The sequence below is a fragment of the Cellvibrio sp. GW822-FHT04B05 genome (assembly GCF_058800985.1).
On sequence record NZ_JBXAMU010000003.1, the window covers coordinates 343,507 to 574,192 of the forward strand.

The following is a 230,686-nucleotide window of genomic DNA, read 5'->3' on the forward strand; positions in this document are numbered from 1 at the left end:
ACGCGCGATCAATCAGTCCCCGAAAATTCCACTTTCCTCGGTCGTCCATGGCATCCGACCACCCAATTTGCCGATGGCCGTTATGCTGACCCTAACGCAATTGGTAAAGCCGTATTTATTAATAGCTGGATGGATGCGCACATCACGCAAGATGGTTGGTATTCAATGTCAGGCACTGCAAAAGATGGAGCCAGAATTCTATTTCAGCCAGAAGACGCCCGCTTTTTTGAATTTAATAACAGTGGCCCTAGTGCAGCTAAAAATGATAAGCGTCGTCAGTTAAACGAAGCAGACATTAAAGATTACACGCGCGATAAAATATTGGGTGATTGGCAGCCGAAAGAATAAAAAATAGAACTCGATGCACGGGGTAGGTTGGGGTGAGGAACGAACCCCAACATGTCCATCATCTTATGCCGCCTGCCAAAAGCATGACCAAATATCACCTTGGCTTTAGCTAGCGCGGCAGGATTGTTGTGATGGGTTCGCTACTCCACACCACTCGAATCAAATTAGTGTACGTGCAAATAACCCAGGCACTCATCCACTTCATTGGCAGAACCCAAAATAACCGCAATGCGTTCATGCAATTGTTGTGGTTGGATTTCCAAAATCCGCTGCTTTTCGCTCCAGGCTTTTCCACCGGCATTTTCGATTAACATTGCCATCGGATTTGCCTCGTACAACAAACGCAATTTTGCCGGTTGTTTGGTATTACGATTATCGGACGGATACAAAAATATTCCGCCGCGTGTAAGCACGCGGTGCACATCACCCACCATCGCCGCATTCCAGCGCATATTAAAACGCTTTTGCCGCGGGCCGGTTTCGCCGAGAATTAAATCCTCAATGTAACAGCGCATATCTTCATTCCAGAAACGCAAGTTGCTCATATTGATGGCAAATTCCTGGGTATTTTTTACGATTTGGATATTGTCTGCCGTTAATAAAAACGTATCTTGCGCTGAATCCAGGGTAAAGCAGCGCGTGCTTTTGCCAGTGGTAATGGCCAGCAGCGTTGATGGGCCGTAGAGTACATAACCGGCACAGACTTGATTTACACCCTGTTGATTAAATTGCAATTCGCTGGAATGCGGAACTGAATCCAGTGCGCAATAGATGCTGAAAATAGTACCTATCTGCCCGTTGATATCGATATTGGATGAGCCATCAAGCGGATCAAAAGCAACAATGTATTTCCCCGCCGGATTGCCAGCGACTACTGTGTCCTCTTCTTCAGAGGCCAATGCCGCTACTTCCGGGCAAGCCAGTAATAAATCTTTTAACAATTGGTTGGAAATAACATCCAATTGTTTTTGGGTTTCGCCCTGGATATTTTCATCCTGCGTCGAGCCGAGTACGTCCGCGAGCGCGCCCTGGCGCACGCGCAAAGCAATCTCTTTGCCCGCATTAATAATCGTATCTATCACCTGGATTAAATTGACTTTAACTTCATCACCGCGCAATACGCTGAGTAAATTTTTCATGTACATTCCCGAGCCACTAATGGCGTTTCAATAACTTGCTTACACATAGCGATTGAGGCAATTTAAATCGGCGAAGGATTGCTCCAGACGTTTAACCATAAGTTCTTCGCTGTGACGCAACCAGACGCGTGGATCGTAATATTTTTTGTTGGGTTTTTCCTCGCCATCGGGGTTGCCGATCTGGCCCTGTAAATATCCGGCATTAGCTTTGTAGTATTCCATCGTGCCTGCCCAAAACGCCCATTGGGTATCGGTGTCGATATTCATTTTAACCACGCCATAATGGATAGCTTGCGTGATATCTTGCACCTCGGAACCTGAGCCGCCGTGAAAAACAAAATCGAGGCTGTTGTGCGGAACGCCGAATGTTTCACTGACATAGGTTTGCGAGTTGCGCAGAATTTCCGGGGTGAGTTTTACATTGCCGGGTTTGTAAACGCCGTGCACATTGCCGAATGAGGCAGCGATAGTAAACTTATCGCTGATCGGACGCAGCTTTTCATAGGCGTAGCCGACATCCTGCGGTTGGGTGTAGAGCGCGGCATTATCCAGATGGCTATTGTCTACACCATCTTCTTCGCCGCCAGTGCAACCCAATTCGATTTCAAGCGTAATGCCAAGCTTGTGCATGCGTGCTAAATAAGCAGCAGAAATTTCGATATTTTCCTGCAGGGATTCTTCAGATAAATCGATCATGTGCGAACTAAAAAGTGGTGTACCGGTTTGGGCGAAATGTTTTTCACTCTCGGCCAGCAAACCATCAATCCATGGCAGTAATTTTTTTGCGGCGTGATCAGTATGTAATATCACTGGTACACCATAGGCTTCGGCAACTGCATGCACATAGCGTGCAGCGGCGATGGAGCCTAATACCGAGCTGCCCTGTCCCTCTAACTTAATACTTTTACCGAGGAAAAATGCGCTACCTCCCTGTGATAATTGCACAATCACGGGCGAATTGACTTTGCGTGCAGCTTCGAGTGTGGCGTTAATGGTATTGGTGTTGGCAACGTTTACTGCCGGGTAGGCAAAGCCGCCGGCTTTGGCGGCATTGAATAATGTTTTTACGGCATCGCCAGTGGCAACGCCGGGGGCAACAAGGTTAGCGAGACTGTTCATCATAAAATCCTGAGCTGTGGTTGATTTTTGTGATGACCGAGTTGTTCGCCGATTGGATCTGTTTTAATTTTTCTGTCGTTTTGTAATGTTATTGTTTTAAATTTTTTACGCCGTAGGAGCGCTGCTTGCCGCGCCCTGATTACTTGCTACGATAAAATGATCGCAACAAAAAAATCTAGTCATCAATCTCTGCAAGCTCCGATGCCTGCTCACAAATCGCGACAAAGTGACCCGGATCCAAACTGGCGCCACCGACTAGCAAGCCGTCGATGTCAGTTTGCTGTAACAAATCGCGCGCATTGGTTTTGGTTACGCTGCCGCCATACAAAATGCGTACGCGATTGGCAGTGTCCTGATCAAAAATACGCGCGAGTTCGGCGCGAATACATTGATGGACTTCTTGTGCGATTGCCGGAGTTGCTGCAAGGCCAGTGCCAATCGCCCAAACGGGTTCGTAAGCTATACACAGATCTTTGTCGGTGAGATCAATATCAGCGAGGCCGCCGCGCAATTGTTCATAAAGAATTTCTTCGGTGATATTGGCTTCACGCTGTTGTTGATTTTCACCGACGCAGAGCACGGGTAATAATCCGTGACTCAATGCAGTGCGTACTTTAATTTTGCAGCCCTCATTATTTTCCGCAAACATGGCGCGGCGTTCGGAGTGGCCGATCAAACATAAAGAGCAACCCGCTTGCTTCAACATCTGCGCCGATGTCTCACCGGTGTAAGCGCCCGAATCGTAACGGCTGACGTTTTGGCTGCCAATTTGCAATTCGGAATATTGCAAGAAAATCATCATGTCGCGCATGTACAAGTAAGGCGGACAGATTGCAATTTGTGCCGCAAAGTGTTTACCGATAAACGAGGCGACTGAGGTACAAATTAAATCCAGGCCACCGTTAAGCTTCCAGTTGGCAATCACTATAGGTTTACGTTGTTTCATTGTGCGGACTCAAAAAGTGGACTCAACAATGCGCGGCAGAAACCAACAGCTGCCGATCAGTGAGTGTGTAGGTGAAAATGCTACACAGGCGGATGAAATCGAGCAATAGTAGATTGGATTTATTTTGCTTAAAAAAAGGGTTTTGTAGAAATTAAATCCTACATTATCGGGAAAATAATGTGTAAACGTTTCGGTTATTGTCGCCATTAAAATGTAATCGTTTACAGTTATATGGCTTTGGTGCCTATTGGATCAACCGCACTTTCATTAGTGTCGGGGTTATAAATAGCGTAGTTGTTTTTGCCCTGGCGCTTGACGGAGTACATAGCCTGGTCGGCATGTTTGCGCACGCTAAGCGGGTTATCGCCGTGGTCGGGATAAAGGGCGATGCCGATACTCATGCCGATTTTTTCCAGCACGCCGTGGTGGATTTCTATTGGTGCCTGCTGTGCGTCGAGAATTTTTTGCGCGATGCGCTGCACCATGCCAACGTTGCCGGCATGATTCAATACCAACAAAAATTCATCGCCGCCCAAGCGCGCGACTACATCGGAATCGCGCACCAATTTGCGCAGGCGTCCGGCGATGGTGACCAGTACTTTATCGCCCGCATCATGGCCGTAGGTGTCGTTGATGTATTTAAAGCGGTCGAGGTCGATCAACATCACCGCTAACTCTTTGCCGCCAATCGGTGCCTGGTTGATCAATTCTTCCAGCGCGCTTTCTGCCGCCTGGCGATTGCTTAAACCGGTGAGGCCGTCTTTTTCGGCCAGCTCGCGAATACGCTCTTCTGCATGTTTGCGCTGGGTTACGTCGTACATCACTCCTTCAATAGTTGCGCCCTGCTGTACATTGCCGGCGGATGAAAAAATACAGTGTACCCAGCGCACCAGATCATTGTTTTCGGTGCGAATACGCAAATCGGCCGAATGCGGACGGCGGGTGATGAGTGATAATTTAATCAGTGATGATGCTTGCTCGTGATCGAGAAAAACGCGCTCGATAATATTGCTATTGCCAAGTGTTTGTTGCGCCGATTCGTCGAGCACCGTGAGGTGAAAAAATGCCGGGTTTGCGGTAACCAGTGTACCCTGCTCGCGCACTAAAAAAATTCCTGCACTGCTGTCTTCAAAAATCCCGCGGAAGCGCGTCTCTAATAATTCTACGCGATGGCGCAATTGCCGCTCTTCTTCGAGCATAGTTTCTACGGTGTGCAAGAGTGCATTGATATCGCCGGTGAGCAAACCGATTTCGTCGCCGCGATGTAAATTGGCAACGTCCAAACGGTTGCCGTCACCGGGGGTGATGCGGTGTAAGTGACCGGAGAGATTGGACAGCGGCCGCGTCATCATCCAATACACCATGATCAATACCAGCAGTGCAACCACAGCCGCCTGCGCCGCCAATCCTATCGCGGTCGCCATGGCTGAATCCCGTGCGCGTAAGGCGATAAGCGGAAAATTCGGTACCACCGCTAATTCGCCGACAGTTTCTTGTTCATCGAAGGGCGCATTTAACGGGATAGAAATTAATTGCTGTTTTGCATCGGCCGTGGTTTTGCCGTCTTGCCCGATAATTTCTTTATTCGCAGTAATTTTTGCGCCGACCACTATGTCGTTTTGGGTTAAACCGGTGACGACTTGTTGCGCGAGTTCGCGGTTGCCGACATAAGCGGCAATCGCAGCGGTGGCTTGCACAGTTTCCAATAATTGCTGCACTGAGCGTTCACTGTCAGCGAATGAATTTTCGTAACTGCGTTGGTAAAAATATTGCGATGATAAAACCACGACAAACAGTGCGGCAGCAGCAACGCTCAGCGAAACTTTTATGTGCAGGCTTTTGATATTCATTGGCGAGCAGCTAGCTCCATCACTATTTTTACATTCTTGGGCAGCGGTTGGCGTGTGACATAAGCGATAGCGGCTGGCTCTTGTGCGACCGCCTCAATTAGTGCGCTGTCGTCGCTGAATTGTTTCGGTGGCGACATTCGCCCTGCAAATACCAGCGTTGCCCAGTAGGCATCGACTTGCGCTTCACTTTTACCGGTGAGCGATTTATAAAAAATTGCACGCTGTGGCGTACCGGCTTTTAAATCCAGCGGTTGCGCCGGTTGTTTATTGGGGAAGGCCGATACGCGACCCATAAATAAATCCACTATTTGTTTGTGTTCAAGTGCAGTGATGGAATTGGATGCATTCACGATCACCAGGATCTCCGCCTGCGCCGGGCCGCTCAATATCAGCGTGACTAGTATTAAAAATAGTTTACGCATCAGAACAATATATCCAGAGCGATGCTCATCACTGTCGCTTGTTGATCCTCGGTGATTGAGGTCGTTGGATCAGTGCGCAACCAGAGATTGGTGCCGGTTTTATCGATATCGAATCGCTCCGCCTGAAACTTGAGCGCCATCTTGCTGGCAAAGTCCCAGCGTGTACCCAGGCCATAACTTTTCTGTTTGATACGCACACCATTAAGGCTGCGCTCGGTGGCATTGGCGAGCAGATTTAACTGTGCGGCGAGGGGCGCAGGAAAACCGGTGGGCGCGATGATATCAACAAGATTGTTTTTGGGTTCGGCATAGCCGGTCAGTAAATAAATACTGACATCATCAAAGCGGCGGCCGAGGCTGGCATAAAAGTGTGAGCCGTCGGCAATCAAACCGAGGCTCGAGGCGAGACGCACATATTCACTGTGCATCCACCAGGTGTTGTCGTCGTAGCTGATGCCAAATTGGTTGTAATCAAAATGTTTATTGACGGTTTCCAATTGCGGAATGATGTCGACTACGTCCGGCCATAGCGGCCCAACTTGCTGCAGCGCAGCGCGCAAGGCGCGGCCCTGGTCACTGTTCACTGACACGCGCGCGTAGGTGTAGCGCAGTTTCCAAACATTCCACTCAAGGCTGGCAGTACTGCCGAGCACATCAAAATCAAATTTGGTACCCCGCTCGCTTTGAAAGCCGGTTGGATATTCTTCACTGGAATTGCCGTAAAACGCTTTGATGTTAAGCGCGGTATCGCCCAGCAAAAAGCGTTTGTTCACATCGACACCATCAAAGTGATACAGCGATACTATGCCGTAGTAATCGTGCGGCGGCCGCACCCAGGGCATGGCGTAGCCCACTTGCAGATAGTCGGAAAGCATAAATACGTCGGCACCCATACGCCCGGCGCGCATATCCAGGCCATCAACGGGGCGATAGCGCAAAAATGCCCATTCGATGGAATTTTCCAGTGTGTTCTTGAAGCGGTCTTTGGCAACCACTTGTACTGCTGCTTCCCATTCGGGCGACCAGCGCCCTTGCCATTGCAGGCCGACCAGTGAATCGTTTTTCCAGAAGGCGCTGTCTTCGTAGGCGCCATCGTTTTGGGTAACGTTGCGGCGAAACACCAGGTTCGGGTTGTCGTTGATGGCCAGTCCGAGGGTGGCAAAACCGGAGAAGCGATGTTCTATCTCTGCAAAAACGGAGGGGGATGACAGCATCAGCACGCAGAGCAGGAGCGACAAGTGGCGGCGAAGAACAGGGAGCATGGCGGAAAACCTGTACAGGCCGCTGCCGGGTGGCAGCGACGGTGAAACATGGTAATGAGTATAGTCAGTGGATAGGGATTTGCTGGTGATACATCGGGCGCAATAAGTCGAGCGGAGCGCTTACATCTGGGCGATATATTTGGACAGGGTTTCAAACTTCTCCGCGTCGTTATCAACGAAGCGGATGACGATTTTTACTACGCTGGTATCCGGCCGGTTTTCGCCCGCCTGGATGCTGTGCACATAGCCGTTAACGCGCGCGAGATTATTGCCGTCGCCGGTTTCGATATCCACCACCGCCTGTTCAAATACACCGGGCAAATCGTCGCCCCGCTGCATTAAACAGCTCATCAATTGCAGCGACATTTCGCGGATCACACAGGCAAAAGTGCGGTTATTGGCGAAACGCAATTGCGCCTTGCCCTTGGCAGTTTTGGTGGCGGTGACTGCTTTGATTGCCGGTTTGACACCCGGCGCACCGGCATTGTCATGGGCAAACGGATTGACTGGTTTAGGGGCAGTTACCTGGCCTCCGGTCAGGACATCCACAGAAGCGAAAGCGATACCCTGCGTGCTTGCGGTACGAACGGCTTGCACCGGTGTTTTGCCGGCAAGCTTCAATTGCTTGAAGACTTTCTTGAGCAATTCTTCTGCCGAAAAAGGTTTGGTTAAATAGTCGGAAACCCCCAGCTCAATGGCTTTGATGATGTGGTTACGGTCGCCGCGACTGGAGATCATAATAAAAGGTACTGTACCCGCCGACGGCATTGCCCGGACCGTGGTTAGCAATTCGGCACCGCTCACATTGGGCATTTCCCAATCTGATAGGATCAGGTCGACAGTTTGATTTTTCAGTTGTACCAGCGCACGTGCGCCATCAGGTGCATCGATAATTTCAGCACCGGGAATTTTATCGCGCAGTTGTTTCTTGATCATGTCGCGAATGAAAGTGGCATCGTCCACCACTAAAATACGAATGCCCATAGGCAGTCCCTCAAACAATTATCCTATGAGGTTAGCCCAGCTTTGATAATTTGCGCGCAACAAACACAGGTAGAAATACCTGGGCTGACGGATATTGGCGGGGCATGTGCCAAGATGCTTATTAGAGATGCGGCTAACAGGCGCGTGCCTGGAAATGACGGATAGGAGTCTCAAGCGTGGTTTCGTCGTCAGCGAAGTTGCCAATTTGTGCGGCTTCGATAGCGATGCGCAGCCAGTACCTTAATTCGGCGGGTTGGTTGAGCACCTCGTCGGGCAGTTGGAAGAAGCAGGATTCAACATCCACGGCGACCCGTGGCTGGAATGCGGCCATGCCTTTTTGCTGGAATAGCGAACGGGAATGCTCATCGGCGCGGAAGTAAAGGCGGTCATTCACCACGATGGCGAACTGCACGCCGCGATAATAAATGCCGGCGCCGTTAAAAATCCGGCGATAGGACACCTCTGCCACTTGCGTTAAGCGGGCAATAATCCGGTCGAGATACGCATGGCTGAGGTTCATCGGGTGATTTCCTATCTTGCCCCTTTATTATCGAGCGATTAAAACGGGACGACCGCAAAACTCTAGGGAGTGGGGCGTCTGTTTGCAACGACTTACTAAGATCATTTTACGCGCCAAAATGAGGTTGGTAGTGTTTTTCACTATATAAACTTTGCTACTGAGAAAATTGCTCGATATTTCGATTTATTTCTGTAAACCAGCCGACACTTTGTCCTTCATTTCAGCCCGCAAGAAGACCCATTCTTTGGGGGATGACGAGCGTTCGTCATAGTAATAGCCCGCCGTATCGAACCCTTTGATGGCCTCTACTTGCTTAATCTTGTTGTGGATGATGTAGGCGCTCATCATGCCGCGCGCCTTTTTAGCGAAGAAACTGATGATCTTGTACTGGCCGTTTTTGCTGTCCTTGAATACCGGCGTAATCACCTCGGCATGCAATTTTTTGGTGTTGACCGCGCTCCAGTATTCATTAGAGGCAAGGTTTACAATTATCCGCTCTTTCTGTGCGTCCAGCTCTTTATTGAGTTGGTCGGTGATAATGTCGCCCCAAAAGTGGTAGAGGTTTTTACCGCGCGCATTGGCAAAACCGGTGCCCATCTCCAAGCGGTACGGCTGGATGAGATCGAGCGGGCGCAGTAAGCCGTACAAGCCCGAGAGAATCCGCAAATGCTGTTGCGCAAACGTGAAATTGGCCTTGGAGAAAGTCTCGGCCTGCATGCCGGTATAAACATCACCTTTAAAAGCGAGTATCGCCTGTTTGGCATTTTTCGGCGTGAAGGGCGCTTGCCATTCAAGAAAGCGCTGCGCATTGAGTTCGCCCAGTTTTTCGCTGATCTCCATTAGCCTGGATACCTGCGGCGGCGTGAGCTGGCGCAAATCCTTGATCAGCTCCTGCGAGTGTTCAAGAAATTGCGGCTGGCTAAATTCGGCGGTTTTGGGTGGAGTCTCAAAATCCAGGGTTTTGGCAGGTGAAATCAAATGCAGCATAAGTCAGGGTCAATACCGGGGAAAAAAGAATTATTCGGGCTTGAGCAAATCCAGCCACCAGTTGAGCGGGGTTTCACCATCGGCGGGGTCGTACACATTGCCGTACATCCAGGCGCTTTGGCCATCGCGGCCGACAAACTCGTTGAGTATGTTTTCAATCGCACTGAAGCCGCAGCTGACATGGATAGAATAAACCAGCATACGCGGAGTCTCGCGATCCAATTCGCCGCCCAGTTTTTCCAGTTCAGCGGTGAGCGCATCGGCCAGCGGTTGGATGTCGCCACGGCTGAACACGCGCACACTTAAATTGCCGCTGCGCTGGACGAGATCAAATTCGCGGGTTTGGGGCAGCATCTTGACCACATCGCCGCTGGCGAGACCTTTGGCAAACGCGGGCGACTGCACCAGTTGGAAAGTGCCATCTTCCAGCTCGCGCACATGGAGTTGCTCGACAATCGCCTTGCCATCGGCGCCGACGCCGGCAAAGAGCTCAATCACTTGCAGGGATTTCATAAGGAGGGATTCACCTTCTATTAAAACAGTATCTGGTAAAAGTTGTGGCATTATACCCACCTCTGCAACAAGGAGTCCCTTTATGAAAAGCCTTTCCCTTATTCTTGCCCTGGGCATTTTTGCCCTTCCCTTGGCCGGGTGTGTTGTTAACCCGGTAACGGGTAAAACCCAATTATCCGTCATGTCGCCCGAGCAGGAAGTTGCCGCCGGTGCACAAAACTATGCTCCCGCCCAGCAATCGCAAGGCGGTCAATACACAGTTGATCCGGCGCTGACAGCTTATGTGCAGCGAGTCGGAAAAAAACTGGCGGCGGTGAGTGATCGCCCTGACCTGCCGTACGAATTTGTTGTGCTTAATAATGATGTACCCAATGCCTGGGCAATGCCCGGGGGCAAGCTGGCCTTTAACCGGGGTCTGCTGATTTATCTGCAAGATGAAGCGCAACTCGCGGCGGTAATCGGCCATGAAATCGTCCACGCTGCTGCACGCCACGGTGCGCAACAGCAGACCCGAAATGTATTGATGGGTGCGGGCGTATTATTGGCCGGTGTCGCCATTGCCGAAAAGAAACCGGAATACGGTGCGCTGGGTGTAGGTGCCCTGGCAGTGGGTTCGCAAGCATGGCAAGCCAAATACGGCCGCAACGATGAATTGGAATCGGACGAAGTGGGCATGAAATATATGGCCAAAGCGGGTTACGACGCGCAAGCCGCTGTTGAGCTGCAGGAAATTTTTGTGAAATTGTCTGAAGGCCGCAACTCCGGATTTATTGAAGGCCTGTTTGCCAGTCACCCGCCATCACAAGAGCGTGTTGCCAGGAATCGCCAGCATGCAGCGAAATATCCCGGTGGTGTGCGCAACAAAGAGGCCTATCAAAAAGCCATTTCACAGCTGACCAAAGATAAAAAAGCCTATGAAAATTATCAAAAAGCGCAAAAGCTGGCGGGCGAGAAAAAATACATCGATGCATTGTCCTATGTTGATCAATCCATCGCCCAGCAACCGAAAGAAAATTTGTTCTGGGAAATGAAAGGCCAATTATTGTTGCAACAAGATAAAACCAACGACGCCGTCGCCGCGTTGGATCGTGCAATCCAGGTCAACCCAGGTTATTTCAAGCCTTATGTGTTCCGTGGTATTGCCTATAACCAGTTAAAGAAAAATGATCTGGCAGAAAAAGATTTGCTTACCAGCCAGCGCTATTTGCCAACGCAAATCGCCGCTTACTACTTGGGTGAAGTGTCAGTTGCCAAAGGTGATCGTGCGCAAGCTGCCAAGTATTACCAGCAAGCGGCTGAAGGTGGTGGCGAAATTGGTGAGGCAGCGAAAGGGAAGTTGGGTAAATTGCAGTAATTAATTAGTTTGAAAAATCCCGCGTAAGGCAACTTGCGCGGGATTTTTTTTGCCACTGTAAACTGATCAATCTCTTTTTCATTTCCGGATTTGATGTGTGTGGATTATCGGGTGCGTGGCGCTATACTCAAAGCCTCACGCGTTTTCAGGACCTGCCCATGCAAATTTTCAATGCAACTCCCACCGGCACCATTGCCTTGCAAACTATCACCATGCCTGCCGATACCAATCCATTCGGTGATATTTTTGGTGGTTGGGTTATGGCGCAAATGGACATCGCTGGCGCGATCCATGCCAACGAAGTTGCGCAGGGGCGTGTTACAACAGTTGCTGTGGGCAGTATGGTATTTATGCGGCCGGTGCCTGTAGGCGCTATTATCAGTTGTTATACCAGCACCCTGCGTATTGGCAACACATCCATCAGGGTAAAAGTGGAAGTGTGGATCAAAGATTTTCTCACGCACCAGATCAGCCAGGTAACGCAAGGCGAATATGTTTACGTGGCAATCGATGAACAGGGACGCAAGCGTCCGGTGTTAAAAGGCCCGCAACATCCTGTTTAACATCACTGGAATTTGGATAATAAAGAACGAGTAATTCGATAGGTTTTTCGATAAAGAATTGATGTTGTTGTATTGCTGGTTCGTAACTTACTGAAAAATAAAAATTTATCGCGTTAAACCTTTCTTTACGTCCCAATGTCGGCCAAGTCACTGCAAGTGCGCAAGACTCTCGTGATACTGTAATTTATTCGCATTACTGTTATCTTCGTCTCACTGTGTTAACACATAACATCGACAAAAGATTCGTAACCAAGAGGCAAGGCATGTTAAAGGACTCCCGCAACGGCTATGGTTTAATTTCCATTGTGATCCATTGGGTCAGTGCAGTCTTGATCCTCTTCCTGTTCGGTTTGGGCATTTATATGACCGGCTTGAGTTATTACGATGACTGGTATCACAAAGGCCCGGAGCTGCATGTGAGTCTGGGTTTGATCGTATTATTGATAATGTTGGTGCGAGTAATGTGGCGCATTATTAATCCGACACCAGTAGATCTTTCTAACAAGCGTGTACAAAATCTTGCGGCAAGATTCGTCAAACTTGTTTTCTATGTACTTATTTTTATTGTGTTGGTGACTGGCTATTTAATTACTACTGCCGAGGGTCAGCCGGCGAGATTATTTGATCTCATTAAATTCCCGGTGATAACCGAATTAAGCTCAAAAAATGTCGATATTGCCGGTGCCCTGCACGAATATTTGGCTTGGGGCATTGTTCTACTCGTGGTACTCCATACCGCCGGTGCACTTCTGCATCATTTTGTTATGCGCGACCGCACGCTGGTACGCATAATAAAACCGGTGAAAAAAACTGATCTTTTGTAAATGTAAATAAACCAATACCTCACTTTATTTATTAATCGCAGTATCCATTCAACAGCAGTATCAACAACAATGATTTATCTCAAAGGAGTTTATTCATGTTAAAAAAATCTCTTCTTGCCCTGGCTGTTAGCAGTATCGGTATTATGAGTTTGCCAGCCATGGCTGACAATTATGTGATCGACACCAAAGGCGCGCATGCGTCGATCAACTTCTCAATCAAACACTTGGGTTACAGTGTATTGACTGGCCGCTTTGATACTTTCTCTGGTGAATTCAGCTACGATCCAGCCAAGCCGGAAGCAAGCACAGTGAATGTGACTATTGATACTGCCAGTATTAACTCCAATCACGCTGAGCGCGACAAGCATTTGCGCAGCCCGGATTTTTTGAACGTAGAAAAATTTCCTAAAGCAACCTTCGTAAGCAAGAAAATCGTTCTCGATGGTAAAGATGAATTCGATATCGTTGGTGACCTGACACTGAATGGTGTTACCAAAAGCGTTACGATAGAAGTGGAAAAAGTAGGCGAAGGTAAAGATCCATGGGGCGGCTATCGTGCAGGCTTCTCAGGTGAAACCACAATCAATCTGAAAGACTTCAACGTGAAAATGGATCTGGGGCCAGCATCGCAGTCTGTTAAATTGGAATTGGAAGTAGAAGGTATCAAGAAATAAATTTTCCTGATGCGTTAAAAAGGAGGCTTTTGCCTCCTTTTTTATTTTATTCGATATTCTGCACCTGTTTGTAGTGTGGATTAAATAAACTCATATAAATCAATATATTAATTAAATTTAATTGCCCAAATATGGCTTTCCTGCCACCACTTCTGTCACCACATTAATGGTGGTAAGATTTTTCCAGCAACGGCCAATAAATAGCTGCCAATTCCTTAACTACTTCAGCTAAAGGCGGTGCTTCTAGTTGGCTTCGTTTCAGAAACGCACTCCACTGTTGAGCCTTTTCAGTAGCGTAACTTTCAGTGAGCCCGACTGGGATTGTAGCGGGTAACGATGTTTGCCGTCGCTCAAAGGTAGCGGCAATCGCCTTCGGTAAAACAGCATGGTCGATTTGCTCCGCTGTCGATAAAACCCACAAATCAAAATAATCTTTCAAGCGAGTATTGAAGCTGGCCAATTTAACCAGCGCTTCAAGTTTTTCCGCTACCACTGTCTCTAATGGATAGACGCGCAATACAGGCGCAGGCAGATCCAATAGTGTTGGAAATTCGCTGGAAGCTGCTGAGGGTGTTATCGCATCACCAAACCCAATGTCGCACTGGATAGGTATGCGGGCGTTATCCAGGCTCGCTTGTAATTGAACGCGAATGCCCGGATAACCGGCGGCTTTTCTGATCGGTTCTGCGGTGATGGATTCAGCTAAAAAAATCAGGCCGTCTTCCACATTCGCTTCTGTTAGCGTTACAAAAATAATTTTGATTTGCTCGGGGTCGGCCTCACCGAAGCCAAGGAAATCTATATCTCGCGTAGGGCGCTGGGGCAAATCAAACCAGAGCCTGAACAGCAACGCACCTTTGAGCACAAAACGGTCGGCATAGTCAGAAATGGACAGCCGATAGAGCAGCCTCTCAAGCGCAAAATTTACCAATACCTGTTGAAAGGGTTCGTTGTGTGCCTTGGAAAAATTAAGCAGTTTTTGCCGAATGGAAGCAGCCAGATTGCCAATATTTTTAGTCATGCGATCAATGCCTCAACATAAGGCTTTAGCACCTTTTGCACCCTGCAAATTTTGGCCATTGCGTCTAGCTCGACAAGATCCAGTCGGTTGCTGGCCCAAGCATCTTTCAAGGCTTCCAGCGCGACATCCAGCCCAACACGGTTACGGAACTTGAAGCAATCCGCAATCGTTTTTTCAATGGAAAACACGCGCAGTTCACCTCCCTCCACTGCATGCACTTCCACCCCGCTGCTTAGCGCCTCTTCCCCCATGTGAACCCATTCAAGGGGTGGATAATCGCTTTGCTTGCGCCAGGCATTGCTTGCAACCGCCACCCATACAGCTGGCGGTGATTGGGTGCCCAACTGGTGGAAAGCAAGCGCCGAGACCAGACAGATCACCCCATTAGGCACCAGATGCTGGGCAGCGAGCCAAGGGTTCTGGTGCTGGTTGTCTTCCGCCAACTGGTAGAGCCCACGCCCAACCTTCACCACAAACCCCTCTTGCTGCCACCGTTGCAGTACCCTAAAAGCTTGGGCATGGCTTAGCCCAAGGCGTCTAATAAGGTCGCCGGTCGGGTGAACCTTTCCTTTTTCTAGAGTGGCATAGGGTTGGAGGAGTATCATATGAGACAAATCTATGCAGTTAATGTAATATACATAGGTTACTCTCATTTGGGCTGAAAGTAACATTTTCCTATCGGGCAAGAATTAGAAAAATTTCTTGGTTCTTATGGCGATAAAAAACCTGTCACATTTGCCCGCTATACCGGCCAAGACGATGATGCAACTCGCCACGCAATAGCAGATAACCCGCCGGATATAATCCTGACTAACTTTATGATGCTGGAATTGCTGATGACACGTCAGGATTCCATTGATAGGAAAGTTATGTCTGCTGCAAAAGGATTACAGTATTTAGTATTGGATGAACTTCACACCTACAGAGGTCGCCAGGGGGCAGATGTTGCAATGCTGGTTCGGCGCGTCCGCGAATCGCTTAACCCATGAGTATCGTGCATAGGAGCCTCTGCAACCATGGCAAGCGAGGGAAATCGCGCTGCAAGAAATTTAGCGGTTGCATCGGTTGCAAGCAAATTGTTTGGCGTACAAGTAAAATGTAATTTCATGAGATCGCATGAGATATCACTCAATATTCTGCACCTGCTCCCGCATTTGTTCGATCAATACCTTCAACTCCACTGCCGCTTGAGTGGTATCGCTCACGACCGATTTTGATGAGAGGGTATTGGCTTCGCGATTTAATTCCTGCATTAAAAAATCCAGCCGGCGGCCGAGGGAATCGGTTTGTTTCAGGCTGCGTTTGACTTCGATGACGTGAGTGTCGAGGCGATCCAGCTCTTCATCTACGTCGGCTTTTTGCGCGAGCAACACAATCTCTTGTTCAAGGCGCTCCGGGTCTAATTCCACTTGCAATGCAGCGAGTTTGATCTGCAATTTTTCGCGTTGTGCTGCAAGTATTTCAGGCATGCGCGCCCGCACGTTGGCGACATGTGCAGAGACACTGGCGAGGCGGTTGATAATTAATTGCTCAAGTTCTGCACCTTCGCGTGAGCGGTGTTCGATCAGGCCTTCGAGTGCCGAGTCAAATAATTCCAATGCCGCTTTGTGCATTTGCTCGCGATCCAACTCCTGTTTTTGGATCACCCCGGGCCAGCGCAAAATATCCAGTGAGTTCACCGGTGCAGCAACCGCGCCGAGCAGGCCATTGATCTGCTGGGCGGCTTTGGTCAGTTGGGCGACTTTTTGCAAGTTGATTCCCAATTCAGACTCGCCCTCCTGTTCCCATTGCACGCTCAGGCTGGCTTCGACTTTGCCGCGCTGCAAGGCTTTGCGCATGGCATCGCGCAGATGGGGTTCAATTTCACGGAAATCTTCAGAGAGGCGGAAGCTGGGTTCGAGGTAGCGGTGATTCACACTGCGGATTTCCCATACCAGTGTACCCCAGGGGAGTTTGGCTTCACGGCGGGCAAATCCAGTCATACTACGTGGCATAAGGGCTCCTGGAACTAAGTCATTCTATGAAAGGTGGATACTGCGTGGGGGCGGTTACTTCTACGGGTGAGAGCTGGTAGAGTTCCCTTGCACATTACATTCATTAACAAATGGGGGATGGTAACACACCTTCCCGGCTATTCATTTCCAGTAGTAAGGATTCCTTTTTATGCAACGTCCAAGTGGCCGCTCGCCCGACCAATTACGTCCTGTTCGCCTCACTCGCCGCTACACCAAACACGCCGAAGGCTCGGTTCTGGTCGAGTTTGGCGATACCAAAGTTATCTGTACCGCCAGTGTGGTCAATTCCGTCCCGCCCTTTTTGCGCGGCCAGGGGCAAGGCTGGCTTACCGCTGAATATGGCATGCTGCCACGCTCCACCGGCACCCGTATGGATCGCGAAGCTGCGCGTGGTAAACAGCAAGGGCGCACTGTCGAAATCCAACGTTTAATCGGCCGCTCGCTACGTGCGGCGGTGGATTTAACCGCGCTGGGCGAAAATACCATCCACATCGATTGTGACGTTATTCAGGCGGACGGTGGCACGCGCACTGCGTCGATCACCGGTGCCTGGGTTGCTCTGGCTGATGCGATTAACTTCCTCAAAGCGCAAGGCAAGGTAACCGGCGAACCGCTCAAACGCGCGATTGCCTCTATCTCGGTGGGAATTTATCAGGGTGTACCGGTACTTGATCTGGATTACCCCGAAGACTCATCGGCCGATACCGACATGAACGTGGTGATGGGCGATGACGGTGGCATTATCGAAATCCAGGGCACCGCCGAAGCCGAGCCATTTACCGAAGCGGAATTCGCCGCAATGTTGAACCTGGCTAAAAAAGGTATCGCGCAGTTGAATGCATTGCAGAAGCAGGCGTTGAGCGCAGATTGATTCGTCTTGAATTAATCAATTAAACAAGGAGACATTGTCTCCTTGTTTATTACCTCAATTTAACTGGCGTTTTGTATTTTCAATTTTCCAAACCAGGTTGGTTTGATGCCAACAGGCAATAGCTCTGTTGCTCTCCATGCAGGGGCTGAATCGCCAATTATTTTTTGCGTGTTTGATCGCGGCTTGATCGAGTCGCAATGAGCCGCTGCTTGATACCAGTTCGACATCGGCGACGCGGCCATCTTCAGTGATATAAAGCCGCAAGCCAGTTGCACCCTCTTCCCCCAAACGAATTGATGCGGCCGGATAATCCGGTTTACTTGCCCGCACAATTTTGGGTTTGGTGATTGTTGATACTGGCTCCGTAATAACAGGATCGGTGCTTACTGTAATGGTATTGGTTGATTCGCTGGGCATAACGGCGACATTATCCGGCATTATCATCGCCATTTGTGACTGTTGAATGATGGGCTCTATGGGTGCCGGTGGCTGTTGTTCTATTGGTACTGGCTCAACTATCTTGATTTGGACTGGGGTTGGAAGGAACGCGATAATTCCGCCGCCCATATTGCTCAACAAGCACCACATTATCAGGATATGAAATCCAATCACAAACAAAATGCCTGCGGATTTTTGTTGGGTATTATTCTGCGCGTAATAAGACATAACGTGTTTACCACCTTCGTTTATTTACCTTTAAGGGCTCATGAAGATACAAACAGTCATCACCTCGGCTTTTGCATTCCTCACTCACCGGGTTAACACCGCCGCAAAAAATTGCTTTGGTAATTTGAGTTAGGCGGGTAATAGCGGTGTGGACCTAGAGGACGAGAGAGTTTATGGATAAGTTACGCCAAACATGTTAAGCGCGTAAAATTTGCGGAAAAATCGCTGTTATTTTTATGTGGAATTTACGTGAGAAATTTAAAGGCCACCCATGAACAGCGGTTTTTTAAATTTCCCATCCGTAGGGGCGCTGCTTGCTGCGCCCTGTTTCTGCGCCCAATTATAATCAGCGATCGGACGCGGCAAGCAGCGCCCCTACAATGAGAAGGTTAATTGATGTGATAACACAAAAGTTTTGAAACGTTTTGCAGAAAAATATTATTCGTTAGGGATCAATCCCAAGTTTTTCACAATCTGTGCCGTGGGTTCGCTTTGGTTCATGGTGTAGAAGTGCAAACCGGGTGCTTCATTTTCTAACATGACTTCGCACAGCTCGGTAACCAAATCTACGCCGAATGCTTTCAGGCTGGCATCGTCATCGGCATAGTTTTCCAATGCTTTGCGCAACCAACGCGGAATCTCTGCACCGCAGGCGTCGGAGAAGCGGGTTAAATTTTTGTAATTGATGATTGGCATAATGCCGGGATAAATCGGCTGGGTAATGCCTGCTTTTTTGCATTGATCAATAAAATAAAAGTACGCGTCCGGATTGAAAAAGTATTGGGTGATTGCACTGTTAGCGCCTGCATCAAATTTGCCTTTCAAATAATTGATGTCAGCATCGTAGCTTTTGGCCTGCGGATGAATTTCCGGATAGGCCGCTACTTCCAAATGGAAATGCTCACCAAAATGCTTGCGGATAAACGCAACCAATTCATTTGCATACACTAACTGGTAGGCACCACCCACGCCCGACGGTATATCACCGCGCAGTGCAACGATGCGATCCACACCCGCCTCTTTGTATTCTTGCAACAGGTTTTTGACCGCAGCTTCATCATCGCCACCAAATGACAAGTGCGGCGCTATACTGATACCATCGGCTTTAAACTGGGTAACTATGCCTTTGGTGTTGTCGCGGGTTGAACCGCCAGCCCCGTAAGTAACAGAAAAAAAGTCGGGCGCAAATACATTTAATTGGTTACGCACGTTGATGAGCTTTTCTTTTCCCTCTGCTGTTTTGGGCGGGAAAAATTCAAAACTTAAACGCGGTTGTGAGTCGTTCATAATGTTGCTCTGTTGTAGGTTGGGGTGAGGAACGAACCCCAACACAATTAACGCAAATAAATATGCAAAACGATAAAGTTGATTCGAATGTTTGAATAAGCATTATCGTAAATGGCGAGTTTGTCATGTTGGGGTTCGTTCCTCACCCCAACCTACGGTTAATCAATTAATATTTGTAAGATTCCGGTTTGAATGGGCCTTCAGCATCTACACCGATATATTCGGCCTGGTGTTGGGTCAGCTTGGTAATGACGCCACCAAAACCTTCCACCATATCGCGCGCAACTTCTTCGTCGAGCTTCTTCGGCAGCACACGCACGTATAAATGCTCTGCTTTTTGTTCTGCTGGCAGGTCAGCAAATTTGCGCTCGTACAAATAAATTTGTGCGAGAACCTGGTTGGCAAAAGAACCATCCATAATGCGCGATGGGTGACCGGTAGCATTGCCCAAATTCACCAGGCGACCTTCTGATAACAGAATCAAATGATCGTTAGTGGCTTTGTCGCGATAAATTTTATGGACTTGTGGTTTAACTTCTTCCCATTCCCAATGTTTGCGCATAAAAGCAGTATCAATTTCGCTATCGAAATGGCCGATATTACATACTACGGCGCTGCGTTTTAACGCACGCAGCATTGCCGAATCACACACGTTAACATTGCCGGTAGTGGTGACTACCAAATCGGTGGTGCCGAGGACGATGTGGTTAATATCGTCGTATTTACCAGTGTTGATACCATTATTGTATGGCGACACAACTTCGTAACCGTCCATGCAAGCTTGCATCGCACAGATTGGATCTATCTCGGTGATTTTAACAATCATGCCTTCCTGACGCAGTGATGCAGCAGAACCTTTACCCACATCGCCGTAGCCAATAACCAATGCTTTTTTACCGGCGAGCAAATGGTCGGTGCCACGCTTGATTGCATCGTTCAAGCTGTGGCGACAACCGTATTTGTTGTCGTTTTTACTTTTGGTCACTGCATCGTTCACATTGATTGCAGGTACTTTTAATTGACCTTTTTTCAGCATGTCGAGCAGGCGATGAACACCGGTGGTAGTCTCTTCCGAAATACCGTGAATGGTAGCGAGCATCTGCGGATATTTTTCGTGCACGATCTGCGTTACATCGCCACCATCATCGAGAATCATGTTGGCTGCCCAAGGCTTGCCATCTTTATTGATGGTTTGCTCAATGCACCACCAGAATTCTTCTTCGGTTTCGCCTTTCCAGGCAAATACCGGAATGCCTGCAGCTGCGATTGCGGCGGCTGCGTGATCCTGGGTCGAGAAAATATTGCATGATGACCAGCGCACTTCTGCACCGAGTTCAACCAGTGTTTCAATCAACACGGCGGTTTGGATCGTCATGTGAATACAACCAATGATTTTGGCATCGGCCAAGGGTTTGCTGCTTTTGTATTTGCGACGCAGCGCCATCAGTGCTGGCATTTCACCTTCAGCAATTTCAATTTCTTTGCGGCCCCAGTTAGCCAGGGACATATCGGCAACTTTGTAGTCGGTGAAGCTCATCTTTTTTTCCTTTTGTGGTTGCGTAGGTTGGGCAGCAATGCCCAACGCAATTAACGCGGAAATCTTTTTTGTTGGGCATGTATGTTGGACATGTAGGTTGGGCATTGCTGCCCAACCTACGGGTAATTCTTAAAGCGCTTTCTTCAACACATCAGCCTTATCCGTTTTCTCCCAGGTAAAATCGGGAAGCTCGCGGCCAAAGTGACCGTAAGCAGCAGTCTGGCGATAAATCGGGCGTTTCAAATCCAGCATTTCAATCAGGCCGCGCGGACGCAAATCAAAGTGTTCGCGAATCAAATCAATAATTGCTGCGTCGGCAATTTTTCCAGTGCCGAAAGTATTGATTGAAATAGAAGTGGGTTCAGCAACACCAATGGCGTAGCTCACCTGGATTTCCAAACGGTCTGCCAAACCTGCCGCAACAATATTTTTTGCAACGTAACGACCGGCGTATGCAGCGGAGCGGTCTACTTTTGATGGATCTTTACCGGAGAATGCTCCACCGCCATGGCGAGCCATGCCGCCGTAGGAATCCACAATAATTTTGCGGCCGGTCAAACCGCAATCACCCACAGGACCGCCGATAATGAATTGGCCGGTCGGATTGATGTGGTATTGGGTATCTTTATGCAGCCACTCGGCAGGCAACACGTGTTTGATAATTTCTTCACGCACAGCTTCGCGAATATCAGCCTGGCTTACGCTGGGTGAATGTTGGGTTGATAAAACAACAGCATCAATTGCAACCGGCTTACCATTTTCATAACGTAAGGTTACCTGGCTTTTTGCATCGGGACGTAACCAGGGCAATACATTACTTTTGCGCAAATAGGCTTGACGCTCAACGAGACGGTGTGCGTAAAAAATCGGTGCTGGCATCAATACGGACGTTTCGTTGGTGGCATAACCAAACATCAAACCCTGGTCGCCAGCACCTAAATCTTTATCGTCGGCTTCATCTACGCCCATAGCGATGTCGGACGATTGTTTGCCGATTGCATTTAATACAGCACAGCTTGCGCCATCAAAACCGACATCGCTGGAGTTGTAGCCGATATCCAGAATTACCTGGCGAATCAAATCTTCCAGATCGACATAAGTGGAAGTGCGCACTTCACCTGCCACAATTGCCATGCCGGTTTTTACCAGCGTTTCCACCGCAACGCGCGCGTTGGGATCATCTTTTAAGATTGCATCGAGCACGGCGTCAGAAATCTGGTCAGCCAATTTATCGGGATGGCCTTCGGAAACGGATTCGGAGGTAAAGACGGAATATTCGGACATGATTTTTTCCTTTGTTGAAAACGCAAATAATCTAAAAAAATTTTACCCCCTCCCAGCCTCCCCCTTTGCAAGGGGGAGGGGCTTTACTCCCTGTTTAAGTCGGAGTCGGATTTATTCCTCCCCTTTTCAAGGGGAGGGTTAGGGTGGGGTTGTTAAAAATTCATTGGTTTAAAAAATTGGCGCAATTGGATTTGGAAACCATTGCGCAAGGCAAAGTACACACTTTGGCCTTCATCCAATTTCGCTGCTTGCGCCCAGCGCGAAAAATCCTGCGGTTCAAAGCCCTGCCATAAATCGCCGCAGGCGTCGCGCGCCCAGGTTTGTTCGTGGCGACAGAGATCGCATATCAGCAGCGCGCCGCCCGGTGCCAGTACATTGCTTAAATCCTGGAAAATATCGGCGGGCGATGGCGTGTGGTGCAGCACCATGTTTACCAATATGCAATCAGCCAATACGTTGTGGCCGATTAAGCTTTGCGTTTCGCCGTGGATAAATTCGATATTGCGCAGGTTTTTTTCACTGGCAAAGGCGCGTGCTTTATCGAGCATATTGGCGGCTATATCGAGTGCAATCACCTGATTGAATTGTTGCGCGAGCACCGCTAAAAATTCGCCTTCACCGGGGCCGATTTCAAGCGCAAGTTTTTTATCGCGCAAGGCAGTGTTGTTGAGCAGTTGCGTCATCTGCTCGGCGTACACCGGATAACTGGCAATCAAATCTTGCTGCGCGCGGAATTTGTCGGCGTTCTCGCTAAAAAAAGCCTGCGCGGCCTGGCTGCGTTCTTGTTGCAATTCGCGGATGGGTTCGCGCAAGTGATCGGCAATTGGCAGTGTGTCTACGGTTGCAAATAATTGTTGCTGTAATGCGGCGAGCGGATGATCGGGTGCTAAATAGGCGCGGCGATAAAAAATCGAATTGGCTTCGCGGCGCGAACTTAATAAACCCGCATTGTTGAGCACCTTGAGATGATGGCTCATACCCGATTGTTTGATTGAGAAAATCCGGCACAGCTCCAGTACGCCGAACGAATCCTGGCTGAGTACCCGCAAGATCTCCAACCGTAATGGATCGCCGGCCGCTTTCAACAGGTTGGCAAGCGGGCTAAGCGGTGTTTCCAGTTCGACTATATCGGTGAGAACCGGTAATGCGCTGGTGTCACTGTGTAGAGGTTTATTCATTGCAGGGTCATTTGGCGACAAGTGCTGTGCAGTCTAGCAGTACAAAAAACCTATATCAAAATATTTTGATATAGGCTCTATGCTTTTTTGCGAGGAATTGCTCTGAAGATGGTCAATTTCGTTTGGTGCGATGGGTTTTCATGATTAATTGTGACTATCAAGTCTGTTATTCCTTTACGGGCGGCGCGCGCTGGGCGAAAATGCCAGCCCATTTTGTCCCCAGCGACGGCGGCTGGAACCCAACGACACAAAAGCCCACCAGAGGCCTGTAAATAAGTGGCAATTGCCCATTAGTGCTTTGCAACCCCAGGGTGCCCCTGACTCGCTACGGCTCAGGCTTGAGCGCGCCCACCTACAACAGCAATCAACTTATACGTTAAGGAGCCTTGAGTTTCATGCCAACTCGCCAACATCTTGCCAATGCAATCCGTGTCCTCTCGATGGACGCCGTTCAAAAAGCTAACTCAGGCCACCCGGGTGCCCCTATGGGTATGGCGGATATCGCCGAAGTTCTGTGGAATGACTTTTTACAACACAACCCGCAAAATCCTAATTGGGCTGATCGAGACCGTTTTGTATTGTCCAACGGCCACGGTTCCATGCTGATTTATTCTCTATTGCATCTGACCGGTTACGCGGTTTCTATCGAAGACTTGCAGCAATTCCGTCAATTGCATTCCACCACCCCGGGTCATCCCGAGCGCGGTTACACCCCTGGTGTTGAAACCACCACGGGTCCCTTGGGCCAAGGTATCGCCAACGCCGTGGGTATGGCGCTGGCAGAGAAAGTGCTGGCGGCGCAATTCAATCGCGATGGCCATGACGTGGTTAATCACTTCACCTACTGCTTCCTCGGCGACGGCTGCATGATGGAAGGCGTCTCCCACGAAGCCTGTTCCCTGGCCGGTACTTTGGGCTTGGGCAAACTGATCGCTTTCTACGATGACAACGGTATTTCTATCGATGGCCATGTTGAAGGCTGGTTTACCGATGACACGCCCAAGCGTTTTGAGTCCTACGGCTGGCATGTAATTCCAGCGGTTGATGGTCACAACCCTGATGCAATCAAAGCTGCAATCGAAGCAGCGCGTGCTGAAACCGGCAAGCCAACCCTGATCGTTACCAAAACCGTTATCGGTTTTGGCTCGCCGAACAAACAAGGTTCACACGATTGCCACGGCTCACCACTCGGTTTGGAAGAAGTGGCGTTGGTGCGTAAAACCCTGAACTGGGAATACGAGCCATTTGTGGTTCCAGCGGATGTGTACGAAGGTTGGGACGCAAAAGCCAAAGGTGCTGCCGCAGAAAAATCCTGGGGCGAAAAATTTGCAGCTTACCAGGCTGCTCATCCGGAATTGGCCGCCGAATTTGATCGCCGTGTTATTAAAGGTGAATTGCCTGCCGACTTCGCTGCAAAAGCAGAAGCGTTTATCGCTGAGACCCAAGCCAAAGGCGAAAAAATTGCGAGCCGTAAAGCATCGCAAAATACCATCGCTGCTTTCGTTGAGTGGTTGCCGGAAATCCTCGGTGGCTCCGCTGACCTCGCCGGGTCCAACCTGACTTTGGTCAAGAAGTCCAAAGGCGTAGAAGCGGGCGATGCGAGCGGTAACTATGTCTATTACGGCGTGCGCGAATTCGGTATGAGCGCAATCATGAACGGTGTGTCTGCCCACGGTGGTTTTATCCCTTACGGCGCCACCTTCCTGATGTTCCAGCAATACGCGGCCAACGCCGTGCGTATGTCGGCGCTGATGAAATTGCGCAACGTATTTGTCTACACCCACGACTCCATCGGCCAAGGCGAAGACGGCCCGACTCACCAGCCAATCGAAGTACTCGGCACCCTGCGTTTGACGCCAAACCTGGAAACCTGGCGCCCGGCGGACAGCACTGAATCTGTTGTCGCCTGGAAAGCGGCGGTTGAGCGTAAGGATGGTCCCGCGGCATTGGTATTCAGCCGTCAAAACCTGGATTTCTTTGCGCGTACTCCAGAGCAGGTCGCCAACATCGCCAAAGGCGGTTATGTGCTGATTGATTCCGTGGGCGAGCCAGAAGCAATCCTGATCGCCACCGGTTCAGAAGTTGGCGTGACTGTGAAAGCAGCAGAAGCACTGAAAGCAAAAGGCCGCAATGTTCGTGTTGTCTCTATGCCATCAACATCTGTGTTTGATCAACAAGACGTTGCCTACAAAGAATCCGTATTGCCAATCAGCGTAGGCGCACGCGTTGCGGTTGAAACTGCACACGCTGACTACTGGTACAAATACGTTGGATTTGATGGCCGTATCGTCGGTATGACTACCTTCGGGGAATCTGCACCAGGCAACAAACTGCTGGAACACTTCGGCTTCACGGTTGATAACATCGTCAGCACAATTGAAGAGTTGCTGGAAGACTAAGTAAGCAAAACACCCGGCGCGAGTCGGGTGTTTTGTTTTGCAGCATAGTTTGTGTCGGCTTGACGAGTGAAGCCAAAAAAGCTACAAATGTAGCTAAATTTGCTACATTTTGGCGGCACCTAACGATGAACTCCCCACTCGCTGATTTGCTCTTTAAAGAATATCGCCGCCGTGTGCTGGGGCTGTTACTGCTACATCCTGAGCAGGCCTACCATGTGCGTGAAATTGCGCGTTTGACTGGCACAGTCGCGGGTACGCTGCACAAAGAGTTAAGCAAGTTGGCGGATACCGGGCTGCTATTGAAAATGGCGCAGGGCAATCAGGTGAGTTACCAGGCTAATCGCAACAGCCTGATTTTTGATGAGCTTGCCAGTATTTTGCGTAAAACATCGGGTATTGCGGATGTACTTGCAGAGGCACTGGCTCCGCTTGCACAGCAGATTGATTTTGCGTTGGTGTTTGGCTCTGTAGCCAGTGGTAAGGCCAGGGCTGATAGCGATATCGATTTATTGATTGTTGGTCGCGCGGGTTTTGGTGAAATCGTCAAAGCACTTTATTCCGCACAGCAGCAATTGCGAAGGGAAATTAACCCCAAGTTATATTTGCCGGAAGAATGGCAATTGGCGCTGCTTGAGCGCTCTGCATTTGTACGTGAGTTGCTTGAAAAACCGGTTATTAAAATCATAGGAGACATGGATGACACTGGATAATCTGGTTGGTATCAGTTTGGAACCTATAGAGCCTGATTCATTAACCATCAGGCGTTTATTGGAAGCAGCAAAACGCAATATTCAGGATTCGCATTTATCTGGCTTGAGCAATGTAAATCGTTTTGACGCTGCGTATAAAGCGATTATGCAAATAGCGAATGCTGCACTGCAAACGCGCGGTTTTCGTACCTTAACCAGCAAGCCAGGACATCACCAAACCATGATTCAAAGTTTGGTGAAAACGTTGGGCGTCGATTTTGAAACGGTGATTGTGCTCGATGCATTGCCCAAGCAGAATTGTTATTCGGCATAGCTCTCGAAAAACTTAAGTCGGATTTATCTTGATTTTTAGTGCAGACTTTTACAAAAGTATTTTGTTTTTATCAAGAGAACAGCGTGATCATAAAATTAATGCAAGGCTGGAGTCTCGCCTGTAGCTGTGTTGAATCGTGAGGATCTGAACGTGCCTTCGAAAAATGAGCGTATTATCAGGGTAGTGCCTTTTGATACATCTACTGCGTTGAGTACTTTATTTTAATTAAGTTGGGAAATAATATGAAGAAATTATTGGCGCTATTTTTGACTTGTATTTCGGTTAATGCATTCGCGATTGTCAATGTTTCTGGAAAAGTTGCACGTATATACCCTGCTGATGGAAGAATTTTTTTTAATTTAGTTAACGATCAATGCGGATTGGAAATTGACAATCACTATTATTTTTTTACGCTTGATAGTGAGTTAAAGACGGCTTGGTATTCATTAATTTTGGCTGCTGCAAATACAGGTAAACCTATTGTTGTTTCATTACCGAATTGTCCCTCTACCATTTCTGGAACTCAGGTGGAAATACGCTATGTTTATCAAGATTTTTAGTGGTGCCGGTTTAACTGAAAAGTTTTTAATTGCTATTCTATTTTTATCAGGAGTTGATTCATGACCGTAAAATTAATGAAAGACCAGGATCTCGCCGGCAAGCGTGTATTGATTCGTCAGGATCTGAATGTGCCATTGGAAGATGGCCGCATCACTTCCGCGGTGCGTATTGATGCTTCTATCCCAACCATTCAGGCGGCTTTGGCTGCTGGTGCAAAAGTGATGGTAATGTCGCATCTCGGTCGTCCGGATGAAGGGGTTTACGACGAAGCGGCTTCGCTTGCTCCTGTGGCAAAATATTTGAGCGAAAAATTGGGCCGTCCGGTTCCGTTGGTAAAAGATTGGGTTGATGGTTTTGCTGACCAAGGCGATTTGGTTTTGCTTGAAAACGTACGCTTTAATGTGGGCGAAGGCAAAAATTCTGACGAACTGTCCAGAAAATTGGCGGCATTGTGCGATGTCTTTGTAATGGATGCATTCGGTACCGCGCACCGCGCGCAAGCATCGACCCACGGTGTGGCGAAATTTGCACCGATTGCAGTTGCTGGCCCATTGCTGGCGGCTGAATTGGATGCTTTGGCAAAAGTGCTCGACAATCCTGCACGTCCACTGGTTGCTATCGTTGGCGGTTCAAAGGTATCAACCAAGTTGAGTGTATTGGATGCCTTGTCAAAAATTGCTGACATTTTGGTGGTTGGCGGTGGTATCTCCAATACGTTTGTTGCTGCTGCGGGTAACGAAGTAGGCAACTCACTGTACGAAAAAGATTTGATCCCGGAAGCGCAACGTCTGTGTAAAACCACTGAAGTGGTTTACGCAACGGATGTGCGTGTGACCAAAGAAGGTTTTAAATCCTGGAACCATAATTCAGTGGCAACCGTTAAAAAGCCAAACGAAATTGCTGCTGACGAAGAGATTATCGACTACGGCCCTGAAACTGCAGCGCGCGTTGCCGAGATCATCAAAAATGCCAAAACCGTGTTGTGGAATGGTCCATGCGGTGTGTTTGAGTTTGATGCTTTCGCAAAAGGCACTGAAGAAATTTCCCGCGCGATCGCGGCGAGCGATGCTTTCTCGGTTGCCGGTGGTGGCGATACGCTGGCTGCGATCGACAAGTGGAACCTTGCTGATAAAATTTCTTACGTTTCTACCGGTGGCGGTGCATTCCTTGAATTCGTTGAAGGAAAAGTATTGCCAGCTGTGGCGATTCTGGAAGAGCGCGCTAAGGATTAATCTGCTGCGGCTTTTAGTCACGCAAAAAAATGCCGGTATTGTTCAATACCGGCATTTTTTATTGCGCAACTTTTTATACACAAAAAGGAGAAAATACACAAAAAAGGAGAAAAATTAATCGCGTTTGCTGGCGGTTTGGAATAACCGCTGTTTATCGCGCGCCCAGTCGCGTTCTTTTTCGGTTTCGCGTTTATCGTGCAGCTGTTTACCTTTAGCGATGGCGATTTCCAATTTTATTAAATGCTCCTTCCAGTAGAGCGCGGTAGGCACCACTGTGTAACCTTTTTGTTCTACCGCTTCCTGCAGGCGATTGATCTCGCGGCGATTGAGCAGCAGTTTGCGATTGCGGAAGGGGTCAGTAACAAAATGCGTTGAGGCGCTGAGCAGCGGTTGGATCTGGGCAGCCTGCAACCAGGCTTCGTTATTTTTAAAAACCACATAGCAATCGGTAATATTACCCTTCCCTGCACGCAGGCTTTTTATTTCCCAACCCAGGAGTGCAATACCGGCTTCAAAGCGATCGTGCAGTTCGTAATCGAACTTGGCTTTCTTATTAAGGGCGATGGTGTTTCCTTGGTTTTTTTGCGCTTTTTTGGCCATGAACTGGATGCTACTCAAGGTAAAGTCGAAAACGGGCGGGCATTATATCGGCAAAGACGGCGTCATGTCTTGGTGTAGGGCGCAGGCTGGGCTTATACCTACCGCCCAATCTGGGTACAATTCGCATTTTGGCGCTGGTTCAATTGGCAAAACGTATTTTATGGGGTGATGGCTGTGACACACCGGGTAGAGCGATCGGCGCTGGTTAATTATTCGCAGCAGCAGATGTTTGAATTGGTCAACGATATTGAAGCCTATCCCCAATTTATGGATGGCTGTAGCGGAGCAAAAGTGTTGGCGCGCGGCGATGATTGGCTGGAGGCGCGGCTGGAGTTAAGCAAGGCCGGTGTGAGCCAGAGTTTTGTAACCCGCAATCAATTGCAAGCGCCGCACAGCATGATCATGAATCTGGTCGATGGTCCCTTCAAGTATCTGCGCGGTGCCTGGCATTTTACGGCACTGGGCGAGCATGCCTGCAAGGTGACCTTCGAGCTGGAGTTTGAATTGCAAAACCGTTTGCTGGGGATGGCGGTAGGCAAGCTGTTCGAGAGTGTGAGCAACAAGCAGGTCGATGCGCTCTGTGTACGCGCCAGACAGGTCTACAAATAGATGTATGTTGATGGAAGTCCAGCATGGCCGATTTTGATCTCATCCCGGTAGAAGTGGCTTATGCACTGCCGCACAAACAAAAAATCATCGCGCTGTTGGTCGAGCCGGGTACAACTGCCATGGCAGCGGTAGAGCGCTCTAAAATTACAGAGCATTTCCCCGGCCTGGAGATCAGTACGGCCAAGATGGGTATCTTTGGGCAATCGCTGGGCACCAAAGGGCTGGATGCGGCGGATAAACACATCCTCCATGCGGGTGATCGGGTAGAAATCTATCGCCCGCTGGTATCTGATCCGAAAGAGACACGTCGTAAGCGCGCACAAAAGGCCGATACGAATAAATCGGTTAGCGACTAATTTCTCTCTCTTCCCTTTTCCCCTCTGTTGAAATTCGACCGGCTGCTCGCGCAAAAATTTGCACTACACTGGGGTAATACTCCGTCATTTAATCCCGGCTGGCGGTGGCGATAACAACAAGCCCCGAGAGACTGCATGTCGCTGAATTACAAACGTCTGTACCGTTGGTTACCCTGGGTTTCTGCCTTGGGTTTGGCCATGGTATTCCTGCTGTTTATGTATGCCGATTTGCAGGTGCACCAACGAGTCTGGAAGGAGCGTCTGGCGTGGAATAGCCAAACCCAAAAAGATTATCTGGACGCAAATGGGCGCGACCTTACCCAACAGGCAATGTTGCTGGCGCAATTAATTGCGCGCGATCAGGCGGTAACTGGCAGCCTGCGTGCAGCGCACAAAGTATTTGCGGCGGAAAACAACGCGAATAACATCGACGAGCTGCGCAAGGCGCGGCAGTCGGTACAACGGCAATTACAGGATTACTGGAATGGTATGGCCGAGTTGGGGGTGCGCCAGCTGAGTGTGTATTTCGCACCGGGCGCGGTCAACTTTTTACGTATGCATCGTCCGGATCGCTACGGCGATAGTTTGAGTGGCATACGACCATTGATTACTAACGCTTTCACCTCGGGAGTTCCGACCTGGGGTGTGGATGTCTCCCGTCAAGGCAGCGGTTATCGCGCCGTGCTGCCGGTGATGGCCAATGACGACCAGGGCGGCGGCGTGATTGCGGTCCTGGAGGTCGGAATGTCATCACTGCCGCAGGCTGCGGTAAACCAGCCCGGTTCGATCCAAATGGCGGTCTTCATGCGCAAAGGGGCAGTTGAGCAGGTGCTGTGGGAGCAGACCCGGCAGGAGCTGAACCAACGCAGTCCCACCACAGTTGACGATTGGCGTTTGGAGGAGACGACCGACCAACAATTACACAACTGGTGGAGTCGCGGCATGGTGCCGATTAACCTGCGCGGCCAACTTCTGCAAAGCAACGATAAAACCTATGTCGCCTCCTGGCTGCCGCTGCAACAAGCCGGTAGTGCACAGGAACAAGCGGGACTGGCGGCATTGGTGTGGAGCGATATCACCCCGGCCTACGATAGTTACGTCTCCATTTGCCGGAAAGTAATAGCCAAATGGCTTACGGCATTAATCTGCGCCCAGCTATTGTTGATTGGGTTTATCCGCATGAATCGCCAGTACTTGCAAAGCCTGATGTTGCAACACAGCGAGCAGATGCGTGAGCAGCACGCCGTGAGCGAGCAGGCGCGCCAGCGGCTGGCGTTGGCGCTACGCTCAAGTGATTCGGGCTTCTGGGAATGGGATATCGCCAATGATAAAGCCAGCTTCTCGCCCGAGTGGCGCCAACTGTGCGGCATCGGCCCTGAATCGCCCAACTCGCTTGATCTGGATGAATGGATGAGCCGCGTACACCCTGCCGATAAGCGCATGAGCTATAGCGACATTATTCGTCACATCAAAGGCGAAACGGCGATGTACGAAAATGAATACCGGCTCAAAGTGCACGATGGCAGCTACAAATGGATTCTCACGCGCGGCAAAGTGGTTGAATGGAGTGAGAACGGCAAAGCTACATTAATGGTTGGTGTATACACCGATATTACCGAGCGTAAAAATACTGAACTGATCAGCATTCGTCAGCAAGCCGCACTGCACTCGCTCAATGAAATCGCCTCGCTCTCCTCGGTTGATCCCGATGAGCAGTTGCGTCGCGCACTCAATCTGGGAGCGCGTTATCTCGGTTTGAGCAACGGCATTGTCAGCCAGATAAATGGCGATGAATACAAGGTGCACGTGCAGTTTTCCGCCCAGGGTCAAAGCGGTTCTCCCCCGCTGACATCACTGTCCAAAACCTATTGTAGTTTGACGGTCGAGCGGAGCGATGTGCTTGCCGAAGATGATATTCCCGCGAGCGAATATCGCCAGCATCCTGCCTATTTGCTTACGCAAGTTGAATCCTATATTGGTGTGCCGTTGTGGATTGATGGAAAAATTTACGGCACCTTGTGTTTTGCGTCGCGCAAAACCCGCCATCACCAATACGATTCGCTCGATAAAGATTTTGTGCGGCTGCTCGCGCGCTGGATCAGTTCGGTAGTAGAGCGATTGCAACAGGACGCTGAGAAAAAAATTATTTTGCAGCGTTTCCAAAAACTGAGCGAGCGGTTACCCGGGTTTCTTTATCAATTCCAATTGCGCCCTGACGGCAGTTCATTTTTCCCCTACGCCAGTTCCGGCATCAAAAATATTTACGATGTCAGCCCGGATGACGTCGCTGTCTCTGCCAATAAAGTATTTGGTGTTATTCATCCGGATGACGCTGGCTGGGTTGGCGAGACCGTGTCTTATTCTGCCGCGCATCTCACACCCTGGGTGGCGACAGTGCGAGTAAATAATCCGCAGCGCGGCATGATCTGGACGCACATCGAATCGATACCGGAAAAACTGGACGATGGCAGTGTACTCTGGCATGGCTACGTCTCGGACATCACTCCGCTTAAGCAAACTGAATTGCAATTGAAAGAAACCAACTCACTGCGCAAAGCGATTCTCGATGCAGCCAGTGTGGCGATTATCTCAACCGATCAAACCGGTATTATCAAAACCTTCAATCACGGTGCGGAAATGATGCTGGGGTACAGTGCCGGGGAAATGATTGATAAGCAAACGTCCACGATTATCCATTTACCTGAAGAAATTGCCGCGCACGCACAACATTTGACCTGTGAACTGGGCTATGAAGTGAAACCCGGGTTTGAGACCTTTATTGCCAAAGCGCGCGAAGGCAGTGACGATGAAAATGAATGGCACTATGTGCGCAAAGATGGCAGCCGGTTCCCGGTGCTGCTTACGGTCTCTGCGCTGCGCGATGGCGATGGTGAGATTACCGGCTACCTGGGAATCGCGCGCGATATCAGCGAAATAAAACGTATTGACCAAATGAAAGCCGAATTTATTTCCACAGTCAGCCATGAGTTGCGCACCCCACTAACTGCAATTAGCGGCGCATTGGGCATTTTAGTGAATGGCCTCGCGGGAAATCTACCCGAGCAGTCGGTGCGTATGATCCAGATTGCGCACAACAATTCGCAGCGTTTGATTCATCTGGTGAATGATTTGCTCGATATGGAAAAATTGGTTGCGGGCAAAATGTATTTTGATATTCAACCGCAAATGTTGCTGCCGCTGATCCGGCAAAGTATTGAATCCAATGCTGCTTTTGCACAGCAATATGGCGTGACTTATGAATTGATCGATAGCGATGATGTAACTATATCGGTCGATCATCAGCGACTATTGCAAGTGCTCACCAATTATTTATCCAACGCTGCCAAGTTCTCACCGATTAATGAAACTGTGACTATCCGTCTGGATATTCGTTTTGGCAGTGTGCGCGTTACCGTGAGCGATAAAGGGCCGGGAGTGCCCGACAATTTTCGTTCACGATTATTCCAAAAGTTTTCCCAGGCAGATTCCTCTGACTCGCGCCAAAAAGGCGGCACCGGTTTGGGGCTCGCCATCTGTAAAGAAATTATTGAGCGGATGGGCGGTACTGTGGGGGTGGAATCACTACCGGGCAAGGGTGCGAGTTTCTATTTTGATTTACCTTGTGAGGATTCTACCCAAAAAATTCCAGCGACACGCGTAGAGCCCCAAAAAACCAAACCGTATTTATTGGTGGTTGAAGATGATGCCGCAACCGCGGAAGTATTGGTCACCGCCTTGACTGCGCAGGAATATGATGTTGATTGTACGGCGACCGGACAGTCGGCGCTGGAGCTTCTGCAATTGCGCGATTACGATTTAATCACGCTCGATTTGCAGTTGCCGGATATGAATGGCATTGCGATAGTGGAACAAATTCGCCAGCAGGAATCCTATCAACGCAGCGGCGAGAAAAAATTGCCGATCATTATTATCACTGGCGCAATCGATGAAGGAAAAAAACGCCTGCCGTCACTGCTCTCCCGCGATAGTGTTTTCTGGCTGCAAAAACCACTGGTTAATGGCCAGTTGGAAAGCGTCATTGTACAAGCCTTGGCAAAATTGGCTGTGGATTCAGCCGGAGCCACAGGATGAAAGCGCCCTTGCCTGAAAATGAACAGCGGCGCCTCTTGGCACTGCGCCGGTTCCATATTCTGGATACGGTACGCGAACAGAGTTTTGATGATCTGGCACAGCTCGCCAAATTAATTTGCAACACCTCCATGGCATTGATCACACTGATTGATACAGATCGCCAGTGGTTTAAAAGTTGCCTGGGTATGGAGGGCACAGAAACGCCGCGCGATCTCGCATTTTGTGCCCATGCCATCATCAGGCCGGAACAATTACTGATTATCGAAGATGCACAACAGGACGTGCGTTTTGCCGATCACCCTGCAGTGACGGGTGAACCCTATATTCGTTTTTATGCCGGCGCACCGCTTATCACTGATGAAGGCGATGCCTTGGGTACCCTGTGTGTAGTAGATACAGAGTCACGGCAACTCAACCAATTGCAATTGGATACACTCACGCTGCTTGCGCGCCAGGTGATGCAATTGTTGCAGTTGCGCGCGACCAATGAATTGGTGCGGCAATATGCGGAAAATTTTCGCAGCCTTTCCGACAACGTGCCAGTGCTGATTGCACAACTGGATGAAGAGCGGCGCTATGTTTTTGGCAACCGCAAATATCATGAATGGTTTGGTGTTGAGGTCGAGGAACTACTCGGAAAAACCCAGCAGGAAGCGTTTGGCGATGATTATGCCAATCGCACCCGGGAATTATTGCAGCGCTGTTACCAGGGTGAATTGGCACATTTTGATATGGATGCTCCCAGCGGAAAAGTTCTCAGCGTTGATTATGTTCCCCAGCGTGATTCTTCCTTTGGCGCAAAAGATAAGGTGGCGGGTGTGTTTATCATTGCGACCGATATTACCGAGCAAAAACAACAGCAGCAGGCGTTGGAACGCGAGCGTGAAAAACTGCAGGAACGGGAAGAGCGTTTGCAAAGTATGATCAACAATTTTCCCGGTGCTGTATATCGCTGTGAAAATAATGCGCGCTGGACCATGTTGTACCTGAGTGCTGCCGTACAGCAATTAACGGGTTATACCGCGGATGAATTTATTAGCGATGCACGCAGTTTGACTGATATTACACACCGCAATGATGTCCCGGTTGTCTATGAAAAAGTACAGGATGCACTGGCACACAAGCGCCCTTTTCATGTTATCTACCGCATCCAGCATGCCGACAGCAACTGGCGCTGGGTTGAGGAGGTCGGCTGTGGTGTTTATGGTGCAGGGGATGAGCTGAAATATATCGATGGTTTTATCTGGGATATTACTGTTGCCGAAGAAGCGCGCACAGCAACGTTACTGAGCGAACAAAAATTATCGACACTCTATAACCAGGCGCCGGTAGCGATTATTTTGAATAATTTTGCCGATGGCCGTTTTATCGAATGCAATCCGGAATTTGCGCGCATGATTGGTTACAGTGCCGAAGAAATCCTGCGCATGGACTATATGGATATCACGCCACCTGAATATGAACAGGCCGATAAAAACGAACTGCAAAATTTATTGCGCAGCGGGCGCTACGGTCCCTATGAAAAACACTATATTCACAAAGACGGCCATCTGATTCCGGTATTACTTAACGGCGTATTGATTGAAACTCCCGGTGGTGAACAGCATATCTGGGCGTTTATCCAGGATATCACCGAGCGCAAACGTATTGAGCAGATGAAGAATGAATTTGTCTCTGCTGTCAGCCACGAATTGCGTACTCCACTGACGTCGATTTCCGGTTCGCTTGGTTTGATCGTTAGCGGCATGCTCGGCGACCTGCCGATCAATATGAAAAATATGCTCGGTATTGCGCATAAAAATGCACAGCGTTTAACATTGTTGATCAATGATCTGCTGGATATGGAAAAATTATTGGCCGGAAAAATGGCTTTTGATATGCGTGTGCAACCGCTCTTGCCGATTATTGAACAATCGCTGGAAGCGAATAAGGCCTATGCGGATACCTTTGGTGTGACACTGGTACTGCAAACACAGTTCACTGATGTGACTGTGAATATTGATACACAACGCCTGCAGCAAGTGCTGGCGAATTTTATTTCGAATGCCGTGAAATTTTCACCCGCCGATGGACTGGTGGAAATTCATGTGATACGGCGCGAACAATATGCAGAAGTTGCTGTAGTTGATCACGGCCCCGGTGTGAGCGATGAATTCCGCACACGTATCTTTCAAAAGTTTGCCCAGGCGGATTCGTCGGATTCGCGCCAGCGCGGCGGTACAGGTTTGGGCTTGGCGATAAGCAAAGCATTTGTCGAACGCATGCACGGCAGTATTGGTTTTGAATCAGAACCGGGTTTGGGAGCGACTTTTTTTGCCCGCTTTCCTGTGGTAGGGGCGATCGCGTAGGAAGCAGAAATAAGACCGGCGCCAAGGCGCACTACAAAAATATCAAACAGGTATATGCAATGGCTCATGAATTAACCCGTATTTTGTACGTTGAAGATGACCCTGATATTCAGGCCATCGCCATGATGGTGCTGGAAACAATCAATGGTTTTACCTTGGAGCCCTGTAGTTGCGGCAGCGAGGCATTGCAAAAAGCCGTGCAATTCAAACCGGATCTGGTGCTGCTGGATGTGATGATGCCGGGTATGGATGGTCCGGAGACGCTCAAGGGTTTGCGTGCGTTTCCAGAGTTGGCAACCACGCCGGTGGTATTTATGACGGCAAAGGTGCAGCCGCAAGAGGTAGCGGGTTATCTCAATCTGGGGGCAGTAGGTGTAATCGCCAAACCTTTTGATCCTATGACGCTGGCGCAGGAGCTGCGCGATATTTGGTCAAGACAGTAGTGCAGATAGGTGGTTAACCGATTCCCGACCAAAGCACGTCGAGATTTTTAAAACCCCAGTCGTCGGGCGATTCGCGCCCGATAATTTTTTCTTTCCCCACCAGTTGTGCCAGATCCAGTGTCTCCTGGATGATCGGCATTTTGGTTTTTGCCGAGTAAAAGACTTTTACCCTGGGGCTGAGCAGCGAACTTTCGTGCTGCTCGACTACCACGGCGAGTCGCCCGCTTTCCAGACGTACCAGAGAGCCAGTGGGATAAATGCCCACTGTTTTAACAAATGCCTGGAACACGGCCTCATCAAAATGTCCTTTACTCCACTCGGCCATTTTGCGAATCGAGTCAGCGGGCGCCCAGCCTTTTTTATAGGGGCGATTGGAGGTGATTGCATCATAGACATCACAGACCGCTCCCATCTTGGCAAATATACTGATGGTGTCGCTTTTGAGTCCGTAGGGGTAACCGGTGCCATCCACTTTTTCGTGGTGATGCAAGCAGACATCCAGCACCAAAGGACTGACTTGATAACTTTCAATTAAAATTTTAGCGCCCACTTCCGGGTGGGATTTCACAATCGCAAATTCGCTGTCAGTGAGTTTGCCGGGTTTGTTAAGCACATTCATGGGTATGCCGACTTTGCCAATATCGTGCAGCAGGCCGGCAAAACCCGCCTCGCGGATCATATCGTCGTCGAGGTTCAATTGACGCGCGAGGGCGATCATCAGCGCGCACACTGCAACCGAATGCATGTAGGTATATTCATCAGCGGTTTTCAAGCGCGCGAGGCTAATCAATGCATGTGGTTGACGCAACACGGAATTGGAAATTTCGTCTACCAATGCGCGTGCTTGCTCTACCTGTATGGCTTTGCCCATGCGCGCATCGCTGAACATTTCAATGACCGCTTCTTTGGCTTTAGCGCAGAGTTTTGCGGCAGTTTTTATTTCGTCTTCAAGGGAGATTTTTTCTTTCCCCTGACTTTTGCTGGCTCCCAGTAAAACCGCTTCGGCTTCACGCGCAACCTCCTCTTCTGACTTCCCTTGAATGCCGGCGTTACTATCAGAGCCTTTGCTCACATCAATCCAGAGTTCCTTAATACCACTGGTTTGGATTGCGTGCAGATCTTTCTCATCGGTGAGCAAAAATTTGGTTTTCCAAAAAGGATGCTCCATCCATGAACCACAAAATTCACAGATGTACATGCCGAGTTGTATGTCTTTTACCGCGATTCGTTTGAGCATGTATAACCAGGGATGCAAGGGAGGGGATGGACACTTTATCGTTCGTTCTGCTGAGTATAGTCAGGGATTTTTAACCGGTACGGGTGAACTGCAATAAATTTTGGCGCACTTGCGCAAGTGCAATAGAGATATGTTAAGTCATTGGCTAAACCGCACATTCGAACCTATTATTCATCCATTCAGGGGGCGTGGAAGTTGTGACTGACGCCACTGTGCGTCAACTGTTATGCCAATAAAATTGCGTCATCGCACATTAAATATCGGTTGCCCATGGATAAGAATGCTGAAATAGCAAAAAAACTTCAGGCTTTGCGTGACGACTATGCTGCGCGCCTGCCTATTGAGATTGAAAGCTTGCGGTCGCTGGTCAATGACTTATCCAATCCTGATTTGCAATGTGCAACGCTTGATCAACTCACGCAGAAATTGCATAGGCTGGCGGGTTCAGCCGGAAGTTTTGGTTTTCCCGAATTGGGCAAACAAGCCAAGAAGCTGGAGTTGCAGGCGCAGACATGGCGTTCAAACAATCGTTTGGATATCGGCTTGTTGCGCATCTTTGCTGTTGCGGTTGCAGCGCTTGACGGTCAAGTCAAAGATGATAACGCAAAAAAAATTCCGGTCGTATCCCGGAGTGCACCGCTCAAAACCAATACCCTGATTTATGTGCTTGAAGATGATCCCACTATAGCCGAAGAAGTCTGCATGACACTGCGGCACTTCGGCCATCAGGTTGAGCATTTCGCTACTATCGCCGCCGCCGAAGCGGAAGTGCTGCGCCGTCCGCCGGACTTTATGATCTGCGACATCATGTTTACCGAAGAAGGCCGCGAAACCCCGGAAGCGGTGGCAATTTTGCAGCAGCATTTACCGACGCCTGTGCCGGTTATTTTTGTGACAACGCGTACGGACTTTGAGGCCTACCACGCGGCGGTGCGCGCCGGCGCCGTGGGTTATTTTGTGAAACCGCTCGATATTATCCGGTTGGTCGATTGTTTTGAATACTATCTCGACCGCCATCGCAGTACACCGCATCGGGTGCTGATTATCGATGATGACCTGGCGTTGGCTGAACACTATAAATTGGTATTGAATTCAGCTGATATCCGTGCTGAGGTGAGCAATAATCCGCGTGAAATTTTTGATGTCCTCCAGGACTTTCAGCCCGAGTTGATTTTGCTTGATATCAACATGCCCGGTTGCAACGGTATCGAATTGGCGCAGGTCATTCGCCTCAACCAGGATTGGTTGCGCATCCCGATTACCTATCTTTCCTCCGAGCAGGATGTAGAAAAACGCGCGGTCGCCATGGGGCGCGCGGGCGATGATTTTTTAAGTAAACCGCTCAGTGATCGCGAATTGATTACTGCCGTGTCGGTGCGCGCCGCGCGCAGTCGTCAGCTGAGTGATGCATTGGATCGCGATAGTTTGACTGGCCTGCTCAAGCATTCACGGATCAAAGAGCAGGTCGATATGGAGTTAAGTCGCGCCTTGCGCAGCGGCGAGAATTTAAGTGTAGTGATGCTGGATCTCGATCATTTCAAAAAAATTAATGATACCTATGGGCATCCTGCCGGTGACAAAGTGATCAAAGCGATAGCTCACCTGCTACGCCAGCGCTTGCGCAAGAGCGATGCGGTCGGGCGTTACGGTGGTGAAGAGTTTGTGGCAGTGTTGCCGCGCTGCGGTCGTGAAGAGGCACAGGCATTGATGGAAGATGTGCGTCATCGTTTCAGCGATATCACTTTCACCATTGACCAGCGCACGTTTAACGTTACCCTCAGCGCAGGCATTGCGTCTTATCGCCCCGGTGTAGCGCGTGCTGAGCAATTGCTGCAGGAGGCGGATGCAGCGCTTTATCGGGCCAAATCAGATGGGCGCAACCGGATCGGTATCAGCCGTTAACTGCAAATAAAAAAGCGCCCGGCTTAACCGGGCGTTTTTTAGTCGATAAACTGTGCTTGTTATTCAAGTTCTTCCGGATCGGGTACTTTTGGCGGGGTACTATCTTCGGTAGGAACAGGAACATCGCGATTCATATCTTCCAAATAGCGTTTTGATTCCTCACCGCTCAGCGGTGCTTTGCCTGGCAGGAAGTCACCTTCGGTTTTTACCAGCTTGTCGTTTTCAAAATAAACACGGTACAGGTATTGGGTAATTTCGCCTTGGGAGCCGCGTCTTACGCTATAGGGATAGTCCCAGCGATCATCATTAAAGGTATCGGGCAACAAGGTATTGCCAAGCACGAACCGCACCTGACGCTTGGACATGCCCAATTTCAATTTCTCCACCATCTCTTGTGTAATGATGTGACCCTGTTGGATACCGATTTTGTAAACACCAGGAAAGCGGAAGCTGGAGCAAGCGGTCAGGCTGGTAAATAGGACAACGGCCAGGAGAACTCGGCTGGCTAATTTCATACAAGGGCTTCCACTAACGAAAATGAACGCGGATAATACCCGAACCACAGGAACACTGAGAAGGGTTTGGGGGAAATAATGGCAGACGGTAACCACGAACTGCGCAAAGCGGGTCTTAAAGTGACCTTGCCACGTGTGAAAATTTTGCAAATGCTTGAGTCCTCTGAAAAGCATCACATGAGCGCAGAAGATGTTTATAAGGCGCTGATGGAACAGGGTGACGATGTCGGCTTGGCGACTGTATATCGGGTATTAACCCAATTTGAGACCGCCGGTTTGGTAGTGAGACACAATTTCGATGGCGGCCATTCGGTATTTGAGGTGGCGCGCGGTGAGCATCATGATCACATGGTCGATATAGATTCCGGCACCATCATTGAGTTCCATAATGATGAAATTGAAGCCTTGCAAAAACGTATTGTTGCAGAGTATGGCTTCGAGCTTACGGATCACAGTTTAGTGTTGTATGTAAGAAAGAAACATTAGTGCAAGAGAAAAGCCAGTGTTGGATGCGGTAAACAGTAGTGCTGTACGAAAAAACGTTGATTTGTTCTACCGCATGAGGGCGCGATTATCGCGCCCTTTTTATTTTGCGAGTTTGCGGGCGAGAGTTAGAGTTAAAGCTCCAGCATCTCCCGCGCATGGGCCAGCGATTGGTCAGTAATTTTCAGGCCACCCAACATCCGTGCAATCTCCTCTACCTTGCCCTCACCGGTCAGTTCTACCAGCGTAGACTCTGCGCTCTTTTTGCTCGCGGTCTTTACCACTTGCAAGTGCTGGTGGCCTTTGCTTGCCACCTGCGCCAGATGGGTCACACAAATGACCTGCCCGCGTTCGCCCAATTGCCGCAAGAGTTGGCCGACCACATCGCCAGTCGCGCCGCCAATACCAACATCCACTTCATCAAATACCAGGGTTGGTGTGGCCGAGGTTTTTGCGGTGATCACCTGAATTGCCAAACTGATGCGCGATAATTCCCCGCCCGATGCAATTTTGGCGAGTGGGCGCGGCGCCTGGCCGGGATTGGTACTGATTAAAAATTCCACGTCTTCCAGTCCGTTGGGTCCGGGTTTATCAGTGAGCGGCAGCAGGCTGACACTAAGGTTGGCATTGGTCATCGCCAATAATTTGAGCTGTTCATTTACTTGCCTGGCGAGGCTGGTACCCGCTTTGCTGCGTTTGGCCGACAATTGCTCTGCAAGCTGGCGATAGGCTTTTTCCGCTTGCGCAACTTGCTGTGCGAGTTGGTCGAGCTTGCCGTCACCGCCCTGTAATTGCTCCAGTTCCGCACTCAGTTTTTCGATAAATGCCGGCAACTCTTCCGGTTGGATACGGTGCTTGCGCGCAAGGTCGTAAATGGCCGAGAGGCGATCTTCGACAATGGCCAAACGCGCCGGATCGAGATTAAAACTGTCGATATGGCGATCAATTTCGTGCTGCGCTTCTTCGACTTGAATCTGCGCGCTGGTCAGCAGTTCTTCTGCGGTCTGCAAGGCGGCTGATTTTTCCGGCAGGCTGCGCAATATATGCAAAGCGCGATGCAGATTGACACTCAAGCCCTGTTCATCGTCCCCACAAAAGGCGGCCAGTTGCTGGCTGCCGTGCAAAATTTCTTCGGCATTGGCAAGGCTGCGCTGTTCGGCTTCCAGCCTGGTTAATTCACCTGGTTGCAAACCCAGTTGCTCCAACTCGTTAAATTGATAGCTGAGCAGTTGGAAGCGCGCGCTTATATCAGCGGCGTTATCGCGCAGGTGGATAAAGTGTTCGAGGCGGCTCTGCCACTCGCGAAAGGCAAGGCGCACTTGTTTGGCAAGCTCGGTTTGTCCGGCAAATTCGTCGATCAGCCGGCGATGGGTATCTTTGATCAATAGCGATTGATGTTCATGCTGGCTGTGAATATCAATCAGCATCTCACCCAAAATACGCAGTTGCTGCAAGGTGACCGGCTGGCCATTGATATAGGATTTGGATTTACCTTCGTTATTGATCAGGCGGCGCAGCAGGCATTCCTGCGGCTGATCCGGTTGCTGCAAATCCATATTGAGCAGCCATTCCTGGGCACCGGGAATGGCGCTGGTATCGAAGGTAGCGGTGATATCGGCGCGGCTTGCACCAGTGCGCACCCGGTCGGCCTCGGCGCGATCGCCCAGTGTTAGTGCAAGCGCGTCGAGCACAATCGATTTGCCCGCCCCTGTCTCACCGGTAATCACGGTCATACCGGGTTTGATATCCAGATCGAGACGATCTACCAAGGTAAAATTTTGGATATTCAGGTGAGTGAGCATGGGCGCCTCGCAAGCGTTGCAGCAATAAAAAAGCCAGACACTGGTGTAGTAGGTGTCTGGCTATTTATACAGTATTTGCTGAGTGAGTGGCAAGTCACCTGCTCAGTTGTACATGTTGCGGTTACAGGCGGAAACCTTCCAGGCGACGGCTGAGCTCGTCGGAGGCATCGCGGATTTGCTGCGATGCCAACAAGGTTCCGCGTGCGGCATCTTTCGTCCCCAACGATGACTGTTCAACGTGACTGACGTATTCCAGAATCAAGCTGCTCGCCTGTACGTGTTCGATCAGGGAGTTACCGATGTGCGCCACCATTTTGGCAACTTCATCGGTCTCGCTGCGCACGCTCTCGACAATCTCGCCGCCCTGACGGGTTTGGCCGATGCCCTCTTTCAACTGGATCACCATGTCATCCATATTTTGCTTGGCGACGCGGCTGGAGCTTTGCACGGCGGTAATAGTCTCGCTAATTTCCGTTGTCGCTTGAGTTGTACGCTGCGCAAGCTGGCGCACTTCATCGGCGACTACCGCAAATCCGCGCCCTTGCTCACCGGCCCGCGCTGCCTCGATGGCGGCATTCAGCGCGAGCAAGTTGGTTTGGTTGGCGACTTCGCTGATCACGGAAATTACGGCTGAAATACTGTTAATCCGGCCGGCCAGATCATCAATGCTGCCTTGGGTTTGCACCACGCTGTTGTCGATCTCAACAAAGCTTTTGACCGCATTCGAAATCATTTTCTGGCCCTGGGTTGCGGTCTTGGATGCATGATCGGTTTGGTTGGTGGCGATTTTGGCCTGCTGCATTGCATCCTTGGTTTGCATGTTGAATTCTTCGGCAGACGAGGCAATTTTAATGGTGTTGACGCTTTGGTCTTCCGCCATGGCGGTGCTGGTTTCGGCTTTGTGGACAATATCATCGCTGATGGAATGCAGGCGCGCTACCATTTGCGAGATGCCGCTAATGACTTCACGCAATGCATGGCGCATGCGCACGACCGATCCATATATGCTGTCTTCCGGCGCTTGATGGGAGCTGCGTTCGGTCAGGTCGCCGCCCGCTACCGCCCGCACCAGGGTAAGCACTTCTGAAAGCTCGGCGCCCAGGCCGCGATCCAGTTTGCGTGCGAATATAACTACCGGACCTACAATGACCAGCATCACCAGCAGGCAAATTGTCAACTGCCACTTGGCAGTTTCCCAAAAGCGCGCATTGACCTCGTTAAAACCGATTCCGGTTCCCACCACCCATTTCCAGCGCGGCGAAAGCTTGGCGATGGAAAGTTTGTCTTCAATCGAGCCATCCGCTTGTTTTTGGGTCCAATTGTAGCGTGCAGTTTCGCCTTGGGCTTTCTCTACCGCTTTTTGCAGAATTTCTCCTACGCTCTTGCCATTGCCATCTTTAAATTCGTGGAAGCTGGTGCCGTGGATCTCCGGGTCGAGTGGTGCCGCCACAAAGTTCAGCTTCTCATCGGCGACGTAAACATATTCCGATTTGTGATAAATGTTATTGCGCAGCAGTGTGGTGGCGATCTTTTTCGCCGTTTCATCATCCATTTCGCCACGTGCGGCCATTTGTTCCATCTGGATTACAGTGGCGTAGGTACTGTTAAGTAATTGCTCTACCCGGGCAGCGTTATCCTGATTGCTGGAATAGCGAACAGTGAATAGGCCAATCAGCATAATTCCCAGTAAGCCGATTAGGATTTGGGCGGATATGATCCAGATTTTGACGCGCAGTGACATTGTGCCCCCTGGGAGTGGCTAAGTTATAGACATTTGAGTTATGACCATAGGTGCAGTGGACAACGTTGTCAAATGGTATTTAAGAGTATTTGAGCAAGGTTTTAAGGCTTTTATGCCAAGGGAGTATATGTGACGCAGATTCACTATTTTGGCGCAAAAATCATCATAAATGCCCTTGATAAGGGCATTTTTTGCGGGAGATTTTTTTGAACTCATGGATTGATTTGTATTTGACAGGAAAAAATGACACGAACGTCTGACCCGGCTTTACAGGAAATCGACCACATACAGGATTATTGGTCGCTGCCGGCAAAAACTTTGGTGATAAAAACTTGAATCCCCCCGTCCCAGCCCCATATAGGCCCCACAGTAATTCAAGCGGACCCATGTTGTTTCTGGCGTCCGCCCAACCTGCGATTGGAGAAAACAGTGTCCACCCAAGACTATACCGATATTCAAAACACCGGCGAACCGCAAAACCCGGCAGAGGAAGCGACCGAGCAGTCCCAGCCAGTTAACGAGCCGAGCCTTGACGCGCTGCAGGCGCAATTAGCGACCTTGGCGACTGCTTATGAGTCTGCCAAAGAGCAATCGCTGCGCTCGCAAGCCGAGGCACAGAATGCCCGCCGTCGCGCCGAGCAGGATGTGGAGAAAGCCCACAAGTTCGGTTTGGAAAAGATGGTCAATGATTTGCTGCCGGTAGTGGATAACCTGGAGCGCGCACTTGCCGCAATCGACACCAGCAATGAAGCATTCGCTGCAGTCGTTGAAGGTATCCAACTAACTCATAAATCGTTTGTTGATGCATTGGCGCGTTATCAAGTGGTTGCCGTTAGTCCGGAAGGCGAGCCATTTGATCCGAATTTACATCAAGCGGTATCTGCAGTGCCCAATCCTGATGTGGAACCCAATACCGTGCTCAACTGCTTCCAAAAAGGTTACACCTTGCACGGCCGCTTGGTTCGCCCGGCGATGGTAGTGGTTTCCAAGGCACCTTGATGGTCATTGGAAATCATCGAGAATGTGAGGATTTTTGGTGCGTTGGACTTGAATTAATTTCCCGCGCGCCAATATAGAAAACAACTGCCAACAAAACGCAAATCTTCGACGATCTGCGGCAACTGAGGCAAGAAACCGAAAAGTCAGTGCAAGTGAATTATCAATTTGCACCCAGCAACAAATAGCATTTTTTAGGAGCAGCACCATGGGCAAAATTATCGGCATCGATTTGGGTACCACCAACTCTTGCGTATCTGTATTGGAAGGCGGCAAACCAAAAGTGATCGAAAACGCCGAAGGCGATCGCACTACGCCGTCAATTATTGCATTCACTAACGACGATGAAATTCTGGTTGGTCAATCAGCCAAGCGTCAATCCGTTACTAACCCGCACAATACTTTGTATGCGGTAAAGCGTTTGATTGGCCGTAAATTCAAAGATGATGTTGTGCAAAAAGACATCTCCATGGTGCCTTACAAAATTGTTGCTGCCGATAACGGCGATGCCTGGGTGGAAGTGAAGGGCGATAAAAAAGCACCGCCACAAATTTCTGCTGAAGTATTAAAGAAAATGAAGAAGACCGCTGAAGATTATCTCGGCGAGACAGTAACCGAAGCGGTCATTACCGTGCCGGCTTACTTCAACGATTCACAGCGTCAAGCAACCAAAGATGCCGGCCGTATTGCGGGTCTGGATGTAAAACGTATTATCAACGAACCAACTGCCGCTGCATTGGCATACGGTTTGGATAAAGGCGTAGGCGACCGCACTATCGCGGTCTACGACTTGGGTGGTGGTACCTTCGATATTTCGATTATCGAAATTGCAGACGTTGATGGTGAGCATCAGTTCGAAGTGCTTTCAACCAATGGTGATACTTTCCTCGGTGGTGAAGACTTTGATATGCGCTTGATTGAATTCCTGGCGGAAACGTTTAAGAAAGATACCGGCATTGATCTGCACAACGATCCACTGGCATTGCAGCGCTTAAAAGAAGCGGCAGAGAAGGCCAAGATCGAATTGTCTACCAGCCAGCAAACTGAAGTGAACTTGCCGTACATCACTGCCGATGCAACGGGTCCAAAACACCTGGTGGTAAAACTGACGCGCGCCAAACTTGAATCATTGGTTGAAGAGTTGGTAAATCGCTCTATGGAACCAGTAAAGCAAGCAATTAAAGATTCGGGTAAATCACTGAGTGAAATCGACGATGTGATTCTGGTGGGCGGTCAAACCCGTATGCCACTGGTGCAAAAAGCCGTTGCTGATTTCTTCGGTAAAGAAGCGCGTAAAGATGTAAACCCGGACGAAGCTGTAGCGATCGGTGCGGCAATTCAGGGTTCGGTATTGTCGGGCGATACGACTAACGTATTGCTGTTGGACGTAACTCCGTTGACTCTCGGTATTGAAACCATGGGTGGCGTTGCGACGCCGTTGATCGATAAAAACACTACGATTCCTACCAAGAAATCGCAAATTTTCTCGACTGCGGATGACAACCAAACAGCAGTAACTATTCACGTTGTGCAGGGTGAGCGCAAGCAGGCGTCGCAAAATAAATCACTCGGCCGTTTTGACCTGAGCGATATTCCGCCCGCACAACGCGGTATGCCACAAATTGAAGTGACCTTTGATATCGATGCTAACGGTATTTTGAACGTAAGCGCGAAAGATAAGGCAACCGGTAAGGAGCAATCCATCGTGATCAAAGCCTCTTCCGGTTTGAGCGATGAAGAAATCCAGAAAATGGTAAAAGACGCAGAAGCAAATGCTGATGCTGACCGTAAGTTCGCAGAAGTTGTTGCCGCGCGTAATACTCTGGAAGGTTTGATCCATGCAACGGAAAAAACGGTGAAAGAGGCGGGCGATAAAGCAACTGCAGATGAAAAATCAGCAATCGAAGCGGCCTTGACTGAAGCGCGTGATGTTGCCAAAACCGATGATTTGGCGAAGATCGAAGCAGCGACCACCAAGTTGACTGAAGCTTCAGGTTCATTGGCGCAAAAACTGTATGCTGAACAGCAAGCTGCAGGCGCAAACGCAGGTGCTGGTACGCAACAAGCTGGCGGCAACAATAACGCGGCAGATGACGGTGTAGTAGATGCTGAATTCGAAGAAGTAAAAGAAGATAAGTAATTCATAAGATGGATGGAGCGCAAGCGATACCCATCAATGAATTAATGAGTAAAAAAACAAATGCGGGCTTGCCCGCATTTGTCATGTAAGCAACAAAGATTTTTCACAGCTCAGACAGCTCTCTCCCCTTTTAAGCGGGGCGCGTAGCCAGCAGGGTGGGGGTGGGTAAATCCTGAACCCCCTCCCGGCCTTCCCCCCTTGGCAGGGGGAGGGGATTCATTATTGATTAAGGTAGCACCATGGCAAAACGTGATTACTACGAAGTGCTCGGCGTCAAAAAAGATGTGGACGCTGCAGAATTGAAAAAAGCTTATCGCCGCGTGGCGATGAAATTCCACCCGGACAGAAATCCGGATGATCCCAATGCGGAAGAAAAATTCAAAGAAGCAAACGAAGCCTATGAAGTGCTTTCCGATGATAATAAGCGCGCTGCTTATGATCGCCATGGTCACGCCGGTGTAGATGGCCAAGCGGGTATGGGTGGTGGTGCCGGGTTCAATAATTTCAGTGATATTTTCGGCGATGTATTCGGCGATATTTTTGGTGGTGGCGGACGTGGTGGTCGCGGTGGTCCGGCGCGCGGTTCCGATTTGCGTTACAACCTTGAACTGAGTCTGGAAGAGGCAGTAAAAGGCACCAGCGTACAAATTAAAATTCCTACGCTGGTCAGCTGTAAAACCTGTGATGGTTCCGGTGCAAAGGCCGGTAGCAAACCCGTTACCTGTACTACCTGTGGCGGGCATGGCCAAGTGCGTATGCAGCAGGGCTTTTTCTCGGTGCAACAAACCTGTCCAACCTGTCGCGGGCGCGGCACGATTATTTCTGATCCATGCAAATCCTGTCACGGTCAAGGCCGCACCGAAGAGACGAAAACGCTTTCTGTTAAGGTACCTGCAGGCGTGGATACCGGAGACCGCATTCGTTTATCCGGCGAAGGTGAAGCGGGCGCAGATGGCGGCCCAAGTGGCGATCTCTATGTACAAGTGCATGTGCGTGAGCACAATATTTTTAAACGCGATGGTGCTGATTTGTATTGCGAAGTACCTATTGATTTTGTCGATGCCGCACTCGGTGGCGAACTCGAAGTGCCCACGCTTGATGGTCGCGTAAAATTAAAAGTTCCCGCCGAAACCCAAACCGGCAAACTGTTCAAATTGCGCGGCAAAGGCGTAACACCTGTACGTGGTGGTGGAGTTGGCGATTTACTTTGTCGCGTAGTAGTAGAGACGCCGGTCAATCTCACCGGCAAACAGAAAGAATTGCTGCGGGATTTCCAAACGACAATGAAAGGCGGGAAATACTCGCCAAAACAGTCGAGTTGGTTTGACGGGGTGAAGAAATTTTTTAATGAATAAGTGATGTTGATAAAGGCCGATTCGAGAGAATCGGCCTTTTTGTTTGGCATTGACTTAAGAAAAATTATTTGGCTAGGGATTTTTATGCTGGCTAATAATGTTGGGCATCGCTGCGCTCAGCCTGCGCTGCCAGGAATCGCTTAATACCTTGTCTCGTCTTGTGAGTGGCCCAACCTGAGGGTCGAAGAAGCGATCTATTTGAACCTTGCCACAATTTTCTAATGCCATCCGCTAATTTTTATTGGTATTCATCATAAATTCAGTTTTTTCTATTAGGCTTAGCCTCTCGCTGCGAAGAGCGGCGTTTCATTTTTATTCTGATACAAAACATCTAAGGGAAGGAGGAGTGTTTATGTTTCGTCGCACCGTATTTATTATAGGCATGGCACTGGCTGGTTTTAGCAGTTTGCTGCATGCAGGATATAAAAAAGACCATCCTATGTTTTCCGGATATCCGGGCGCTGATCTTAAGCAGGCGGCAATGTATGACTATGAACGTTTTTCATTTCCTGCCTCTACAGTTGATGCTAGCAAGAAGCCATATGTCTTTAAGCCAATCGATGTTGTTGGCGATCTCTACATGCATAATTATGAGATCGAGAATGTTTCATCGCTCAAAGTGTATGAAAACTATGTGGATGCGGCAAAAAAGTTAGGCTTTAAACCAATTTTCTCATGTGCACTGGATGCTTGTGGTGAAGATAAGGAAGCCAAGGCATTGGGCACTGTGGTTGCGGTGAGAGGTGATGTCTACAATGATTATCGCAAACCTTATTATTGGGTCGGCGAAAAAGAATCTCCAAAGGGGAAAATTATCGCAGCATGGTTCGTGGGCTCTTATGAGGATAGGGTCGGTATGCAACAAGTGATTGTTGAGATAAAGCCGCTTGAAACCGGACTGGTAAAAGTGGATGCGGCCTATGCTAACCAAGCGGCAACGCCGACAGAAGTAAAGCCGCTCTCGGCAGATGAAAAGGCAAAAGATAATCCAATCCTGCCGCGTTATCCGGGCGCAGCAGTTTATAACCACAAGAAAACCGATACTGAAACGGTGCAAATCCCGTTTGCAATTAATGCGACAGAAAAAACACCGTTAAATTTAACCGGCGATCTAACAAAGCACACCTACACTATCGAAAACGTATCTACTTTGAAGGTGTATGAGAATTATAAGTCAGCACTGAACAATGCTGGTTTTACTTTTTTATCCCAGTGTGAGTTAGCGCAATGTGGTAATGAAAAACAAAGCAATGATTTGGGGGATCAGCTAGCTCTGGCGAAGAATGTCTATAACTGGTATCGCAAGCCTTATTATCTGCTGGCAAAAAAATCTACTTCGGCGGGCAATATTTTTGTTGCCTTGTTTATTGGCGGCTATGAATCACAAGTGGGTGTGCAGCAGGTCATCCTGCAAGAGAAAGCAGTGCAGACCGGTTTGGTGACGGTAAATGCGGATCAGTTAAAGCAGCAAATTGATGCAGAAGGTAAGGCACTTATTTACGGCATTTATTTTGATACCGGCAAGGCCACGATTAAAGCGGAATCCAAGTCGACGCTGGATGCAATTGGTGAACTGTTAAAACGCAATCCGGATTTGCTGCTCTATGTGGTTGGTCATACCGATGATACGGGTGATGCTGCTGCTAATGTAAACCTATCCAAACAGCGTGCCGATTCTGTGGTCGCGGCGTTGAGCAAGGATTACCAGGTTGCTGCAAACCGATTGCAAGCGCAGGGTGTTGGCCCATATTCGCCTGCGTCTAATAACACCAGCGACAAGGGTAAGCAAAAAAATCGCCGTGTCGAATTGGTGAAGCGTTTGAAGTAAAAAACTCTTCAAGATAGCTGCGCGTTGAAATGGTGAAAATCCCCGCAATGCGGGGATTTTTGTTTTTGCAGTACCGGTTTCTTGCCATGTCGCACAATTTCTGTTCTGATTATCGTTGCCAATAATTTCTTATTACACAATAAAATATCCTGGCAGCTCTAGCTAACTCTTATTGGTCAATTCAGCATCTGGTGCTTATTGCATTGGTATTGTCTTATGGAGTCAGCCATGAAACCTATGTATGAAAAAGTCTTGCCGACCGAAAATTCGTCGTGGCGTTATTGGTTATATGCGCTTGATGAAATTCCCTTTAATTGGCACTACCATCCTGAATATGAAATTTGCCTGACGCTCAACAGCCGTGGGCAGCGTTATATTGGCGATAACATTGCCAATTACACCGATCTGGATTTGGTCTTGCTCGGGCCCAAATTGCCGCACACTTGGCACTCCAAAGAATTAATTACTCCGGGACAGCATTTGACTTATGTGGCGCAGTTGCCCACGCACTGGATTGATGCGGTAGTACAAATGCCGGAATTAAAACCGCTGGGTGAATTGTTGGTGAAAAGCAGGCGCGGTGTTGAATTCAGCCGTACAACGGCAGAACAATGCAAAGCCCGCTTTGAAGCTATGTCCGATGCAACACCAATGCAGCGTTTGTTATGGTTGCTGGAAATTTTGCAATTGATGTTGGACGATTCTACTGCGCGCCCGATTTCCAGCGATGGTTATGCACCGGTCAGTTTTGCCGATTCGGCGACTGAAAAAATTGATCGCGTTATTGCTTATATTCACCAGCATTACACTAGCGATTTATGTGCAGAGCAGATGGCGGATTTAGCGCACATGAGCACTAATCATTTTCATCGATTTTTTAAACAGCGCACCGAACAGACATTTACCGAATTTGTAAACCAGTTGCGCGTGGGCAAAGCATGTTCGTTATTGTTGACCACGGATTTTCCAGTATCGACGATCAGCTATCGCTGCGGATTTAATAATATCTCCAATTTCAATCGCCGCTTTTTGCAACTTAAACATTGCACACCGCGTGAATTCAAGCGCAGCTATCAACACAATTAAATATAAAAACAGAAACATAAAAAAAGGCCGCAGCAGCGGCCAAAAAATCATCTCACAGGAGAGTGATTGGATGTAAATTATTTTATCCGGTGTTAGTTACACACCTGGAATTCCACAATGCCGGAGCCTGAACCAAAACGTTGCATGGTGTATTTTTCCAAATCGATCAGATAGCCATCGCCAGCGAGGTTAGCGGTGCAGCAGCCGTTGCAATCAGAATCAGCACAGGCATCGTAAACTTTTGCAGTAATACGTTTAGTTCCTTGACGTAAGTTGATGGTTTTAAGGCCCAGCCAGCTCCAATCTTTTAAATGCACAGCGGCGATATTGTTAGCCATCACCCAGGATTCAGGTTGTTTACCGGAGATGCCGTAGAAATATCCACTCCACAAGCAGCCGTTATAAATTACGCATTCATCACTGCCGGGTGCAGGGTAGGATTCGTAGTTAGTCAGGTTTGCGCGATACCAGGCAGCACCGCAATCATTACCGGCAACCGAGGAGCTTGATCTGCTGGATGCTACCGATGATTTGCTGCTGGATTTGCTTGATGACACAGAAGATTTGCTCGAACTTTTTGATGATGCTGGTATTGATGAAGTGACGCCATCGCAACTGCCGAGCAGTGTCCACTCTTGCCATTGGCCGGAATAACTCGCAGGGCTGTGGCCTTGTGACCACCAGTTGGCTTTATAGGCTTTATTGCTTTGCTTGACCTGGCTGCCGCCAACATAAGCGGTGTTGCTATTCCATTCGGACAAGCCACTGCAACTAACGGCGTGTACATTCAAACAGAAAAAGGTGCCGCACAGTGCGATGGAAAAAATGATAAATCGTTTTACTGTTGCGAAAACATTATTGCTTGCTGGGTGTTTCATACTGACCTCGGTAATTTTATTTTTGAAAGAAAATAGCGTCCCTGTTTATGCGTCGTTCCTGTTGATGAGTTATCTCTTGGCGGATTCAATGTGTAGTGCTTTATTGATGCGGTACTTTTCTGGAAATGGCGTGTTTGGTTGAGCGCGTAATTATTGAATCCGCCACCTCGACAGGATTCTGCCAAGGTTGGTTGAGGCAAAAATGTACTTTTGAATGCAAAGCCGGCACTTTTCTATCAAGTGTCTGAAATTGAAACCTGCGCCCATAAAAAAGCCCCCGCGAGAATACTCACGGGGGCATAAGTCGACGCAAGGCGTCAGTCGTCGGTGGAAAATTGTTATTGCGGGTAATTGGTCACCCGTGGCGTTTGCACGGCGATGCCCGGCGGGGTCGGATCGCCAGTGTTGTTGATCACCCGTTGGATTCCGCCATCGTTGGTCAGGTTGACCGTTACCATATGTTCAAACTTCACATTGGCTGAAGTGGGAGTTTCTATCGCGCGCGATAAAAATACATTTGGCCGCAAGAACACAGCGTAAATTCCCATGCCGCGTGCGTCATGTCGGGTGACGGTATCGGCAACTTTATAGGATGCCCAACCGTTTACACCGGCACCGCTGCGCCATTGGTCTTGCGTTGGGGGATCGTAGGGAATCTCCGACTGGTAGAAATAGGTTTTGCCGTTATTGCCATTCCAGAGCACCTGGTATTCCTGGTAATGCTCTACGAACAAACCATAGGCCGATACATTATTGCCATTAACGATCAACCCGTTGGCTGCGGTATTCAAATCCCAGGCAACGCCATCACCGTGGTCCGCGCGCCATAGCCAGGTGTGGTCGATGATCACATCATTGCTATTCACCAACAGGCTCACACCTGCCCTGCCCACGCCATTACCGCCGATGCGCACAAAAATGTCGTGCAACACTGTCGGATTGGAAGCATGGCTGGCAGTGCTGCCATTTTCGCCGACACGAATCAGCACCGGTGAATTGGTAATGCCTGCATCGACCATCAGATGCGACACTGTCACGCCATCGACATCCGCCACTTCCAGTACGCTATTGCCGTTGGTGGGCGTTAGGGTGGCGTAGCCCATACCCAACACCACCGTATTGGCGCGGGTCACTTTGATGGACTCGGCGAGCGGGTAAATACCGGGAGTCAGCAGCAGGTTTTTGCCTTGGTTCAACGCGGCATTGATAGTGGTAGCAGTATCGACACCGGCGCGAGCGACGTAGAACTGGCTGATCGGCAACGAGCTGCCGGCTGACTGGCCATTCGCCCAGGAGAGCCCTTTGCTGTTGGTACGCAGCGCCGGCACAAACACTTCGTAGTTAGCGCCATTCAGATAAAGAAATGGCTTCTCGCGTACGACGGGAGTGGTGTCGATAAAGGTATTGGCCGAGGCTGGCCATGTACCGCCGGGCAAGTTATTGGCGATCCCCATAAACACCATATTCCATAAACTGCCGCTCCAACTGCCCCACTGGCTGTTACGCGACATCCACTGCTGCTGCGAGCCGGTGCCTACGTCGTAATCCACCTTGGAGTCCGCCAGCCAACCGCCGCTCGCCCAGCCGCCGTAGTAATGCAGGGTGAGGTTGTTGTTGCGCACATGCATGCGACGCATAGGTGCCGCTTGGGAAACCGACCAAAGCATACCGCCACCGGGTGGGGTTACCGAGAAGTTTTCGATCCCGCGCCAGAAGTTTTGCGTCGAGTTGTTGTTGGGCAGTACGGGATAAGACACCACCTGGCCGACGATATGCACATCATCCGGCAGCGCACCCAGGCCGATCACGTGGGTGAAGAAGCCAACCGGAATTTCCAGGTTGTAGGTGCCGGGTTTGAACATAATCGCATCGCGCGGAGTGCCGAACTGGTTGTCGCGCTGGCGGGTGTAGATCTGGTTGATCTTGTCCTGCATCTGCGCTTGCGGCATAGCCGGATCGAAAATCGTCACGTTAGCGCCGAAGTTAATCGCCGTGCTGTCACTCTCGGTTGATACCGGGAAAGGCACACTGGCGGGTGAAGCGCCGACGCGGTTGATCGCCACCACGGTAAACGAATAAACCGTATTGGGTGTCAGGCCGGTAATCACTGTGTTGGTCGCCGTGGGTGATGCCACCAAAGTACCATTTTGGTAAACGCGGTAGCCGGTCGCATTGCAGGGTGGAACCGAGGTGAATGGCGCGGTCCAGGAAAGGGTCAGGCCGGTGGTGGTTACGCCGGTTGCTGTCAGGCCAGTCGGCGCATTCAGCACGCCCGAACACTGGTCTGTGGATGAGACTGACGAAGATGACAGCGACGAAGAGCGTGATGATGGGGCTATCGAAGATGGCGCTACCGAGGACGAAGTTGCCGGTATCGATGAAGACGTCGCAGGGGCTGTTGATGAGGTTGTAGCTACCGATGATGATCTGCTTGACGGTGCGACAGAACTGGATGGCGCTACTGAAGATGGCGCTGATGAAGAACCAGTCCCGCCACTGCGGTTGCCGTAAACTTCGAATTCCCAGAGCGAATAGCCGTAGCCGGTGCCGCGCGTTATCCCGTTCATGCGCACATAGCGGCCGCTGCCATTGGCAGTGATGTCATCCACGCCGCCGTCGCCAGTGGTGGTGGAAAAAATGGTGGTCCAGTTGGTGGCGTTATCGGATACCTGGATCTGGTAAGCGCGTCCGAAAGCCGCTTCCCAATTGAGTACAACCCGGCTGATAGTGGCGCTTGAGCCCAAATCGACATAGAGCCACTGTGCATCGGTAAATGAGCTGCCCCAGCGGGTATTGGCGATGCCATCAACCGCACTTGCCGCCGTAAAGCCACCCTCTTGTGACGAAGCCACTACGGGTGCATTTCTAGATAACAAAGCCGCCTGGCTGGCAAACGAACCAAATACCTGGAATTCCCACAGCGAATAGCCGTAGCCATTGGCGCGGGCGGTGCCGTACATACGCACATAGCGGCCGGAACCGTTGACCGTAATGTCATCAATTCCGCCATCACCCGTGGTGGTGGAATACAGTGTGGTCCAACTGGTGCCGTTGCTGGACACCTGGATCTGGTAAGCCTTGCCGTAAGCCGCTTCCCAGTTCAGCAGGACGCGGTTGATAGTCGCAACTGCACCCAGATCGACCAGAATCCATTGCGGGTCGCTGAAGTTGCTGCCCCAGCGGGTGCCGACGTTGCCATCGACCGCCATCGCTGGGCTAAGCCCGCCTTCCTGGCTTGAAGCGGTTACGGTTTTGCCTTGCGATAATAACGTCTGTGCCTGCACGGGCTGGGCAAGGGCAAGTTGGGATAACAAGATGATGGCTATTAGCGCCGCGCACGCGCCCAGCCGCAACATATGTCGCTCTGACATGGTGAATACTCCTGGCATTATTGTTATGTAAAGGAAATAGTATGGTCACCACTAACTGCTGTGCTGGCGCACATGGCGATGACGTCGCAGAATTCTAGAGTTGCGGCAGAAAATGTCGTCCGGCCAATTACATCGAACGCGATTGGCGGTGTTCGTTTAATCCACAACAAGACTACAGGTTAAAAGTCATTGTTAATCAACCGATTAAGCTTCGTGGTACGCGAGTGCATTGCAAACCTGAATCCATTTTTGTGAATTAGATGGGAAAAACTAATTCTGAAGGGTTCGCTTGTAAGCTGCTGGTTTTGCACAGCGCAAACCTGGCAAGCAAAAGTGGGACAATGTATTTGGTGTGAATCCATACAAAGTGGATGTACGTCTAAGTGCTGACCATAGATTCGCAGGCTTATCAATTGAGGAGCTTGATGTTATGGTGCGCGGCCTAATTTGGCCAAAAATATTTTAAATATCAATAGGAGTTGAGCATGTTGGATGCTGCAAAAAAAGGCTTTTCTATATTCGTAATCTTGTTATGTTTGGGTTGCTCATCAACACCGGCTCCGGTTGCGAGCCAAAATATATCGGGTGTTTGGCATGGGATAATTAAAGTGCCAGAGCAAACTTTGTATATCAACGTAAATTTACAGCACAAGGCCGATAAATGGTTAGGCAGTATCGATATTCCCCAGCAGCGCTTAACCGGTTTTCCATTGACCAATATTTCTGTGAATGGCGAAGAGGTGAGCTTCGCTATTTTGGGGATACCCGGAGAACCGACATTTGATGGGCGATTAGCAAATGGCCTTATCAGTGGAGAGTATCGGCAGGGTGGTGATCGCAACAAATTTGAACTGGGGCGCGAGAAGTTGGATATTCCCGGTATGATCACTCCGGAACAGGCCGCCGAGATTATCGATCATCAGCTTGCCGCTTATAACGCACATGACCTGAATAAATTTATCAGTTTTTTCCATCCGGATATTGAAACATATAACTTTCCAAACCAACTTGATAAGCGCGGATTGGAATCGCTACGCGAAGCATTTGCCGAAACATTTAAAGCAAAGCCTTATGAGAAAGTGGTAGCGCGAATTGTCGACCGCAACAATGTTATTGATCAAGTTGATATGACTTACCTGTTTATGGAGCACGCAATAACCGATCGTTCGACGGTGATTTACACCATTGAAGACGGTTTGATCCGGCGGATGACTTTTCTTTAAAAATTAAGATAAGCTTTTTCCCCCATAATCAAGGACGATTGTCAATAATCATGGAAACCACCATGCATCCCCCTGCAGATTTATTAAAAACCCGCTTTAATCTAAACGCATTCCGCCCGGGGCAGGAGGCGGTAATCAATGCGTTGGTACAAGGGCATTCTGCATTGGCGGTTTTCCCCACCGGCGGCGGCAAAAGCCTTTGCTATCAATTGCCCGCACTCATGTTCGATGGCTTGACCCTGGTGGTGTCGCCATTAATCGCGCTGATGAAAGACCAGGTCGATGCATTACAGGCTTTGGGGATCGCTGCCGCGCGCCTGGATTCGTCGCTTGGCAAAGACGAAACCGCGGCGATTTATAACTCGCTGCACAATGGCAGTTTAAAATTATTGTATGTATCGCCCGAGCGATTGAAGAACGAGCGCTTTGTGCAGCGGCTGGGACAATTAAAAATCAGTTTGCTGGCGATTGATGAAGCCCATTGTATTTCCGAATGGGGCCACAATTTCCGGCCGGATTATTTGCTGCTTGCCGACCTTGCAAAAAAATTGCGCGTCGAGCGGGTGCTTGCGCTAACCGCCACAGCAACGCCCAGTGTTGCTGCCGATATCTGCCGGCAATTTGCGATACAGCCGCAACATCACGTACAGACAAGTTTTGCGCGCCCGAATTTGCAATTGCGCGTCACACCTTGCACTGCTTATACACGTATGGATATGTTGTTGGCGCGTCTTCACAAGCATCCGCGCGATGCCGCGACCATTGTGTATGTCACCCTGCAAAAAACGGCTGAAGAAGTCGCCGCCGCAATCAACGCCGCCGGTTTGCGTGCGGCGCATTATCACGCTGGTTTAAAAGACGATCAGCGCGAGCAGGTACAAAACCAATTTATGAATGGTGAGGTTCCGGTTGTGGTGGCGACAATCGCGTTTGGAATGGGCATTGATAAAAGTAATATCCGCGCGGTTTACCATTTTAATCTGCCAAAATCGATTGAAAATTATGTGCAGGAAATTGGCCGCGCCGGCCGTGATGGTAATCCCTCGCTGTGCGAAATGTTAGCGGTAGGCGATGATATCCGCGTGCTGGAAAATTTTACCTACGGCGATACACCCACAGCTGAAAGCCTGCATGCATTGGTGGAATATTTATTAGCCTTTGATGTGTTTGATATTTCCACTTACGAATTATCGCAGCAGTTTGATTTGCGCCCGCTGGTATTAACTACTGCGCTGACCTATCTGGAATTGCAAAAAGTCATCAGCGCACAAAGTCCGTTTTATACCGAATATAAAATCCGGTTTGTGCAAGATAAAAATTTTATCCTCGCGCAGTTTGATGACGCCCGTGCAGAATTTTTGCAGCGACTTTTTTCTGCCGGACGGATGGGACGTAAATGGCTGTCGCTGGATATGCTGACTATCGCCATGCAGCTTGGTGAGCCGAAAGAGCGGATTACCAAAGCGCTGGATTACATGGCGGAAAAAGGCTGGATTGAATTAACCGTTGCCAATTTGCGTTTGGGTTATCTCAATAATAAAACGATCAATTCCTCTGAACCGTTAACGCAATTGTGCGCACATTTAAATCAATTGTTTGCCGAGCGCGAAGCGCGCGATATCAAGCGGATCCACAGCGTGCTGGCGTTTGCAAATAATCCTGCGTGTTTAAGCCAGCAGTTGCTGCAATATTTTGGTGAGGTGGGTGCGCAAGCCTGCGGGATATGTAATCACTGCCGCAGCAATTCGCTCGTATCAATAAGCTTGCCTGTTGCGGTGCCGCTTACACCTGTACAGCAAAATATCATTGCTAATATTCAGCGCGAAGGTCATGCGGTATTGCAACAGCCGCGCCAGTTAGCACGGTTCCTGTGTGGCTTGCCCAGTCCGGCCACCAGTCGTTCGACACTGAAATCCAACCCGGCATTTAGTGCATTGGCGGAAGTATCCTTTGCAGTGGTATTGGCTGCATTGCATCGTCAGCATGAGTGACAAAACAGGCAGAAACAAAAAGGCTTTGCAGTTGCTTGCAAAGCCTTTTTAAATCGACGGCGTTAAATGCGATTAAACGTTTCTGCGACGAGTAGCAACCAGGCCAACCAAGCCCAACAACAGCAGGATCAGGCTAGACGCTTCTGGTACAGATACCGGACTGGTTTGGGTGTTGGTGAAAGAGAAACTCAGGTCGTTGTAACCGTATTGGCCTTCCGGAACGCCCCACAGGTCTTCAAAGCTCACCAGGGTAACGCCTGGCTGCCAGTTTTCCTGTACGCGAGCGTGGAACAGACCGTCAGCATTGCGGCTGGCCGGGCCGGTGTACCATTTATCACCAGTGTCGTTTACAAGCAGTTGGAATATCAGCTCGGTACCAGCGGCAAAGTAGCCCAGATCCAAGGTGTTACCAACGGGAGTCGCGTGATTGTTGAAGATGAACGACAGGTTCAGCAGCAAATCATTGCTGAAACCAGCTGAGTTACCTTCGTATTTGGCAACCACATTGCCGCCAGAAGCGATAACAGATAAACCTTCAGTGCCAGAGATGGCAATGGGGTGTGCGAAAGCAGTGGTGCTTAATACGCAAGCTGCAACCAAAGAGGCAATTTTAGCCAGTAATTTCATAATACTTATTCCAAATGTTTTTATGGTGAAGTTTAGAAACCGGAGTTTCTATTCAAGCGTTTACACATTACAAAAAGCAATATTGAAGCCAAGTTCTTATGATGTTGATTTGGCGCGTTAATTAACAATTTTAAGCCTTGGGCTTTATCGATTCTGTAAGGAGTTCCGACGATTCAGGCGCCTAAAAAAGAGGAATTTTACAGGCCAACCAAGTCGCTGATGTATTTTTGACGGGCCATTCTTGATTGGAAGAGGCTATAGGCTTTGTAATATGTATGTTTTTTTAGCTCATCCAATTATCCGGTAGCGGAAAACCTGATTGTTTTTTGTTGAGTGGGCGTCATCAAATTGCCCGGTTGCATAACAACTTCATCCACTTTATGGCGCACTTGGTCAACAAAAGTGAAAATGTAATTTGAAGTGTAAATAACTGTTTGCAACATCGCGCCCTCAGGCGACATGGAATAAAGTCTTGCGCCTGAAATAATAAATCTTATATTTATAGGTTATGTCCTGCTTTTCAGGGCTGACTTAACAATTAAAACGACAAAGACTAACCGTCCTGCCACGTCCGGAGAACTACGATGAAAACGCTCAAAGGTCCCGCCATATTTTTGGCCCAATTTTTAGGTGATACCGCCCCCTTTAACAGCCTCGACGCTATTGCCGGTTGGGTGGCCAGTTTGGGTTTTAAAGGCGTACAAATTCCCACGTGGGATAAACGTGTATTTGATCTGGAACAGGCCGCAAAAAGCACTGAGTATTGCGCACAATTCCAGGCAACGCTGGCCAAACACGGTTTGGTTGCGACTGAATTATCGACCCATTTGCAAGGCCAGTTGGTTGCTGTGCACCCGGCTTACGACGATATGTTTGACGGCTTCGCGCCAGAATCCGTACGCGGCAATCCTGAAGCGCGTCAGGCGTGGGCGGTTGAACAATTACTGCTGGCAGCGCAGGCGAGTAAAAACCTTGGCCTGGCTGCACATGCGACTTTCTCGGGCGCTTTGCTGTGGCCGTATTTGTATCCCTGGCCACAGCGTCCTGCCGGGTTGGTAGAAAACGGTTTTGCTGAATTGGCCAAGCGCTGGTTGCCAATCCTCGATGCATTTGATAAAGCCGGTGTTGATCTTTGCTATGAAATCCATCCCGGTGAAGACCTGCATGACGGTGCTACATTCGAGCGCTTCCTCACTGCGGTAAACAATCATCCGCGTGCAAATATTTTGTTCGATCCTTCACACTTTGTTTTACAACAACTTGATTACCTCGCGTTTATTGATCGCTATCACGCGCGGATTAAAATGTTCCATGTAAAAGATGCAGAATTTAATCCGAGTGCACAACAAGGCGTTTACGGCGGTTATGAAAGTTGGGTGGATCGCGCTGGTCGTTTCCGTTCACTCGGCGATGGTCAAGTGGATTTCAAACAAATTTTTTCCAAATTCGCCGCTTACGATTACGAAGGCTGGGCGGTATTGGAATGGGAATGCTGCCTGAAGCATCCGGAAGTCGGTGCCGAAGAAGGCGCGAAATTTATCGATCAACATATTATTAAAGTGACTGAGCGTGCCTTTGATGACTTCGCCAAGAGCGGTATTGATGAAGCGAAAAATCGCCGGATTCTCGGTCTGTAATAAAAAAACAAACCCCTGCCCCAGTCCTCTCCTTTGTGAGGGAGTAAAAACTCCTCCCCCCTGCGAAGGGGGGAAGGTTGGAAGGGGGTAAATAATTCAGGATTCCAACAATGACAACTCCAAGAATTCGTTATGCCATGGTCGGTGGTGGTCGCGGTGCGTTTATCGGTGCGGTACATCGTATTGCGGCGCGTCTCGACGACCGCTTTGAATTGGTCGCCGGTGCACTCTCATCCAATCCGGAAAACGCCAAAGTCTCAGCGACAGATTTACACATCGCTGCTGATCGCGCCTACACCTCATTTGATGAAATGTTGCGCGTAGAAAAAACGCGCGCCGATGGCATTCAAGCCGTGGTAATTGTTACGCCCAATCACATGCACTTTCCGGTTGCCAAAGCGTGTCTTGAAGCGGGTGTTGATGTGATTTGTGATAAGCCGGTAACACGCACCCTGGAAGAGGCGCTTGAGCTTGAACAGATCGTAAAAAAGAGCGGCTGTTTTTTCGCGCTCACCCACAACTACAGCGCTTATCCGCTGGTGCGTTATGCGCGTGAATTAGTGGCAGAAGGCAAGCTGGGTAAATTGCGTGTGGTGCAAGTGGAATATCCACAAGAGTGGCTAACCGAAGCCGCAGCAGATGACAACAAGCAAGCCTCGTGGCGCACTGATCCTGCGCGTTCCGGTGCTGCCGGTTGCTTGGGGGATATTGGTACGCACGCGTTCCAACTTGCACGTTTTATTACGCAACAAAAAGTAGTGGCAGTGAGTGCCGATCTTGCCAGTTTTGTCGACGGTCGCCCGGTCGATGACAACGTGCATGCATTGCTGCGTTTTGACGGCGGTGCCAAAGGTATGTTGTGGAGCAGCCAGGTTGCACCGGGTTGCGAAAATGGTTTGCGCATTCGGGTGTTTGGCGATAAAGCCGGCATCGAATGGGCGCAGGAAAATCCGAACGAATTGTGGTTCTGCGAATTGAATAAACCGCGTCAACGCATTACCCGTCGCGGTGATATCGGCAGCGATATTGCAGCGCGCGGCATGCGTACTCCTGGCGGTCACCCGGAAGGTTATCTCGAAGCTTTCGCCAATGTGTATAAAGATATCGCCGATATTCTCATCGCGCGTCAGGCTGGCGAATCGCACTTCCTGCAGCACTGGGTGCCGGATATTGATACCGGTGTTGAAGGCATGCGTTTTATCAATGCAGTGCTTGAGTCATCAAAAAAAGATGGTGTCTGGACCAGATTGTAAGGGCGCAACTTGCGCCCTGTTTTTATCCAGCTTCAATCATAAAGGATCGATAATATGAACCTCTCCCTCAGGCTCAAGCTCTCCACCATGATGTTTCTCGAATTTTTTATTTGGGGCGCGTGGTTTGTCACCATGGGTACTTTTTTGGCGCAAGCATTTAGCGCAACGGGTGCCCAAACCGGTATGGCCTACAACACCCAGGCAATCGGGGCAATTGTTGCACCGTTTATTATCGGTTTGATTGCCGACCGTTATTTTGCCGCGCAAAAAATTCTCGGGCTGTTGCATTTGGTTGGCGGTGTGTTGTTATGGTTTGCAGCATCCTCGGCAAGCTTCGATGCATTTTACCCGTATATCCTGCTTTACATGCTGCTCTATATGCCGACGCTCGCGCTGGTAAATTCTGTTGCATTTCGCCATCTACCCGATCCGGCGGGACAGTTTGCGCAAATCCGTGTGTTGGGAACTATCGGTTGGATTGTGGCAGGCTTGGTAATCGGTAATCTCGGTTGGGAATCCAAAAACGTTTTGCATCTCACCTTTCAAATGGCGGCGGGCGCTTCCATCTTATTGGGCTTCCTGAGTTTCTTTTTGCCTGATACTCCGCCTGCTGCAGATCGTACCACCAAAGTCAGTGTGCGCGATATTCTCGGCCTTGATGCACTCGCGCTGTTGAAAGATTCGCGCTACCTGATTTTTTTCATTGCCTCAATTTTGATTTGTATTCCACTGGCGTTTTACTACCAAAACGCCAACCTGTTTTTGAATGAAGTGGGCGTTGAAAATGCTGCATCCAAAATGGCGTACGGACAGGTTTCTGAAACCCTGTTTATGTTGCTCCTGCCGATTTTTATTATCCGCTTCGGGATAAAAATTTCACTATTGGTTGGCATGGCGGCTTGGGTATTGCGCTACGTGTTATTCGCTTATGGCGATGCGGGCGATAAAGCCTGGATGTTGATCCTGGGTATTGTGTTGCACGGCATCTGCTACGACTTTTTCTTCGTCACCGGTCAAATTTATACCAACTACAAAGCCGGCGAAAAAATCAAAAGTGCAGCGCAAGGGCTTATCACCCTGGCAACCTATGGTGTAGGTATGATGATTGGTTTTACCCTCGCCGGTATGATCAGTGACAAGTACACTGTTGACGGTGCGCACGCCTGGTTTACTATCTGGATTATTCCAGCCGGTATTGCCCTTGCGGTATTGGTACTGTTCCTGGTCAGTTTTAAAGATGAAAAAGTGAGTGCAGAAAATATCAAGCATTAGCGTTTCGGTTTTTATAGGATGAAAAATGCTCATCGCTTTTTAGCGGTGAGCATTAAAAATAAAAATGTTATCCATTAACAATAACAAAAGGTACAACAATAATGACTACTACAACGGTTCCCACAATTAATCCGCAGCGTTTGTTTACTGCCTGTTGCATTGCGCTTATTGTGACTTCAATGACCTTCGCGATTCGCGCCGGTATTTTGAGCGAGCTCAGCGTCAGTTTTAATTTCAACAACACTGAACTTGGCTGGATTAATGGCATGGCATTTTTGGGCTTCCCGATTGCCATGATGTTTGGTGGCTTGATTTACAATCATATCGGTGCGCGCGCGCTTTTATATCTGGCGTTTATCTGTCATGTGCTGGGTTTGGTATTAACCATTAGCGCTTCCGGATTCTGGACTTTATTGCTATCAAGCTTCTTTATCGGTTTTGCGAATGGTTCAGTTGAAGCGGCGTGTAATCCATTGATTGCCGATATTTATCACACTCGTAAAACAGCCATGCTGAACAAATTCCATGTGTGGTTTCCGGGCGGCATAGTGATTGGCTCGCTGGTATCGGCCTTGATGACCAAGTTAGGTCTTGGCTGGCAATTGCAAATCGCGGTGATGTTAATCCCGACGGCCATTTACGGTTGGATGATTTTGGGACAAAAATTTCCGGAAGCGGCCAACTCGGAAACATCAACTGCTACCAACATTAAGGCGCTCTTCACCCCCTTATTTATTTTCATGTTGGTATGCATGACCATGACGTCGATTTCAGAGTTTGGTGCGCAGCAATGGGTGGGGCGTATTTTCGAATCATCAGATGTCCACCCGATGATGATTTTGGCATTAACCGCAGGTTTGATGGCGTTAGGGCGCTTCTTTGCCGGTCCATTAGTGCACGCATTTAATCCGGCCGGTGTGTTGGTGATGTCGGCGATAGTGACCACTATAGGTTTGCTTTTGTTGAGCCATGCATCGGGCTACATGATTTACCTGTCGGCTGCGGTATTCGCATTGGGCGTAACCTATTTCTGGCCGACGATGATCGGGTTTACCAGCGAATACATGCCTAAAACCGGTGCATTAGGCATGTCATTGATCGGTGGTGCCGGTATGTTCTCGGTGAGCGTTTGGAACCCGGTGATTGGTGGCTGGTTAGATGATGCCAAAAAAGAGGCAATTGCCAGCGGTGTTACCGGTGAGGCAGTCGAGCTGGTTGCAGGTCAGGCGACATTGCAGAATTTGGCGATGATTCCCGGTGTATTGATTATCGCGTTCGGTGTGTTGTTTATCCTGCGCAAGCGTTTTTCGCACAGCAAATAAGTCCCTTAATAGTCAAATGGGCTTATTCCAAAAAGGTGCCAGAAGGCGTCTTTTTTGTGGGTTGCATTTGATGCCAATCACATAAATGCTGTAATACTTTGTAATAAGTTGATGCGTTCGGCGACAAATATAGGGAGTGTGTCACATTTGCCAATGGACGCATTGGGGGTTTTTAAAATGCGGGTGTATAAAGAACCCGCATGACCATGATATGAGTGAGTGGTTTAGTGAGCTCAAAAGGACTTGAGTTTCCACCGCCTCCCGCAGTAATTCCTTTTTATCTCTCCCTGTTTTAAATCCTCCAACTTTCGCGCTGCTGTTTTTAGTCGTTAAACAAATGTTTTGCGTGATAGCGCAAATGCTCTTCGATAAAACTCGCGATAAAAAAATAGCTATGGTCGTAACCTGCGTGGCTGCGATAAATCAGCGGGTGGCTGACTTCCGCGCAAACGGCTTGCAGTTGTTCTGGCTTGAGCTGCCCGGTTTTGAAATTATCCGCTTCACCCTGATCGACAAATAATTCCTGACGCGATTGGCGGGTTGAAATCAGCTTGCAGGCATCGTATTGCGCCCAAGTGCCGCGCTGTGAGCCCAGATAACCGGTAAAGGCTTTCTCGCCCCAGGGACAATTGCTCGGGTTGGTGATGGGGGCAAACGCAGAGACTGACGCGTAGCGTTCCGGTTGGCGCAACGCCAATACCAGCGCACCATGACCACCCATGGAGTGGCCGCTGATGGATTCGCGGCCATTGAGCGGCAGGTTTGTCAGTGCAATTTCCGGGAGCTCTTTGGCCACATAATCGTACATCCGGTAATTGGTCTTCCAGGGGGCCTCGGTCGCATTGACGTAAAAACCGGCACCTGAGCCAAAATCGTAGCTCTCGTGTTCACCGGGCAGATCCAACCCGCGTGGACTGGTGTCCGGGCAGATAATCGCGATACCTAATTCAGCGGCGATCCGATGGGCGCCCGCTTTCTGCATAAAGTTTTCATCCGTACAGGTCAGGCCCGACAGCCACCAGAGCGTGGGCACTTTTTGTATCTCCGCTTGCGGTGGCAAATAAACCGCAAAAATCATGTCGCACTTCAGGCTATTGGAGAAATGCTTGTAGCGCTTCAGCCAGCCGCCAAAACTTTTATTGGCACTCATTTCTGTCAGCGTAGTTGTCATGATTACCCCGTTCGATTCTGATGGTTATACGGACGATTTTTTACTGGCTAGTAGTGCAAAACCGTGCGGATACTTTTACCTTCATGCAGCAAATCAAAGGCATCGTTGATTTTGTTGAACGGCATATCGTGGGTAATAAACTCGTCGATTTTGATCTCACCATTCATGTAGCGCTCCACATAACCGGGCAGCTGGCTGCGGCCTTTCACCCCGCCAAATGCCGAGCCTTTCCACACGCGGCCGGTCACTAACTGGAAGGGGCGGGTGGAGATTTCCTGGCCTGCACCGGCTACGCCGATAATGATCGATTCGCCCCAACCCTTATGGCAGCACTCCAGCGCCGAGCGCATCACGTTTACATTGCCGATACATTCAAACGAGTAATCCACACCGCCGTCGGTCATGTCCACAATCACTTGTTGGATAGGTGCGCCGTGGGCTTTCGGGTTAACAAAGTCGGTCGCACCGAACTGGCGGGCGAGTTCAAATTTATCCGGGTTTACATCGATAGCGATGATACGGCTGGCATTCATCATTTGCGCGCCCTGGATCACCGCAAGGCCGATAGCGCCCAAGCCAAACACGGCCACGGTAGAGCCGGCGGTGACTTTGGCGGTATTGATTACTGCACCTATACCGGTGGTGACGCCACAGCCGAGCAGGCAAATTTTATCCAGCGGTGCTTCTTTGGAGACTTTGGCCAGCGAGACTTCGGGCAGGACTGTGTATTCGGAAAAAGTCGAGGTACCCATATAATGGAACAGCTGCCTGCCTTCGAATGAGAAACGGGTGGTGCCATCGGGCATCAAGCCTTTGCCTTGGGTAGCGCGCACGGCACCGCACAGGTTGGTTTTGCCTGACAGGCAGAATTTGCACTTGCCGCATTCGGCGGTATACAACGGGATAACATGGTCGCCCACTTTCAGGCCGGTCACGCCCTCGCCGATTTCTTCTACAATTCCCGCGCCTTCATGGCCGAGCACTGCCGGGAACACACCTTCAGGATCAGCGCCGGATAAAGTGTAGGCATCGGTGTGGCAAACACTGGTCGCCACTATGCGCACCAATACTTCACCGGTCTTTGGGCCCTGTATATCAATATCAACTAACTCTAAGGGTTTACCGGCGGCGAGGGCGATAGCGGCGCGTGATTTCATGAAGGCTCCAGGATGTTTATAAGTGTGATTCAGCAGTCGTATCAATGATGGGCGGTGATTGACCCTGATTAATAGTGACTGCGATTTTATTGGATGCAAAGTGTAGACTAGTGACTGACTGGCAATAAGCTAGCTGAAAAACACTTAATTATTGCACGGGAGCAACAATGCAGCATTGGGAACGGGTTGAGGCGTTTATTGCCGTAGTGCGTTTTGGCAGTTTTGCCGCTGCCGCGCGCGAATTGAAAGTATCCAATTCCCATGTAAGCCGGCTGGTAAGCCAGTTGGAGCTGCAACTGGGCACACAATTGTTGTATCGCACCACACGCCAGATTCGCCTCACCGATGCCGGACAGTTGTATTACGACAGTTGCCGTCATTTGTTTGATGGCTTGCGCGAGGCAGAGTCCCTGCTGCAACACCATCAGGGCCAGCCGACCGGCCTGCTCAAGATCACCGCACCAACTACCTTTGGCGACCGCTATATCGCCCCCTTGGTAAACGATTTCCAACTGCTTTACCCGCAGCTCAAAGTGAATATGTATTTCAGCAATCGCCAGGTAGAGTTGATCGAGGAAGGTTTTGATCTGGGAATCCGTATGGGGGTGATGCGTGAATCGACGCTGATTGCGAAGCGTTTGTGCGCCCGCAGGGAGTTTATCGTTGGATCACCTGACTACTTATTGCGGGTTTCGGCGCCACTAACCCTCACCGATCTGGAGCGACACAATTGCCTGGTAGGCACACGTGGATATTGGTTGTTGCAAGACCAGGGGCAGCGCAAGGATTTGGTAGTGCACGGTAATTGGCAGGCCAACTCCGGCCCCGCGTTGGTTGATGCCGCGCTCAAAGGCTTGGGTTTGGCGCAATTGCCGGATTATTACGTCGATGAGTTTTTGGCTGATGGCCGCTTGGTAGCGGTGCTGAATGATTACCGTTTTACCGATGCGGGAGTTTGGGTGGTCTACCCGCAGCAACGCCATCTGGCGCCGAAGGTGCGGTTGTTTATTGATTTTTTGGCGGAAAGGTTTGCGGGTGGGGTGCCGAAGGAGGATAAGTAGATTTGGTAGATGAGGCCGATTTACAAGCTATTCCAGTATGAATACTGGAATAGCCTGGGGTTAAAGTTTGCGGCCCAGACGTTTTTCAACGATCTTGCGCTCAATATTAGTGCTTAGAATGTGAATGGCCTCAAATGTGATGAGGCCATAAATAATCATACCTATACCGACGCCACCTAAAACCATATAAACGAAGGTGTTACCCCAAAAAACAGCTAAAAATACAGGTGTAATTACAAAATAGCTGATTAGTTGTTCATAAAACTCTTTTACTTTTTTGCCGTGTGCTATTGCTTCTATCTCATCATTTTTTAACACGTTGTCATCGCTCATCGTAGAATCCTCAGTTTGAAATACAGAAAGATCAACCTCAAAAACAGATGCCAGTGCCTTGGCTGTTTCCAAACTTGGTGTTTGACCTTGTTCAAGACGTTGAATGGTTCGGGATGTCACTCCAGCCATTTCTGCCAACTGAGTTTGGGACCAACCACGTTTCAATCGAAGTTTTCTAACAATCATGCAAGCACCTTTACCTTTTTGAGGAGCGGTAAGTTTGACTTTCCTTTGCTGCTGTGTGGCACGACAAGGGGGCGACATTTTGCTGAAAATTATGCGACATTTTTATTTATCAAAAGCTTATGGACGACTAGAGTATGTCTTTTTCGATGCCCCACGCAGCATGCCATCGATTAATTCCCGCGCGTCGAATTTGGTGAGTGCTTCGTCTGCACCGACCTGACGTGCCTGGCTGACGCTGATATTGCTGGACAGGGATGTGTGCAAAATAATGTAGGCTCCCGCCAGACTTTTATCATCGCGCACAGCAAACGCTAGCTCATAACCATCCAGTCCGGGCATTTCAATATCGCTTACCAATAAATCAATGGGCTGCCCCTGATTGGCCGCTGCGCGCATGATATCCAGTGCTTTCTGGCCGTCGTCGGTCACTTGGTAGTGCACATTGATGGCATCGAGGGAATCGCTTAATTGTTTGCGCGCGGTGCGTGAATCATCCACCAACAAGATCTTCATCGGGCGCAGTTGTTCGCGCTCTACATCAGTAATGGTTGCCGTGGCTTTGGAGGGATCGAGCGGAAAAAGGCGCGCCATGATCACTTCCACATCCAGCAGTTGTACTAATTGATCATTCACCCGGGTCACACCGGTGATGTAAATGCTATTGCCCAAAAACTTATCCGGTGCGCTGATATCACGCCAGTTTGCATCGACAATACGCTCTATCTGGCGTACCAAAAATCCCACTTTTTGCCGCTGCACATCGGTAATGATAATAAAACTGCTGGCCAATGACTCTTTGGGGGTGGCGCCTTTTCCAACGGCAGCGGCGAGATCGACGATAGGCATCGTCTGTCCACGAATATTCAGCGCGCCCAAAATACCCGGCTGTTGGTTGATCATGGGAGTCACAGGCTGAAAGGGCACCAGCTCCTGGATTTTGAGTGTGCCCAAGCCAAACACCTGCTGATTGTGCAGGCGGAATAGAAGTAGTCCTTGGGAATGATCTGCTTTGGTGGATGGCAAGGTAAAACGCTCCCACAGGTAAAACGGATGAAAAGCAGCAGCGTCAGCGGGCTGGCGCTGCGGGATTGATTTAGCGTGCAGCCAATTTGGTATCGGCTAGCGCGCTATTCAGGCGCAAATTAATACGCTCGGCGATGGACTTTGCATCCAATCCCTGACTCGCCAATTGTTGTTTCTGGCTGGCATGTTCAACAAATTCATCGTTAAAACCCAGCTGCAATACTGGCACGGTGAGGGCGCGGCTATTGAGATATTCACACACGCCGCTGCCAGCGCCACCGGCAATAGCGTTTTCTTCCAGAGTGACCAGCAATTGATGACCGGCTGCCATCTGCTCAATTAGTTCAGTATCCAACGGTTTAACAAAGCGCATGTCACACAGGCTATAACCATATTGGTCGGCGACTTGTTGCGCCACGGGCAACAAAGTGCCAAAGCACAACAAGGCAACTTGTTTGCCTTCGCGTTTCAACAGGCCTTTGCCAATCGGCATTGCAGTCATGGCTTTTTCGATAGCGATGCCGGTACCGGTGCCGCGCGGGTAGCGCACTGCTGCCGGGCCTTGGTATTCATAGATGGTATAGAGCAATTGGCGGCATTCGTTTTCGTCGCTGGGTGCGGCGATTACCATATTGGGGATGCAGCGTAAGTAGCTGATATCAAAACTGCCTGCGTGGGTTGGGCCATCTTCACCGACCAGGCCGGCGCGGTCGATGGCAAAAGTCACATCGAGGTTTTGCAGGGCCACATCATGTACCAATTGGTCATAGGCGCGCTGCAAAAAAGTGGAATAAATAGCGACTATCGGTTTTTGCCCTTCACAGGCCATACCGGCAGCGAGAGTGACGGCGTGTTGTTCGGCGATCGCAACATCGTAGAAGCGCTCGGGGTAATTCTGCGCAAACTCGACCATGCCTGAGCCTTCGCACATCGCCGGAGTGATGCCGACCAGCTTTTCGTCCACGGCGGCCATATCGCACAACCACTGACCGAAAACATCCTGATATTTAAGTTTTTTTGGTGCATCGACTACGCCAATTGATGCTTTTTTCGGTTCGATTTTATTGAGCGCGTGATAACCGACCGGATCTTGCTCGGCTGGCTCAAAGCCTTTGCCTTTCCGGGTGATGATATGCAGCAGTTTGGGGCCTTTGATCTCGCGCAGGTTGCGCAGGCACAGCACCAGATCACTAAGGTCATGACCGTTGATTGGCCCTACATAATTGAAACCCATTTCTTCAAACAGGGTTCCGGGCGACATAAAACCTTTGAAGTGCTCCTCGGTGCGACGCGCAAATTCCCACGCAGGCGGAATTTTGCCCAGCACTTGTTTGCTGCCTTCGCGCAGGGAGTTATAAAACTTGCTCGCCCAGATTTTGGAGAGATAAGTCGAGAAGCCGCCGACATTAGGCGAGATCGACATATTGTTGTCATTGAGTACAACCAGCATGTCGGTTGCCGTATGAGCCGCGTGATTCAGCGCTTCAAATGCCATACCGGCAGTCATGGCGCCATCGCCGATGATCGCTGCAACTTTGCGGTCATTGCCTGCCATTTTAGCGCCGATTGCCATGCCTTGGGCGGCGCTGATCGAGGTGCTGGAATGGCCGACGCCGAAGGTGTCGTAAGCACTTTCTTCGCGTTTCGGAAAACCTGAAAGGCCATTGCCCTGGCGAATGCTGTTCAGGCGCTCGCGACGGGAAGTAAGGATTTTGTGCGGATAAGTCTGGTGGCCCACGTCCCACACCAGGCGATCTTCCGGGGTCTGATACACATAGTGCAACGCGATAGTCAGTTCCACTACGCCCAGGCCCGCACCAAAGTGACCGCCGGTCTGCCCTACGCTGTAGAGCAAAAATGCGCGCAGTTCATCAGCCAGTTGCGGCAATTGCTTCTCGCCCAGCTCGCGCAAGTCAGCGGGATTATCGATGCTGTCCAGCAAAGGCGTGATTGGGCGACTGGTGGGGATTTCGTTATACATTCAGGGTCATCATTTATAGTTGTGCGGTTAGCCGCTCATAGGCGGATATTGTAGGCGGCTTGCCGGAGTCTTGGCTAGTTCGACCTTTCGACTATGTAGCTGGCTAATTGGCGTAAGTGCACCGCACTGTCGCCAAAACCCTCCAATGCGCCAAGTGCTTGACGATGCAAAGCATTGGCCTTGGCCTTGGCTGCGTCCAGTCCCAGTAGCGATACATAGGTTGGTTTGTTGCGGGCGATATCAGCGCCTTGCTGCTTTCCAAGTGTATCGGTATCACTGATTACATCGAGGATATCGTCCTGCACCTGGAACGCGAGCCCTATAGCGGCTGCATAGTTATCCAGCGCCTGCAATTGCTGTTCGTCTGCGTCCGCACAGATTGCACCCATTGCAACACTCGCGCGGATGAGTGCGCCGGTTTTATGCCGGTGCATAGTTTCCAACCGGGTAAGGTCTAATTGATGGTCGACGGCGGCCAAGTCTATTGCCTGGCCCAACACCATGCCTTCTACACCAGAACCTTGGGCCAGGGCGCGGACCAGCTCGATCTGTACATGGCTATCCAGATCCGTAGTGGTTAACAATTCAAAGGCGAGGGTTTGCAGGCCATCGCCGGCGAGGATTGCAGTTGCCTCGTTAAAGGCAATATGGCAGGTAGGTTTGCCGCGACGTAGGTCGTCGTCGTCCATGGCGGGTAGGTCATCGTGCACAAGACTGTAAGAATGCAGTGACTCAAGCGAGGCGGCGATTGGATCGACTAGCGCAAGGTCGATTTCAGGTTTTATCGCGAGAGCGGTCGCATAGGCGAGAATCGGGCGCACGCGCTTGCCGCCATTGAAGAGGCTATAGCGCATGGCAGCGCGCAGTTGGGTGGGGTCGGTTCCAGCGGGAAGATATTGCTCCAGTGCGCTATCGACGCGCGCGCGGCATTGGTTGGCAAATTGGGAAAATTCCTGTGGCATTACTCATCGCCTTCATCAGCGTCAAACGGTTCGAGGCTGATATTGCCCTGCTGCTCAATCAGTTTACTGACGTGCTGTTCCGCGGCGGCTAGCCGGGTTTGGCATTCGCGGGTGAGCGCGATGCCTGCCTCGAATGCTTGCAGCGATTCTTCCAGCGTCATATCGCCTTGTTCCATGCGGTTCACCAGGCTTTCGAGGGTACTTAGCGACTGTTCAAAGTCGACACTTTTTTTCTTTGGAGGCATGGCGTTTTCTCGCTGGGTGAAAGGGCGGTGGCGGATTATAAACCCGCCGGATCAAAACTGCAGGCGTTTTGACTGGCAGGCGTGTGCGATATCTCTTACAAAACATACAGAAATTGGCCACTGTTGCCTGACGCCTGATTCATCAATAATGGCAACCATAGGAGATTGTCACAGGAAGTGACATTAGCAAGGAGTAAAATGGAATCAGGCACATCTACCGCCAAGGTCTGGCCAGCCATCCTGTAAAAACCCTGGTTGCCCCCTCCTGCAATCAGGGTTTTTCGCCTTAATACCCCGATGTTTTGTGGCTCTTGTCGCATATTTCGTTAAATCTGCAACTTCTTCCCTGTTCTACCATCCAAAATGCGCCGAAACTCGCTTTCGCCGGTAAGCTCGCACTCTTACGCCAGTATTTCGCTTTTGTAATATGGATGGAGTAGAATCCCGTAGCTTTGATAATCATAACGCACTAAGCTTTTGATACGACTGACAATTGCAGCTCATCCCGTCGTAGATCCAGTGTGAAGGACGCAGTCAAACCCATGCATGACAGATTAATATCCCATCGGGCTGCCGTTGAGCAGCGTACTGCCCAGCTGGAGCAACAGCTGCGCCGTCTCGTTACGCTTGTAAATCGGGTATCGTTGCAGCGTTGGCAGTGGCTGGTTATGTTGCTGCTGGTGATTTGGCTGGCGCACAGCCTGGCGCGTTTATTTTGGTTGGTCATCCCTAATCCTGTTATTCCTCCTGCATCGATAACCCTTGTATCTGCCGGTACTGAAAGTGGGGCTGTAGCGGGGGCCGATTCGGTTGATATCGCCCAAATTAAAACCTTGGCTCCCTTTGGTGATACCGCCCAGGAGGCAGCACCTGCAGCCGAGGTCCAGGCTCCGACCCAGGGGATAGAGTCAAGCGCAGCAGATACCCAGCTCAACCTTATATTACGTGGCATACTCGGCAGCAATGATGAAAAATCCGGGCGCGCGATTATTGCCTCAGGCGATCGTGCTGACGTGTATGCGGTGGGTGACACCCTTCCGGTTGGCAACAATGTAAAACTGGCCAAAGTGTTGGAAGGTCGCGTGATTATCAATAACAATGGCTCTTTTGAATCCCTGTGGCTGTTTAAAGAAGATCCCAATGCTCCCAAGCTAACAACTTCATTCAGTGATTTTCAGGGGGGTAACAATTTTGCTACTCCCGGTGGTTATGAGACCCCTCCCTTTCAGCAACAACCGCCGCTTTATGTCGATAAAAGCCAAGTGGTTGATTCGCCCCGCGCAGCCGCTGACCCTGCTATGGCTGCAGCAAGCAAAACCCTCGCGGACGTAGTAGCGATGAGTATTTATCGCGAAGGCGGGCAAGTGGTGGGTTACAAAATTCGTCCCGGTCGAAATGCAGAAATGTTTACTTCGCTCGGCTTACAGACTGACGATATAGTCACGGCAGTTAACGGTGTGCCGCTCAGCAGCCCCGGCAAGATTATGGAAATATACAAAAGTATGGGTAGTGCCACATCGGCGAATCTGGAAATCAGACGCGGTGGTAGTACAGTTAACCTAGACGTAATGCTCAAGTGAGGTGTTCGTGATCCGGTTTTATGGTCGTAAAAATAACAACATTATGAGTGGCCTGTTGCTGGCAACGATGATGGGTATAAGTGGCTCTGCCCTGGCACAGGTGCAAGCCCAACCAGTTGATGCACAGGGTGAGACCCGCTGGGCGGTTAATTTTAACGATACGGATATTCAGGAAGTGATCAAGTCTATCGCCGGCCTTACTGGCAAGACATTTATTATTGATCCCAAAGTGCGCGGTCCTATCAAGGTCATCAATACCAAGCCATTAAACGCGAAAGAACTCTATGAGTTGTTTTTGGCTTCGCTGGATGTGCATGGTTTTACCGCGGTAGAGAGTGGCAATATCGTGCGTATTGTGATGAACCGCGATGCACGTAACTTGCCTATCCCGACTGAAAATAATGTCACCAATAAAGATGACCTTTACATCACGCAAGTGATTCCGCTGAAAAACACCAGCGCTGCCAAAATTCTCGCTGCCTTACGTCCGTTGGTGCCCCAATATGGCCACCTCACCACCTACGAGCCCAGCAATGCGCTGATCATTACCGATACCCGCGCCAACGTTGCACGTATGAATGAGCTGGTTGTGCAGTTGGATAAAATCGGTGTGACCCATACCGATGTGATCCCGCTACGCTACGCCAACTCGGCCGATATTGTGGCGATGCTGACCCAGCTTGAAAAGCCTGATCCTAACCGCGGTATGACTACCTCGCCACCAGTGATTGTGGCCGATAAGCGTACCAATGCGGTGGTTATCAGCGGAGATGATTTAACTCGTCAACGTCTGAAGCTACTGGTCGATGACCTGGATCGTCCGCAGTCTAAAAACAGTAATGTTCGCGTTGAATACCTGCAGTACGCCAAGGCAGCCGATGTGGCCAAAGTGTTGTCGGGCATGATACAAAGTTTAGGTCAAGGCAAACCGGCGGAAGGTGCTCCCGCCAATGCATCGCCACCGGCAGTACAGGCGGATGAGGCGACCAATTCAGTCTTGATCACCGCTGACGTCGATACCATGGATACCATGCTGTCGATTATCGATAGCCTCGATATTCGCCGTGCGCAGGTATTGGTTGAGGCCATTATTGTCGAAATTACGGGCAACAATGCCAAAGAAATTGGCATTGAGTGGATGTACCAAGGCGATGACCAGGGTTTTGGTGGTTTCACTTCCGGTGGCGCACTCAGCAAAGTAGCCGGCCCCGCGTTGAATATCCTGGAAAGCCCTGGCGATAACGATGCCTTGGCAGCATTGGCGGGAGGAATCAACTCGGTTGGCGCGCCAGTTTTCGGTGTTGGGCGCCTGGGTAAGAAGATCGACTTCCTCGCAGTATTGAAACTGTTGCAAACCACTGAATCATCTAACATTCTCTCAACCCCGAGCCTGTTGACTACCGATAACAACGAAGCATCGATTTTGGTCGGGCAGCAAGTGCCGTTTGTTACCGGTTCATACTCGGGTGTTAACACGGGTACGACTGGTGGAAATAACTTTTCCAGTCCATTCAATACCGTCAATCGTGAAGATGTTGGTATCAAGCTGCAAGTCACCCCTCATATCAACGAAGGTGATAGCCTGGTACTGGATATCGAGCAGGAAATTTCCTCGGTGATCGGCAATACCCAAAATTCCCCTAATGGTCCGACAACCAGCAAGCGTGAGATCAAAACCCAAATCCTGGCGGGCGACGGCCAAACAGTGGTGCTTGGCGGTTTGATCGAAGATCAGGTCAATAAGGGTGATCAACGTGTACCGGTGCTCGGTAGTATTCCGGTATTGGGTCATTTATTTCGCAGCCAAAGCGCATCCAAACGTAAAACCAACCTGCTGATTTTCCTCAAGTCGACCATTATTCGCACTGATGTGGTGTTGACTGGTGCTACGGCAGAAAAATACCGGGCGATCCGGGATCAACAGGTAGAGTTTCAACGCTCACGTGGGATTCTTTTGCCCAAACGCGATGTACCCATGCTGCCCGAGTGGGATCAGCAAATACAGAAGTACATTCGGGAAACCAATGCTGCCAACGCCGCCGCGAATGCTGAGCCGCTTACTGTTCCTGCCAATATTGCTGAGGAATAAGTCTTGAGCGAGCAACTATTGGAACCAACGCTGGCCGATGAGTCGCTTAACGGGGTTGTTGAACCTTCGATTCACGAGCGCTTGCCGTTTAGTTTTGCCTCAGCGCACGGGGTGATGCTGGAGGAGCTTGCGCCGGGCCTGATGCCGCGAGTGCTGCATAAGCCTGGCCTGACCCTGGATGTATTGCTGGAGTTGCAACGGGTTCTGGGGCCGGATCTGGACCTGGAAGAATTGCCGGCCGAGGATTTCCAAAAGCGCCTTACCCGCGAGTACCAAAGTGGCGATGGTGCAGCGCAACGCGCTGCCGAAGACTTGGGCAATGAATTTGATTTGTCATCCATGGCCGATGATTTGGCCGATCGCACCGACCTGCTTGCAGGTGATGACGATGCGCCGATTATCCGCTTGATCAACGCCATCCTCTCCCAGGCAGTGCGCGAAGGTGCATCGGACATCCACCTCGAACCCTTTGAAGACCGTGTATCGGTACGTTTCCGTATCGATGGTGTGTTGACCGAAGTGCTTTCCCCCAAAGCGGAATTGGCCCCTGTCCTGGTATCGCGCCTGAAGGTTATGGCGCGTCTCGACATTGCTGAAAAACGCTTGCCGCAGGACGGTCGTATTACTGTACGCCTTGCGGGGCACGCGGTTGATATCCGGGTATCGACAATTCCATCCGCGTTTGGCGAGCGCATCGTGTTGCGTTTGCTCGATCAGGCTGCCGGCCAGCTCAGGCTTGAGCAGCTGCAAATGCCGCAGTTGGTGTTTGAGCGCTTGACCAAAAACCTGCTCAAGCCGCACGGCATTATTTTGGTAACCGGCCCGACCGGTTCGGGTAAAACCACCACCCTTTATGCAGGCTTGAGCCATATCAATACCCGCAGTCGCAACATCCTCACCATTGAAGACCCGGTGGAATACTTGCTGCCCGGTATCGGCCAAACCCAGGTAAATACCAAGGTCGATATGACCTTTGCCCGCGGCTTGCGCGCTATTTTGCGGCAAGACCCTGATGTAGTGATGGTGGGGGAAATCCGCGATGGCGAGACGGCGGAAATTGCGATCCAGGCATCGCTTACCGGCCACTTGGTGCTATCGACCTTGCACACCAACACTGCTATCGGCGCCGTATTGCGTCTGAAAGATATGGGTGTGGAACCTTTCCTTCTTGCCTCGAGTCTTGAAGTGGTAATGGCGCAACGTCTGGTGCGTGTGCTGTGCAGCCATTGCAAAGAGCAGTACATGCCAGTTGATTCCGAGCGCGACATGCTGAAATTACCCGCTGAAACCCCTATCTGGCGTCCTGCGCCCAGTGGCTGTAAGCACTGTAATAATCAGGGTTACCGTGGCCGTAAAGGTATCTATGAATTGATTGAGATCAGCGAGCGTTTGCGCCACCTGATCCACGAACAGGCGGGCGAGCAGGAACTGCTGGCAGAAGCGCGTAAGCACAGCCCATCCATGAGTGATGATGGTCGCCAATGTGTGCTCAATGGTATCACCAGCATTGAAGAAGTGCTGCGTGTGACCACCCAGTTGTAGCGGACGTAAATCATGGGTGCATACAGTTACAAAGCGCTGAACGAAGAAGGCAAAACCGTCAAGGGCATCCTTGAGGGTGACTCCGAGCGGCACATCCGCACACAGCTTCGCTCCAAAAAGCTCAAACCCTTGGAAGTGATTGGTGCGGGCAGCGAATCTGCCGCTGCAGCTAACGATGGGGTGAATATTTCTGCCTGGTCACGGCGTCGCGCCAGCCGCCTGAGTACACGCGAGTTAAGTTTGATTACGCGGCAACTGGCCTCGCTGGTGAAGTCGGGTTTGCCACTGGATGAAGCCTTGCATGCAACGGCGAAACAATCGCAAAAAGCCAATGTGAAACGCGTGGTTTTGCAGGTGCGGACCAAAGTACTTGAAGGTTTTAGTTTGGCGCAGGCATTGGGTGACAATCCTGTCGCATTTAACGATATGTATCGTGCTCTGGTGCGTGCGGGTGAGGGGTCGGGTTATCTGAGCCCCGTGCTTGAGCGTTTGGCCGATTACACCCAGACCAGCCAACAGCTGCAACAGCGCATCAAGATGGCGATGATCTACCCGGTAGTGATGCTGGTGGTAAGTCTCGCGGTAATTGTGGCATTGATGGTATTGGTAGTGCCCAAGCTGGTCAGGATCTTTGAGCAAGGCAAGCGCGAGCTACCTGCGCTTACAGAAGGATTGATTATCACCAGCGATTTTCTGATGAACTATGGGGTATTTTTATTTTTTGCCCTGGTAGGCCTGTATTTTGTCATAAAGCACCTGATGCGCGACCCCAAACGGCTGCGTACCTGGCACGTGGTGCAATTGAAATTACCGGTGATTGGCGAGTTGGTAAAACAGATTAACTCGGCGCGTTTTGCGGCGACCTTGAGCCTCTTGTCTGCCAGTGGCGTGCCGCTGTTGCAGGCGCTGAATATTTCCGGTCAGGTGATGACCAATAAAATCCTGCAAGAAGCTTGTGATACCGTGGCCAGTTCGGTGCGCGAAGGTATGAGTCTCAGTCGTGCAATGGAAAATACCGGCCATTTTCCGCCCTTGCTGGTGCAGTTGGTGGCAAGTGGTGAAACTAACGGGACCTTGCCGCAACAATTGGATAATGCATCCAAAGATCAGGAGCGCGAATTGGAAATGATGCTGGGGGTGGCCATGGGACTGTTGGAACCTGCCACCATTATTTTTATGGGCGGTGCGGTCTGTGTGATTGTTTTGGCGATCCTCACGCCGATTTTCGATATGACCAACATTAAGTAAACACGTCAGTTATGAAGACCAGATGATAGTGATATTTAGATTTAGGAGACAGCGATGAAAACAAGAATGATGAACGTAAGAATGAGCCAGGCCGGTTTTACCCTGGTGGAAATTATGGTGGTAGTAATTATCATCGGCCTGCTGGCGGGAATCGTGGTGCCCAATGTGATGGATAAGCTCGATAAGGCCAACGTGCAAAAAGCCCGAGCTGACTTTAGCGCGTTGCAAACTGCGTTGAAATTGTATCGCATTGATAACTTCAACTACCCGACAACAGAGCAGGGTCTTGAAGCTCTGGTAACCAAAAGCTCGATTGCACCGGTACCGCGCAACTTCAATCCCAATGGTTATATCGATACTCTCAACAAGGACCCATGGGGCAATGACTACCAATACATGAGCCCGGGTGAAGGCCATGAGTACGATATCTACAGTTTGGGTGCCGATGGTGTGAGCGGTGGCGAAGGCCAGAATGCTGATATCAACGTGTGGGATGAGCAGTAAGGTTTAGCTGCCCAAGGTCGAGTGAGTGAACCGCCCCCAACTAGGTTTTACCCTGATCGAGATCATTTTTGTGATCTTTATTATCGGTATGGCTGTGAGTGTTATTTCCATTGCGATCGGCAATACAGCAGCGAATATGACACGCAAAGAGGCCGAAGAGTTTATGTTGCAGGCATCCTATATCTCCGAGCAGTCGGTATTGAAGGGCGAAACCCACGGCTTGTTCGCCGAGTTGCGCCCCGCTCAGGATATAGATGCCAAAGAACAGTGGTGTTATCAGTGGCGTCGGGTACGCGATCGTCAATGGCAGGATCTTCCGGAGCTGAGCCATCATTGCCTGCCGGAAGGGCTGGTGATCGAGTTTGTCGTTGACAATGAATTGTGGGAGTTTGACCCCGAACTGGAGTATCAAGATCCGGTAATGGGATTTTTCCCGAGTGGTGATGGTTCGGGCAGGGTCGAAGTTTCTATTCATGCCGACCAACTCCAAGGTAATCAAACGTCCGAAACCGAAAAGTTGGAGTTGGATCTGGCCGGTGAGTTGCATTGGCTCAGCGAAGAAAAGCGTATTGAAGAGGAGCAGCGTGGGCGATGAAATCTCCCCTCGCCAGTGGCCGGCTCCCGTGCGGCGACCAGCGCGGTTTTACACTGCTGGAAGCGATTATCGCACTGGGAATTGTCGCTATGGTGCTGCCGGCACTCATTACATTGGTGATGACGCAATTGGATGGCTCGGCAGTTATCCGCGATAAAACCTATGCCTACTGGGTGGCTGAAAACCAGTTGATACGGGTGCGGCTCTTGCAGCAGCAAAAAGCGAAAAAAGCGTTAGCGGATTATAACGTGCCGGAAAAAGATTCAGGTACGGTAGATATGGCCGGGATGCGCTGGCAGTGGCAATTAAAAAGTATTGCCATGGATACGCTGCCAGTGCCCGGCTTTAAACGTGTCGAAATTACGGTGCGGCTTATGGGCGTAGCCGATGGTGCGACCCTCGGACGCACGGCGGTCGATGAAGACCAACCGGCAATGGCGCGCCTGACGGGTTACATCAGCGACCCTGAACTTGTGCAGGTGCAGTAGTGAAATTGTCGCGCGGTTTTACATTGCTGGAAGTATTGATTGCGCTGGTTATTTCAGCGTTGATTGCCGTTATGGCATTTGAGTCGCTCAATGCAGCGGATAACGGCGCTAAGCGGACGAATGAAGTCCTGGAAGAGATCAATCGCCTGGATCGCGCCTGGCAAATAATCGGCGCTGATTTACGCCATGTGATTCCGCCCGCTGCGGCGGATAGAAATGCGATATTCCAGGCGGATAGCCTGCGCTCATCAGGTGAGAATGCCGACCAGATAGTGCTGTTGTTCAAGCGGCGCGGATGGGTCAACTTCTCCAACTTGCCGCGCAGCGATTTGCAGATGGTTGGCTATCGGGTTGAAGAGGGAAAACTGTGGCGTGATTTTTTGCCCGAGCGCAATCTCGAATTGTCTGATATCGATATGGAAGATGACTCACTCCATCAGTTATTACTGGAACATGTAGAGGATATGCAGTTGCGTTTCCTGCATCAGGGCGCGATTAGTTCCAAAGGAAAATCGGTATTGGAAGATCGCGAATTTTCTGGCGATTGGTTACAAAAGTGGCCAGAAAATACCCTGCAGGGCGCGAGTGCCCAGGATTTACCTCTGGCGGTAGAGATTACCCTCAAACTCAAAGGAGTTGGCACCAGTGTGCGTCTCTTCGCCATGCCGGAACAACAGTAGTATGCCTGCCAGGTTGCGCGCTGAACGCGGTACTGTATTGGTACTGGTACTGCTGATTGTGGCCCTGGTTGCGGGTTTGAGTATCAAGTTTGCGGCGCAGTACCAATTGGGGCTGGCACGCGCGGAAACCCGCTGGCATGGCGCCCAGGCGCGCGCCTTTCTGGAGGGAACCGAAGAAGTTGCCAAGTTGATGTTTCCTGAGGCGGATCTTGATCCTAATATTGATTATCTGGGCGAGCCTTGGGGTAGTGAAGTACCTATCCAGGATGAAGGTGTAAGCGGGTTTGCCAGGATGGCAGATGCCACGACGCAATTTAATTTGAATGATTTGGCGCGTCCGATAGATATGAGCAAGCCCGAGGGAACGCCTGAGCGCTACAGCGAGCCGCAGCGCCGTTTTATTCGGTTGCTACAGACTTTTCCGGATTTGCCGCTCGATCAAAATCAGGCCGAGCTGCTGTTGGCCGGCGTAGTGGACTGGATTGATGCCGATGAAGAAGAATCCGGATCAGGTGGTGCTGAGTCCAATTTTTATCAGGGATTACAAATACCTTATCGCGCAGCCAATGCATTATTTAAATCAGTGGACGAGCTGCGTTTGGTGCGTGGTTTTAATGAGGCCCCTTTACTGGTGACACGGTTGATGCCGTTTATCACTGTTTTGCCAGTGGCCGATGCCGGGTTGAATATCAACACCATGGATCTGGTTGATCCCTATGGTAAAAATTTTAATAACTTGCTGTTGTGCATTAATGGCTCGTCCGATCTGGTGCCAATGAATCCGTCCGATATGGAGCAGTTCATCACTACCCGGCCACAGACTGGTTTTGCGGACAAGCAAGCAATTACCGATGCATGGAATACGATGTTTGCAGGTAAACCGTTGGATGTGGATGGTCTTTCAACGAATACCAAATATTTTTGGTTGAACGCCACCGTACAACTGGTTGATCAACGCCGTAGCATGCGCAGTTTGATGATGCGCGGCAATGAACCGGGCACTCTCAAGGTGATCCGGCGCGATGATGTGTTTGAGTTACCGACTGTAGATCGCGGCGAAAAAGATAAAGATGGCGATACTGAATTGGTTGAATAAGCCATTCCCCCCAAATCTGATTGAATGATGAGTTAGAGCAAATTATGTCCATGCAACTGGTGCTCTCTGTAAATACTTCTGACGATGGCAAAAGCCTGGCGGACCGCTTTCGCTGGTGTTGGCTGGGTGCCGATGGCATGCCGGCTGATGAGGGTGCAACGGGTGATCGCGAAGCCTTACGCGAGGCGTTGGGCGCCAGGGCGGCAAATCCGCAGTCGGCGTGGGTCATATTGCCTGGTAATCAGGTAAATATCCGCCAGTTGGAATACAGCGAAAAAGAGAAAAAACATCTGCGTAATCTGCTGCCGTTCCAATTGGAAGACTCAGTAGTGGGCGATGTGGAAGATCTGCATTTCGCATTGGCAACACCGGCTAACGGCAAAGTAGTTGTCGCCTTCGCTGATAAGGTCTGGCTGCAAGCGGCGTTTGCCGAGCTGGCGGCATTGGGGATTGAGGTTACGCGTTGTTGGACCGCCCCCTTAACACTGCCGTTGGCTGCCGAAGCAGCGGTTGATACCTACAATCACTGGTCGTTGGGGTTATATAACGATCAAGTTTACCTGCGCTATGCCAGCACAATGGGCTTCAGTGTTGCACGTCAACATGCGCGCATGGCGTTGCAAATGCTGCTGCGTGACCAAGAGCGAGTGGATAGCCTGCCCAGTTTGCATTTACGTGCAGCCAGTGAAGCTGATTTAGCAATCCTGGGCGAGTTAGTACCTGCTGAATTACAGGAGTCCATTGTGAGTCAAACCTTGGCTGATGAATGGGCGTTGGATTTCAGTAACAGTTCGATCGATCTTTGCCAGGGCGAGTTTTCCCAGCGTTTGCCAATTGAGCGTTGGTGGAAAATGTGGCAATCGGTCGCTATTTTTGCTGGTGTCTGTGTTGCGGTTTATTTGGGCACATTGATGTTTGAAATTCACAAACTCAATGGCGAAAACCTCAAAATTCGCCAGCAGATTGAAGCGGCGGCGCGCACCGTTATCCCCCAGGGGCGCATCGTTGATCCCGAAAAGCAACTGGCGACCCTACTCAAGCAAAGTCGGCCAGTCAGTCAATCCGCCAGTGTGATGTCGCTACTATCACTGGCGCTGCCGCAAATTGCACAGGTACCCAATGTCAGCATCAAAGGTATTTCCTATGCGGGTGAATCGGGCGAGCTGAATCTCAGTATCCAGGCGGATAGTTTTGGCGCGTTTGAAGCGTTGACCCAAAATATGCGCAACCAGGGTTTAAACGCGGAAACCTCCAGCTTTAATGCCCAGGGCAATGTGCAAACTGCCCGTCTCAAAGTGACCAGGAATCCTAACCGGTAAGCCGCTATGAATCAGCTACTGAATCTTCTCAACAAATACAATCGCCGCGAACAGATGATGATTCTGGGGTGCGGTTTAGCGGTAGCGCTTTATTTACTGTGGCTGGTGGTATTAACACCCATCCAGAATAAACGCGATCAATTACACGCTGCCAACACTGCCTCAACCCAAACACTGGGGCGCGTGCAAATAGCCGCTGCGCAAATCCAGCAAGCGCGCAATGCGGGCGCTAATGCCGGTAGCGAGAATATTAGCGGTATTATTGATACCACTTTACGTGCGAATGGCCTGTCGATGAGTGGTTTTCAGCCCGGTGCCAATGGTGAGGTGCGTGTGCGTTTGGATCGCGCAGCTTACGAACCGTTAATGCAATGGCTTTATGAAATCGAATTCAAGCAGGGTGTAACAGTGAGCGATTTATCAATCGCGTCCACGAATGATCCGGGGCAGGTTACGGTGAACCTGCGTCTGCAAAAAACCAATTAATAATTCATCGATAAACGATGATTCGCATCGATTAAACCAGGTCCGATTGAAAGTAGCCCTATGAGCCGTTTTCCCGCATTGCTTAAGAACCATAAAAAACTTTGGATTCCTGTTGGGGTTATCCTCTTCCTGATCTTTGTAATCAGCAGTATTCCTGCAATATGGGGTGCTTATCTATTGACGCGCGGAACCGGAGTTGCATTGAGTGGTGTGACGGGTACGCTCTGGCACGGCCGCGCCAGTTTGGCCAGTGTGCGCATGACTAATCAGGAGTACTCCCTCGGGCAATTGAGTTGGAGTCTTAGCCCTTTATCGTTACTTACCTTTTCGCCCTGTGCGCATGTCATCACCAAGCTAAGCATGCAGAATTTTGAAGGTGATATTTGCAGCGGTTCCGGTGGTGCATTGCGTCTGAGTAACGCCGATGTGTCATTGCCAGCTGCATTGGTGCAAGCACACATTCCCTTTCCGGTTCAGGGCCAATTTTCCGCCCATATCGATGAGATGGATTTGCGTGGCAACGTGTTACTTAAAATGAAAGGTAATCTCAGTTGGAATGGTGCGCGGGTAAATACCGGTGCTAATTGGATGGATATTGGCAGTTATGCAGCCGAGTTGAAGGACAATGGTAAGAACGGTATCAGCGCAAAATTTTTTCAATTGACCGGACCGGTTGAGGTAAACCTGCAAATCGAACTTACCGCCCCCAGCGGTGGTAAGGTTACCGGTGCATTGGCAGCACCCAAAGCTTTTTTCGAAGCGGCCAATGCTATCGATATGCTCGCCATGTTCGCCCAGGAAGATCGTGTGGATGAAGAGGGCAGAACCCATTATCGCGTGGATATGAATTTGTAATGGCTGCGGTGATGCGCTCCTTCATTGTATTTGCACTGTTGTTGGCGAGCATTCACTGCAGCGCCGCATGGCATGGCGATAATCAGGACATCATGGGTACCAAGGTCAGTGTCGTTCTCTGGCTTGAAGACGATAAAAAAGCCGAGCAAGCCGTCGCGGCAGTGATGGATGAAATGCGCCGCATTGATCAGCAATACAGTCCTTTTATCGAGACCAGCGAACTCTATCGCGTCAATCAATTAGCCCCTAAAGCCAACGCAAAAAATCCGCTGAAAATTTCTGCCGAAATGACCGCGATTCTCGATAAATCTCTCTACTACAGCCGTTTGAGCGATGGTGTTTTTGATATCACGTTTGCCTCGCTTGGCCGCTACTATGACTACCGCAAAAAACTCAAACCCAGTGAGAAACAGCGCGAAGAATTATTGCCGCTTATTAATTACCGCTTTATTCATTTGGATACCAAAGCCAACACTGTGTGGTTTGAGCATCCCGGTGTTTATATTGATCTGGGCGGAATAGCAAAAGGTTATGCAGTCGATACTGCTACCGCGATTTTGCAAAACAAATTTGGTGTGGAGCACGCGAATATCACCGCCGGTGGTGACAGCCGCGTCATCGGCGATAAATTTGGTCGCCCCTGGTTGGTAGGAATAAAAAATCCGCGCGCCGATGCCGTTGCAGTAACGCTGCCCTTAACCAACGTTTCTCTTTCCACCTCGGGCGATTACGAGCGCTATTTTATTGACCAGAATGGCGAGCGGGTGCATCACATCCTCAATCCGCGTACAGGAAAATCTGCAAGCGGCATTAATAGCGTAACTATCCTTGGCCCTGCCGGTTTTGATACGGATCCGCTGGCAAAAATCGTCTTCATCCTCGGGCCGGAAAAAGGCTTGGCGATTATCAATAATTTGCCCGGTTTTGATGCGGTCATCATTACCGCTGAGGGCAAAGTGCTCTACAGCAAAGGGCTTGAGCCACCGGCATAAAGCATTGCTGGATACATTTCTCACTATTCCGTTGGCGAGAAGTTATTTTTGGTGGTAGCCCTTCAAAAACCATCTAAGCTTTCAACTTTCCCAACCACTTTTCGCAGTTGCCCGCTGTGTATTTGATCAGCAAGCTAAAAAATAACTCAGGCGCCAGATCAACTGTGCTCAAAGTCACATCCAAGAATGGGTTTGGCTTCTAGAATGAGTCGGTTATTGCCGCGATTAATGAAGCATCGCCTCTTATTAGCATATGACCAGCGCGCAGCGATATTTATAACCAGAGCCGTCTACTAGAAATCGGAGAGAGAGCATGATCCATTCCTTGCGCCAGTGGTTTTGTCTGGCTTTTATGGTGTTACTGATATGCTGTTCGCATGTCTTTGCGCAAGCGCCGGCCGAAAGTGCAGAGCAAGTCGAATCCCTCAAAGAGTCGGTACTTACCCTCAATCGCGACCTGCTGATTTTGGAAGAAGAGTTGCTCTATCCGGCTAGCAGTCAGGTAGCGGTATATGTCTCTATGGATCTGGGTGCTTATTTTGCACTCGATGCCATTAAATTGGAAATCGATAACAAACTGGTTGCCAGCGAACTCTATACCGACAAACAAACCAAAGCGCTGTTTCGCGGCGGCGTACAACGATTGTATATCGGCAATTTAAAATCCGGCGAGCATGAAATCAGCGCATTTTTTACCGGGCGTGGGCCGCAGCAAGACTATAAGCGCGCCGCAAAATTGGTGATCAATAAAAGTCAGGAGCCGTTGGTATTGGAGCTGCGTATCATCGATTCCAATGCGCAATTGCAACCTGTTTTTGATATCAAACAATGGCAGATGTAATGCGCGTATCAACCGTGGTGTTGCGCATTTTTTTGCTACTTGCCGCTGTCATCGTTAGCGCGGCGGATGCCAGAGAAAAACCTAAAACATCTGTGGCCGATTTGCGCTACGGTGTAGCCCTATATCACTACTATCAACAAGATTATATCGCTTCACTGGGCGAATTAATGGTTGCCGACACGCGCGACGGGATTCAGGGGCATGGTGATAACCCGGAATTAATTGCCGGCGGTGTCAGCCTTGCTTTTGGTATGCAGCGTCACGCCGAAAGTGTTTTCAATCAAATCTTGCAAGATGAACGTCGTCCGCAGTCAGTGCGCGATGCTGCATGGTTTTATCTTGGGAAATTATATTACACCCGTGGCGACTGGGCAGCAGCAGAGCAAAGTTTTGCGCGCGTCAGCAGTGAATTCAAACCGGCATTGCGCGCACAGATGCAAGCGTTACAAATTAATCTCCGCATCCGCAATAAAAATTTTGCCGACTTGTCTACCGATAGCGTTAAGGCGAGTCGGCTGGGCACATGGAATCCCTACGCACTTTACAATCTTGGCGCCGCTAATGCCCGCGAGGGTAATTTCAAAACTGCCCAGGAGTTTTTTACCGAACTTGCTAAGGTCGATATCGCTGGGCAGTCGCAACGGCGTCACGAACAGTGGGCACTGCAAGATAAAGCTAATACTGCACTTGGTTACAGTTATCTCGCTGAAAAAAAATATGCGGCCGCGATTCGCGAGTTTACCAAAGTGCGCCTTGACGGTGTGTTTGCCAATCAGGCGCTGCTGGGCTATGGCTGGGCTGCAGTTGCGCAAGAGCAATATGATCAGGCACTCAGGCCCTGGCAATTACTGCGCACGCGCAGCCTGATGTACCCGGCGGTACAGGAATCGTTACTGGCTCTGCCTTATGCCTATGAAAAATTGGATGCGCAGGGTGAGGCGGTGAATGCCTATCAATCAGCCGAAGAATTGCTCACGCGTGAGATCCAGCTGATTCGCGATATGCGCGCAACCTTGACTGAAGGCGAATTACTAACCTTGATTGGCAGTGAACCGCTCTCTAGTGAAGATGCGAAAAAAGTATTGCATGCCGATAAAACGGACGACGTAGTGACCGCTGTTGTGACTGATGACGGCCAAAATTGGCTGAAGCTCGATAGCACCAGCATTATCAAAACACGCTCAGCATATTTAAATGAATTGTTCGCAAAAAATGCATTTCAAACGTCGGTGTTGGAATTGCGCGATTTATTGCGCTTGCAAAAGCTGTTACAAAATTGGCAGCCAAAATTAATTGCCTACAACGACTTGCTTATCGAACAACAATCTCGCCGCAGTCGCCATGAACAGCAACTCGCGCAAAATTCAATTGCGCAGCAAGAACAGCAATTGCAAAATGCCCGCGCTACAGCTGCTAACCGGCTACAACAAATCAGTAACGACGAGAATTATATAGCCTTGGCCGACAATGAAACGCGTGCGCTCTATGCGCGAATCGAACAGGCACAACAAACTATCACACGAATGAAAGCAGCCGGACAAAACACCATCGGGGTGGAAGCCCGCACCAAAATGTTCGGCGGTATTTTGTTATGGCGTGCTGCGCAGCAGTATCCTGCCAATTTAGCGGAGCAGCAGTCGAAGCTTGCATTAATCGATCACAATCTTGCGCAAATTTCCCAAACGCGTAAACGCATCGCAGACGTAACTGCAACCAGTGTGGATATCCAGCCGGTATTAGCGCGCCTGCAAGTGTTGCAAAAAGACGTTAATAACCATTTGGCACATACCGATCAGTTAATAGCGGTTCAAAGTGGTTTGTTGCGTCAGCAGGTTGACCAACAATTAGCATCGCACGAAAAGCGGTTAAATAATTATTTGGCGCAGGCGCATCTTGCCATCGCACGGTTATACGATGTCGAATTAAGGAAGCAGCCAGAATGAAACAGATGAATTGCTCTGCATTCCGGATTGCATTTTTATCAGTCGTAATCGGCACGTTTATACAGTTGAACGGTTGCAGTATGGTGGGCTTGGGTGATGATGGTCGCGGTAAAACACTGGCCGATTTGCCCGCAGCGAAATTACCGGATGCCAAAGCCAAAGTTGCTGTGATTGATATGGCACGTATTGAGCAAAGTTATCAGCGCGCTTTATTGGCCGCCGAAGAACCAGCATTGCGCCAACAAATTATGGTGCGTATTGCCGACCTGGAAATGGCGCGCAGCGAGAAAGCGCAGCTTAATGCAAATGACGCGCGGCGTTATTACGATAAGCCAATCGCCATGTACAGCGAATTACTAAAAATGCAGGAAGTAAATGCGCAGCCGGTAAAAGGCATTGATGCTGATCAGTTGCGTTATAAATTAGCCAAGGCGATGTCTCTTGATGGCCGCAATGATGAAGCGGCAATAGTGCTCGACCAATTGGCCGGAACTAACCCCAATTCGCTGTTTATGGCGGAGACACAATTTCGCCGCGCGGAAAAATCCTTTGCCGACGGTGACTACGCAGCAGCGGAGCGTAATTACGATGCTGTGGTAAAAGGCAATAATCCTGATCTGCAACAAAATGCGCTTTACATGAAAGGCTGGGCGCAATTTAAACGCGGCGATTACGATCTTGCGATCAAGTCATTCGCCGGTGTATTGGATCAGTTAATCGGGCACGCCTCCAGTGCAAAAGATGTTGATGCGGCATTAAGGGATATAGGTGCATCCAAAGCCAATTTGGTAAAAGATACCTTACGGGTTATGGCGCTTTCACTTTCTTATCTGGACGGCGCAAAATCAATTAGCGACCTGCAAACCCAATTAGGTGGTAGTCGCGCCTACGAATATCTGCTTTACCAACAACTCGGACAATTGTATCTCGATCAAAAACGTTTTACCGACAGCGCTGAAACCTATCAGCATTATGTTCAGCACAATGCCAATTCAGATTTTGCGCCCAGCTTTAGTATTAAAGTTATTGATGTTTATCAGCAGGGCGATTTTCCGAGTTTAATCCTGCCTGCAAAACAGGAATTTGTAGAGCGCTACGGTATTAGCAGTAATTACTGGACCCAGCGCAAAGGCGCAATTGGCGATAATGCGCTTGCCTATCTGCATCAATCCCTGCAAGAGCTTGCGCAATTCGAACACGCGCAAGCGCAGGATTTCAAAGCGGCAAAAAATACCGAGGCGACCGCTGCATTTGGGCGCGCTGCAAAATGGTATCGCGAATTTGTGCAGACCTTTGAAAAAGATGCACAGGTCGCCGAGATGACATTCCTGTTGGCCGAATCGCTCAATGAAGCGGGCGATTTGCCGGCAGCAATGAGTGCCTACGAACAAGTTGCCTACGGCTATATGGATAAGTTGCGCGGTGCAGATGCCGGCTATTCTGCGGTGCTATTGCCGCAGCAATTAATCCAATCTGCACGTAGCTTGCCCGATAACCGTCTGGAGGAATGGCAGTCGCGCAAAATCCAGAACGCCATAAATTTTGCCGATGTTTATAAAACAGATCCACGTGCAGTAACCGTATTGGCTGAAGCGGCAAATGATTTGTTGCAACAAAATCGTTACGTTGATGCTAAAGCTATTGCGGAACGTGTTATCGCATGGCAACCGCCAGCAGAGGGCAAGTTATTATTTTCAAGTTGGTTGATTCTCGGCCATAGCCGTTACGAAACCAAAGAATATGCCGCTGCCGAGCAAGCCTATGTGCAAGTGTTAAATTTATTACCTGCCTACGGTAATAGTCCTGGTGCACCTACTGCCGCCCAAGTGCGCGAGCGAATTGCTGCCAGCATTTATCAACAGGCAGATGCGAGTTTGGTCTTCGGTGATAAAGATGCGGCAATCGCACAACTGTTACGCATTACCCAGGTAACACCCGACACTGAAATCGCAGCCAAAGCGCAATACGATGCCGGTGTATATTTGATTGAGCAGCAAAAATGGGCGCAAGCTGAAAATGTTTATTTGGGTTTTCGCAAAAAGTATCCTAACCATCCATTAGCCTCAACGCTGCCAGCGAAAATGGTATTGATTTACCAGAGCCAAAATAAATGGCAGCAGGCAGCTGACGAACTGTCAATTCTGGAGCGCTCCAGTACTGACCCCGATGTTAAACGTCAGGCATTGTACCTCGGGGCGGAACTCTACGAAAAATCCGGCAAGCGCGCGCAGGCAATTGAACAATATCGTCGTTATGCAACGGAATATACGCGACCGCTGGCAAATAATCTTGAAGCACAATTTAAATTGACTGAGTTGTACGCGGCATCGGGCGAGAAAGATAAGCGCCTCTATTGGTTGCAAAATATCATCAATACACACAATCGCGCCGGTAGCGCGAAAACAGATCGTTCAACCTATTTGGCGGCAAGTGCGCAAGCGGAATTATCGCAGCAATCATACGATGAGTTCTCTCGTATCCAACTGACTCTGCCGTTGAAAAATAGTTTGCAGCGCAAACGTGCGGCATTGGAAAAGGCGCTGAAAGCGCAAGAACAAGTATTGGCGTTTGGTGTCGGTGAATTTACTACCCGGGCCAGTTTTAATATCGGTGAAATCTATGCCCAGCTCAGTCGCGATCTAATGAATTCACAAAGGCCAAAAGATTTGGATGAGTTGGCGCTTGAGCAATATGAAATTCTATTGGAAGAGCAAGCCTATCCGTTTGAAGAAAAGGCGATTGAGATTCATCAAGCTAATGCGCAGCGCAGCTGGACTGGGACTTACGATACGGGTGTTAAACGCAGTTTTGATGCGCTCGCGAAACTCTTGCCGGCGCGCTACAACAAACCTGAATCGCGTTTGGAGGTGAGCAATGATATTCAATAAGCTCATTTCATCCGTGTTAGTGATGACCATACTGTTATCAGGGTGTACATCTACGCCAGAAAAAAAATCTACTGCAAACCCGAGTGCTAAAAAAGAAGTTGCACCTGCAGCGCAATCGTCGGACGTATCTATATTGCCTGCGGGATCAGTCACTCCTAATCCCTACTTGCAAAACAAACCATCAGTCAGCCGGCAGGCAGCGCAAAATTTTGCCGATGCAACACGTGCGATGCGCAATAAACAATGGTCGCAAGCCGAGTCGCTATTGCAAAAGGTAGTTGCAGAAAATAGTAAGTTGTCGGGTGCTTATCTTAATTTGGGTTTGGTTTATCGCGCGCAAAAAGAAGATAAACAGGCAGAGCAGGCATTTAACGATGCGATTGCTGCAAACCATACTAACCTTGATGCTTACAACCAGCTTGCAATTTTGCAGCGTGAAAGTGGCCGGTTTGCTGAAGCTGAATCGAATTACAAAAAGGCCTTGAGTGTTTGGCCTTTCCATCCCGAGAGCCATAAAAATTTGGCTATACTTTATGATTTGTATCTGGGCAAAAATGCAGAAGCATTGCCGCATTACGAGGCCTATCTGCAATTGCTCGGTGGCAATGACAAACAGGCAACCAGTTGGATTGCCGATTTACAGCGCCGTTTAGGTATTGTACCAAAGCCCAAGGTTGCTGCACCTGTTGAAGAATCTTCCGCTGCTAATGAAATTCCGCAAGAGGAAGTGAGTAATGAATAAAATTTTATTGTTGGTAAGCTTTTTACTTCCAGTGATGGGAGCTAGTGCGCAGGAGCAGCAGAGTTCTGCAGTGGCAACACCTGCTGAAATGCCAGCTGCCGAAAAACAACCTGCAACAACACCAGCAGAAAAGAAAAAAATGGTGCGCGAAGCCAATATTAATTTGCAAACCACAGTGACAGGAAATCAGGAACAGCCACGGGTTATGTATATTCTGCCGTGGCAATCACCGCTCAGTCCTGATTTGGAAATGGAAATGTTAAGCAGCCAGGAAGATGCCGTATTTGGTCATGTAGAGCGGGAAGAATTAACGCGTGAGCTGGAAGCGGCTGGAGAATTTGATTCAGCCGAAGAATAGTTTTTTGATTATCATTTTCTTTTTTGAGGTTAATAAAGTTATGGATACCCTGATTCGTTTTTTCCAAGAAGGCGGTGCCTTTATGTATCCCATTGCAATCGTATTGGTAGTTGGGATTGCGATTGCGATAGAACGCTGGTTGGTACTAACTTCGGCAAAAAATGCCAATCGTCATGCATTTAACCGCATCCTACCTATGCTGCAAAAAAAAGATTATGCGGGCATTGTAAATTTGGGCAAAGGTGACGCTGCACCTATTGCACGTATTATTGGGGCAGGTATTGCACGCATGAGCCAGTCTCCTCGTCGCGATGATATTGAGTTGGCGATGGAAGAAGGTGTTATGGAAGCAATGCCACGCCTTGAAAAACGCACACCTTATTTGGCGACACTCGCCAATATTGCCACCTTGCTCGGCCTGCTTGGTACCATTATTGGATTGATCCAGGCATTTACTGCCGTGGCAAGCGCTGATCCGGCAGAAAAAGCTGCGTTACTTTCTTCGTCGATTGCTGTTGCGATGAATACCACTGCATTTGGTTTGATGGCTGCGATTCCACTCTTGCTGGTTCACTCAATGTTGCAAAGTAAAACTACCGAAATTATCGATAGCTTGGAGATGGCGGGTGTGAAATGTTTAAACATGATTACTCATGTGCAAGATGTGCCACGCAGTCGTATGCAAGACGCTAGTGCAACCAAACCGCAAGCGGCGCAATAATTCAATCGGCTCATCACTTAACGCTGATTATTTTAAAACCTATTTAGTTGCACAGAGTGGATTCAATCTATGCGCATCAAACGGCGATTTAAAGCGGACGCGGAGCTCGACATTACTTCCTTTATGAATCTCATGATCATCTTGGTGCCGGTATTGTTGATGGGCATGGTACTTGCGCGCACAACTGTACTTGACCTGAAGTTGCCTGATATGGCTGATTCTAGTATTCCATTGAGCGAGGAACCTTCACAGCAATTGGAGTTGATTATCCGGGCGGACAAATTTGAAGTGAACTACCCGGCGGGAATTAAATTAAAGTGGGTCGAAAAAACACCTGATGGTGAATATGATTTCAAATTGCTTGCCAGTGTATTACAAGAGACAAAACGCTTATTGGAAGACAAGGGTATTCAGAAAAAAGATATTTATATTCTGTCGGAAAAGGAAACTGACTATCAAACGTTAGTAACTACGATGGACACAGTGCGTTCCTTTAAAGCTGTGGTGGCGGCGAATTTGGTAGATGCGGAATTGTTTCCGGAAATTTCGTTAGGCGATGCACCTCCTCCCGACAAATCCATTGGTGCAGCAGCGAGTCCGGCAGGGGGGACACAATGAAGCAATCTTTGCGTGCCAAACGTATGGCCAAACATCATCGCCGCTTGAGTCAAGTACCCAGTCTTAATTTAGTCTCGTTGATGGATATCTTCACAATTTTGGTATTTTTCCTGCTGGTAAACTCCGGCGATGTAGAAGTTTTGCACACTGATAAAAGTATTAAATTGCCCTCATCTTTTTCAGAACAAGTGCCAGAAAATAATTTGGTAGTGCTGGTGAGTGCAAGCGATGTAATTGTCGGTGGACGATCTGTGGGGAGTGTTGCGGATCTTGTTGCTTCGACTGAAAATAATTTTGTTCCGTTGGAGCAGGAGTTGAAATATCTTGCGCAAAAAGCAGGACCGCTAACAAAAGAAACACAGTCGATCGGCCGTCCTGTGACTATTATGGCGGATCAAAAAGTTCCTTATGAAATTTTGAAAAAAGTTATGGCTACTTGTGCAGCAGCCGAATATCGCAATATTTCTTTGGCGGTAACCAAGAAAGAATTGCCTGCAAATGGAGGCGGTTGATATGGCTGGCCTCACCTTGAGTCTGGAGTTGCCATGGAGTTCATCAATCGATGATGACAAGCGGTTCAATAAAATTTTATTGATCAGTTTTGTCGTGTTATTGCTGGCTAGTGTGGTAATTACCACCATCAACGTACCGGAAATGGCACGTACTGAAAAAGAAAAATTACCGCCGCAATTGGCGCGCGTGGTTTTGGAGAAACAGGAGCTTCCACCCCCTAAACCTGTAGAGCCACCAAAGCCGGAAGAGAAAAAGCCTGAATTAAAACCGGAAGAAAAACTGGCCGAAAAGGTACTCGAGGTAAAACCAGTTGAAAAGCCCAAGGAGCCAATCAAAGCTCCACCAAAAGCAACTCTGGAAAAAGCGCGTGAACAAGCCGAAAACAGCGGTGTTATGCAGTTTAAGGATGATCTTGCCGAAATGCGCGAGATGATGCAAACCTCCGTCATAGAGACAGCGGCAACAACGGTAACGAATAGCACCGGTGAAGCGGCACAGATCGATAGAGCAATGATCACCAGCGGCGCTAAAGTGGCTAGTGGTGGAATCAATACTGCTGCGCTTAGCCGCGATACCGGCGGCACTGCACTCTCAGGGCGCGAAACCACAAGGGTAAAAAGTGGTTTGGCGGAAGGCACGAAAAAATCCGGCCAGGCAACGGCGGGCAATAGTAATGACATTGGTGGCGCAGCGCGGAGCGAAGAAGAAATCCGCAAAATTATGGTGCAGCACCAGGGCGCTATTCAGTCTATTTACAACCGTGCCTTGCGGCAAAACGCTGCGTTGCAGGGCAAGATGGTGGTGAAGATTGTGATCGATCCCAACGGGAGAATTGTGGAGGCCAGTTTGGTCTCAAGCGAATTAGGTGACAGGGATCTGGAAACGAAGATACTTCAGCGTATCAAGTTAATTAGTTTCCCTCCCTCTAATGTGACGCGCACCACACTTAATTACACTTACGATTTCATCCCGCAGTAAGTGTCGCTTCTCGACCAAAGCCCCGGTTCGCCGGGGTTTTGTTTTTTTACCTGCCAAATATCTCCCTGGATTTAGTCATCACGGCAAGAAAATGAGATAAACGATTGAAACCGGTTACATTATTATAGATAATGCACTCGCTAAGGCCTTTTTATTCATGGTATTTTGTTGGTAATCGGTTACAGGTCGATGTTTTCTGGAAGTAGATCACATCTCTGGATTACCGGCGTTGGTTAGTGATGAATTGCCAAGCCATAGCCCGCTGTTGTGTTTTTTTTCCCCGGCTTGTCCGGGGTTTTTTTATTTGCGCCCCGTGTAATCCTCCCGCAAAATGCCCCTGTTACATCAGCCGCAATCAATCCGATCATTACTTTCTCGCCAGGGGCGGCGCTGCGAATTGGGAATCTCTATGACACAAGAATTGCGTGCGGCGGCCAGTCGCCTTGAAAACTGGATCAAAAATGATGCCTTGCCACTCTGGTTAGCGCGCGGCATTGAACCTGTAACCAAAGCCAACTATGAACGTTTAACGCCTGCGGGTGTTCCTGATTTGGAATCTACTACGCGTGTACGTGTGCAAGCGCGCCAGGCATTTTTCTTTGCCGCTGCTTATCATCGCGGCTGGTGTCCGGAAGGTAAAACCGTTGCGAAAGATTTATTGACGTTTGTCCACAAAACCGCAACTCATCCAACGGCCGGTGGCGGTTACACTCATTTGCTCAATAAAGATTTTGTGGTCGTGGATACCAAACAGGATCTTTACGACCACGCCTTTTTCCTGCTTGCCAATGCCTGGTGCTATCGCGCTTTCGGTGAAGAATCGTATCTGCGTGAAGCGGATAAATTAATTGCCCATTTGGATACACGTTTTGGTTCCGCTGTGGGTGGTTGGATCGAAGGTGATTACGACTATGCCTGTCGCCGCCAGAATCCGCACATGCATTTGTTCGAAGCCTTCCTCGCACTTTATGATGCGACCAATGATGCGAAATACCTGGCGCGTGTCGGCGAATTATTTGCACTTTTCCAAGCGCATTTTTTTGATGAAACTCACAGTGTGTTGTTTGAGTTTTTTGACAATAACTGGGCGCGTCTCCCTAACGCCAAAGGCGATACCGTTGAACCCGGCCATATGATGGAGTGGGTGTGGCTACTGGATTGGTATCACCGCCGCACTGGCCGCCCGGTCGCGCAATATACCAAAGCACTTTATGCGCGCGGTTTGGAGATCGGTATGGATAAATCTGGCCTGCTGTTCGATGCGGTTTCCTACAAAGGCGACGTAATAGATTCAAACAAACGCTGCTGGGGAATCACTGAATTAATCAAAGCGAGTTTGGTGCAAATCCGCGAAGGCAATTCGGATGCAGAAGCAATTGCCATCAAAGGCGTAGATGATTTATTTATCTACTATCTTTGTGCATCAACACCCGGCTCCTATGTTGACCAACGCGGTGCAAATGATGAAGTGGTAGTTGATGTTGCTCCGGCAAGTACGCTCTACCATTTGATTGTGGCGGCGATGGAATTATTGGATCATTTTGAGCTTGCAGCTGCAAAAAAGTAGCTCTGTCGTGAAATAAAAAAGCGTGCCGCGATTAGATCGGGCGCGCTTTTTTAATTTTTTAATTTTTTAATTTTATTAGAAATTAATGATGTTAAATTTATTTTAGTACTTCTAATTTAAGTCAAAAATTTTTATTTTTTCTAACGTTAACTCAGTGCATTTACGAATAATAAACTCGGTCGGTAATACGCATTCTCGTTAGTTTAATGGCTCACCTTCAATCACTTTCAACAGCATATCCATCGCCACCTTACCTATCTCTTCCGTAGGTTGCGAAATGGTGGTGAGGCTTGGATTGACCTCTTATATTGATTAGTGTTGTGCAATGATGAAGTGGTAATACTAATCAGCCCGCTTTACCATTTGATCGTAGCAGCAATTAAGTTGGTGGAATTGTTTTTTTGATTATTAGCAAAGGGCTAATTATCTGGTTGACAGTAAATGGTATTAAAATTTATTTTTCAGTAACCGATCTCATCGATGGTATATTGGCTAATGAGCACGGTAGCATTTGATTGCTCGGAATCAGACGATCAATTAATAATCTGCAATGGACCTAAGGAAGCATGCTATGAAAAAAATCCCATTATATTTAATTGCCATTTATTTTGGTGCCACTAGTTTATCTACTTCTGCTACACCTACCGTGACAGTTACAGGTACTCCTACCTCAGGAATAAATCCTAACTATATATCATACGGTGGCCAGACAAGTGGAGTGGACCCTCACCAGTTAGCACAGGCAGCGATGTTTGCTTCTATAGCGGCAGCAAAAAAGAAGGAGTGGGAACTGGAACAGGCTCGACAAAAATGTAAAATGAAAATGGTAGATGATCTCAATAGCTGTAATGAAAGAGCAGTCCTGGGACATGAATTTGTTTCAACAGGTTGCAATATAGTCAAGTGGACTGCTATCCCTGTAGCAGCAGCTTCTGCATGGGCTGGTTTAGAGGGAGAGGCTGCGGGAACTATCATTTTAGGGGCTGGTGCGGCGGCGTTGTATCAAATCGGTGAATCTTGTCAGACAAGTACAGATAGGAGTTTTACAGCAGCTCTTGCAGCTTGTGGGGTTAAACAACTATCTGATGGAATCAAATGTGATGCAATTAAATAATAGCGGAGGGAATGTGCATGCTACTTAACATAGGCAGGATATTTAAGAAGATACTGGTTGTTATCTCGTTACTATATTTAGGCTATCTGGGGTACATAAAATACATAAGTTCTCCAGCTGAAAGTCCCGAAACGACAACTATCGGAGAGATAATTGCGACGAGCCAAATCACGTCAAATGAAGGTTCTGAGGAAGGAGTTAAAGACGTAATTGACCCAGAAACAAATAAGACGAACTCAAGAATGACGTTGGCTGAATTTAGGGGGCTTCAGGATTGGGATGAAAGACATGGATATTTTTCAAAAGAGGATTTTGAAATGTATGAGTCCTATGACGAGGAAACATTGAAACAGCTTTCAGCAAATGGTGATGTAAAAGCAATGAGAGTACTTGCAAATTATTACATCGTGAAAGCTCCTCAACCGGAGGCTGCCGCTGAGCAGTTACAAAAAGCGGCGGTTTACGGAGCCACAACTGCTCTTTCTGCTCTTGCATTGCAAGAACAAGGAAAAATAGTTGCAGATGAACTGGATAAAACACCTGAGGGAATTGATGAAGGAATGATTAATGTTATGACCTATTACAAGGTGGCTGCCATGAGGGGCGATCCAAGGGCATCTATAGCACAAATAAATGCGTATGCAGCGGTTTATAAGATTCGCTATGGAAAAGAATTAAAGCCGACCCAGGACCAAGTCAGGAAAATAGAGGAAAAAGCGCGTGAGTTTTACGATAGTTTGCAGCAGGAGCGATATGCGTTAGGATTGGGTGATTTTGACAATTCTACGCACGAATCGATAAAAAAGGATTATTCAATTAATTAAATCAAAAATATATTGTGCGTCATAAAAATGCCGTGATTTAAAGCACGGCATTTTTTTATTTTTATATTGTTTATGTAAAACTAAAGTTTTTTAGCAACTACGTCTGGAGTTATTGGTGCTGTAGCATCAGTACCAACATTTGGTTTTACTGCAGCAGCAGGAATGTCTGGAGCCGTATCATTTGCTACAGCTAGGGTTATATATTGGAATATTTTAATATGAGTAGTAACCCATCTAGAATTATTGGTATGACGATTTGCTTGGTTGTCGTCATGTATTCGGGAAATAAAATCCTGAACTCTAATGATTCAATGATTCAAAAGGCATCTGAAGATCAAGTTATTAAAGTTCCTTTGCGTCAGACAGATACTTCTCATGGTTCTCGTAAAACAGAAACTAATATAAAGTCTTCAGAAGTTAGTGCTAGTAAAAATATTTCCGTAGTTGATGTGTCAAATTTAAAAAGCTGGAGTGAAGATCGTGGTTATATTTCATCGGGCGATATGGCTATGTATCAAGATTACAATCTTCAGACTCTTGAAAATTTGGCTGATAGTGGAGATTCTCGGGCTTTAGATGCGCTTGCGGCAATAAGTATAAAGGCTGGTGACTTTGAAACAGCAAAAGAATACTACTGGCGTGCGGTATCAGTAGGCTCAACTACTGCAATTGGTCATATGGCACTGCTTGCTGAGCCAGGTGGCATTTTGGAAATGAGTGGCTTTGAGCGCAGAGAAAAAATTATCGAAACTATGGCTATTTTGAAGCTGGCCGAAATTCGAGGCGATATTCAAACCGCCACGGTTGTTGGTCAAGGAGTGAAGGCAAGTTATGAATCAAGATTTGGTGCTTTGATTTTTAGCGATGAAGAATCACTGCGAGTTCAAGAGCGTGCGCAGCAGTTATATGAGGAATTGAAATCGCGCCGCAGTGAGATGGGTTTGAATGATTTTGATAATTCAACTCCTATCTTATTGCATGAGATGTATAAGTCGAAATAAAGTTATCGTATTTTTATGGAGTGCGCCGCGATTAAATCGGGCGCGCTTTTTTATTTTTTTGAAATAGATTTCAGAGTTTTTATATGAAGCAGCTGGCTTTGTCATTTTAGAGGCAGGTGCAGCAAATGGGAGAGTCTTGCCAGGCAGATGCAGATCAAGACTATATCGTAGATCTTGCAGCTTGTGGTGTTAAGCAGCTGTCTGATGAAATCAAATGTAATGCTATTAAGTAATAGCGGAGGGAGTGTGCATGCTACTTAACATAGGCAGGATATTTAAAAAGATATTGGTTGTTATCTCGTTGTTATATTTAGGTTACTTGGGGTACATAAAATACATAGTTTCTCCAACGGCAAGCCCTGAAACGGCAACTGTCGGAAAGGTAATTGCGACGAGTCAAATCACTTCGAACGAAGATTCTGCAGAAGGCATTAATAAAGATACGGTTGATCCCCACCAAAATACGGCTAACTCAAGAATGACGTTGGCTGCATTCAGAGAGCTAATGGATTGGGATGAGAGCCGTGGGTACTACTCAAAAGAGGATTATGAATTGTATATGTCATATGGTGAGGATGTATTGAAGCAGCTCTCATCAAATGGTGATGTAAAAGCGATGGAAGTCCTTGCAAGTTATTACATCCAGAAAGATTATCGACCTGATGAAGCTGTGATTCAAATGCGTAGGGCGGCGGTATATGGATCAACAACAGCACTTGCAAGTTTGGGATTGAACGAGCAAGCCGAAATAGTTGCAAGTGAACTGGATAAAACGCCTGAGGGAATTGATGAGGCAATGATTAATGTTTTGACCTATTACAAGGTGGCTGCCATGAGGGGAGATCCAAGGGCATCTATAGCACAAATAAATGCGTATGCAGCGGTTTATAAGATTCGATATGGAAAAGAATTAAAGCCGACCCAGGACCAAGTCAGGAAAATAGAGGAAAAAGCGCGTGAGTTTTACGATAGTTTGCAGCAGGAGCGATATGCGTTAGGATTGGGTGATTTTGACAATTCTACGCATGAGTCAGTAAAGAAAGATTATTCAATTAATTAAGCACAAGGTTACTCCTTCCTGAAAATAAAAACGCCGCGATTGATGAGTCGCGGCGTTTTTATTTATCTGATTGGAAAACTATTTTTTCCCCGGCGCCGGCCCGGTGCTTTTGCGAATAATAAATTCCGTCGGCAATACACACTCGCGTTGGCTGAGTGGTTCACCTTCAATTACCTTCAGCAACATATCCATCGCCATCTTGCCCATCTCTTCCGCCGGTTGCGAAATGGTGGTGAGGCTTGGGTCGGAATATTTTGCGTAGGCGATGTCATCGAAACCGGTGACTGACATATCTTCCGGAATACGGATGCCCTGGTTTTTCAGGGTTTGCATCGCGCCTATCGCCATTTCGTCGTTCATTGAAAAAACAGCGGTGGGGCGCACTTTCATATTGCAGAACTGGAAAGCGGCGTTGAGGCCGGACCACATAGTGAAGTCGCCTTCGGCGATCAGGTCTTTCTCGAATGGGATACCCGCTTCCGCGAGGGCTTCTTTGTAGCCTTCGAGGCGATCAATTGCGTGCGGGTTGTCTTTCAGGCCGGAAATTACGCCGATGCGTTTGTGTCCGAGCGAGATCAAATAATTCACCATGGTTTTGGCAGCGGCGCGGTTGTCGATACGGATTGCCGGGCCGGTGGTGTATTCGCAGCCACAGGCATTAACGCAGGGGATATCGGGCGGAATGTTGTTCTGGCTTTTCTCCGAGCTGGGGCGCAGTTGCACAATGCCGTCGGCTAAACGGGTTTCCACGCGGCGGATATATTCGATTTCCCGCTCGCTGGTGCCGCGGGTATCGCCCAGCAGTACCGCATAGCCTTTTTGTTGGGCGCGGTCTTCTAAGGCGCGGATAAAGAGCGAATAGAAGGGGTTGGCGATATCCGGTACCAATACCACTACCGCATAGGCACGTGCAGAGCGGAAGTTGCGCGCCAGCATGTTGGGGCGATAGCCGACCTGTGCGATAGCGCTATGAACCTTTTCCAGGCTTTCGGCCGAAACTTTTTCGGGGTTGCTCAGGGCTCGTGACACAGTTGCAACAGATACGCCAGCCAGGCGCGCAACATCGCGAATATTGGACATAAAAACGACCTTTGGGAGCCGATAAGGGGTGAATTGATAATTGAATTTATTGGAAATGTGCTTATTTGCAGGAAAATTTACTACAGGTCGTCTAAAGAGACTAGAAAAATAAAATGTAAACGGTTACATTGGCGGCCTATGCCCGTGCTTATGGTCGACTATTCTATAAGCTTGATCTTAACCGCATTGACGATTGCCGTTTTACCCTGAGTCTCAGCCCTCTACTAAAACATTGTTGTGATGAGTTGCCGCACGGAAGTAATGGGATCAGAAACAAGCGATCACTGTTGATCCACATAATAAACCGGAAAGTATTTCATGATTCTTCCTCTGCTTGATATTGCAATTGTCTTGCTGTTTATCTGCTCGACAATATTTGTTGGTTTTTGGGTTTCGTCCCGTGCCTCCAAAGATATGAACAGCTATTTTCTTGGCGGCAATAAACTCAAGTGGTACATGTTGGGTTTATCCAATGCATCGGGAATGTTTGATATCAGCGGCACTATGTGGCTGGTGTATTTGCTGTTTGTCTACGGTCTGTCGAGCATTTACATTCCTTGGCTCTGGCCTACCTTTAACCAGATTTTCCTGATGGTATTTCTCGCCACCTGGCTGCGTCGTTCCGGGGTAATGACTGGTGCAGAGTGGATTATTTTCCGCTTCGGCGATGACCGGGGGGCACGTCTGTCCAACATTATTGTGGTGGCGTTTGCATTGGTGGGCGTGATTGGTTTTCTCGCGTACGGTTTCATCGGCATCGGTAAGTTCGCTTCAGTATTTTTCCCGTGGAAACTCTCCGATGATCCACACATGAATGATGTGTATTACGGATTGGGCATGACCATCATCACCACGTTTTACATTATTAAAGGTGGTATGTTCTCGGTGGTGTTTACTGAGGTGTTCCAATTTATTGTGACGACGATTGCGAGTATCGGTGTTGGTATTGTTGCAATACACAGTGTCTCGCCCGAGATGATTGCTGCGGTTGTGCCGCCGGGTTGGGACAGTATTGCCGTTAACTGGAATCTCAATGTCGACTGGGGCGGTCGTCTGGATGCCGCGAATACAAAAATTGCGGCTGATGGTTATTCACTGTTCGCCATCTTTTTTATGTTGATGTTGTTCAAAGGCTTTTTGTTGAGCCTTGCCGGTCCTGCACCGAATTACGATATGCAGCGCGTGCTCTCCACCCAGTCGCCGCGTGATGCCGCAAAAATGAGTGGCTTTGTAACCGTGGTATTGATGTTCCCGCGCTACATGTTGATCACCGGTTTGACCGTATTGGCGCTTGCCTTCTTTATGAATGATTTGCGTGCGATGGGTCCGAATGTCGACTTCGAGCAGATACTGCCGTTTGTACTGAAAAATTATATTCCCAGCGGTTTGCTCGGTTTATTAATTGCCGGCTTGCTCGCGGCCTTTATGTCCAACTTCGCCGCCACGGTAAATGCGGCACCGGCTTATGTGGTGAATGATATTTACAAGCGCTACATCAATCCTGATGCAGAACCGAAACGCTACGTGCATTTGAGTTACGTTGTGTCGCTGTTGTTTATTGTGATTGGTGTAGCGCTCGGCTTTTTTATTCCGAGTGTAAATACCGTATTGCAATGGATTGTGAGCGGCCTCTATGGCGGTTACACCGCTTCCAATGTGCTCAAGTGGTACTGGTGGCGATTTAATGCCTATGGTTATTTCTGGGGTATGACTGTCGGTATCGTGTTGGCATTGTCGCTCGCAATACCACAGGCTAATACCGCCGTGGCGCATGCGTTGAATGTATTTGGCCTGGAGTTGGATAAGATTGACTTTATCTATGCCTTCCCATGGTTGCTGCTGATCTGTGTGATTACCTGTGTGGTGACTTCATTGATTACCGCACCCTCGGATATGGAAGTACTGAAAAAATTCTATTTGAAAGTGCGTCCTTGGGGCTTTTGGTCTCCGGTGCACGATCTTTGTTTGCAAGAGCATCCTGAATTGGCGAAGAACACTAATTTCCTGCGCGATATGGTGAATGTGATCGTGGGTATCGTATGGCAAACATCACTTGTCGCAGCACCGATTTTCCTGGTGATTCAGCAGTACGACAAATTCCTTATGGCGATGGGACTGGCCGCAGCCGGTGCGCTTTTCTTATGGAAAAATTGGTATCGCCATTTGCAGGATTATCCGGCCGATATCCCACCGGAAATGCTTAAAGGCACTAAAGACGAACATTTGTTAGCGAAACCTTGATAGTTATGTTTGCGCTGCGGCAATCGCCGCAGCGCAAAAAAATTTAACTACGGGTGTAATCGATTACCTAATTAAAGCGGGTGTGTGTTGAAACACATATCACAGCCGACACCAACAAAACTCATCGGAGTATTTGGAACATGAGTAGTTTTAAAGAAAAAGCCAAAGCGCTATTGCAAAAGCACGAGGTATTGATCACCAGGAAGAATGCAGTAAAAACTGAGGGTAACGGCATTTACGATTGCTACGAAAATCCCATTCTCACCGCAGCGCACGCGCCTGTTTTCTGGCGTTACGACCTGAATGAAAAAACCAATCCGTTTTTGATGGAACGTCAAGGCGTTAACGCGGCGTTCAACTCGGGCGCGCTGTATTGGAATGGCAAATATATTCTGGCAGTGCGTGTTGAAGGTGTAGATCGCAAATCGTTTTTTGCGATTGCAGAAAGCCCTAACGGTATCGACAATTTCCGCTTCTGGGATTATCCCATTACCCTGCCGGAAACCGAGCGCCCGGATACCAATGTGTACGATATGCGTTTGACTGCGCATGAAGATGGTTACATCTACGGTTTATTCTGTACCGAGCGCAAAGATGTAAATCATCCTGACGATACTTCCGCCGCTGAAGCACAATGCGGTATCGCGCGCACCAAAGATTTAATTACCTGGGAGCGTTTGCCCGATTTAATTACCTATTCCGGCCAGCAACGCAACGTGGTTTTGCATCCGGAATTTATCGATGGCAAATACGGTTTGTTTACCCGTCCACAAGATGGTTTTATCAGTGTCGGCGGCGGCGGCGGTATCGGTTGGGGTTTAGTGGACGACATGACCCGCGCCGAAGTGAAAGCGGAAGTGATTGTAGACGGCAAGGTTTACCACACCATTAAAGAAGTAAAAAATGGCCAAGGCCCAGCGCCGATTAAAACTGCAGAAGGTTGGTTGAACCTGGCACACGGCGTGCGCAATACTGCAGCCGGTTTGCGCTACACGCTGTATATGTTTATGACTGAATTGGAGCGTCCCTGGGTTATCAGCCATAGCCCTGCAGGTCACTTTATTGCACCGCACGGGGCTGAGCGTGTGGGTGATGTATCTAACGTTGCTTTTGCCAATGGTTGGATTGTTAACGAAAAAAATGAAGTCTTTATCTACTACGCATCTTCCGATACGCGCATGCATGTCGCCACCTCAACCGTAGAAAAGCTGATCGATTATTGCAAAAACACACCGGAAGATGGTTTGCGCTCTGCCGCTTCCGTTGCGGTGCGCAATGCATTGATCAGTGCGAATTTAGCTGTATTGAAAGATTTGGTGTAACGCATGAATACCGTGAGTCTCCCGGTGCGTTTTGCATCTTTGCAGCAGGAATTTCGTCAGGAGTTAATTGCCATTGCCGATTGGTGGGCCAAATATACTGTCGATCGCGATCAAGGCGGTTTTTATGGTGAAATCGATGTAGCCAATAATCCGGTTAAAAACGCGAGCAAAGGCATTATTTTAAATGCGCGTATTTTATGGTTTTTTAGCGAAGTCGCGCAGGAAGTTGATAATCCCGATTATCGCGCCTGTGCAACGCGCGCCTACGATTATGTACTGGCACACTTCTTCGATAACGAGCACGGTGGGGTGTACTGGGAGCTGGATGCAGCGGCAGCGCCCATCAATACCAGGAAGCAAGTCTATGCGCAGGCATTTACTATTTATGCCCTCTGCGCTTACCACCAACTCACGGGTAATGTGCAGGCGCTTGCGCGCGCGTTGGAATGTTTTAATTTGGTTGAACAACACGCAATTGATCATGAGCGCGAAGGTTATCTTGAAGCCTTCACGCGCGAGTGGGGTGTGATTGATGATTTGCGTCTCAGCGATAAAGATTTAAATTATCCCAAATCACAAAACACCCATCTGCATATCCTTGAAGCCTATACAACGTTACATCAAGCGCAACCCACGCTTGAAGTAAAAGCAGCGCTTAAATACAACATCCGGATGTTTGATAAATACATGATTGATAGGAATACGCATCACCTGCGCATGTTTATGGATCGGGAGTGGAAAGATTTTTCTCCCGGCTATACTTATGGTCACGACATCGAAGCCAGCTGGTTAATTGCCAAAGCGCTTGAGTCTTTGGGTGATGAAGCTTATCTCGCCGAGTTGACGCCTACACTCATCAGGATCGCACAAGTGACGGTGAAAGAAGCAATTGGTGAGCAGGGCCAGGTAATCGACTCTTTCGATTTTTCAACCCGTTGCACGAATGTAGACACTGTCTGGTGGGTGCAAGCGGAAGCGCTGGTTGGGTTCCTTTATGCTTACACCACTACCGGTGAAGAGCAGTATTATCGCGCGGTTGAAAACACGTGGCAATTTATTAAAACCTACCAAATCGACCAGGAAAATGGCGAGTGGTTTTGGTTGTCAAAATTGAATGCGCAAAATACCAATCATTATTACAAAGTCGGCTTCTGGAAATGTCCTTACCACAACGGACGCGCAATGATGGAAGCAATTCGTTATTTGCAAAAACTGAGCTGACTATTAACAAGCAAATAAAAAAGTACGGGTAAAAAGGATATATAGCGTGACAGAAGAAAATTTATATTAACTGCCGCGTTAGGTTAATGTTTTATTGGCTCTGGATTTGGAAAAAACTATGAAAAAAATAACAGCGTTGTTTATTAGTCTCGCCGCCATATTCACACTACTAATGGCATGCGCCAATCAATCCGTTACCGCACCTGACAGGCAGGATTTTGTGAAAGTATCGGGTGTTCAATTTCAGAAAAATGGCAAGCCCTATTTCATTGCGGGTACCAATATGTGGTATGCGGCTTATTTGGGCTCGCCGAGCGCGGTTGGTGATCGTGCACGTTTGGCAAAGGAATTGGATACGCTCAAATCTATCGGTGTAAATAATTTGCGCGTGTTGGCAGTATCTGAAAAAAGTGATATCAACTCAGCAGTAAAGCCTGCTACGACTAATGGTTTTGGCAATTACGATGAAAACCTATTGCAAGGTCTGGATTATTTATTGGTAGAACTCGCCAAACGCGATATGACCGTGGTGTTGTATTTCAATAATTTCTGGCAATGGTCAGGCGGTATGACCCAATACATGAGCTGGATCGATGGCCAACCGGTGCAAGATCCCAATGTGACTAACGCGTGGGAAGCCTTTATGGCGAAGTCCGCCAGCTTTTACCAAAGTGAAAAAGCACAGCAGGAATATCGCAAGACCATCAAAAAAATTATCACCCGCGTTAATACTGTAAACGGCAAGGCCTATGTTGATGACGCAACGATTATGTCCTGGCAGTTGGCGAATGAGCCGCGTCCTGGCAATTCCAGAACCACTGCAAAAGAAAAACAAATTTATATCGATTGGGTTAACGGGGCAACCGCGTATATTAAAAGTCTCGATCCACACCATCTCGTCAGCACCGGCAGTGAAGGTGTAATGGGCTCAGTAAACGATGCAAAATTATTTGCCGATGCGCATATGTCTGTAAATGTGGATTACCTGACTTATCATATGTGGATCAGAAATTGGGGTTGGTTTGATAAAACCAAACCGGCAGAGACATGGGATTCCGCTTGGGCAAAAGGCAAAGATTATTTGAATTCACATATCGATATTGCCGCTACGTTAAATAAACCTATCGTATTGGAAGAGTTTGGTTTGGATCGCGATAGGGGGTCTTACGATATCAAATCGACTACCCAATACCGTGATAAATTCTATCAAGAAGTATTTGATGTGCTCTTGCCGCGTATGCAAAAAGCTGAAGCTATTGCCGGTTACAATTTTTGGGCGTGGAATGGTGTAGGCCGCACGACGCGCAGCAATTACTGGTGGCAGGAAGGTGATGATTTGAATGGCGATCCACCACAAGAGCAGCAAGGCATGTACGGTGTGTTTGATACTGATACATCGACCATTGCCATTATCAAAGAATTTAATACTCGCATCCACGAGATTCAGTAACAATAGATTGACGAACAGTAAAAAACTGCAATGTGAATTGCAGTTTTTTTTGCAAATCGTTTAATTTATATGATTAGTAATATTCATAAATTAAAACAACAATGGTTCAAAACCCCAGGTACATTCTTATGGCTAAAAAACTCCTCCTAACGCTCGGCTTTATTGCCGCCACGCTCATGCTGGGTGGCAACGCTTATGCACAAAAATTTGAACAGCTCGCCAAAACTCCACAGCTCGGTTGGAATAGCTGGAACACGTTTGGTTGTGAAGTAAATGAAAAAATGATTCGCGAAATGGCTGATGCGATGGTATCCACCGGTATGAAAGATGCGGGTTATGAATACATTAATATTGATGATTGCTGGCATGGCGAACGCGATAAACAAGGTTTTATCCAGGTCGATAAAAAACATTTTCCATCCGGTATGAAAGCCCTTGCGGATTATGTGCATTCCAAAGGTTTGAAAATAGGTGTTTATTCCGATGCAGGTAACACTACTTGTGCCGGTCGCTTGGGTAGCCGTGGTCATGAATATCAAGATGCAGTGACCTATGCGAGCTGGGGTGTTGATTATTTGAAATACGATTGGTGTGATACCAAAGACATCAATCCTGTTTCCGCCTACGCCACCATGCGTGATGCGCTGCATAAAGCCGGTCGTCCAATTTTGTTCAGCATTTGCGAATGGGGTGATAACAAGCCCTGGGATTGGGCCAAAGATGTTGGTCACTCATGGCGCACCACTGGTGATATCTATCCCTGTTGGAATTGTGAACACAACCACGGCTCCTGGTCATCATGGGGCGTGTTGCCCATCCTCGATAAACAAGCCGGGTTGCGTAAATATGCTGGCCCCGGTCACTGGAATGATATGGATATGATGGAAGTCGGTAACGGCATGACCGAAGAAGAGGATCGCTCGCATTTTTCACTCTGGGCAATGATGGCATCGCCGCTTATTGCCGGTAATGATCTGCGCACCATGAGCGAAGCGACCAAAAAAATCCTGACCAACAAAGATATGCTGGCGATCAATCAGGACACACTTGGTGTGCAAGCGATGAAATGGATTGATGAGGGCGATATCGAAATTTATGTGAAGCCGCTGGAGAAAGGCGAATTTGCTTTCCTGTTTTTGAATCGCGACGATGTTGCTCGCGATTACGTTTTGGATTGGGCATTCCACTATATGAAAGACGATATTTTCAAACATGAAATTTTCTTCGATAAGAAAAAATTCAACTGGCGTGATATCTGGAATGGTGGCAAAGGCAGCACCGCGGAAAAACTCAATATTAATATTCCGGCTCACGGTGTTAGAGTGCTGCGTTTGACTCCGCAGTGATCTATATCCCCTGTACTCTCTAAAGCCAGCGCAAGCTGGCTTTTTTGTTCCGGTATTCCGTAATGCTTTTTAATAGACATATTTCAATTGTGTACAAATCTCTCTGGTCGATTCCTATTGCTTTGTGGGCCGGTAAAATTTCAATCCAATCGCATTTGATATATCCGCATCAGTCAGGAATTGGCCTGCACCTGCCTTCAGGTATATAGTAAGCTCCCGCCACCATTCAAGGGAGAATTCAGGTGCAGCTCTTTGCTTATAATCCAATTGGCGAGCCCGATGAGTTATTAATTTGGGTGGGCATTCTCGGTATTGCTGCCCCTCCTGCGGTCGCTTTTGAAATTGCAGATGAAGTGATTAAACCTCTTACGCCAGCGGCCAGCTTTGAACCTTTAGGTGATGAGGTGTGCGATGTATACGATCGCCCCCTCAATCATCGCGCAATTTTCGTATTGCCCTGGCCTGCTATTAGTGACCGATTTACCGTCACTGTCATTGCTGGAGACCAACGTATTACGTTAACCAGTAGGCGCCCACCAAGAGTATTGCCAGCTAAAAATGCGGATAGTTTTAATCTGTTGTTATCCTCCTGTTATTACCAGCCGAACGATAAATCACAAGCCTTGACTGATATTGTCAGGGCAATCAAGCCCGCACCGGATTTCACCGTACTGGGGGGAGACCAGGTGTATCTCGATTTACCCTCGCAACAAAATTTACCGGACAATCGAATTTGCCTTGCCCGGGTATTGGGAAAAAAATATCAGGCCAATTGGTTTTCTTCGCATCTCAAGCAGCCCGGGCTTGCCGATATACTGAGCCATGGGCCGGTACTCTGTGTGCCGGACGATCATGAGTTCTGGAATAACTTTCCTTACTTCCAGGTGCAACTGAATAATACCCATCGCGAAAAGGACCGCACTAACTGGCGGGAAGTGGCGACGCTTTTGTACGAACGCTACCAAATGTCACCCGCGCAAAATGCCGGTTTTTTTCGGCAGGATATTGCACCGCTCAGCATGTTATTCCTCGATGGGCGTACACATAGGGCCAAAGACACAATGTTCAATGCCACAACCTATGCTGCGATTGAGCAGTGGAAACAGGATTTGCTGGAACGCAAAAAAAATCATCAACCCGCTGTTGGTTTGTTGAGTTCCGGTCAGGCATTTGTAATCGAAAAACCGGGAATTTGGGATCGCAATATCGCCGATATGGAAATGGTTAACTATAAAGATTTTGCTCGATTAAAAAACGCATTGCAGGAATTATTCACTGCAGAAGTCCCGGTGTTATATATCACCGGTGATGTGCACTGGGGGCGTATTCTGGAAGGCAAAAACCAGCGTGGGAAAATTCTTTTCTATGAAGTTATCGCATCGCCTTCGCGCCTGATTGATACCATAGGGAGTGACCAGAAAAATCAGTTGATCAATAAATTTAGCAGTGACAAAAAGACATTCCCATTACACCCCGATGTGCCAAAAGAGATCCCCGATCTCAAATTGACTAATATCACGTTGGATATAAAACACAAACAAGTGGGCGATCATGTGGCAATGTTACGCTTCCATGCAGTTCCCGGCGGGCTCGAATTCAATGTCGATTATGTCTGTACCGATCCCAGCGAAAAAAAACGGCGCGAATATTCATCGACCAAAGGTCCTTTTAAGTTGTTAAGTGTATAAATTGGCAAGCCTATAAATTATTAAATCTGTAAAATATTAACAGTGTCAGAATTATGTTGAGGAAAGGATAATGATCAAGCAAACACTCTCCACTGAATCGCGTGTGCAAAGTGATATTTACACTATGGAACGTGTTAAGCGCGAACCTAATCTGGACTGGCTAAAGCGTGCCTATGAAAGTTTTGCGTTGGAGGATATTAGCCAATGGAGTTTTATTGTATTGGCTGGTGGCAAAGATGTTGCGTCATTCCGCATTCGTGTCGCCCAGTCGCATTTGCGCGGCGATATGTTGCCTTCGTTTTGGTCTGAGTGCGCGTTGTTTAGAGTCCAACCAGGCGATTTTGCAGATGCCGCATTTTTTAATTTGCCGTTATTCCAACCGGCTGCCGCACCCTATGCACCCACTCGCAATGGTTTGATTGAGTTGCCGTTTAAACAACTGCCCACCCAAAAAGATTACCCTAATTTGGCGTTGCTCGCGGTTCCTGTTGCGCAGGAGAAAATCTTGCAATCGCTCGCTGAATATCAAAGGGCGCGGGTAAGTTATGATGCTGTTGAGAATATTTTGCCTTGGCTTGCGTATGTATGGGGCGCCGGTAATGCAATGAATCCACTGATGCAGCAGATCGGTTTTCCATCAGCGATGATGTTGAACCAAATTTTTGGTGCAAATGGTTTTGATCTGGCTCCCGGCGTTAACGCCACACTATCGGCACCGGAAACGTTTTGGAGTGGCGTAAAACACTGGCAGGATTATTACAGCAAAACCCAACAAAATGGCTTGCTGCCCAAGATGCGTTTTGTGATTGATCATATGTACGATATTGATGAAAGCTAAAATGGGCGGACATAAAAAACCAGCAGTGATGCTGGTTTTTTTATGCTTGGTATTCTGGGTAATTAAGGTTCTTCATCCGCCACCAATACCAATTCCAGACGATTATTATTTTGCGCCAGCGCATTCCAGTCACGCGCACTCACAGTGGGTATGCGCTCAGGATAGGCTTCCGGGCCGGGAGCGGCGGTGATGGCTATTTGAATGGTGGAATTTACGTTACGGGTTAAATTGCCCAGAACCATAGTGACTTCTCGTGTGTATTCATCCAATAAGCGAGCGATTGAATAGATCTCACTAGAGAGCATACAGTCGCCGAGGGTTTTATTGGTGGGCGCCAATTGCGCCATGCCCATGTTATCAATCGTCACACAAAAATCGCCGACATAAATATTCACCGTTGCTGTGCCTTTGAAACCATTGCTCGCAATACGGTGCAGCAATTCATGCAGGCGTAATACCGGTTTGGGATCAATGGTGCTTTGGTGAAATGCCAACGCGCCGCTTTGGTTAAATGTCCAGGCGAGATCACCAAGCAAATAACTGTCCATTGTGGGAATGGCTCTAATCGATTGATTTAATCCTGCATTTACAATGGCGGGACTAATCATTTCCGGTTCACGATTAGCCTGGTCGGCAATGAGTTGTAACTGTTTGCCAAATGCTGCTTGCTGCTGTTGGTTACTATCGAGTTGATTATTGATCATCATTAAAAAGTAAGCGGTAACCGCGAGTGCCGCAGCAGAAAAAACAATCGCAAAAATTGACCACCCATTACTGGATGTCGGTGGTTCCGGTGGCGTCACCGGCGTTGCGGATGCGGGAATTGCGGCGGGTTGCTGATGCAATATATCGCTGAATTCCTGCCGCAAATTTTGTCGCAGTCCATGCAGTTCACGCACCACGCGCGACGTAATAAAACGGCGATTATCTTCCAGGCTGTGTTCCATATGGCTCAGGCGTAACTCGAGATTACGTGATTGCTCCAGCGATGCGGCGCGGCGATCAATCTGCGGGCCTTCCGTGGTTTGTCCGGTAACCTGATTTGCGGCAGCGATGAGCTCAGGACTTTCGACTATTTCGCTCTCATCCGGTTTTGCGGTTGGATAAATATGGATGGTTTCCATCACCTTGGATAAATCAGTGGCATTGATCCGGTCTTTGCTCACCACATCCAGCGCGCCCAATGCGCGTGCCTGACCGGTATAGACGTCACCGCTTTTGGAGGTGTACATAATTACCGGGATCATCGCGGTATCGGGGTTGGATTTGATAATTTGCAGTGCGCGAAAGCCGTCGATACCCGGCATCAGGTGATCCATAAAAATCACCGCGGGAGCGTGGCGTGACAGGTAGCGAAGGGCGGCTTCACCGGAATCGACGATATCGATATCAAGCGGATAGCGGCGCAACATTTTTTTGAGACGGTATTGGGCAGTTGTGGAGTCATCCACAATCAATGCGCGTTTGATGGTCATGGCAGTAAAGTCCCTGCGCGAGCAGCTTGGCTAGTGTTCGTTATTTGCACAGAGACTAACAGAAAAATGCGCCAACGGGGACTACCCAAATCACAACCCGCGCACCGGCGGGCTAGTGACGCCAAAGAAATGCGATAGCCGCCGCAATCCATCCGCTGACCGCAAGCAGTTTCCAGATTTTATCAGGATGTCGTTCCAGTAGCGGTTGCGCGCGGGGTGTAAGCCATTCAGGGTTGGGACGCTTGAGATCTTGCAACCATTCCGAGAGCACCTCGTAGCGGCTGTTGGGATAAATGCTCAGGGCTTTTTCCAGCGCTTTATCGAGCCAGTAGGGGACCAGCGGATTGTGTTTCATGGCGGAGATGTAGGTCAGTTGCTGAAAACTTTTTAAATCCATGGCTTTGCTGTAGTTGCTGCCGTAAGGCTGTTTGCCGGTAAGCATTTCGTAGAGCAGTACCGCAAGCGAGAATTGATCGGAAGCAGCGCTGATTTTACCGTTGTAGCGATATTCCGGCGCAGAGTAATCGAGCGTGCCGAGGATAGGATCGCGCACAAAAGGCGCATTGATCTCCTGCACACCAGCGACCCAGCATGAGCCGAAGTCGACAATCATCGGGCCTTTGGTGCTGATCACAATATTGTCCGGTTTTAAATCCTGATGCAGGGTTTCCTTGCGATGAAACGCGCGGATACCGCGAATTAAACCTTCGGTTAATTCCACCGCATCCAGGATCGATAAAATACCGCGCTCTTTTAGTAATTGGGTGAGTGTCGGGCCGGGAATATATTCGGTGAGATAGTACAAGCAGGAGCGCGATTCGGCGGCCGGGATAATTCGTACAACACCGGCACTTTGGATGCGTGCACCTATCCAGGCTTCCATCACAAAGCGTTCGATGTAGGCTTTATCGTCCTGATAAATTTCCGATGGGGTTTTCATCACCAGCAAATTATTTTTTTCGTCTTCAACGAGATAAACCTGGCTCCTTGTCGATTCGTGCATAATTTTTTTAATGCGCAAACCATCAATGCTTTGCCCCGGCGATAAAATGGGCGGGAACGGCAGGCGCGATAAGACTTGCACGGCATCGTCCTGTCCCGCAGTGCCAAGATGGTCTACGCGCACTACCTGGATGCTGAGATTGTCTTCGCTGTTATATTGCAAGGCGAGTGGTAGCGCGCTATCGACCAGCGTTTCAAGGTTGTCGCGCTCACTGAGAATAAACTGTTTAAATTCTGTAGCGGGAATATGCTCGTGGATTCCGTCGCTGGACAAAATAAAAATATCGCCGGGTTGCAGTTCCAGGCTATGCATATCCACTTCAAGGTAAGGGTCAGCGCCCATCGCGCGACTTAAATGGGTGGTGTGTTTGTCGATACGCTGGGTGTGATCGCGAGTGAGCAACTCCAGATTGTTACCGCGCAGGCGGTATACGCGAGTGTCGCCCACATGAAAAATAAATCCGGTATCGCCTTTTAAAATCAGTGCGGAAAAGGTGGTGAGATAACCTTCGCCATAAATGGAGTTTTGGCTGCGTCCCCACAAGCTTGAGTTTAAGCTTTGGATTACCCGCATAGCGGATTGTTGCGTGCGCCAGGTATCGGGGGTTGCGTAATAATCGCTGAGAAATCCGGCGATAGCAGTTTGGCTGGCCTCGCGCGCGGCTTTGCTACTGCTAACGCCGTCGGCAATCGCAAGCGCAATACCTTTGGTAGTAAGTAAATTACCCTCGGGAATACGCGCTCCAATGGTGTCCTGGTTTTCCGGTTTGCGTCCCGCTTCGCTTTTTTGTGCGAAGGATATTTGCAGCACTGATTGCAAGTGATCCATAATTTTTGGTCTGTTGATTCGGTTATACAGGATAGCATTCAATGTAAAACACACCGTGAATACATCCTGTAGGTTCGAATCGGCATCCATACCTCATACGATGTTCCGGGTTGGCTGTGCGTGCTATAAAAAATTGCCGACAACATAGCTGTCGGCAATTAAGTTATCGTATTTTTTGCTGTAGAAAAGATTAACTTACTTCAATTTTATGCAGCGAACCATCTTCATTTACTTCCACTACATGGCCTTTGGGCTCCTTCAGGAATTGTACAAACACTAGTCCAATTGTTGCGGTAACTGCCAGCATCCAGAAGAAGGCATGAATGTCGATAAAGGTATTCATGGTTAAAAAGAAGAGTGCACCTACGTTGCCGTAAGCACCGGCAAGTCCTGCAATCTGGCCGGTCATGCGACGTTTAATTAAGGGGACGACTGCAAACACTGCACCGCATCCGGCTTGCACGAACAGCGAACAAGCAAATACTGCACTGAACGCGAGATAGAGCGGCCAGTTGGCATTAATTTGCGACAACAGCATATAACCGCAAGCAACACCGGCAAGAATAATACTCATGCTAAAACGGCGACCGAATTTATCACTTACCCAACCGCCGCCGGGGCGCGCGACCAAATTCATAAAAGCGAATGAGCCACCGAGCATTGCTGCCTGGGTTACGCTCAAACCATCAAAGGTAGTCATGAAAAAAGCAGGTAATACGGAAACGACGGCAATCTCGGAACCAAAGGTGGCGAGGTAGGCCCAACTTAAAATCGCCACCTGTTTGAAGTCGTATCTGTCGTGTTCAGGCGTTCCATTTTTCAACATGTCTTTATTGACGCGCAGTATTTGCGAAAACTGAAAGGCAAAGAGCGCGAACAAAACGACGTAGAGAATATAGGTCGTTACTGTGCTTAACAGTCCCAGATTTGTTGGCGACATTTTCCACGCAAGTACCGCGAGGATTAAATACATGGGCACATTCATAATCACGTAGAACCAGAAATCTTTTTTATTGCTGACTTCCAGGCCGCCGGATTTTTTCGGTTTGAAATAAGTAGAGCCTTTGGGTGTATTGCGTACAGTGATATAAAAAGCCACACCGTAAATCATTGCGATAATTGCAGCGGTGCCCATCGCATAACGCCAGCCATCAACACCGCCGAATACGTGGATCGCTAAAAAAGGCAGGGTAAAACCGGCAGCAGCTGCACCGAAGTTGCCCCAGCCACCGTAAATACCTTCAGCCAAACCAACCTGACGCGCAGGAAACCATTCGCTTACCAGGCGAATTCCAATTACAAAACCGGCGCCGACAAAACCGAGCAAGAAACGGAAGAGCGCGAGCTGCTCAAATGATTGTGCCGAGGCAAACGCAATTAGCAACACACCGGAAAAAATAAGTAAGCCGGAATAAATTGCGCGCGGACCAAATTTATCGACAAGACTACCCACTACAATGCGCGCCGGAATTGTCAGCGCAACGTTCAGTGTCAGCAGTGCGGCCCACTGCTGTGGTGTCATCGCAAAGGATGCGGTAATCAGCGGTTTAAGCGGCGGCAAGCTAAACCACATCACAAAGGTGAGAAAAAATGCGAACCAGGTGAAATGCAAGGTCGCAACGGATTTATTGGAAAAGTCCAACAGATGTAAGCGATGTGTGCTCATGGCAGTTATCCGGCAAAAAATTATTTGAACCAACGCGGAGGAGTGACAGGCGAGGTTTTGCAACGGCTATGCCAACACAGAAATGGTGCGGTGAAAGCGCGGTATTTGCGATGGCTGATGCATATAGGTGCAATTTTATTGCTATTAAATGCTCCAAATAAAAGCCAAAAAGATGCGGGTTGAATCTGAATGGTGCATTTATTGATGGCCAATTATCCTGCCTTTTAACCCGGTGTTAGTCGAAGGTGTATATGGAATTCCGGGTAACGGTTGGATAATTGCAGTGTCGCGGCAGTGCCCAGCCTGCTGATCATTGCGCTCATGGTTATTCTTGGCTATAAGGTTCAGCAGGTTGAACCTTCCCAAGGAGATGCACGATGATGAAGCGCCTGGTCAGTATTGTTATTCCCCTTACGTTCGCGCTGTTGTTATCGGCCTGCGTTGCCCGCCTTGCCCCTCATTATGATAAAGCCATTGCTGACGGTCTGGTCGCCAGCAGCCAGCAGTTGATGATCCATTTCGCCTCAGCCTCATCGGGTACAACTGCGGCCAGTTTTGCGCAGCGCGATGCGACCTACAGCAGTATTATCGGTAACCTCGACGCGCTTACCTTGCAAGCCAAATCCCGCCCTACGCCCAAGAGCCGTGTCGGCGATAAAGTGAATGAGTATCTGGCTAAACGCGGGATCACTATTGCTGATGCGGGCGATGTGCCCAGTGCGGCGGCGCTGGAGCAAATTTCTATCACGCTCACCAGGATGCGCGATGTGGATAAAAAACAGGGCGTAACCGCTTTCGAAGTCGCTGCTTTTAAAGGGCAGGTCGTTATTTATCTCGATCAGGCGCTCACTTACGAAAATTTTTTGGAACGTGAGGGACTTTAAATCATGGGGACAGAAATCATGGGTGTACCTATTGATATTTCGGGTTTGATGGAGCAAATGAAAACCGCTGCATCGGAAGTAGCCAAAAAAGATATCTCTGTGCTAAAAGGTTTTTCAGAGCGTCAAATAAAAGCGATTGCCCAGCAGGCGCAATTGGTTGCCATCGGTATTGCGAGCGGCCAGATTACTGTGGAGACCCAGGAGTTTTTCCTCGATAGTTTGAAAACCATGGCGCAAAGTTTTGCTAATACATTGCAAGGATTGGCAAAGGTGACTATTGAGAAAGTATGGAATGCAATGGTTGGTGTACTATGGGGAGCGATAGGGACGGCAACAGGTATTGATATTCCGGCGCTTGCCTGACTAGAAAGATATTAATAAAGGTCTGGAATTAATAATCGCGCAATTGGTTGCGATAACAATAAGATTATCACCACAAGACTACTGCATTGCTTTTGGGTTATTTCCACTACGTTATTCTAACGATAAGTACCAAGAGGTTGTAATGAGAGACTTAAACACTGGCGCGATCACCTTCGCGTTGCTTGCGGTTATTGGCGCATCCCAAGCGGTAGCGCAAACTACCGATTATGTAGCTGATAACGTTTTTACCCAGGGTATTGAGGGGCCTGCTGTCGATGCGCAAGGCAATTTATATGCGGTAAGTTTTGGCCAGGACGGCACCATCGGTATTATCGATAAGAAGGACAATGCGCAATTGTTTGTGAAGCTACCCGAGGGCAGCATCGGTAACGGCATCCGTTTTGATCGCAAAGGATTTATGTATGTGGCTGATTACTCCGGCCATAACGTATTGAAGATCGATCCTAACACCAAAGCTATATCCGTACATGCGCACAGCGATAAAATGAATCAGCCCAATGATATTGCGATTGCGAAATCCGGAATCATTTACGCCAGCGATCCGAATTGGAAAGACAGCACCGGCAACCTGTGGAAGGTCGCAACCGATGGTACGGTGATGTTGCTGGAAGCTAATATGGGAACCACTAATGGTGTGGAAGTTAGTACCGATGAAAAACATTTGTATGTAAACGAAAGTGTGCAGCGCAAAGTATGGAAATACGATGTGGATAAAAAAACCGGCAATATTAAAAATAAGCGATTGTTAATTGAATTTCCCGATCACGGTTTGGATGGTATGCGTTGCGATGAAGACGGTAATTTATATATCGCACGTTACGCCGCAAGTGAAGTAACTGTGGTGTCGCCACATGGTACAATAATTGAGCGGATTAAATTAAAAGGGCAGAAGCCGACCAATGTCGCATTTGGTGGGGTAGATGGAAAAACAGTGTATGTAACCCTGCAGGAGCGCGGTGCTATAGAAACTTTCACCACCAGCCGTGCTGGACGTGAATGGTTATTGCAGCAGTAACTACGTTAAATAGCTCGAATAAAAAGCCTCCAGATGGAGGCTTTTTATTGATCCTGCAAGTTTTACCTTGCAGGCTCAAATCACGCAACATTTCTTTTCAGGCTGCGCATACGGTTGTGGCATTGTTGTAAGGTTGCATAGATAAAGTTCAATGCACTGGTTGCATCAACTGAAGACGCTTCGTCGAGTGCTTTTTTGATAAACTCAAGCGTTCTGTCTTCAAGTTCTTCCAGTTGTACAATGTAGGTTTGTGATTTGCTTGCCTTGCTCGATTTGATTGATGCGAGCACATCGGCGTAAGTTTTTCTCACCGTTCCTACAAAGGTATGGCCTGTTTCAATTTCGCCTTCGCGTGAATATACGAAAGGTTGCAAGCGCGCAAGCGCACCTTGGCGTACATCAATCATATCTTGCAATACGGATTCGTAGCCGGAACCTTTCAATTCATTTTTAGCGTCGGTATAAAACTCAACGCCGTCGTTTAATACTTTAATCAGGTCTCTGATTGCTGAAGTTTCGTTGCTAGACATAATGATTCTCCTAACATAAAAAATTTAACTGCATGGGTATGTTTGTACATTAGTATTAATGTTCAATGGAGTATTTGCAGTAAGCATGCCAGCCTGGGAATAAGGTGATAAAAACCGTTTTTTAAGTGATTACAGTGCCAAACTCCATTTTTAACCCGTTATTTTTACAAATGGTTAGCGCAAATGGCGTTTATAAGGAAATTTTTCTACAATTTACAATTGCATTTAATAGTAAGGTTGTATTATCAGCCCTGTTTTAGGTGCATAAGGTTATAAGTGGAAAATTTTATTATTTTATAAAGCGGTCATTTAACTTTTAAGCAGTTCCAGACGTTAACAAGAACTTATTTTATAGTTGGTTTTCCCACATCTCCCGGGCGTCGTAACTTTCTTTTTCTCTCTCTGGCCTGACGCCGCGTCCCATGCGAATCTCTACCATCGCTACAGTTTCTGTATTAAATACATCTATCGATTGTTCAGGCAGGCGCGTGTTTGTTCGGCAACCCAATAAGCCGCAATTTCGCGTTATTATCGGGCGAGCAGGTGCAACAAAATCATCTGCTTCATTAAAGGTGTGAATTTTTTGTTTTTCTACCACAAACCAATCGTAACCTTGTGCCAGTGTTAATTCGGATGCACGTAATAATGCATTTTTCAACGCAATACTACGACCATTGCCGTTTACTTTAAATTGCACACGATAGTGATTGTTGGCGAGTGCTATTTCTTTATAGCCAGTGCTATCGCCTTTGGCAGCACTATAAATGGAGTGCGATGCACATCCGCCTATGATTAATAAAAAAAATAGCAACGCAATAATTTTCATGTGCAATCTATCCGCGATAGTCGATAAATATTTATAGCGATATTCATTATTTTTCCCAGCCACGCTGCATGATGTTTAATTCTGCCTGGGCATCAAAAGCTTCACCATGCATCATGCTATCCAATACTTGATCCAATATCGATGCGCTGTTGGTTGCGGTTTGGTAATCAAAATCCTGCTGTACATCCTGAATATGAACGGTGACTTTGGATTCCCATTTATTGTCGATCCGGCAGGCAATCCCTTCGGCACTGGTGCGCCTGTCACTTATCACATATTGACGGCAATAGTGTCCTTGTTGATCGACAAACGTTAAACGGGGTTTGATTCGTTTGGTTTGTGCCAATGTCTGCTCGGTACCACTCGCGGTGGTATCCAGCGCAGCGGCAATTTCAGTCCAATTATCAAGTGAAGAATCCTGTTGCGTGGGTAACAAGTGGATAAAGCCGTAACCCATCACCAATACCAGGCATGCCGCCACCGCTGCGTGTAATTGCAGTCCGCGAGGAATTTTCTTCCACCAGGGAAAAGCAATAACATTTGTTGAAAGCGAATTTTGTTGTAGTGATTTTGTTGTAGTGGGCGCCGATTCGAGCAACTGTACAGTAACGTCCGGCAGCGGGCGTGCATCTATCGCGGAATAATGTTGCGCGATTTGTGCATCAACCATTGCTAACTCCGCGAGCCGGTGCGTCAGGGTTTCGTCTTCGCTGATTTGTTGGCGAATGGATTCCATTTCATTTTCAGGTAATTCTGCATCGAGGAATGCCGATAATTTTTCGTCGGAGATTGTCATCTTGTTGTCCTCACGCGCCCGGTTTTACCGGCGATGTGATCGAGGGTGGATTTAAAAAACCAGCGAGTGCAACACGTGCCCGCGCGAGGCGGCTCATGACTGTGCCAGCCGGAATGCCCAAGGTTTCGGCGACCTCTTTGTAGGACATTCCCTGCAGTGCAACTAACGCCATAATCGAACGCTGGTCATCGGGCAATTTATCCATTGCGGCGTCTACCTCCCTGAGGGTGATCTCATCGTAAATTGCCTGTGTGCCATCTACAGCAGGCTCTTCTGTTTCCTCAAGAGGATAGACATTGCGCTGGCGGACTTTGCGCGCCCGGTATTCGTCGATCCAAATATTGCGGCACACGCGGAACGCCCATTTGGCTAATTCCACATCCGCCGGAACCCCGCGACTCAACAGGCGCTCCAATGTATTTTGCAGCAGGTCATCGGCATCGTGTGCTGCGCCCGTGAGTGAGTAGGCAAAGCGCCGCAATGCGGGCGCCAATCGGGTTAACTCGTCTCTCATAGTAAAAGCATCATTGTGGAGGATTCATTATTGCCAGTACTTTTTATTTCAAGAAAGTCGGCGTTATATCGAGTAGACGGTTGCGCGCGGATTTTATTCCCGTGCATATGGAATTTTTATGCTGCCGAAACGTTTTCACTGAAGTCAGGGCCTATTTTGTGTTACATCTTACTAATTGCTTGAGGGGGAATTCCATGAGACCAGTTTACGTGAGTTGTGCACTGCTAGCTTGCCTTTGCTTGCCCGGACATGCGCAGGTACTGGATTCCCGGTTGCTTGATAGCAGGCTGCTCAATACAGATGCGATAGCCAATGAAGTGCTTGCCCGCGACATTATTAATAGTGACCTGATCACCCGCGACCTGCTCGATAAAGAGATAATCAATACCCAGCTCGATAATACCCTGCGCGGCCTCGATGACGTTACCGGCAAGGTACAGGGCAAGCTGGAACCGGCGCTCGATCCACTGGCAAAACCGGTGACTGATTTACTCGATACAGTGCCGCTGGATGCTATCGCCAACTCACTGCCGATCTTAACCCGGAATGGCGAGACAGCGTTTGTGGATGTGCAGGTTGAAGACGGTTGGCGCGCGGTCGCCCACGAGTGGTTGATCACGCTCGATAAAACGGAGCTGGCGTTTTTGCAGCCGTTGCATGCGGATATTATTGAGCAAACTGATTTTGATGGGTTGGATTTGGTGCTGGTTCGGTTTCGTGTGCCTGCTGCCCTGGATTCACTCGCGACATTAAAAAAGAATTTACCCGCGCATTTGCATGGGCAGCTTGATCGCAACCATATCTATGCGGCGCAAGCGGATATTCCATTTGCATCGGCAAATAATGCTGCTGAATTTTCGCAGGTGTGTGATGCGCCGGTAAAAGTCGGCATGATTGATACGGCGATTAACAAAGATCATCCGGCATTTGCAAATAGCACAATAATCACACGCGATTTTTTAGGTGAGAAGTTTGATGCACCGCGTGCCCATGGCACCGCCATTGCGGGTTTGTTGGTGGGCAATGGTGCGTCACTACAAGCGTTATTGCCCAAAGCGACACTTTATTCGGCGTCGGTTTTTTATGCGCGCACCCAATATGCGCAGGGCGCAACCATGATGGATTTGGTGCGTGCATTGAATTGGTTGGCGGAAGAAAACGTCAACGCTATTAATATGAGCCTTGCCGGGCCCGACAATCAGGTTTTGCGTCGCGTCATTGCCACGGTATTGCAGCAGGGAATCGCTATAGTTGCCGCCGCCGGCAATGAAGGGCCAGCGGCACCGCCAATGTATCCTGCTGCTTATGCTGATGTCATTGCTGTGACAGCTGTTGATCGTGAACAAAAAATTTATCGCTGGGCGAACCGCGGTGACTATATTGACTTTGCCGCGCTGGGTGTTTCGGTTACCACCGCGCGCAGTGATGGCGATTTCGGGCGGGAGACCGGCACATCGATCGCAACGCCGGTGGTTTCCGCTTTTGTCGCTTGCGAATTGGCGCAACAAAAAATTGCTCCGGCCGGGTTGGCAAGTGTATTGGCAAAAAAAGCGCTCGATCTCGGGGATGCTGGGCGTGACCCCGTATTCGGTTTTGGTTTTTTAAGCGCGACTCAAAATGTCACTGCAAAGTTGACCGAGGCCAGGGTTTCTGAATAGTTCGCCGCCGCAAAATTGGATTCATAATTTCCCTTTTCAATTTTGCTGGTTGCAGTAATTTTTGGCGTCACATTAATTTCCCATTCAATAGTGGCGACGCGATGGTTATCCTTGCGGCGACTTTCCAGCTGGGAGGGTACGCTGGAATAATCCCGGTCATGCAAGCGTACTCCTACTTGCACTTTGCTGGGTTTCCCCCAAGCCGAAAATTTATGGTTAATACTGCCGCGCAAACTGAGTGCATCGTAATTAAATTGTGCTTGTCTTGCCTCTTCCTCTTCGCTGGTAATTCCCGCTGCGATAAAGGTATTTCCCTGCTGGAAAAAAATAAATACATCACCTGCCAAACCGGTATTGTGTGCATTGCGACCTGCGTTGCCGGGAAAATCTTTATCCTGATAGTTGGCGGCCGCGCGCAGGAAGATACGGTTATCGATTAAGCGTGATGCATAAATGCTGGTCTGTTGCAATTGTAAAAAATCCCGGTCTGCTAAATCGGCATCGGCTTTGTGATAACTTGCACCGAGCGTTACTAAACGAAGATCATAACTTGCATCGACGAATAATTGCTGAATCGCCAAATCAAAATCGTCATTGTCTTGATAACTCTTGGTGAGATAGGAGTAACCACCTTTTAAATCCAATTTTTCGTTTGCTTTCCAGCGTCCGTTGAAACGTGCATTTAATATCCTTGCCCAATCACTCTCGGTTGAATATTGGTCCAGTTCGATGACTCCCAGATTGGAATCGTATTCTGCACCTGCCTCAAGGCGAATGCTGCCTTCAGGCGATGCTGCGAGAAGGGGATGCGCAAAGCCAACTGCACTTAGAATGAATGGTAAATAGAATTTTTTTTTCACGATAATATACTCCACCTGAAATGTTACAGCGGTTGCGTGCAGGAAATATTTTCAATCAATTGCATAGGGGAAAAATAGCAAAGGCGCCGAAGCGCCTTTTCTTTATAGCCCTAATCCCAAGCTATTGTTCAATGCCGTTGTCACGGTATTTTGCACGGTAGATTCAACCGTGTCCTCAATGGTTGCCTGGATGGTATTGTTGATTGTGTTGTCAATGGAACTGGTGACGGTGCTTTGTACATTTTGTTGCACGTCGGTAGCAATCAATGAACTTACTTGATTGGTGACAGCATCATTGATCGTTGAATTGACACTCGCCAAACTATTTTCAATTTGCGCATTTACAGCACCAGCAACACTGGTTGATGCAGCTAATGCCTGGTTGAGACCATTGTCAATTTCAGCTGCTGTCTGATCACCGCTGTTGTTCAATGCATTAGTTGTTGCGTTTAACCGATCAACAGCTTTTTGTGTTTCAAGTGAACTATTTCCGGTAATGGAAATGGCGCTGGATAAACTATTGGATGCGGTTACCGCTGTATTATCAGTGCCGTTATTGTCCGGATTGGTTTCGTCCTGCGCTGCGTTTTCTTGCGTGTTGTTATCTGTTGCCGCTTGTTGTTGCAATAAACCGGAAAGCGCAACTGATCCTGATTGAGTGTTGGTTTGCGCACTGAGCGATGTTTGCGAATTTGCATCGGCAGCTACGCTGTAGGAAATATCACTTGCCCAGCTAATTGATGATGCGAGTGTGCAAATGGTGATAAATAACAGTTTATGTTTCAAGGTTTGATTTTTCATAGGGAGTGCCTCTTTGGTTTAGTTAACTTACAACCTGTTAACGGTCGGGGCTTTGGTTTTATTCCCGCTAAATAAAAATATTTTTTAGCAAATAAAAAAGCCGCATCAAATAAATTGATGCGGCTTTGTGGTTGGTTCTCTAGAGGCTTTTGTTATCTATAACTTTTCTGGTATTAGCAGCCCAAATTACCTGGGCCGGCGCTGGTGCCGAGAATATTCAGGAAGCGCTGATATTCATTAATCCGGCTTTGTACTTGGCCAGGGTTACCGCCGTTGCATTCGATCGAGCCATTGATCGTGCGGATGGTCTCACCAAAGCCAAAGTTACCGACCATTGAATCATGCGCAGGACGGTAGCCAGCACCGGCTTGAGTCATCCAGAACCAGATTGCAGTCTGCCAGGCGACAGTGGCGTTTTGTGATACCAGATCAGGATTGGCGCGCAGGTCGAGCCCCAGGGCTGCGCCCGCTGCGCAGTAGTTGCCGTTCCAGCTAAGCTGGATCGGGCCGCGTCCGTAATAGCGTTTACCGGGAGCGCAAGGGCAGGTGGCCGGATTGTTATCCCAATCGCCGCAATATTCACCTTGGGCTATTTCGGTGATGTGTACCAAACCACCCGTTTCATGGGAGAAGTTGGCCAGTGCCGCAGCAGCTTCGCGCTTTTTAGCTGCCAGATCACCGGTACCTGCAAACGCGGGATAGGTTTTGGAGGCAGCAACCAAGCCAGCGTAGGTATAGAAGCTATTGCGGCGGGGGAACATCTGGTTGAACTGCGATTCGCTGACTACTGCGGCAAATCCGGTATTGCCGGAGGAGATCGGACGCACAATGATTGATGAGGTGCGGTCGTTGAAGTTGCTGAGGCAGGTGTTATCGCCGGACACTACTACCGATGCACCGCTGTAGTCCCAGTTGTCGAAAAGCACTGCTTCATAGCCAGCCGCGACTTTGACCGAGGAGATGGCGTCATTGCGCGCGCCCATCGAGGTCATCACGTTGCCGTCAAACGAACCGGTGTTAAAGCCTCTAAACCAGCCGCCGTAATTACAGTGTTCATAGACGGTCAGCAGGCCGGTTGTGTTGCCGCCGCCATTGGATACCACTTCAATCCAATTGAAATTCCAGCCGCTGGTTTTGGCAAAAACCCCCAGGTTGTAGGTGCCCGCATTGATATTCACAGTGCGAGAGACGGTAGTCCAATTCTGCCAGCCCCCGGTCGCGGGGATGCTGAAATCACCCAGGATAATGCTGCCGCCGTTGAGGTCGACCGCAGCCGTTGCACCCGATGGACTCGCAACGCGCATACGGATGGTATAGCTGCCGGAGGTGGGAATTGAAAGTCCGCCATAAACCAACCACTCGTTCGGTTCAATCCAGCCGACATTGTAGCCACCGCCGGAATCGGTAGTTGCCTCTATATCTACGTTGTCGTTGCGGAATACGCCGCCGGTGTTGCCCGGGGTGGTATCAAAGAAGTTGGTGTAATTTTCCGCTTGATAAACCACGGCATGACCAGGGGCGGCCAGCGCCGCCAGAAGCAGGCATCCGGGAATCCCCAGCCGGCATTTTTGTAAACCTGTCAATAGATTGCGCATTGTTATTATCCTCAGGGTTGATGGCGCCTATCCCGAATTCGGATGAGGGCATTGCGATAAATCAGGATACTTTTTAAGAGGTATCGGTCGGGGTGATAGCCGTTGTAACGGTCATTATTATGAGCAGAAGGTTCGTCCCCGGCGTTGCAAAAACCTGTTGCAGTGGGAGGCAACAGGATGTGTTTTTTGCTCGCTGGTCAGATCATTAAATAATCGCCGCGCGATAGCCAGTCCCAGTTTGGGTTTGCGGTTAACTGCGACTTATTGACCAAGGTGCGACTTTTATTTGATTTTAGTGAAGGCGGATCGCAGAAAAAACTCGAACCCGCTGTGCAATTTTTAAGCGCATATGAGTTGGTCTTTATCGAGCTTAAAAAAGGTGCGGCCCCCCTATTTTGACGACAGGATCACCTGCACCCAAAACCGCTGTAGTTCAACTCCCTGCTCCAGAATAAAGCAGCCTTCTCGTTGTGCAGGTTCGATTTTTCTTCTTGGTGATTAACACTTGGGTAGAAAGTGCGGGTTTACCACGGAATGTGACCGGTTACGCACATTTATGGCGCATTAAATTTTATTTTGGGGCGCGAAAAACTTTCACAATTGACGGGTTAAATATCCTGTTTTTGTAAATTATTTTCTTTTCAGTTCATTTTTTTGGTGATAGCCTATAAAAAATGATCGTTTTTTCTGCTTTTGATGAGAAAAAAGCATGTATAAAGAAAATAATTTACAAAAAATGCTAACCGAAAGAGTACTTAACCCAACCGGTAAAGGCTTGGGTGACGTAGGTTCCCATCTGCCTATTACTGAAACCGCCCAATTGGGGTGGAATCTCTTGCAGGAGGACGTGAGTTTGCCTGTTGCGGTACTTGGTAACAACCGCATACAACATAACCTTGAGTGGATGAGATCCTTTATCAGCACCTATGGGCTGAAACTCGCACCTCATGGCAAAACCACCATGAGTCCGGCACTGTTTCATCAACAGCTTGCCCATGGTGCCTGGGGTATCACCCTGGCGACTGCACCCCAAGTGCAAGCCGCTTACCATTTTGGTGTGCGCCGCGTGATCATGGCCAACCAATTGGTTGGTCGCGCCAATATGGCAATTATCTCCCGCCTGCTGCAAAACCCCGGGTTCGACTTTTTTGTCATTGTCGATTCGGCGGCTAATGTAGAACAGTTAGGTCAATTTTTCGCCCAGTCCGGCCAACGTTTGAACCTGCTGCTGGAATTGGGTGTTGATGGTGGCCGTACCGGCGTGCGCAATGAGCAGGATCGCGTGGCGGTGCTGGATGCGATTACGCGTTACCCGAAATCCCTCGCGTTGGCAGGTATTGAGGTCTATGAAGGTGTGCTTAAAGACGAAGTGGCGATCCGCGAGTTCCTCCGTCGCGCAGTACGCGAGTTGATGATCCTGGAGGCCAATAGCCAGCTAACCAGCGATACGGTGATTCTCACTGGTGCCGGCTCCGCCTGGTTCGATTTGGTCGCCGAGGAGTGGACCACGCTGGACATAGGTCGCCCGCTCGATATCATCCTGCGCCCTGGCTGTTACCTCACCCATGATGTGGGCATCTACAAGGCCGCCGAAGCGCGTATCCACGCCAGTAACCCCGTTGCCCGCTCCATGCAGACCAGTTTGCTACCTGCGCTGCAATTGTGGGCCTATGTGCTCTCCATCCCCGAGCCCGGCCTTGCCATCCTCGGCCTTGGCAAGCGCGATGCTGCGTTTGATGCTGGCCTGCCTATTCCTGCTATGCACTACCGTCCCGGCAGCGAAACGCCTGTTACCGCACCTGCTGATTGGCAGCTCACAGCGATGATGGATCAACACGCGTTTATGGAAGTCGCCCCCGATGCCGATGTGCAAGTAGGCGATATGCTCGCGCTGGATATTTCCCATCCCTGCCTGACCTTCGATAAGTGGCGTCAGTTGTTGGTGGTCGACGATAACTACACGGTGATCGATGCCGTGGAAACGTTTTTCTAAGGGGCGATGATGGAACAGATGCTCAGCCCCGGCCATTGGCTTCTTGTATACGCCGCCATCAGCATTATCGCGCTGGTGTTGTTGATTGCGCGTTATCGCCTCAACCCGTTTATCACGCTCACCCTGGTGTCGCTTGGCCTGGGTTTGATGGCCGGCATTCCCGCCAAGGACGTGGTGTTTGTATATGAAGCCGGTGTGGGTAAAACCCTCGGCCATATCGCGCTGGTTGTTGCGCTCGGCACCATGCTCGGAAAAATGATGGCCGAGTCCGGTGGTGCCGAACAAATCGCGCGCACCATGATTCGTTGGTTCGGTGAAAAAAATGTGCACTGGGCGATGGTGTTTATCGCGTTCCTTGTGGGCTTTCCGATTTTTTTCGAAGTGGGTTTTGTTTTATTAATTCCCATCGCGTTTAACGTTGCGCGCCGCACCGGCACATCCATGTTGTTAGTTGGCTTGCCGATGGTGGCGGGTTTGTCAGTTGTACATGGCCTGGTGCCGCCGCATCCGGCAGCGATGATTGCCGTGGGTGAATATCAAGCGAACGTTGGCCGCACCATTTTCTACGCATTGTTGGTGGGAATTCCAACTGCGATTATTGCCGGACCAATCTTTGCAAAATGGATTGCGCCACGTATTCAATTGCCTGCGGTGAATCCGTTGGAAGAGCAATTTATCAACGTGGATATTGAACGCCAATTGCCGGGTTTTGGCATCACCCTTGCGACAATTTTGTTGCCAGTATTTTTAATGTTGTTAGGTGGTTGGGCAAATTTGATTGCTGCGCCTGGCACAGCGCTAAATGATTTTCTTTTGTTTATCGGCAATTCCGTTGTTGCATTGTTGATTGCAACTCTGGTGAGTTTTTACACGCTCGGTATCGCACGCGGATTTAATCGCGACAGCATTTTGAAATTCAGTCACGACTGCCTTGCACCAACTGCGGGTATTACATTGTTAGTGGGTGCAGGCGGTGGTTTGAATCGCATTTTAGTTGAGGCGGGAATTGCCAAAGAAATTGTCGCTTTCTCATCGGATATGGCATTAACACCGCTGATGATGGGCTGGTTGGTTGCGGCATTAATGCGCATCGCAACAGGTTCCGCAACCGTGGCGATGAGCACTGCAGCAGGTATCGTTGCGCCGATTGCGATAGCGGCAAATTACCCGCATCCCGAGTTGTTGGTCATTGCGACCGGTGCGGGCTCACTGATTTTGTCGCACGTCAATGACGGTGGCTTTTGGTTGATCAAAGAATATTTCAATATGACCGTTACCCAGACGTTAAAAACCTGGACGGTGTTGGAAACAATCATTTCAGTTGTTGCGCTCGCATTTGTTTCATTGATTGCCGCATTTATCTAAATAGATTCCGGAAAACCTTATGACGGCTTTGTTCGATATTGTGTATCACATGCGTGCCAGTCGGGATCGTCTTTCAGCGACTGAGCAAAAAGTAGCTGATGCCATTTTGGAAGATATCGCTTTTGCAGCGGCTGCAAGTATCGACCAGCTTGCAATAAAAGCGGCAGTAAGTATCGCCACTATTTCGCGTTTTGCCAAAGCCGTCGGCTGTGACGATATTCGCGATTTGAAATTAAAACTGGCGCAAGCGAGTGCAGTAGGAACCCGTTTTTTGGCTGAAGTGCCAGCGGTGGAAGAGAGTGCTTTTTATGCGCAAATTTGCAGTGATGTGGAGTCCACTTTGCGCGCAAACCTTGCGCGTTTTGTCGAGGAAGATTTTCGTACCGCCGCCGGATTGTTAAATTCAGCGCGTTTGATTTATGTCGGTGGTATGGGCGGCGGCTCAACCATGCTGGCCGAGGAAGTGCAATTTCGTATTGCACGCTTGGGCAAAGCAGTGACTGCTTATCATGACCCGGTGCTGTTGCGCATGTTTGCGGCAACGCTTACAGAAAAAGACGTATTGGTGCTGTTATCTGTGACTGGTGTGACACCGGAAATGTTGGAAGTTGCCGATATTGCGCGCGAATACGGTGCGCAAATAATTGTGTTCACATCGAGCAATTCACCTTTGGCAGGTAAAGCCAATATCGTGTTGCCTGTGGTAACGGAGGAGACCGATTTTATTTATAAGCCATCGGCATCGCGTTACGGAATGTTATTGGCGATCGATATTCTTGCAACTGAATTGGCGCTTGCGCGAAAAACGGAAAGCAAAGAATTATTACGTCGCGTGAAATTTGCACTGGATGAATATCGTGGCGGTGACAACCGTTTACCACTAGGCGATTAATTTATTTTAATCAAAGATCTATTAAAAGTGTGACCGGGGAGCCCTTGGGTGAAGTTTGATTTAATTATTCGCAATGCGCAGATTGTTGATGGCACTGGTGAACCAGGCTACAGCGCTGACCTCGCCATTAGCGGTGGCAATATTGCCGCAATAGGTGATCTGTCGGCAGCCGATGCAATTGCTGTGCGCGATGCGCAAGGATTGGTATTGGCTCCGGGCTTTATCGATGTGCATACACATGATGATTTGCAGGTAATCCATGCGCCGCAAATGTTACCAAAAATTTCCCAGGGAATTACTACGGTGATCGTCGGTAATTGTGGCATCAGTGCCAGCCCGGTGACATTAATTAGTAATTTACCTGACCCAATGAATTTGCTGGGAGCACCGGAAGATTTTACCTACGCTGATTTCGCCAGTTATAAACATGCAGTAAACAAGGCGCAACCTGCAGTCAATGTGGCGGCATTAATTGGACACACCGCATTGCGCAATAATCACATGGACCGTTTGGATCGCGCTGCCGACGACAATGAAATCGAGTTAATGCGTGTGCAGTTACGTGAGTCGTTAAAAGAAGGCGCTCTGGGTTTGTCATCCGGGCTGGCTTATGGTTCGGCTATCGCCAGCACTACTGATGAAGTTAAAAAATTAGCAGAAGTGTTAAATGAAACAGGTGCAGTTTATACCACACACTTGCGCACCGAGTTCAATGAAATCATTTCTGCTTTAGGTGAGGCTTTTGAAATTGGCGAGCACGCCAAAGCGCCGGTTATTGTGTCGCACTTGAAATGTGCTGGTGCAGGTAATTGGGGTCGCAGTGGCGAAGTGTTAAGAAAATTGGAATCGGCTGCGGAACAGCACCCGGTTGGTTGCGATTGCTATCCCTACAGCGCTAGTTCATCAACATTGGACTTGCAGCAAGTCACTAGCGATTTCGATATTGTTATTACCTGGAGTGAACCACACCCGGAACAAGGTGGGAAAAAATTGGCGGATATCGCCAATGAGTGGAATTTGAATTTGCTGGATGCTGCAAAAAAATTGCAACCGGCCGGAGCGGTTTATCACGGAATGAGCGAACAGGATGTGCAAAAAATTCTTGCGCATCCGCTGACGATGGTTGGCTCAGATGGTTTGCCCGTTGATCCTCTGCCACATCCGCGTTTGTGGGGTGCTTTTCCTCGTGTGCTGGGACACTACAGTCGCGATTTGAAATTATTCAGTTTGCCAGAGGCGATCCGCAAAATGACACGAATGTCTGCTGATCGTTTTGGTTTGGATGATCGCGGCCGCATCGCTGTTGGTGCTGCTGCAGATTTGGTTTTGTTTGACCCGATAAAAGTGAAAGATGCCGCAACATTTACCCAACCGCAACAATTGGCGGAAGGTATTGAAGCTGTATGGGTAAATGGCATTTTGAGTTATGCACAAAAAACAGTAACCGGAGCGCGCGCGGGAAAATTTTTAGCAAGACAACGCGATTTGCGCGTTGGGTTTTACTGATTGGATCGCATGAAGTTCTAGCAGGATGAATTCCGTTATTTGCTCGGAGACTGTCACCCGCATGGATGTGGGTGACGACTGGGGATGTTTCACGGCGTGTCTCAGAGTGAATAGCGGAGTTCATCCAGCGCATATTAAAAGGTAGAAAAAATGTCAGATATAAAACGTTACGGTGTTGAAGGTGGTAAAGGTACTGGTGGACAACATTTACCATTTGCCCGCGCGGCAGGAGCTGATGGTTGGTTGTTTGTATCCGGTCAGGTTCCGATGATTAACGGCGAAATAATCGACGGTGGAATTGTTGCGCAATCGCACCAAACCATTAAGAACGTGCTGGCCATTTTAGCCGAGGCCGGTTATGGCCCGGAACATGTTGTGCGCTGCGGTGTATGGCTCGATGATCCACGGGATTTTATGTCGTTCAACCGCGTATTCATGGAATATTTCGGCGCTAATCCACCGGCGCGTGCATGCGTTGTATCCAGCATGGTAGTGGATTGCAAAGTAGAAGTAGATTGTGTTGCCTACAAAAAACCTTAAATAATTAGAAAACGTTTATGAATAAATACTTATTGTTAATCACCTGCTTGTTATGTTCAGTTTGGGCGAGTGCACAAACTGAACAATTGCCATTGATGCCTTACCCGCAATCGGTAGAGCGTCAGCAGGGACAATTGGTATTAAATGGTACTTTATATTATGCAGTGGAAGGCAAGAAACCTGCTGCACTTAAAAGTGTTGTAAAAGATTTCGGTGCGCGTATCAAGAAGCAGACTGGGCAATCCCTCCGGTTGAAGGAAGCTGCAGTCGCTAAAGCTCAATTAATTATCCGCGTCGAAGATGCAGAACCAATATCAAATCATATTGATGACTGGAATGAATCTTACCAACTCAATATCACCGCAACCAAAATAGAATTGGATGCCAGGCAGTTGATGGGTGCCCAGCGTGGATTGGAAACTTTATTGCAATTAGTCGGTACCAGCGCAAAAATTCAATTGCCATTAGTCACTATTAATGATCAGCCGCGTTTCAAGTGGCGTGGTTTGTTATTAGATACATCAAGACATTTCTTTTCGGTTGCAACCATCAAGCGCCAGATAGATGCAATGGCCGCTGCCAAATACAATATTTTTCACTGGCATATAACGGACGACCAAGGCTGGCGTTTGGAAACAAAAAGTTATCCAAAGCTGCACAAGCTTGCATCTGATGGTGAGTATTACACGCGCAAACAAATTCGCGATATTGTTGCCTATGCACAGGCGCGCGGAATACAAGTACTGCCAGAAATTGATATGCCTGGCCATGCCAGTGCTATTGCGGTGGCTTATCCGGAATTAATGTCTGCGCCCGGTCCATATGCAATGGAATATCGCTGGGGAGTGCATAAACCTACATTAAATCCAGCGAATGAAAAGGTATACGAATTTGCCGATGCAATCATCGCTGAGGTGGTCGAGTTATTTCCTTTTGAATATTTGCATATTGGTGGTGATGAGGTTGATCCCGAACATTGGAATACCAATCCGGCAATAAAATCTTTTATGCAAACGCAGAATCTGAAAGATCACCGTGCTTTGCAAGCCTATTTCAATCAACGCTTGCAGAAAATTTTACAGAAACACCAGCGCAAAATGATTGGCTGGGATGAAATCCAACATAAGGATTTGCCCAAGGATATTGTCATCCATTCATGGCGCGGGCCGGATGGCGTGAGCGATGCAGCTAGCCATGGTTTCCAATCGATTTTATCAACGGGTTATTATTTGGATCAGGCGCAAACTGCTGCGTATCACTATCGTAATGATCCTATTCCGCCAAAACCGGTAGAGGTTATTGATGTGGCGGAAAATGAAACAATTAACAGTTGGCGCTTTGAAATGCCGCGTAAGCGTGGCAGACCTGTTACTGGTACATTTACCTTTATCGGTGACGATAAAAATATTCGCCAGGCATTTGTTGATTTCACCGGGAAATCCCGCCGCGACGTTTTGCTTAAGCATTACACAAAAGAAAACGCAGTATTTGCATTGGATACCTGGATGGGCCCCGTTGAGTTCCGGGTGAATTTTGCTGCAGATAAAATATCTGGCGATGCCTTTGTTGGTAATACACCTTATGCAATCAGCGGTGAGAAAATTAATAATAACTTTTCTTTACCAAATGATGAAAAAACAGCAAAAAATAATGCACAAAAAAAGTTACCTAAAACAGAGTTTGTGGCTCATTTGAGTGCACAACAGGAGTCATTAATTCTTGGTGGTGAGGCCGCACTTTGGGCCGAGATAGTTGATGAGCAAAGCATTGACCTGCGTTTGTGGCCGCGTGCATTTATTGTTGCAGAAAGGCTCTGGTCGGCGCGGGATTTGCAAGATGAAAATAGTATGTATGTGCGGGCGAATTCCGTTGAAGTGTGGGCAGAAAAATCGACTGGTTTATTGCATCGTCACCAACAACTTATTGCATTGCAAAAGTTGGCAGGTAAAAACGATATAACACCATTTAAAATATTTGCCGAAGCTTTGGAGCCTGCGCATTACTATCATCGTCAACATGAGAAATCGGCTTACGAAACCTATTCCAAAACCGATCCACTTAATCGATTGGTGGATGCATTACCCGCAGAAAATGAACATCTGCGACAATTTAACCAGCGTCTGGATGCCTGGTTAAGAAATCCGCAAGTTAATGCGGATTATTATGCGCTTCGTGCAGAGTTTGAACGTTGGGCAAGTAATCGAGCTGCGCTGCAACCCGTGCTGGAGTTGCATCCGGAGTTGATATCACTGGCTGACAAAACAGATCTTGTTGCTCGCACAGGTTTGGAGTTGCTTGATAAGCGTGTAAAAACGTCCGCGCTTATGCAAAACGATCGCATAAAGGTAATGGATTTGATCCGGCAAGCACAAAAACTGGATCAGGAATTGGTTGTTGCAGCAGCCTCTTCGTTGGAAAAAATCATGAGTTCATTTACTCCACCCTGACCAATGCATTGCGCTGGTCGGGAAAATTGTAAATACGATTGACAACGTTGTCCTGCTGGATGTAAGTTGGTGATGCCAGAAGCTCGATCTTTTGGTTCAGGTGACGAAGAATAATTCAAGGTGCGTAGTACCAGATAACCCCGGGAGCTGTTGCAAAGTTGGACTCTTAAAAGCGCCGTAATTATAACGGCATGAGTCTGCGGCATCAGTAATGGTTATCACTACGTTAAATATAAATACGTTATCTATGATGACCTGCGCTATCGGTAGACTGATATGGTTGAAGTAGCACTGTTTAATATCAATGATATTTCGCTGTTGTTCAGCGGTTTTCTCGCATTGGTTCTCGCGTGCCTGTTGCTCTTCTCGCAGCAACAAGGAAGGATCAAACAAACATATTGGCATTTGTTGGCACTGTTCTTTTTCCTGGGTGCCTTGCGTACGTTCGATACGCTGTTGTACTGGAATATTAACGTGCGCGATACATTGTCATTGGTATCGGCTAATTTTTTCTTTTTATTTGGTTTTGTTTTCTTTCTGCAAGGGCCTTTGTTGTTTTGGTTTACACGTGCTGCCATTTTCCGCGATTTTGCCTTAACTCGCCGTGATGCCTTGCACTTGATACCGGCCCTCTGTTATCCGTTTTACATTTACCAGATTTTTCACCGGTTGCCGGCAGAACAAAAAATGCAATATGTGCATGACTGGGCACATGTCATTAATGATCCTTATTTTGAGGCCTTAATTTGGGCTCAGCGTTTGGCTTTGTTTGCGTACAGCTTGTTATGCGTCTATCAGTTGCATCAATACATGCATCACTTGCGTGCACATCACTGCGAACTGAATAAAGTGGATTTGCATTGGCTGAAGTTATTGGTGGTGGGGTTTTTCCTGATTAATTGCTGGACAGCTCTCACATTGATAGATACACGGTTTATTAACCTGGTAAGTGCCGAGTTCCTCGGTGAATTCGAAAGCCATTTCTATCTGATCTATATGAGTGTGTTGGTAGTTTACCTGTTGAAAAACTCCAGTGGTTTTTCTGATATTCAGGTAGAGCACACCATTGCGCCCGAACCTTCGCCTGAAGAGCCGCAGCAGCAGCTGGTAGAAAAATTGACTGATTTTATGGAGCAGAACAAGCCCTATCTGGAGCCGCATATTACGGTTGAGCGGTTGGCGATTAAATTAAATGTCTCGCCCAAATTATTGTCCTGCACTATTAACAATCAGATGCATATGAATTTTTTTGAGCTGATTGGGACCTATAGGGTTGCAGAAGCGAAGAAGCGTTTGGCGGATTCTGAGCTGCGTCAAAAGCCGATCAGCGAGATTATGAAAAGCTGCGGATTCAATAGTAAATCTGTCTTCAACCAGGCATTTAAGAAAACCGTTGGTGTAACGCCGAGTCATTATCGACAACAGCATTTGCATTAATGCAGTGTGATCAAAGTAAGACGTTTGGTAGTTTGGGTTTGCCGGTAGCGCAGGTTTTGATGGGGCTGGTATTAATTCAGCCTTATTACAAAATTAGGTGTAATGAGTTAAGCGGTGGAGTACCTGTGATAAACATCATTCAACATACGACTAAATTGTTTGTTCAGCGCTTGGTATTTTTGCTGGGCGGCTTTGCGCTGTGCGCAGGCCCAATTCATGTTTGGGCGGGTAGTGCGATAGCGGAAACCAAAGTTATTGGTTATATCGCCAGCTTTACTGATATGAAAGCAGCTATTGATAAAACCGATTTAAGCAAACTTACCCATATCAATCTGTCGTTCACCAATCCCAATGGGCAGGGCAAGTTGGTGGATAACGGAGTAATGACCTGCATGCCGGGAGCGAGTGGTGGCAATGTCAGTGCTGCGGATGTCCGTTATGTCATCAATAGAGCGCAAGCTGCTGGCGTAAAAGTATTGGCATCGGTAGCCGGTGGCGTAATTCCTACTTGTTCAGGCAATTGGGAAACCTTATTGCAACCGGCTAATCGCCAGGTATTGGTCGATAATCTGATTAGTTTTATGGAAGAATTCGGGTTGGACGGAATTGATGTTGATATCGAAGGCGCAGTGCTCACCAGTATTGATAACGCTGGCAACTACACTCCGTTTATCCAGTCGCTTTCGGCGCAATTGGTCGCGCGGCAAAAATTGTTAACCTGTGCAACGGCATCTTATGTTGGCGGCATGATTCCAATTTCATCGATTCCGTATTTTGATTTCGTCAACATTATGTCGTACGACGCAATCGGCCCGAGTTGGGGACAGGCAGGTAATCAGCATTCTACTTATGCCATGGCTGTTGATCATGTCAACATCTGGAAAAACCGCGGCCTGACCAAAGAGCAACTGGTGTTGGGCGTCCCTTTTTACGGTTACGGTTTCGGCACTTACAAATCCGATTACACTTACGCCAGTATTCTCTCCGAATTTGGTGCCGATGCTGCAAATAAGGATTTAATCGGCAGTGCTTGTGCCGGTTGTAATTACATCACTTATAACGGTGCAGCGACTATCAAAGCCAAAACCAAACTCGGCCTGGAGCAGGGCTCGGGTATTATGATTTGGGAATTGTCGCAAGACGCGAGTGGTGCAAATAGCTTGCTAAATGTAATTGATACTGAAATCAAACTCGCATCATCAACCAACTCATCCGCTGCAACTTCTATGGCAACTTCATCTGAGGCGGCAAGTTCACTTGCACCTGTTGCGTCCTCAATTGCGGCATCTTCTGTTGCAACAACTGATAAAAAATCATCGGGCGGTTCGGGCGGTTCGGGCGGTATAGGCTTTTGGGAAATTATTATGCTTTCTTTGTTAGCAATGCTGTCGCTGCATTGTTTCGGCAATGGACAAATTTATTACAGTAATTTAGGTAAGTAAAAATACAGTTTTCCAGTCGGCGCGTAGTGCGGCGATTGCTAATTAGTCATGCGAACTATAATGCATGAAATGAAGAACATTGGTTATTGCTGCACGAGGGTCCACAAGATCCGTAGTTAGTAACTTTTGTAACAGCGCCCACTTGCAGTAGCGATTTTTCGCAAAAAGTTCGACTTTTGGTAAAAAAGAGTCCTATTTTTTTTGGCATATAGAATCACAAAAAGGCGGGTGTTAAATTCGGACATTGTTCCGTTTTTAAAAAAAAAGAGGAGTAGAGAGTATTTTGTCGGCGTTTCGTGTTGGGATGAATAAAACTGAAGCGTGTTTCGCATGTACAAAGTAGATGGAGTGTTCATTGAAATACGTGCAGCAGTCTCCCGCGATCGTTTCAATGAGTTTAATACGAGAGAAAACAACTAAGGGGTTGGATATGTTTAAAAGTAAAAACAACATGACAGAAATGTCGAGCAAAGGATTTAAAAGATCCTTGCTTGCAGTATCAATTATGGCTCTGAGCGTGCCGTCGTTTGCACAAACCGCCCAGACTGAAAACCTTGAAGAAGTTGTTGTTACCGGTATGCGTACCAGTATCAATAGCGCGCAGGAAATCAAGCGTAATGCAGACACGGTAAAAGATGTAATTACTGCATCGGATATCGGTGCATTGCCGGATAAATCCGTTACTGAAGCATTGCAGCGCGTTCCTGGTGTAACCATTGAGCGTTTTGCATCATCCAGCGATCCTAAGCACTATGCTGACGAAGGTACTGGTGTATTGGTGCGTGGTCTTGATCGCGTGCGTTCAGAAGTGAATGGTCGTGATGCTTTCAGTGCTAATCCATGGGGCGGCTTAAGCTATGAAGACTTCCCGGCAGAATTGTTGGGTGCAGTGGAAGTTGTTAAAAACCAAACTGCTGATCTGATCTCTGGTGGCATAGCAGGTACTGTTAACCTGATGACTCGCAAACCATTTGACTCAGATAAGCGTATAATCTCTTTCAACGCTAAAGCTAATTATGGTGATTTTCGTGAGGAAGTAACCCCTTCATTTTCTGCCTTATTCGCTGACAGTTGGGAAACTAGTGCCGGTAAATTTGGTTTCTTGATTGCGGGTTCACAATCTGAATATGAGACTCGTGGTGACGGCGTTGGTTTGGGTAACTATCACAGCCGTGGTGTGCTGGATACTTTCTCTTATGATGAGTGGGGTACACCTTCTCCTGGTGTTATTGCAGGTCAGTATTCTCATCCTTGTATTCCTGGTGATCCGGGTTGGCGTGCATGTAGTCCTGCACAACTTAGCGATGGAGCAGGCCAGTACGACGCGGAAGATGCCTCTGCTTACGTACCGCCATACGAAGCACAAGCACTTGAAGGCCAACCTGATGGCGTGACATGGTATGCACCAGCAAACTATCACATTAGCTCCGCTGAAAATGATCGTGAGCGTACTGGTTTTACCACATCGTTACAGTGGGCGAACGTCGACGAAACTATTACTGCAACGCTGGAGCACATCAACTCTAAAGCATCTCTGGAATGGCGCGAACGCGTGATCGCATCTGGCGACCGTGGGTTCCTGGCGTTTGTGCCTAATGCTGTTCAGTGGTTTGACGAATCTGAAGATGGACGGCCATTGACAGTGAATGACCGTGGTTTCCTGACCTCGGGCGTTGGTATCTCTGACGCGCCGGATATGCCGCTGCAATTTCGTTCTCGTTATAACTACAACGAAAATACCGTAGAAGATACCTCATTCAACCTGACCTTGAAGCCAACGGATCGTTTAACCGCGTCGTTTGATTATCAGCATGTTGATTCCGAGCAAATTGTCCATAACTACGGTTTAACTTCTCGCATTAACGGCAATCAAACCAAAGTCAATGCGCCGTTCTTTATGGATTTAAGAGGTTCTACTCCAACATTCGAGTACTTGAATGAAAATGTGTCCTATCCAGCGGACGTTGCTGCGAACACCAATCCAATCTTGCGTTTAGCGAGTGGTATGCAACAGGAGGTCCACTCTACCGCTAAATCTGACAGCGTTAAATTAGATCTTCAATACGAATTTGACGGCATTTTGACTGCAATAAAAACGGGTGTTTATTATTCTGATAAAGACCTGACTATTGGTGATACCGAGTACGAAGGCTGGCAAGCGCTGGGTACTCCATGGAACGCGCAAGATTCTTATAACGCATCACCGCAAGTGGCCCCACAGTTGTTTGAGCGTGTTAGTTTTGCTGATCAGTACAACGGTAAGGTTGTAAAAGGCGATTACAACAGCTTCTTGTTCCCCAGTATGGACTTGACTAAAAACTATATCCAAACCCTGCGCGATGGTTGTGGTACCTGGAGTGCATTGGGTAACGCAATGGATGGCAGTGGTGGATGTGCCCTTCCATATGAAGACCTTGAAGATCGCGTTAATAGCCACTTTGCACCTCGACACTTGAGTTCAACCAATGAAGAGCGCACCGAGTTTTATGTTCGTGGCGACTTTGACTTTGCTGACTTGATAGTACCAGTAAAGGGTAACATTGGTTTGCGCTATGTGAACTACCAACTGAAATCAACGGGTGCTGTGACACTGCCGGCAACGTCCAGACGCGGTACAGATCCGACTCAATCCTTGTATCAAGTCATGCAATCGAAATATCCAAGCCTGTTTGCCCTGGCATCAGGTGAAGCTATTCCAAGCACTGTTAATGGTACCGATTACGACACAGTATTGCCGAGTTTAAACCTGAGTTTTGGTGTGGCAGATGATGTTGTTGTTCGCTTTGGTGCATCCAAAGGACTTTATTACCCCAGTCTGTTGGATACCCGTAATAGTATGGTTGTGAGCTTGGATTACACCGAAGTTCTGCAAAAACCGAGTGAACAGAAAGATGATAACCCGGCAAATGCGACCTATAACCCGGTTATTGATTTGAAAGACATTGAAATCAGTGCTAATGCGCGTAATGCCTACTTGGAGCCTGAGGAGTCAGTTAACTTTGACTTAAGTACTGAATGGTACTTTGCAGAAGCAGGTTCGTTATCAGTCGGTTTATTCCATAAAGAACTGGATAACATTATCCGTAACAAGCAATTCAGCTTGGATCTTGATTACACAGGTACTAATTACCCGATATCAGCATACGGCCCGGATAATACCGGTTCCGGTACTATCCGCGGCGTTGAGTTCTCTTACTCACAGTTCTATGATTTCTTGCCTGGTGCTTGGAGTGGTTTAGGTTTGCAGTTTAACTATACCTATATCGACCAGAACGGATTGGAAGATCCTAATACCAGTCCATCGGAAGATCTTCGCTACAACGGTGCAGGCGTGCCTATCACTGATAATCGCAATAGCTTCCGTGTGTTTACTGGTTTGCCATTGCAAGGTTATTCAGATGAGAACATGAATATCGTTGGTATGTATGAATACAATGATATTTCTTTCCGTCTGGCGTACACCTGGCGTTCCGAGTATCTGTTGACTATACGTGAGTCCGAAGAGTTTGTTCCGGCTTATGCGAAAGCACAGGGTATGGTGGACGCAAGCTTGTATTACACCATTAACGATAACTTGAAAGTGGGTATCGAAGGCAGCAACTTGCTGAATGAAGAGACCAAAACCCAGTATCAATTGAACCAGGCTGGTGATAAGACTGACGCTCTAAGTTTCACGACTGACCGTCGTTATGCATTGAGCCTCCGCGCCACTTTCTAATAGCTGTTTCCTAGAAACAAGCTGATAGAAATGTGTGATTAAAAACGCGCCGCAGTAATGCGGCGCGTTTTTTTAGTTAGACGCTATTTTTAAATTTGCTATTCTTAACTGCTTTGTAATTTTCTATAGTGTAGATACGGGTGCAAAACCTGACCGCACATGGTGAAGATTTTATGGATTCGATTTTACTATGCAAAATAATTTAAGTTCGATTTGTATTGTCGGCGGTGGAACTGCAGGCTGGATGGCTGCCAGTTTGCTGTCTTCCTCGCTACAAGGCACCGGTATAAAAATTACGGTTATCGAATCGCCGGATATTGCCACTATCGGCGTGGGTGAATCGACTGTGCCTTCGATTATTGAATTTTTGCGCGTCTGTCGGATTAATCTTAAAGAATTTGTTGAAGCAACATCGGCGAGTTTTAAGTTGGGAATTCGCTTTGAAGATTGGCTAAAACCCGGCGATCATTACTTTCATCCATTTGGCCGAGTGGGGCAAGATCTGCATGGTTTTGAATTTTATCAGGCATGGTTAAAAACCTGTGCCGATGGACATACTTCTCGCTGGGTTGATCATTCGCCCTGCGCCATCATGGCCGAAAATCATCGCTTTATACTGTGTTCTCCTCAAGAGCGAAACTGGGTATTACGTAATATCGGCCACGCTTTGCACTTCGATGCGATTTTGGTTGCCCGTTATTTACGAGATTTTTCACTGGGCCGCGGTGTTGAGCGAATCGAGGCAACAGTTGATAACGTTATAATTGATGAGCGCCAATTTATTAGTGCATTAGAGTTGAATAACGGTACAACGATTAGCAACGATTTTTTTATAGACTGCACTGGTTTTAAAGGCTTATTAATTGCGGATTCTTTAAAGATTGGCTATGAGGATTGGACACATTATTTACCCTGTAATCGTGCAATTGCTGTACAAGCCACTAATACCGGGGAGCCTCCTCCTTTTACCACCGCTACCGCTCGGGAAGCTGGTTGGACGTGGAAAATTCCATTGCAACATCGTACAGGCAATGGCTATGTTTTTTCCGGCGAGCATTGTTCCGACGACAAGGCCATTGATACTTTATTGAAGACGGTTGATGGTGAATTATTAATTGAACCGCGAGTGATTCCATTTACCACTGGGCGGCGCCAAAAAATATGGCACAACAACTGTTTGTCGGTGGGGCTTGCCTCCGGCTTTTTGGAGCCATTGGAATCTACGGCCATTCATCTGGTGTATAAAACACTGCTTCGCTTTATCAGCCATTTTCCCGATCGGGATTTTGAGCCCCATGTAGAAAAGGCATTTAACCAAAAGATCAACCTCGATTATCAAGAGGTTCGCGATTTTATTATTTTGCATTATTGCACCACCAAGCGTGATGATACGGAATTCTGGCGCTGGTGCCAGAATATGCCTGTGCCCGATTCGTTGAGTGAAAAAATCCACTTGTTTCGCGAGCGTGGCCAGCTAGAGCACAGTTACGGTCAGTTTTTTAGCCAGGATAGTTGGTGTTCAATCCTGGAGGGTATGAAGGTGCGTCCGAAAAAATATCATCCGTTAATGGATGGGTTTGACAGCCAGGGTTTGGCAAAAACGTTGCAAGAGAGTGTGCAAAGTATCTATACAACAGTCATGCAAATGCCAACACACGGTGATTATATCCGGCAGCATTGCGCTGCAAAAAAAGTGATGTAAATGTTGGGTTTTTCCTGACGAGTAACCAATGATATGACGGCCTACAAACAGATTCCTGAGTATCGCGAGCTTCAAGCTCAGCAATTTTTTGAGCAAATAGCGTCCGAACAACAACCTGTGGTTATTCGTGGCTTTGCCCAACATTGGCCACTGGTTGCGGCCGCACAAAAAACGCCGCAGGATTTTGCCACTTACCTGCTGCGTTTTTATACAGGAAAAAAAGCCAGAATTTTTGTTGCGCCACCTGCTGCTAACAAACGTTTTTATTACAACGATGACATGACTGACGTGAATTACATTCGCGGTGAAGAGCGGGTGGATTTGTTTTTGGGGCGTTTGCTGGAATTGATGGATAGAGAAATTTATCCAGCTATCTCCATGCAAAATTCTTTACCCAGTGAAATACTTCCGGGATTGAGTGAGGAAAATAAATCCGACTTTTTCCCCGGTGTGGAGCCGCGCTTGTGGGTTGGTAACGAGGGCATTGTCAGCGCCCACTACGACGGTGCTGATAATATCGCTTGCGTAGTCGCCGGGCGCAGACGTTTTGTACTGTTTCCGCCGGATCAGACCGGCAATTTATATCCGGGTTCGCTCAATTTTACTCCGGCCGGTGCACCGACCAGTATGGTTAATCTACATGAGCCGGACTTTGAGCGTTATCCCCACTTTAAAACTGCATTGGCCAACGCTTACTCTGCAGAGCTTGATCCGGGTGATGCGATTTTCATCCCCATGCTGTGGTGGCATCATGTGGAATCACTGGCAAAAGTGAATGCGTTGATGAATTACTGGTGGAACGGTTCTTCTGCTAAAAGTGCAACATCACCAAGTCCGATTGACAGTTTGAATATCGCATTGTTGGCTATGCGTGATTTAACACCTAAACAACGCAACGCTTGGCGCTACATGTTTGACCATTATCTGTTTAAACAAGGAGTTGACCCAGCTTCTTATATTCCTGAGCATCAGCAGCATATGCTGGGTAAATTATCATCCGAGTATGTAAGAGCTATCAAAGATTACTTTATTGAAAAATTAAAAAAATAGTAGTTATATCAAGCATCCAATGGTGAGTTTATGAATATGACAAGTGAACATCAAAAGCCAAAAAAAATTCTCATTGTTGGTGGCGGTACGGCTGGTTGGATGGCCGCGAATTTAATTGCGTGCCGTTGGAATGATGTCGACGTTTGTCTGTTGGAGTCTAAGGAGATTGGCATTATTGGTGTCGGTGAGGGAAGTACGCCGCACTTGAAATTCTTTTTTGATACTGTAGGCCTGGCTGAATCAGAATGGATGCCTCGCTGTAATGCAACCTATAAAAATGGAATTTCGTTTGCAAATTGGTCGTCTATTCCCGGTTATGAATCCTATTTTCATCCGTTCCCTGCACAAACGGATGACATGCTTACTGTTCCGATTTTTTTTAGCAATATCAACGCACGTATGCAGGGAAATAACGCGAATGCACATCCAGATCATTACTTTTTAGAAACTTATCTTACAAGAGAAAACCTTGGTCCTATACCAAATGAGACGTTCCCGTTTGGTGTTGGCTATGGATATCATTTCGACGCAACTCTCTTGGGGCAATTTCTTGCTGAAAAGGCTGTAAGCAGAGGGGTGAAAAGAATTTTTGGCACCGTAACTGAGGTAGTGCTGGGGCAAAATGGTGCAATAACCTCTGTTAGATTAGATGACGACAGTCTTTTAGAGGCCGATTTTTTTATTGATTGCTCCGGGTTCAAGTCTTTGCTTATGCAAGGTGCATTGAAAACGAGTTATAAAAGTTTTAAAGATAATTTATTTAATAACGCGGCAGTTGTGATGCCGAGTGCAATATCGGAAACTATTCCACCAGAGACAAGATCAACTGCATTGTCGAATGGTTGGGCATGGAAGATTCCGTTAACCAACCGTTTTGGAAATGGTTATGTGTATAGTACTGATTACATCACACCAGATCAGGCCGAAAAAGAATTAAGGCAGCATTTGGGGTTACTCGATAGCGATACCGCAGCCAGGCATCTTCAGATGAAGGTCGGACGTGTTGAAAAACATTGGGAAAAAAATTGTGTGGCAATAGGGTTGTCTCAAGGATTTATTGAGCCATTGGAGGCCACTGCACTTGCGCTTTCGCTTGAGACTATTACACGTTTCATGAAGCATTTTGAAAATGGGTCTTATACCAATAAATTTGAAGAAATCTTTAACAAAGAAATTAATGCAAAATTTGATGGTGTCAGGGATTATATTGTTTGCCATTACAAGGTTAATCAAAGAAAGGATACCGATTATTGGCGGGATAATGCTGCCAATACTAATTTGTCAGAAACTCTTAGTAAAATCTTACATTTATGGTGGAATAGTAAAGATTTTTCAAAAGAGATGTATATGAATAATTTGGTGGGAAGCTATCAACCAAAGTCATGGGCTTGTTTACTGGCGGGTTATGGAGTTTTCCCTTCATTGAAATCTAATGAAATGAATGCTTACTACACGCCACTGCATGATATGGATCAACTAGCTGATTTTATTCGCCGGTGCGGATTGAACTTTAAAGAACATAACGAGTTACTTATAGGTTCAATGTTAACTTCATGAAGATGAGAGTGGATTATGATTATTAATAAAAGTATTTACACTGCTCTGGTTATGCTTTTATTAGGTATCAGTGTGAGAAGTTGAATTGTAATACTTTTATATAGAAGTTCTATTTTTCTCCGCAGGTTCGACTTTTCCCTTATCTATAACTTCTTGTTGCCAGCTATTTTTGTCGATGTTAACGTCCAACAACTGACTAGGTGAATGTCACTTGAATAGTGACTGATCATTATTGCGGTTTACGTTAATGTTGTTAAGTGGTGTATGGGTGATGACATATCTTCACGATGTTTCACATAGATATACGGCATTATTTTGGTTGCTGAATATCTTCCTGCTGGTTACATTTATTGCATTGCTACTGATTGTTTTACTTCCCCGATTTTAGCTTCCTTTTGTTTTCCCGTGACTTGCCAGAGTTATCTCTGGCTTTTTTTTTGCCATCATTAAATGCCCTTTAATATGCATCACAGTTTTCGAGTGATCCATTTGGCGCAATTTCATCCCACTCTGCTTCAGATAAAGTGAGACTTCCCCGTATTTTTCGTGCCTGTGTCTTTTGCCATTCCTTTTTTGTCATCCACATCAACGGTTTTAATCCCACTTGGTTCACTAATGTATGACTTTATGGTGTTTGGGTGCGAGTTTAGGCCTTTTGTTGCGACCCATTTTGACGGGTGCTAGTTTGCTGCGGTGATGATTTTTATTCCGCAGGATTTTTTACTTAACCGAATAACGAACAGAGGTCTCTCTTAAATGCGCGCCTATCATCAAACCTTAAAAAAAACTTTACTTATTCCAATTTCAATTCGGCAATGGTTGTGTGCTAGCTGTCTTGGATTAATTGCACTGGTGGGACTTCCATCTATTGCACAAGCGCAAACCAAAGTGGTCGGTTACATTCCCTCTTACAAAAATATGCCAGCGGTTATTGACCGCACTGATCTCAGTAAGCTCACCCACATTAATCTCTCATTTTTAAATCCAAATGCCAGCGGTGCGGTAACCAATGGCGGCAATCCGGTTTGTATGGAGGGAGCTAGCGCAAGTGATATCAACTACGTGGTACAAAAAGCCCATCAAGCTGGAGTAAAAGTATTGGTATCAGTTGCCGGTGGTGTTCTGCCGTCCTGTTCCGGCAATTGGCAGACACTGCTGCAACCGGCCAACCGTGCAACCATCGTCAATAACCTGCTGCAATTTGTAAACACCTTCAATCTTGACGGCTTGGATATCGACATCGAAGGTGTAGTTCTGACCAATATCGATAACGCAGGAAATTACACGCCATTTATTCAAGCATTGCGCAATGGCTTGCCTGCAGGAAAATTATTAACCTCGGCTACGGCTTCTTATGTCGGCGGGATGGTTCCCACTTCATCGCTGCAATATTTTGATTTCGTCAACATCATGTCGTACGACGCAATCGGACCAGGCTGGGGACAAGCCGGTGTTGAGCACTCGCCCTACTCGATGGCAGTTTCGGATATAAATATCTGGAAAGCACGCGGCCTCACCAAACAAAAAATGGTATTGGGTGTTCCGTTCTACGGATATGGATTTAATGGTTACGCTGCTGCTTATGACTTTGCTTCCATCGTCAACCAATTTGGTTCCGGTGCGGCGCAAGCCGACGTTATCGGCACTCGTTGCGCGGGTTGCAGCTACATTACTTACAATGGTATTCCAACTATTCGCGCAAAAACCCAGCTCGCCTTGCAAGAAGGTTCGGGTGTAATGATTTGGGAATTATCGCAAGATATCGCCGGTGCAAATAATTTGCTTGCTGCCATTCGCACCCAAATCGGCAGTGGTGGTGGGTCAAGCAGTTCGTCTACATCAACGGGTTGTCCGGCGTGGGTAAGCGGACAAAATTATGTCGCAGGTAATAAGGTGGCTTATCAAGGCGGTTACTACATTGCTAAATACGACAACCCCGGTTACATCCCCACCGTCAGCACTTATTTCTGGGAGCCGATTGCCGTGTCCGCTTGTGGTGGTGCATCTTCATCGAGTTCATCTGCGGGTGCATTTACCCGTTTGATTCAAGCAGAAGCCTACACTGCGATGAGTGGTGTGCAATTGGAAACCACTACGGATACCGGTGGCGGCCAAAATGTTGGCTGGATTGATGCAAATGATTGGATGGCGCACGCTAATATTAATTTTCCGAGTAGCGGCACCTACAAAGTGGAATACCGTGTAGCTAGCCCAAGCGGCGCACGCTTGTCACTGGATTTAAATGCAGGTGCAATTCAATTGGGACAAGTCAATATTCCTGCAACAGGTGGCTGGCAAACCTGGACTACGGTTTCTCACAACGTGTCGATTAATGCTGGAACTTATAGCGTGGGCATTTTTGCGCCTGTCGGCGGCTGGAATATTAACTGGATCAGGTTTACCAAGCTGTAATTAATGAGTTCTTTATTCTTCCTTCGTTTTTCTCCCGGACTTGCGGATCTTTTTAGATCCGCTTTTTTATTTAAGACCGTAGAACATTATCCATAATAAAAAAGGCTGCAATTTGCAGCCCTTTTTATTTCAATCAGATGAAGCGATAATTATCACTTCACCCGAATATCGTTTTTAACGGATTGCACACCTTTTACACTGCGAGCAACTTTGCTTGCCTTGCTAACGTGAGATGAATTAGCTACGAAACCACTCAGTTGCACTACGCCTTTAAAAGTTTCAACCTGAATTTCAGTTGCCTTAAGTTCATTGTCTTCAATGAAGGCCGCTTTTACTTTAGTAGTGATTACCGCATCGTCGAAATATTCGCCGGTACTTTTTTCTTTTGCGGTTGAAGAACAGCCAGCCAGTAAAACAAAAAAGGATAACAGCACAGCAGTGAAATAATGAGAATATGTTTTCATAATTTAATATCCTTTAAGTGAAAAATTTAAAACTATTGTTAATGATGGACCGGATTAAAAGACTCATTGCGTCGGTCAGACGTAACCAAGCAGTATGAGTATGATTAAAATCAAAACCACTAAACCTAAACCACCACTTGGGCCATAACCCCAGCTGCGACTGTGAGGCCACGCTGGAATTGCACCAATCAGGATTAAGATCAGGACGATTAATAAAATTGTGCCAAGAGTCATAATTTTTCTCCTTGCTTTACCTTTACAATAATTTCCCTGATTTTCCCTTCGGTGCTATCCATTGCGGAGGGATTGCAGCTGGCTTACGCCAGACTGCGTTAAGCCCAATATTATTGACCGGAACTGACTTGACCTGGCGTTGCAATAATGACTTCAACACGCCGATTCATTTGTCGTCCGGAAGAGGAGTCATTCGATGCAATGGGCGAGCTTTCACCTTTACCAACAGCGGTAATACGATTAGAGGCAACGCCTTGGTTCAACAAAAATGCTTTAACAGCATCGGCACGATTTTGCGAAAGCACCTGGTTAAAGCTGTCGCTACCCACACTATCGGTGTGTCCTTCAATTACCAACGACCGATCTGGGTACTGCGCAAGGAATCCACTGAGCTTGCTCAGATTGGCAGTAGCAGTACCACGCAAATCCGCCTTACCGGTTTCGAACAACACATCACCCAAGGTAACAACCAAACCGCGCTCGGTTTGTTTCGCATTGAGTTCTGCCAGTTGACGACGGAGGGCCTCAGCTTCCTGGGTACGCGAAGCCAATTGTGCTGCGGTAGCTTGGCCGCTGATTTCTTTGCGCTTATCTTCCAATAACCGCGCTTGCGCTAAAGCCGCAGCAGTGTCTACTTTGCGATCGGCAAGATAGACAAGGTGCTTCGCATAGGCAGTGTCTTTGCGCGGCTCTTCAGCGGTGCGAACAGCTGCTTCGGCATCTTTGATAGCAACCGGAGCTCGCGTGGCCAATTCGGAATTTGATTGCAGCTGTGTCAATTTCGCACGCACTTCACTTGCTCCATCAGGTGCTTTGGGAGTAGAGCTACAACCTGAGAAAATCAAGCTGGCTAATAGTGCAGAAAAAATTGGACCTTTTGATGCCATGGTAAATTTCATTGCACACCTCCTGAATTACGTTGTAGTTCCTGCTCCAGCACATTGACGTTTTTGTGTAACTCGTCATTCACTTCCTGGGCTTTTGCAGCAGCAGCTTTGGCTGTAGCCAATTCCGCATCGACACGCGATTGCTCAGCCAAGCGTGCAGCAGTGGTCATTTCCTCTTTCGCTACCGCAGCGCGCGCTGCTGTTAACTTGTTACGGGCCTCGCCCAATTCAGGAGATGCATAATCTGCAACCCGCGCTTGTTCTGCAGTAGCAATGGCAAGCTCTGCCGCTTGTAATGCTTGGTCGGGTGCTTTAGGTGGAGAACTGCAAGCCGCTAAAAGCGCCCCGCTGAGCGCCAGGATCGCCACGCGGGAAGCGCTCTTTCCGTGGATTATTGATCTAATCATAGTATTAGTCCTCGTTTAAAAACGACAATTCACTTATTTGCCTCGTTACCCAATGTACGAGAATAAGTGTGACAGTCTCAGCTTAGGGATTCGCTAGCTCCAGCTCAGTGCGTTATCGCGCTTAAATAATTGCAAAGCAAAAAAAGCTGAAGAAGTCACAAATTCTCATTCGCTCTTAAAAAGCTGGCCGTATGAGCGGGTGTGATCCCAAAAACACGGGTACTGGATTCGGAAATTATTTTATTTGTTGATTTTTAAAATAGTTTTTAATTGCATTGATGTTGTTATTGGCAATTGAACAAAGCGCAACTCCTAATTCTATTGAACCACCGGTGAGGTGAAATATTTTGAACCGTCACTGGCATTAATAAAAAAGGAATTGGGTATGATCGATAAACACAAAGGCAACAATAGAGCGAAATAGAGATGCAAAAAATCCGTGCCTGCAGACGTTTTGCATCACCTTCAGATCCAAATCATTTCACAGCAAAAAGGTGCTGCGTTTTGATGTGTGGTGTGAATCACATGCGCAGTCAATTTAATAGGCGCGATCATTCAGTGCAGGTAACTGGATTTCCAGTCTGAACTATGACGATATTCCGGCGGTGTGGATGTGCGGGCCTGGTAATTGATTCGCTTTTTATTTTTTGGATGTGAACTGCCTCGTAAGGATTCGTTAATATGCAATCCCTACCCTTTTACCCAGGCAAAAAAAGCATACACTGCGCAAGTTGTGTATCCATCATGTCGAGCGAGGCATTCCTGTGAAAATATTTTTTAATCCACTGGTTACTGTATTCGGGGTGGCCTTGGTCAGCCTGTTCAGCACGGCTGCATCGGCGGCCTGTCCTGACTATATGAAGGGCGAGTACCGCAAGCTGCACTCAAAAGACTCGGTGAATATCTGCGAGTTGATGGAAAATAAAACCGTGTTGGTCGTGAACACTGCAAGTCATTGTGGCTTTACCTCCCAATTCAAAGAGCTGGAAGCGCTGCACAAGAAGTACAAAGATAAAGGGTTGGTGATCGTCGGTTTTGCCAGCGATGATTTCAAACAGGAAGATGCAGATGAAGAAAAGGCCGCAGAAATCTGTTACCTCAATTACGGCGTAACCTTTACCATGCTCTCTCCCACCCATGTGACGGGTAAAGAGGCCAACCCTTTATTTAAGGCATTGGCAGAGCAGGCGCAGGAACCCAAATGGAACTTCAATAAGTATCTCGTGGGTAAAGATGGTCAACTGGTTGAGTATTTTGGCAGCCTCACTAAGCCGGATTCACCCAAGTTAACTACTGCGATTGAAAGCCTTCTTTAGTTAAATCTGGCCACCTCAACCATCTCCCCACTAAAAACCCGGCTTGACCGGGTTTTTAATGTCTGGCATTTGCTAATCGATTCGCAATAAAAGATGAAATCGTTATCTTTTTTTAGAATATTTTCCGTACGTCTTAATGGTCACCCATTTCATCAGTAAATATGAATTTGTATTCGGCGACCTTTTTTATAACAGGATCATCAATTAATCTCTAATTTTGTGAGTATTTGCGATAAATGGAATTAAAAACCCAAAATAGACTAGGTTTTCTCTCCTAAAGAAATGTTCGTAAAGTTGCTTAAACGGGTGTAATCGATCACAAAATTATCTTGAAACCGATTACATTTTAATTCATTATCCGCTCGCCATCACCCCAAAGAAATAACATAAATAATATATATTTTAAGTATTAAAGTGACAGCACCAATAGATTTACATAATTAAGAAAGCTCTAGCTGTTTGCCATTACCCGGTTCCCGAGACTGCCTCCGTGGGCAAAACTCAGGCGCTATAACAATAATAGTTGTGATGTATTCGTCGGTTTAATCTGCCCCCATTCCTTGCCCGACTCCGTTTCGGGAGTGAATGACTATGCAGGTCGACTGCATTTATCCACTGTTATTCCGGTTTCCAGCTCTCCTTTCTTACGTGTTCTCACTTGATGTTCAGGCGCGATATTCCTGATTTTTTGCGCACGCAAAAATCTGCTCAGCCAACACAATTTATATAAAAGATAACAACACGAGGAAGCTCAAGATGATCAAACCTAGCGGTATCACTACCAGAAAAAAAGCTCTGGTTCTGGCAATAGGCTGTGCGCTTTATGGCGCCCAAATTTATGCGCAGGAACCCGCAGTGACGGACACCGGAGAGGAAAAGGTTGAAGAAATTATCGTAAAAGGTGTGCGTGCATCGCAGGCCAAAGCGATTGATATCAAACGCGAATCGACTAGTGTGGTGGATTCGATCGTGGCTGAGGATATTGGTAAGTTGCCTGACACAACTATTACTGACTCGCTGCAGCGTGTAACAGGTGTACAAATTAAGCGTGAAGCGGGGGAAGGGACATCGCTGAATGTTCGCGGCATGCCGCAAGTACTGACCACCTTGAATGGTGAGCAATTTTTGAGTCCGTGGAGTATTAACAAAGTAGAAGCTAACTTTTCGGATATTCCAGCCGGTTTGATTTCTGGTGTTGATGTGTATAAGTCGCAGGACGCCTCAATACTGTCTGGTGGTATTTCTGGTGTGGTTGATCTTAAAACCTGGGATCCCAGCAAAATGGATGAAGGCTACACTGTGCGTCTCCGTGTGGAAGGTTCCACAGGTGAATACTCTGGTCGTGAATACGATGAAAGTGGTGATAAGTCGCGTCGCAATCCAGACTATAACGTTGGTTTGGTAGCGGGCTTTAATAATGGCGATAACTTCTCAATTATCGGCTCGCTTTATTCAGCCGAGAGCTATAACGCCAACTATTCCATGTGGGAAGGCCAAACCTTTGCATTCCTCGATCAAACTGGTGGAACACCTACCGATATGTATGATCTCGATGGTGACGGCGATCTGATTAATGATTGGTATATCGTGCCTGAGCAATTTGCGGCGAACAGTCAGTTTGTTGAGCGTGAGCGTTTTGGTGGATCGCTGACCAGTGTTTTCGAAATCAATGAAAACTGGAGTGTGCGCGGCGATGTTTTTTATACCGAGATGGATAAATATGACCGCGGTGTATCAGCCCAATTTAACGCCAAACAAACCCCCGATGCCTGGAGTATTAATAATGCTCCAGCCAAAGATAGGTACGAGGGCACCTACAACGCAGTAAAATCCGGCTCGATTGTTTCACCCGGCTCCACCATTTCATTTCTTGATACTCAAGGCAATTCGCGCGAAATTAATATCAATACTATTCAGCTCGCGAATGTGTGGGCCGCAGATTTCCAATCCGTATCAAAAAATACCATTGAAAAAACAGCTGCTTATAACACTAACTTCGAAGTAGCTTATACCGATAACGAGTCGTTCGAGGCCAAGCTTCGCGTCATTCACTCCAAAGCAGAAATGCAGCAGCGCAAAGCCACATTCCAGCAGGGTACACCCGGTTGGCTATGGGTCGATGAGGATGGCATTCCCGGTAAAGACCCGGTTGATGGTTTCCATATGACGGTGGATTATCGCGGCGACTACCCCAAATTCTCCTACGAAGGTGACGTGGCTGACGCAAATTTCCTGAAACAGTATCAGGGTTTTGCCGAAGGGTTTAATTCAGATGCTGAGTTGAATGTCGTTCGTGTCGACTGGAAGTCTATCTTTGATGCTGAGCACATCGAGTCTATGGAAGCTGGTGTTCGTTACGGTAGTCGCGAATCCAACTACAACAAGTTTTATTACGTGACACCCACTAGCCGTTATTCAAATTACAACGACCCGCGTGTTCCCGCTGATAAGCGCTACAAATTATTGCCGGGCAACGCGGTTTGGCAAAAGTATCCTGACTGGTACAAGTTCGTGTTCTCGGAAACCGATGCGAACATGATTGATATCGGTGGTTTGGTCGATAATGGTTTTAGCGCTGCCGATACCAGCGTGTTTTACGATTTTGGCCCAATTAAGGGCTTTGAAAATGGCGTGGCGGCGCTGGCGCCAAGCAATTGGGACTCACCTTACGACTTCATGAATCGTTTGTATCCTGGTACGCGCACAGTAAATGAGCCGGGTGAAACCTATTCTGTTGCCGAAGACTCCATGAATGCCTATCTGCAATTCAACTTCGCCAATGATGACCAAGGTCTGTTTGGTATTCCTTATAACGCCAATGTTGGCGTGCAGGCAGTTCATACGAGTCGTGAAGTTGGCAAGAGTGTTGTGCCTGAAGTGCTCGATTCATTTAACTCTATTGGTTATGACGACTGGCAAAAAATTGCCTATGTGTATGAGACTGAAATGATCAATCATCAGTCGCTTGAACTGTTGCCATCAATCAACGTAAACCTGTTTCCGCGCGATGATGTGATTCTGCGTTTAAGTGCAGCACGCACGATGACCAATAACGATCTGGATACCATCGGTTCATCAATGGTGCTTTGGTATTCACGCTGCGTGAAAACGGACGAGGATGGCAATCAAGTTCAGATTCTGGATCCTAACACCGGTGGGCTCGTTCCTGACTATGTAGGTTGTGTCGGCGGCGGTTCGGATAGAGGTGATCCCTACATCAAGCCTTGGATGGCAAGCGTCTACAACTTATCCACTGAATGGTACTTCGATGAGTCTGCCATATTAGGTTTGGGCTTCTTCTTTATCGATGTGGATACCGCAGTGCAATCCTATCAAGAGCAGCGCCATTTCCTCGATATGGATGGTATGGATCGCAATAAGTTCTCAACGGTATGGTCAACCCGCAATACCGGCGCGGCTGATTTATACGGTGTTGAACTCGGCTACAAACAACCATTCACTATGTTCGACAATTGGTTTAATCGCACTGGTGTTGAGTTTAACTACACCTGGTCTCATTCCGAGTCAGAAGACATGGATATCGAAGGCAACCAATTGCCGCTGGTATCTAACTCGGAGCATCAAACCAACTTGATCTTATGGTACGACTACAGCGGCTTGAATGTGCGTCTCGCTTACAACTGGCGTAGTGAAGAGTATGCCGGGTTGGCGGGGGTGAATAACGCGGCAGGTAATGCCTTTAATCTGGCTAACTGGGTAGAACCCGCTGGTTACGTGGATTTATCAGTTTCATATAACGTTAATGAACACGTAAATTTGTTCTTTAGCGGCACCAACCTGACTGGCGAAAGCCGTAAAGGCTATACCCAATATGAAAGTCAGTTCCACAGTTTGTGGGTTCAGGAAACCCGCTATTCCGCTGGCGTGAATCTGACTTTCTAATTATCGAGCGGCATAACGATAATTCCGTTTGAAGATATTTGGAGAATACTATGAGAACAAAAACGACATTATTAGCATCTGTAATTAGTGCAAGTTTATTGACCGCCTGTGGTGGTGGAGACATGTTGAGCCGTTCAGACTCTGAAACTCATAAACTGACTCCCGAGGTTGTAGTAGAGGATCCGCTGGCCGCTCGTCCGTCAGAGAGCGCGCCTGTACTGCGTACTGATGGTACGAATATTATGTGGACTGACGGTAAGCACTACGTGTTACCTGTAGGGATCGAACTGGATTACGGTGCAGACTCTACCGAGCGTTTTAATGCTATTAGTGAGCTAGCTAAAGTGTCAGCGGGTGCCATGCGCTTGGTGCTAACACCGCAAACGCCCGTACAAAATCTGGAAGCGGCATTGAACCGTGCACTCACTGAGGGCCTGTTTGTTAATCTGACGCTAAACGACCCAGCGCTCTATTGTAAGGACAATGGTGAAGATCTTTTGCGTCTGGCCAAAGAGACTTGGTTCGGCAAGTTCCGCCCTATCATCGCGCAGGATAAATATCAGTCCATTATGATGATTAGTATTGCCCGTGGCTGGGGCCCCAAGGAGGTATTTGACCCTACATCTTCTGGCTATCGTGAATATATGGATTACACCAAAACATTGATCCGCGATTTCCGTAAAGCAGGGTTCAAACTACCTTTGGTAATAGAAGCGCCCGGATGCGGTGAAGATTTCAATGCGTTTGACGCAAACCGTGTGCGCGAACTCTTGGCCGCAGATATCCAGAAAAACCTCATTTTTGGTTTGGCTGCCAAGGGCAAAACCTATAACACATCAGCAAAAATTTCCAACGCGGTTAATGTGATTCGCAGCCAGCGTGCACCCGTCCTCATTACCGAAGTCGGTGGTAGTGATGTGGTTGAAAAAGGAGCTAAAGCAGAGCAGATATTGAATGGTGCATTTGGTGATATCGCTCTGGCAGTGAATCCTCAATGGCAAGGACCTGGCGACAAGGTCGCTTACCTCTTCCCCTTTGACGCAACAAAAAATCTGAAAAATACGCAATTAAGTTTTGATATCAGCTTCGCTGAGGCTTATCTCACGAATGGGGCTGCGGCCTCTATGGGGTACCAACTTTATTTGCGCGATATTAATGATAATTATGCGAGCATCCAGTGGAATGAAGTGAAAAACGCGACGGCAGGTTGGAATAACTTCACCTACAAAATTGGTGCGAGCATGCCAAAAACCGGCTGGGTTTCCGATGGTTTTGATATGACCCAGGTAGCTGCCGTTGGTGTGGAGCTGGTTGCCCAAGATAAACCTGCTTCGGTTGCGGGCCCCATTAAGTTCGATAACTTTAAACTGCTTGAAGGGACAGGGCCCGCTGTAGTCTACGCCAGTGATTTTAGCGCAGGCGTTGATGGTTGGAAAAATTCCCAGTGGGAAGGCAAAACAGCCATAATTTCTACGGCTGATAGCGGAGCAGTTAAAGCGCTTTCGCTCGTGCCGCAGGATGACCAGTTTGAGATTACCCGTACTGGATTGGCCGTTGATCTGACGCAGCCATTCACCATAACTGCACGCATTTATATACCAGCTTCTATCACCAATTTTGGCATGGGTATTTTTGCGGCAAACTCAACTAATTGGGCGGGTGGTGGCTGGGGCGGCACCTGGAATCTGGTTCCTGGTCAATGGAATGATTACTCTTTCACACCGGATGAAGCGACACAGGCATCTTTTGCCGCGTCAGGTGGTAATGGTTTGGGGATTCAATTCAATAATTTCGCTGCCGATCAAACCAAGGGCGATGCTATCCTGATCGAAAACTTGCAAATTGTGAGTGCTGCCGGTGGCAGTGCTACTGAAACCGAGTTTGGTGTTCAGTATCGTTCGAATTTCACCGATAGTAGTGATGGTTGGGGTAATACTGCCTGGCCAGATGATAATGGTGTTTCATCATCGCCAGTGTTGACTCCTGAGAATGGTGAGCTTATTGCGGCATCATCAAAGGATGGTGTTGAGCGTATCAGCTTGCAGAAAAACAACCTGACCTCATTGGATTCTTTGAATTTGGGTGAAGGCTTTAAGATCACGGTTAATGTGTTCATTCCCGAGTCGCTGCGTAATACCGAGTTCAACTTCCAGATGTTCTTCCAGGATGCCAATTGGAGTCACCATAACTCACCGATTGACATGACAGGCGATGAACTGAAATACGGTGAGTGGATGGCCATTACTGCTGAACCAGCCTTCCCTGATGGCTTCGATTTAAGTGCACTGCCTAAATTTGTGGGCATCGATATGTTTGCGCGTAAAGGTGCTGGTGGTTTCAAGACAACAGATAAGGTAATTATTGGTAGCATCCTGTTCGAAGGGCAGGTACCAGTGGAGCCAGAAGAGGTTGTCTTGGGTGCAGTGGACTTTAATCGCGGACAAGAGGTTCTTGTCGATTTTGTTGATGGCGCGATAACCGAAGCACAGGCTATGGTTGTTGCAGTTGATGTTATAAGTAATCCATTCGGTTGGTTTGCATCAACTTGGTTAGCCTCTCGTGCAGAGGAGGCAGTCTATGACTTGGTGCGCATTCCAACTGATGCTTCAAGTTTGACTGAGCGTGGCGAAAATATTGTTAAGGCACCAGGCGGCCTAGCTGAATGGCGCAGTTTGTTAGTGCCAGAAAAGGCAGAAACTGTACCCCAGAAATAATCTGGGGCACAGCTGGTAATTGTTTAAGCTGCACCCCAAAAGTTTGGCTGCTAGCCCAACAAAGTAAGGTGCAGTTTTTTATTAAAAATAATCAATAGGGTACGAGCATGTAAAAATACTGCGGACATAAAAAAGCCACAGAATCTCCGGCAAGCTATGAGAAAGCAAAGGAAAAGCTTAATGCCGGCGTAAGCAAAACTACCAATGATAATGCCGTGAATGTGGCGAGCAGAAAGATATCCAGCAGCCAGAACAACGCTGCGTAACTGTGAGTACATCAATGCACCACTCATGCAACATCAATGTCAGGCTATGATCAAATTGGCTTTTTTATTGGATTTTATCTAGTAATAAAGTAAATGAAAGCTGCTGTTTTTCAAGGCGCCTGACTAGCAAAACCTGACGCCAAGCGTAACTCTTTCATTAATTGGCGAACTTATCCGATCTACACAGGGCTATTTACAATAGTACAAACGTCCATTTTCATAAAAAATCCCGCACCAAATTAATGGGCGGGATTTTCTGAAACCCATCTTTGATGACAGGTTTATTTGTTTGTATTTAGTTGAAGCTTATCGGAAGTGTTGCACTACTGGTTTCGTTCTCTTCTGTCTTTGCTGTAATTTGGAAGGTACCGACAGTTCCAGCTGTGCCGTTAACCCCAACTCTAAAACAGGCCGCATTGGGAGTATTGGGTACCGTAAATTCCAGTTCACCTACAGTCAAGCCTGATGCCTTGGTTGGGTCTATTTTGACGACTGTTCCACTAGGCATACTATTTCCGTTTACATCGAATACTCGTACATAAACTTCACCTGTAGAAATAGAGATCGGCCCTGTTAGTGCAGTTGTACAAGTGGGGTTGGTAAACAATGCAAAGTAACCGTGAGGGCTGGACATTGCCAGAGTCCAGCTTCTGCGCACGGTCACTTTTTCTTTAGAACACACGGCAATGTTGTCGGATTTACAAAGGGTGCCACTGTAAACGCCGTCACCGGCATCACGATTGCTCGTCCCGTTAGCGAGGTTAACGTAAAGCTCACCAAGGGTATAAGTGCCACTTTCATCATCGTCGCGATAGGCCTCTGCAAGGTCATCGAAAGCTTCGCCAGCGTCATATTGGCCATTGGTATTCGCATCCACGAAAGATTCATTTCCGGAAGCAAATGCAAGAATAGTTACACGACCATCTGAGGGTCTATCCAACTGGCTGCGCCAGATAACGCTGCATGTGCCGTTTTCAGTTTTGCAGTTTGGTTCAATTGCACCCCCTTCCGCCCAGAAGGTAACTGCGGTTCCATCGACCACCGGGTTACCGAAATCATCTGCCATGCGCATGGTAACGGTTACTTCTTCTCCGTCTCTATCCCAACCACGAGGATTGAATTTAGTAAATGACAGGGATGTTGAACGTTGAACCGGAACACCGGTAGATACATTAAGGTTAAGGGACGAGGTGGAAATACTACTGCCTGTAACTGTCGCGGTAACACTGACATCAGTCGGAACCGTACCAGAACTAATGGTAGTGCTGACATAGCCTTCTCCATCACTCAGTGCCGATGTTGGGGACAGTGACAAGCCACCAGCTGTTGTACTCATTGAAAACGTAACCGTTGTTTTTTCAACGGGTGCGCCATTACCATCCAGTACCCGGAAGCGCACGATAGATGTTTCATTGCCGCCGCTACCTTTAAGGCTAATTCTGGTTGGCGTCGCGCTGGTGAACTGGATGCTGCCAACCGTGCCGGACTCAATAGTCAGATCTACATTGGCGTAGGCTGTTACGCCGTTAACGGTCGCAGAAGCCGTTACTCGATCAGTACCGACGCAGCCGTTGGCTGTGTAGGTCATGGTCGCCCGTCCATTAATAGTGGTGGTGCTGCTGGCTGGTGTGCCTGCCGCATTTTTGAGAACTGCTTTATTCGCGGAGATACATGATGAGATGAAGTTGACTGGAGTGGCAGTAACAACCGGAGTGTTAGTACTGCTGACTATATAGACTTCAAGGGTGGTAGAGCCGCCCGCCGACAAACTGGTTATATCGTTTGTGACGCCTATATCTCCTGCTTTGAAGGTACTTCCGGTGCCAGAGCCGATTTTCTGCGCGGTAGTGGTGTCAACTCCACCAGTGCCCCCGGTATTGTTATTCATTGGTGAGCCTGAGCCGCCGCAAGCAGACAATAACAGGGTCATAAGTACTGCACTGACAATCGTCGTCGTTTTTAGAGTATGCATGGTGTCGTCCTAGGTTACCGACCGCCGAAAGGGTTTATTACAAGGCGGCGGCTGGTAGTGAATTCGATGATATAAATGGCATAAAGAATCGGCGCTAAGCTCTTGAGCTTATTGGGACTTATAGCCACAGCTAACGTTAGCTCATATCTTTTCAATGATAAAGTCCCAAGCGTTTAAAAAACGCACTCCCACGGGCAAAACCCCCGATATTTGTGCATCCCTTAGCATTTCCATTGGCATTGAGCTCGTCCTTTTGGCGCATTTTGCCGTTGGCGTATTTTTATTTCTGTGTCCCAGTCGCACAAGGCTTATAATCCGCTCACTTTTTCTCTGCGAGTTTTGCCATGAGCCTGCCTGTCCTTGTTCTTAACCCCCAAGCTGATCGCCGTTTGAAGCTGGGTCATTTGTGGATTTATAGTAACGAGGTGGATGTCGCCAAGTCACCACTCAAATCCTTTGCGATGGGGCAGCAGGCGCTGGTGACCACTAATAGCGGCAAGCCGCTCGGGATTGCGTTGATTAATCCCAATGGTTTGATTTGCGGGCGTTTGGTTAGCCGCGATGAAAAATATCCGCTTAACAAATCCCTGCTGGTACATCGCATCAAGCAATCGCTGGCGCTGCGTGAAATGGCCTTTGATGAGCCGTTTTATCGCCTGATCTATGGTGATGCGGATTTGCTGCCGGGCTTGGTTGTCGACCGTTTTGGTGATTATCTGGTGGTGCAGATTGCCAGCGCCGGTATGGAGTCGGTGAAAGATGAAATTGTCGAAGCATTGGTGCAAGTGCTGAATCCCCATGGTGTGCTGCTAGCCAATGAGCACAGCGCGCGGGTGTTGGAAGGTTTACCGGAATACACCGGGGTCGTTTATGGCGAAGTGCCTGAGTCGGTCGAGTTGGTGGAAAACGGCACCCGTTTTATGGCGCCGGTGCACGGCGGCCAGAAAACCGGCTGGTTTTATGATCACCGCATGAACCGTGCACTCTTGCAGCAGTATGTGCAGGGTAAGCGCGTACTGGATGTGTTTTCCTATATCGGCGGCTGGGGTGTGCAGGCTGCTGTTGCGGGTGCAAGCGAAGTATTTTGTGTGGATGCATCGGAATCGGCGACGGATGCAGTATTGGAGAATGCACAGCTCAATGGGGTTGCCGACAAAGTCGCAGCGATTCAGGGCAAGGCGATTGATGTGCTTAAAGAGCTGATCGCCAATGATGAACGTTTTGATGTGGTGGTGCTTGATCCACCTGCCTTTATCAAAAAGCGTAAGGACCAAAAAGCGGGTGAGGCGGCCTATCGCCACATTAATGAATTGGGGATGCGTTTATTGGGGCGTGATGGTTTGCTGGTGTCGGCATCCTGCTCCATGCATTTGGGCAAAGATACCTTGTTGGAGATCGTGCGCGCGTCCGGGCGTCATTTGGACCGCCATGTGCAGATTATTGGTCAGGGCGGGCAGGGGCCGGATCATCCGATCCATCCGGCTATCCCTGAAACGGATTATTTAAAAGCGGTGTTTGCGCGGGTTTATATTGCGTGATAGCACGCGTCCTCGATTAATGGGGCGGGTATAGCCGATCAAGCACTGGATATGCCGGGTTTTATCGTCGCAATTGGAAAGCGCATATCCAAACGGTTTGGGAAAACACCGACTATTCGAACATGGCGGCTACAGATAAACCAGGTTTCATCGCGATCGTTTGACAAAATATAATACGCATCCGATGTTTCTGATGCGTTATACATGCCCATCGCCCTATAGCTAGTGTGAAGATTAAATCCACTGCGTAAGGGCAGGGGCGTAGGCCCTCCTTCGAGCTCCTGGATGCGTACATAGACACCAGTTTCCAACATCATTTATCGCACTCCCAATCGTCGTGTCCTTGAGCTATTGTTCACCCAGTGATTTTTTCATACGCAGGTAGTCTTTTTCATATTGCCGCGCGAGTTTTGTTTTTTGTGTATCGGTCAATATTTTTCCTGAAACCTGGAAAAATTTTTTCTCTTCTTCTTTGAGATGATGGTGTACTTCTTTAGAGAGTTTTTTCGCTAGTTCTTGCCAGTACTTTCCGTTAATCGATGCCTTCTGAATATCTTCTATGCATTCGTCAATTTCGTGGTGTTCGTGTAATGCGTGACGAGATGAATGAAGCCCCATATCGAACATTAAAATCGGCGCATATAAGTAGCGCTCTTCCGCTGCAGCATGTGCTGCCAGCTCAATACGTAATTCGCGCAACAGGCTTTTCCGTGCCTCATCCTTTTGCGAGCGTACTAATTTCCGACAAAGTGCTCGCTGGATTTCATGGCTCTCACGAAGGGCTTCATAGATTGATAATGACATAGGGTCTCCAATGTTTACGTTTAATAATGAAGCACGAATACCGTATGCTTTGAGCATAGTTGATATTTCGGTAGCGCCCTACAATAAGCCTGCCTAGCGCAGGCTTATTGCTTTCCAGTTGCGCTCGCGGGCGATAGCAGTGAGGTGCTCATCGGCATCGACTACCACCGGGTGATCGACTTGCTCGAGTAATGGCAAATCATTGATTGAGTCGCTGTAAAAGTATGCACCTTCCAGCGAGTGATGATTGTGCTTTAACCACTCGTGCAGATGGGCAATTTTACCGGACTGGAAACAGGGCTCACCGACGAAATTACCGGTGTAGCAACCGTTCACGATTTCAGGATCAGTAGCGAGTATGTCGTCCACCCCCAAACGCTTGGCGATAGGTCGCGTCACAAAGCCGTTGGTAGCGGTGATGATGAGCAGGTGGTCGCCCTGGTCGCGATGCTGTTTAAGTAGCGCTTCGGCTTTGGCTAACATTAATGGTTCGATATGGTCGCGCATAAATTCGTCATGCAATGCTTGTAAGTCGGCCATGCTGTGGCGAGTCAGTGGTGCGAGCGAAAATTGCAGGTAGGCGCGGATATCGAGGGTGCCATTTTTATAATCAGCATAAAAGCCGTCGTTGGCCAAGCGGTAGGTCGCTTCATCCACCAATTGTTTTTCTACCAAAAACACGCCCCAGCGATGGTCGCTATCGCCTGCAATCAAGGTGTTGTCGAGATCAAAAATAGCCAGTGCCACTGTGGTTCCCTCTATAGATGAAGTAAGCGTTTGCGGGAGTTATCGCAAGGGTCGCTAGGATAGCGGCAGTGACTGGCGCGCTCAATGAAAACCATTTCCGAGATTCAGGGTTGCGGGTTTGAGCAAGCCTGATATAGTGCGGAAAACGCTGTTTTGTGGAACATGTCCGCTCATTATCGCTGGAGTTTTGTTTTCTGCCACAGCAAAACCTTTTATATGGATAATTCCCCGTGATAGATTCCGACGGATTTCGCCCTAATGTGGGTATTATTTTGACCAATGACCAAGGCCAGTTGCTGTGGGCCAGGCGTGTAGGTGGTCAGGATGCCTGGCAATTTCCGCAAGGTGGCATCAACCCGAACGAGACACCGGAGCAGGCGCTCTACCGTGAATTACATGAGGAAGTTGGCCTGCATCAGGAAGATGTGCAAATCCTGGCGTGTACCCGCGGTTGGCTGCGTTATCGTTTGCCTCATCGTTTAGTGCGGCATAATTCACTACCGCTCTGTGTCGGCCAAAAGCAAAAATGGTTTTTGTTGCGGATGTTGAGTGACGATTCCAAGGTCAGTCTCAATAATGGCGGTCGCGCTGAATTTGATGATTGGCGCTGGGTAAGCTACTGGTATCCTCTGGGTAAAGTCGTCTCTTTCAAGCGTGATGTCTATCGCCGCGCGCTGAAAGAGTTGTCGTTATTCCATGCAAATCTTGAGGATCGTAGCGCGCGTGTCCGCTAGTACAATAAATAACTCAAACTAAACCGAAACCACCTGACAGGCCTGATTACCAAACCCTATGCTGAATTCACTCCGCTCCATCGTTCTGGAAGTAAACGCCGCGCGCGATATGAAAACCGCGCTGGCGATTATTGTTACGCGGGTGAAGCAGGTGATGGCCACACAAGTATGTTCGGTCTACCTGCGCGATACCAAGGGCGAATATGTGCTCATGGCAACCGATGGTCTCAACTCCGATGCGGTTGGCAAGGTGCGCTTGGCGTCAGGCGAAGGTTTGGTTGGTCGCGTGGTGGTGCGTGAAGAACCGATCAATTTGGAGCATGCAGAAGCGCATCCCAGCTACCAATACTTTCCTGAAACCGGTGAGGAGCGCTACAGCGCCTTTCTCGGCGTACCGATTATCCATCACCGCAAAGTGCTCGGTGTGTTGGTTGTCCAACAAGTTGAACAGCGCCGCTTTGATGAAGGTGAAGAAGCTTTTCTAGTCACTATGTCGGCGCAACTCGCAGGCGTTATCGCCCATGCGGAAGCGACCGGTGGCATAGTGCCTGTGGGTGCCAAGGCGACCCAGGCAAAATTCGTCGGTGTGTCCGGCGCCTCGGGTATCGCGATTGGTGAGGCGGTCGTTATAGCGCCGTCTGCCGATCTACGCTCGGTGCCCTATTTGCCATGTAAAGATGTCGAAGCAGAAATTGCCTTTTTCCACCGCTGCCTGATTGCAGTGCGGAGTGATATCAAGTCCCTCGGCGAACAACTCAAGGCACGCATCAATCGCGAAGAACAGGCGCTTTTCGATGCCTATCTCGCGATGCTCGACGATGCTTCCCTCGCCGCCGAAGTATGTGCCCGCATCGGCAAGGGCGCCAATGCACCCTATGCCTGGAGCGAGGTGATCCTCGAACACGAAAATATTTTCAACAGTATGAACGACCCTTATTTGCGCGAGCGGGCAACCGATTTGCGCGATCTGGGGCGGCGCGTGCTGGCTTATTTGCAAGAGTCTAATCAGAAGACGCGGGTGTATCCCGATAAAACCATCCTGATTGGTGAAGAGCTGACGGCATCAATGCTGGGAGAAATTCCCAAGGAAAAGCTGGCCGGTTTGGTGTCCGTGCAGGGCTCGTCCAACTCGCACGTGGCGATTCTGGCGCGAGCGATGGATATTCCCACGGTGATGGGGGCGGTGGATCTACCTTACACCCAAATTGATGGCCGCCCGATTATCGTTGACGGCTATAAAGGTTCTGTTTACTGCGACCCCAGCGCGCAACTGCGCAAGCAATATAAGGCGATTTTCCTTGAAGAGCAGGCGCTGGTAAAAGGTCTGGAAGCGCTCAAGGATCTCCCCTGCGAAACCAAAGACCACTACCGTTTACCGCTGCACGTGAATACCGGCTTGATGGCCGACGTGGTGCGCTCGCTGGAGCGGGGTGCCGAAGGTGTTGGCCTGTACCGTACCGAAGTGCCTTTCCTGTTGCGTGACCGTTTCCCCAGTGAGGAAGAGCAGCGCGTTATTTACCGCGAGCAGTTGGAGGCGTTTGCGCCCCATTCAGTCACTATGCGGACGCTGGATATCGGCGGCGATAAAGCCTTGCCGTATTTCCCGATTGAAGAAGACAACCCGTTCCTTGGCTGGCGCGGTATCCGCGTCACGCTTGATCACCCCGAGATTTTCCTCGCACAACTCCGCGCAATGATCAAGGCCAGTGAAGGTCTTGATAACCTGCGCATCCTGCTGCCAATGATTACCAATATGCAGGAAGTAGATGCCGCGCGTGCGTTGATCCAGCGCGTCCATAAAGAATTGCTGGAAGAAGGCTATCGCGTGCGCAAACCGCAAGTGGGGGTGATGATTGAAGTTCCGGCGGCGGTTTACCTCGCGCCGGAGTTATCGCGCAAAGTGGATTTTTTGTCGGTTGGCAGTAACGACCTCACCCAATATTTACTCGCGGTGGATCGCAACAACGCCCAGGTGGCGGATCTCTATCAAGCATTCCATCCGGCCGTATTACGCGCGCTCCAATACATCGTTTATGCGGCGCACGACGCTGGTATTAGCGTTAGTATCTGCGGCGAATTGGCGGGCGATCCCGGTGCGGCCATCCTCTTGATGGCGATGGGTTACGACGTACTTTCCATGAACGCCACCAACCTGCCCAAGGTCAAATCTGTTATTCGCGGCGTTACCTTTGAGCGCGCCAAGGAATTACTTGCCGAGGTGATGCGTATGTCCAACGGTGAGTTGATCCGTGAACATATCGCGCGCGAACTGCGCGAGACCGGCTTGACCCGCCTCATCCGCCCGGTCACCTCGGACGCAAACGAATAAATGTCTTGGGCGAGTCACAAAACCGCGCCATAATCACCGCCCACTGAATGGCTGCCTCAGGTTTAACCGCTTATGCTGCAATACCCGGATTTAAATCCCATCGCCTTTACTATTCCTATTGGCCCCCTTTCTATCGGTAACATGACCATCGGGCCATTCAACGTCCATTGGTATGGAATCATGTATTTGCTGGCATTTGTTAGCGCTTGGCTGATTGCCATGCAGCGTGCTAAAGCGCCTTATGCTTCGGTCAATAAATCCCAGGTTGAAAACCTGATTACCTATGGTGCGTTCGGCGTGATCCTCGGCGGTCGCTTTGGCTATGTGCTGTTTTACAATTTTGAACAATTCCTGCGCGATCCGCTCTGGCTGTTCCGCGTGTGGGAAGGCGGCATGTCGTTCCACGGCGGTTTGATCGGTGTAATTGTCGCGATGTTTATTTACTCTTATCGCATCAATCGTTCATTTATCAGTGTGATGGATTTTGTCGCTCCCACAGTGCCGCTCGGTTTGGGCTTTGGTCGTCTGGGTAATTTTATCGGGCAGGAACTCTGGGGACGCGTCAGCGATGTCCCTTGGGCGATGGTATTTCCCAAGGCATTGCCGGAAGGACTGGCACGTCACCCGAGCCAGTTATACCAAGCTTTCCTCGAAGGTCTGGTGTTGTTTGTGATTGTATTCTGGTTCTCCGCCAAACCCCGCCCGCGCGGCGCTGTATCGGGCGTATTCCTGATCGGCTACTCGATTTTCCGCTTTGGCGTTGAATTTGTGCGCGAGCCGGATCTGGGCGTCGCCCTGATTGCTGGCATGACCCGCGGCCAATTGCTCTGCGTGCCTATGTTCATGCTCGGTGTAGGATTGCTGGTATGGGCCTATGCATTTGCCCCGAAAACGGCCCAATCCCCTAAGGCTTAATTTTTTCGTACAGGTTTGTTGAATGAAGCAATATCTTGATTTGATGCGCGACGTAGTCGAAAACGGTGTCCAGCGCGGCGACCGCACCGGCACCGGCACACGCTCGGTATTCGGTCGCCAGTTGCGGTTCGATCTCAGCGAAGGCTTCCCGTTGGTGACCACCAAAACCGTCCACCTGAAAAGTGTGATTATTGAACTGCTGTGGTTCTTGCAAGGCCGCACCGATGTGGGCTGGCTGCAAGAGCGCGGCTGCAAAATCTGGAATGAGTGGGCTACCGAGTCGGGTGATTTGGGTCCGGTCTATGGCAAACAATGGCGCAGTTGGGCCTGTCCCGATGGCTCAACCATCGACCAGATTTCGCAAGTCATTGCCCAAATCAAAAAGACTCCCTATTCGCGCCGTTTGATCGTCAGCGCCTGGAACCCGGCCGATCTGCCGGATGAATCCATGAGTCCGCAGCAGAATGTCGAGCACGGCCGCATGGCGCTCGCCGCCTGCCACACCTTGTTCCAGTTTTATGTGTCCGAAGGCAAGCTCTCCTGCCAGCTCTACCAACGCAGCGCGGATCTTTTCCTGGGCGTGCCGTTTAATATCGCCAGCTATGCGCTGTTGACCCATATGATTGCGCAGCAGTGCGATCTGGACGTGGGCGATTTTGTGCATACCTTTGGCGATTGCCATTTATACAGCAACCATCTGACCGACGAGATTGTCTACGCGCAATTGGCGCGCGAGCCGAAGGCTTTGCCGAAGCTGCGTATCGCGCGCAAACCGGCATCGATTTTTGATTACGAGCTGGAGGATTTTTCCTTCGAAGGTTATGCGCCGCACCCGCGCATTGTTGCGCCTATTGCGGTTTAGGTTGAGGCAAGTCTGCATGAAATTGGCCATCATTGTTGCCGCTGCCAAAAACGGGGTGATCGGAAATAACAACCAATTGCCCTGGCATCTGCCGCAGGACCTTAAATATTTTAAATCGGTGACGCTGGGTAAGCCGGTGATTATGGGGCGCAAAACCTACGAGTCGATTGGTCGTCCGCTGCCGGGTCGCACCAACATTGTGGTTACCCGCAGTACCGATTGGAGCGCCGATGCTGTTGTGGTCGTCAACAGTTTGGAGCAGGCGCTGGCTGAAGCGCGCATAGCAATTGCCGCCAGTGCAACACCCGTGATCGAGGCGATGGTTATTGGCGGTGCGGAAATTTACCGTAGCGCACTGCCGCTGGTGGATCGGGTTTACCTCACCCGGGTTGAGGTTGATATCGACGGCGATGCATTTTTCCCCGCGTTGCCTGCTGCCGAATGGCAACTCACCTCCACCACTCCCGGTGATGAGCAGGCTACTTTAGCGCATCAATTCCTGGTGTATGAGCGCACTGCTTAAGCCGGCGTGCCGTGGTTAGCTCCTTTCTACACCGCCAGCGGCTATGCTTAACAAACATTCACCGGTGTTGTTGATGTGCTGCTGGCGTAAAACATCCAACAAATTCCTTGGAAGTGTTCGCGGTGCTTACTACAATGCTGCGGCTCCAGGCGCCATGACGGCTTTCCGGAATAGCGTCTTCAGGATCTCCTGCGTACATTCTTGATGAATACCCGATTGGGACGACTAATGAAAAAACAGCGATTGAAGACTGTAGCTGAATCAATATTGTTCGCTGTTGCCGGCGCGTTGTTCGTTAATGTTGCTATGGCACAGCAGACTCCAGATGCTGTACTCCAAACTGGCGAAGCGAAAATCACTGCCGCACAAGATTCGCAGGAACGTATCGATAACCTGGCCGAAGAGACGGCGGATATCGAGCGCGAATTTAAAATCCAGAATAAACAAATTGAAGACCTGCGCGTATTTAATGCGCAGATGGAAAAACAAATCGCCCGGCAGAAAGAAGCCATTGTCGATTTGGAGTCATCGCTGGAAAAAGTCACCATCATTGAGCGTCAAATCCAGCCGTTGATTTTTCGTATGCTCGATGGTTTGGAACAATTTGTTGCGCTGGATAAACCCTTCCTCATGCAAGAGCGCAAAGAGCGCCTGAGCATGCTGCGCGCCAATCAGGATCGCGGTGATATCACTGTTTCGGAAAAATTCCGCCAGGTGCTGGACGCCTACAAAATTGAATCCTCTTACGGCTCCAGTATCGACGCCTACAAGTCCACCCTGCGGGTTGCTAACCAGCCGCGCGAGGTGAACATTCTGCGCGTGGGGCGCATCGCCTTGCTGTACCAAACGACCGATGCCAAAGCGAGCGGTTATTGGGACCCGACCAAACGCGAGTGGATTGCACTCGATAGCTCTTACAACGCACAAGTCCTGAAGGGCATACGCATCGCCCGCGACCAAACGGCCAGCGATATCATGGTATTGCCGGTGCAGGCACCGGAGGTTGTGCGATGAGAGTGAGTGTGTTGAAAGCCGGGTTATTGCTCGCGACGTTGGTTGCAGGCTTGTCGAGCGTGTTGTCGATGGCGCAGACAGAAAAGGCCCAGACGCTGGAACAGCTGCTGGACATGGTAAAAAAATCGCAGATCAGCGAGTCGGTCGAACATCGCCAGCGCGAAGCAGATTTTGCGCGCGATAAAGCCAATCGTGCCGCCCTGCTGGCGCAGGCCAAAGCAGCGCGGGCGCGCGAAGAAGAGCGCGCCGCCGAATTGGAAAAAATCTACGCCGAACAACAATTGCTCGTCACCCAGAAGAAAGCACAGTTGAGTGAGCGCCTGGGTTCGATGCGCGAACTTTTCGGCCATTTAACGTCAACGGCGGGCGATTTGCGCGGCACGCTGGAGAACTCGCTGGTCAGCGCGCAATATCCGCAGCGCGGCGACTTCCTCGATGCCTTGATCGAAAAAATGAACGGCAGTACCAAACTGCCGGACATCGAAGAGATCGAGCGCCTCTGGTATGAAATCCAGCGCGAAATGATTGAAGCCGGACGTGTCGTTACTTTCAAAGGCGAAGTGGTACAGGCCGATGGCGAAACCAGTACCCGTAATATCGTGCGCATCGGCACGTACAACCTGGTCTCTAATGGTGCTTATGTTTCCTACGACGGCCGCAAGATGGAAGAGCTGGCGCGTCAGCCCGGTAGAGAATTGCTGGCGTCAGCAGTCGCTTTGCAAGGGGCGACCAAAGGCGTGGTGGATTTCGGGATCGACCCATCCGGTCCCCATGGCGGTCGCTTATTGTTTGCACTTATCCAAAAGCCAACCTTTTCCGAGTATTTGGATCAGGGCGGTATGGTTGGTTGGGCCATCGTTTATGTCGGTATCTTCGGTATTTTGTTGGGCATATGGCGCATCTACGTATTATTCACCATGAGCGCCAAAGTGAATGCGCAGTTGCGCTCGGATAAAGCCAGTGCCGACAATCCCCTGGGGCGAGCATTGATCGTGGCGGAAGAAAATGCAGCGGTCGATCTGGAAACCCTGGAGCTGAAACTGGAAGAGGCGGTGTTGCGCGAGCGTCCGGCTATCGAGAGCGGCTTGCCGATGATGAAAATTATCGCGGCGGTAGCGCCTTTATTGGGGCTGTTAGGTACGGTGACCGGGATGATCACCACTTTCCAGGCGATTACCATTTTCGGCGCGGGCGATCCCAAAAACATGGCGGTGGGTATTTCCACTGCGCTGGTCACCACTGTGCAGGGGCTGGTAGTCGCCATCCCGATGGTGCTGATGCACACGCTGGTTAATGGCCGCGCGAAAGCGATGATCCATATCCTCGACGAACAGACTGCCGGCATTATTGCCGAGAACGCCGAACGCAAGGCTGCAAACGATAACGCTGCGGAATCCTAGGGGCTGACTGGTGCAGCCGTTACTCGACGCCATTGCCACCCTGCTCACTTTTCTCGATCAGGGCGGCATCATGATGTACGTGATCGCCCTGCTGACGCTGGTGATGTGGACCCTGATTTTCGAGCGCTTTTCCTATTTGCGTGGCGATTTAAAAACCGACGTGCAGGAATATTTTATGGCGTGGGAGATGCGCCGCGAGCGTAAATCCTGGAATGCCCACCAGATCCGCACGGCGATGATTTCGCGCGTTAATAACCGCATCAACAGCAACCTCGATATGATTTCCGCACTGGTAGCGCTCTGTCCGCTAATGGGATTGCTCGGTACGGTAACGGGAATGATCGAAGTGTTCAGCGTGTTGTCTACTGCCAGTGGCGGCGACGCGCGATCCATGGCCAATGGGGTGTCCAAGGCAACGATTCCGACGATGGCGGGAATGGTATCGGCGATCACCGGCCTGTTTGCGAACACCTATCTGGTGCGTGTAGCCGATGATGAAAAAGCGCTGTTTGCTGATCACCTGACCATGGATCACTAATCCCAAGCGAGCTTCCGATGAACCGGTATAAGACCAAAGTTAACGAAGAAGTGCAGGCGATAGACCTGACTCCGATGTTGGATGTTGTCTTTATCATGCTGATTTTTTTTATCGTCACCGCGTCATTTGTGAAAGATACCGGCAAAGAAATTACCCGCCCGGATTCAACCACTGCTGAAGATGCACCACGCGCGAGTTTGTTGATTGCGGTCACCGCCGAAAACGAGATCTGGATGGACAACCAACGCATAGACCCAAGTGTTTTACGATTGGCAATTGAGCGGATGCGCGTAGAAAATCCCAAAGGTGCCATTTCGATTCAGGCGGATGAACATTCCAGCATTAAATTTGTAGTTGAGATTGCCAACGCGGCGCGACAAGCCGGCATCACCGACGTTATTGTTTCCACCCGGAAGAAATAAACTGATGAACCCGACCCGATTGGCAGTAGCAGGTTTACTCAGTGCGATTGTGACGCTCTGCCTGTTGCTGTTGATGAATTTGCTTATCAACAATCAGTTTGAGTTGCCTGACGAGTCCAACTCGGTCAAGGTTGCCGCCATCTATATCCCCAATATCAGTATCGAAAAACGTATCGAAGATGTGAAACCGGTGAAGCCGGAATTGCAGGAGGCGCCGCCACCGGAAATTCCCGCCCCGGTTTTTGATGCGCCACAACTTTCGCCGGAATCGTTTACGATCAATGCACCTATCGCCAATGATAAAGCGGCCCCGCGACCGGGAACATTAACGTTGGGGGAAGGTGAATATCTTCCGATTGTGAAGGTTCCGCCTGAATATCCGACCACGGCTTTATCGCGCGGTATCGAAGGTTATTGCACCGTTATCTATACCGTAACCGAAACCGGAACCACACGCGATGCGCGCCCGATACCGGGCGAGTGTGTTACTAAAGACGGTCAGCCGACCAGCGTGTTTGACCGTGTCTCGGTGCGCGCTGCTTCCAAATTCAAATACAAGCCGAAAGTGGTTGATGGCAAACCCATTGAAGTGACCGGAGTAAAAAACCGCTTCACGTTTGAAATGAAACAATAAGGCAATGGTATGAAACAGCTATTGCCCGACATCCCTGTTTTTATTCTCCGCAGCTTGCTACTGATCGCGTTTGCCGCCGTTTTATTGGTTGCAGCACACACGCACGCGCAAGTATTGGGCAATAACCAGCATGCAAATGAAGTGCGGCAGTATCCGGAAGTATCTGAAACTTTTTGGGTAAAAATCCAGGAGGCCTCGCATTTTTTGCAGCCACCGGAAGGTGCGGGTTTGCGGCCGGAACCAAAGCGAGCGATTCAATTATTGGCGGCGCTGGAATTGGAGCGCGCACGGTTGAATGCGTATGAGCTGGTGTTGTTATACCAGTATTACGGTTATGCCTATCTGGTGCAGGAAAATTATGACAAAGCGATTGAATACTACAACAAGGTATTGTTGCAATCTCCCTACATGCCAGTCGCAACGGAGGCGCAAATTTTATTGACCCTCGGGCAATTGTATTCGGTAAAAAATAATCCTAAAAAAGCCCTGGATACCATGCTCAAATGGACTGAGTATGTGAATGAGTTGCGCCCCGAACAATCCTACACCTTTGCCACACTCTACTATCAATTGGGTGATAACAGGAATTCGCTGCTCAACATTAACCAGGCGATTAACCGGCAGCAGGCAGCGGGAAAAATCCCCAGTGAGTATTGGTATTTGCTGCAGCGCGAACTTTATTTTGATCGCGAGGATTATCAAAATGGTTTGGTCTCACTCAATAATTTAATTAAGTATTATCCCAAAGCACAGTATTGGAAGCATTTGTCATACGTGTATAAAACGCTGAAACGCGAGCGTGAATCCCTGAGTGCGTTGGAGACTTGTTATCTTCTGGGCGGTTTAACTACCGAACGTGATTTGCTCGGGCTTTCCTATTTGATGCTCAAGGCCAATATTCCTTACAAGGCGGTTAAGGTATTGCGCAAAGGAATTTATACCGACAAGCTGATCGAACCTAACGCTAAAAATTTAACATTACTGGCCGATGCGTTACGCGCGGCAAAATATCCAAAAGAATCGCTGATTGAATATGAAAAAGCGGTGCAAAAATCTCACAATGCGGATTTGATTATTGGTTTGGCCAGCACCTATCTCGCAAATGAAAAATACGAAGAGGCTTCCAGGTGGGCGCGCCACGCTTTAAAAACCGGGCCGGTAAAACGCACAGACCAAGCTTTTTTAATTATTGGCCAAGCAGAGTTGGAATTAAAAAATTTCGATGAAGCGATTCATTTCTTTAAAGAAGCTGGCAAAGATTCCCGCAGCAAAAAACCGGCAACAGAATGGATCAGTTATGCCGAGCATGAAAAGGCAAAAGTGTCAGTTGCAAAAAATCTTTCCGTTATCCAATAAAAATTGTCGGCCAAACAAAAAAGCCAGTGCAAATTTGCATTGGCTTTTTTGTTTGCGCATTATTTTTTACGTTTGGATTAATCGAGCTTGCTTAAATCCCTTACCGCACCTTTATCGGCGCTGGTAGCAAGCATCGCATAGGCTTTTAATGATGCACTGACTTTACGTGGACGGTCTTCAGACGGTTTCCAGGCCAATGGACCTTTGGCATTTTCGGCTGCGCGGCGTGCATCCAGTTCATTCTCGGTCAACACTACGTTGATGCTACGGTTCGGGATATCGATACGGATAATATCGCCAGTTTGTACCAAACCAATCGCACCGCCAGCGGCAGCTTCAGGTGATACATGGCCGATGGACAAACCCGAGGTCCCGCCTGAAAAGCGACCATCGGTCAGCAGCGCGCAGGCTTTGCCCAAACCTTTGGATTTCAGGTAGCTGGTGGGATAGAGCATCTCTTGCATGCCCGGACCACCTTTGGGGCCTTCGTAACGAATGACGACGACATCGCCTTCTTTCACTTTGCCGTCGAGAATATCGGCTACGGCTTTGTCCTGGCTTTCAACAACGTAGGCTTTACCTTCGAATACCCAGCAACTTTCGTCTACGCCAGAAGTTTTTACTACGCAACCGTCGATGGCGATATTGCCCTTCAGCACTGCCAACCCACCTTCTTTGCTGTAAGCATTTTTAACAGAGCGAATGCAGCCTTCCGCACGGTCGCCATCCAGTGTCGGCCAGCGGGTTGCCTGGCTAAAGGCGACTTGGGTCGGGATACCGGCAGGGCCTGCTTTGTAGAAGGTCGCTACCGCTTCAGATGAGGTGGTAATGATGTCCCACTTATCCAAGGCCTCCTGAAAGGTTTTGCTGTGCACGGTGGGCAATTGATTGTGCAGCAAGCCGCCGCGATTCAGTTCCGCCAAAATACTCATCACGCCGCCGGCGCGGTGTACGTCTTCCATATGGTATTTGGGGGTGTTGGGTGCGACCTTACACAGTTGTGGCACTTTGCGGCTCATGCGATCCACATCAAACATGGTGAACGGCACATCACCTTCCTGTGCCGCAGCGAGCAAATGCAGGATGGTATTGGTTGAGCCGCCCATGGCGATATCGAGCGCCATCGCGTTTTCGAAAGCATCAAAGGTAGCGATTGAGCGCGGCAACACGCTGTAATCGTCTTCTTCGTAGTAGCGCTTGGTGATTTCCACAATGCGGCGACCAGCTTCCAGGAACAACTGTTCGCGGTCGGCGTGGGTTGCGAGCAAAGAGCCATTGCCGGGCAGGGATAAACCCAAAGCTTCGGTCAAACAGTTCATCGAGTTAGCGGTAAACATACCCGAGCAAGAGCCACAGGTTGGGCAGGCGGAGCGCTCATACTCATTCACTTTTGCGTCGCTGGCATTGTCGTCAACCGCAATTACCATGGCATCAACCAAATCGAGCTTGTGTTCGGACAATTTGGTTTTGCCCGCTTCCATAGGGCCGCCGGAGACAAAAATCACCGGGATATTCAGGCGCATCGCTGCCATTAACATGCCGGGGGTGATTTTGTCGCAGTTGGAGATACACACAATGGCGTCGGCGCAGTGGGCATTGACCATGTATTCCACCGAGTCGGCGATGATGTCGCGCGATGGCAAGCTGTAGAGCATACCGTCGTGACCCATGGCGATACCGTCATCCACCGCGATGGTATTGAATTCTTTGGCGACACCGCCGGCTTTTTCGATCTCGCGTGCAACCAGTTGTCCCAAATCCTTCAGGTGCACATGGCCCGGTACGAATTGGGTAAAGGAGTTGGCAATGGCAATAATCGGCTTCTCAAAGTCGCCGTCTTTCATACCTGTTGCACGCCACAGGGCGCGGGCACCGGCCATATTGCGGCCCGATGTGGTGGTTTTGGAGCGATAGATTGGCATAAGGCTTAACCTCGTAAAGCGTGTCGCAAGTAGCTAACAGCGGTGAATTCGGATCTTGTAATGGGCGAAATCATACCAGAAAAGCGGGCTTTCCGGCAGCGTTCCAACACGGGGGAAATGGAAAGAAACGCTGCCTCCAATTGAATCGAAAGCAGCCTTAAGCCAGATTTACTCCAGCGATTTAATAAAAATCTTGGAGTTGCGCTGGTAGTTATAAAGAGCCTGTTTGGCGATGGGCAGGTCTTCAAGCTTGCCCTGCACAAAACCTTGCTCGATAAACCAGTGCGCCGTTTGGGTGGTGAGTAAAAACAATTGCCTGATTTTTTGCTTGCGCGCCTGTGCTTCCATTTGTTGCAGCAGCGTTGCCGCACGGCCACCGTTGCGATAATCCGGATGGGTCGCCACGCAGGATAATTCCGCCATATCGCCGTAAGGGTAAAGCGCAGCGCAGGCGACAATCGTGCCGTCTTTGTCCATCACGTGGAATTTGTTGATTTCCGTTTCCAATACTTCGCGCGAGCGACGCACTAAAATTCCCTGCTCTTCGAGCGGGCGGATTAATTCGAGGATGCCGGCAACATCGTCGATACTCGCAGTGCGCAACTGTTCGTATTGGCCGGAGTAAATCATGGTGCCCAAACCGTCGCGGGTAAATAATTCGGTGAGCAATGCACCGTCGGTTTCGTAACTGATTAATTGCGCGCGCGGTATCCCTTGCAGGCAACTTAAATAACTGGCACTGATCGCCTGCTGCACATCGAAACTGATTTTCTCGCCGTTTTCGTTCAGATAGGTTTTGCATTCTTGCAGCGACAACTGACGAATTAAATTACCGTTCGCATCGGTAACGCCATTGCCTTCAATAAACGCGAGGAATTTATCGGCTTTGATCGCAGTGGCAACATGAGTGGCAACATCGTTAAACGACAAATTAAAAATTTCGCCGGTAGGTGAATAGGCTAATGGCGATATCAATACCACTGCACCGGAATCCAGCGCCGCATTTAACGATTTGGTGTGCACCTTGCGCACTTTGCCGGTATGTTGAAAATCCACGCCATCAATGACACCGTGCGGCATTGCTACTACAAAGTTGCCGCTAATCACTTGCATATCGGCATCATGCATCGGCGAGTTAGGCAAACTGGTGGAAAGCGCGGCTTCCACAATCGTACGCGCTTCACCAATTGCCTGGATGACCAGGCTTAACGTCTCACTGTCAGTGATGCGTTGGTTTTTATGAAAATGGCTGAACGTATCTGCTACTTGCAAGCGTTCATCAATTTGTGGCCGTGCGCCGTGCACAAGTACCAGGCGCACATCGAGGCTGCACAGCAGCGCAATATCGTGCACGATATTGTGGAAATTGGCATGAGTGATAGCTTCGCCCGGCAACATCACAACAAACGTTTTATCGCTGTGTCTGTTGATGTACGGCGTCGAATGACGAAACCATTTTACGTAGTCTTGAGTATTCGCAGGCACAATGCTTCTCTTAAATGTTGTCGTCAGATAACGACTTATCGATCCAGGTTAATTGAAAACTTTCCAGAGCAGAAATCAACGGCGGAATATCGTCCTGGATAATGCTCCATAGTGTATCGTTATCTATCCCCAAGTAACCGTGAATTAAGCGATTACGGGTGGCGATAATCATTCGCCAGGGAATATCAGATGCTGCATTTCTTGCATCATCGGGTACATGAGTTGCAGCTTCGCCGATTAACTCCAGATTGCGTACTGTTGCGTCGTAATTAATTCCGCTGGCGACGAAAGTAATTTGATTTAATCCGTCAGTGTAAAGTAATACTTTTTGCGCGAATGAATGCATATCGCTCACATAAAAATGCCATTCGCGCTCTAGCTTTTCAGACATTGATTGCATCCCTTTCAATGTAAGGACGCAGCTCTGCTCGTAAGGCTTTCTTCGTTACCAAATCAACAGGGCGACCGAGCAAGTCTTCTAGAAAGAACTGCAAACCATAGTAGCGTGCCGATGTTGCGGGGCCGTCAAAATCGACCAGAATATCGATGTCACTGGTAGCCGTAGCGGTGTTGCGTGAAACCGATCCAAATAGCGCTAGCGCCCTGACACCAAAGCGCGATGCCAGTTCTTCTTTATGCGTCTTTAGTAAAGAAACCGCCAAGCTGGAGTCCATAATGTTATTACTCGTCAGAGATGGAATTTATAAACAATATTTTTCGATCAACCCGCGCAGGATTTTAATTGCCGGTTCAATCTGGTCGAGTGGAATAAATTCGTCCGGTTGATGCGCTTGATTAATTGAGCCGGGTCCGAGTACTACCGTTTGCATGCCAAGTTGCTGCATAAACGGTGCTTCGGTGGCGAAGGCAACGCTCTCGGATGTATTGCCGGTCAGTTGTTCGCACAGGGTTACCAGTTCGGCGTGCTCATCTTCGCCGAAGGGATCAACACCTTCAAACAGTGATGATAAAACAATATCGGTACCGCTGCGCTCAGCGATGGGTATAAGGCGCTGCTCGATAATTTTGCGCATCTCATCGTTATCCATACCTGGTAACAGACGCAAATCAAAATGCAATTCACATTCAGCGCAAATGCGGTTGGCACCATCGCCGCCGTGAATGCAGCCCAAATTCAACGTCGGTGTTTGCACCGCAAAACCGGGATTGCGGTATTTGAGTTGCAATTCGCTGCGCAGGCCGATGAGTTCGTTCATCACTTGATTCATCGCTTCCAGCGCATTTTTCCCCAGCGCCGGGTTAGATGAATGGCCGCTCTGGCCACGCACGCGTATCGCTTCCATCATGATGCCTTTGTGCATGCGGATGGGTACTAATTCGGTTGGTTCACCAATCACCGCATAACGCGGTGTTGTGCCGGCAATGCCGTCGCGCGCCAGTGCGCGGGCACCGCTCATGCTGCTCTCTTCATCGGCGGTGGCGAGCACGATCAGCGGGTGTTTAAACGTTTGCCCGAGATAAGGTTTTACCGCTTCGATAATCACCGGAAAAAACCCTTTCATATCGGTGGCACCGAGGCCGTATAACTTGCCGTCTTTTTCGGTGAGTGCAAACGGATCTGTCTGCCAGCGACCCTCGTCGTAGGGAACTGTATCGCTGTGTCCTGCCAGCACTAATCCGCCATCGCCGGTGCCAAGTGTGGCAATTAAGTTGGCTTTGCCCGCTTGTGCGAGTGGCAGTACGCGGGTGTTAAAGCCGAGGTCGGCGAAACAGTTGGCGAGATAATCGATCACCGGCTGGTTGGACATATCCCACTCGGGCACGGCGCAACTTACGGAGGGCAGCGCAACGAGGTGTTGCAGGTGATCGCGATAGCGTTTGGGATCAAAACTCATAGCACGGCTCTACAGCTGGGGCTTTGGCAACAGATAGGTCGAAGGTGTTATCGGCGATTGGACGGTAAAAAGCAAGTTGTTCGCGCGAAAAAGCGCGTTGTATTTCACTGAAACACATACCTGTGGCGCTTTGGGCAGACTCCTGTGGAGAGAGTCGCTACAATCCTGAAATCTCTCCCTAATAAGCAAGCAGGAATAACAAGATGGCGCAGGTGTTGGATCGGGTTTTGGATTTGCGCGGGTTGATTCACGATTTGGTCGCCGATGGTTACTTAAAACAATTCGACGCCAATATTCTTCTCGGCGCCTCGCGCACCCGCGAGCAGGCGATCATGCATCCGCTTGCGTACATCGCCACGCAAAATCTTGAGGATTTAAAACGTCCGGGCAAAACCCTCGATGGTGACACGCTCACCAAATGGTTGGCTGATAAAGCGCACCTGCCGGTTTTCCATATCGATGCGATGAAAATTGATGTCGCCAAATGTACCGAGGTGATGAGCTACGCTTTTGCCAAACGCCACGGCATTCTCTGCGTCAAAGTTGAAGCAGACCATGTGGTGATTGCCTGCACCCAGCCGTTTATGGCGGGTTGGGAGCCGCAGGTTGAGCATGTTGCACGGCGCGCAGTGAAACGCGTAGTGGCGAATCCTGCCGACATTGAGCGCTTTATGGTGGAGTTTTACACCCTCGCTCGCTCTGTGTCGGGCGCCAGCGGTGCGACGGCGGCCTCGGCGATTACCAATTTTGAGCAGTTAGTCGAACTCGGTAAAGCCAGCGATCCGGACGCGAATGACCAGCACATTGTCAAAATTGTGGATTGGCTGCTGCAATACGCTTACGACCAGCGCGCGTCAGACATCCATATTGAACCGCGTAGAGAGGTGGGGCGTCTGCGCTTCCGCATCGACGGTGTGCTGCACTACGTCTACGAATTACCGGCCAATGTGTCCACGGCGGTGACCAGCCGTTTCAAAGTGCTGGCGCGCATGGATATCGCCGAAAAACGTAAACCCCAGGATGGCCGGATCAAAACCCGTCGCAGCGACGGCAGCGAAATCGAGCTGCGTATGTCCACCTTGCCGACCGCTTTTGGCGAAAAGCTGGTGATGCGTATTTTTGATCCTGAGGTGTTGCTGCGCAGCTTTACCGACCTGGGTTTGGTGGGCGATGATTACACTCGCTGGCACACCATGCTCACCCGTCCCAACGGGATTTTGCTGGTGACCGGCCCGACCGGTTCGGGTAAGACCACCACGCTTTACTCGTCGTTACGCCAGGTCGCCACCGATGAGGTGAATGTCAGCACTATTGAAGATCCTATCGAGATGGTGGAAGAGCGGTTTAACCAGACGCAGGTGCACCATAAAATCGGGCTGGATTTTGCCGCCGGTATCCGCAGCCTGATGCGGCAAGATCCGGACATCATCATGGTGGGCGAAATCCGCGATCTGGAAACCGCGCAGATGGCCGTGCAAGCGGCACTTACCGGCCACCTGGTGCTATCAACCGTACATACCAACGACGCGCCTTCGACTGTTGCGCGTTTACTGGATTTGGGAATTCCTTCCTACCTGATCAACGCCACGCTGCTCGGGGTAATGGCACAGCGGCTGGTACGCACCCTCTGCCCCCACTGCAAAGAGGAGGGACATATCACCAACGAGCACTGGCAGGAGTTGGTTGCGCCCTGGAAAGTCAATGTGCCCGCCAAAGTTTATCGCCCTGTCGGTTGTCTGGAGTGCCGCAATACCGGCTATTTGGGACGGCAGGGTTTGTATGAAATTTTGATGTTGTCGGAAAACCTCAAAGAAAAAGTCACCGCCGATTGCAACCTGCAAGATTTGCGGCGGTTGGCGATGAAAGAGGGAATGCGCACGTTGCGGTTGTCCGGTGCCCAGAAAGTTGCCGCCGGATTGACGACTCTGGAAGAGGTTTTACGTGTAGCGCCTCCGCCGGAAAAAGTGGGTTAACGCGGGTTTTTCGCCAGGGATTTATTTCGTGTTTGATTACCTTTGGTTCCGACGCCAACCAGCAAAATAATCCAATAAAAAATGGCGACCCAGGGTCGCCATTTTTTTGCTCGTTATTTTGATTCGTGTCGATCACCACAACAATTTGGTGCCTACAAAGATCAGCATGATGGCGAGTGCGGGGCGCAGATAATGGTCGGCCACACGGTTGGCCATGTGGCTGCCGAAGTAGATCCCCGGTAGTGAGCCGATCAGTAAATTGGCGAGCAAATGCCAATCCACATTGCCCATGCCGGCGTGGCCCATACCGGCAACCAGCGTTAGTGGGACGGCGTGGGCGATTTCTGTTCCTACCAAGCGCACCGTGGGCAGCAGTGGGTAGAGCATAAACAATGCGACTGTACCCAAGGCGCCCGCGCCGATAGAGGTGAGGGTTACTACTGCGCCGAGAATCATCCCGGTCACAATGGTGGCGACCATCTGCTGCTGGCGGCTCATGCGGGTGATCCAGCTGTTGTTTTTCTGGCTGTAATCAAAAATTTTGCGCTTGAACAGGATCGCAATCGCGGTCAGAACCAATGCATAACCCAAAGTAGTTTTGATGATTTTGTTAAGCGTGTCAGTATCCATGCTGATGCTGTGCAGGAGCCAGAGCGTAAGTGCGGCGGCGGGCAGGCTGCCTAACGCCAGTTCGCCGGTGATGCGCCAATCGATATTTTTCTTTTTGTGATGGACGTGGATGCCGCCGGCTTTGGTGATCGCGGCGTAGAGTAAATCGGTGCCCACAGCATTGGCCGGGCTTACGCCAAAGTAGAGCAATATTGGGGTCATCAACGAGCCGCCGCCTACGCCAGTCATACCCACAATAAAACCAACGACCAAACCGGCGACTACATAACCAAGCTGAAAATCCATAAAACTTCGCCGTCGAACTGCTTAAAAATAAACAGTTGGCGCCTCAATAGTGTTGAAAAATAAACAGGGCGCGCAGGCTAACAGCCAAAGGGGAATGTTACTAATGACAATTAGTTTGGTGCTTATAACCATCAGTTTTATGGCAGGGAATAGGTCAGGCGTCGAGCTTTGAGTCACCTGCGATGCTGGCGATCTGGTTGCGCCCTGTTTCTTTGGCCTCGTACAAAGCTTTATCAACACGCTCTAATAATGTCTCCATAGTGTCGTTTGGCGTTAGCTGGGTGGCGCCGAGGCTGATAGTGATGCGTGGGCCGAGGTTGAAGAGATGTTGGGATACCCGCTGCCGCAGCGTCTCGCCCAGTGAGGTGGCGCCAGCGAGTTGGGTTTCCGGGCAGATAACCAGAAACTCCTCGCCGCCCCAGCGACCGGGCGCATCATTGATGCGGCTGTGGTTGCGCAGCAGTGAGGCGATCTCGCACAACACACGGTCGCCAGCCGGATGGCCGTAAGTATCGTTGATGGATTTAAAGTGATCGACATCGATCATGAGCAGCGAGAAAGTCGTTTTGTAGCGTTTACTGCGCTCGATCTCGGCGCGCAAGAGCGTCGTCAATTTGAGCCGGTTATATACCCCGGTTAATTGGTCGGTAATCGACAATTGCTCCAGCTCATTATTTTTGGCGATCAATTCCTGGGTGCGTTCGTGGATTTGCTCTTCCAGGCGGCGCTCGGAATCCTGCAGGTTTTCCACCAGTTTTTGCTGCGCTTGCAACGCGGCGGCTTGCGCGGCTTCTTTATCGCGGCGCGCGACATTGAGCCGGTCGGCCAGTGCATAGGCGAGCAAAATCATTTCAATCGCCGAACCGATTTGCAATCCATTAACGGTAAACAAATTGGTCGGCAACAAGCCTGCCACGCGCAGTGAATTAATCGGTGATGCTGTGCAGATCACAATAAAGGCGGCGACAAAAAAGTAAGCACTGCGCTGCCGTTTGAACGCGCAGTAAACGCCGATGCCGAGGATCAAGGTCGAGGCCACTACATTGAGCAACATCGCAAACGGAATAACAGTTTGGTAGGCGAGGAAAAAGGCAATCGGTGAGACGATGTAAATCGTCACAATGCATTTCACCAGCAGGTCAATGCGCGGCAAGACCGCGGCCGTATTTAACATGCTGCGGGTAAATAACAGCAGCGCCGCCAGCGTATAGGAGTAACCAATCGCCATCGAATAATTTGACCAGAGCGGCGAATTGGGCCAGAGAAATTCATTCGCCAAACCGTTTTGCGCTGCCAGCGTCAAGGCAAAAGAACTGACAAAAAATACATAGAGTGCGTACATGCTTTCGCGCAGCAGCGCAAAAACCAGCGCATTAAAAATCACCATCGCCAGCGCGATGCCGCAGTAAATGGAATAAAACACATAATCCGCGCGCTCGTAGGCGTAAAACGCTTTGGGCGACCAGAGCTTGGCCGGTATCTCAAGCGCGGCTACACCTTTTACGCGCAGATAAACCGTGTGCTCACCGGCACTGTTAAGGAACAGTGGGAAGACAAATCCGCGATTGGCGTAGGGGCGGGTGGCGAAGGGAAAATCAGTACCGGTTGTCCAGCCAAGCATTTGTCCCGTCGCTGATTGATAGTGCAATTGCACATTGGCGAGCCGGGCGTAATTGATTTCAAGCAATCGCTCAGTCGGGACATTATCGTGATTCTGCAAGCGCAAACGCAGCCAGTAGGCCGAGCGGGTAAATCCGTAAATGAGCGATGCGGCTGGCGGTTGGCCAGTGGTGAACTTATCCGCCCACTCGGGCTTTTGTACATCCTCTAAACTCAGCTGGTTGCTTGGGTCTTCGAGGATGGCGAAGTATTCAGTGAGTGAGACAGAATCCTGCCCATGCGGTGCCAACTGCAGCGGTTTTTCCTGCGCCTGGCTTACCTGTGCTATCAGCAGGAGACAAAAAAAGAGTGCATTGCGGGTGATGCATTTCAACAGCGGTAGCAAAAAATAACCAATCATAATGCGCAATCTGTAGTCAATTGCCCTAAGCCTAGCAGCTCATGGACAATGCATCGGGATTTGTTCGCTTAGTTGGATTTGCAGGTTTTGCCGACCAAATGCTTGTCGCGCTCCAGCAGTTCGGTGAGGTTATCTGTCTCTATCGCGCCGTCGATCAGGATTTCTTCGACCGCTGCTTCCTGCGTGCGCAAAATACCGATCTGGGTAAACATCAAGGCATCTTTGGCGGGTAAATTTTTGAAGTGATTTTTGCCCATATGTTTGCCGTTCACCCAGACTTCCGCTGAGCCTTGTCGGGGATCGGTCGACCAGTGGATATGTATGGCAATGCGATGCCATTTGCCCGGTTCTGCGCCATTGGGCAATTTCCACAACACTTCTTTTGCCGCGGACTCCTGAAAACTTAATTCGCTGCCGGTGATATTAAAACGCAGCGTTTGTTGCCAGCTTTTATCCGACTCCCAATAACCCAACTCGTGTTTGTGCTCGCTGAATTTTTTGGGCAGATAAAAACTGAATGCAAAAAAGGTCTCCTTGCCTTCATGGGTCGTGCCTGCCGTATTGCGATGATGGAATTCGCTGCGATTTAACAATTTATTGCCTTGCCACAAAAAAGATTCATCACCCGTCAGCCGCACTTTGCCCGCATGTCTACCATCAAATACACACTCACTGGTGACCGATAATCCCGCCGGATTAATGGAGGTGTTCCACTGGGAAATATCGCCGGTTTCAAAATTGCCTTGCCAGAGAATGCTGGCTTGGGTTGCTGGTGAGATAATCAAGAGGGTAATAGTCAATAAATCAAATGGTTTCATGGTTTTTCCTGATAGGGGAAAATCTTTACCTGTTTTCCCCTGATGTATTTTATTGATTGGCACTCGTGGCCACTGTTCGATTTTTTGCAGGACTTAAAAAGAGGTAAGCCGGGTGTTTATTGTTAATTATCCAGTAATAAAAAAGCCGGTAAAAAATACCGGCTTTTAAATGAAATGGCCAGAGCGATCCCGAGCGATATAGTTACGTGCCGGTAACTATCGGTTGGAACGCGGTGAGGCGATCCATAGTTGCTGCCGATCCCAAGCCATGTCCGCGGAATAATGTACCGAACTGGTTTTGTTGTCCATGCAGTGCCATGTAATTCAATACTACAGTTTCGACCAGCAAATTGACGTTATTGGCCGCGGGGCTGCCGGACGTTTCGACATCGCCGCTGGGGCGCATAAAACCAATTTGTTGATGGCGTGCTTGATCGTCGGCATTGGCGCCGAGTAATTGTGGACGACCGCCGGGGTTGTAAACAAGGAAGAATGAGCAGGCGGTTTGTTGGTCGTCGCCGGTCCAGACACCTTTGCCGCGACCCGCTGCTGAATCGTCGGTCATACCGTTACTGAATACAGATCCGTCGCTGAATACATAAATCATCACTGGCTTGCCTTTGCGCGCGGCGTATTCGAGGCAAGCCCCGATGCATGCCCCCGCGCGCTGGTCGCGCATTTCGCCGGTTGAGCGGTCGCCGGTGTGGTAATCAAAGCCGCCCATGGTAATGGTGCCCGCTCCTGCGTAGCCATTGATCACCAGTTTCATTACCGAGGCGGTTTTGCGGAATTCGCCGTCGCGATCAAATTCAGCGAACGAAAAAATCCCGTTAGTGCCCACAATATCGGCATCGGCGATGGGATCTATGTCGGCGGGATTGCCGAAGCGCGCGGCAAGGTCAGCACTTTTGACATAACCGCAGCGCAGCATTTCTTTCAATTGCGCATCGCGACTGGTGCCGAGACTGGGAATGGCATTGAGTTTGGAGTCGCTGATGCGATAGATGGATTCCATGGTTTTGACGATATCTTCCTGGCTCATCAAATCCACCAGGTCGCCCACGTCCACCAAGCCGGTTACGTCGTTAGGGTTATCCACTTTGGTTGGACGCACTTCGAGGTTAATCAGCGATGCCGGTGCCATGGAGTTGCCGCCCGAGTCGCTATTGCGCGAACCGATCAAATCAACCAGCGAACCCGCCGCGCCTGCTTTATAGATGCCGTACATCGGGTTGTGCGGATTGTTGGCAGTATCGTTTTCCGAGCGTGCCGCAATCACCGCACCGTTGGTGTTGGCGGCGGTCGCTGCCTGGATTTTTGTATTGATGCCGTTCAGCAGGCCGGAATCGGTATGGAAGAGTAAACCCAGACTGTTGTTGATTAAGGTGGTCGCCGTGGATGAGCTTGGAGCCATGTCCGCCGGTAAGCCTTGTTTCTGGTAACCCGCCGCACTTAAAAAATCGCGCTGGCCGCCTCTTTGTCCAACCAGCACATTGGAGCCGGCGAAATTGGCGCCGCCTGCGAGATCGAAACAGATAAACGGGATCTTGCCTGCGCCCTGGGCTGCGATACCGCAGGCGTCGCGCACAGCGGCGATATCGCTGGAAAGGCTGACCTCAGCGGCATAGGCCGGATCGCTCAGCAAACTCAGCAACGAGCCGCCGATCAAGGTGCCGGTGCCCATCTTGAAACCCTGGGCAATCAACTCCCGACGGGAAACCGGGCGCGAATGGTTGTTGAGGTAGAGCGGGGCATCCGGATGTAAAGGTGCTTTGTACTTGGCCATGATCTCGGTTACTCCGCTAATTATTGCAACAACATCACGGCGCTACCCAAGGTAGCGGCGCAAGTGGCTTTGACGGTGGTCAGGGTGCGTTCAGCCGCGCAACTGGCACTACAACTGGTCATATTATCGATCAATTGGTTTAGCTCCAGACGCAATGCCGCAGGGTCGGCTTGCTGTGCGAGCCTGGTGTGAGGATCGGCTCCGTTGGCCACTTCATTGGCAAACAGGCGGCTCAACAGCGGCTCGATAACTTGTGTGCGTTTGGCCGGTGAATTAAAGGCGATGTTAGCCGGAGCACTAAAGTCAAAGCCGGGAAACAGCACTGCGCGCGCCGGATTGGCGGCGCCACTGCTGCCTACGAGTGCATTACAGTAAGCCACGGTCAGTTGGGTGATACCCATCTGCTGCGCCGCGAGGAAGCCATCGAGGTTGGTCAATGTCGGTAATTGTTGTTTCACCTTCTCATAGACGGTGGCAACGGCTGGATTAACGGCGGATATACCGGTCATTTGCGCCAGGCTCGCATTGATTTCAGCAAAGTCGCGCAAGCCCAGAATGGGTTGGTCCGGGATGTCAGCCGGTGCTGCCGGCGGTGGAATCACAGCGGCTATGCGGGTGTAGTGCTTGTCGCCGATTTGATCAAAGGTTAGGAAGAACACGTCGTCGGCAGGGCCGCTTTTGGTTTCCACTACTGTACCCAATGGTGATAGCTGTTGGCGGCCACTTACGGTGGCCGCTGCGCTAAGGTGGGTATTCAGATTTGCAAACACCTGACCCGCAACGGCTTCAGTGCCATTGACACCGATGCGAATGCCTTTGATTGGCACCGGGCTGGTCAAGGCGCCACCGCCAAGCACGGTGAAGAAGGGCGTGGCAAACTGATAACCGTAGTCATCGATTTGCTGTACTTCGAAGACCACAAAGCAATCGCCGATATTGCCTTTGTCCCGGCTATCGTTCGGATCGTTGTGGAAGCACTCGGGCGCGCCGATCAGTTCGGACACATTGAATAACAGCAAATAGCGTGCGCCTACGCCCACATCGAAGTTGGTCTGGATATCAACCGCGCTCATCGCGCGCTTGTGAATGGCAAGGAAGCGTACACTGCCAGCCCAGGGGCGATTACCTGACACCTCGTTGCCGACTACCAATGCATAGCCATTATCCCAGTCTTTGAGGACGGCCCCGGCGAGCGGATCATTGTCGCCGGTGAACTCGCCGTTTACATAAATGCGACGGCCGCGCACTGTATCGAAGGTCACCACCACGTGCTGTAACGATGCCTGGGCGCGCTGGTCATTGGCATTGGTAGCCAGTACCGGTGAGCCATTGGCATTGCTTTTATCGCTGCGGTTCAGTGCAGTGTAGTTGTAATCGTATTGCCCGAAGGTGAAGTTGCGCTCTTCGGTGCTGCCTGAATAGCTCACAATGCGTGCCGGATTATTGTCGTTAGCGCCCTGGTCAATATTGTCCGGAATTACCCAGGTTTCAAGCGAGTATTCCCCTGTGCCACGCAGCAGGTCATAGAGTTTTCTACTGCCAGCCACAGTGGCCTGGGCACGGCCTGTACCAGCGATTTTAATTCCCCAGGCACTGCTCCAGCCGACATTGCCGATCAGGCTGAGGTCGGCTGCCGGCTCTATGCCCGAGGTATCGAAAGCGATCGTACCTTTACCGGTTTTAAATTCATATTTGGCGATGATGTCGGTATCAATACGGCCGCCACTGCTCAGCACAAACGCATCGCCCAGACCTACCGCTTTACTGATCACCAGCTCGGGATCTACTTCAACTGCGGTGAGATGGCTGGAAAAGTTCTGGATCGCCGTCTGCATGTCGTTGGCGTTGCTGGCGCAATCGCTCCAGCAGTTGTGGGAGTCGGCGCGTAGACGTTGCACCAAACGCGATTGCGCCGGGTTATCCAGGCGAATCTTGCTTTTGGCCGCTTGATAAGCCAAGGCAACATCATCGCTCGCAAAATACGGTTGCTGGCGCGTCGCGGCAGATTCAGAGTGGCAGGCCACGCAATACTGCTTTAGTACCGGGTAAACGGTGGTGGAGAAATCACTGTTATCGATGGGAAACGCTTTACTGTTGGCGATAGATTTATCTTCCGGTGCTTTGAGCACTACATCGTTGGCGGTGGTTTCGCGTGGACCGGCCCATTTATTAATCCAACCGGTGACGATATCGCCGCAGGCAACGGGGTCGCTGGTCCAGCAGTTGTGGCCGCCGGCAACTTTTGCAACCAGACGCGACGCGGCAGGGTCAGCAAGCGAAACCAGGCCACCGTCAATCACCGCCGCATAGGCGAGGTTGATGTCGTCACCTCGCGCAAAGGTAGGTGCCTGGGTTTTGTGGCAGCCGCCGCAGCGGTCTTCGCGCGCAATGTTGATCCAGAGTTCGGTCTGGAATTTATTGATATCAGCAGTACTGGCGGGTTTGGCGCCGCGGTATACAAAATCATTGCCACCGGTTGACGGCGGCGGTGGATTATTGGTTTTTACTTCACTGCCGCTGCCTGAACCGCAGCCGCTGATAAAACCGGTTGCGAGCAATAAGCCGACTACACCCAATCTGCGCCACTGTAAGCGTGACGATGCTGAAGAAAATCTGTTCATCATCTTATTCACCTTTGCAGTAATCGGCGGTGTCGATAAACACCTGCTTGAGCTTATAGCCGGAGCTGGCGAAGTTAGCGGTTATCTCACTTACTTTCGCATGATCGAGGGCATTGGCCGGTTTGCGCAGGCAGACATTCTGGAAGACTTTTTCAACCTGGCAGCTTGCAAACGCCTGGCTGTGTGCCAGTTCTTTGTTCATCGATTTTGCGCCTGTACCACTGCCCGGCAAGGTCGGGTCCCAACCCAGATGGACGTTCATGCCGCTGCGCCAATAGTTTTGCCAGTCATCATTAGTGGTGACATAGCCGTGCTTGAAGGTGTTTGCGTTGATGCGGTACTTCTTCTCCACCCGGCTGTTAGTATCGGGATCAATAGTGCCCTCGTCGTTGTAATGAATGCGGCCAGCCAAGCCGTCCGGGTCGGCATTCACATCGAACTCAAAATCGTAGTAGGCATAGGCTTTCGCCATCGGGTCCATACCGTTATGGCAGCCGACACAATTGTTCAGGTATACGCGGCTGTCGCCGCCGGGGCTGCGACTGACATCCTGGCGGACAAAATCCGGCGTCAGGCTGATGTCGTGTACTTGTTCCAGATCGCGGCACAAATGGTTGAGCAAGGTGAAGCGGAACATGGCGCGATTGGTGCCTGCAATAAAAAATGCCTTGGCGGCGGCGCGTGAGGTGATGACTCCGGAAGTTGCTTCAGTGGGGATGCCATTGAGTCCGGTTTGGTCGCGCGGTATCAACGTATCCTTAAGGCTCACGCCTTGCGTCTCGATGGCTTCGTAGTGACTGTTGTTGCTGATCGAATAAGCCGGCAAGCCAGCGGCGCTGCTGGTGTAAAGTTGGTTGCCGTACAGCACTGTGCGGAAATCGGCATCATCGCGCACCAGCCCGATAACCGTAGCGGTGTAATCGTTGAGTGGCGCAAACACTGTGCGATCGCGGTTGGTCCAGGGGGTCGCCATATTTTTCAGGGTGACGCTATAAAAGGCTTCGTTATTCATGGCGATGCGCACGGCGTCGGCAACACGGTTGGCCGCGATTGCCGTTGCCATTTCCTGCAGTACGGCAGCACTGGGCGGTACACCGGCAATGCGGTTATGGATTTGCAGGGCCTGTTCGCGCGAGCCGGCATGGCTGTTACTCGCCACTATAGCGATTGCCAGTAGCCCTGGATAAGACAAGCGCTGCAACGCTCGGCCTAAGAAATGGAAGAGGTTGGTCACAGTGACTCCTGGATAATTAAGCCGCGTCGTGTGCAGCGAAATAGTGGTTGGTAAATTCTTGTTTTTTAACGAGCGGCAGCTGTATGTTTGCCAAGGGAGCAATCCGTACTTCAAATTCACATCCGGGAATTTGCGCGCGAGCCTGGCAGATCCGAAAAGAAAGCAGGCAGATATAGCTATCAGCGGCGGTTTTCTGTTGTTTTCATTGTCATTTGCCCTGCTATGCAGCGAATATGCCGAAAATCGCCTGTGAGCCGATGTTGCGCAAGGCGTTATCAGGAATTAGAAACAGTTCTCCATATTGTTTCTAAAATTATATCTGTGCGGTAAACCACGTAGAAAATGTCGGCCGCGTTGATTCGCGTGGGGATTATTAGATTTAAATAATGAGTGGCGCAAAATGTCAGTTTGGTACCTGCTAGGGCAGAGTGAGACGTCGTTCGCAGTTAACTTTAATGCGGCGGCGGCGCCTATCCCTGGCAGATTCGAGATCTGGCTCACAAGGATTTATCACCGTCAGGATGAAATTGATGCCGTTGTCTACTCTTTGAGCATGCGGCCTGCTTGGCGCGGGTTTTGAATATCAAAGCGGTTCACGACCAGCAAGGTTCTGGTATTTTGCCTGGTTTTTTGCGCTCCCTTTTTCAATCAAGAGATTTCAGGCCACTGCCGATGAAGCCAGCTTTAATTCGCCAATCGATCCGTCGCTGCTGCAACTTGCTGTCGTCAGTTGGCGGTAATTTGCCCCTGCTGTCCCTGAAAGCGGGACTCGGCTGCTGGGTTTTCGCGTTGGTTGCCTGTGGCGGCGGTTCTGGCGGCGGCAGTAATTCCGGCCAGAAACCCGATCCGGTGGTGGTGGATTTACCCATCGCCTACATCCAGCGCCCCATCCCTGTCGCTGAAGGCGGGCAGCCGGTATTTCCCGATGTTTTCGCTCCGGAGGATTTCAATGCCGGTGGTGAGCTTTATATAAAAGTACGTGCAACTGCGCAGGCAGCGGTGACTAATGTCACCCGCGCCGAGTTTGAAAGCCATCTGGATAAATATCCCGATTACACGCCTGAAAGCCCCAATTACGATGTGAAAGATGTATCTGCCCATCCCAATGGTGACCGCCTGATTTTTGCGATGCGTGCGCCGCTTGATCCGGACCTGGATGAGGATGACGAGGAGCAGCCAACCTGGAACATATGGGAATACAACCTTCAGGCAAAGGTTCTGCATCGCGTTATCACCTCGGACTTTGAGGCAGAAAAAGGCCATGATGTCGCGCCCCATTACCTGCCCGATGGCAGAATTCTGTTCTCGTCCAATCGGCAGAAACGCAGCAAGGAAATTTTGCTCGACGAAGGCAAACCGCAATTCGGTGCGACCACCCAACAGGACAATGACATCACCAGTTTCCTGTTGCACACCGTTAAGAGCGACGGCACTGATATCCAGCAGCTAACCTACCACCAAAGCCACGATATCCAGCCCACCGTGATGGCTAACGGGCGTCTGCTGTTTATGCGCTGGCAGGGAACCGGGCGGAATGAGCGGCTGAGTTTTTATACGTCCAATCCCGATGGAACCGACGTGCAGCGCTACTTCGGTTACGACAGCCTGAATATAGAGCCCGGCAATAACATGCAGGAGGCGCCGCGCCTGTTCCGCCCACAGGTAATGCCCGATGGCCGTATTGCAGCAATCTACATGCAAAATACCTTGCAATTGGGCGGTGATATGGTGGTGGTGGACGGCTCCGCCAGCGCGGAAGGTGACATCAAATCTATCTCGATAAAACCGGTCGATATCTCCACTGACCTGGTATCCCTCTCCGGCCGTTTTGCGTCTCTGTCACCCCTTTACGATGGCACCAATCGCCTGTTGGTAAGTTGGAGCCAGTGCCGTTTGCAACAAACGGCGACCCTGCGTTTGCAGCCATGCCTGAGTAACCTGCTGCTTAACGGCGAACCTGTCGACGGTTACCGGGAAGCACCGCCGTTTTATGGTATCTGGATTTATGACATCACCGGCCAGACCCAACAACCGGTGGTGCTGGCGGAGGATGGCAAATTATTCACCGAAGCCATAGCCCTGGAAAAACTTGCAGCACCGCCTGCGTATATCGCCCCGCAAACCGATGCCGCACTCGCGGCACAGAACCTTGGTTTACTCCATATCCGCAGCGTTTATGACAATAACGGTACTTTTGATGCAATGGGCAGTGGTGCTGCCAGTGTGTCCGCGATGGCGGCACTGCCGGCGGATAATCGCCCGGCGCGCTTTGTCCGTTTGTTGAAAGCGGTATCAGTACCGAAAAACGACGTATTTGATGATCAGGACGATAATATTTACGGCAACCTGTTTAATGCCAATACCGGTATCCAGGAAATTCTTGGTTACGCGCCGGTAGAGCCGGATGGTTCGGTGATGGTGACCGTGCCCTCCGACGTTGCGTTTAACCTGGAGGTGCTTGATGCAAGCGGCCGCAGAATAGCCGCGCGTACTGATCAATTGGTTACGTTACGCCCCGGCGAGCACCGCGAAAGCAATGGCCTGTCTATTCTCGGCCGTACGGATTTCGCGTTGCCTTCGCTCAATACCGGCGCCGCTACTGCTGCTAATTTTCCTAACACCCAGCGCTATTTACCGTTGGGTGTGCCTGCAATTCCGGAAATGGGTGAAACCATGGCAAAGTTTGCAGCGCGCACGACTTACTGTAGCAATCCTCTCGACGGTACAACTTGCGCTCTTATGGGGAATCCCGGACAGGGGCAAAACCTGCGCAATCCAACGGTAGATTTAGTCTATAACGATGAATGGAGCGCGCCATCCCTGCCGCGCACAGATTCATTTGCCCACCGCTATAACAATCTCGATCCGGCACTCGCACCCGATGCTATTCCCGCTCCCACGCCATCGTCATGCCGCAATGAAGCGAGTTGGAATGCAAACTGCCGGGTGGTGATCAACTACGAATATCATATCCAGCCGTTGTGGGAACGTGAGCGTCCGGCGATGACGGAAGTTGATCCGGCGACATTGATTAGTATCACCGCTACAAACTGCGCCGGTTGTCATTCCAATGCGGATATGGCGGGCAACATCAATGCGCGCGTGCCATCCGGGCAGCTTGAGTTGATCCGTACCAAAGCCGCCGCCAATGCGCCGATGCGCTCCTATCCCCAACTGACGCAGGGGAATCAGCGCCAGATCCAATACATTTATGAAGACGCACTGGCAACACTCATTCCCATATGTGAATTCGAAGAGATATATGATTGGATTCCGCAATGTACGGTTACACTGGATCCCGAGGGCGTACCGACTTGCGCGGGCATAGCCAATTGCCCGTTTGTCCAACTGGATGAAGAGACCGGTGAGCTGGAACTGGATGCATTGGGTAATCCGGTTCCGCGTAGGGTCCAAACACCATTCCTGCCGCCGCCGATGAGTCGCGCCGGAGCGAATTCCAGCCTCAGGTTCTTCGATCGCTTCGCGCCCCGCTGGGAGGCCGGGAAGGCCTACAAGGTTGGGTCTATAGTATTTTACGATCCGATGCCGGGTGATGCGCAATTGGGATGGACGTTCAGGGCCAGGGTCGATAATGTAGGGGCGGCACCTAATCCCGCCGTAAACCAAACTGCGCAATGGCAGCGTTTGCGGCAGCGTCCGCTGTCGGATTTGGTTGATCACGCTGAAGCACTGAACCAGGCAGAGCTAAAATTGCTGTCGGAATGGCTTGATACCAATGGTCGCTATTACACCAATCCATTTGAAATGGCGATTCCCAACTAATCGATAATGACTACAAAAATAGAGATCAAGGCATGATTGCCAGCTTGCAAGGCGCTTGTCGTTGGGCGCAATACACAGTGGTTACTTTATTGTTGCTCGCCTTCATTTCTCCGGCGCAAGCGCAATGGTTTGGCAGTGATTGGTTTGCCGAGCAAGAGCCGTTACAAGTCAGTGTTGATGATGCGTTTATCAATGTCTATTCCGGTCCCGGGCGCGGCTATCCCATTTTCTACGTGGTTGAACGCGAAGAAATTATCACGCTGTTAAAAAGCCGCACCGAGTGGATCAAAATAAAAACCCGGCGCGGGCTCGTCGGTTGGATCAAACGCGACGATATGCAATTTACGCTGGCGCTCGATGGCAGCAAACCGGAATTTCCCGACAGCAAACAGGCTGACTATTTAGTGAATCGTTTTGAAATGGGCGCTGCCTACGGTGACTTTGCCGGTGCCGATAGCTTGAGCATGAACCTCGGCTATCGCTTCACTAAAAATTTATCGGCCGAGTTGCGCTACGCGGAAAACACCGGCCAGTTTTCGGATAGCCACATTATTGCGGGCGGTATTTTATTCCAGCCATTTCCGGATTTGCGCGCGTCACCTTTTTTCAGCATCGGCGGCGGCAAGATAAAAACCTTTCCCAGCTCGACACTGGTGCAAACCGAAGATCGCGAAGATGATTTATTACAAGCCAGCCTGGGTGCTTATATCCACATCACTGGCCGTTTTTTCCTGCGGGTGGAATACACCAACCACTACATAATGACCAGCCGCAATACCAATGAAGAGGTTAATGAATGGAAAGTTGGATTCAACGTCTTTTTCTAGGCACATTGCTGCTCGGTTTAACCGGCATTGGCAGTGGCGCCTACGCACAGCAAGACAGTACCAGTGATGACGATGAACTGGGGCAAATTATTACGCCGGATCTAAAACGCCGCACCATTAAAGAGGATGACCTCGACAGTGAAAATTTTGAAGTGGGCGCTTTTTACGGGCTGCTCAGTATTGAAGACTTTGGTACTAATGAGGTGGTGGGATTTACCTTTGCCTATCACATCACTGAAGACTTTTTTGTTGAAGCTGCCTATGGTGTTAGCAAAACGGAAAAAACCAGCTACGAATTATTGAGCGGCGGGGTGGAATTGCTTACCGGCGATGAGCGCGATTTGAGTTATTACAACCTGTCGCTCGGCTATAATTTTTTGCACGGACAGGTGTTTATCTCCGATAAATGGGCCTTCAATAATCATTTCTATATAGTGGCTGGCGCAGGTAATACCGATTTCGCCGCGAAGGATTATTTCACCACCAACCTGGGTGCAGGGTTGCGTTTTTACGCTACCGACTGGCTGGCGTTGGATGTAAGTATGCGCGGCCATAGTTTTAAACATGAACTGTTTGGCGAGAGCAAAACCGTTACCAATTTGGAATCGCGTTTAGGGCTGTCGTTGTTTTTCTAAAATGTTTTTTGGCATTAATTTTTTGTTGGAGTTATCACATGTTGTCGAAAACACGCTTGTATAAAAAATTGCTCGGTATCGGTGTAATGATTGCTGCGGGTTTTATCAGCGCCAATAGTTTTGCTGATCCTGCACCTGATTTCACTTTGCAAAGCAGCACAGGTGAAAATGTTCGCTTGGCGGAACAGCGTGGGCAAGTTGTCATGCTGAATTTCTGGGCATCCTGGTGCGGCCCATGCCGCAAAGAAATGCCGCTACTGGATGAAATGTCCAAGCGCTACAGCGCGGCCGGTTTTGTGCTCTACGGCGTGAATGTGGAAGAAGATAATACCGATGCAAAAAAATTGCTGAAAGAATTAGGCGTAACTTTCCCGGTATTGTTTGACACTGAAAGCAAAGCGAGCAGTTTGTATAACGTTGATGCTATGCCGACCACTGTGGTGATCGATAAAAAAGGTCAGATTCGCTACGTTAACCGCGGCTACAAACCCGGTGATGAAAATAAATACCGCGATCAAATCCGTGAGCTGATTAAAGAATGATGGTGTGCCGCCTGCTATTCATTGCGCTGTTGTTTAGCGTCGCTGCCTGTAGCCCGATAAAGCCTTGGGTGAAACCTTATGAGCGGCAAAAAATCGCCGATGAAATCATGAGTTTTGAACGCGATCCTGTTGCGGATTCCTATTTGCATCACGTGTACGACGCACGTGAAGCGGCGCGTGGTGGCGATGGTGCGTCAGGAGGTGGTTGTGGTTGTAATTAATCGTTTCCTGCTGCTTGCGCTGGCGCTGCTCGGGAATTTTGTTAACGCAGCTGTTTTGCCCGATGAGCGAATTGATTTGCTTTATCACGGTTACGATGGCGGTGGTGCACAGATTGATGGCCCGTCAATTCTGGTGCGCAAAAATATCGGCGCTTCAGTTTCGGTCGCTGCGAATTATTATGTGGATATGGTGAGCAGTGCCTCGATTGATGTGCAGGCAACTGCAAGCCCCTACAGTGAAGAGCGTAAGGAACAGGGTTTTAGTGGGCAATATTTGATTGATCGCTCGACGATCAAATTGGGTTACACCAGCAGTAAAGAAAATGATTACGACGCATCGACCTACAGCTTCAGTGTCGACCAAAGTTTTTTTGGTGATTTGACTACAGTAGGATTCGGTGTGAGTTTTGGTGAGGATGTGGTCGGGCAAAATACTGATCCTACTTACAAACGGGATTTACAGCGCCGCAAGTACAGTATTAATGCTTCGCAGATTGTCACCAAAAATTTATTGGCTTCATTAAGTTTTGATAGTGCAACTGACCAATGCTTGAATCTCACCCAGGATCAAAGTTGCTTGAATAATCCCTATCGTTCCGTGCGCTATCTGACCGGGACCGGCGGTTATCTTTATCAGGGTGAGCGCTATCCGCATACGCGCAATAGTGATGCGTTGGGTTTGCGCGCTATTTATTATTTGCCTTATCGTGCATCGGTGCGCGTAGAAGCGCGCCAATTTTCTGATAGCTGGGGAATTGATGCCGATAATGTCGAGCTACGCTATTTGCATCCTTACGGAGAGCAGTGGCTGATTGAAGTGAAATACCGTATCTATAACCAATCAGGTGCGGATTTTTACGCTGATTTATTTCCCTATCGCGATGCACAAAATTTTCTGGCGCGCGATAAAGAGCTGAGTCCTTTTTCATCCACCACTATTGGATTGGGTGTGACTTATAAAATTCCCGCTGGGGTTATTCCGTGGTTTGATAAGAGTACGGTGAATTTATACTGGGACAGATTTGATATTGACTACGATGATTTCCGCGATGCGCGGGTATCACCCACCGATTTTGCGGCAGGTGATGAACCGCTCTACAGCTTGCAGGCAGATGTATTCCGCTTTTATTTATCCTTCTGGTTTTAATACGCCAGTGCGATTAAATCGCACTGGTTTTCTCCTTTTTTTATCTGTTAGTTAATCTCCCTGTCTTTAATTCTTGTGTCGCTTCCAATAGCAGGTCTTTGTTATAGAGTACTTATGGGTGCTGTTCAGTATTTGTGCAGCTGGAGTTGCTGTGTTATAAATGACAATGTTGTCATAAGGAGTGGGCGTTATTTTGCCCCTATCGATACCAACAACCCCGAAGCGCTTGTTGAACCATAACAATAATATCGGCGTGTTGAGTCCAAACAATAAAACGGATTCGCTTTCTCTAGAGAACAAACGGTGGCGCAGTCTGTCGCTTTTTATTGCGCAGTTGAATAGAGCCGCGCCGTTGTTAGTTGCAAAGTAAAAACATTCAAATAATTCAAGCCTCCAGAATTTTTCAACATTTCTGTCGGTATTTCTTTGCCTGAAAATAGAGAGGAACGTCTAATGAAATATCCAATCATCGCTGTGGCTGGCTTATGCCTTGCTGCAGCATCGGTCGACAGCATGGCGCTAAGTTGCGCGGGCATTACACAATGGAATAGCACGGCGGCTTACTCAAGCGGCGCGCAAGTACAAGAAGCCGGTAAAGCCTATAAGGCCAATTGGTGGTCGCAGGGGCACAACCCGGTTAATTATTCCGGCCAGTGGCAAGAGTGGACTTTACTTGGTAATTGCGACGGTGTGAGTTCGTCGAGTTCCAGAATACCTTCATCTTCTTCGCGCTCTTCAACCCAGCCATCAAGTGTTGCACCTTCAAGTAATTCTTCACGACCATCCAGTTCGACCGCTCCTTCAAGTTCATCAGTTAGTGGCAATTGTGGCTCGGTGCAGTATGTTGCGGGCACTGCTTATTCGCTCGGGCAATTGGTTAAAAATGCGGGCAATGAGTATCGCTGTACGGTAGCGGGTTGGTGCAGTTCAAGTGCTGAATGGGCATACGCACCGGGCACGGGCGCGCATTGGCAAATGGCATGGGAATTGGTTCGCAGCTGCGGTGTTGCATCATCGGCGAGTTCTATTCCAGCTTCGGTATCCAGCTCATCGCGCTCGTCAGTAAGTTCTTCATTATCAAGCGTTGGCACCGGTCGCTACCGCATTATTTCGGGCTACTGGCATAACTTTAATAATGGTTCGGGCGTGATTCCGCTGGATCAGGTTTCGGATGCGTACGATGCAATTAATATTTCGTTCGCGGAACCTACTGGTCGTGCAGCGGGAGAAATCGGTTTTGTGCTGGATGCTGCGTTTGATCCCGCTGCATTTAAAGCCGCGATAAAAGCCAAGCAGGCGGCGGGTAAAAAAATCATTATCAGTATTGGTGGCGCCAACGGCCAGGTGCAACTACCGACGGCAGCGGCGCGCGCGAATTTTGTTAATTCGATGAAGGTGATTATCGATGAATATGGTTTTGATGGTCTCGATGTGGATTTTGAAGGTCATTCATTATTTTTAAATTCTGGCGATAATGATTTCCGCAATCCGACTACACCGGTTATTGTGAATTTGATTGGTGCATTAAAAGATTTGACCAGTCATTACGGCGATAAATTTGTCCTCACCATGGCTCCGGAAACTTTCTTTGTGCAATTAGGTTACAGCTTCTACGGCGGAACCTGTATTAGCTGTGACAATCGTGCCGGTGCGTATTTGCCAGTGATTTATGCATTGCGTGGTCAACTCGATTGGTTGCAGGTACAAAATTACAACTCGGGTCCAATTACCGGCACCGACAACAAATATCACACCATGGGTGGAGCGGATTTCCATATCGCGCTGATTGATATGTTGCTGACCGGTTTTAAAGTTGCAGGAACCAATTTGACTTTCCCTGCACTGCGTCAGGATCAGGTGTTGATTGGTTTACCGGCAAACGTTAATGCCGGTGGTGGGTTTACCAGTGTGGCCGATGTGCACACGGCGATGAATTGTTTGATCAAGGCACAAGGCTGTACTACTTACCAGCCTGCAACGGCGTGGACTAACTTGCGCGGTGTGATGACCTGGTCGATCAATTGGGATAAATTCAATAACTCTGAATTTTCTATTAACCATCGCCGCTATCTGGATCAGCTGCCTTGATCGGATTTTTTAAATCCGGATTCTAATAGTTAATTTATATCGAAAAAACAGGGTGCGAAGCGCCCTGTTTTTATCTGTTTATTACACCTGTTTTAGCGGACGATACGATGAAACTGATTCAAATCGCCATGGGGCATATCCAACCAATTGTCGCTGGGCAATGCAGGAATTGGCGCAGGTGATTCCAATGCAGGATATTCAACGGCTAATAACTCATCAAGATGAACCAGTACCGGATCTTCAATTGCTTCGCTGGGGCAGAGCAATATTTTGTGATTGCGAGTACTGCGGCCAAGGTCAAGACTGGAGGAATAACGCACGAGGGCAGATGCAAGAATCAAACCGGTAATCACCGGAATCAGCCACCAGAAAAATACCGGTGCGTAAGTGTAAGTCACCGCGCCCCAGATAATCGCGGCAATGGTCATTTTGGAGGTGCGTGCAAAACATTCGCTCCATGGTAGTAACCGGCCTTCGCGGTCTTGCGAATCCCAGTTCACCTTAAAGCCGAGTAATACAGAAATAACGAAATAGGCGTGATACACCATCATAATCGGTGCAATTAACACCGCAAAAATAGTTTCAACCATTGCGCCTTTAATGATTGCAACGCTGCCACCAAATTGTTTGCGGCGATGGAATAGTGCAACAATTACCCCGAGAAATTTCGGCCCCATCAATAACAGGGTAGTGAGCAAAATCAGCGCAATAATCAATTCCGTTTTGGCGATTGGCCAATTTGGGTAGAGCTGGTAGGTTTCAGTGAAATACACATTGGAATTAATTGCACGCACAACGGCATCTGCTGTGCTTAACACCAGCATCAATAACCAAATAAGAGACGTGATATAGGCAGTGGCGCCAAGTAAAAAATGCATGCGGCTGATGGGATGCAAACCGCGCAACGTCAACATTCCCAAATGTTGAATATTGCCTTGGACCCAACGACGGTCTCTTTTGGCGTAATCGATAATGTTGCAGGGTACTTCCTCGTAGCTGCCTTCAAGATCAGACAGCAAGAACACATCCCAACCTGCACGGCGCAACATGGCGGCCTCTACGAAATCGTGACTGAGAATGTCACCGCCAAATGGCGCGTTGCCCGGTAAAGTTGGCAAGCCACAATGATCCATAAAAGCACGCATGCGGATAATGGCGTTGTGACCCCAGTAATTGGCAGCGTCTGTTTGCCAGAAAGCAATTCCGGTGGCGAGCATCGGGCTGTATAACACCGCTGCAAATTGCACGAAGCGACCGAAGAACGTGGTTTGCCGAACGGGAATTGGAATCGTCTGGATCAATCCGGTGCGTGGATTTACCTGCATGGCACGCACCATTTTTACGATGCAATCGCCAGTCATAATGGAGTCGGCATCCAGCACCAGCATGTGTTCGTAGTTGGAGCCCCAACGTTGGCAGAATTCAGCGAGGTTGCCGACCTTGCGGCCAGTGTTTTTTTCGCGACGGCGATAAAATACCTGTTTGCCCAAATCACCTAAACGCTCCTGCAACTGTTGCCAGTGATCGCGTTCAGCCTGGGCGATAGTCAGGTTGGTAGTATCGCTCAGCAGGAAGAAATCGAAGTGCGCCAGCTCGCCGGTTTTTTCCAGCGAGTGCAGGGTCGCTTCAAAACCGGCGATAACTCTATGGGTATCCTCGTTATAAACCGGCATCACCACTGCTGTGCGCGTGGTGATGGGTGATGTGTCTTCCAGCAAATGTCGGGTGGACTTAAGGGTGAGCGGATCGATCCGCAACATTTGTAAAATGAACCCGAAAAGTCCACTCCAGAAGGCGAGGCTTAACCAGGTAAAACTGATACCGAACAGCACCAGAATTATCGTTTCCAGCGCGGTCAGGTCGTTCGCACGCAGGATATCAAACATGATGTAAACACCGCTTACAGCGGTCAGCAAACTCAGGATGACATAGACATATCGACGCAAGGACTTGGCCGGGATACGAATTGCATCGGCGGGTGCGCTGGTGAGGTCAGCTACGGGACGGCTGACCTGCGGTAAAGGTGATTGCATATGAGTCATATCAGATTGCGTCCGGATACCAGACATAACTCCAGACTTCGCTCAGGCGTTGATCGCGCAATTTCAGGAATATGCGCATGTCTGCCACTTTGTTGCCTTCCGGTTCTAATTTAAACGAAGCGCGCCAGGTACGGCCATCGGGCAATTGGCGGACAACCAATTCGCTGATGGTGCCAGCGGATTTTTGCATTTCGGCAACCAATGGCGCGTCAGCTGAAAGATTGTCCAATTCGCCGCCGCGGAAATCGATCACGAACTTGCGCTTACTCAGTGGTGGCGGGTTGGCTTGACCGGGGTTGGAGCCCCAGCCGATACGGGTGCGAATAACTTTGGCGCCGGTATTTTCGGGTAAATGTTCATCGAAGGTACGCAGGCGATATTTATAGGTCGCGCTTGCGCCAGCCTTCATCGATTTGGACGGAACCCAGTAAGCAACTACGTTATCGTTGGTCTCGCTGTCGCTCGGAATTTCCACCAGCTCTGCACGGCCTTTGCCCCAGTTGCCTTCAGGGGTAATCCACATACTTGGGCGCTTCTCGTAGCGGGATTCCATATCCATGTAGTGATCGAAATCGCGATCGCGTTGCAGCAAGCCAAATCCGCGCGGGTTTTCATCCAGCATGGAAGAAACGCGCAGGCTGCGGTGATTGCTGATCGGGCGCCAGATCCACTCGCCGTTTGAGGCGGCCATCAACAAACCATCCGAATCGTGCACTTCGGGACGGAAGTCATCGACAAAACGGGTATGGTTTTCGCCCCACATATACATACTGGTAAGCGGTGCTACACCGACTTTAAGGATATCTTTACGCGCAAAAATCCGCGCTTCAACGGCCATCTCGGTGGGTGCACCGGGAATAATTTCAAAACGGTAAGCACCGGTAATGGAAGGGCTATCGAGCAGTGCGTACATCACCATGCGCGTATCGGTCGGGCCGGGTTTGACCAACCAGAACTCGCGGAACACCGGGAACTCTTCGCCTTTGGGTTCGGCAGTGTCGATTGCCAGGCCGCGGGCGGACAAACCATAAGAAAGGCCGGGGCCGACCATGCGGAAATAGGATGCGCCCTGGAATACCACGAACTCATCTTTGTAGTCGTTGCTGTTAAGCGGGTAGTGAATACGGAAACCGGCGAAGCCGATATTGCCCGGTGCAACCCCGGCTAAAGGTGCAGCGGGACCATCGTAATTAAAATATTCCTGCTTGAATTGTACGAATGCATCCGGGCCATCGGTGGCCATGTGCAGGGTTACCGGTTCGCGATAAAGGAAGCCGGGGTGGAACAGTTGCAATTCAAAGAGCGCCTCGTTGTGCCACAGCGATGATTCAGGGCGAAAGCGAATGGAGCGATATTGATCGTAATTCATATTGGCGAGCGCTTCGGGAATGTTCGCCTGGAGCGGCTTGAATTCGCGGCGGGCAAACAACTTGGCGCGTGAGGTGATAGCATCGAACAGGGCGGGTTGGGCAATTTCGGTTGCGGCCGCTGGTGCTACTGCAGGTTGTTGCGCAATGGCGAATCCTGTCAGACCGATACTCAATACACAGCTCATCGCCAGGGCGGCGATGCTGGTGCGGACAAATAAATTTTTACCGGCTTTTTTGTTGTTAAACAACATGCTCATCCACTCTTTCTCCGGGTCGGATTATTAGGATCAATTAAATGTAAATTCATCGAATTCTGCTTATAGCAGGTTTTGCACATCGTGTAAGTTCGGTTCCCTGAAAATGTTTTGTCGCTTGCGCTTGCCAGTTGCGCGCTTCCTTGTGTGGTACTGCACATACAACCCGTCCAATAGCCGTTGGAATACTCTGGACATGAATGGAAAAATGCGGGCGGGGTATTTAGCCCTAAGGGTTTGATGATTTATACGCACAGGATCGGCGCGCATTGTAAACCATCTGTTACTGAAAAATAGGGTGTCAGGTGTCTCCGATGCAGGCTTTTTTTACGAATCTTTGCAAAGCCTGACTGGATTGCCTTGCTGTTTCAAAATTACAGGTTATTACCAATCAGTCTTTGCGATTGAAATAGCTTGAACTTAACTCAAAAGAGTTGCCAAGGAGGTTTATATGCAAAGCGCTACCGTGTTATCACCGTCATACCAACCCAAGCTATTGCCCGTCGTGAGACGAGTAATAGAACAACTGGATCAATTGTTTATTGGATATTTTGGGAAGCAGGGCAAAAGCCTCGCCCATGAAGTTTTCAAACAGTGGTTGATCGCGGGCAAGACAGGTCCATCGGGATTGCGCCGCTATGTGTATTCGCTTGGTTCGCAGCTGGATGATCCCGAAGTGCGTAGCGAATTTACCGAACGTGCCGAGCGGATGTTGTTGCATCTCCAGTCAGGTTATGTGAGCTAAATAATAGCCTGGCTATTGCCTGGGGTTAACCATTCCCATCAGCCCTTACGGTTAGCCGTAGGGGATCTGTTTTTTTACTGCTACACTCATTGCATCCCTTCTTACATTATCATGCTGTGGTTGGTTGAGATGCCCAACATAAGAGCTTACATGCGTGAAAACCCCATTGCCGCACGGCTTTTGGGGTTGATTATCATCAGTAGTTCGATTGTCACCCTGGTTGCCATTCTGTTGCAATTGCACAGCAACTTTACCGACGATATCGCCGCGCTTGAAAAGCGTCTTGATCAGGTGCGTATCAGTACGCTTGCCAGTATCACCAAAAGTTTATGGGGCTTTGATCAGGAGCAATTGAATATCCAGATCAATAGTGTTCTGGCGGTGGACGATGTGGTGCAGGTTAAAGTCGTCTGGCACGATTGGAACAACACCGCGCAGACACTGGTTGCCAGCAATCACGCCTACGATCCTAAAGATCTGGAAAATAAACGCAGCCAATTTTTGGTACGCAGTTATCCGCTGGTCTATATAGATGCAAGCACACCCGAACAGCAATTGGGTGTGCTGACGGTGACCGCGAGCCTCAGCAGTATTTACGATAAATTATGGGAGCGCGCTTTTTTTACCGCGTTTGTTCAAGGCACCAAGACATTGGTGATTGCATTATTTATTGTCTGGTTAGTACACACGCTGTTGACGAAGCATATGAAAACCATCGCCAATTATGCGCGCAATCTCAACCTGGAAACGCTGACCAAACCGCTCAAGCTCAAGCGTCTGAAAGTCAATTCAAAATCCGATGAATTGGATAATGTGGTTAACGCGATTAACCACATGCGTGAGACATTGCTTGACGATATCGAACAGCGCCATGCTATCGAAATGGCGTTGCTGAACGAGAAGGAAGAGAAGCTGGAAACCCGTCGCCAAAAAAATGCAGCGGAAGATGCAAGCCGGGCGAAGAGCCAGTTCCTTGCGACTATGAGCCACGAAATCCGCACGCCAATGAACGGTGTTATCGGCATGTTGGAAATGCTGCGCGATACACCACTCGATGACAATCAAAAGCATTACATCGAAGTCATCCATCGCTCCGGCGAAACCCTGCTCACCATCATTAACGATATTCTCGACTACTCCAAAATCGAAGCGGGGAAAATGCAGCTCGAAGAGACCACCTTCGAACTCGACGAGTTAATCGAAAATTGTGTGCAGCTGTTCGGTGCGACGGCGAACAAGCGACAAATCGAATTGTTTGGCGCGCTCGATCCGGCTGCGCCAAAATGGGTTAAAGGCGACCCGACCCGGTTGCGGCAAATCATTATTAATTTATTAGGCAATGCCTTTAAATTTACGACGGAAGGGTTTGTGTCGCTGCGTGTAACTCAGGTCGCTGCGTTGCCTGATGATAAAGTCGAACTGCGTTTTGTCGTACAGGACAGCGGCATCGGTATTGATCTGGATAACACCAGCGATTTATTCGACTCCTTCAATCAAGCCGATGCATCCACCACACGCAAATATGGCGGCACTGGTTTGGGACTTGCGATTTGTAAAAGCCTCGCTGAATTAATGGATGGTGAAATTGGTGTCGAGAGCCTTAAAGGCCGCGGCTCGACGTTTTGGTTTACTGTCCGTTTAACTCAGGAAGATGTTTGCGATTTGAATGCCACGCCTATGGCATCCAGCAATGATTTATTGCGTGGGAAAAAATTGCTTTTTGTTGAACCAGGTTCAAACCTGGCTGAATTTATCAGCCACTTTGGTAGTGCTTGGGGCGTAACTGTTGATTCAGTCCCCTCAGCAAAAGCTGCATTGGCACAACTAAAACATGCATTGCATTCCGGCGAGCCTTACGATTTTGTCGGCTTTGATTATTCGCTGCCCGATGCCAGCGGTTTTGAATTAGCGCAATGGCTGCGCGAGTTGCCGGAGTGCCGTGAGCTGCCGCTTTTTATGTTCAGTAGCGGTGATGTTTATCACGACCAGGGGCAAATGCGCAGCCTTGCCATCCACTCAGTATTGCGCAAACCTATTTCGATGAAATTATTGCGGCGAGAATTAATCGCGCTGCTTGGGCATGAATCTGCACCGGTCATTGTTGTTGAGCGCAAAAAGCAGGACCCGGAAAAATTCTCGCATTTGCGTGTATTGGTTGCAGAGGATAATCCGGTGAATCGCATGGTGATCAAAGGCCTGCTGGGCAAGCTTAATATTGTGCCTGCCTTTGCTGAAAATGGTGCAGAAGCTTGTGATGCGGTGCAAGGCGCAAGCGAACGATTTAATTTGATTTTGATGGACTGTGAAATGCCGGAAATGGATGGCTTTGAAGCGACTCGCTGTATTCGTGATTACGAGCGGCGCGAAGGTCTTTCAGCAACCCCGATTATCGCACTCACCGCGCATGCATTACAGGAGCATCGCGATGCGGTATTTGCCAGCGGTATGAATTATTATCTTTCCAAGCCCATCACTTTCAATAATCTCTATTCGGCATTTGAAGCCGCAGGCTTGGTCGCGGGCGAGCAAGCCTGAGCTGCGCATAGTGTTCCCCTATAGTAATGATTGGTTTTTCCCCCTTGCCTGGGCTGGGGTCAATCCTTATGATGGCTGCAACTTATTGGGTTCCTTCCCTTAATTACATTGGGTTCCCGCCACCGCTAAATAACCGTCAGGTTTGGAGTTTATTATGAGTAGTGATGCAATTGTTCATGTGAGTGATGCCAGCTTTGAGCAAGAAGTTCTGGGATCTGACCTGCCGGTGTTGGTTGATTTTTGGGCGGCCTGGTGTGGCCCATGTAAAATGATCGCGCCAATCCTTGATGATCTGGCCGAGCAATTTGAAGGCAAAATCAAAATTGCCAAAGTGGATGTCGATGCCAACAAAGATACTCCGGCAAAATTCGGTATTCGCGGTATTCCAACCCTGATTATCTTCAAAAACGGTGTTGCCCATGCCACTAAAGTAGGTGCAGTGAGCAAGCCGCAGTTGGTTGATTTTATTAACACTTCTCTCTAAGTGCACAGGGCTATCGCAAGATGGCCCAATTTGTTTTTGCACTTGGAGATTTTTGCCGCTATACTCAGGCACATCTGATGTTTGTTCCTCCTTAGAATCACCTTCCCGATTCCCTTATAACCAGACGAACAAACCCAATTCCCTGCTGTTGTTTTTGCCTCGGTATCTGATATAGCCGGATAAGTCACTCAACCAGTCAGTTGAAATTATCGAAAGAATTGATAAGGCGATTGAACTGTTATCGTCAGGCTGGCAATCTAACTTACCGTGCTAGATCCACTCCAGGTAATATTCAACGAAACGAAACCTGAATTCAGCGGCCCAATAACAGCAAAAAAACGCGATCAATTTTCTTAACCAACGCATCGCCTCCGGCGAACATCTGCAACAACTCACATCCATCCATAAAGTCTTTCCTATGAATTTAACCGACCTTAAAAAGAAACCGATAGAAGAATTAATTGATATCGCCCATGAAATGGGTTTGGAAAATATCGCTCGCTCGCGCAAACAGGACATTATTTTTAATATCCTCAAGCGTCACGCAAAAGGCGGAGAAGATATTTATGGCGACGGTGTATTGGAAATTTTGGTGGATGGATTCGGATTTTTGCGTTCAGCAGACAGTTCGTATCTTGCCGGTCCCGACGATATTTATGTATCTCCCAGCCAGATTCGCCGCTTCAATTTACGCACGGGCGATACCATCTCCGGTAAGATTCGCCCGCCGAAAGAAGGCGAGCGATATTTTGCACTGTTAAAAGTTAACGATATTAACTTTGACAAGCCGGAAAGCTCCCGCAACAAAATTCTGTTTGAAAACCTCACGCCGCTATTCCCCAATATTCGTCTGCCACTCGAAGCGGGTAACGGTTCTACCGAAGACCTCACCGGTCGTATCATCGATTTGATTGCTCCCATCGGTAAAGGCCAGCGTGGTTTGATCGTAGCGCCACCAAAAGCCGGTAAAACCATCATGATGCAAAATATTGCGCAGGCGATTACGCGCAATAATCCCGAGTGTCATCTGATTGTATTGCTGATTGACGAACGTCCGGAAGAAGTAACCGAAATGCAGCGCTCAGTGCGCGGCGAAGTGGTTGCCTCAACGTTTGATGAGCCACCAGCACGTCACGTACAAGTGGCCGATATGGTGATTGAGAAAGCCAAGCGTTTGGTTGAGCACAAAAAAGATGTGGTGATCTTGCTCGACTCTATCACCCGTTTGGCGCGTGCCTACAACACCGTAATTCCTTCATCCGGCAAAGTATTGACCGGTGGTGTGGATGCCCATGCGCTTGAGCGTCCAAAGCGTTTTTTTGGTGCGGCGCGTAATATCGAGGAAGGCGGCAGCTTGAGTATTATCGCCACCGCGCTCGTTGATACCGGCTCCAAAATGGACGAAGTTATTTACGAAGAATTTAAAGGTACTGGTAACCTTGAATTGCATCTTGATCGCAAAATTGCTGAAAAGCGTATTTACCCTGCAATCAATGTGCGCCGTTCCGGTACTCGCCGCGAAGAATTGTTGATGCGTGAAGACGAGTTGCAACGCGCATGGATTCTGCGTCGTTTGTTAAACGATATGGAAGACGTTGCTGCGACGGAGTTCTTGCTCGACAAGCTGAAAGATTTCAAAACCAACGACGAATTCTTTATGTCGATGAAACGTAAATAAATACCCCATCCTAACCCTCCCAGCTACGCGCCCCGCTTAAAGGGGAGGGAATTAGTTCTTCCTCTTAATTAAGGGGGGAGGTTGGGAAGGGGTTAGCTTGTAGCCCGTATGGAGCGCAGTGCAATGCGGGAAATTTAAAATCCCGTAATGCGCTGCGTTACATACGGGCTTTCCCTTTTTTACAACTTCGGTTTTTAAACTTTGGTTTTCTACAAAAATGAAATATAAAGACCTGCGCGATTTTATCGCCCTGCTTGAAGCCCGCGGTTTATTAAAGCGCATCAAACAGGAAATTGATCCTTACCTTGAAATGACTGAAATTTGCGACCGCACCCTGCGTGCCGGTGGCCCCGCATTATTGTTTGAAAATCCCAAAGGTTATGCGATTCCCGTGCTCGCCAATTTATTTGGCACAACCGAGCGCGTAGCATTGGGTATGGGGCAAGAGTCAGTTGAAGCATTGCGCGAAGTCGGCAAGCTGCTCGCCTTTTTAAAGGAGCCGGAGCCGCCCAAAGGATTTAAAGATGCCTGGGATAAATTACCGATTTTCAAACAGGTTTTGAATTTGGCTCCCAAAGTATTGAGCAAAGCGCAATGCCAGGAAGTGGTATTGGAAGGCGATGCGGTGAATCTTGATTTGCTACCGATCCAAACCTGCTGGCCCGGCGATGTCGGTCCGTTGGTGACCTGGCCGTTGGTGGTTACGCGCGGCCCGCATAAAGAGCGACAAAATCTCGGTATTTATCGCATGCAAAAAATCGGTAAAAACCGATTGATCATGCGCTGGCTTTCCCATCGCGGCGGCGCGTTGGATTTCCGCGAATTTCAACTGCAAAATCCCGGCAAAAGTTTTCCAGTTGCCGTTGCGCTGGGTGCTGACCCTGCGACAATTCTCGGTGCTGTCACACCCGTGCCCGATACACTTTCGGAATACGGTTTTGCCGGGTTGTTGCGCGGCGATAAAACCGAAGTAGTAAATTGTATCGGCAGCGATTTACAAGTGCCTGCCTCAGCAGAATTTATTCTGGAAGGTTACATTGCACCAAATGATATGGCCCCCGAAGGGCCATTTGGTGATCACACCGGTTACTACAACGAAGTGGATAATTTCCCGGTGTTTACCGTCGCGCGAATTACCCATCGCCGCGATCCGATTTATCACAGTACTTACACGGGCCGTCCGCCGGATGAACCTGCCATCCTCGGTGTTGCACTCAACGAAGTGTTTGTGCCGATTTTACAAAAACAATTTCCGGAAATTGTAGATTTTTATTTGCCGCCGGAAGGCTGTTCCTACCGCATGGCCGTCGTCACCATGAAAAAACAATATCCCGGCCACGCCAAGCGCGTGATGATGGGAGTATGGAGTTTCCTGCGGCAGTTTATGTACACCAAATTTGTCATAGTCACTGACGATGATGTAAACGCGCGCGATTGGAACGATGTAATTTGGGCGATGACCACCCGCATGGATCCAGCGCGTGATACCGTAATGGTGGAAAACACGCCGATCGATTATCTCGATTTTGCTTCGCCCGTTTCCGGTCTCGGTTCCAAAATTGGTTTTGATGCAACCAATAAATGGCCGGGCGAAACCACGCGCGAGTGGGGTACGCCGATTGTGATGGATCAAGCGGTAAAAAATCGCGTGGATGAATTATGGGATGAGTTGGGCATCGATCTGCCCACGGCCTATTAGTAACTGGAGCTGGCGATGAATCTGCAAGAAGAATGTTTTCTGGATTGCCCCTACTGCGGCGAACCCATCAGTGTGTTGGTGGATTGTTCCTGCGAGCAGCAAACCTACGTAGAAGATTGTCAGGTGTGTTGCCAGCCGATGGTGCTGCATGTGAATGTTGATGGAGAGGGCATAGCTGATGTTTATGCCCAACGTGAAGACGAGTAGCTGGCTGTAGTTTGAAAGATTTTATCTTGGTTTTGAGCGAGTAATGCGTTATAAAACTTTCCAGTGTGATCGCCCACACTTGATTAAATCAACTCAACGAAGGGGAATCAAATGAGCGTATTAAAAGAATTTAGAGATTTCGCGGTAAAAGGTAATGTAGTCGATTTAGCTGTGGGTATCATTATCGGCGCAGCTTTCGGCAAAATTGTCAGCTCGGTGGTGGCGGATGTGATTATGCCGCCGATTGGTTTGCTGATTGGCGGTGTCGATTTCAGTGATTTGGTTATTACCCTGAAAGAGGCGGAAGGCGCAGCGCCAGCGGTAGTGATTTCGATTGGTAAATTTATCCAAACGATTATTGATTTTACGATTATCGCTTTCGCAATCTTTATGCTGGTGAAAGTGATTAATCGTGTTAAAGCGAAAGAAGCGCCGCCGCCTGCTGCGCCCACTACACAGGAAGTGTTGTTAACTGAAATCCGCGATCTCTTAAAAGAGCAGCAAAAATAGTTTGTCGAAAATAGTTTGCTGATTCGCTACTGATTTTTTGTCGGGTTTAGCAATTTCCACTCCGCCAGGTCGGGGTGGAAAAAACCGCACTCCCGGTAAGCCCGCTCAATAGTTCCCGCTTTACGTAACTGTTCAATACCTTTCACTAATGCAGTATAAAACTCGTCACTCAGTGGATGCTTTTTGCTGACCGGCCAATGGCGGCTGCCGTTGATGGCAATTTTAATTCCCGCTATCGGCACCAGGCGGATCCCCTCGACCGTAATTTCTTTTTCAGGATTCATCGCAAACGGCGACAGGGTTACATCGACTCGCCCGGCATTAATCATGCGCGCCATATTGATCCAGCGGGGTGTGTACATAATATCGGTAAAGCCCAAATGTTGTAGCGTGGTTAAATCCGGCTTCCATTGACGACTGGTGACTACACGTAATTGCTGGAGTTGATCGAGGGTTTTGCTGGTTTGCGCGCGTTGGTTTTGGGGTGCGGTATAAATGCCGACAATAAATTCGCCCTGGCGAATTATTGGTGGCGATATATGTAATTGATTGCGCTGCGCTGCCAAATCCTCGTACCAGATAGTGCCGCCGATGGTCAGGCTTTTTCCATCGAGTAAATTGCGGATGCCACGCGAATAATTTTCTTCTGCGACCAAATGCAGTGGTGCGGTAAAACCGCCAAGTGTTAATGCTTGCTGCATCAATAGTAATTCGATGACATCCCGGCGAGCATAGTTACCGCCGTAAAAATCCACCGCTTCGGGATTGCGATCACCAAGAAATAGGTGATAGTCAGCGAGGACATCGCGTTGTATACCGATGCGTACGTCGACGATTGACTGCGCCTGGACAGGCAGCATATTGAGAGAGAGTACAAACAGGGCAAACAGCTTGGGAAGGCGCAAAACAGACATCATAGGCTCTATCGTTGGTGAACTGATTACCATAACAAACAGGCAGCCAAAACTGGCTGCCTGTTTGTTGATTGTTTACTGTTGCTTATCGAGAAGGTTAATTCTGGTTGCGAATAACTTTCCCGTCCAGTACGAACTGGCGATTGGCCTTATCTAGCTCACAATTGTTTGTCCCCGATACAGTCGTACCGGTTTTGCAGGTGGTGCGTCTATAAACAGTTCATTGCGACCGGACTGGGTTTCGGCTGGATTGATTGGCTCGGCCTGCGGTGCATCCACCAATGTGGTCTGGCCGCGATAAACCTTAACCACCTGCTTTGGGTGATCAAGCGATTTTTCAGTGTTACTGTTGATTGGATCCAGCAGGGCTCCCCACGTGGGGCCCGCTAAAAACAAGAGTTCTTTAATCAGTGTTTTGGTGATGTTGTCCCGGGTGTGGTGATGGTATTCCGCTAATTCCTTCAGGACATCCGGGTTCGCCATTTTTACGCTCGGCTTCATATTGGCGTCTACGCGTCGGCGAATCTCGTACACCAAATCAATCATAGGTTTAGTGTATTGCATGCTGCGTTCTCCTCGATCTTGAGCTATTAATTGAGCAATTATCAGACCAAGGGCGGAGTAATGGTTATATGCAGGGGTTTTGTAGGGCGATAAAGCAAATAAAAAGGATTTTTTTGGTGCGCAGGTTTTATTTTGGCGCGCTTTGCATAACAAAGCGCCCCCCAATGCTGGTTGCTCAATAGCTAACGGATAAGGTGATCCATTTCGCGCGAGGGTTGGGTGCACAGGGTCTCACCGATAATTTGTGCGGGGACTCCTGCGACAGTCGCGCGGGCGGGCACATCTTTGAGTACCACACTGCCTGCGCCGATCCTGGCGCATTCGCCCACGGTGATATTGCCGAGAATTTTGGCGCCTGCACCAATCAACACCCCTTTGCTCACCTTGGGATGACGATCGCCAGCCACTTTGCCGGTGCCGCCGAGGGTAACTGACTGCATGATCGACACCATGTCTTCGATCATTGCTGTTTCACCAATCACAATGCCGGTAGCGTGGTCGAACATAATACCCTTGCCGATGCGTGCTGCGGGGTGGATATCCACTGCAAATACCGCCGAGATGCGATTCTGCAGAAACAGCGCGAGTGAGGTGCGCCCCTGGTTCCAGAGCCAATGGGCGATGCGATAGGCCTGAAGGGCGTGGAAGCCTTTAAAGTAGAGCAGGGGCGTTACCAATGAGCAGCAGGCCGAATCTCGCTCGCTCACCGCGGTCAAATCCGCGCGCACGGATTCTGCAATAGACGTATCCGACGTCAATGCCTCCTCAATCACTTCGCGGATCAGCATGGCGGGCAGCGCCGGGCTGTCGAGTTTATTGGCGAGGTGAAAGCTCAACGCCGCCTCAAGCGTGTCATGATTAAGGATGGTGGAGTAGAGGAAGCTCGCCAGCACTGGCTCAGTCTCCGCTTGCTTGCGGGTTTGCAGGCGAATGGATTCCCATAAACTGTCTATAACAAGGGCGGGAGCGGTGGCTTTCATGGCCAGGTCCTTACACAAAATCAGTTAAAAAAGAGTAGGCAGCCCATTATTGGGTGTAGTTGCTGAATTTCCAACAGGTAAACATCAATAAATGACCAGTGGTGGTTCATTGAGCGCGGCCAGTTGTTCGCGCAATTCCAGGATATGTTCACCCCAATAGCGCTCGGTATTAAACCAGGGAAAATGCCGTGGAAACGCTGGGTCAGCCCAACGCCGCGCCAGCCAGGCGCTGTAATGCATTATACGCAGGCTACGCAATGCTTCGATTAATGGCAGTTCGGCCAGGTCAAAATCGCAAAATTCGCGGTAGCCTTCAAGCACTTCCGCCAGCTGCAAGGTCTGCTGCTCGCGTTCACCGGACAGCAACATCCACAAATCCTGAATCGCCGGCCCCATACGTGCATCGTCGAAGTCGACGAAATGCGGTACATCTTCGCGCCATAAAATATTGCCTGGATGGCAGTCGCCATGCAGGCGGATTGGTGTGTAATCCACCCGGCTAAACAGGGTTTCGCAACGCGCTAATAAATCGGCACCAAGAGTGCGATAGGATTCGCGCAAGCTGGCGGGGATAAAGTCGTTGCCGAGCAAAAAGTCGTAGCTGTCGCGGCCAAAGGTCTGGATATCCAATGCCGGGCGATGGGCAAACGGGCGCGCCTGTCCCAGTGCATGGATACGTCCGAGTGTGCGGCCCAGGCTTAGCAATGCATCAAAGTCATCGAGATTAGGCGCGTGGCCGCCCTGGCGTGGATAAAGTGCAAAACGAAACCCCTGGAATTCGCGCAGCGTTCTGCCTTCCTCATCCGCCAGTGGTGGCACCACTGAAATTTCCAAATCCTTTAGCGCCTGGGTGAGTTCATGCTCCTCCAGAATCTGCGCATCGCTCCAGCGCTCGGGGCGATAAAACTTGGCGATCAATGGACTCGCCCCTTCAATCCCCACCTGGTAAACGCGGTTTTCATAACTATTGAGCGCGAGAATGCGGGCATCGGTCAGGACGCCGGTGCTATCAATCGCATCCAGCACCATATCGGGCGTGAGGAGTTCGTAAGGATGGGGTTGGGTCATAACCGCTGCTCGCTGAAGTGAGCGGCGATTGTACCTCTCGCCAGGCATTCGCGCTCGGATAAGCGTGTCATCGCATTACCGATAACAAACAGTCGTGCTTTCCACAAACAACGGCGTATAAATTTTGAAGGATTCGTATAAAAATGCTACAAGTTAATACTTGTTTACCGATTGTTTTGCATCCCAATAAAAACAGGCTCCATTGCGCGCATCATTTTACGCTGAAGCGCACCGCCTCAAAATGAATAGGACTGTCATGATCAAGATCGCTTTTTATAACCTCAAGGGTGGCGTGGGTAAAACCACAACTGCAGTAAATATGGCTTACCTGGCCGCCGCGGCCAAAAAGAATGTGATCTTGTGGGATCTGGACCCGCAAGCCGCCGCCAGCTGGTTTTGCCAGCAAGAGCCGGATTCCGCCAAGGCGATCAAATTGTTCAGCAAGGGCAAATCCATCGGCGAGATGGAGCTATACAGTCCTTATCCGCATTTGATGCTAATCCCTGCCGACCTCAGCCTGCGCAGCCTGGACAGCGAATTCGATGAGCTGAGCAAAGACAAAAAATTCCTCAAACAACTGCTCAAACCTTTAAGCGAAAAAGCTGACATCCTGATTTTTGACTGCCCGCCGACACTGTCGCCCAGCGTTGAACAGCTTTTGTTGGAAGTGGATATCTTATTAATCCCGATGATTCCCAGCCCATTATCTATCCGTGCGATGGAACAAGTGGTTGAATTTCTGAAAGGCAAAAAATCAGCGCCTGAACGTATTGTCGGTTTTTTTAATCAGGTCGATATGCGCCGCCGCTTGCATCATGAGGCCATCGACAACAGCAAAAAAATGCCGGTTCCCATGCTCAAGACTTACATTCCCAACGACTCTGCCGTCGAACAAATGGGGCTGCGTCGCGCGCCACTAACCAGTTACAATCAGCGCAGTCGCGCGGCACTCGCTTACATCGATATGTGGAAAGAAATTGCCCGCTTGTTGAAAGCAGCCGCAAAAGAGAGTGCTTGATTGCGCGTCGGATTTATTTGCTACGCATTATTTTTAAAAAAATGCCATGGTTAATTGCCGGGCATGTTTCTATATTTATTTTTTGTATTACTTCTCCCCTCTTAAACCCGCCTCCGCCAGATCATATTTCGGCTGTTGTTTTTCTTTACACTTTGTCGCATAAAAATTCTTAAATAATTTGTATTTAATTGAATTTTAATACTTTTTTTATTATGGCATTTTATGTGCTCTTAGCTGCTCCGGTCATATCGACCTAGTGCAACTATACGAGGGATCTTCCGTAGGATGGTTGCGTTTCTTAAATTCCATAATTCACATATAGGAGAAGACTTATGGATATCAATTTTAAAGGCATGTTACGTAGCTTGTTCGTAATAGCCGCTATCGTGGGCACATCGAACGCTAGTGCAAGCTTGGCACCTTTCCAGTCATTTGTAGGCAAGTATGCGATGTCGACAGATGGTTTTGGTTCGATTAGCGAAGCAGGAGTTATTTCAGCTTCTGTTCCAGCAGGGTCTACTGTTGTTGCTGCTTATTTGTATTCTGCAACCAATACTACCAATAATGTTCCTGCGGTAACGCTTGATGGTAACCTGGTTTCATTTGGCCCTGCAGTTTCGAATACTACTGCTTGCTGTAACCTGAAGTCCTACCGCGCTGATGTTACCAGTCTGGTTGCAGCAGTGATCAACGGTGGTAGTGGCGGTATTTATAATTTTAATATTACCGAGGGCAATGCGTATTACTCGGAGATTGATGGTGAAGCTTTGGTGGTGGTTTACAGCAACCCGGCATTGCCTGAAGCAACTGTTGGTCTGTTGGATGGTTTTGCATCTGTAACCGGCGATACTACCAATATTAATTTTGCTACCCCACTGAACCCGGCTGACCCAGGTTTCTTTGCTGAACTGTCTTTGGGAATTTCTTTCAGCTGCTGCGATAACCAGCGCTCAACAATCAAAGTTAATGGTCTGCTGTTAACTGAAAATGCGGGTAACTATGATGATGGTGAGCAGCTTTCGAATGGTTCCTTGATCACTGTCGGCGGTTTTGATGATGCACTTTCATCAGGTGGCGACTCTTACGCGAACGACCGCGAGCGTTATAATCTTGCCAGCTTCGTAGCTGCCGGTGATACCACTATTAAAGTGGATACTTTCAATGACTCTCAAGATGACAACATCTTCTTCGCCGGCTTCTATGTTTCCGGTAAGGCAGGTATCAACGAAGAGCCGCCAACTGAAGTACCTGAGCCAGGTTCATTGTTGTTACTGTTGCTCGGTGTAGCAGCATTGTTGTTTGGACGCAAAAGAGAGCTTTTCTCTTAATTGTTGTTTATGCACAAATTCTGTGTATTACTAAATGGAGCGCTTTGCGCTCCATTTTTTTACTTAAAAGGATCTATAAATGCAAATTGTTAACCGGCTTTGTTTATTAGTGTTCTGCTATGGATTTATCTCGGCTCCTGCAAATGCGGCACTATCCAAGGATAACTTACAAGGGTTTCTGAGTTCCCAGGAAATCCACTCTGCGGAATATTCAAAAGCGGTCGCTAATTTAAGGGCAGGAGCATATGGTGATGCGCGTGCGGAAGCAGAAAAGATAATAGCCAACAGGCCAGAAAAGTATCCAGCGCATCTTCTTTTAGTTCTGGCATATCTCGGCAGCGAAGATTTTTCCTTGATTGAAAAACATTTACTGGAAGTGGAGCGAAACCTTCCACAACTGGCTCCTGCATTGCGGGAGAATTTGTTTCGCGCGTTAAGAAATGAAAGCAGGTATTTCCGCGCGCTTGCAATGGTTGATAATTTGGATGTGGCTCAGCGTAGTGCACAACTTAATTTGGATATCGGCAGGGTCTATATTGCGCAGTCACGATATGACGAGGCTGTACGCTCGCTGTCCCGGGCGTTGGCTAAAAATAATGCGTTGGCCGATGCGCATTATGAGTTAGGTCGGGTTCGAATTATTCAGGGGGATTACCAGAATGCCCTGGATGAATTTTCTATCGTTGCTAAAGCCGGTAATTCTTCCGACCACCTTTATCAGTTGATCGGTGCATCTTATTTAGGTCTTGGAAAGTACCAGGAAGCGTTGCAAACATTTAATAAAATCATAAAAAATAATCCGGATGATGTGTTGTCCCAACTTAACATCGGGATAGTCCAGTTGCATTTAAAACACTATGATCAAGCACTTACTCATTTAGTCGCATCCCAGAAAAAAGATAAAACGGCAGATTCCATTACAGCACAATTATTAGCGTTGGCCGCATTAAATAAAAAAGCTGATGCCACATTAATTCTCCCTGGGTTGAGTCAGGAATTGACTGCTGATCCGTTACTTCAGTTGGCGGCATTAGCGTTAGGGAATGCCGAGATAACTTCGCAATCGCGTGAAGCTATCGGGAAAATATTTCCTGATATCTATTTTATTAAGCCTGCCGAGTTAACTTTCTTAGCCGCCAATGCGCAAAAAGTTGCGTTGGCCGCGCTCTTGTATAAACAGGGAATGTATGCGGCGGTCGGTGAAATTTATGCTAAAGAAGGTGAGCAAAAAGTACACCCTTGGCTAAGTTTGGTTTATGCCCGATCGCAAATAAAAACCAATCAAACAGAGCAGGCAATTGCGACTTATCTCAAGCTGGGGCGTGACTATCCCGCGTTGGTTTCTCCCAAATTGGAATTGGCTGAAGCCTACTACCACCAGAAAAAATATGCTGCTGCTATCGATATCTACAAGTTGCTACCAGTGGATTCAAATATTGAGTGGAAATTGCAACTGGGTAATTTGTATAACGCTAACCAACAATATGAGCTTGCCATTAAGGCTTACACTGAAGCATTGGCTATCCAACATGATCCCTACATAGTGAACCAGATTGCCGCAACCTATTCCGAGCGAATGGAGCAGCCGGCGAAGGCAATAAAGTTTATCAATGAGGCAACAAGCATCACCCCACAGTCGCCATTGATTTGGGACACTTTGGGATGGGCTTACTACAATGTTAACGACCTTAAGCAGTCACTCGCTGCCTACCAAAAATTATTGGGAGCTACGGGAAATAACCAGTCGCCAGAAACATTTTCTAAAATGGGTCGTGCATACGAGAAAAATGGTGATATAAAGCAAAGCCGCATTCTTTATGAAATGGCATTAAATACCGGGCACGACTTTGAGGATGAAGCATTTACCAGAAATAAGCTGGCCGAGTTGGATGCTCGTTCCCGATAAGCCCGATCCTTATTGAATCTATTGGAGAGCCTTGTTGCGCATGATTAAGTGTATTTATGTTTCGCTCCTGATTGTTGCTGTATCTGCGTTTACAGGGTGTGCCACCCATACCCAATCGCCACCGCCGCCGGCAGAAGAAAAGCCCATCGTAGTTCCTCCTGCTGAGCCCGCTGTGGTAACACCTCCGGCGGTTGTGGTGCCTAAGCCAGCGCCAGTAGTGACGCCGCCTAATCCGGCGGTGCAGAGTTTGGCACGGCAGGCACGCAGCCAGTATGAGGCGCGTGATTATCAGGGAGCTATCGCAACGGCCGAGCGCGGTTTACGCATCGAGCGTCGCGCTGCTGATCTGTATCTCGTGCTTGCGCAAAGCTACGTGCAGTTAGCTTTACCGGAAAAAGCCAGGATGTTTGTCCAGCAAGGCCTTCGCTTCGCCCCGCAGGGATCAGACACAGCCAATAGCCTGCTAAGTCTGCAAAACACTGTGAAATAAGCCTTTAGACGATTTATAGCTCTATCTGAACGGATCGAAAAGCCATGCCACTTGCAGTGACACATGGCTTTTTTTATGAACCTTTCTATAGCTATTTAAAATCAGTTAAAAGTAAACGATAGTTTTTTAATATTAAAAGCATGGCAACATTCAATTAGCCGCTTGGCGTTCAACTCCCTAATCTGTGCCTGTCGAATCAATTAAACCGATTTCTCAACCACACAGACCTTAGGAGTTTTACTCATGGCAACTATCAATTCAGAAATCAAACCCTTCAGCGCCCAAGCTTATCACCAGGGCAAATTCGTGCCGGTAACCGATGCCGATCTCAAAGGCAAATGGTCAGTGGTGTTCTTCTACCCGGCTGACTTCACCTTTGTATGTCCCACTGAATTGGGTGACCTGGCTGATAACTACGTGGAATTCCAAACCATGGGCGTAGAGATCTATTCAGTGTCTACTGATACCCACTTCACCCACAAAGCCTGGCATGACAGTTCAGAAACTATCGGCAAAATCCAGTACCCGATGATTGGTGATCCAACCGGCACCATCACCCGCAATTTCGGTGTGATGATTGAATCTGAAGGCTTGGCTGAGCGCGGCACCTTTGTGATCGATCCGCAGGGCAAGATCCAGATTATCGAAGTAAACGCTGGCGGTATTGGCCGCGATGCATCTGAACTTCTGCGCAAAGTAAAAGCGGCGCAATATGTGGCAGCGCATCCTGGCGAAGTGTGCCCGGCCAAATGGAAAGAGGGTGAAGCGACTTTGGCCCCATCACTCGATCTGGTTGGAAAAATTTAATCACGCTCAATATTGATACCAAAAAAAGCCCGCTCACAAGGCGGGCTTTGACAAAAAATTCACGGAGCACACACCATGTTAGATGCCGCGATCAAAAGCCAACTCAAGGCTTATTTGGAAAAACTGCAACGCCCGATCCAACTGGTGGCCAGCCTGGATGAGAGTGCAAAAGGTCAGGAATTAAAAAGTCTCTTGCAAGATATTTCTGCTTTGTCTGACAAAGTCAGTATTAGCGAGCAGGCTAATGCATATTATCGTCCGTCATTTTCGGTCGCTGCCCAAGGTGAAACGCCGCGTATTGAATTTGCGGGAATTCCGATGGGGCATGAATTTACCTCGCTGGTGTTGGCATTGTTGCAAACGGGCGGGCATCCACCAAAAGTGGATGCAAAAACTATCGCGCAAATTAAATCGCTCGATAGCAAATTACATTTTGAAGTATTTGTATCCCTCTCTTGTCACAACTGTCCTGATGTAGTGCAAGCCGTAAATTTGATGGCAGCATTAAATCCCAATATTACTGCCACCATGATCGATGGCGCTTTATTTCAAAGCGAAGTGGATAAGCGTAAAGTCATGGCGGTGCCAAGTATTTACCTTAATGGTCAACATGTTGGCCAAGGCCGTATGACGCTCGAAGAAATTATCGCCAAGGTCGATACCGGCGCAGCTGAGCGCGATGCTGCAGCATTGAGTGAGAAAGATCCCTACGATGTATTGGTTATCGGCGGCGGCCCAGCCGGTGCAGCGGCAGCGATTTATTCAGCGCGTAAAGGTATTCGCACCGGTGTAATCGCTGAACGTTTTGGTGGCCAGGTACTGGATACAGTAGCGATTGAAAATTTTATTTCGGTAAAAGCAACCGAAGGCCCAAAATTGGCAATGGCGTTGGAGCAACACGTTAAAGAATATGCTGTTGATGTGATCAATCTACAAAAAGCCACGGAAATTATTCCCGGCGATTTGGTAGAAGTAAAACTTGCGAGCGGCGCGAGTTTAAAAAGCAAAAGCATCATTCTTGCGACCGGGGCGCGCTGGAGAGAAATGAATGTACCGGGTGAAAATACATACCGCGGTAAAGGTGTTGCTTACTGTCCACACTGTGATGGTCCTTTATTTAAAGGTAAGCGTGTGGCAGTTATTGGCGGTGGCAATTCCGGTGTAGAAGCGGCGATTGATTTGGCCGGCATCGTTGCTCAGGTAACACTGATCGAGTTCGATTCTAAATTGCGTGCCGATGCGGTATTGCAGCGCAAATTATTCAGCTTGACGAATGTTACGGTGATCACCGAAGCGCTTACCACCGAGGTAATCGGTAACGGTGAAAAAGTGACAGCATTGAAATACAAAAGTCGCCATACCGATGAAGTCGCGACTGTAGAATTGGACGGGATATTTGTCCAGATCGGTCTGCTGCCTAATACCGATTTCCTCAAGGGGACTTTGCAGCTAACCAATCGCGGCGAGATTGAAATCAATGCGCGTGGCGAAACGTCGGTGCCGGGCGTGTTTGCCGCAGGCGACTGTACCAATGTGCCTTACAAACAGATTATCATTGCGATGGGCGCAGGTGCTACAGCATCGCTCGGTGCTTTTGATCATCTGATTCGCACCAGTGCACCGGCCACCTGAGTGGAGATAGCAGCAGTGCAAAGATTGCGCAAGTAAAAAACGTTTTACAAATTAAAAAGGGCATCGTGAATGGTCGAGCAATAAAAAAACGCGCAGCTTTTGCGCGTTTTTTTATTTTAATCTGGCGATGAAGCTTGAGGTGTGCGATTGAAGTCGATATTTTTACTGTCTGCCTTTTTAAGGCTAAACCAAAAAATGCTGCCGCCACCGGGTGCTTGCTCATAACCCACTTCTCCTCCCAAGCGTTGGGTGATGCGTTTTACAATGGATAAACCAAGGCCATGGCCGTCGGCTGCGGTTGTGTCAAAGCGGACAAACTTGTCAAAAATCTCATGCTGCTGTTCTTCGTTCAAACCCGGGCCAGAATCTTTTACCCAACATTTCACCAAAGCGGTTTTCAGCGTTTCCGCCCCTAATTCGATAGTGGGATGTGTGCCGCCATATTTCAGCGCATTGGATAAATAGTTTACCCAAATTTCTTCAATCCACTGCTCATGCCCATGAACTTTTGGCCAGTGTGCTCCCATTCGTATGGTTGCATTTTGTTGTTCGATCAGCTGGTGCAAACGAGTGCAGGATTCCTGCGCGGTTTGTCGCGTGTCGACAGTGGTGAGTACAATGTTTTCGCATTTACGGATGTTGGAGAGCAGGAGCAGCGAGTCGATGATCGAGCGCATTTTGTGCGCGGAGTGTTGAATGCTATCGATGAGGACGCGATTCTTTTCGGCAGAAAGTTGCAGCTCTTCATTGCTTAATAAACTGGAGGCACCCAGCAACGTACTGATTGGTTGTTTCAAATCATGGGCCACTGTATGCGCATAAGCATCCAGCTCGTTATTTTGTTCAATCAATTCATTGGATTTTAATTCCAGTTGCTGGCTTTTGTATTCAAGGTCAATAGTGCGTTCAGTGACCAGTCGTTCAAGTTGGTTACGATAAACACTCAATTCCTGATACAGGTAATTGCGTTTGTTTAAATCATTTTTAATGCTGAGACGCATTTTATTAATGGCGTTGACTACCAAACCCAATTCATCGGGTTGACCGGTGTCGGCGCGTGTCAGTGCCAATGGTTTATCGAGATTATTTAAATCCAGGGTTTGCGCATAGTCGGCCATGGTTTCCAGGTGGCGGGTAATCCAGCGACGCACAATAAACAACACAAAAAAGACGGTTGAAAATAACGTAATGCAGGTGGTGATGGCGATGCTTCTAGCGGTATGTAGCGTGCGCGCATCAATATCGGCGGACATGAGCGAAACGGTGAGTTCGCCCATGGGAAAATCTTCATTGTCTTCGCGGTAAACAATGGCAAAACTGCGGCTCAATAAATCGCTTTCATATTTAGCATGGCGGCGGTTCCAGCGCTGTTGGAGTTCATCGCGCAATTCGATAAAGCCAACATCGGGTAATTGTGCCATGCCATCGAGTAATGCATCGACCCGCTCCTGATCGACTGACCACATACCGGCAGCGAGACTGGGCAAATAACTTTTTTCGATATCGATAAAATGTTTCTGTGCATCAATCAACTCGGTGCGATAAACACTATAAATTTGTACGCTCGATACCAGCACAGCGATACAGAAAGTAAATGCAATGACGGCACCCACCATGCGCAAACCAATACGGCGGATATGCGGCGGTGATTGTGTGGTGCTGTTGGTTGAAGATGTCGTCATTTAAAAACCTTGTTCCGGTGAGAACCATAACTCGCTGCGCGTTAATGGCGTTTCAGGAGTGAGTAGCGGGTTATGCAAGCGCACGATTGTGCGTTGTTGTAATTGGGCGCGGGCAATGTCCTGGCTGAAGTGCTGCTCGAATAATTGGCGCATGCTGCCATCGCGAATAGCGATTTCGAGCCCTTGTTCAATGGCATGGGCAAGTTTGGTGTTATCGCGTCGCACAAAAAAGTAGAGCGGGGCTGGATAATAGAGCACCCATTTTGGAGCGATCATTAACCCCATAGCCGGTCGGGCATCCAGCTCCGGTTGTATTTCGGTGAGGGAGCGCGGGAAGTAACCAATGCGGCCGCGTTTGAGCATGTGGAACAGGCCTTCGTAACTGGAGCTTGGGCTAACCTTGAAGCCGTTGTTGTGCAGAATAGGATAGTCGGGCCAATCGTGCCCTTGACCGGAGCGCATCGTTTTGAGTTGTTCGGCGGTGTCGATTGCGGCAAAGCGCTGGGCGTCAGTATCGGAAATCAGCAGCAGGCGCCAACCAATCAGGCCGCGATCAATGGGGATGCGAATTGGTAGCAATTCATTCTCACGTTCCGGCGAACTTAATGTCCAGACAATATCCATCGCTTTACCCATTTGCAAATGCCGCAGCGTCCGCCATTGGGGTTGATCGAATTTGCTGGGTTTAGCGAGGTAATCCTGGCCGGATTTGGCGAGTGCCAGTTTCAGGAGTTCGATGGGGTAGTGGCCGCGTCTATCGGCCGCCATGGGTTCAGCCCACGCGTAAATCACCGACTCTGCTGCCAGTGTGGCATTGGATAGCCAATATGAGAGCAATATCCATAAAGCGGAGAGGCGCAAATTTTGTGCGCCATTGGATGTTATCGTCATCGGTTTTAGGCAAATGAGGAACGTCTTGCCAGTATAGCGCTTGGCAGGTAATTGCGCGGTTTTATGCCGCGCGATTAAGTTTGGGTGAGGTGGTACGGACGGTGGTACGAGTAGAAATGTCCTGTTTTTTTGCGTTGCGCACCAGTTGCTGTAATAGCTGGATGCCTTGTGTCCATAAGCCCAGATTGGATTCGCTATTGATATGGCCGACGTTCTTCAGGCGCAAAAAGTCAGTACCCCATTGCAACGCCCAATAAGCTGCCTTGTTCTCGCTCAGCCATGGATCGTTACTGCTGGCGATAATTTTGGCTGGTACCGGCAACAGGTTTTGCGGCAGGCGTTTGGCGATCTGGAATTTATCCGGATCTGCTGGCGCGACCAGAAAAAGTGCAGCGATTTTATCGGGAAATTCGGCCGCAATACTGGCACTGGCAAGTGTGCCAAAGCTATGTGCAATGATGACAACCGGCTTATCGAAAGTGGCTAATTCAGTGCGAATTCCGGCTTTCCATTTGTCCAGATCCGGCGTGCTCCAATCATCGACATGGATACGCTTGCTGTGAGGCAACTGGTTTTGCCACAAGCTCTGCCAATGCTGCTCGTCGCTATTACGCAGGCCGGGTACGATCAGGATTGGCTGGTCGAGAAGGGATTTGGGGAAACCGGATTGATTGAGCGACATGCTGCTGCCTCCAAAAGTGTATGAAGTGCAGCTTAAGGATTTATCGGGCGAATGAAAAAGAATCGTTTTTTCTTTGCTTATACCCAAATCGTGTAATCAGAAAAGCGGACAATTAGAGTTTGGAGAACGCGAGTGCGCCGCCCGCCAAAATCAGTGTGCCTCCGGAAATCCAATTGAACCAGCGCTGGTGTTCGGGAGATTTTAACCAGCGCATGATGCTCTGCCCACCGACGGCGTAAATTGCCATCCAAATTAAATCCATCGCCAAAAAAATGCTAGTGAGCAACGCAAATTGCGGTGGCATGGATTTGTGTACATCGATAAACGGCGGCATTAATGCGCCGAAATAAATCAGCCCCTTCGGGTTGGTCACGGCAACGATAAACGATTTGCGAAACAACTGGCTGCTACGAATTTGCCGCGCTTGTATATCCATACTCAAAGGCGGTGCGAGCACCAGCTTTATACCTAAATAAATCAGGTAGGTCGCCCCAATCCATTTAATCGCATGGAAAATCCACTCCGCTTGTTCAATCAGTAATCCCAATCCACATGCCGATAACAACATCAGGATTAAATTGCCGGTGCTGGCGCCCAGCATCGTGAACATGGATTTGGCAAAACCGTAACGACCTGCATCAATCATGCAGGCAAGCATCACTGGGCCAGGGCTGGCGGAGATGACGAGGGTGATGGTGGTGAATAGCCAGAGTTGTTCGAACGACATAAGGATTCCTTGCAGCAAGCGCGCAGTTTAGCAGAGCATCCGGCAGCGTCATTAAAGTCTTCTATACTCAATCGGTTGATCATTACATGAAAAAAGGTGTGTTATGTCGAATAGCAGTATTTCCAAAGCCATCAAGGTGCTTGAGGATTTGTTGGGCGGGTTGGATCAGGCCTATTGGGAAGCTAATAGCCTGGATCGGAAAGATTTTTTCTACGACCTGATTGGTGCACTCCACTCGGAGTTGTCCGAGTTAAGCAAGCTGAGCGTGCAAGATCACGATCTGGATTACGAGCCGGTCACCGAAGAGTTTCGTGCGGTGCGTCCCAAATTGAGCCGGTTGCGCAAATTAGTCGATGACTTCGCACTGCGTTCGACAACCGCCGTACGGCTGGAATATCTGATTAATGAATCCATGGTATTGATGGGGCGCAACCTGGCGTGAATCCGCACGGTTATAGCCTTTTTTAATGAAGCAAGCGGGGTTATCGCCAAATATTTTAAATGGCGCGATAAAAAAACTGGCAACGGGCGAAAAGTGAACAATACTAACACTACCGGTAACGGTTTCTTCCTGTGAGTACAACGGCATTCATGTTTTGGTTGGTTCATCGATTTAGGAAGGTTGTGCGGTTACCGACGGGTTTTTATCTTGGCCCGGTTTGGAACTCCCCTTTATTTGTAATCTAGTATGGTCTTGGCCGGCATCTTTATGGTGTCGGCTTTTTTTATTTTTGCGGTTTACGATTTACACTTTTGTGGGAAATATTGGTGATGAAAAAAGCAGTGGTTATGTCAATCGCATTGGGTTGGTTAATGGCTTCTTCTGTTCAAGCAGAAACCTGTCTAGACGAAAAAAATTTGGAAGCATTGGATGCGCGATATGAAAAAGCATTGCAGGAAGGCGATGTAAAATTTTTGGCAAAAGTGCTCGCGCCGGATTTTTATTGGGTGCATAACCTGGCCAGTATGAAAGAGAAAAAAGCTGAATTATTAGCGCGGGTACAGAAACCGGAAGAACAGGTAAAAGAGCGTCGTTCCCACGATACCACCCGGCAGCGCTTAGGCAATACGGTGGTATTGCAAGGATTGAGCAGCGTGGATAAATGGAATGCCGATGGCAAAACTTTCCGCACCTCGCGCTACCAATTTATGCGCACTTATGTGGAAGAAAAAGGTGAGTGCAAATTGTTGGCAGTGCAGACTATGAAAGTGTGGGCGAGCGAAGAAAAATAACGGCTGTAAAAATTCCCGGTATTTGACCGGGAATTTGTTCATAAAATTTGCCGTATTACTGTGGATATTTTTTTGCCCACTTCGCGTATTTTGCCAGGATTTTATTGGGCGAGTTCGAGTACCAGGCGTAACCTTCACGCCGCTCTGCTGATACTTTATTTAACTCATAAAAAACCGTATCGTCGCGGTCGCCAAACAAGGGTTTATTCGTTCCTATTTCATAAAACCGCGCCCATATCGGTGACGCCTTCGGGTCATCTTTTAAGGTGGCTGCACCACGCTCCCACACTTTACCTTCAATTTTAGTTGACTCGTACCAAGCGATACCTGCATGTACCGATTTAATAATCGCGGGCGACGGTGATTCCAGGCTCATTAAAAAATCCAGCATCGATTGGCTCTCGGCACTTGCGAGTGAGACCATTTCATAGGCGCGGGCTTTTGCCGGCTGGAGGGTTTTTGCATCATATTGAGCTGCCCATACAGTCAGTTTTCCATTGGCGACAACTTGTGTTTTTAATACACAATCCAGCGCGCGCGCGAGGCTTGCCTGCGCTGCTTGCTGTTGCTCTTTGGACACAAATGCATATTCATTTTTTGCATTTGCCGCACTGTGCAATACGACCATCAAGTCGCGCATAAGTGAATCGTTATAAGTGATGTGGTTGTGGTAGCCGCCCACCAGCGGAAAGTTTTGTGGCCAGCCACCATCGGGGTATTGGGCGATGATGATAAACGCCAGGCCGCGGTTAAATGCCTCGCTATAACGCTTGTCTCCCGTTGCTTGATAAGCCTGTGCGAGTAATTTGAGTTGGGTGCTGGTCGCGCTGTTATCGAAGGTAGGTATGTAATCTTTCTC

The 230,686-nt window shown here is 48.9% G+C and carries 193 protein-coding genes and 1 pseudogene (2 of these 194 running past the window's edge); 120 read left to right on the forward strand and 74 right to left on the reverse strand.

Translation table 11 applies throughout. The annotated features are described in order from the left end of the window. Positions 1 to 348: the 3' end of a pectinesterase family protein gene (locus tag AC1RJL_RS11375; protein WP_492914022.1), read on the forward strand. 759 nt of this gene lie to the left of the window's left edge; only the last 348 of its 1,107 coding nucleotides appear in the window; the start codon falls outside the window, past its left edge; its stop codon occupies positions 346 to 348. A gap of 164 nt (positions 349 to 512) precedes the next feature. Here the strand turns inward: AC1RJL_RS11375 and AC1RJL_RS11380 are convergent, their stop codons facing one another. The 10 genes from AC1RJL_RS11380 to AC1RJL_RS11425 form a co-directional block, all read right to left on the reverse strand. Continuing rightward, positions 513 to 1,487 carry a class 1 fructose-bisphosphatase gene (locus tag AC1RJL_RS11380; protein WP_492914024.1) on the reverse strand — a complete coding sequence of 325 codons (975 nt, stop codon included), beginning with the start codon at positions 1,485 to 1,487 and terminating at the stop codon, positions 513 to 515. Between the two features lie 39 nt (positions 1,488 to 1,526). Further along, on the reverse strand, positions 1,527 to 2,606 hold the full coding sequence (gene fbaA / locus AC1RJL_RS11385) for a class II fructose-bisphosphate aldolase (RefSeq protein WP_492914733.1): 1,080 nt from the start codon (positions 2,604 to 2,606) through the stop codon (positions 1,527 to 1,529). 175 nt (positions 2,607 to 2,781) lie between these two features. Continuing rightward, entirely contained in the window at positions 2,782 to 3,552 is a 771-nt protein-coding gene (gene tpiA, locus AC1RJL_RS11390) for a triose-phosphate isomerase (RefSeq protein ID WP_492914026.1), read from the reverse strand. 227 nt (positions 3,553 to 3,779) lie between these two features. Next, entirely contained in the window at positions 3,780 to 5,402 is a 1,623-nt protein-coding gene (locus AC1RJL_RS11395; protein ID WP_492914028.1) for a diguanylate cyclase domain-containing protein, read from the reverse strand. After that, positions 5,399 to 5,824 (reverse strand): hypothetical protein, encoded by a 426-nt coding sequence (locus AC1RJL_RS11400; RefSeq protein ID WP_492914030.1) that lies wholly within the window; start codon positions 5,822 to 5,824, stop codon positions 5,399 to 5,401. Before AC1RJL_RS11400 ends, AC1RJL_RS11395 begins: the two co-directional genes overlap by 4 nt. Beyond that, on the reverse strand, positions 5,824 to 7,086 hold the full coding sequence (locus tag AC1RJL_RS11405) for a hypothetical protein (protein ID WP_492914032.1): 1,263 nt from the start codon (positions 7,084 to 7,086) through the stop codon (positions 5,824 to 5,826). Before AC1RJL_RS11405 ends, AC1RJL_RS11400 begins: the two co-directional genes overlap by 1 nt. Before the next feature lie 120 nt (positions 7,087 to 7,206). Beyond that, entirely contained in the window at positions 7,207 to 8,070 is an 864-nt protein-coding gene (locus AC1RJL_RS11410) for a response regulator (RefSeq protein WP_492914034.1), read from the reverse strand. Between the two features lie 133 nt (positions 8,071 to 8,203). Next, complete coding sequence (locus AC1RJL_RS11415) at positions 8,204 to 8,590, reverse strand: TfoX/Sxy family protein (RefSeq protein WP_492914036.1); 387 nt, start codon at positions 8,588 to 8,590, stop codon at positions 8,204 to 8,206. A gap of 183 nt (positions 8,591 to 8,773) precedes the next feature. Then, the gene (yaaA, locus tag AC1RJL_RS11420; RefSeq protein WP_492914038.1) at positions 8,774 to 9,577 is read right to left on the reverse strand and encodes a peroxide stress protein YaaA; all 804 of its coding nucleotides are present in this window, start codon (positions 9,575 to 9,577) and stop codon (positions 8,774 to 8,776) included. Between the two features lie 30 nt (positions 9,578 to 9,607). Further along, positions 9,608 to 10,141, reverse strand: a complete 534-nt coding sequence (locus AC1RJL_RS11425) for a DUF4265 domain-containing protein (protein WP_492914040.1) — start codon at positions 10,139 to 10,141, stop codon at positions 9,608 to 9,610. 31 nt (positions 10,142 to 10,172) lie between these two features. Between AC1RJL_RS11425 and AC1RJL_RS11430 the strand changes: the two genes are divergently transcribed. The 4 genes from AC1RJL_RS11430 to AC1RJL_RS11445 all read left to right on the forward strand — a co-directional run bounded on the left by AC1RJL_RS11430 (position 10,173) and on the right by AC1RJL_RS11445 (position 13,505). Continuing rightward, positions 10,173 to 11,444: a M48 family metalloprotease gene (locus AC1RJL_RS11430; RefSeq protein ID WP_492914042.1), complete on the forward strand. Its 1,272-nt coding sequence runs from the start codon at positions 10,173 to 10,175 to the stop codon at positions 11,442 to 11,444. A gap of 158 nt (positions 11,445 to 11,602) precedes the next feature. Continuing rightward, positions 11,603 to 12,007, forward strand: coding sequence for an acyl-CoA thioesterase (locus tag AC1RJL_RS11435; protein WP_492914044.1), 405 nt, complete (start codon positions 11,603 to 11,605; stop codon positions 12,005 to 12,007). A 263-nt stretch (positions 12,008 to 12,270) separates the two neighbouring features. Then, positions 12,271 to 12,831 carry a cytochrome b gene (locus AC1RJL_RS11440; RefSeq protein ID WP_492914046.1) on the forward strand — a complete coding sequence of 187 codons (561 nt, stop codon included), beginning with the start codon at positions 12,271 to 12,273 and terminating at the stop codon, positions 12,829 to 12,831. A gap of 95 nt (positions 12,832 to 12,926) precedes the next feature. Further along, positions 12,927 to 13,505 carry a YceI family protein gene (locus tag AC1RJL_RS11445; protein WP_492914048.1) on the forward strand — a complete coding sequence of 193 codons (579 nt, stop codon included), beginning with the start codon at positions 12,927 to 12,929 and terminating at the stop codon, positions 13,503 to 13,505. Positions 13,506 to 13,668: 163 nt separating this feature from the next. Here the strand turns inward: AC1RJL_RS11445 and AC1RJL_RS11450 are convergent, their stop codons facing one another. Continuing rightward, positions 13,669 to 14,526: a nucleotidyl transferase AbiEii/AbiGii toxin family protein gene (locus AC1RJL_RS11450; RefSeq protein ID WP_492914050.1), complete on the reverse strand. Its 858-nt coding sequence runs from the start codon at positions 14,524 to 14,526 to the stop codon at positions 13,669 to 13,671. Continuing rightward, a complete protein-coding gene (locus AC1RJL_RS11455; protein ID WP_492914052.1) occupies positions 14,523 to 14,996 on the reverse strand; it encodes a type IV toxin-antitoxin system AbiEi family antitoxin domain-containing protein in 474 nt (157 codons plus the stop codon). Before AC1RJL_RS11455 ends, AC1RJL_RS11450 begins: the two co-directional genes overlap by 4 nt. A 207-nt stretch (positions 14,997 to 15,203) precedes the next feature. On the opposite strand from AC1RJL_RS11455, the gene AC1RJL_RS11460 reads away from it, so the two are divergent. Continuing rightward, positions 15,204 to 15,515: a DEAD/DEAH box helicase gene (locus AC1RJL_RS11460; RefSeq protein ID WP_492914735.1), complete on the forward strand. Its 312-nt coding sequence runs from the start codon at positions 15,204 to 15,206 to the stop codon at positions 15,513 to 15,515. A 135-nt stretch (positions 15,516 to 15,650) separates the two neighbouring features. Here the strand turns inward: AC1RJL_RS11460 and AC1RJL_RS11465 are convergent, their stop codons facing one another. After that, entirely contained in the window at positions 15,651 to 16,520 is an 870-nt protein-coding gene (locus tag AC1RJL_RS11465; protein WP_492914054.1) for a YicC/YloC family endoribonuclease, read from the reverse strand. A 169-nt stretch (positions 16,521 to 16,689) separates the two neighbouring features. Here AC1RJL_RS11465 and rph point away from each other — a divergent pair, with 169 nt between their 5' ends. Beyond that, entirely contained in the window at positions 16,690 to 17,412 is a 723-nt protein-coding gene (rph, locus tag AC1RJL_RS11470; RefSeq protein ID WP_492914056.1) for a ribonuclease PH, read from the forward strand. Between the two features lie 54 nt (positions 17,413 to 17,466). Here rph and AC1RJL_RS11475 read toward each other — a convergent pair whose 3' ends face one another. The 5 genes from AC1RJL_RS11475 to AC1RJL_RS11495 form a co-directional block, all read right to left on the reverse strand. Further along, positions 17,467 to 18,078 (reverse strand): energy transducer TonB, encoded by a 612-nt coding sequence (locus AC1RJL_RS11475; RefSeq protein ID WP_492914058.1) that lies wholly within the window; start codon positions 18,076 to 18,078, stop codon positions 17,467 to 17,469. A gap of 438 nt (positions 18,079 to 18,516) precedes the next feature. Beyond that, positions 18,517 to 19,365 (reverse strand): methylenetetrahydrofolate reductase [NAD(P)H], encoded by an 849-nt coding sequence (gene metF / locus AC1RJL_RS11480; protein WP_492914060.1) that lies wholly within the window; start codon positions 19,363 to 19,365, stop codon positions 18,517 to 18,519. Between the two features lie 166 nt (positions 19,366 to 19,531). Continuing rightward, positions 19,532 to 20,902 carry an adenosylhomocysteinase gene (gene ahcY, locus AC1RJL_RS11485; protein ID WP_492914062.1) on the reverse strand — a complete coding sequence of 457 codons (1,371 nt, stop codon included), beginning with the start codon at positions 20,900 to 20,902 and terminating at the stop codon, positions 19,532 to 19,534. A 129-nt stretch (positions 20,903 to 21,031) separates the two neighbouring features. Next, on the reverse strand, positions 21,032 to 22,186 hold the full coding sequence (gene metK, locus AC1RJL_RS11490) for a methionine adenosyltransferase (protein WP_492914064.1): 1,155 nt from the start codon (positions 22,184 to 22,186) through the stop codon (positions 21,032 to 21,034). A gap of 152 nt (positions 22,187 to 22,338) precedes the next feature. After that, on the reverse strand, positions 22,339 to 23,364 hold the full coding sequence (locus AC1RJL_RS11495; RefSeq protein WP_492914066.1) for a metalloregulator ArsR/SmtB family transcription factor: 1,026 nt from the start codon (positions 23,362 to 23,364) through the stop codon (positions 22,339 to 22,341). Positions 23,365 to 23,759: 395 nt separating this feature from the next. On the opposite strand from AC1RJL_RS11495, the gene tkt reads away from it, so the two are divergent. The 5 genes from tkt to AC1RJL_RS11520 all read left to right on the forward strand — a co-directional run bounded on the left by tkt (position 23,760) and on the right by AC1RJL_RS11520 (position 28,579). Further along, the gene (gene tkt, locus AC1RJL_RS11500; protein WP_492914068.1) at positions 23,760 to 25,763 is read left to right on the forward strand and encodes a transketolase; all 2,004 of its coding nucleotides are present in this window, start codon (positions 23,760 to 23,762) and stop codon (positions 25,761 to 25,763) included. Between the two features lie 125 nt (positions 25,764 to 25,888). Continuing rightward, the gene (locus AC1RJL_RS11505) at positions 25,889 to 26,473 is read left to right on the forward strand and encodes a nucleotidyltransferase domain-containing protein (RefSeq protein WP_492914070.1); all 585 of its coding nucleotides are present in this window, start codon (positions 25,889 to 25,891) and stop codon (positions 26,471 to 26,473) included. After that, positions 26,460 to 26,786, forward strand: a complete 327-nt coding sequence (locus tag AC1RJL_RS11510; RefSeq protein WP_492914072.1) for a hypothetical protein — start codon at positions 26,460 to 26,462, stop codon at positions 26,784 to 26,786. Before AC1RJL_RS11505 ends, AC1RJL_RS11510 begins: the two co-directional genes overlap by 14 nt. 242 nt (positions 26,787 to 27,028) lie before the next feature. Then, on the forward strand, positions 27,029 to 27,346 hold the full coding sequence (locus tag AC1RJL_RS11515) for a hypothetical protein (protein WP_492914074.1): 318 nt from the start codon (positions 27,029 to 27,031) through the stop codon (positions 27,344 to 27,346). A 60-nt stretch (positions 27,347 to 27,406) separates the two neighbouring features. Next, positions 27,407 to 28,579 (forward strand): phosphoglycerate kinase, encoded by a 1,173-nt coding sequence (locus AC1RJL_RS11520; RefSeq protein ID WP_492914076.1) that lies wholly within the window; start codon positions 27,407 to 27,409, stop codon positions 28,577 to 28,579. Positions 28,580 to 28,693: 114 nt separating this feature from the next. On the opposite strand, the gene smpB is transcribed toward AC1RJL_RS11520, so the two are convergent. Beyond that, entirely contained in the window at positions 28,694 to 29,179 is a 486-nt protein-coding gene (gene smpB / locus AC1RJL_RS11525; protein WP_492914078.1) for an SsrA-binding protein SmpB, read from the reverse strand. 174 nt (positions 29,180 to 29,353) lie between these two features. Here smpB and AC1RJL_RS11530 point away from each other — a divergent pair, with 174 nt between their 5' ends. The 5 genes from AC1RJL_RS11530 to AC1RJL_RS11550 all read left to right on the forward strand — a co-directional run bounded on the left by AC1RJL_RS11530 (position 29,354) and on the right by AC1RJL_RS11550 (position 37,027). Continuing rightward, on the forward strand, positions 29,354 to 29,788 hold the full coding sequence (locus tag AC1RJL_RS11530) for a type II toxin-antitoxin system RatA family toxin (protein WP_492914080.1): 435 nt from the start codon (positions 29,354 to 29,356) through the stop codon (positions 29,786 to 29,788). Between the two features lie 23 nt (positions 29,789 to 29,811). Next, entirely contained in the window at positions 29,812 to 30,144 is a 333-nt protein-coding gene (locus AC1RJL_RS11535; RefSeq protein WP_492914082.1) for an RnfH family protein, read from the forward strand. Positions 30,145 to 30,279: 135 nt separating this feature from the next. Next, on the forward strand, positions 30,280 to 34,236 hold the full coding sequence (locus tag AC1RJL_RS11540) for a PAS domain S-box protein (RefSeq protein ID WP_492914084.1): 3,957 nt from the start codon (positions 30,280 to 30,282) through the stop codon (positions 34,234 to 34,236). Next, a complete protein-coding gene (locus AC1RJL_RS11545) occupies positions 34,233 to 36,584 on the forward strand; it encodes a PAS domain S-box protein (RefSeq protein ID WP_492914086.1) in 2,352 nt (783 codons plus the stop codon). The genes AC1RJL_RS11540 and AC1RJL_RS11545 overlap by 4 nt, the downstream gene beginning before the upstream one ends. A gap of 59 nt (positions 36,585 to 36,643) precedes the next feature. Further along, on the forward strand, positions 36,644 to 37,027 hold the full coding sequence (locus AC1RJL_RS11550; protein WP_492914088.1) for a response regulator: 384 nt from the start codon (positions 36,644 to 36,646) through the stop codon (positions 37,025 to 37,027). A 13-nt stretch (positions 37,028 to 37,040) separates the two neighbouring features. On the opposite strand, the gene AC1RJL_RS11555 is transcribed toward AC1RJL_RS11550, so the two are convergent. Beyond that, positions 37,041 to 38,264, reverse strand: a complete 1,224-nt coding sequence (locus AC1RJL_RS11555) for a cyclic di-GMP phosphodiesterase (protein ID WP_492914090.1) — start codon at positions 38,262 to 38,264, stop codon at positions 37,041 to 37,043. Positions 38,265 to 38,534: 270 nt separating this feature from the next. On the opposite strand from AC1RJL_RS11555, the gene AC1RJL_RS11560 reads away from it, so the two are divergent. Then, positions 38,535 to 40,166 (forward strand): diguanylate cyclase, encoded by a 1,632-nt coding sequence (locus AC1RJL_RS11560; RefSeq protein ID WP_492914093.1) that lies wholly within the window; start codon positions 38,535 to 38,537, stop codon positions 40,164 to 40,166. A 59-nt stretch (positions 40,167 to 40,225) separates the two neighbouring features. Here the strand turns inward: AC1RJL_RS11560 and AC1RJL_RS11565 are convergent, their stop codons facing one another. Beyond that, the gene (locus AC1RJL_RS11565; RefSeq protein ID WP_492914096.1) at positions 40,226 to 40,681 is read right to left on the reverse strand and encodes an outer membrane protein assembly factor BamE; all 456 of its coding nucleotides are present in this window, start codon (positions 40,679 to 40,681) and stop codon (positions 40,226 to 40,228) included. A gap of 78 nt (positions 40,682 to 40,759) precedes the next feature. On the opposite strand from AC1RJL_RS11565, the gene fur reads away from it, so the two are divergent. Then, on the forward strand, positions 40,760 to 41,167 hold the full coding sequence (gene fur / locus AC1RJL_RS11570; RefSeq protein ID WP_492914098.1) for a ferric iron uptake transcriptional regulator: 408 nt from the start codon (positions 40,760 to 40,762) through the stop codon (positions 41,165 to 41,167). 131 nt (positions 41,168 to 41,298) lie between these two features. Here fur and recN read toward each other — a convergent pair whose 3' ends face one another. Both recN and AC1RJL_RS11580 read right to left on the reverse strand, forming a co-directional pair. After that, a complete protein-coding gene (gene recN / locus AC1RJL_RS11575) occupies positions 41,299 to 42,966 on the reverse strand; it encodes a DNA repair protein RecN (RefSeq protein ID WP_492914100.1) in 1,668 nt (555 codons plus the stop codon). Positions 42,967 to 43,087: 121 nt separating this feature from the next. Then, positions 43,088 to 44,707: a methyl-accepting chemotaxis protein gene (locus AC1RJL_RS11580; protein ID WP_492914102.1), complete on the reverse strand. Its 1,620-nt coding sequence runs from the start codon at positions 44,705 to 44,707 to the stop codon at positions 43,088 to 43,090. 429 nt (positions 44,708 to 45,136) lie between these two features. Between AC1RJL_RS11580 and grpE the strand changes: the two genes are divergently transcribed. The 5 genes from grpE (at position 45,137) to AC1RJL_RS11605 (ending at position 52,112) form a co-directional block, all read left to right on the forward strand. Next, entirely contained in the window at positions 45,137 to 45,706 is a 570-nt protein-coding gene (gene grpE, locus AC1RJL_RS11585; protein ID WP_492914104.1) for a nucleotide exchange factor GrpE, read from the forward strand. Positions 45,707 to 45,911: 205 nt separating this feature from the next. Continuing rightward, on the forward strand, positions 45,912 to 47,843 hold the full coding sequence (dnaK, locus tag AC1RJL_RS11590) for a molecular chaperone DnaK (RefSeq protein ID WP_492914106.1): 1,932 nt from the start codon (positions 45,912 to 45,914) through the stop codon (positions 47,841 to 47,843). A gap of 239 nt (positions 47,844 to 48,082) precedes the next feature. Next, a complete protein-coding gene (gene dnaJ, locus AC1RJL_RS11595) occupies positions 48,083 to 49,198 on the forward strand; it encodes a molecular chaperone DnaJ (RefSeq protein WP_492914108.1) in 1,116 nt (371 codons plus the stop codon). Between the two features lie 352 nt (positions 49,199 to 49,550). Further along, on the forward strand, positions 49,551 to 51,026 hold the full coding sequence (locus AC1RJL_RS11600) for an OmpA family protein (RefSeq protein ID WP_492914110.1): 1,476 nt from the start codon (positions 49,551 to 49,553) through the stop codon (positions 51,024 to 51,026). Between the two features lie 228 nt (positions 51,027 to 51,254). Continuing rightward, entirely contained in the window at positions 51,255 to 52,112 is an 858-nt protein-coding gene (locus AC1RJL_RS11605) for a helix-turn-helix domain-containing protein (RefSeq protein ID WP_492914112.1), read from the forward strand. A gap of 92 nt (positions 52,113 to 52,204) precedes the next feature. On the opposite strand, the gene AC1RJL_RS11610 is transcribed toward AC1RJL_RS11605, so the two are convergent. Both AC1RJL_RS11610 and AC1RJL_RS11615 read right to left on the reverse strand, forming a co-directional pair. Next, a complete protein-coding gene (locus AC1RJL_RS11610; RefSeq protein ID WP_492914114.1) occupies positions 52,205 to 52,990 on the reverse strand; it encodes a hypothetical protein in 786 nt (261 codons plus the stop codon). A gap of 338 nt (positions 52,991 to 53,328) precedes the next feature. Then, positions 53,329 to 56,361, reverse strand: a complete 3,033-nt coding sequence (locus AC1RJL_RS11615) for a pectate lyase-like domain-containing protein (RefSeq protein WP_492914116.1) — start codon at positions 56,359 to 56,361, stop codon at positions 53,329 to 53,331. A 485-nt stretch (positions 56,362 to 56,846) separates the two neighbouring features. Between AC1RJL_RS11615 and AC1RJL_RS11620 the strand changes: the two genes are divergently transcribed. Next, positions 56,847 to 57,584 (forward strand): nuclear transport factor 2 family protein, encoded by a 738-nt coding sequence (locus AC1RJL_RS11620; protein WP_492914119.1) that lies wholly within the window; start codon positions 56,847 to 56,849, stop codon positions 57,582 to 57,584. Between the two features lie 62 nt (positions 57,585 to 57,646). Beyond that, positions 57,647 to 59,575, forward strand: coding sequence for a RecQ family ATP-dependent DNA helicase (locus AC1RJL_RS11625; protein WP_492914120.1), 1,929 nt, complete (start codon positions 57,647 to 57,649; stop codon positions 59,573 to 59,575). Positions 59,576 to 59,647: 72 nt separating this feature from the next. Here the strand turns inward: AC1RJL_RS11625 and AC1RJL_RS11630 are convergent, their stop codons facing one another. Then, a complete protein-coding gene (locus AC1RJL_RS11630; RefSeq protein WP_492914122.1) occupies positions 59,648 to 60,202 on the reverse strand; it encodes a PEP-CTERM sorting domain-containing protein in 555 nt (184 codons plus the stop codon). A gap of 584 nt (positions 60,203 to 60,786) precedes the next feature. Between AC1RJL_RS11630 and AC1RJL_RS11635 the strand changes: the two genes are divergently transcribed. The 4 genes from AC1RJL_RS11635 (at position 60,787) to AC1RJL_RS11650 (ending at position 65,686) form a co-directional block, all read left to right on the forward strand. Beyond that, positions 60,787 to 61,839, forward strand: a complete 1,053-nt coding sequence (locus AC1RJL_RS11635) for a sugar phosphate isomerase/epimerase family protein (protein ID WP_492914124.1) — start codon at positions 60,787 to 60,789, stop codon at positions 61,837 to 61,839. A 110-nt stretch (positions 61,840 to 61,949) separates the two neighbouring features. Then, a complete protein-coding gene (locus tag AC1RJL_RS11640) occupies positions 61,950 to 63,092 on the forward strand; it encodes a Gfo/Idh/MocA family protein (RefSeq protein WP_492914126.1) in 1,143 nt (380 codons plus the stop codon). Positions 63,093 to 63,146: 54 nt separating this feature from the next. Further along, a complete protein-coding gene (locus AC1RJL_RS11645; RefSeq protein ID WP_492914128.1) occupies positions 63,147 to 64,364 on the forward strand; it encodes a nucleoside permease in 1,218 nt (405 codons plus the stop codon). Between the two features lie 101 nt (positions 64,365 to 64,465). Continuing rightward, positions 64,466 to 65,686, forward strand: a complete 1,221-nt coding sequence (locus AC1RJL_RS11650) for an MFS transporter (protein WP_492914130.1) — start codon at positions 64,466 to 64,468, stop codon at positions 65,684 to 65,686. A 322-nt stretch (positions 65,687 to 66,008) separates the two neighbouring features. Here AC1RJL_RS11650 and fghA read toward each other — a convergent pair whose 3' ends face one another. Together fghA and AC1RJL_RS11660 are read right to left on the reverse strand one after the other, a co-directional pair. Next, positions 66,009 to 66,857, reverse strand: coding sequence for an S-formylglutathione hydrolase (gene fghA, locus AC1RJL_RS11655; RefSeq protein WP_492914132.1), 849 nt, complete (start codon positions 66,855 to 66,857; stop codon positions 66,009 to 66,011). A gap of 47 nt (positions 66,858 to 66,904) precedes the next feature. After that, positions 66,905 to 68,014, reverse strand: coding sequence for an S-(hydroxymethyl)glutathione dehydrogenase/class III alcohol dehydrogenase (locus AC1RJL_RS11660; protein WP_492914134.1), 1,110 nt, complete (start codon positions 68,012 to 68,014; stop codon positions 66,905 to 66,907). Between the two features lie 167 nt (positions 68,015 to 68,181). On the opposite strand from AC1RJL_RS11660, the gene AC1RJL_RS11665 reads away from it, so the two are divergent. Next, a complete protein-coding gene (locus tag AC1RJL_RS11665) occupies positions 68,182 to 69,075 on the forward strand; it encodes a LysR substrate-binding domain-containing protein (RefSeq protein ID WP_492914136.1) in 894 nt (297 codons plus the stop codon). A gap of 60 nt (positions 69,076 to 69,135) precedes the next feature. On the opposite strand, the gene AC1RJL_RS11670 is transcribed toward AC1RJL_RS11665, so the two are convergent. The 5 genes from AC1RJL_RS11670 to AC1RJL_RS11690 all read right to left on the reverse strand — a co-directional run bounded on the left by AC1RJL_RS11670 (position 69,136) and on the right by AC1RJL_RS11690 (position 73,805). Next, positions 69,136 to 69,594, reverse strand: coding sequence for a helix-turn-helix domain-containing protein (locus AC1RJL_RS11670; protein ID WP_492914138.1), 459 nt, complete (start codon positions 69,592 to 69,594; stop codon positions 69,136 to 69,138). Between the two features lie 117 nt (positions 69,595 to 69,711). Then, complete coding sequence (locus AC1RJL_RS11675) at positions 69,712 to 70,617, reverse strand: chemotaxis protein (protein ID WP_492914140.1); 906 nt, start codon at positions 70,615 to 70,617, stop codon at positions 69,712 to 69,714. Positions 70,618 to 70,687: 70 nt separating this feature from the next. Then, complete coding sequence (dxs, locus tag AC1RJL_RS11680; RefSeq protein ID WP_492914143.1) at positions 70,688 to 72,598, reverse strand: 1-deoxy-D-xylulose-5-phosphate synthase; 1,911 nt, start codon at positions 72,596 to 72,598, stop codon at positions 70,688 to 70,690. 74 nt (positions 72,599 to 72,672) lie between these two features. Next, positions 72,673 to 73,560, reverse strand: coding sequence for a polyprenyl synthetase family protein (locus tag AC1RJL_RS11685; RefSeq protein WP_492914145.1), 888 nt, complete (start codon positions 73,558 to 73,560; stop codon positions 72,673 to 72,675). Beyond that, entirely contained in the window at positions 73,560 to 73,805 is a 246-nt protein-coding gene (locus AC1RJL_RS11690) for an exodeoxyribonuclease VII small subunit (RefSeq protein WP_492914147.1), read from the reverse strand. The genes AC1RJL_RS11685 and AC1RJL_RS11690 overlap by 1 nt, the downstream gene beginning before the upstream one ends. A 542-nt stretch (positions 73,806 to 74,347) precedes the next feature. On the opposite strand from AC1RJL_RS11690, the gene gspC reads away from it, so the two are divergent. The 23 genes from gspC (at position 74,348) to AC1RJL_RS11805 (ending at position 98,448) form a co-directional block, all read left to right on the forward strand. Next, positions 74,348 to 75,385: a type II secretion system protein GspC gene (gene gspC / locus AC1RJL_RS11695; protein WP_492914149.1), complete on the forward strand. Its 1,038-nt coding sequence runs from the start codon at positions 74,348 to 74,350 to the stop codon at positions 75,383 to 75,385. 7 nt (positions 75,386 to 75,392) lie between these two features. After that, a complete protein-coding gene (gspD, locus tag AC1RJL_RS11700) occupies positions 75,393 to 77,474 on the forward strand; it encodes a type II secretion system secretin GspD (protein ID WP_492914151.1) in 2,082 nt (693 codons plus the stop codon). A gap of 30 nt (positions 77,475 to 77,504) precedes the next feature. Then, positions 77,505 to 79,016: a type II secretion system ATPase GspE gene (gene gspE, locus AC1RJL_RS11705; protein ID WP_492914737.1), complete on the forward strand. Its 1,512-nt coding sequence runs from the start codon at positions 77,505 to 77,507 to the stop codon at positions 79,014 to 79,016. 12 nt (positions 79,017 to 79,028) lie between these two features. After that, positions 79,029 to 80,264, forward strand: a complete 1,236-nt coding sequence (gene gspF / locus AC1RJL_RS11710) for a type II secretion system inner membrane protein GspF (protein WP_492914154.1) — start codon at positions 79,029 to 79,031, stop codon at positions 80,262 to 80,264. A 54-nt stretch (positions 80,265 to 80,318) separates the two neighbouring features. Beyond that, a complete protein-coding gene (gene gspG / locus AC1RJL_RS11715; protein WP_492914156.1) occupies positions 80,319 to 80,768 on the forward strand; it encodes a type II secretion system major pseudopilin GspG in 450 nt (149 codons plus the stop codon). A 25-nt stretch (positions 80,769 to 80,793) separates the two neighbouring features. Beyond that, entirely contained in the window at positions 80,794 to 81,363 is a 570-nt protein-coding gene (locus tag AC1RJL_RS11720) for a prepilin-type N-terminal cleavage/methylation domain-containing protein (RefSeq protein ID WP_492914158.1), read from the forward strand. Continuing rightward, entirely contained in the window at positions 81,360 to 81,851 is a 492-nt protein-coding gene (gene gspI, locus AC1RJL_RS11725; protein ID WP_492914160.1) for a type II secretion system minor pseudopilin GspI, read from the forward strand. Before AC1RJL_RS11720 ends, gspI begins: the two co-directional genes overlap by 4 nt. Further along, a complete protein-coding gene (gene gspJ, locus AC1RJL_RS11730; RefSeq protein WP_492914162.1) occupies positions 81,851 to 82,531 on the forward strand; it encodes a type II secretion system minor pseudopilin GspJ in 681 nt (226 codons plus the stop codon). The genes gspI and gspJ overlap by 1 nt, the downstream gene beginning before the upstream one ends. Before the next feature lies 1 nt (position 82,532). Then, positions 82,533 to 83,627 (forward strand): type II secretion system minor pseudopilin GspK, encoded by a 1,095-nt coding sequence (gene gspK / locus AC1RJL_RS11735; RefSeq protein ID WP_492914164.1) that lies wholly within the window; start codon positions 82,533 to 82,535, stop codon positions 83,625 to 83,627. Positions 83,628 to 83,671: 44 nt separating this feature from the next. Then, entirely contained in the window at positions 83,672 to 84,946 is a 1,275-nt protein-coding gene (gene gspL / locus AC1RJL_RS11740) for a type II secretion system protein GspL (RefSeq protein WP_492914166.1), read from the forward strand. Between the two features lie 6 nt (positions 84,947 to 84,952). Next, positions 84,953 to 85,432, forward strand: a complete 480-nt coding sequence (locus tag AC1RJL_RS11745; protein WP_492914167.1) for a type II secretion system protein M — start codon at positions 84,953 to 84,955, stop codon at positions 85,430 to 85,432. A 60-nt stretch (positions 85,433 to 85,492) separates the two neighbouring features. Further along, positions 85,493 to 86,287 (forward strand): type II secretion system protein N, encoded by a 795-nt coding sequence (gene gspN, locus AC1RJL_RS11750; protein ID WP_492914168.1) that lies wholly within the window; start codon positions 85,493 to 85,495, stop codon positions 86,285 to 86,287. 11 nt (positions 86,288 to 86,298) lie between these two features. Beyond that, positions 86,299 to 87,279, forward strand: a complete 981-nt coding sequence (locus AC1RJL_RS11755; RefSeq protein ID WP_492914169.1) for an FAD:protein FMN transferase — start codon at positions 86,299 to 86,301, stop codon at positions 87,277 to 87,279. Between the two features lie 352 nt (positions 87,280 to 87,631). Continuing rightward, positions 87,632 to 88,120, forward strand: a complete 489-nt coding sequence (locus AC1RJL_RS11760; protein WP_492914739.1) for an AraC family transcriptional regulator — start codon at positions 87,632 to 87,634, stop codon at positions 88,118 to 88,120. Beyond that, positions 88,120 to 90,063, forward strand: coding sequence for a hypothetical protein (locus AC1RJL_RS11765; protein ID WP_492914170.1), 1,944 nt, complete (start codon positions 88,120 to 88,122; stop codon positions 90,061 to 90,063). Before AC1RJL_RS11760 ends, AC1RJL_RS11765 begins: the two co-directional genes overlap by 1 nt. Further along, the gene (locus AC1RJL_RS11770; protein ID WP_492914172.1) at positions 90,060 to 92,951 is read left to right on the forward strand and encodes a tetratricopeptide repeat protein; all 2,892 of its coding nucleotides are present in this window, start codon (positions 90,060 to 90,062) and stop codon (positions 92,949 to 92,951) included. The genes AC1RJL_RS11765 and AC1RJL_RS11770 overlap by 4 nt, the downstream gene beginning before the upstream one ends. Further along, positions 92,938 to 93,693, forward strand: a complete 756-nt coding sequence (locus AC1RJL_RS11775; RefSeq protein ID WP_492914174.1) for a tetratricopeptide repeat protein — start codon at positions 92,938 to 92,940, stop codon at positions 93,691 to 93,693. Before AC1RJL_RS11770 ends, AC1RJL_RS11775 begins: the two co-directional genes overlap by 14 nt. Then, positions 93,686 to 94,051 carry a hypothetical protein gene (locus AC1RJL_RS11780; protein WP_492914176.1) on the forward strand — a complete coding sequence of 122 codons (366 nt, stop codon included), beginning with the start codon at positions 93,686 to 93,688 and terminating at the stop codon, positions 94,049 to 94,051. Before AC1RJL_RS11775 ends, AC1RJL_RS11780 begins: the two co-directional genes overlap by 8 nt. Positions 94,052 to 94,091: 40 nt before the next feature. Continuing rightward, positions 94,092 to 94,772, forward strand: a complete 681-nt coding sequence (locus tag AC1RJL_RS11785) for a MotA/TolQ/ExbB proton channel family protein (RefSeq protein WP_492914179.1) — start codon at positions 94,092 to 94,094, stop codon at positions 94,770 to 94,772. A gap of 69 nt (positions 94,773 to 94,841) precedes the next feature. Further along, a complete protein-coding gene (locus tag AC1RJL_RS11790) occupies positions 94,842 to 95,390 on the forward strand; it encodes an ExbD/TolR family protein (protein ID WP_492914180.1) in 549 nt (182 codons plus the stop codon). Beyond that, complete coding sequence (locus AC1RJL_RS11795; protein ID WP_492914182.1) at positions 95,387 to 95,902, forward strand: ExbD/TolR family protein; 516 nt, start codon at positions 95,387 to 95,389, stop codon at positions 95,900 to 95,902. The genes AC1RJL_RS11790 and AC1RJL_RS11795 overlap by 4 nt, the downstream gene beginning before the upstream one ends. 1 nt (position 95,903) lies before the next feature. Continuing rightward, the gene (locus AC1RJL_RS11800; RefSeq protein WP_492914184.1) at positions 95,904 to 96,881 is read left to right on the forward strand and encodes a TonB family protein; all 978 of its coding nucleotides are present in this window, start codon (positions 95,904 to 95,906) and stop codon (positions 96,879 to 96,881) included. 409 nt (positions 96,882 to 97,290) lie between these two features. Continuing rightward, on the forward strand, positions 97,291 to 98,448 hold the full coding sequence (locus AC1RJL_RS11805) for an AGE family epimerase/isomerase (protein WP_492914186.1): 1,158 nt from the start codon (positions 97,291 to 97,293) through the stop codon (positions 98,446 to 98,448). Positions 98,449 to 98,646: 198 nt separating this feature from the next. On the opposite strand, the pseudogene AC1RJL_RS11810 reads toward AC1RJL_RS11805, so the two are convergent. Next, a pseudogene (locus tag AC1RJL_RS11810) lies at positions 98,647 to 98,736 on the reverse strand (hypothetical protein); the annotation flags it as partial. A 283-nt stretch (positions 98,737 to 99,019) separates the two neighbouring features. On the opposite strand from AC1RJL_RS11810, the gene AC1RJL_RS11815 reads away from it, so the two are divergent. The 4 genes from AC1RJL_RS11815 to AC1RJL_RS11830 all read left to right on the forward strand — a co-directional run bounded on the left by AC1RJL_RS11815 (position 99,020) and on the right by AC1RJL_RS11830 (position 102,447). Further along, on the forward strand, positions 99,020 to 99,562 hold the full coding sequence (locus tag AC1RJL_RS11815) for a hypothetical protein (protein ID WP_492914188.1): 543 nt from the start codon (positions 99,020 to 99,022) through the stop codon (positions 99,560 to 99,562). A 17-nt stretch (positions 99,563 to 99,579) separates the two neighbouring features. Beyond that, on the forward strand, positions 99,580 to 100,386 hold the full coding sequence (locus tag AC1RJL_RS11820; RefSeq protein WP_492914190.1) for a hypothetical protein: 807 nt from the start codon (positions 99,580 to 99,582) through the stop codon (positions 100,384 to 100,386). Between the two features lie 218 nt (positions 100,387 to 100,604). After that, complete coding sequence (locus tag AC1RJL_RS11825; RefSeq protein WP_492914192.1) at positions 100,605 to 101,387, forward strand: hypothetical protein; 783 nt, start codon at positions 100,605 to 100,607, stop codon at positions 101,385 to 101,387. Between the two features lie 250 nt (positions 101,388 to 101,637). Beyond that, entirely contained in the window at positions 101,638 to 102,447 is an 810-nt protein-coding gene (locus AC1RJL_RS11830) for a hypothetical protein (protein ID WP_492914194.1), read from the forward strand. Between the two features lie 78 nt (positions 102,448 to 102,525). On the opposite strand, the gene AC1RJL_RS11835 is transcribed toward AC1RJL_RS11830, so the two are convergent. Further along, entirely contained in the window at positions 102,526 to 103,527 is a 1,002-nt protein-coding gene (locus AC1RJL_RS11835; RefSeq protein WP_492914195.1) for a LacI family DNA-binding transcriptional regulator, read from the reverse strand. Positions 103,528 to 103,845: 318 nt separating this feature from the next. On the opposite strand from AC1RJL_RS11835, the gene AC1RJL_RS11840 reads away from it, so the two are divergent. The 7 genes from AC1RJL_RS11840 to AC1RJL_RS11870 all read left to right on the forward strand — a co-directional run bounded on the left by AC1RJL_RS11840 (position 103,846) and on the right by AC1RJL_RS11870 (position 113,633). After that, positions 103,846 to 105,768, forward strand: coding sequence for a sodium:solute symporter family protein (locus tag AC1RJL_RS11840; protein ID WP_492914197.1), 1,923 nt, complete (start codon positions 103,846 to 103,848; stop codon positions 105,766 to 105,768). Between the two features lie 140 nt (positions 105,769 to 105,908). Then, on the forward strand, positions 105,909 to 107,090 hold the full coding sequence (gene mgp130 / locus AC1RJL_RS11845; RefSeq protein WP_492914199.1) for a 4-O-beta-d-mannosyl-d-glucose phosphorylase Mgp130: 1,182 nt from the start codon (positions 105,909 to 105,911) through the stop codon (positions 107,088 to 107,090). A gap of 3 nt (positions 107,091 to 107,093) precedes the next feature. Further along, positions 107,094 to 108,311: an AGE family epimerase/isomerase gene (locus AC1RJL_RS11850; RefSeq protein ID WP_492914201.1), complete on the forward strand. Its 1,218-nt coding sequence runs from the start codon at positions 107,094 to 107,096 to the stop codon at positions 108,309 to 108,311. Between the two features lie 118 nt (positions 108,312 to 108,429). Then, positions 108,430 to 109,761, forward strand: coding sequence for a glycoside hydrolase 5 family protein (locus AC1RJL_RS11855; protein ID WP_492914203.1), 1,332 nt, complete (start codon positions 108,430 to 108,432; stop codon positions 109,759 to 109,761). A gap of 128 nt (positions 109,762 to 109,889) precedes the next feature. Then, positions 109,890 to 111,107 (forward strand): alpha-galactosidase Aga27, encoded by a 1,218-nt coding sequence (aga27, locus tag AC1RJL_RS11860; RefSeq protein WP_492914205.1) that lies wholly within the window; start codon positions 109,890 to 109,892, stop codon positions 111,105 to 111,107. A 242-nt stretch (positions 111,108 to 111,349) separates the two neighbouring features. Beyond that, complete coding sequence (locus AC1RJL_RS11865) at positions 111,350 to 112,795, forward strand: alkaline phosphatase D family protein (RefSeq protein WP_492914207.1); 1,446 nt, start codon at positions 111,350 to 111,352, stop codon at positions 112,793 to 112,795. Between the two features lie 70 nt (positions 112,796 to 112,865). Then, positions 112,866 to 113,633 carry a hypothetical protein gene (locus tag AC1RJL_RS11870; protein ID WP_492914209.1) on the forward strand — a complete coding sequence of 256 codons (768 nt, stop codon included), beginning with the start codon at positions 112,866 to 112,868 and terminating at the stop codon, positions 113,631 to 113,633. A gap of 62 nt (positions 113,634 to 113,695) precedes the next feature. Here AC1RJL_RS11870 and AC1RJL_RS11875 read toward each other — a convergent pair whose 3' ends face one another. From AC1RJL_RS11875 to AC1RJL_RS11885, 3 genes are all read right to left on the reverse strand, one after another. Then, entirely contained in the window at positions 113,696 to 115,108 is a 1,413-nt protein-coding gene (locus AC1RJL_RS11875) for a response regulator (RefSeq protein WP_492914211.1), read from the reverse strand. 112 nt (positions 115,109 to 115,220) lie between these two features. Continuing rightward, positions 115,221 to 116,939, reverse strand: a complete 1,719-nt coding sequence (locus AC1RJL_RS11880; protein WP_492914213.1) for a bifunctional protein-serine/threonine kinase/phosphatase — start codon at positions 116,937 to 116,939, stop codon at positions 115,221 to 115,223. Between the two features lie 190 nt (positions 116,940 to 117,129). Next, positions 117,130 to 118,605: an MFS transporter gene (locus tag AC1RJL_RS11885; protein WP_492914215.1), complete on the reverse strand. Its 1,476-nt coding sequence runs from the start codon at positions 118,603 to 118,605 to the stop codon at positions 117,130 to 117,132. 377 nt (positions 118,606 to 118,982) lie between these two features. Here AC1RJL_RS11885 and AC1RJL_RS11890 point away from each other — a divergent pair, with 377 nt between their 5' ends. From AC1RJL_RS11890 to AC1RJL_RS11900, 3 genes are all read left to right on the forward strand, one after another. After that, on the forward strand, positions 118,983 to 119,489 hold the full coding sequence (locus tag AC1RJL_RS11890) for a hypothetical protein (protein WP_492914217.1): 507 nt from the start codon (positions 118,983 to 118,985) through the stop codon (positions 119,487 to 119,489). Between the two features lie 3 nt (positions 119,490 to 119,492). After that, a complete protein-coding gene (locus tag AC1RJL_RS11895; RefSeq protein ID WP_492914219.1) occupies positions 119,493 to 119,852 on the forward strand; it encodes a hypothetical protein in 360 nt (119 codons plus the stop codon). A gap of 142 nt (positions 119,853 to 119,994) precedes the next feature. Next, positions 119,995 to 120,888, forward strand: a complete 894-nt coding sequence (locus AC1RJL_RS11900) for an SMP-30/gluconolactonase/LRE family protein (protein WP_492914221.1) — start codon at positions 119,995 to 119,997, stop codon at positions 120,886 to 120,888. A gap of 80 nt (positions 120,889 to 120,968) precedes the next feature. On the opposite strand, the gene AC1RJL_RS11905 is transcribed toward AC1RJL_RS11900, so the two are convergent. The 4 genes from AC1RJL_RS11905 to AC1RJL_RS11920 all read right to left on the reverse strand — a co-directional run bounded on the left by AC1RJL_RS11905 (position 120,969) and on the right by AC1RJL_RS11920 (position 123,554). Beyond that, entirely contained in the window at positions 120,969 to 121,418 is a 450-nt protein-coding gene (locus AC1RJL_RS11905; protein ID WP_492914223.1) for a PA2169 family four-helix-bundle protein, read from the reverse strand. Between the two features lie 349 nt (positions 121,419 to 121,767). Continuing rightward, a complete protein-coding gene (locus AC1RJL_RS11910; RefSeq protein ID WP_492914225.1) occupies positions 121,768 to 122,244 on the reverse strand; it encodes a CC0125/CC1285 family lipoprotein in 477 nt (158 codons plus the stop codon). A gap of 46 nt (positions 122,245 to 122,290) precedes the next feature. Beyond that, positions 122,291 to 123,040: an anti-sigma factor gene (locus AC1RJL_RS11915; protein ID WP_492914226.1), complete on the reverse strand. Its 750-nt coding sequence runs from the start codon at positions 123,038 to 123,040 to the stop codon at positions 122,291 to 122,293. Between the two features lie 10 nt (positions 123,041 to 123,050). Continuing rightward, positions 123,051 to 123,554, reverse strand: coding sequence for an RNA polymerase sigma factor (locus tag AC1RJL_RS11920; RefSeq protein ID WP_492914229.1), 504 nt, complete (start codon positions 123,552 to 123,554; stop codon positions 123,051 to 123,053). A 194-nt stretch (positions 123,555 to 123,748) separates the two neighbouring features. On the opposite strand from AC1RJL_RS11920, the gene AC1RJL_RS11925 reads away from it, so the two are divergent. Continuing rightward, positions 123,749 to 125,212 (forward strand): S8 family serine peptidase, encoded by a 1,464-nt coding sequence (locus tag AC1RJL_RS11925; RefSeq protein WP_492914231.1) that lies wholly within the window; start codon positions 123,749 to 123,751, stop codon positions 125,210 to 125,212. Here AC1RJL_RS11925 and AC1RJL_RS11930 read toward each other — a convergent pair. The 3 genes from AC1RJL_RS11930 to AC1RJL_RS11940 form a co-directional block, all read right to left on the reverse strand. Then, positions 125,167 to 126,072, reverse strand: a complete 906-nt coding sequence (locus AC1RJL_RS11930) for a porin family protein (RefSeq protein ID WP_492914233.1) — start codon at positions 126,070 to 126,072, stop codon at positions 125,167 to 125,169. The two genes, AC1RJL_RS11925 and AC1RJL_RS11930, sit on opposite strands and share 46 nt — an antisense overlap. Before the next feature lie 102 nt (positions 126,073 to 126,174). Further along, on the reverse strand, positions 126,175 to 126,873 hold the full coding sequence (locus tag AC1RJL_RS11935) for a hypothetical protein (protein WP_492914235.1): 699 nt from the start codon (positions 126,871 to 126,873) through the stop codon (positions 126,175 to 126,177). 173 nt (positions 126,874 to 127,046) lie between these two features. Further along, complete coding sequence (locus AC1RJL_RS11940; RefSeq protein WP_492914237.1) at positions 127,047 to 128,468, reverse strand: glycoside hydrolase family 19 protein; 1,422 nt, start codon at positions 128,466 to 128,468, stop codon at positions 127,047 to 127,049. A gap of 709 nt (positions 128,469 to 129,177) precedes the next feature. Here AC1RJL_RS11940 and AC1RJL_RS11945 point away from each other — a divergent pair. The 13 genes from AC1RJL_RS11945 (at position 129,178) to AC1RJL_RS12005 (ending at position 150,529) form a co-directional block, all read left to right on the forward strand. Beyond that, positions 129,178 to 130,461, forward strand: coding sequence for an amino acid deaminase (locus AC1RJL_RS11945; protein WP_492914239.1), 1,284 nt, complete (start codon positions 129,178 to 129,180; stop codon positions 130,459 to 130,461). 9 nt (positions 130,462 to 130,470) lie between these two features. Continuing rightward, positions 130,471 to 131,826 (forward strand): GntP family permease, encoded by a 1,356-nt coding sequence (locus AC1RJL_RS11950; protein ID WP_492914240.1) that lies wholly within the window; start codon positions 130,471 to 130,473, stop codon positions 131,824 to 131,826. Between the two features lie 19 nt (positions 131,827 to 131,845). Further along, a complete protein-coding gene (locus AC1RJL_RS11955; RefSeq protein WP_492914242.1) occupies positions 131,846 to 132,718 on the forward strand; it encodes a MurR/RpiR family transcriptional regulator in 873 nt (290 codons plus the stop codon). A 48-nt stretch (positions 132,719 to 132,766) separates the two neighbouring features. Next, positions 132,767 to 134,224 (forward strand): N-acyl-D-amino-acid deacylase family protein, encoded by a 1,458-nt coding sequence (locus AC1RJL_RS11960; RefSeq protein WP_492914244.1) that lies wholly within the window; start codon positions 132,767 to 132,769, stop codon positions 134,222 to 134,224. Positions 134,225 to 134,374: 150 nt separating this feature from the next. Then, positions 134,375 to 134,764, forward strand: coding sequence for a RidA family protein (locus AC1RJL_RS11965; protein ID WP_492914246.1), 390 nt, complete (start codon positions 134,375 to 134,377; stop codon positions 134,762 to 134,764). Between the two features lie 17 nt (positions 134,765 to 134,781). After that, a complete protein-coding gene (locus AC1RJL_RS11970; RefSeq protein ID WP_492914248.1) occupies positions 134,782 to 137,211 on the forward strand; it encodes a beta-N-acetylhexosaminidase in 2,430 nt (809 codons plus the stop codon). Positions 137,212 to 137,487: 276 nt separating this feature from the next. Continuing rightward, positions 137,488 to 138,648 carry a helix-turn-helix domain-containing protein gene (locus AC1RJL_RS11975; RefSeq protein WP_492914250.1) on the forward strand — a complete coding sequence of 387 codons (1,161 nt, stop codon included), beginning with the start codon at positions 137,488 to 137,490 and terminating at the stop codon, positions 138,646 to 138,648. Positions 138,649 to 138,773: 125 nt separating this feature from the next. Continuing rightward, a complete protein-coding gene (locus tag AC1RJL_RS11980) occupies positions 138,774 to 140,090 on the forward strand; it encodes a glycosyl hydrolase family 18 protein (protein WP_492914252.1) in 1,317 nt (438 codons plus the stop codon). A 430-nt stretch (positions 140,091 to 140,520) separates the two neighbouring features. Beyond that, complete coding sequence (locus AC1RJL_RS11985) at positions 140,521 to 143,808, forward strand: TonB-dependent receptor (protein WP_492914253.1); 3,288 nt, start codon at positions 140,521 to 140,523, stop codon at positions 143,806 to 143,808. A gap of 190 nt (positions 143,809 to 143,998) precedes the next feature. After that, positions 143,999 to 145,510 carry a tryptophan halogenase family protein gene (locus AC1RJL_RS11990; RefSeq protein WP_492914255.1) on the forward strand — a complete coding sequence of 504 codons (1,512 nt, stop codon included), beginning with the start codon at positions 143,999 to 144,001 and terminating at the stop codon, positions 145,508 to 145,510. 33 nt (positions 145,511 to 145,543) lie between these two features. Next, entirely contained in the window at positions 145,544 to 146,560 is a 1,017-nt protein-coding gene (locus AC1RJL_RS11995) for a cupin-like domain-containing protein (protein WP_492914257.1), read from the forward strand. Between the two features lie 30 nt (positions 146,561 to 146,590). After that, positions 146,591 to 148,117 carry a tryptophan halogenase family protein gene (locus tag AC1RJL_RS12000; protein WP_492914260.1) on the forward strand — a complete coding sequence of 509 codons (1,527 nt, stop codon included), beginning with the start codon at positions 146,591 to 146,593 and terminating at the stop codon, positions 148,115 to 148,117. A gap of 852 nt (positions 148,118 to 148,969) precedes the next feature. After that, complete coding sequence (locus AC1RJL_RS12005) at positions 148,970 to 150,529, forward strand: glycosyl hydrolase family 18 protein (RefSeq protein ID WP_492914262.1); 1,560 nt, start codon at positions 148,970 to 148,972, stop codon at positions 150,527 to 150,529. A 152-nt stretch (positions 150,530 to 150,681) separates the two neighbouring features. Here the strand turns inward: AC1RJL_RS12005 and AC1RJL_RS12010 are convergent, their stop codons facing one another. The 4 genes from AC1RJL_RS12010 to AC1RJL_RS12025 form a co-directional block, all read right to left on the reverse strand. Beyond that, positions 150,682 to 150,993 (reverse strand): BON domain-containing protein, encoded by a 312-nt coding sequence (locus tag AC1RJL_RS12010; RefSeq protein ID WP_492914264.1) that lies wholly within the window; start codon positions 150,991 to 150,993, stop codon positions 150,682 to 150,684. A gap of 75 nt (positions 150,994 to 151,068) precedes the next feature. After that, positions 151,069 to 151,227 (reverse strand): DUF3309 family protein, encoded by a 159-nt coding sequence (locus AC1RJL_RS12015; RefSeq protein WP_492914266.1) that lies wholly within the window; start codon positions 151,225 to 151,227, stop codon positions 151,069 to 151,071. A 110-nt stretch (positions 151,228 to 151,337) separates the two neighbouring features. After that, the gene (locus AC1RJL_RS12020) at positions 151,338 to 152,126 is read right to left on the reverse strand and encodes an OmpA family protein (protein ID WP_492914268.1); all 789 of its coding nucleotides are present in this window, start codon (positions 152,124 to 152,126) and stop codon (positions 151,338 to 151,340) included. Next, positions 152,123 to 152,521, reverse strand: a complete 399-nt coding sequence (locus tag AC1RJL_RS12025) for a DUF4398 domain-containing protein (RefSeq protein WP_492914270.1) — start codon at positions 152,519 to 152,521, stop codon at positions 152,123 to 152,125. The genes AC1RJL_RS12020 and AC1RJL_RS12025 overlap by 4 nt, the downstream gene beginning before the upstream one ends. 764 nt (positions 152,522 to 153,285) lie before the next feature. Between AC1RJL_RS12025 and AC1RJL_RS12030 the strand changes: the two genes are divergently transcribed. The 3 genes from AC1RJL_RS12030 (at position 153,286) to AC1RJL_RS12040 (ending at position 160,454) form a co-directional block, all read left to right on the forward strand. Continuing rightward, positions 153,286 to 153,837: a glutathione peroxidase gene (locus AC1RJL_RS12030; protein ID WP_492914272.1), complete on the forward strand. Its 552-nt coding sequence runs from the start codon at positions 153,286 to 153,288 to the stop codon at positions 153,835 to 153,837. A 756-nt stretch (positions 153,838 to 154,593) separates the two neighbouring features. Beyond that, entirely contained in the window at positions 154,594 to 157,740 is a 3,147-nt protein-coding gene (locus AC1RJL_RS12035; protein WP_492914274.1) for a TonB-dependent receptor, read from the forward strand. Positions 157,741 to 157,790: 50 nt separating this feature from the next. Next, positions 157,791 to 160,454 (forward strand): hypothetical protein, encoded by a 2,664-nt coding sequence (locus tag AC1RJL_RS12040; protein WP_492914276.1) that lies wholly within the window; start codon positions 157,791 to 157,793, stop codon positions 160,452 to 160,454. Between the two features lie 561 nt (positions 160,455 to 161,015). Here the strand turns inward: AC1RJL_RS12040 and AC1RJL_RS12045 are convergent. Continuing rightward, entirely contained in the window at positions 161,016 to 162,692 is a 1,677-nt protein-coding gene (locus tag AC1RJL_RS12045) for an Ig-like domain-containing protein (protein WP_492914278.1), read from the reverse strand. Positions 162,693 to 163,036: 344 nt separating this feature from the next. On the opposite strand from AC1RJL_RS12045, the gene AC1RJL_RS12050 reads away from it, so the two are divergent. After that, positions 163,037 to 164,230 carry a class I SAM-dependent rRNA methyltransferase gene (locus AC1RJL_RS12050; protein WP_492914280.1) on the forward strand — a complete coding sequence of 398 codons (1,194 nt, stop codon included), beginning with the start codon at positions 163,037 to 163,039 and terminating at the stop codon, positions 164,228 to 164,230. Between the two features lie 348 nt (positions 164,231 to 164,578). Here AC1RJL_RS12050 and AC1RJL_RS12055 read toward each other — a convergent pair whose 3' ends face one another. Further along, positions 164,579 to 165,034, reverse strand: a complete 456-nt coding sequence (locus AC1RJL_RS12055) for a hemerythrin domain-containing protein (protein ID WP_492914282.1) — start codon at positions 165,032 to 165,034, stop codon at positions 164,579 to 164,581. A 93-nt stretch (positions 165,035 to 165,127) separates the two neighbouring features. Next, positions 165,128 to 165,781: a histidinol-phosphatase gene (locus tag AC1RJL_RS12060; RefSeq protein ID WP_492914283.1), complete on the reverse strand. Its 654-nt coding sequence runs from the start codon at positions 165,779 to 165,781 to the stop codon at positions 165,128 to 165,130. A gap of 230 nt (positions 165,782 to 166,011) precedes the next feature. Here AC1RJL_RS12060 and AC1RJL_RS12065 point away from each other — a divergent pair, with 230 nt between their 5' ends. From AC1RJL_RS12065 to AC1RJL_RS12115, 11 genes are all read left to right on the forward strand, one after another. Further along, a complete protein-coding gene (locus AC1RJL_RS12065; protein WP_492914285.1) occupies positions 166,012 to 166,515 on the forward strand; it encodes an RNA pyrophosphohydrolase in 504 nt (167 codons plus the stop codon). 58 nt (positions 166,516 to 166,573) lie between these two features. Further along, positions 166,574 to 168,844, forward strand: a complete 2,271-nt coding sequence (gene ptsP / locus AC1RJL_RS12070) for a phosphoenolpyruvate--protein phosphotransferase (RefSeq protein WP_492914287.1) — start codon at positions 166,574 to 166,576, stop codon at positions 168,842 to 168,844. Positions 168,845 to 168,916: 72 nt separating this feature from the next. Then, the gene (gene lgt / locus AC1RJL_RS12075; RefSeq protein ID WP_492914289.1) at positions 168,917 to 169,759 is read left to right on the forward strand and encodes a prolipoprotein diacylglyceryl transferase; all 843 of its coding nucleotides are present in this window, start codon (positions 168,917 to 168,919) and stop codon (positions 169,757 to 169,759) included. Positions 169,760 to 169,781: 22 nt separating this feature from the next. Continuing rightward, a complete protein-coding gene (locus AC1RJL_RS12080; protein ID WP_492914291.1) occupies positions 169,782 to 170,621 on the forward strand; it encodes a thymidylate synthase in 840 nt (279 codons plus the stop codon). Positions 170,622 to 170,637: 16 nt separating this feature from the next. Continuing rightward, a complete protein-coding gene (locus AC1RJL_RS12085; RefSeq protein ID WP_492914293.1) occupies positions 170,638 to 171,144 on the forward strand; it encodes a dihydrofolate reductase in 507 nt (168 codons plus the stop codon). A 228-nt stretch (positions 171,145 to 171,372) separates the two neighbouring features. Next, positions 171,373 to 172,158: a DUF3450 domain-containing protein gene (locus AC1RJL_RS12090; protein ID WP_492914295.1), complete on the forward strand. Its 786-nt coding sequence runs from the start codon at positions 171,373 to 171,375 to the stop codon at positions 172,156 to 172,158. Next, complete coding sequence (locus tag AC1RJL_RS12095) at positions 172,155 to 173,558, forward strand: MotA/TolQ/ExbB proton channel family protein (protein ID WP_492914297.1); 1,404 nt, start codon at positions 172,155 to 172,157, stop codon at positions 173,556 to 173,558. The genes AC1RJL_RS12090 and AC1RJL_RS12095 overlap by 4 nt, the downstream gene beginning before the upstream one ends. A 10-nt stretch (positions 173,559 to 173,568) precedes the next feature. After that, positions 173,569 to 174,096, forward strand: a complete 528-nt coding sequence (locus tag AC1RJL_RS12100) for a MotA/TolQ/ExbB proton channel family protein (protein WP_492914299.1) — start codon at positions 173,569 to 173,571, stop codon at positions 174,094 to 174,096. 17 nt (positions 174,097 to 174,113) lie between these two features. Further along, complete coding sequence (locus tag AC1RJL_RS12105; RefSeq protein WP_492914301.1) at positions 174,114 to 174,518, forward strand: ExbD/TolR family protein; 405 nt, start codon at positions 174,114 to 174,116, stop codon at positions 174,516 to 174,518. A 4-nt stretch (positions 174,519 to 174,522) separates the two neighbouring features. Continuing rightward, entirely contained in the window at positions 174,523 to 175,152 is a 630-nt protein-coding gene (locus tag AC1RJL_RS12110) for an energy transducer TonB (protein WP_492914303.1), read from the forward strand. Positions 175,153 to 175,161: 9 nt separating this feature from the next. Then, entirely contained in the window at positions 175,162 to 176,508 is a 1,347-nt protein-coding gene (locus AC1RJL_RS12115; RefSeq protein WP_492914304.1) for a tetratricopeptide repeat protein, read from the forward strand. Positions 176,509 to 176,585: 77 nt separating this feature from the next. Here the strand turns inward: AC1RJL_RS12115 and ilvD are convergent, their stop codons facing one another. The 5 genes from ilvD to argE all read right to left on the reverse strand — a co-directional run bounded on the left by ilvD (position 176,586) and on the right by argE (position 181,771). Next, positions 176,586 to 178,430, reverse strand: a complete 1,845-nt coding sequence (gene ilvD, locus AC1RJL_RS12120) for a dihydroxy-acid dehydratase (RefSeq protein WP_492914306.1) — start codon at positions 178,428 to 178,430, stop codon at positions 176,586 to 176,588. 168 nt (positions 178,431 to 178,598) lie between these two features. Continuing rightward, positions 178,599 to 179,915, reverse strand: a complete 1,317-nt coding sequence (gene argA / locus AC1RJL_RS12125; RefSeq protein WP_492914308.1) for an amino-acid N-acetyltransferase — start codon at positions 179,913 to 179,915, stop codon at positions 178,599 to 178,601. Between the two features lie 10 nt (positions 179,916 to 179,925). Next, entirely contained in the window at positions 179,926 to 180,306 is a 381-nt protein-coding gene (locus tag AC1RJL_RS12130; RefSeq protein WP_492914310.1) for a HepT-like ribonuclease domain-containing protein, read from the reverse strand. Continuing rightward, complete coding sequence (locus tag AC1RJL_RS12135; RefSeq protein WP_492914312.1) at positions 180,299 to 180,589, reverse strand: nucleotidyltransferase family protein; 291 nt, start codon at positions 180,587 to 180,589, stop codon at positions 180,299 to 180,301. Before AC1RJL_RS12135 ends, AC1RJL_RS12130 begins: the two co-directional genes overlap by 8 nt. A gap of 27 nt (positions 180,590 to 180,616) precedes the next feature. Next, entirely contained in the window at positions 180,617 to 181,771 is a 1,155-nt protein-coding gene (gene argE, locus AC1RJL_RS12140; protein ID WP_492914314.1) for an acetylornithine deacetylase, read from the reverse strand. Between the two features lie 203 nt (positions 181,772 to 181,974). Here argE and tfpB point away from each other — a divergent pair, with 203 nt between their 5' ends. Further along, positions 181,975 to 183,744 carry a type IV pilus assembly ATPase TfpB gene (gene tfpB / locus AC1RJL_RS12145; protein ID WP_492914316.1) on the forward strand — a complete coding sequence of 590 codons (1,770 nt, stop codon included), beginning with the start codon at positions 181,975 to 181,977 and terminating at the stop codon, positions 183,742 to 183,744. Between the two features lie 132 nt (positions 183,745 to 183,876). Here the strand turns inward: tfpB and AC1RJL_RS12150 are convergent, their stop codons facing one another. From AC1RJL_RS12150 to AC1RJL_RS12175, 6 genes are all read right to left on the reverse strand, one after another. After that, positions 183,877 to 184,659, reverse strand: coding sequence for a sulfite exporter TauE/SafE family protein (locus tag AC1RJL_RS12150; RefSeq protein ID WP_492914318.1), 783 nt, complete (start codon positions 184,657 to 184,659; stop codon positions 183,877 to 183,879). Positions 184,660 to 184,813: 154 nt separating this feature from the next. Further along, positions 184,814 to 186,679 (reverse strand): sensor domain-containing diguanylate cyclase, encoded by a 1,866-nt coding sequence (locus AC1RJL_RS12155; protein ID WP_492914320.1) that lies wholly within the window; start codon positions 186,677 to 186,679, stop codon positions 184,814 to 184,816. Between the two features lie 68 nt (positions 186,680 to 186,747). Beyond that, positions 186,748 to 187,497, reverse strand: coding sequence for a polysaccharide lyase family 20 protein (locus AC1RJL_RS12160; protein ID WP_492914322.1), 750 nt, complete (start codon positions 187,495 to 187,497; stop codon positions 186,748 to 186,750). 202 nt (positions 187,498 to 187,699) lie between these two features. Continuing rightward, positions 187,700 to 189,283, reverse strand: a complete 1,584-nt coding sequence (locus AC1RJL_RS12165; RefSeq protein WP_492914324.1) for a hypothetical protein — start codon at positions 189,281 to 189,283, stop codon at positions 187,700 to 187,702. Positions 189,284 to 189,303: 20 nt separating this feature from the next. Then, complete coding sequence (locus AC1RJL_RS12170) at positions 189,304 to 191,907, reverse strand: LamG domain-containing protein (protein WP_492914326.1); 2,604 nt, start codon at positions 191,905 to 191,907, stop codon at positions 189,304 to 189,306. Position 191,908: 1 nt separating this feature from the next. Then, complete coding sequence (locus tag AC1RJL_RS12175; protein ID WP_492914328.1) at positions 191,909 to 193,138, reverse strand: hypothetical protein; 1,230 nt, start codon at positions 193,136 to 193,138, stop codon at positions 191,909 to 191,911. 672 nt (positions 193,139 to 193,810) lie between these two features. Here AC1RJL_RS12175 and AC1RJL_RS12180 point away from each other — a divergent pair. From AC1RJL_RS12180 to AC1RJL_RS12210, 7 genes are all read left to right on the forward strand, one after another. Beyond that, positions 193,811 to 196,921 (forward strand): HzsA-related protein, encoded by a 3,111-nt coding sequence (locus AC1RJL_RS12180; RefSeq protein WP_492914330.1) that lies wholly within the window; start codon positions 193,811 to 193,813, stop codon positions 196,919 to 196,921. A 32-nt stretch (positions 196,922 to 196,953) separates the two neighbouring features. Beyond that, positions 196,954 to 197,748 carry an SH3 domain-containing protein gene (locus AC1RJL_RS12185; RefSeq protein ID WP_492914332.1) on the forward strand — a complete coding sequence of 265 codons (795 nt, stop codon included), beginning with the start codon at positions 196,954 to 196,956 and terminating at the stop codon, positions 197,746 to 197,748. Then, positions 197,718 to 198,383: an outer membrane beta-barrel domain-containing protein gene (locus AC1RJL_RS12190; RefSeq protein ID WP_492914334.1), complete on the forward strand. Its 666-nt coding sequence runs from the start codon at positions 197,718 to 197,720 to the stop codon at positions 198,381 to 198,383. Before AC1RJL_RS12185 ends, AC1RJL_RS12190 begins: the two co-directional genes overlap by 31 nt. 38 nt (positions 198,384 to 198,421) lie before the next feature. Further along, complete coding sequence (locus tag AC1RJL_RS12195; RefSeq protein WP_492914336.1) at positions 198,422 to 198,925, forward strand: TlpA family protein disulfide reductase; 504 nt, start codon at positions 198,422 to 198,424, stop codon at positions 198,923 to 198,925. Beyond that, positions 198,922 to 199,146, forward strand: a complete 225-nt coding sequence (locus tag AC1RJL_RS12200; RefSeq protein ID WP_492914338.1) for a DUF4266 domain-containing protein — start codon at positions 198,922 to 198,924, stop codon at positions 199,144 to 199,146. Before AC1RJL_RS12195 ends, AC1RJL_RS12200 begins: the two co-directional genes overlap by 4 nt. Continuing rightward, positions 199,133 to 200,293 carry a DUF3570 domain-containing protein gene (locus AC1RJL_RS12205; RefSeq protein WP_492914340.1) on the forward strand — a complete coding sequence of 387 codons (1,161 nt, stop codon included), beginning with the start codon at positions 199,133 to 199,135 and terminating at the stop codon, positions 200,291 to 200,293. The genes AC1RJL_RS12200 and AC1RJL_RS12205 overlap by 14 nt, the downstream gene beginning before the upstream one ends. A 453-nt stretch (positions 200,294 to 200,746) precedes the next feature. After that, positions 200,747 to 202,381, forward strand: coding sequence for a chitinase (locus tag AC1RJL_RS12210; protein WP_492914342.1), 1,635 nt, complete (start codon positions 200,747 to 200,749; stop codon positions 202,379 to 202,381). 92 nt (positions 202,382 to 202,473) lie between these two features. Here the strand turns inward: AC1RJL_RS12210 and mdoH are convergent, their stop codons facing one another. Beyond that, a complete protein-coding gene (mdoH, locus tag AC1RJL_RS12215) occupies positions 202,474 to 204,423 on the reverse strand; it encodes a glucans biosynthesis glucosyltransferase MdoH (RefSeq protein WP_492914344.1) in 1,950 nt (649 codons plus the stop codon). Between the two features lies 1 nt (position 204,424). Further along, complete coding sequence (locus AC1RJL_RS12220) at positions 204,425 to 206,050, reverse strand: OpgD/OpgG family glucan biosynthesis protein (RefSeq protein ID WP_492914346.1); 1,626 nt, start codon at positions 206,048 to 206,050, stop codon at positions 204,425 to 204,427. Positions 206,051 to 206,498: 448 nt separating this feature from the next. Here AC1RJL_RS12220 and AC1RJL_RS12225 point away from each other — a divergent pair, with 448 nt between their 5' ends. The 7 genes from AC1RJL_RS12225 (at position 206,499) to mscL (ending at position 213,905) form a co-directional block, all read left to right on the forward strand. Further along, positions 206,499 to 206,792, forward strand: a complete 294-nt coding sequence (locus AC1RJL_RS12225; protein ID WP_492914348.1) for a hypothetical protein — start codon at positions 206,499 to 206,501, stop codon at positions 206,790 to 206,792. 150 nt (positions 206,793 to 206,942) lie between these two features. Continuing rightward, positions 206,943 to 209,327, forward strand: a complete 2,385-nt coding sequence (locus AC1RJL_RS12230) for a response regulator (RefSeq protein WP_492914350.1) — start codon at positions 206,943 to 206,945, stop codon at positions 209,325 to 209,327. Between the two features lie 154 nt (positions 209,328 to 209,481). Further along, the gene (trxA, locus tag AC1RJL_RS12235) at positions 209,482 to 209,811 is read left to right on the forward strand and encodes a thioredoxin TrxA (protein WP_492914352.1); all 330 of its coding nucleotides are present in this window, start codon (positions 209,482 to 209,484) and stop codon (positions 209,809 to 209,811) included. A gap of 418 nt (positions 209,812 to 210,229) precedes the next feature. Then, complete coding sequence (gene rho, locus AC1RJL_RS12240) at positions 210,230 to 211,489, forward strand: transcription termination factor Rho (RefSeq protein WP_484485499.1); 1,260 nt, start codon at positions 210,230 to 210,232, stop codon at positions 211,487 to 211,489. A gap of 217 nt (positions 211,490 to 211,706) precedes the next feature. Then, positions 211,707 to 213,188, forward strand: coding sequence for a 4-hydroxy-3-polyprenylbenzoate decarboxylase (ubiD, locus tag AC1RJL_RS12245; protein ID WP_492914354.1), 1,482 nt, complete (start codon positions 211,707 to 211,709; stop codon positions 213,186 to 213,188). Between the two features lie 15 nt (positions 213,189 to 213,203). Further along, positions 213,204 to 213,395, forward strand: a complete 192-nt coding sequence (locus AC1RJL_RS12250) for a CPXCG motif-containing cysteine-rich protein (RefSeq protein WP_492914356.1) — start codon at positions 213,204 to 213,206, stop codon at positions 213,393 to 213,395. A 111-nt stretch (positions 213,396 to 213,506) separates the two neighbouring features. After that, positions 213,507 to 213,905, forward strand: a complete 399-nt coding sequence (gene mscL / locus AC1RJL_RS12255) for a large-conductance mechanosensitive channel protein MscL (protein ID WP_492914358.1) — start codon at positions 213,507 to 213,509, stop codon at positions 213,903 to 213,905. A gap of 26 nt (positions 213,906 to 213,931) precedes the next feature. On the opposite strand, the gene AC1RJL_RS12260 is transcribed toward mscL, so the two are convergent. The 4 genes from AC1RJL_RS12260 to AC1RJL_RS12275 form a co-directional block, all read right to left on the reverse strand. Beyond that, positions 213,932 to 214,822, reverse strand: a complete 891-nt coding sequence (locus AC1RJL_RS12260) for a hypothetical protein (RefSeq protein WP_492914360.1) — start codon at positions 214,820 to 214,822, stop codon at positions 213,932 to 213,934. Between the two features lie 150 nt (positions 214,823 to 214,972). Continuing rightward, positions 214,973 to 215,383, reverse strand: a complete 411-nt coding sequence (locus AC1RJL_RS12265) for a hypothetical protein (RefSeq protein ID WP_492914362.1) — start codon at positions 215,381 to 215,383, stop codon at positions 214,973 to 214,975. 182 nt (positions 215,384 to 215,565) lie between these two features. Further along, complete coding sequence (gene cysE / locus AC1RJL_RS12270) at positions 215,566 to 216,363, reverse strand: serine O-acetyltransferase (RefSeq protein WP_492914741.1); 798 nt, start codon at positions 216,361 to 216,363, stop codon at positions 215,566 to 215,568. A gap of 84 nt (positions 216,364 to 216,447) precedes the next feature. Then, positions 216,448 to 217,431 (reverse strand): serine/threonine protein kinase, encoded by a 984-nt coding sequence (locus AC1RJL_RS12275; RefSeq protein WP_492914364.1) that lies wholly within the window; start codon positions 217,429 to 217,431, stop codon positions 216,448 to 216,450. Positions 217,432 to 217,687: 256 nt separating this feature from the next. On the opposite strand from AC1RJL_RS12275, the gene AC1RJL_RS12280 reads away from it, so the two are divergent. The 6 genes from AC1RJL_RS12280 to ahpF all read left to right on the forward strand — a co-directional run bounded on the left by AC1RJL_RS12280 (position 217,688) and on the right by ahpF (position 224,612). Beyond that, complete coding sequence (locus tag AC1RJL_RS12280) at positions 217,688 to 218,449, forward strand: ParA family protein (protein ID WP_492914366.1); 762 nt, start codon at positions 217,688 to 217,690, stop codon at positions 218,447 to 218,449. Between the two features lie 332 nt (positions 218,450 to 218,781). Next, a complete protein-coding gene (locus AC1RJL_RS12285; protein ID WP_492914367.1) occupies positions 218,782 to 219,777 on the forward strand; it encodes a PEP-CTERM sorting domain-containing protein in 996 nt (331 codons plus the stop codon). 79 nt (positions 219,778 to 219,856) lie between these two features. Then, complete coding sequence (locus AC1RJL_RS12290) at positions 219,857 to 221,683, forward strand: tetratricopeptide repeat protein (RefSeq protein WP_492914369.1); 1,827 nt, start codon at positions 219,857 to 219,859, stop codon at positions 221,681 to 221,683. 40 nt (positions 221,684 to 221,723) lie between these two features. Then, positions 221,724 to 222,173: a tetratricopeptide repeat protein gene (locus AC1RJL_RS12295; protein ID WP_492914371.1), complete on the forward strand. Its 450-nt coding sequence runs from the start codon at positions 221,724 to 221,726 to the stop codon at positions 222,171 to 222,173. 243 nt (positions 222,174 to 222,416) lie between these two features. Next, positions 222,417 to 222,980: an alkyl hydroperoxide reductase subunit C gene (gene ahpC, locus AC1RJL_RS12300; RefSeq protein WP_492914373.1), complete on the forward strand. Its 564-nt coding sequence runs from the start codon at positions 222,417 to 222,419 to the stop codon at positions 222,978 to 222,980. Between the two features lie 75 nt (positions 222,981 to 223,055). After that, positions 223,056 to 224,612: an alkyl hydroperoxide reductase subunit F gene (gene ahpF, locus AC1RJL_RS12305; RefSeq protein WP_492914375.1), complete on the forward strand. Its 1,557-nt coding sequence runs from the start codon at positions 223,056 to 223,058 to the stop codon at positions 224,610 to 224,612. Between the two features lie 116 nt (positions 224,613 to 224,728). On the opposite strand, the gene AC1RJL_RS12310 is transcribed toward ahpF, so the two are convergent. From AC1RJL_RS12310 to AC1RJL_RS12325, 4 genes are all read right to left on the reverse strand, one after another. Beyond that, on the reverse strand, positions 224,729 to 226,294 hold the full coding sequence (locus tag AC1RJL_RS12310; protein WP_492914376.1) for a sensor histidine kinase: 1,566 nt from the start codon (positions 226,292 to 226,294) through the stop codon (positions 224,729 to 224,731). Next, complete coding sequence (locus AC1RJL_RS12315; protein ID WP_492914378.1) at positions 226,295 to 227,185, reverse strand: substrate-binding periplasmic protein; 891 nt, start codon at positions 227,183 to 227,185, stop codon at positions 226,295 to 226,297. It lies immediately after the preceding gene. A 61-nt stretch (positions 227,186 to 227,246) separates the two neighbouring features. After that, positions 227,247 to 227,867 (reverse strand): RBBP9/YdeN family alpha/beta hydrolase, encoded by a 621-nt coding sequence (locus AC1RJL_RS12320; protein ID WP_492914380.1) that lies wholly within the window; start codon positions 227,865 to 227,867, stop codon positions 227,247 to 227,249. 112 nt (positions 227,868 to 227,979) lie between these two features. Beyond that, entirely contained in the window at positions 227,980 to 228,594 is a 615-nt protein-coding gene (locus AC1RJL_RS12325; RefSeq protein ID WP_492914381.1) for a LysE family translocator, read from the reverse strand. Positions 228,595 to 228,697: 103 nt separating this feature from the next. Between AC1RJL_RS12325 and AC1RJL_RS12330 the strand changes: the two genes are divergently transcribed. Both AC1RJL_RS12330 and AC1RJL_RS12335 read left to right on the forward strand, forming a co-directional pair. Further along, entirely contained in the window at positions 228,698 to 229,036 is a 339-nt protein-coding gene (locus AC1RJL_RS12330; protein ID WP_492914383.1) for a hypothetical protein, read from the forward strand. Between the two features lie 347 nt (positions 229,037 to 229,383). Then, positions 229,384 to 229,827, forward strand: coding sequence for a nuclear transport factor 2 family protein (locus AC1RJL_RS12335; protein ID WP_492914385.1), 444 nt, complete (start codon positions 229,384 to 229,386; stop codon positions 229,825 to 229,827). 55 nt (positions 229,828 to 229,882) lie between these two features. On the opposite strand, the gene pelA is transcribed toward AC1RJL_RS12335, so the two are convergent. Then, positions 229,883 to 230,686, reverse strand: the 3' portion of a protein-coding gene (pelA, locus tag AC1RJL_RS12340) for a pectate lyase (RefSeq protein ID WP_492914387.1). It continues 393 nt past the right edge of the window; 804 of the gene's 1,197 nt are visible here — the last part of the coding sequence; its start codon lies off the right edge, out of view — the gene reads right to left on this strand; it ends in the stop codon at positions 229,883 to 229,885.

Excerpts from the sequence above, each read along its gene's own strand:
- AC1RJL_RS12285 (WP_492914367.1), top strand. The coding sequence starts at position 218,782 with ATGGATATCAATTTTAAAGGCATGTTACGTAGCTTGTTCGTAATAGCC.
- AC1RJL_RS12050 (WP_492914280.1), top strand. The coding sequence starts at position 163,037 with ATGAGCCTGCCTGTCCTTGTTCTTAACCCCCAAGCTGATCGCCGTTTG.
- AC1RJL_RS11690 (WP_492914147.1), bottom strand. The coding sequence starts at position 73,805 with ATGCCTCCAAAGAAAAAAAGTGTCGACTTTGAACAGTCGCTAAGTACC.
- ilvD (WP_492914306.1), bottom strand. The coding sequence starts at position 178,430 with ATGCCAATCTATCGCTCCAAAACCACCACATCGGGCCGCAATATGGCC.
- recN (WP_492914100.1), bottom strand. The coding sequence starts at position 42,966 with ATGCTCACTCACCTGAATATCCAAAATTTTACCTTGGTAGATCGTCTC.
- AC1RJL_RS11670 (WP_492914138.1), bottom strand. The coding sequence starts at position 69,594 with ATGATTGTTAGAAAACTTCGATTGAAACGTGGTTGGTCCCAAACTCAG.
- AC1RJL_RS11790 (WP_492914180.1), top strand. The coding sequence starts at position 94,842 with ATGCGCATCAAACGGCGATTTAAAGCGGACGCGGAGCTCGACATTACT.
- AC1RJL_RS11885 (WP_492914215.1), bottom strand. The coding sequence starts at position 118,605 with ATGAGCACACATCGCTTACATCTGTTGGACTTTTCCAATAAATCCGTT.
- AC1RJL_RS12200 (WP_492914338.1), top strand. The coding sequence starts at position 198,922 with ATGATGGTGTGCCGCCTGCTATTCATTGCGCTGTTGTTTAGCGTCGCT.
- AC1RJL_RS12085 (WP_492914293.1), top strand. The coding sequence starts at position 170,638 with ATGAAATTGGCCATCATTGTTGCCGCTGCCAAAAACGGGGTGATCGGA.
- AC1RJL_RS12325 (WP_492914381.1), bottom strand. The coding sequence starts at position 228,594 with ATGTCGTTCGAACAACTCTGGCTATTCACCACCATCACCCTCGTCATC.
- AC1RJL_RS11890 (WP_492914217.1), top strand. The coding sequence starts at position 118,983 with ATGATGAAGCGCCTGGTCAGTATTGTTATTCCCCTTACGTTCGCGCTG.
- fur (WP_492914098.1), top strand. The coding sequence starts at position 40,760 with ATGGCAGACGGTAACCACGAACTGCGCAAAGCGGGTCTTAAAGTGACC.
- AC1RJL_RS12330 (WP_492914383.1), top strand. The coding sequence starts at position 228,698 with ATGTCGAATAGCAGTATTTCCAAAGCCATCAAGGTGCTTGAGGATTTG.
- cysE (WP_492914741.1), bottom strand. The coding sequence starts at position 216,363 with ATGAAAGCCACCGCTCCCGCCCTTGTTATAGACAGTTTATGGGAATCC.
- AC1RJL_RS11630 (WP_492914122.1), bottom strand. The coding sequence starts at position 60,202 with ATGAAATTACTGGCTAAAATTGCCTCTTTGGTTGCAGCTTGCGTATTA.
- ubiD (WP_492914354.1), top strand. The coding sequence starts at position 211,707 with ATGAAATATAAAGACCTGCGCGATTTTATCGCCCTGCTTGAAGCCCGC.
- AC1RJL_RS12110 (WP_492914303.1), top strand. The coding sequence starts at position 174,523 with ATGAACCCGACCCGATTGGCAGTAGCAGGTTTACTCAGTGCGATTGTG.
- AC1RJL_RS11945 (WP_492914239.1), top strand. The coding sequence starts at position 129,178 with ATGTATAAAGAAAATAATTTACAAAAAATGCTAACCGAAAGAGTACTT.
- tfpB (WP_492914316.1), top strand. The coding sequence starts at position 181,975 with ATGGCGCAGGTGTTGGATCGGGTTTTGGATTTGCGCGGGTTGATTCAC.
- AC1RJL_RS11995 (WP_492914257.1), top strand. The coding sequence starts at position 145,544 with ATGACGGCCTACAAACAGATTCCTGAGTATCGCGAGCTTCAAGCTCAG.
- AC1RJL_RS11895 (WP_492914219.1), top strand. The coding sequence starts at position 119,493 with ATGGGGACAGAAATCATGGGTGTACCTATTGATATTTCGGGTTTGATG.
- AC1RJL_RS12095 (WP_492914297.1), top strand. The coding sequence starts at position 172,155 with ATGAGAGTGAGTGTGTTGAAAGCCGGGTTATTGCTCGCGACGTTGGTT.
- AC1RJL_RS12150 (WP_492914318.1), bottom strand. The coding sequence starts at position 184,659 with ATGGATTTTCAGCTTGGTTATGTAGTCGCCGGTTTGGTCGTTGGTTTT.
- AC1RJL_RS11445 (WP_492914048.1), top strand. The coding sequence starts at position 12,927 with ATGTTAAAAAAATCTCTTCTTGCCCTGGCTGTTAGCAGTATCGGTATT.
- AC1RJL_RS11550 (WP_492914088.1), top strand. The coding sequence starts at position 36,644 with ATGGCTCATGAATTAACCCGTATTTTGTACGTTGAAGATGACCCTGAT.
- AC1RJL_RS11465 (WP_492914054.1), bottom strand. The coding sequence starts at position 16,520 with ATGCCACGTAGTATGACTGGATTTGCCCGCCGTGAAGCCAAACTCCCC.
- smpB (WP_492914078.1), bottom strand. The coding sequence starts at position 29,179 with ATGGCCAAAAAAGCGCAAAAAAACCAAGGAAACACCATCGCCCTTAAT.
- mdoH (WP_492914344.1), bottom strand. The coding sequence starts at position 204,423 with ATGACTCATATGCAATCACCTTTACCGCAGGTCAGCCGTCCCGTAGCT.
- AC1RJL_RS11970 (WP_492914248.1), top strand. The coding sequence starts at position 134,782 with ATGAATAAATACTTATTGTTAATCACCTGCTTGTTATGTTCAGTTTGG.
- AC1RJL_RS12165 (WP_492914324.1), bottom strand. The coding sequence starts at position 189,283 with ATGGCCAAGTACAAAGCACCTTTACATCCGGATGCCCCGCTCTACCTC.
- AC1RJL_RS12015 (WP_492914266.1), bottom strand. The coding sequence starts at position 151,227 with ATGACTCTTGGCACAATTTTATTAATCGTCCTGATCTTAATCCTGATT.
- AC1RJL_RS11565 (WP_492914096.1), bottom strand. The coding sequence starts at position 40,681 with ATGAAATTAGCCAGCCGAGTTCTCCTGGCCGTTGTCCTATTTACCAGC.
- gspK (WP_492914164.1), top strand. The coding sequence starts at position 82,533 with ATGCCTGCCAGGTTGCGCGCTGAACGCGGTACTGTATTGGTACTGGTA.
- AC1RJL_RS12180 (WP_492914330.1), top strand. The coding sequence starts at position 193,811 with ATGAAGCCAGCTTTAATTCGCCAATCGATCCGTCGCTGCTGCAACTTG.
- AC1RJL_RS12040 (WP_492914276.1), top strand. The coding sequence starts at position 157,791 with ATGAGAACAAAAACGACATTATTAGCATCTGTAATTAGTGCAAGTTTA.
- AC1RJL_RS12000 (WP_492914260.1), top strand. The coding sequence starts at position 146,591 with ATGAATATGACAAGTGAACATCAAAAGCCAAAAAAAATTCTCATTGTT.
- AC1RJL_RS11940 (WP_492914237.1), bottom strand. The coding sequence starts at position 128,468 with ATGCGCAATCTATTGACAGGTTTACAAAAATGCCGGCTGGGGATTCCC.
- rho (WP_484485499.1), top strand. The coding sequence starts at position 210,230 with ATGAATTTAACCGACCTTAAAAAGAAACCGATAGAAGAATTAATTGAT.
- AC1RJL_RS11775 (WP_492914174.1), top strand. The coding sequence starts at position 92,938 with ATGATATTCAATAAGCTCATTTCATCCGTGTTAGTGATGACCATACTG.
- AC1RJL_RS11640 (WP_492914126.1), top strand. The coding sequence starts at position 61,950 with ATGACAACTCCAAGAATTCGTTATGCCATGGTCGGTGGTGGTCGCGGT.
- AC1RJL_RS11835 (WP_492914195.1), bottom strand. The coding sequence starts at position 103,527 with ATGTCCAATATTCGCGATGTTGCGCGCCTGGCTGGCGTATCTGTTGCA.
- gspG (WP_492914156.1), top strand. The coding sequence starts at position 80,319 with ATGAAAACAAGAATGATGAACGTAAGAATGAGCCAGGCCGGTTTTACC.
- AC1RJL_RS12275 (WP_492914364.1), bottom strand. The coding sequence starts at position 217,431 with ATGACCCAACCCCATCCTTACGAACTCCTCACGCCCGATATGGTGCTG.
- argE (WP_492914314.1), bottom strand. The coding sequence starts at position 181,771 with ATGAGTTTTGATCCCAAACGCTATCGCGATCACCTGCAACACCTCGTT.
- AC1RJL_RS11875 (WP_492914211.1), bottom strand. The coding sequence starts at position 115,108 with ATGACCATCAAACGCGCATTGATTGTGGATGACTCCACAACTGCCCAA.
- AC1RJL_RS11880 (WP_492914213.1), bottom strand. The coding sequence starts at position 116,939 with ATGGATCACTTGCAATCAGTGCTGCAAATATCCTTCGCACAAAAAAGC.
- AC1RJL_RS11520 (WP_492914076.1), top strand. The coding sequence starts at position 27,407 with ATGACCGTAAAATTAATGAAAGACCAGGATCTCGCCGGCAAGCGTGTA.
- AC1RJL_RS11830 (WP_492914194.1), top strand. The coding sequence starts at position 101,638 with ATGCTACTTAACATAGGCAGGATATTTAAAAAGATATTGGTTGTTATC.
- AC1RJL_RS12010 (WP_492914264.1), bottom strand. The coding sequence starts at position 150,993 with ATGAAAACATATTCTCATTATTTCACTGCTGTGCTGTTATCCTTTTTT.
- AC1RJL_RS12020 (WP_492914268.1), bottom strand. The coding sequence starts at position 152,126 with ATGAAATTTACCATGGCATCAAAAGGTCCAATTTTTTCTGCACTATTA.
- AC1RJL_RS11605 (WP_492914112.1), top strand. The coding sequence starts at position 51,255 with ATGAAACCTATGTATGAAAAAGTCTTGCCGACCGAAAATTCGTCGTGG.
- AC1RJL_RS11515 (WP_492914074.1), top strand. The coding sequence starts at position 27,029 with ATGAAGAAATTATTGGCGCTATTTTTGACTTGTATTTCGGTTAATGCA.
- AC1RJL_RS11950 (WP_492914240.1), top strand. The coding sequence starts at position 130,471 with ATGGAACAGATGCTCAGCCCCGGCCATTGGCTTCTTGTATACGCCGCC.
- AC1RJL_RS12160 (WP_492914322.1), bottom strand. The coding sequence starts at position 187,497 with ATGAAACCATTTGATTTATTGACTATTACCCTCTTGATTATCTCACCA.
- AC1RJL_RS11765 (WP_492914170.1), top strand. The coding sequence starts at position 88,120 with ATGCGCGTATCAACCGTGGTGTTGCGCATTTTTTTGCTACTTGCCGCT.
- AC1RJL_RS11800 (WP_492914184.1), top strand. The coding sequence starts at position 95,904 with ATGGCTGGCCTCACCTTGAGTCTGGAGTTGCCATGGAGTTCATCAATC.
- AC1RJL_RS11795 (WP_492914182.1), top strand. The coding sequence starts at position 95,387 with ATGAAGCAATCTTTGCGTGCCAAACGTATGGCCAAACATCATCGCCGC.
- AC1RJL_RS11760 (WP_492914739.1), top strand. The coding sequence starts at position 87,632 with ATGGTGTTACTGATATGCTGTTCGCATGTCTTTGCGCAAGCGCCGGCC.
- AC1RJL_RS11475 (WP_492914058.1), bottom strand. The coding sequence starts at position 18,078 with ATGTCTTATTACGCGCAGAATAATACCCAACAAAAATCCGCAGGCATT.
- AC1RJL_RS12265 (WP_492914362.1), bottom strand. The coding sequence starts at position 215,383 with ATGCAATACACTAAACCTATGATTGATTTGGTGTACGAGATTCGCCGA.
- dnaJ (WP_492914108.1), top strand. The coding sequence starts at position 48,083 with ATGGCAAAACGTGATTACTACGAAGTGCTCGGCGTCAAAAAAGATGTG.
- AC1RJL_RS12135 (WP_492914312.1), bottom strand. The coding sequence starts at position 180,589 with ATGGACTCCAGCTTGGCGGTTTCTTTACTAAAGACGCATAAAGAAGAA.
- AC1RJL_RS11425 (WP_492914040.1), bottom strand. The coding sequence starts at position 10,141 with ATGCCACAACTTTTACCAGATACTGTTTTAATAGAAGGTGAATCCCTC.
- AC1RJL_RS11985 (WP_492914253.1), top strand. The coding sequence starts at position 140,521 with ATGTTTAAAAGTAAAAACAACATGACAGAAATGTCGAGCAAAGGATTT.
- AC1RJL_RS12185 (WP_492914332.1), top strand. The coding sequence starts at position 196,954 with ATGATTGCCAGCTTGCAAGGCGCTTGTCGTTGGGCGCAATACACAGTG.
- AC1RJL_RS11900 (WP_492914221.1), top strand. The coding sequence starts at position 119,995 with ATGAGAGACTTAAACACTGGCGCGATCACCTTCGCGTTGCTTGCGGTT.
- AC1RJL_RS11435 (WP_492914044.1), top strand. The coding sequence starts at position 11,603 with ATGCAAATTTTCAATGCAACTCCCACCGGCACCATTGCCTTGCAAACT.
- AC1RJL_RS11975 (WP_492914250.1), top strand. The coding sequence starts at position 137,488 with ATGGTTGAAGTAGCACTGTTTAATATCAATGATATTTCGCTGTTGTTC.
- AC1RJL_RS12320 (WP_492914380.1), bottom strand. The coding sequence starts at position 227,867 with ATGTCGCTCAATCAATCCGGTTTCCCCAAATCCCTTCTCGACCAGCCA.
- dnaK (WP_492914106.1), top strand. The coding sequence starts at position 45,912 with ATGGGCAAAATTATCGGCATCGATTTGGGTACCACCAACTCTTGCGTA.
- AC1RJL_RS11755 (WP_492914169.1), top strand. The coding sequence starts at position 86,299 with ATGCGCTCCTTCATTGTATTTGCACTGTTGTTGGCGAGCATTCACTGC.
- AC1RJL_RS11915 (WP_492914226.1), bottom strand. The coding sequence starts at position 123,040 with ATGACAATCTCCGACGAAAAATTATCGGCATTCCTCGATGCAGAATTA.
- AC1RJL_RS11780 (WP_492914176.1), top strand. The coding sequence starts at position 93,686 with ATGAATAAAATTTTATTGTTGGTAAGCTTTTTACTTCCAGTGATGGGA.
- AC1RJL_RS11665 (WP_492914136.1), top strand. The coding sequence starts at position 68,182 with ATGCAGCATTGGGAACGGGTTGAGGCGTTTATTGCCGTAGTGCGTTTT.
- AC1RJL_RS12025 (WP_492914270.1), bottom strand. The coding sequence starts at position 152,521 with ATGATTAGATCAATAATCCACGGAAAGAGCGCTTCCCGCGTGGCGATC.
- AC1RJL_RS11545 (WP_492914086.1), top strand. The coding sequence starts at position 34,233 with ATGAAAGCGCCCTTGCCTGAAAATGAACAGCGGCGCCTCTTGGCACTG.
- AC1RJL_RS11410 (WP_492914034.1), bottom strand. The coding sequence starts at position 8,070 with ATGGGCATTCGTATTTTAGTGGTGGACGATGCCACTTTCATTCGCGAC.
- metF (WP_492914060.1), bottom strand. The coding sequence starts at position 19,365 with ATGAACGACTCACAACCGCGTTTAAGTTTTGAATTTTTCCCGCCCAAA.
- lgt (WP_492914289.1), top strand. The coding sequence starts at position 168,917 with ATGCTGCAATACCCGGATTTAAATCCCATCGCCTTTACTATTCCTATT.
- yaaA (WP_492914038.1), bottom strand. The coding sequence starts at position 9,577 with ATGCTGCATTTGATTTCACCTGCCAAAACCCTGGATTTTGAGACTCCA.
- AC1RJL_RS11745 (WP_492914167.1), top strand. The coding sequence starts at position 84,953 with ATGAATCAGCTACTGAATCTTCTCAACAAATACAATCGCCGCGAACAG.
- AC1RJL_RS11440 (WP_492914046.1), top strand. The coding sequence starts at position 12,271 with ATGTTAAAGGACTCCCGCAACGGCTATGGTTTAATTTCCATTGTGATC.
- AC1RJL_RS11935 (WP_492914235.1), bottom strand. The coding sequence starts at position 126,873 with ATGAAAAATCAAACCTTGAAACATAAACTGTTATTTATCACCATTTGC.
- AC1RJL_RS11840 (WP_492914197.1), top strand. The coding sequence starts at position 103,846 with ATGATTCTTCCTCTGCTTGATATTGCAATTGTCTTGCTGTTTATCTGC.
- AC1RJL_RS11870 (WP_492914209.1), top strand. The coding sequence starts at position 112,866 with ATGATCAAGCAAACACTCTCCACTGAATCGCGTGTGCAAAGTGATATT.
- AC1RJL_RS11855 (WP_492914203.1), top strand. The coding sequence starts at position 108,430 with ATGAAAAAAATAACAGCGTTGTTTATTAGTCTCGCCGCCATATTCACA.
- AC1RJL_RS12155 (WP_492914320.1), bottom strand. The coding sequence starts at position 186,679 with ATGATTGGTTATTTTTTGCTACCGCTGTTGAAATGCATCACCCGCAAT.
- AC1RJL_RS12225 (WP_492914348.1), top strand. The coding sequence starts at position 206,499 with ATGCAAAGCGCTACCGTGTTATCACCGTCATACCAACCCAAGCTATTG.
- AC1RJL_RS11380 (WP_492914024.1), bottom strand. The coding sequence starts at position 1,487 with ATGAAAAATTTACTCAGCGTATTGCGCGGTGATGAAGTTAAAGTCAAT.
- aga27 (WP_492914205.1), top strand. The coding sequence starts at position 109,890 with ATGGCTAAAAAACTCCTCCTAACGCTCGGCTTTATTGCCGCCACGCTC.
- AC1RJL_RS12335 (WP_492914385.1), top strand. The coding sequence starts at position 229,384 with ATGTCAATCGCATTGGGTTGGTTAATGGCTTCTTCTGTTCAAGCAGAA.
- AC1RJL_RS12250 (WP_492914356.1), top strand. The coding sequence starts at position 213,204 with ATGAATCTGCAAGAAGAATGTTTTCTGGATTGCCCCTACTGCGGCGAA.
- AC1RJL_RS11660 (WP_492914134.1), bottom strand. The coding sequence starts at position 68,014 with ATGAAATCACGCGCCGCTATCGCCCTCGCCGCCGGTAAACCCTTAGAG.
- fghA (WP_492914132.1), bottom strand. The coding sequence starts at position 66,857 with ATGACAACTACGCTGACAGAAATGAGTGCCAATAAAAGTTTTGGCGGC.
- AC1RJL_RS11925 (WP_492914231.1), top strand. The coding sequence starts at position 123,749 with ATGAGACCAGTTTACGTGAGTTGTGCACTGCTAGCTTGCCTTTGCTTG.
- gspF (WP_492914154.1), top strand. The coding sequence starts at position 79,029 with ATGGGTGCATACAGTTACAAAGCGCTGAACGAAGAAGGCAAAACCGTC.
- gspC (WP_492914149.1), top strand. The coding sequence starts at position 74,348 with ATGCATGACAGATTAATATCCCATCGGGCTGCCGTTGAGCAGCGTACT.
- AC1RJL_RS12115 (WP_492914304.1), top strand. The coding sequence starts at position 175,162 with ATGAAACAGCTATTGCCCGACATCCCTGTTTTTATTCTCCGCAGCTTG.
- AC1RJL_RS11785 (WP_492914179.1), top strand. The coding sequence starts at position 94,092 with ATGGATACCCTGATTCGTTTTTTCCAAGAAGGCGGTGCCTTTATGTAT.
- AC1RJL_RS12230 (WP_492914350.1), top strand. The coding sequence starts at position 206,943 with ATGCGTGAAAACCCCATTGCCGCACGGCTTTTGGGGTTGATTATCATC.
- mgp130 (WP_492914199.1), top strand. The coding sequence starts at position 105,909 with ATGAGTAGTTTTAAAGAAAAAGCCAAAGCGCTATTGCAAAAGCACGAG.
- AC1RJL_RS11555 (WP_492914090.1), bottom strand. The coding sequence starts at position 38,264 with ATGCTCAAACGAATCGCGGTAAAAGACATACAACTCGGCATGTACATC.
- gspN (WP_492914168.1), top strand. The coding sequence starts at position 85,493 with ATGAGCCGTTTTCCCGCATTGCTTAAGAACCATAAAAAACTTTGGATT.
- AC1RJL_RS11430 (WP_492914042.1), top strand. The coding sequence starts at position 10,173 with ATGAAAAGCCTTTCCCTTATTCTTGCCCTGGGCATTTTTGCCCTTCCC.
- AC1RJL_RS11395 (WP_492914028.1), bottom strand. The coding sequence starts at position 5,402 with ATGAATATCAAAAGCCTGCACATAAAAGTTTCGCTGAGCGTTGCTGCT.
- AC1RJL_RS12290 (WP_492914369.1), top strand. The coding sequence starts at position 219,857 with ATGCAAATTGTTAACCGGCTTTGTTTATTAGTGTTCTGCTATGGATTT.
- gspI (WP_492914160.1), top strand. The coding sequence starts at position 81,360 with ATGAAATCTCCCCTCGCCAGTGGCCGGCTCCCGTGCGGCGACCAGCGC.
- AC1RJL_RS11650 (WP_492914130.1), top strand. The coding sequence starts at position 64,466 with ATGACTACTACAACGGTTCCCACAATTAATCCGCAGCGTTTGTTTACT.
- AC1RJL_RS11610 (WP_492914114.1), bottom strand. The coding sequence starts at position 52,990 with ATGAAACACCCAGCAAGCAATAATGTTTTCGCAACAGTAAAACGATTT.
- AC1RJL_RS11560 (WP_492914093.1), top strand. The coding sequence starts at position 38,535 with ATGGATAAGAATGCTGAAATAGCAAAAAAACTTCAGGCTTTGCGTGAC.
- AC1RJL_RS12210 (WP_492914342.1), top strand. The coding sequence starts at position 200,747 with ATGAAATATCCAATCATCGCTGTGGCTGGCTTATGCCTTGCTGCAGCA.
- AC1RJL_RS11450 (WP_492914050.1), bottom strand. The coding sequence starts at position 14,526 with ATGACTAAAAATATTGGCAATCTGGCTGCTTCCATTCGGCAAAAACTG.
- AC1RJL_RS11635 (WP_492914124.1), top strand. The coding sequence starts at position 60,787 with ATGAAAACGCTCAAAGGTCCCGCCATATTTTTGGCCCAATTTTTAGGT.
- AC1RJL_RS11815 (WP_492914188.1), top strand. The coding sequence starts at position 99,020 with ATGAAAAAAATCCCATTATATTTAATTGCCATTTATTTTGGTGCCACT.
- AC1RJL_RS11415 (WP_492914036.1), bottom strand. The coding sequence starts at position 8,590 with ATGAACCTCAGCCATGCGTATCTCGACCGGATTATTGCCCGCTTAACG.
- rph (WP_492914056.1), top strand. The coding sequence starts at position 16,690 with ATGCAACGTCCAAGTGGCCGCTCGCCCGACCAATTACGTCCTGTTCGC.
- AC1RJL_RS11955 (WP_492914242.1), top strand. The coding sequence starts at position 131,846 with ATGACGGCTTTGTTCGATATTGTGTATCACATGCGTGCCAGTCGGGAT.
- metK (WP_492914064.1), bottom strand. The coding sequence starts at position 22,186 with ATGTCCGAATATTCCGTCTTTACCTCCGAATCCGTTTCCGAAGGCCAT.
- ahcY (WP_492914062.1), bottom strand. The coding sequence starts at position 20,902 with ATGAGCTTCACCGACTACAAAGTTGCCGATATGTCCCTGGCTAACTGG.
- AC1RJL_RS12170 (WP_492914326.1), bottom strand. The coding sequence starts at position 191,907 with ATGATGAACAGATTTTCTTCAGCATCGTCACGCTTACAGTGGCGCAGA.
- AC1RJL_RS12045 (WP_492914278.1), bottom strand. The coding sequence starts at position 162,692 with ATGCATACTCTAAAAACGACGACGATTGTCAGTGCAGTACTTATGACC.
- AC1RJL_RS12035 (WP_492914274.1), top strand. The coding sequence starts at position 154,594 with ATGATCAAACCTAGCGGTATCACTACCAGAAAAAAAGCTCTGGTTCTG.
- AC1RJL_RS11920 (WP_492914229.1), bottom strand. The coding sequence starts at position 123,554 with ATGAGAGACGAGTTAACCCGATTGGCGCCCGCATTGCGGCGCTTTGCC.
- AC1RJL_RS11405 (WP_492914032.1), bottom strand. The coding sequence starts at position 7,086 with ATGCTCCCTGTTCTTCGCCGCCACTTGTCGCTCCTGCTCTGCGTGCTG.
- ptsP (WP_492914287.1), top strand. The coding sequence starts at position 166,574 with ATGCTGAATTCACTCCGCTCCATCGTTCTGGAAGTAAACGCCGCGCGC.
- AC1RJL_RS11495 (WP_492914066.1), bottom strand. The coding sequence starts at position 23,364 with ATGAATAAACCTCTACACAGTGACACCAGCGCATTACCGGTTCTCACC.
- tkt (WP_492914068.1), top strand. The coding sequence starts at position 23,760 with ATGCCAACTCGCCAACATCTTGCCAATGCAATCCGTGTCCTCTCGATG.
- AC1RJL_RS11620 (WP_492914119.1), top strand. The coding sequence starts at position 56,847 with ATGTTGGATGCTGCAAAAAAAGGCTTTTCTATATTCGTAATCTTGTTA.
- AC1RJL_RS11580 (WP_492914102.1), bottom strand. The coding sequence starts at position 44,707 with ATGTCACTGCGCGTCAAAATCTGGATCATATCCGCCCAAATCCTAATC.
- trxA (WP_492914352.1), top strand. The coding sequence starts at position 209,482 with ATGAGTAGTGATGCAATTGTTCATGTGAGTGATGCCAGCTTTGAGCAA.
- AC1RJL_RS11805 (WP_492914186.1), top strand. The coding sequence starts at position 97,291 with ATGACACAAGAATTGCGTGCGGCGGCCAGTCGCCTTGAAAACTGGATC.
- AC1RJL_RS11685 (WP_492914145.1), bottom strand. The coding sequence starts at position 73,560 with ATGCCACAGGAATTTTCCCAATTTGCCAACCAATGCCGCGCGCGCGTC.
- AC1RJL_RS12190 (WP_492914334.1), top strand. The coding sequence starts at position 197,718 with ATGGAAAGTTGGATTCAACGTCTTTTTCTAGGCACATTGCTGCTCGGT.
- AC1RJL_RS11965 (WP_492914246.1), top strand. The coding sequence starts at position 134,375 with ATGTCAGATATAAAACGTTACGGTGTTGAAGGTGGTAAAGGTACTGGT.
- AC1RJL_RS12295 (WP_492914371.1), top strand. The coding sequence starts at position 221,724 with ATGATTAAGTGTATTTATGTTTCGCTCCTGATTGTTGCTGTATCTGCG.
- AC1RJL_RS12055 (WP_492914282.1), bottom strand. The coding sequence starts at position 165,034 with ATGTCATTATCAATCTATGAAGCCCTTCGTGAGAGCCATGAAATCCAG.
- tpiA (WP_492914026.1), bottom strand. The coding sequence starts at position 3,552 with ATGAAACAACGTAAACCTATAGTGATTGCCAACTGGAAGCTTAACGGT.
- AC1RJL_RS12195 (WP_492914336.1), top strand. The coding sequence starts at position 198,422 with ATGTTGTCGAAAACACGCTTGTATAAAAAATTGCTCGGTATCGGTGTA.
- AC1RJL_RS11645 (WP_492914128.1), top strand. The coding sequence starts at position 63,147 with ATGAACCTCTCCCTCAGGCTCAAGCTCTCCACCATGATGTTTCTCGAA.
- AC1RJL_RS11625 (WP_492914120.1), top strand. The coding sequence starts at position 57,647 with ATGCATCCCCCTGCAGATTTATTAAAAACCCGCTTTAATCTAAACGCA.
- AC1RJL_RS11770 (WP_492914172.1), top strand. The coding sequence starts at position 90,060 with ATGAAACAGATGAATTGCTCTGCATTCCGGATTGCATTTTTATCAGTC.
- AC1RJL_RS11510 (WP_492914072.1), top strand. The coding sequence starts at position 26,460 with ATGACACTGGATAATCTGGTTGGTATCAGTTTGGAACCTATAGAGCCT.
- AC1RJL_RS11820 (WP_492914190.1), top strand. The coding sequence starts at position 99,580 with ATGCTACTTAACATAGGCAGGATATTTAAGAAGATACTGGTTGTTATC.
- AC1RJL_RS11905 (WP_492914223.1), bottom strand. The coding sequence starts at position 121,418 with ATGTCTAGCAACGAAACTTCAGCAATCAGAGACCTGATTAAAGTATTA.
- AC1RJL_RS12220 (WP_492914346.1), bottom strand. The coding sequence starts at position 206,050 with ATGAGCATGTTGTTTAACAACAAAAAAGCCGGTAAAAATTTATTTGTC.
- AC1RJL_RS12280 (WP_492914366.1), top strand. The coding sequence starts at position 217,688 with ATGATCAAGATCGCTTTTTATAACCTCAAGGGTGGCGTGGGTAAAACC.
- AC1RJL_RS11600 (WP_492914110.1), top strand. The coding sequence starts at position 49,551 with ATGTTTCGTCGCACCGTATTTATTATAGGCATGGCACTGGCTGGTTTT.
- AC1RJL_RS11990 (WP_492914255.1), top strand. The coding sequence starts at position 143,999 with ATGCAAAATAATTTAAGTTCGATTTGTATTGTCGGCGGTGGAACTGCA.
- AC1RJL_RS12090 (WP_492914295.1), top strand. The coding sequence starts at position 171,373 with ATGAAAAAACAGCGATTGAAGACTGTAGCTGAATCAATATTGTTCGCT.
- ahpC (WP_492914373.1), top strand. The coding sequence starts at position 222,417 with ATGGCAACTATCAATTCAGAAATCAAACCCTTCAGCGCCCAAGCTTAT.
- AC1RJL_RS12080 (WP_492914291.1), top strand. The coding sequence starts at position 169,782 with ATGAAGCAATATCTTGATTTGATGCGCGACGTAGTCGAAAACGGTGTC.
- AC1RJL_RS11400 (WP_492914030.1), bottom strand. The coding sequence starts at position 5,824 with ATGCGTAAACTATTTTTAATACTAGTCACGCTGATATTGAGCGGCCCG.
- AC1RJL_RS12315 (WP_492914378.1), bottom strand. The coding sequence starts at position 227,185 with ATGACGATAACATCCAATGGCGCACAAAATTTGCGCCTCTCCGCTTTA.
- AC1RJL_RS12260 (WP_492914360.1), bottom strand. The coding sequence starts at position 214,822 with ATGATGTCTGTTTTGCGCCTTCCCAAGCTGTTTGCCCTGTTTGTACTC.
- gspL (WP_492914166.1), top strand. The coding sequence starts at position 83,672 with ATGTCCATGCAACTGGTGCTCTCTGTAAATACTTCTGACGATGGCAAA.
- AC1RJL_RS11910 (WP_492914225.1), bottom strand. The coding sequence starts at position 122,244 with ATGAAAATTATTGCGTTGCTATTTTTTTTATTAATCATAGGCGGATGT.
- AC1RJL_RS11540 (WP_492914084.1), top strand. The coding sequence starts at position 30,280 with ATGTCGCTGAATTACAAACGTCTGTACCGTTGGTTACCCTGGGTTTCT.
- AC1RJL_RS12130 (WP_492914310.1), bottom strand. The coding sequence starts at position 180,306 with ATGTCTGAAAAGCTAGAGCGCGAATGGCATTTTTATGTGAGCGATATG.
- AC1RJL_RS11825 (WP_492914192.1), top strand. The coding sequence starts at position 100,605 with ATGAGTAGTAACCCATCTAGAATTATTGGTATGACGATTTGCTTGGTT.
- AC1RJL_RS11850 (WP_492914201.1), top strand. The coding sequence starts at position 107,094 with ATGAATACCGTGAGTCTCCCGGTGCGTTTTGCATCTTTGCAGCAGGAA.
- dxs (WP_492914143.1), bottom strand. The coding sequence starts at position 72,598 with ATGTATAACGAAATCCCCACCAGTCGCCCAATCACGCCTTTGCTGGAC.
- AC1RJL_RS12310 (WP_492914376.1), bottom strand. The coding sequence starts at position 226,294 with ATGACGACATCTTCAACCAACAGCACCACACAATCACCGCCGCATATC.
- mscL (WP_492914358.1), top strand. The coding sequence starts at position 213,507 with ATGAGCGTATTAAAAGAATTTAGAGATTTCGCGGTAAAAGGTAATGTA.
- AC1RJL_RS11505 (WP_492914070.1), top strand. The coding sequence starts at position 25,889 with ATGAACTCCCCACTCGCTGATTTGCTCTTTAAAGAATATCGCCGCCGT.
- AC1RJL_RS12105 (WP_492914301.1), top strand. The coding sequence starts at position 174,114 with ATGAACCGGTATAAGACCAAAGTTAACGAAGAAGTGCAGGCGATAGAC.
- fbaA (WP_492914733.1), bottom strand. The coding sequence starts at position 2,606 with ATGAACAGTCTCGCTAACCTTGTTGCCCCCGGCGTTGCCACTGGCGAT.
- AC1RJL_RS11535 (WP_492914082.1), top strand. The coding sequence starts at position 29,812 with ATGGCCGATTTTGATCTCATCCCGGTAGAAGTGGCTTATGCACTGCCG.
- AC1RJL_RS11615 (WP_492914116.1), bottom strand. The coding sequence starts at position 56,361 with ATGTCAGAGCGACATATGTTGCGGCTGGGCGCGTGCGCGGCGCTAATA.
- ahpF (WP_492914375.1), top strand. The coding sequence starts at position 223,056 with ATGTTAGATGCCGCGATCAAAAGCCAACTCAAGGCTTATTTGGAAAAA.